The 230,686-nt window shown below is 45.4% G+C and carries 179 protein-coding genes and 1 riboswitch (2 of these 180 running past the window's edge); of the genes, 52 read left to right on the top strand and 127 right to left on the bottom strand.

Annotated features, from left to right (window positions below):
- The 5 genes from NSQ55_RS08195 to NSQ55_RS08175 form a co-directional block, all read left to right on the top strand.
- Positions 1–2,373, top strand: partial view of a hypothetical protein gene (locus tag NSQ55_RS08195; protein WP_076184691.1) — the 3' portion only. The gene continues 189 nt to the left of window position 1, outside the view; the window shows 2,373 of its 2,562 coding nt (coding positions 190–2,562); the start codon falls outside the window, past its left edge; it ends in the stop codon at positions 2,371–2,373.
- Between the two features lie 24 nt (positions 2,374–2,397).
- Positions 2,398–3,786 (top strand): efflux RND transporter periplasmic adaptor subunit, encoded by a 1,389-nt coding sequence (locus tag NSQ55_RS08190; RefSeq protein ID WP_339172532.1) that lies wholly within the window; start codon positions 2,398–2,400, stop codon positions 3,784–3,786.
- On the top strand, positions 3,783–4,481 hold the full coding sequence (locus NSQ55_RS08185) for an ABC transporter ATP-binding protein (RefSeq protein ID WP_076126381.1): 699 nt from the start codon (positions 3,783–3,785) through the stop codon (positions 4,479–4,481). Before NSQ55_RS08190 ends, NSQ55_RS08185 begins: the two co-directional genes overlap by 4 nt.
- Positions 4,478–5,650: an ABC transporter permease gene (locus tag NSQ55_RS08180; RefSeq protein ID WP_143766387.1), complete on the top strand. Its 1,173-nt coding sequence runs from the start codon at positions 4,478–4,480 to the stop codon at positions 5,648–5,650. The genes NSQ55_RS08185 and NSQ55_RS08180 overlap by 4 nt, the downstream gene beginning before the upstream one ends.
- 414 nt (positions 5,651–6,064) lie before the next feature.
- Positions 6,065–7,678 carry a sensor domain-containing diguanylate cyclase gene (locus NSQ55_RS08175; protein WP_339172527.1) on the top strand — a complete coding sequence of 538 codons (1,614 nt, stop codon included), beginning with the start codon at positions 6,065–6,067 and terminating at the stop codon, positions 7,676–7,678.
- A 61-nt stretch (positions 7,679–7,739) separates the two neighbouring features.
- Here the strand turns inward: NSQ55_RS08175 and pulA are convergent, their stop codons facing one another.
- The 7 genes from pulA to NSQ55_RS08140 all read right to left on the bottom strand — a co-directional run bounded on the left by pulA (position 7,740) and on the right by NSQ55_RS08140 (position 18,347).
- Positions 7,740–10,127, bottom strand: coding sequence for a type I pullulanase (pulA, locus tag NSQ55_RS08170; protein WP_076184694.1), 2,388 nt, complete (start codon positions 10,125–10,127; stop codon positions 7,740–7,742).
- A gap of 380 nt (positions 10,128–10,507) precedes the next feature.
- Complete coding sequence (gene ptsP / locus NSQ55_RS08165) at positions 10,508–12,220, bottom strand: phosphoenolpyruvate--protein phosphotransferase (protein ID WP_076126376.1); 1,713 nt, start codon at positions 12,218–12,220, stop codon at positions 10,508–10,510.
- Entirely contained in the window at positions 12,213–12,488 is a 276-nt protein-coding gene (locus tag NSQ55_RS08160; RefSeq protein ID WP_076126374.1) for an HPr family phosphocarrier protein, read from the bottom strand. The genes ptsP and NSQ55_RS08160 overlap by 8 nt, the downstream gene beginning before the upstream one ends.
- A 98-nt stretch (positions 12,489–12,586) precedes the next feature.
- Positions 12,587–14,656 carry a glucose-specific PTS transporter subunit IIBC gene (ptsG, locus tag NSQ55_RS08155; protein WP_036683572.1) on the bottom strand — a complete coding sequence of 690 codons (2,070 nt, stop codon included), beginning with the start codon at positions 14,654–14,656 and terminating at the stop codon, positions 12,587–12,589.
- Between the two features lie 265 nt (positions 14,657–14,921).
- Positions 14,922–15,800, bottom strand: coding sequence for a PRD domain-containing protein (locus tag NSQ55_RS08150; RefSeq protein ID WP_076126370.1), 879 nt, complete (start codon positions 15,798–15,800; stop codon positions 14,922–14,924).
- 409 nt (positions 15,801–16,209) lie between these two features.
- The gene (locus NSQ55_RS08145) at positions 16,210–17,811 is read right to left on the bottom strand and encodes a flotillin family protein (RefSeq protein ID WP_076192841.1); all 1,602 of its coding nucleotides are present in this window, start codon (positions 17,809–17,811) and stop codon (positions 16,210–16,212) included.
- Positions 17,811–18,347 carry a hypothetical protein gene (locus tag NSQ55_RS08140; RefSeq protein WP_042186148.1) on the bottom strand — a complete coding sequence of 179 codons (537 nt, stop codon included), beginning with the start codon at positions 18,345–18,347 and terminating at the stop codon, positions 17,811–17,813. The genes NSQ55_RS08145 and NSQ55_RS08140 overlap by 1 nt, the downstream gene beginning before the upstream one ends.
- A gap of 1,066 nt (positions 18,348–19,413) precedes the next feature.
- On the opposite strand from NSQ55_RS08140, the gene NSQ55_RS08135 reads away from it, so the two are divergent.
- Positions 19,414–19,605 (top strand): hypothetical protein, encoded by a 192-nt coding sequence (locus tag NSQ55_RS08135; protein WP_339172520.1) that lies wholly within the window; start codon positions 19,414–19,416, stop codon positions 19,603–19,605.
- 131 nt (positions 19,606–19,736) lie between these two features.
- Here the strand turns inward: NSQ55_RS08135 and NSQ55_RS08130 are convergent, their stop codons facing one another.
- The 4 genes from NSQ55_RS08130 to NSQ55_RS08115 form a co-directional block, all read right to left on the bottom strand.
- The gene (locus NSQ55_RS08130; protein ID WP_076192845.1) at positions 19,737–20,900 is read right to left on the bottom strand and encodes an iron-containing alcohol dehydrogenase; all 1,164 of its coding nucleotides are present in this window, start codon (positions 20,898–20,900) and stop codon (positions 19,737–19,739) included.
- Positions 20,901–21,062: 162 nt separating this feature from the next.
- On the bottom strand, positions 21,063–22,643 hold the full coding sequence (locus tag NSQ55_RS08125) for a UDP-glucose--hexose-1-phosphate uridylyltransferase (RefSeq protein WP_339172516.1): 1,581 nt from the start codon (positions 22,641–22,643) through the stop codon (positions 21,063–21,065).
- 54 nt (positions 22,644–22,697) lie between these two features.
- Complete coding sequence (gene galE / locus NSQ55_RS08120; protein WP_076126362.1) at positions 22,698–23,684, bottom strand: UDP-glucose 4-epimerase GalE; 987 nt, start codon at positions 23,682–23,684, stop codon at positions 22,698–22,700.
- A gap of 4 nt (positions 23,685–23,688) precedes the next feature.
- Positions 23,689–24,864 carry a galactokinase gene (locus NSQ55_RS08115; RefSeq protein ID WP_076126360.1) on the bottom strand — a complete coding sequence of 392 codons (1,176 nt, stop codon included), beginning with the start codon at positions 24,862–24,864 and terminating at the stop codon, positions 23,689–23,691.
- A gap of 218 nt (positions 24,865–25,082) precedes the next feature.
- Between NSQ55_RS08115 and NSQ55_RS08110 the strand changes: the two genes are divergently transcribed.
- Positions 25,083–25,949 (top strand): AraC family transcriptional regulator, encoded by an 867-nt coding sequence (locus NSQ55_RS08110; protein ID WP_339172513.1) that lies wholly within the window; start codon positions 25,083–25,085, stop codon positions 25,947–25,949.
- A gap of 102 nt (positions 25,950–26,051) precedes the next feature.
- Here the strand turns inward: NSQ55_RS08110 and mgrA are convergent, their stop codons facing one another.
- From mgrA to NSQ55_RS08090, 4 genes are all read right to left on the bottom strand, one after another.
- A complete protein-coding gene (gene mgrA / locus NSQ55_RS08105) occupies positions 26,052–27,050 on the bottom strand; it encodes an L-glyceraldehyde 3-phosphate reductase (protein ID WP_076184700.1) in 999 nt (332 codons plus the stop codon).
- 107 nt (positions 27,051–27,157) lie between these two features.
- Entirely contained in the window at positions 27,158–27,898 is a 741-nt protein-coding gene (locus tag NSQ55_RS08100) for an NAD-dependent protein deacylase (protein ID WP_076134068.1), read from the bottom strand.
- Positions 27,899–27,932: 34 nt separating this feature from the next.
- Positions 27,933–28,697, bottom strand: coding sequence for an HAD-IA family hydrolase (locus tag NSQ55_RS08095; protein ID WP_076192853.1), 765 nt, complete (start codon positions 28,695–28,697; stop codon positions 27,933–27,935).
- A gap of 34 nt (positions 28,698–28,731) precedes the next feature.
- Positions 28,732–29,475, bottom strand: a complete 744-nt coding sequence (locus NSQ55_RS08090; RefSeq protein ID WP_076126350.1) for an alpha/beta hydrolase — start codon at positions 29,473–29,475, stop codon at positions 28,732–28,734.
- 193 nt (positions 29,476–29,668) lie between these two features.
- Between NSQ55_RS08090 and NSQ55_RS08085 the strand changes: the two genes are divergently transcribed.
- Positions 29,669–30,709 carry a fucose 4-O-acetylase gene (locus NSQ55_RS08085; protein WP_076303830.1) on the top strand — a complete coding sequence of 347 codons (1,041 nt, stop codon included), beginning with the start codon at positions 29,669–29,671 and terminating at the stop codon, positions 30,707–30,709.
- 89 nt (positions 30,710–30,798) lie between these two features.
- On the opposite strand, the gene NSQ55_RS08080 is transcribed toward NSQ55_RS08085, so the two are convergent.
- The 8 genes from NSQ55_RS08080 to NSQ55_RS08045 all read right to left on the bottom strand — a co-directional run bounded on the left by NSQ55_RS08080 (position 30,799) and on the right by NSQ55_RS08045 (position 41,983).
- Complete coding sequence (locus tag NSQ55_RS08080) at positions 30,799–31,746, bottom strand: ArsR family transcriptional regulator (protein WP_076126345.1); 948 nt, start codon at positions 31,744–31,746, stop codon at positions 30,799–30,801.
- 145 nt (positions 31,747–31,891) lie between these two features.
- Positions 31,892–33,286 (bottom strand): family 43 glycosylhydrolase, encoded by a 1,395-nt coding sequence (locus NSQ55_RS08075; RefSeq protein WP_339172505.1) that lies wholly within the window; start codon positions 33,284–33,286, stop codon positions 31,892–31,894.
- A gap of 42 nt (positions 33,287–33,328) precedes the next feature.
- A complete protein-coding gene (locus NSQ55_RS08070; RefSeq protein WP_248547690.1) occupies positions 33,329–35,077 on the bottom strand; it encodes a sugar-binding domain-containing protein in 1,749 nt (582 codons plus the stop codon).
- Positions 35,078–35,104: 27 nt separating this feature from the next.
- Positions 35,105–36,886 carry a glycoside hydrolase family 2 gene (locus tag NSQ55_RS08065; RefSeq protein ID WP_076279754.1) on the bottom strand — a complete coding sequence of 594 codons (1,782 nt, stop codon included), beginning with the start codon at positions 36,884–36,886 and terminating at the stop codon, positions 35,105–35,107.
- Positions 36,887–36,944: 58 nt separating this feature from the next.
- Entirely contained in the window at positions 36,945–37,880 is a 936-nt protein-coding gene (locus NSQ55_RS08060) for a carbohydrate ABC transporter permease (RefSeq protein ID WP_076126337.1), read from the bottom strand.
- 15 nt (positions 37,881–37,895) lie between these two features.
- Positions 37,896–38,867 carry an ABC transporter permease subunit gene (locus tag NSQ55_RS08055; protein ID WP_036680973.1) on the bottom strand — a complete coding sequence of 324 codons (972 nt, stop codon included), beginning with the start codon at positions 38,865–38,867 and terminating at the stop codon, positions 37,896–37,898.
- 11 nt (positions 38,868–38,878) lie between these two features.
- Complete coding sequence (locus NSQ55_RS08050; protein WP_076126335.1) at positions 38,879–40,624, bottom strand: extracellular solute-binding protein; 1,746 nt, start codon at positions 40,622–40,624, stop codon at positions 38,879–38,881.
- 405 nt (positions 40,625–41,029) lie between these two features.
- On the bottom strand, positions 41,030–41,983 hold the full coding sequence (locus tag NSQ55_RS08045; RefSeq protein WP_339172498.1) for a glycoside hydrolase family 43 protein: 954 nt from the start codon (positions 41,981–41,983) through the stop codon (positions 41,030–41,032).
- A gap of 494 nt (positions 41,984–42,477) precedes the next feature.
- Between NSQ55_RS08045 and ilvD the strand changes: the two genes are divergently transcribed.
- The gene (gene ilvD / locus NSQ55_RS08040) at positions 42,478–44,163 is read left to right on the top strand and encodes a dihydroxy-acid dehydratase (protein WP_339172495.1); all 1,686 of its coding nucleotides are present in this window, start codon (positions 42,478–42,480) and stop codon (positions 44,161–44,163) included.
- Positions 44,164–44,340: 177 nt separating this feature from the next.
- Here ilvD and NSQ55_RS08035 read toward each other — a convergent pair whose 3' ends face one another.
- Positions 44,341–45,741, bottom strand: a complete 1,401-nt coding sequence (locus tag NSQ55_RS08035) for a polysaccharide deacetylase family protein (protein WP_076192865.1) — start codon at positions 45,739–45,741, stop codon at positions 44,341–44,343.
- A gap of 208 nt (positions 45,742–45,949) precedes the next feature.
- On the opposite strand from NSQ55_RS08035, the gene NSQ55_RS08030 reads away from it, so the two are divergent.
- Entirely contained in the window at positions 45,950–47,143 is a 1,194-nt protein-coding gene (locus NSQ55_RS08030; protein WP_339172492.1) for an AI-2E family transporter, read from the top strand.
- Here the strand turns inward: NSQ55_RS08030 and NSQ55_RS08025 are convergent.
- From NSQ55_RS08025 to NSQ55_RS07990, 8 genes are all read right to left on the bottom strand, one after another.
- Positions 47,101–48,918, bottom strand: a complete 1,818-nt coding sequence (locus tag NSQ55_RS08025; protein WP_339172489.1) for a penicillin-binding protein 2 — start codon at positions 48,916–48,918, stop codon at positions 47,101–47,103. The genes NSQ55_RS08030 and NSQ55_RS08025 overlap by 43 nt on opposite strands.
- A gap of 165 nt (positions 48,919–49,083) precedes the next feature.
- Positions 49,084–51,156, bottom strand: coding sequence for a methyl-accepting chemotaxis protein (locus NSQ55_RS08020; protein WP_339172485.1), 2,073 nt, complete (start codon positions 51,154–51,156; stop codon positions 49,084–49,086).
- A 47-nt stretch (positions 51,157–51,203) separates the two neighbouring features.
- Complete coding sequence (locus tag NSQ55_RS08015) at positions 51,204–52,166, bottom strand: alpha/beta fold hydrolase (protein ID WP_339172482.1); 963 nt, start codon at positions 52,164–52,166, stop codon at positions 51,204–51,206.
- 1,455 nt (positions 52,167–53,621) lie between these two features.
- Entirely contained in the window at positions 53,622–54,653 is a 1,032-nt protein-coding gene (locus NSQ55_RS08010; protein ID WP_076126323.1) for a glycoside hydrolase family 130 protein, read from the bottom strand.
- Between the two features lie 76 nt (positions 54,654–54,729).
- Positions 54,730–55,563 carry a carbohydrate ABC transporter permease gene (locus tag NSQ55_RS08005; protein ID WP_076126321.1) on the bottom strand — a complete coding sequence of 278 codons (834 nt, stop codon included), beginning with the start codon at positions 55,561–55,563 and terminating at the stop codon, positions 54,730–54,732.
- A gap of 3 nt (positions 55,564–55,566) precedes the next feature.
- Positions 55,567–56,448 carry a sugar ABC transporter permease gene (locus NSQ55_RS08000; protein ID WP_036675555.1) on the bottom strand — a complete coding sequence of 294 codons (882 nt, stop codon included), beginning with the start codon at positions 56,446–56,448 and terminating at the stop codon, positions 55,567–55,569.
- 136 nt (positions 56,449–56,584) lie between these two features.
- Positions 56,585–57,952, bottom strand: coding sequence for an extracellular solute-binding protein (locus NSQ55_RS07995; protein WP_076134055.1), 1,368 nt, complete (start codon positions 57,950–57,952; stop codon positions 56,585–56,587).
- Positions 57,953–58,271: 319 nt separating this feature from the next.
- Complete coding sequence (locus NSQ55_RS07990) at positions 58,272–59,051, bottom strand: response regulator (protein ID WP_076126317.1); 780 nt, start codon at positions 59,049–59,051, stop codon at positions 58,272–58,274.
- A gap of 296 nt (positions 59,052–59,347) precedes the next feature.
- Here NSQ55_RS07990 and NSQ55_RS07985 point away from each other — a divergent pair, with 296 nt between their 5' ends.
- The 4 genes from NSQ55_RS07985 (at position 59,348) to NSQ55_RS07970 (ending at position 64,114) form a co-directional block, all read left to right on the top strand.
- Positions 59,348–60,298 carry a 1,4-beta-xylanase gene (locus NSQ55_RS07985; protein WP_076308695.1) on the top strand — a complete coding sequence of 317 codons (951 nt, stop codon included), beginning with the start codon at positions 59,348–59,350 and terminating at the stop codon, positions 60,296–60,298.
- A 21-nt stretch (positions 60,299–60,319) separates the two neighbouring features.
- Positions 60,320–61,534, top strand: a complete 1,215-nt coding sequence (locus NSQ55_RS07980) for an AGE family epimerase/isomerase (RefSeq protein ID WP_339172475.1) — start codon at positions 60,320–60,322, stop codon at positions 61,532–61,534.
- Positions 61,534–62,706, top strand: coding sequence for a glycosidase (locus NSQ55_RS07975; RefSeq protein WP_339172473.1), 1,173 nt, complete (start codon positions 61,534–61,536; stop codon positions 62,704–62,706). Before NSQ55_RS07980 ends, NSQ55_RS07975 begins: the two co-directional genes overlap by 1 nt.
- 505 nt (positions 62,707–63,211) lie before the next feature.
- On the top strand, positions 63,212–64,114 hold the full coding sequence (locus tag NSQ55_RS07970) for a manganese catalase family protein (protein ID WP_076126309.1): 903 nt from the start codon (positions 63,212–63,214) through the stop codon (positions 64,112–64,114).
- A gap of 62 nt (positions 64,115–64,176) precedes the next feature.
- On the opposite strand, the gene NSQ55_RS07965 is transcribed toward NSQ55_RS07970, so the two are convergent.
- The 13 genes from NSQ55_RS07965 to alaS form a co-directional block, all read right to left on the bottom strand.
- The gene (locus NSQ55_RS07965; RefSeq protein ID WP_076184714.1) at positions 64,177–64,737 is read right to left on the bottom strand and encodes a GNAT family protein; all 561 of its coding nucleotides are present in this window, start codon (positions 64,735–64,737) and stop codon (positions 64,177–64,179) included.
- 71 nt (positions 64,738–64,808) lie between these two features.
- Positions 64,809–65,873, bottom strand: a complete 1,065-nt coding sequence (locus NSQ55_RS07960) for a LacI family DNA-binding transcriptional regulator (RefSeq protein WP_339172468.1) — start codon at positions 65,871–65,873, stop codon at positions 64,809–64,811.
- 45 nt (positions 65,874–65,918) lie between these two features.
- The gene (locus tag NSQ55_RS07955) at positions 65,919–67,229 is read right to left on the bottom strand and encodes an ABC transporter substrate-binding protein (protein WP_339172465.1); all 1,311 of its coding nucleotides are present in this window, start codon (positions 67,227–67,229) and stop codon (positions 65,919–65,921) included.
- 22 nt (positions 67,230–67,251) lie between these two features.
- A complete protein-coding gene (locus NSQ55_RS07950) occupies positions 67,252–69,132 on the bottom strand; it encodes a sensor histidine kinase (protein WP_076308693.1) in 1,881 nt (626 codons plus the stop codon).
- A gap of 169 nt (positions 69,133–69,301) precedes the next feature.
- A complete protein-coding gene (locus tag NSQ55_RS07945; protein ID WP_248547696.1) occupies positions 69,302–71,488 on the bottom strand; it encodes a methyl-accepting chemotaxis protein in 2,187 nt (728 codons plus the stop codon).
- A gap of 319 nt (positions 71,489–71,807) precedes the next feature.
- The gene (locus tag NSQ55_RS07940) at positions 71,808–73,139 is read right to left on the bottom strand and encodes a U32 family peptidase (RefSeq protein WP_036675585.1); all 1,332 of its coding nucleotides are present in this window, start codon (positions 73,137–73,139) and stop codon (positions 71,808–71,810) included.
- A 99-nt stretch (positions 73,140–73,238) separates the two neighbouring features.
- Positions 73,239–74,171, bottom strand: a complete 933-nt coding sequence (locus NSQ55_RS07935; protein WP_076126299.1) for a peptidase U32 family protein — start codon at positions 74,169–74,171, stop codon at positions 73,239–73,241.
- A gap of 56 nt (positions 74,172–74,227) precedes the next feature.
- Positions 74,228–75,277: an endolytic transglycosylase MltG gene (mltG, locus tag NSQ55_RS07930; RefSeq protein WP_248547697.1), complete on the bottom strand. Its 1,050-nt coding sequence runs from the start codon at positions 75,275–75,277 to the stop codon at positions 74,228–74,230.
- A gap of 172 nt (positions 75,278–75,449) precedes the next feature.
- Positions 75,450–75,758, bottom strand: a complete 309-nt coding sequence (locus tag NSQ55_RS07925) for a DUF1292 domain-containing protein (protein WP_076104918.1) — start codon at positions 75,756–75,758, stop codon at positions 75,450–75,452.
- Positions 75,751–76,059, bottom strand: coding sequence for a DUF1292 domain-containing protein (locus tag NSQ55_RS07920; protein ID WP_038569507.1), 309 nt, complete (start codon positions 76,057–76,059; stop codon positions 75,751–75,753). Before NSQ55_RS07920 ends, NSQ55_RS07925 begins: the two co-directional genes overlap by 8 nt.
- Before the next feature lie 13 nt (positions 76,060–76,072).
- Positions 76,073–76,492: a Holliday junction resolvase RuvX gene (gene ruvX, locus NSQ55_RS07915; RefSeq protein ID WP_036675598.1), complete on the bottom strand. Its 420-nt coding sequence runs from the start codon at positions 76,490–76,492 to the stop codon at positions 76,073–76,075.
- Positions 76,489–76,764 carry an IreB family regulatory phosphoprotein gene (locus tag NSQ55_RS07910; RefSeq protein ID WP_036675601.1) on the bottom strand — a complete coding sequence of 92 codons (276 nt, stop codon included), beginning with the start codon at positions 76,762–76,764 and terminating at the stop codon, positions 76,489–76,491. The genes ruvX and NSQ55_RS07910 overlap by 4 nt, the downstream gene beginning before the upstream one ends.
- A gap of 314 nt (positions 76,765–77,078) precedes the next feature.
- Positions 77,079–79,712, bottom strand: coding sequence for an alanine--tRNA ligase (gene alaS / locus NSQ55_RS07905; RefSeq protein ID WP_248547698.1), 2,634 nt, complete (start codon positions 79,710–79,712; stop codon positions 77,079–77,081).
- Positions 79,713–80,233: 521 nt separating this feature from the next.
- Here alaS and NSQ55_RS07900 point away from each other — a divergent pair.
- Positions 80,234–81,094 carry a CPBP family intramembrane glutamic endopeptidase gene (locus NSQ55_RS07900; RefSeq protein ID WP_339174440.1) on the top strand — a complete coding sequence of 287 codons (861 nt, stop codon included), beginning with the start codon at positions 80,234–80,236 and terminating at the stop codon, positions 81,092–81,094.
- 84 nt (positions 81,095–81,178) lie between these two features.
- Here NSQ55_RS07900 and NSQ55_RS07895 read toward each other — a convergent pair whose 3' ends face one another.
- From NSQ55_RS07895 to NSQ55_RS07875, 5 genes are all read right to left on the bottom strand, one after another.
- Entirely contained in the window at positions 81,179–82,096 is a 918-nt protein-coding gene (locus NSQ55_RS07895) for a DUF5692 family protein (protein ID WP_076134042.1), read from the bottom strand.
- 294 nt (positions 82,097–82,390) lie between these two features.
- Entirely contained in the window at positions 82,391–83,653 is a 1,263-nt protein-coding gene (locus NSQ55_RS07890) for an FAD-dependent oxidoreductase (RefSeq protein ID WP_076184718.1), read from the bottom strand.
- A gap of 3 nt (positions 83,654–83,656) precedes the next feature.
- Positions 83,657–84,694, bottom strand: coding sequence for a helix-turn-helix domain-containing protein (locus NSQ55_RS07885; protein ID WP_076184719.1), 1,038 nt, complete (start codon positions 84,692–84,694; stop codon positions 83,657–83,659).
- An 80-nt stretch (positions 84,695–84,774) separates the two neighbouring features.
- A complete protein-coding gene (locus NSQ55_RS07880; RefSeq protein WP_339172457.1) occupies positions 84,775–85,521 on the bottom strand; it encodes a metallophosphoesterase family protein in 747 nt (248 codons plus the stop codon).
- Between the two features lie 69 nt (positions 85,522–85,590).
- Positions 85,591–86,112 carry a MarR family transcriptional regulator gene (locus NSQ55_RS07875; RefSeq protein ID WP_076134039.1) on the bottom strand — a complete coding sequence of 174 codons (522 nt, stop codon included), beginning with the start codon at positions 86,110–86,112 and terminating at the stop codon, positions 85,591–85,593.
- A 217-nt stretch (positions 86,113–86,329) separates the two neighbouring features.
- Here NSQ55_RS07875 and NSQ55_RS07870 point away from each other — a divergent pair, with 217 nt between their 5' ends.
- Positions 86,330–87,961, top strand: a complete 1,632-nt coding sequence (locus NSQ55_RS07870; protein WP_076192880.1) for an MDR family MFS transporter — start codon at positions 86,330–86,332, stop codon at positions 87,959–87,961.
- Positions 87,962–88,035: 74 nt separating this feature from the next.
- On the opposite strand, the gene NSQ55_RS07865 is transcribed toward NSQ55_RS07870, so the two are convergent.
- A complete protein-coding gene (locus NSQ55_RS07865; RefSeq protein WP_076126284.1) occupies positions 88,036–88,503 on the bottom strand; it encodes a MarR family transcriptional regulator in 468 nt (155 codons plus the stop codon).
- Between the two features lie 148 nt (positions 88,504–88,651).
- On the opposite strand from NSQ55_RS07865, the gene NSQ55_RS07860 reads away from it, so the two are divergent.
- Positions 88,652–90,148 (top strand): amidase, encoded by a 1,497-nt coding sequence (locus NSQ55_RS07860; RefSeq protein ID WP_339172451.1) that lies wholly within the window; start codon positions 88,652–88,654, stop codon positions 90,146–90,148.
- Between the two features lie 37 nt (positions 90,149–90,185).
- Here NSQ55_RS07860 and NSQ55_RS07855 read toward each other — a convergent pair whose 3' ends face one another.
- Positions 90,186–90,779, bottom strand: coding sequence for a TetR/AcrR family transcriptional regulator (locus NSQ55_RS07855; RefSeq protein WP_076126280.1), 594 nt, complete (start codon positions 90,777–90,779; stop codon positions 90,186–90,188).
- Positions 90,780–90,944: 165 nt separating this feature from the next.
- Between NSQ55_RS07855 and NSQ55_RS07850 the strand changes: the two genes are divergently transcribed.
- Together NSQ55_RS07850 and NSQ55_RS07845 are read left to right on the top strand one after the other, a co-directional pair.
- Positions 90,945–91,832: an ABC transporter ATP-binding protein gene (locus NSQ55_RS07850; RefSeq protein WP_076184722.1), complete on the top strand. Its 888-nt coding sequence runs from the start codon at positions 90,945–90,947 to the stop codon at positions 91,830–91,832.
- A complete protein-coding gene (locus NSQ55_RS07845) occupies positions 91,829–92,641 on the top strand; it encodes an ABC transporter permease subunit (protein WP_076126276.1) in 813 nt (270 codons plus the stop codon). The genes NSQ55_RS07850 and NSQ55_RS07845 overlap by 4 nt, the downstream gene beginning before the upstream one ends.
- 334 nt (positions 92,642–92,975) lie before the next feature.
- On the opposite strand, the gene NSQ55_RS07840 is transcribed toward NSQ55_RS07845, so the two are convergent.
- From NSQ55_RS07840 to NSQ55_RS07825, 4 genes are all read right to left on the bottom strand, one after another.
- The gene (locus NSQ55_RS07840; RefSeq protein WP_076184723.1) at positions 92,976–93,935 is read right to left on the bottom strand and encodes a family 43 glycosylhydrolase; all 960 of its coding nucleotides are present in this window, start codon (positions 93,933–93,935) and stop codon (positions 92,976–92,978) included.
- Positions 93,936–94,039: 104 nt separating this feature from the next.
- On the bottom strand, positions 94,040–94,936 hold the full coding sequence (locus NSQ55_RS07835) for a carbohydrate ABC transporter permease (RefSeq protein WP_036675639.1): 897 nt from the start codon (positions 94,934–94,936) through the stop codon (positions 94,040–94,042).
- Positions 94,937–94,989: 53 nt separating this feature from the next.
- Entirely contained in the window at positions 94,990–95,868 is an 879-nt protein-coding gene (locus NSQ55_RS07830; RefSeq protein ID WP_076138280.1) for a sugar ABC transporter permease, read from the bottom strand.
- Positions 95,869–95,947: 79 nt separating this feature from the next.
- Positions 95,948–97,192, bottom strand: coding sequence for an extracellular solute-binding protein (locus tag NSQ55_RS07825; RefSeq protein WP_076101554.1), 1,245 nt, complete (start codon positions 97,190–97,192; stop codon positions 95,948–95,950).
- Positions 97,193–97,468: 276 nt separating this feature from the next.
- Here NSQ55_RS07825 and NSQ55_RS07820 point away from each other — a divergent pair, with 276 nt between their 5' ends.
- The 3 genes from NSQ55_RS07820 to NSQ55_RS07810 all read left to right on the top strand — a co-directional run bounded on the left by NSQ55_RS07820 (position 97,469) and on the right by NSQ55_RS07810 (position 104,797).
- Positions 97,469–98,374: an ArsR family transcriptional regulator gene (locus tag NSQ55_RS07820; RefSeq protein ID WP_076126270.1), complete on the top strand. Its 906-nt coding sequence runs from the start codon at positions 97,469–97,471 to the stop codon at positions 98,372–98,374.
- A gap of 480 nt (positions 98,375–98,854) precedes the next feature.
- The gene (locus NSQ55_RS07815) at positions 98,855–103,690 is read left to right on the top strand and encodes a LamG-like jellyroll fold domain-containing protein (RefSeq protein WP_339172445.1); all 4,836 of its coding nucleotides are present in this window, start codon (positions 98,855–98,857) and stop codon (positions 103,688–103,690) included.
- Positions 103,691–103,882: 192 nt separating this feature from the next.
- Positions 103,883–104,797 carry an ArsR family transcriptional regulator gene (locus NSQ55_RS07810; protein ID WP_076100540.1) on the top strand — a complete coding sequence of 305 codons (915 nt, stop codon included), beginning with the start codon at positions 103,883–103,885 and terminating at the stop codon, positions 104,795–104,797.
- A 49-nt stretch (positions 104,798–104,846) separates the two neighbouring features.
- Here the strand turns inward: NSQ55_RS07810 and NSQ55_RS07805 are convergent, their stop codons facing one another.
- From NSQ55_RS07805 to NSQ55_RS07745, 13 genes are all read right to left on the bottom strand, one after another.
- Positions 104,847–105,128, bottom strand: coding sequence for a DUF6171 family protein (locus NSQ55_RS07805; protein WP_076100542.1), 282 nt, complete (start codon positions 105,126–105,128; stop codon positions 104,847–104,849).
- A 12-nt stretch (positions 105,129–105,140) separates the two neighbouring features.
- Positions 105,141–106,637 (bottom strand): alpha-N-arabinofuranosidase, encoded by a 1,497-nt coding sequence (locus NSQ55_RS07800; protein ID WP_076104908.1) that lies wholly within the window; start codon positions 106,635–106,637, stop codon positions 105,141–105,143.
- A gap of 108 nt (positions 106,638–106,745) precedes the next feature.
- Positions 106,746–107,453 (bottom strand): DUF421 domain-containing protein, encoded by a 708-nt coding sequence (locus NSQ55_RS07795; protein ID WP_339172441.1) that lies wholly within the window; start codon positions 107,451–107,453, stop codon positions 106,746–106,748.
- 161 nt (positions 107,454–107,614) lie between these two features.
- The gene (locus NSQ55_RS07790; protein ID WP_339172439.1) at positions 107,615–115,582 is read right to left on the bottom strand and encodes a polysaccharide lyase family 8 super-sandwich domain-containing protein; all 7,968 of its coding nucleotides are present in this window, start codon (positions 115,580–115,582) and stop codon (positions 107,615–107,617) included.
- Positions 115,583–115,623: 41 nt separating this feature from the next.
- Positions 115,624–117,456: a beta-galactosidase family protein gene (locus NSQ55_RS07785; RefSeq protein ID WP_339172437.1), complete on the bottom strand. Its 1,833-nt coding sequence runs from the start codon at positions 117,454–117,456 to the stop codon at positions 115,624–115,626.
- 25 nt (positions 117,457–117,481) lie between these two features.
- Complete coding sequence (locus NSQ55_RS07780; protein WP_339172434.1) at positions 117,482–118,756, bottom strand: alpha-L-fucosidase; 1,275 nt, start codon at positions 118,754–118,756, stop codon at positions 117,482–117,484.
- 115 nt (positions 118,757–118,871) lie between these two features.
- Positions 118,872–120,269 (bottom strand): extracellular solute-binding protein, encoded by a 1,398-nt coding sequence (locus NSQ55_RS07775; protein WP_076100552.1) that lies wholly within the window; start codon positions 120,267–120,269, stop codon positions 118,872–118,874.
- A gap of 141 nt (positions 120,270–120,410) precedes the next feature.
- Entirely contained in the window at positions 120,411–121,247 is an 837-nt protein-coding gene (locus NSQ55_RS07770; RefSeq protein ID WP_036675652.1) for a carbohydrate ABC transporter permease, read from the bottom strand.
- A 15-nt stretch (positions 121,248–121,262) separates the two neighbouring features.
- Positions 121,263–122,192, bottom strand: a complete 930-nt coding sequence (locus NSQ55_RS07765) for a sugar ABC transporter permease (RefSeq protein WP_051490863.1) — start codon at positions 122,190–122,192, stop codon at positions 121,263–121,265.
- Between the two features lie 169 nt (positions 122,193–122,361).
- Positions 122,362–123,945: a response regulator gene (locus NSQ55_RS07760; RefSeq protein WP_076100553.1), complete on the bottom strand. Its 1,584-nt coding sequence runs from the start codon at positions 123,943–123,945 to the stop codon at positions 122,362–122,364.
- Positions 123,945–125,666, bottom strand: coding sequence for a histidine kinase (locus NSQ55_RS07755; RefSeq protein ID WP_076301916.1), 1,722 nt, complete (start codon positions 125,664–125,666; stop codon positions 123,945–123,947). The genes NSQ55_RS07760 and NSQ55_RS07755 overlap by 1 nt, the downstream gene beginning before the upstream one ends.
- A gap of 67 nt (positions 125,667–125,733) precedes the next feature.
- Entirely contained in the window at positions 125,734–127,896 is a 2,163-nt protein-coding gene (locus NSQ55_RS07750; protein WP_280752651.1) for an alginate lyase family protein, read from the bottom strand.
- The gene (locus NSQ55_RS07745) at positions 127,886–129,007 is read right to left on the bottom strand and encodes a glycoside hydrolase family 88 protein (RefSeq protein ID WP_076192904.1); all 1,122 of its coding nucleotides are present in this window, start codon (positions 129,005–129,007) and stop codon (positions 127,886–127,888) included. Before NSQ55_RS07745 ends, NSQ55_RS07750 begins: the two co-directional genes overlap by 11 nt.
- Before the next feature lie 259 nt (positions 129,008–129,266).
- Here NSQ55_RS07745 and NSQ55_RS07740 point away from each other — a divergent pair, with 259 nt between their 5' ends.
- Entirely contained in the window at positions 129,267–130,529 is a 1,263-nt protein-coding gene (locus tag NSQ55_RS07740; protein WP_248547708.1) for a TraB/GumN family protein, read from the top strand.
- Between the two features lie 196 nt (positions 130,530–130,725).
- On the opposite strand, the gene NSQ55_RS07735 is transcribed toward NSQ55_RS07740, so the two are convergent.
- The gene (locus NSQ55_RS07735) at positions 130,726–132,012 is read right to left on the bottom strand and encodes a Gfo/Idh/MocA family oxidoreductase (RefSeq protein WP_076141355.1); all 1,287 of its coding nucleotides are present in this window, start codon (positions 132,010–132,012) and stop codon (positions 130,726–130,728) included.
- Between the two features lie 147 nt (positions 132,013–132,159).
- Between NSQ55_RS07735 and NSQ55_RS07730 the strand changes: the two genes are divergently transcribed.
- On the top strand, positions 132,160–132,987 hold the full coding sequence (locus NSQ55_RS07730; protein WP_076192907.1) for an AraC family transcriptional regulator: 828 nt from the start codon (positions 132,160–132,162) through the stop codon (positions 132,985–132,987).
- A 62-nt stretch (positions 132,988–133,049) separates the two neighbouring features.
- Positions 133,050–133,388, top strand: coding sequence for a hypothetical protein (locus NSQ55_RS07725; protein WP_339172419.1), 339 nt, complete (start codon positions 133,050–133,052; stop codon positions 133,386–133,388).
- Positions 133,389–133,668: 280 nt separating this feature from the next.
- Here the strand turns inward: NSQ55_RS07725 and NSQ55_RS07720 are convergent, their stop codons facing one another.
- The 9 genes from NSQ55_RS07720 to NSQ55_RS07680 are packed head-to-tail and all read right to left on the bottom strand — an operon-like array spanning position 133,669 to position 147,404.
- Positions 133,669–135,897, bottom strand: coding sequence for a glycoside hydrolase family 88 protein (locus NSQ55_RS07720; RefSeq protein ID WP_339172417.1), 2,229 nt, complete (start codon positions 135,895–135,897; stop codon positions 133,669–133,671).
- 15 nt (positions 135,898–135,912) lie between these two features.
- Positions 135,913–137,184, bottom strand: coding sequence for a hypothetical protein (locus NSQ55_RS07715; RefSeq protein ID WP_339172414.1), 1,272 nt, complete (start codon positions 137,182–137,184; stop codon positions 135,913–135,915).
- Positions 137,185–137,211: 27 nt separating this feature from the next.
- On the bottom strand, positions 137,212–138,021 hold the full coding sequence (locus NSQ55_RS07710; protein WP_339174437.1) for a polysaccharide deacetylase family protein: 810 nt from the start codon (positions 138,019–138,021) through the stop codon (positions 137,212–137,214).
- 21 nt (positions 138,022–138,042) lie between these two features.
- Complete coding sequence (locus tag NSQ55_RS07705; RefSeq protein ID WP_339172411.1) at positions 138,043–138,750, bottom strand: DUF1961 family protein; 708 nt, start codon at positions 138,748–138,750, stop codon at positions 138,043–138,045.
- 27 nt (positions 138,751–138,777) lie between these two features.
- Positions 138,778–141,405, bottom strand: coding sequence for a hypothetical protein (locus NSQ55_RS07700; protein WP_339174434.1), 2,628 nt, complete (start codon positions 141,403–141,405; stop codon positions 138,778–138,780).
- A 38-nt stretch (positions 141,406–141,443) separates the two neighbouring features.
- Complete coding sequence (locus NSQ55_RS07695) at positions 141,444–143,858, bottom strand: helix-turn-helix domain-containing protein (RefSeq protein ID WP_339172409.1); 2,415 nt, start codon at positions 143,856–143,858, stop codon at positions 141,444–141,446.
- A gap of 51 nt (positions 143,859–143,909) precedes the next feature.
- On the bottom strand, positions 143,910–145,496 hold the full coding sequence (locus NSQ55_RS07690) for an extracellular solute-binding protein (protein WP_076220261.1): 1,587 nt from the start codon (positions 145,494–145,496) through the stop codon (positions 143,910–143,912).
- 34 nt (positions 145,497–145,530) lie between these two features.
- Entirely contained in the window at positions 145,531–146,415 is an 885-nt protein-coding gene (locus NSQ55_RS07685) for a carbohydrate ABC transporter permease (protein ID WP_076130713.1), read from the bottom strand.
- A 17-nt stretch (positions 146,416–146,432) separates the two neighbouring features.
- Positions 146,433–147,404: a sugar ABC transporter permease gene (locus NSQ55_RS07680; RefSeq protein ID WP_339172405.1), complete on the bottom strand. Its 972-nt coding sequence runs from the start codon at positions 147,402–147,404 to the stop codon at positions 146,433–146,435.
- A 264-nt stretch (positions 147,405–147,668) separates the two neighbouring features.
- Here NSQ55_RS07680 and NSQ55_RS07675 point away from each other — a divergent pair, with 264 nt between their 5' ends.
- Positions 147,669–149,660 (top strand): beta-galactosidase, encoded by a 1,992-nt coding sequence (locus NSQ55_RS07675; RefSeq protein ID WP_339172402.1) that lies wholly within the window; start codon positions 147,669–147,671, stop codon positions 149,658–149,660.
- A gap of 75 nt (positions 149,661–149,735) precedes the next feature.
- Here NSQ55_RS07675 and fucU read toward each other — a convergent pair whose 3' ends face one another.
- The 4 genes from fucU to NSQ55_RS07655 are packed head-to-tail and all read right to left on the bottom strand — an operon-like array spanning position 149,736 to position 154,088.
- Positions 149,736–150,164 carry an L-fucose mutarotase gene (gene fucU / locus NSQ55_RS07670; protein WP_076138304.1) on the bottom strand — a complete coding sequence of 143 codons (429 nt, stop codon included), beginning with the start codon at positions 150,162–150,164 and terminating at the stop codon, positions 149,736–149,738.
- Between the two features lie 11 nt (positions 150,165–150,175).
- Positions 150,176–150,826: a class II aldolase/adducin family protein gene (locus NSQ55_RS07665; protein ID WP_038569477.1), complete on the bottom strand. Its 651-nt coding sequence runs from the start codon at positions 150,824–150,826 to the stop codon at positions 150,176–150,178.
- A 20-nt stretch (positions 150,827–150,846) separates the two neighbouring features.
- Entirely contained in the window at positions 150,847–152,292 is a 1,446-nt protein-coding gene (locus tag NSQ55_RS07660) for a rhamnulokinase family protein (RefSeq protein WP_339172399.1), read from the bottom strand.
- 29 nt (positions 152,293–152,321) lie between these two features.
- A complete protein-coding gene (locus NSQ55_RS07655) occupies positions 152,322–154,088 on the bottom strand; it encodes an L-fucose isomerase (protein WP_076277111.1) in 1,767 nt (588 codons plus the stop codon).
- A 241-nt stretch (positions 154,089–154,329) separates the two neighbouring features.
- On the opposite strand from NSQ55_RS07655, the gene NSQ55_RS07650 reads away from it, so the two are divergent.
- Positions 154,330–155,100, top strand: a complete 771-nt coding sequence (locus NSQ55_RS07650) for a DeoR/GlpR family DNA-binding transcription regulator (protein WP_076185292.1) — start codon at positions 154,330–154,332, stop codon at positions 155,098–155,100.
- 41 nt (positions 155,101–155,141) lie between these two features.
- Here NSQ55_RS07650 and NSQ55_RS07645 read toward each other — a convergent pair whose 3' ends face one another.
- Complete coding sequence (locus tag NSQ55_RS07645) at positions 155,142–155,849, bottom strand: SGNH/GDSL hydrolase family protein (protein WP_076185293.1); 708 nt, start codon at positions 155,847–155,849, stop codon at positions 155,142–155,144.
- A 66-nt stretch (positions 155,850–155,915) separates the two neighbouring features.
- On the opposite strand from NSQ55_RS07645, the gene NSQ55_RS07640 reads away from it, so the two are divergent.
- A complete protein-coding gene (locus NSQ55_RS07640; RefSeq protein WP_076280513.1) occupies positions 155,916–156,890 on the top strand; it encodes an aldo/keto reductase family protein in 975 nt (324 codons plus the stop codon).
- Positions 156,891–156,972: 82 nt separating this feature from the next.
- Here the strand turns inward: NSQ55_RS07640 and NSQ55_RS07635 are convergent, their stop codons facing one another.
- Positions 156,973–159,648, bottom strand: coding sequence for a YhgE/Pip domain-containing protein (locus NSQ55_RS07635; protein ID WP_339172393.1), 2,676 nt, complete (start codon positions 159,646–159,648; stop codon positions 156,973–156,975).
- 236 nt (positions 159,649–159,884) lie between these two features.
- On the opposite strand from NSQ55_RS07635, the gene NSQ55_RS07630 reads away from it, so the two are divergent.
- Positions 159,885–160,412: a hypothetical protein gene (locus tag NSQ55_RS07630; protein WP_076185295.1), complete on the top strand. Its 528-nt coding sequence runs from the start codon at positions 159,885–159,887 to the stop codon at positions 160,410–160,412.
- 80 nt (positions 160,413–160,492) lie between these two features.
- On the opposite strand, the gene NSQ55_RS07625 is transcribed toward NSQ55_RS07630, so the two are convergent.
- The 5 genes from NSQ55_RS07625 to NSQ55_RS07605 are packed head-to-tail and all read right to left on the bottom strand — an operon-like array spanning position 160,493 to position 165,845.
- Positions 160,493–161,458, bottom strand: coding sequence for a family 43 glycosylhydrolase (locus NSQ55_RS07625; protein ID WP_339172390.1), 966 nt, complete (start codon positions 161,456–161,458; stop codon positions 160,493–160,495).
- 12 nt (positions 161,459–161,470) lie between these two features.
- On the bottom strand, positions 161,471–162,748 hold the full coding sequence (locus tag NSQ55_RS07620; RefSeq protein WP_339174432.1) for a glycoside hydrolase family 27 protein: 1,278 nt from the start codon (positions 162,746–162,748) through the stop codon (positions 161,471–161,473).
- Between the two features lie 31 nt (positions 162,749–162,779).
- On the bottom strand, positions 162,780–163,052 hold the full coding sequence (locus NSQ55_RS07615) for a DUF6171 family protein (RefSeq protein ID WP_076106144.1): 273 nt from the start codon (positions 163,050–163,052) through the stop codon (positions 162,780–162,782).
- A 4-nt stretch (positions 163,053–163,056) separates the two neighbouring features.
- A complete protein-coding gene (locus tag NSQ55_RS07610; protein ID WP_076125169.1) occupies positions 163,057–164,532 on the bottom strand; it encodes an alpha-N-arabinofuranosidase in 1,476 nt (491 codons plus the stop codon).
- Positions 164,529–165,845: an arabinan endo-1,5-alpha-L-arabinosidase gene (locus NSQ55_RS07605; RefSeq protein ID WP_339172384.1), complete on the bottom strand. Its 1,317-nt coding sequence runs from the start codon at positions 165,843–165,845 to the stop codon at positions 164,529–164,531. The genes NSQ55_RS07610 and NSQ55_RS07605 overlap by 4 nt, the downstream gene beginning before the upstream one ends.
- Before the next feature lie 430 nt (positions 165,846–166,275).
- Here NSQ55_RS07605 and NSQ55_RS07600 point away from each other — a divergent pair, with 430 nt between their 5' ends.
- Entirely contained in the window at positions 166,276–167,232 is a 957-nt protein-coding gene (locus NSQ55_RS07600; protein WP_036675692.1) for a winged helix-turn-helix transcriptional regulator, read from the top strand.
- Between the two features lie 132 nt (positions 167,233–167,364).
- A complete protein-coding gene (locus tag NSQ55_RS07595) occupies positions 167,365–167,523 on the top strand; it encodes a hypothetical protein (protein WP_036675694.1) in 159 nt (52 codons plus the stop codon).
- Positions 167,524–168,290: 767 nt separating this feature from the next.
- Here the strand turns inward: NSQ55_RS07595 and NSQ55_RS07590 are convergent.
- From NSQ55_RS07590 to spoVAC, 16 genes are all read right to left on the bottom strand, one after another.
- Positions 168,291–168,452: a hypothetical protein gene (locus NSQ55_RS07590; RefSeq protein ID WP_175617354.1), complete on the bottom strand. Its 162-nt coding sequence runs from the start codon at positions 168,450–168,452 to the stop codon at positions 168,291–168,293.
- Positions 168,453–168,488: 36 nt separating this feature from the next.
- Complete coding sequence (locus NSQ55_RS07585; protein WP_076307065.1) at positions 168,489–169,259, bottom strand: class I SAM-dependent methyltransferase; 771 nt, start codon at positions 169,257–169,259, stop codon at positions 168,489–168,491.
- A 56-nt stretch (positions 169,260–169,315) separates the two neighbouring features.
- A complete protein-coding gene (locus tag NSQ55_RS07580) occupies positions 169,316–170,239 on the bottom strand; it encodes a S1-like domain-containing RNA-binding protein (protein WP_036675697.1) in 924 nt (307 codons plus the stop codon).
- Positions 170,236–170,583: a ribosome silencing factor gene (gene rsfS / locus NSQ55_RS07575; RefSeq protein WP_036675699.1), complete on the bottom strand. Its 348-nt coding sequence runs from the start codon at positions 170,581–170,583 to the stop codon at positions 170,236–170,238. The genes NSQ55_RS07580 and rsfS overlap by 4 nt, the downstream gene beginning before the upstream one ends.
- On the bottom strand, positions 170,580–171,158 hold the full coding sequence (yqeK, locus tag NSQ55_RS07570) for a bis(5'-nucleosyl)-tetraphosphatase (symmetrical) YqeK (RefSeq protein ID WP_076125176.1): 579 nt from the start codon (positions 171,156–171,158) through the stop codon (positions 170,580–170,582). Before yqeK ends, rsfS begins: the two co-directional genes overlap by 4 nt.
- Positions 171,130–171,732, bottom strand: a complete 603-nt coding sequence (locus NSQ55_RS07565; protein WP_076138319.1) for a nicotinate-nucleotide adenylyltransferase — start codon at positions 171,730–171,732, stop codon at positions 171,130–171,132. Before NSQ55_RS07565 ends, yqeK begins: the two co-directional genes overlap by 29 nt.
- A gap of 36 nt (positions 171,733–171,768) precedes the next feature.
- Entirely contained in the window at positions 171,769–172,062 is a 294-nt protein-coding gene (yhbY, locus tag NSQ55_RS07560) for a ribosome assembly RNA-binding protein YhbY (RefSeq protein WP_036675703.1), read from the bottom strand.
- 67 nt (positions 172,063–172,129) lie between these two features.
- On the bottom strand, positions 172,130–173,002 hold the full coding sequence (gene aroE, locus NSQ55_RS07555; RefSeq protein ID WP_339172374.1) for a shikimate dehydrogenase: 873 nt from the start codon (positions 173,000–173,002) through the stop codon (positions 172,130–172,132).
- Positions 173,003–173,019: 17 nt separating this feature from the next.
- Complete coding sequence (gene yqeH / locus NSQ55_RS07550) at positions 173,020–174,147, bottom strand: ribosome biogenesis GTPase YqeH (RefSeq protein ID WP_076104718.1); 1,128 nt, start codon at positions 174,145–174,147, stop codon at positions 173,020–173,022.
- Between the two features lie 2 nt (positions 174,148–174,149).
- A complete protein-coding gene (locus NSQ55_RS07545; protein WP_036675921.1) occupies positions 174,150–174,671 on the bottom strand; it encodes a YqeG family HAD IIIA-type phosphatase in 522 nt (173 codons plus the stop codon).
- Between the two features lie 87 nt (positions 174,672–174,758).
- The gene (locus NSQ55_RS07540; protein WP_339172371.1) at positions 174,759–176,999 is read right to left on the bottom strand and encodes a transglutaminase domain-containing protein; all 2,241 of its coding nucleotides are present in this window, start codon (positions 176,997–176,999) and stop codon (positions 174,759–174,761) included.
- 1 nt (position 177,000) lies between these two features.
- Entirely contained in the window at positions 177,001–178,245 is a 1,245-nt protein-coding gene (locus tag NSQ55_RS07535; RefSeq protein WP_076301931.1) for a DUF58 domain-containing protein, read from the bottom strand.
- A 1-nt stretch (position 178,246) separates the two neighbouring features.
- Positions 178,247–179,203, bottom strand: a complete 957-nt coding sequence (locus NSQ55_RS07530) for a MoxR family ATPase (protein ID WP_076125188.1) — start codon at positions 179,201–179,203, stop codon at positions 178,247–178,249.
- A 155-nt stretch (positions 179,204–179,358) separates the two neighbouring features.
- On the bottom strand, positions 179,359–179,709 hold the full coding sequence (gene spoVAE / locus NSQ55_RS07525; RefSeq protein ID WP_036675923.1) for a stage V sporulation protein AE: 351 nt from the start codon (positions 179,707–179,709) through the stop codon (positions 179,359–179,361).
- Between the two features lie 2 nt (positions 179,710–179,711).
- Entirely contained in the window at positions 179,712–180,743 is a 1,032-nt protein-coding gene (spoVAD, locus tag NSQ55_RS07520) for a stage V sporulation protein AD (RefSeq protein WP_036675714.1), read from the bottom strand.
- Positions 180,740–181,243 (bottom strand): stage V sporulation protein AC, encoded by a 504-nt coding sequence (spoVAC, locus tag NSQ55_RS07515; protein WP_076125192.1) that lies wholly within the window; start codon positions 181,241–181,243, stop codon positions 180,740–180,742. Before spoVAC ends, spoVAD begins: the two co-directional genes overlap by 4 nt.
- 563 nt (positions 181,244–181,806) lie before the next feature.
- Between spoVAC and NSQ55_RS07510 the strand changes: the two genes are divergently transcribed.
- The gene (locus tag NSQ55_RS07510; RefSeq protein ID WP_076125194.1) at positions 181,807–182,880 is read left to right on the top strand and encodes a M42 family metallopeptidase; all 1,074 of its coding nucleotides are present in this window, start codon (positions 181,807–181,809) and stop codon (positions 182,878–182,880) included.
- A 587-nt stretch (positions 182,881–183,467) separates the two neighbouring features.
- Here NSQ55_RS07510 and NSQ55_RS07505 read toward each other — a convergent pair.
- The 3 genes from NSQ55_RS07505 to NSQ55_RS07495 form a co-directional block, all read right to left on the bottom strand.
- The gene (locus NSQ55_RS07505) at positions 183,468–184,367 is read right to left on the bottom strand and encodes an aldo/keto reductase (protein WP_076098851.1); all 900 of its coding nucleotides are present in this window, start codon (positions 184,365–184,367) and stop codon (positions 183,468–183,470) included.
- A gap of 135 nt (positions 184,368–184,502) precedes the next feature.
- Positions 184,503–184,817 carry a multidrug efflux SMR transporter gene (locus tag NSQ55_RS07500; protein WP_076125196.1) on the bottom strand — a complete coding sequence of 105 codons (315 nt, stop codon included), beginning with the start codon at positions 184,815–184,817 and terminating at the stop codon, positions 184,503–184,505.
- Complete coding sequence (locus tag NSQ55_RS07495) at positions 184,818–185,180, bottom strand: multidrug efflux SMR transporter (RefSeq protein ID WP_036675723.1); 363 nt, start codon at positions 185,178–185,180, stop codon at positions 184,818–184,820.
- A gap of 84 nt (positions 185,181–185,264) precedes the next feature.
- Positions 185,265–185,372: riboswitch (guanidine-I (ykkC/yxkD leader) on the bottom strand.
- Positions 185,373–185,520: 148 nt separating this feature from the next.
- On the opposite strand from NSQ55_RS07495, the gene NSQ55_RS07490 reads away from it, so the two are divergent.
- Positions 185,521–186,015: an MBL fold metallo-hydrolase gene (locus NSQ55_RS07490; protein ID WP_339172366.1), complete on the top strand. Its 495-nt coding sequence runs from the start codon at positions 185,521–185,523 to the stop codon at positions 186,013–186,015.
- 472 nt (positions 186,016–186,487) lie between these two features.
- Positions 186,488–186,817 (top strand): hypothetical protein, encoded by a 330-nt coding sequence (locus tag NSQ55_RS07485; protein WP_339172364.1) that lies wholly within the window; start codon positions 186,488–186,490, stop codon positions 186,815–186,817.
- A gap of 135 nt (positions 186,818–186,952) precedes the next feature.
- Here NSQ55_RS07485 and NSQ55_RS07480 read toward each other — a convergent pair whose 3' ends face one another.
- Positions 186,953–189,784: a glycoside hydrolase family 3 protein gene (locus NSQ55_RS07480; RefSeq protein ID WP_076301935.1), complete on the bottom strand. Its 2,832-nt coding sequence runs from the start codon at positions 189,782–189,784 to the stop codon at positions 186,953–186,955.
- A gap of 189 nt (positions 189,785–189,973) precedes the next feature.
- Here NSQ55_RS07480 and NSQ55_RS07475 point away from each other — a divergent pair, with 189 nt between their 5' ends.
- Positions 189,974–190,567, top strand: a complete 594-nt coding sequence (locus tag NSQ55_RS07475) for a hypothetical protein (protein ID WP_339172362.1) — start codon at positions 189,974–189,976, stop codon at positions 190,565–190,567.
- Here the strand turns inward: NSQ55_RS07475 and NSQ55_RS07470 are convergent.
- From NSQ55_RS07470 to NSQ55_RS07455, 4 genes are all read right to left on the bottom strand, one after another.
- Positions 190,541–191,218, bottom strand: coding sequence for a winged helix-turn-helix domain-containing protein (locus tag NSQ55_RS07470; RefSeq protein WP_339172359.1), 678 nt, complete (start codon positions 191,216–191,218; stop codon positions 190,541–190,543). The two genes, NSQ55_RS07475 and NSQ55_RS07470, sit on opposite strands and share 27 nt — an antisense overlap.
- Before the next feature lie 1,256 nt (positions 191,219–192,474).
- Positions 192,475–192,612, bottom strand: coding sequence for a hypothetical protein (locus NSQ55_RS07465; protein ID WP_339172356.1), 138 nt, complete (start codon positions 192,610–192,612; stop codon positions 192,475–192,477).
- Between the two features lie 6 nt (positions 192,613–192,618).
- Positions 192,619–193,038: a rhodanese-like domain-containing protein gene (locus NSQ55_RS07460; RefSeq protein ID WP_076185312.1), complete on the bottom strand. Its 420-nt coding sequence runs from the start codon at positions 193,036–193,038 to the stop codon at positions 192,619–192,621.
- 4 nt (positions 193,039–193,042) lie between these two features.
- Positions 193,043–193,363, bottom strand: a complete 321-nt coding sequence (locus NSQ55_RS07455; protein WP_076125210.1) for a rhodanese-like domain-containing protein — start codon at positions 193,361–193,363, stop codon at positions 193,043–193,045.
- Positions 193,364–193,464: 101 nt separating this feature from the next.
- Between NSQ55_RS07455 and NSQ55_RS07450 the strand changes: the two genes are divergently transcribed.
- The 6 genes from NSQ55_RS07450 to NSQ55_RS07425 all read left to right on the top strand — a co-directional run bounded on the left by NSQ55_RS07450 (position 193,465) and on the right by NSQ55_RS07425 (position 199,929).
- Positions 193,465–193,749: a metalloregulator ArsR/SmtB family transcription factor gene (locus NSQ55_RS07450; RefSeq protein ID WP_036675735.1), complete on the top strand. Its 285-nt coding sequence runs from the start codon at positions 193,465–193,467 to the stop codon at positions 193,747–193,749.
- A gap of 6 nt (positions 193,750–193,755) precedes the next feature.
- Positions 193,756–196,320: an FAD-dependent oxidoreductase gene (locus tag NSQ55_RS07445; RefSeq protein WP_339172349.1), complete on the top strand. Its 2,565-nt coding sequence runs from the start codon at positions 193,756–193,758 to the stop codon at positions 196,318–196,320.
- A 209-nt stretch (positions 196,321–196,529) separates the two neighbouring features.
- On the top strand, positions 196,530–197,222 hold the full coding sequence (locus NSQ55_RS07440) for a response regulator transcription factor (RefSeq protein ID WP_076125214.1): 693 nt from the start codon (positions 196,530–196,532) through the stop codon (positions 197,220–197,222).
- Between the two features lie 82 nt (positions 197,223–197,304).
- The gene (locus NSQ55_RS07435; protein WP_076279587.1) at positions 197,305–198,228 is read left to right on the top strand and encodes an ABC transporter ATP-binding protein; all 924 of its coding nucleotides are present in this window, start codon (positions 197,305–197,307) and stop codon (positions 198,226–198,228) included.
- On the top strand, positions 198,221–198,982 hold the full coding sequence (locus tag NSQ55_RS07430) for an ABC transporter permease (RefSeq protein ID WP_076141190.1): 762 nt from the start codon (positions 198,221–198,223) through the stop codon (positions 198,980–198,982). Before NSQ55_RS07435 ends, NSQ55_RS07430 begins: the two co-directional genes overlap by 8 nt.
- A gap of 20 nt (positions 198,983–199,002) precedes the next feature.
- Positions 199,003–199,929: a HAMP domain-containing sensor histidine kinase gene (locus NSQ55_RS07425; protein WP_339172342.1), complete on the top strand. Its 927-nt coding sequence runs from the start codon at positions 199,003–199,005 to the stop codon at positions 199,927–199,929.
- A 546-nt stretch (positions 199,930–200,475) separates the two neighbouring features.
- Here the strand turns inward: NSQ55_RS07425 and NSQ55_RS07420 are convergent.
- On the bottom strand, positions 200,476–200,934 hold the full coding sequence (locus tag NSQ55_RS07420) for an Lrp/AsnC family transcriptional regulator (protein WP_076220451.1): 459 nt from the start codon (positions 200,932–200,934) through the stop codon (positions 200,476–200,478).
- Between the two features lie 172 nt (positions 200,935–201,106).
- Here NSQ55_RS07420 and NSQ55_RS07415 point away from each other — a divergent pair, with 172 nt between their 5' ends.
- The gene (locus NSQ55_RS07415) at positions 201,107–202,282 is read left to right on the top strand and encodes a serine hydrolase domain-containing protein (RefSeq protein ID WP_339172337.1); all 1,176 of its coding nucleotides are present in this window, start codon (positions 201,107–201,109) and stop codon (positions 202,280–202,282) included.
- A 119-nt stretch (positions 202,283–202,401) separates the two neighbouring features.
- Positions 202,402–203,610, top strand: a complete 1,209-nt coding sequence (locus tag NSQ55_RS07410) for an MFS transporter (protein ID WP_339172335.1) — start codon at positions 202,402–202,404, stop codon at positions 203,608–203,610.
- Positions 203,611–203,714: 104 nt separating this feature from the next.
- On the opposite strand, the gene NSQ55_RS07405 is transcribed toward NSQ55_RS07410, so the two are convergent.
- Positions 203,715–205,979, bottom strand: coding sequence for a glycoside hydrolase family 3 C-terminal domain-containing protein (locus NSQ55_RS07405; RefSeq protein WP_339172332.1), 2,265 nt, complete (start codon positions 205,977–205,979; stop codon positions 203,715–203,717).
- Between the two features lie 110 nt (positions 205,980–206,089).
- Here NSQ55_RS07405 and NSQ55_RS07400 point away from each other — a divergent pair, with 110 nt between their 5' ends.
- The gene (locus NSQ55_RS07400) at positions 206,090–207,367 is read left to right on the top strand and encodes a helix-turn-helix transcriptional regulator (RefSeq protein ID WP_339172329.1); all 1,278 of its coding nucleotides are present in this window, start codon (positions 206,090–206,092) and stop codon (positions 207,365–207,367) included.
- 52 nt (positions 207,368–207,419) lie between these two features.
- On the opposite strand, the gene NSQ55_RS07395 is transcribed toward NSQ55_RS07400, so the two are convergent.
- Together NSQ55_RS07395 and NSQ55_RS07390 are read right to left on the bottom strand one after the other, a co-directional pair.
- On the bottom strand, positions 207,420–208,487 hold the full coding sequence (locus NSQ55_RS07395) for a serine hydrolase domain-containing protein (protein ID WP_076193439.1): 1,068 nt from the start codon (positions 208,485–208,487) through the stop codon (positions 207,420–207,422).
- Positions 208,488–208,667: 180 nt separating this feature from the next.
- Complete coding sequence (locus NSQ55_RS07390; RefSeq protein ID WP_076125230.1) at positions 208,668–209,501, bottom strand: metallophosphoesterase; 834 nt, start codon at positions 209,499–209,501, stop codon at positions 208,668–208,670.
- 223 nt (positions 209,502–209,724) lie between these two features.
- Here NSQ55_RS07390 and NSQ55_RS07385 point away from each other — a divergent pair, with 223 nt between their 5' ends.
- The 4 genes from NSQ55_RS07385 to NSQ55_RS07370 all read left to right on the top strand — a co-directional run bounded on the left by NSQ55_RS07385 (position 209,725) and on the right by NSQ55_RS07370 (position 214,512).
- On the top strand, positions 209,725–211,377 hold the full coding sequence (locus NSQ55_RS07385) for an AraC family transcriptional regulator (protein ID WP_076279579.1): 1,653 nt from the start codon (positions 209,725–209,727) through the stop codon (positions 211,375–211,377).
- Between the two features lie 170 nt (positions 211,378–211,547).
- The gene (locus tag NSQ55_RS07380) at positions 211,548–212,495 is read left to right on the top strand and encodes an iron-hydroxamate ABC transporter substrate-binding protein (RefSeq protein WP_339172322.1); all 948 of its coding nucleotides are present in this window, start codon (positions 211,548–211,550) and stop codon (positions 212,493–212,495) included.
- A 5-nt stretch (positions 212,496–212,500) separates the two neighbouring features.
- Positions 212,501–213,508 carry an iron ABC transporter permease gene (locus NSQ55_RS07375; RefSeq protein WP_339172319.1) on the top strand — a complete coding sequence of 336 codons (1,008 nt, stop codon included), beginning with the start codon at positions 212,501–212,503 and terminating at the stop codon, positions 213,506–213,508.
- Complete coding sequence (locus NSQ55_RS07370) at positions 213,505–214,512, top strand: iron ABC transporter permease (protein WP_339172316.1); 1,008 nt, start codon at positions 213,505–213,507, stop codon at positions 214,510–214,512. Before NSQ55_RS07375 ends, NSQ55_RS07370 begins: the two co-directional genes overlap by 4 nt.
- A gap of 84 nt (positions 214,513–214,596) precedes the next feature.
- On the opposite strand, the gene NSQ55_RS07365 is transcribed toward NSQ55_RS07370, so the two are convergent.
- The 3 genes from NSQ55_RS07365 to NSQ55_RS07355 are packed head-to-tail and all read right to left on the bottom strand — an operon-like array spanning position 214,597 to position 216,341.
- Complete coding sequence (locus NSQ55_RS07365; protein WP_076309652.1) at positions 214,597–215,295, bottom strand: SDR family oxidoreductase; 699 nt, start codon at positions 215,293–215,295, stop codon at positions 214,597–214,599.
- A complete protein-coding gene (locus NSQ55_RS07360; protein ID WP_339172312.1) occupies positions 215,295–215,801 on the bottom strand; it encodes a VOC family protein in 507 nt (168 codons plus the stop codon). Before NSQ55_RS07360 ends, NSQ55_RS07365 begins: the two co-directional genes overlap by 1 nt.
- 57 nt (positions 215,802–215,858) lie before the next feature.
- Positions 215,859–216,341, bottom strand: coding sequence for a hypothetical protein (locus tag NSQ55_RS07355; RefSeq protein ID WP_339172309.1), 483 nt, complete (start codon positions 216,339–216,341; stop codon positions 215,859–215,861).
- 131 nt (positions 216,342–216,472) lie between these two features.
- Between NSQ55_RS07355 and NSQ55_RS07350 the strand changes: the two genes are divergently transcribed.
- The 3 genes from NSQ55_RS07350 to NSQ55_RS07340 are packed head-to-tail and all read left to right on the top strand — an operon-like array spanning position 216,473 to position 219,497.
- On the top strand, positions 216,473–217,354 hold the full coding sequence (locus tag NSQ55_RS07350) for a sugar ABC transporter permease (RefSeq protein ID WP_339172306.1): 882 nt from the start codon (positions 216,473–216,475) through the stop codon (positions 217,352–217,354).
- A complete protein-coding gene (locus tag NSQ55_RS07345) occupies positions 217,354–218,193 on the top strand; it encodes a carbohydrate ABC transporter permease (RefSeq protein ID WP_036675762.1) in 840 nt (279 codons plus the stop codon). The genes NSQ55_RS07350 and NSQ55_RS07345 overlap by 1 nt, the downstream gene beginning before the upstream one ends.
- 38 nt (positions 218,194–218,231) lie before the next feature.
- On the top strand, positions 218,232–219,497 hold the full coding sequence (locus tag NSQ55_RS07340; RefSeq protein ID WP_076301948.1) for an ABC transporter substrate-binding protein: 1,266 nt from the start codon (positions 218,232–218,234) through the stop codon (positions 219,495–219,497).
- Between the two features lie 99 nt (positions 219,498–219,596).
- On the opposite strand, the gene NSQ55_RS07335 is transcribed toward NSQ55_RS07340, so the two are convergent.
- Entirely contained in the window at positions 219,597–220,178 is a 582-nt protein-coding gene (locus tag NSQ55_RS07335; RefSeq protein WP_076279572.1) for a TetR/AcrR family transcriptional regulator, read from the bottom strand.
- 294 nt (positions 220,179–220,472) lie between these two features.
- On the opposite strand from NSQ55_RS07335, the gene NSQ55_RS07330 reads away from it, so the two are divergent.
- A complete protein-coding gene (locus NSQ55_RS07330; protein ID WP_254857093.1) occupies positions 220,473–221,915 on the top strand; it encodes a DHA2 family efflux MFS transporter permease subunit in 1,443 nt (480 codons plus the stop codon).
- A gap of 93 nt (positions 221,916–222,008) precedes the next feature.
- On the opposite strand, the gene NSQ55_RS07325 is transcribed toward NSQ55_RS07330, so the two are convergent.
- From NSQ55_RS07325 to NSQ55_RS07305, 5 genes are all read right to left on the bottom strand, one after another.
- The gene (locus NSQ55_RS07325; RefSeq protein ID WP_076125261.1) at positions 222,009–223,022 is read right to left on the bottom strand and encodes a stalk domain-containing protein; all 1,014 of its coding nucleotides are present in this window, start codon (positions 223,020–223,022) and stop codon (positions 222,009–222,011) included.
- Between the two features lie 260 nt (positions 223,023–223,282).
- Complete coding sequence (locus NSQ55_RS07320) at positions 223,283–224,155, bottom strand: hypothetical protein (protein WP_339172300.1); 873 nt, start codon at positions 224,153–224,155, stop codon at positions 223,283–223,285.
- An 81-nt stretch (positions 224,156–224,236) separates the two neighbouring features.
- Complete coding sequence (locus NSQ55_RS07315) at positions 224,237–225,370, bottom strand: DUF4367 domain-containing protein (RefSeq protein ID WP_339172297.1); 1,134 nt, start codon at positions 225,368–225,370, stop codon at positions 224,237–224,239.
- Positions 225,352–225,909: an RNA polymerase sigma factor gene (locus tag NSQ55_RS07310; protein ID WP_076193465.1), complete on the bottom strand. Its 558-nt coding sequence runs from the start codon at positions 225,907–225,909 to the stop codon at positions 225,352–225,354. Before NSQ55_RS07310 ends, NSQ55_RS07315 begins: the two co-directional genes overlap by 19 nt.
- A 248-nt stretch (positions 225,910–226,157) precedes the next feature.
- On the bottom strand, positions 226,158–230,686 hold the 3' portion of the coding sequence (locus NSQ55_RS07305) for an endo-1,4-beta-xylanase (protein ID WP_339172295.1). It continues 70 nt past the right edge of the window; only the last 4,529 of its 4,599 coding nucleotides appear in the window; its start codon lies off the right edge, out of view; the stop codon is at positions 226,158–226,160.

Below are 230,686 nucleotides of genomic sequence, written 5' to 3'. Positions count from 1 at the left end.
ACGGATGTCAGCTTATTAACTCAGGATGTTGGAAATATTCTTACATACACACTCAGCTACTCTAATGGAAGCAACGCTAGCCTCAATCTGGTGGACTTTTTCTCCAAAGTAACTACTAGCGGCGGTACAGTTATTCAAGGAAGCCCTATTACCAGCAGTGCAACCATCAAATCCATTGCCGCGAAAAGCAGTCAATCTATCACCTACTATGTAAACATCGGCAAAGCCACCTCTTTAAACGGGGTCAAAATTTCATTGTACGGATGGGACTTCAACACCACCGATTATCAAAAAAAGCTAGGGAACTTCACCGTACCAACAGGATATTCACAAGCTGTCGCCAGAGGGCAGAGTAAAAAGATCACCCTAAACAATCTCCCTGTAACCACCAAGGCAGAGAGCCTGCAAATTTATAAATATAACGGTAAGGTCTATGCCAAGGTTGGCGTTAGCTTCACTAATCAAGGAACCAAGGTACTCAGTGATACTGGACTTAAAGGATACCTCGCTTCCGCTGGAGGATCTGTATTTGAACTCGCACTTGATGACACCAGCACCAGCTATAAAGTACAGCCTCAGGAAAAGAAGACGATCTACTATTTGACGGAAATCCCTTCTTATATGAAGACAGACAACATGGCGCTGCAATTTGCCGGAGAAGATGCCTCATTAAAAATAGCGTTGCCGGTTGTCGCCTACAATCTCCCCGCTGCAACAACACCGGATCTTGTCGTAGCCAGCAATGTCACGAAGAAGCTTACAATCAGCAATAATACAGTCGAAACACAGCTGAAAACGGCTAACGTCTATGCTGACAATGGCAACGCAAAGTGGACACTACAGTTCCGCATCAAAAATAGCGGCAACAAAGCAGTGAATGTGCCTGCCTATGAACTTGCTATTAAAGCCGCTGAAGGGTATAGCTTTCCGGTAGATACGAAGGGTTTTGCCAGCCTAACATTGAAACCGCTTGAAGAAAAGATTATTGAACTCAGCGCAGATGTACCACTCACACTCAATCAAGAAACATTGCAGCTGCAAATGACTGAGCCGGCTGCTGAGGGCAAGATCATTTTTCCTACCGCCTATTATCAGATCCCTTACACGCTGCAAACTAACAATTGGCAGGACACGGAATACCCCATTGAGAACAGTCACGGTACATTTGTTGTCAAAATTGCAAACATTCAAAGACTCCCTTGGTCTGACAAAGACCAGATCGTGGCTAAAATCAACATCCGTAACACTAAATCAACCTCTGTTCAGCTTCCTGCGCTTACAAGTGTCGTCAAAGCTGGAGAAAGTGACATCAGCAGCACTTCCCAGGTTGTCTCAGAAAGTACGCAAACCATCCTCGGTCCAAATGAATCGGCTGCTGTGTATGTCGTAGCCAATGTTCCTTATAGCTATACTTTCAATCAATTAAAAATCACCCTGCAAGAAACTTCAGGTGAAAGCAAGCTTAACTTCCTTTCTCTAAGTACTACCCAACTGGACAGCCGAGTACAGAGTGTTGCAGCTGAAAATTCTTTCCATCTTGAGCTTGAAGGTAAAAAAGCGGAATTACTTGTACGCCGGACCCTCGTGTACCCAGGTACAGATTCAAATCTCTTGTACACAGAACTAGAAATGAACAGTGAGGAATCGCGTAAATCCGAACAGGCTCAGCTCGTAGCCTATTACAAAACACAAGACAATCAATATTATGAAGCCGAAGTCACCCAGTCCAAAACCTCCACCAGTCCTAACGGAAAAAGTCTGGTCACCCTCTGGAGTAAGCTCCCTCTCGGTATAGATCCAGCGAACCTTGTCCTTTACATCGGGGAGGGTGTTTCTGAAGGCAAGCTTACCGCTCCTGGCGGTCAATCGACGGGTTACATCAATACGGTATCGCTTGGACTGAACCAGTTGGGGGTGGAGCCCAAAGGCAATCTTTTGAACGTGGAAATGTTTCCTTATACTCTATCCGTTACAAATGCAGTCGCCACCGTCACCGCTGGTAAAGATACGCTCAGCACTGCACTAACCTACAACATGTCAGCCAGCACGCTTTATGAATCAGGCACCTATGAGCACAAACTGGTGTTGGAGCTGATTGACCCCTTAGGACAAAGCATGGAAAAAACATTAACGCTTGGCACAGATCTACAATTAGGTAACTTCAAGTCGTACACCACAACCTTCACAAGCAGCCTGTACAAAACACTGGGTGGCGGCGCAATCCGGTTGAATCTATACGACGAATTCCAAGGCCATCGAAATCTGCTGGGAACACAAACCTATGTTGTCACTTATCAGGCGGCATCAACGACTTCGAACAGCAACTCTACTTCTGGTACAGATCCAGACACCAGCAATACATCCGGCAATTAATATGATGAGATATGGAGGATAGAAATGAAGAAGAAAAAAATAGTGTTCTGGACTCTTGGAGTAGTAGTTGTAGCCACAGCAGGAATGCTGGTTTATACATTGTTACCTGATAAGAACAGTCAAGCCGCTGAAGCGCCTGTTAATACAGCTACCGTTACAAAGGGCGATATCGTAGTTAGTGTATCCGGAGCCGGCTCCGTGATTGCTACAGAAACTGGTAAAGTAAAAACGAAGGACAGCGGGACCGTAGCTGAGGTTCTTGTCAAAGAGGGCGATCTCGTGAAAAAAGGCCAGACTTTGATTACCTTTGAAGGCAATGATCTGAGTGACAATCTCAAGCAGGAGCAAACTTCACTTGCCTCGCTTGAGACCGATCTTGAGGACAAGCAGGAGCAATATAAGAAGCTGGCCGTATCAGGTGCAGCAGAAGATGAGCTGGCAAATGCCAAACGTTCGATTGAAAAGGCCAAAACCGACATTTCGGCGCAACAGGAAAAAATAGCTTCTGTCCAAGAAGATATGCTTCCTCCTGATCCGTTAACGGCTCCTATTGACGGAACTGTAACGACAGTTAATATTGCAAGCGGTGAAAAAGCCATGGACGGCTCTGAACTCATCGACATTACCGATTATGCTAATTTAAGTGTAGTTGTGCAGGTGGATGAGCTTGATATTCCTACTGTAAAGCTAGGGATGCCTGCCACTATTTCATTGGATGCTCTGCCTGATACGGAATTCAAGGGCACGGTTACGAAAATAGCTAATGAGGGCACCGCCTCAAACGGTGTTTCCCTCTTCGATGTTACCATAGGTCTAACAAGCTCCGAAGGTGCTCTTGTCGGAATGTCTGCGGAAGTTTCAGTAACCACTGCTGAGAAAAAGGATGTATTAACAGTACCTATTGAAGCTGTACAAGAAAGAAACGGAAAATACACAGTTTCTATTCCTCTAGCAGCGGGTTCAGCCGCAACTTCCAAAACTGCTGGCGAGGGCCAAGCACCAATGCCTAGCGGGGCTCCTGACGCTCGCGGCGGCGCTATGCCCAGCGGGGCTCCTGATGCCCGCGGCGGCGCTATGCCCAGCGGGGCTCCTGACGCTCGCAGCGGCGCTGCCGGTGGAAGAAATCGCGGCAATAGCTCAGGACAGATGGTCACTGTCGAAGTGGGTCTCCATGATGAGAGCAGCATTGAAATTGTCAGCGGACTCCATGAAGGGGACCAGGTGATCATTCCTACCGTAATCTCTACGAAAACCGGAACAACCAGCACGGAAACGGAAACTAGAGGTGGTATGGACGGTATGGGTGGCGCTGGCTTCGGCGGCAGTGGCTTTAGTGGGGGTGGCGGCTTCAGCGGAGGTGGCGCTGGTGGTATGGGCAGCGCACCAGGTGGTGGCGGAGGTGGCGGCAGATGAGTGCTTCAGCACCTCTGATCGAAGTTCACGACATGTCCCACGGCTACACAATGGCCGGAGAAACCATGACGGTCTTAAATAGCCTTTCCTTTACAATTGATCTGGGGGAGTTCGTAGCTATTATTGGTCCCTCCGGTTCTGGTAAATCAACACTCATGAATATGCTTGGTTGCCTCGATATCTCCGATGAAGGAAGTTATCTTCTAGATGGACAAGAGGTTCGCAAGTTATCCGACAATAAGCTCGCAACGATCCGCAATGAGAAGATCGGCTTTATCTTTCAAAATTTCAACCTGCTCCCCAAGCTGTCAGCCATTGAAAATGTGGAGCTGCCATTGATTTATCGTGGCCTCTCCCATCGGGAAAGAAGACAACTAGCACAGGAAGCACTCATTAAAGTAGGGCTGGAGGATCGGATGCATCACCGCCCTTCTGAGCTTTCGGGAGGACAGCAACAGCGGGTAGCGATTGCCCGGGCTATGGCGGGATCTCCCCCTATTCTACTTGCCGATGAACCAACCGGGGCACTGGATACACGGACGGGGCAGGAAGTCATGCAAATGATACGTGAGTTAAATAAGCAAGGGCATACCATCATCCTTATCACACATGATCTGGAAATAGCTAAACAAGCGGAGCGGATTATTCGTATTCAGGATGGCAACCTCGTGGAAGATCGGAGGAATGCGGGGTGAAATTGTACCAAAGCATGCGAATGGCCCTGAAGAGCATCAACAGCAGTAAGGTTAGAGCGTTTTTAACGATGCTTGGGATTATTATTGGAGTCTCTTCGGTCATCATTCTTGTTTCTGTTGGGCAAGGAACTACTTCACAGATCACAGAGCAGCTAAACGGACTAGGCACAAACCAACTCACTGTAAACATTACTGGCCGTGGGGCGACTACCTCTCTCACCTATGAGGAAGCCCTTGCTCTAGGGAATATAGAGGGTATAGCAAATGTAGCTCCTGTGATCAGCGGCAATGCTACAGCCAAGAATAAAACAGACAACGTTAGTGTAACTGTAGAAGGAATCACCCCCTCTTATGAGGAGGTAAAGGATTTTCATGTACAGGCAGGCCGCTTCTTGCTTGATATTGATAACGAATACCGGCAAAAGGTAGCGTTGATCGGTTCAGGTACGGCCGAAGATTTATTCGGTACAGACAATCCTGTAGGGCAGAAGGTCCAGTTAAACGGGATTAGCTATAAAATCGTTGGGCTTTTAGAAACAAAAGGCTCCAGTCTAAGTGGTTCCAACGACGATATCATACTAATTCCTATAAGCACGGCAGAACGCCAATTAAAAAGCAAAGGCGTACGTTCCATCACCATTAAGACAACTTCAGCAGATACTGTAGCAGCCGCAAAAGAAAAACTGGAAAGTACGCTTGATGCTAAATTCAATTATGCGGATAATGCTTTTAGCGTGTTTGACTCTCAGGAAATGCTGGAAACCGTTAATTCCACAACAGATACACTTTCCATGGCGCTTGCAGGCATAGCAGGCATCTCACTTTTTGTCGGCGGCATCGGAATCATGAACATCATGATCGTATCTGTCAATGAAAGAACACGTGAGATTGGTATCCGTAAAGCAATTGGTGCCAAAAAATTCGATATCCTCGCTCAATTCATGATTGAATCCATCGTGCTCAGCGGTTTGGGTGGGGTGCTCGGGGTTGGCATTGGTGTCGCGGGCAGTTGGCTGCTAGGTAAATACTCAGCACTTACAGTTTCGATTGCTTGGGATATGGTACTGATCTCTTTTATTTTCTCCTTACTCATCGGTGTGATTTTTGGAATGATGCCTGCGAACAAAGCCGCACGACTTCGCCCCATTCACGCACTGCGTAACGAATAATGAATGATTAGCTGTCCTATAGTCATTAAGATGACTAAGGGCAGTTTTTTTTCAGCAGCTGTAAAAGGTATCATTTATGATCGAGTTGGGTAATAGGAACCATCGGTTTGAATATAGATAATTCAATAGGCCCATACACTAAACTTTAAATTTTGTCTTTTTGATTATTATCTGAGTAAAGATTGCTCTATAAGCAGCACGTCCTATATACTTGATATACTAGAAACTACCATTTACTCACACGTACACTTTCCTATGTTTCTCCACAATGTATACAACACCTCTTTTATCCCAAAAGCACCTTAAAACATCAGTGAATGAATTAAATTACGCCTGACCATAGATTGCGTTCTGCAGGTTCTACTTAAGCAGCAATAGATTTTCTTAATCATCTTATACAGGGAGAAGATGACTGTGGCAGGATTCTTTGAGTTCAAGGTAACACGCAAACTATTCTATGTCTTCGCTGCAATCTCCGTCCTTCTGGTTGGGATCAGCGTCGCCTCGCTACTCTATTTAAATTACACGATTAATAGATTGTCAGATTCTCTTTATGATGATATATATCAGAACTCTAAGCTCATACTGAGCGCGGATCGTGATCTGCATCAAGCCGCTGTAGCCTTGCAAATCGCAATGGGTTCAAACCTAACAGCCGCAGAAGGTGAACAGTTCACTAAGGAGTTTATAGATAATAATCTTCAAGCGCAGGAACGAGTAAGTCTAGCAAGATCAAATATCTACTCTATAAAAAACCCTTACAGTGATATGAAACAAAGTGGAATTATCCTTTCCGAATTAAAAAACGAGCTCAGCTCCTTCGAAACTACCATTATCAAATGGAAAAATTCAGGGTATACGCTAATAACAGAACGGACGAAGAGCAGCTGGAACCCAGATTCATATTCTGCGCTCACCCTAAACTCGCAATTCAATGAAGCTAGGGCACATCTCGACCAAGCAGAGGACTTGATTGGCAACTACGCCTTGCAAGTAACGGATGGATTTGGAGATAAAAAAAGCGCTTTGTTCTCTCTTTATTCACTCCTCTTATTTGTGTTTCTCCTAGTTATTATTTACCTTGGACGCAAAATCATCTGGCTCCAGAATGAAATGCTGGAAGAACAAACACTCTATCAGCTTATCGGTGAAACCATGTCTGATTTCATTATTTTGACGGATCCCAACGGGTTGATTCTATATGCTTCTCCCTCACACTCCAGTATTCTAGGTTATGTGCCTAAAAAAGGAGATCCGTTATCCAACTACATACGTGAACCGGAAATTGCCTGGGCTAAATTAAAAAGTGTTGTTCAGGGAACTCCGCGTATTTCTGAACTGCGCATGCGCGGAGCAGAAGGCCAATGGGTATGGCTTGAAACTAAGGTGTCACCTGTTCTCGGCAGCCGTAAATTCCCAGCACAATTCATGCTGTTATCTCGGGAAATTACCCAGCGAAAACAATACGAAGAACGACTACATAAGCTAGCCTTCTATGACCATTTAACAGCGATTCCCAACAGGGCTCATTTCAAAATGTATATGGAGAACCTTATCACCCAACCCGAAGGACGGAGGCAAAATATTGCGCTTGCCCTGCTGGACTGTGATAGATTCAAGCAGCTAAATGATACCTTAGGCCATCTGGCTGGAGACGAATTTCTTCAGCTGCTCTCCCGGGAACTTCAGCATACGGTTAAAGGAATAGGTCAGGCCTTCCGGATCGGCGGAGATGAGTTCGCAGTTGTACTTCATCGATTCACTTCTCCAGAGATGCTTGATGAAACACTGCAGCGGTTACTTAAACTGTTCAACAAGTCTTGGTCTGTTGATAACGGGTCCAGCTTCCATACCTCCGCGAGTATCGGAGTCGCTTTATTTCCTGAACACGGAAGCAGTATTAATGAACTGCTGCGTGCCGCCGATTTGGCGATGTATCGCTCCAAAGACCATGGTGGCAATAAAGCCAATCTCTACTACGAGCTTGTGGACGAAGGTTTAGCTAACCAGACCATTGTAAAACCATAAGAGCAAATAAAAAGCTGTCTCAGGAAAAATCAACCCTGAAACAGCTTTTTTTGTATGGCCTCTAACTGCTTAACCGAAGATGATCTTCTGAAATTTCGTCAATCTCCTGATCACGATCCCGAACTAAGACCTTGGTTAACTCTCCATTCGTAGAACAATCAATGAAACGGTCTCCGTCCCCATCTTTTTCTTCCCAATCATTAAGCCGTAAAATATATCCGATAGTTTGGGTATCTGGCAGCACTTCGATGCGGGCTACTGCACGCCCGTTCTCCATATAACGGAAATCGCATTGTCCATCCTGGATTCCTGTATCCCAAACCCAAAGATTCCAGCCTTGGTAATTCTGATCTGGGCGTTCATAGTGTATTTCGATGATTTTAGAGCGTGGGGCTGTCTCACCACATTTATCATAAAGGACCATCATCGACAACCCTTCCACTTCTACCTCATTGCCTTCGATTCTGCGGATGGCTTCTATCCCGGCACGGGTATGGTCTACTACTACGTTCCAACTATCAGCAACCTCAGGAAGTGATACCGACATCCGGTCATTATTAGCATTGAAGACAACGGTAATATTGTTCCAGAGATCACCTCCTGCATGGCTTCTAAGCAGATACGATACTATTCCGCCATCACAACGCAGAAATTCTAAGGAGCGTTCAATTTCCTGGCGGCCATGCAGACGAAATGCCGGATGTGTACGCCGCAGCTCGATCAGGCCTTTATAATATTGAAATACGGGCTTAAATGCACTTTTCATATTCCAGCGGATCGAGTTGACCGCATCACCGCTGCGGTAGCTGTTATGATCTCCAAATTTACTGCGCAGGAGCTCATCTCCAGCATGCAGGAAAGGAATCCCCTGCGAGGTCAGAATAATTCCGTTAGCAAGCAAGGATCGACGTACAGTTTCATTACCGAGAATATTCTCCTGATCTACATTCACGTATGGATTGGCAAGGGCCACTGCCTCTTCCAGATCTTCGTTATCCATGTTAGCGATTACCGGAAAATCAGCTTCCTGACTCCCTCCTTGAACGATAAGCATCTTATCCCATAAATTCAAATTATCATGGGCAGTTACATAGTTCACCGATTCCACAGGCGAGTCCGTAAACTCATGAATTGCTCCTTTAATTCCGGCTGCAATAGCACCTTCTTTGCCGTATTCGCCTGTCACGAACCCTCTTCCGAAACCATCACTATCCCCTTTGATCGCTGAACGGAAGTTATCGTTGAAAACAGCATAGCCCTTGCCCCGTTGTACGCCTTTTAGCGTTTTAGTGGCCAGCGGAGAATCTCCACCCGTCCAAGGTTCACCGTAAAGCAACAGATTCGGATTCACTTCTAGCCGAAGCTCTTCGGTAATCTCCCGCATGGTAACACTGTCCATCAGTCCCATTAGATCAAACCGGAAACCATCAATATGATATTCCGAAGCCCAATAAGATAAGGAGTCCTTAATAAATTTACGGACCATCGGACGTTCTGTAGCCAGCTCATTGCCAACCCCGGAGCCATTCGACAAACGTCCCGTAAAATCGCGGCGATAGAAATAATCTGGGACAAGCGGCTCAAAGGGGCCATTCTCCACAGCATACGTATGGTTGTAAACGACATCCATAATTACCGCGATCCCGCGGCTGTGTAAGGCCCGCACCATCTCTTTAAATTCACGAATCCGCAAGCCAGGATTGGCAGGATCGGTGCTGTAAGATCCTTCAGGTACATTATAATGCTGGGGATCATACCCCCAATTGTAGTCCACATTAGCTATGGAGGAACCCCGATTGACCACCTTCAGCTCATCCACGGTCTGAAAATCAAATACCGGCATCAGATGTACATGGGTAATCCCTAATTCAGCCAGATGATCAATCCCCACTGTATTTCCTGCCGAATCTTTTAATCCAAATTCGGTAAATGCTTTGAATTTACCCTTATAATGCATACCTGAGCTCTCATGTGAGGAGAAGTCACGAACATGCAGTTCATAAATCACTGCGTCGGCAGGATGCTGTAACGGAGGCGCTACATCCTGATCCCAATGTTCTGGATTCGTATCCTGCAAATTAACGATTGCTGATCTTAAACCATTTGCAGATACCGCTGTTGCATAAGGATCTACTGCTTCCGTCACATTGCCATCTGCAAAAACAGCACGGTACATATAATATTTCCCTTTTAGATCACCTGATAACTTGGTCTGCCAGACTCCACCATTACTACGCTGCATATATACAATACGACCATTGTCCATAGCACTCTTAGGTGACTCAGTATTCAGTTGATGCCCACCTGTTTCGTACAGTACAAGGGACACAGCAAGTGCCGTAGGTGCCCAGACTTTAAATACACTGTACTCCGTTGAATACGTCAAGCCTAAATCCTTGCCCTCGTAGACTTCCATCATCAATTCTGCATTTATATAATTTTTACTCATGAATAAACACCATCCTATGGCTCCCCACCTAACCTGTGGGGTTGCTTATAAGTCCATATATTACCAATTCATTTCATATTAATACTTGCACAGCGCTGCAAGTCGGCAAATGGAGTATAAACTTTCTATGGATCCTTACTATTATATGTACGACATATTTATAGGTTTGGGTTCCTTATCGACTTTATGCTCATTACTAATACTATCGGTATAGACATCTGCGCAATAAAGAAAATAAACAGTGAACAGTAAATGAGGTCGAATTATAGAAAATTATAGGTTAAAAAACATAAAAAAGCCGACCTCCAGCCATCGGAAGTCGGCAATAGTAGTTGGAAAAACAGTAGAACGCTAAAACGGATTAATGCATGCGTAAAAAGTTACTTAGCGATACTTTGAACAAGCGCAGCGACTTCTTCAGCCGTGCCAAGCTGCAACGCTTTTGCAGCCAAATCCTTCATGTCGGCAGCCGACAATTTAGATATTTGACTACGCGCTGGCAAAATGGAAGTTGCACTCATGCTAAATTCGTCGAGACCAAGACCCAGTAGCAGCGGAATAGCTGTTGCGTCACCAGCCATTTCACCACACATCCCCGTCCATTTACCTTCTGCATGGGCTGCATCAATTACATTTTTGACCAAACGCAGGATGGCTGGATTGTAAGGCTGATACAGGTAAGATACCTGTTCATTCATACGGTCCGCAGCCATTGTATATTGAATAAGATCATTCGTACCGATACTGAAGAAATCAACTTCCTTAGCAAACTGGTCAGCCAGTACAGCAGTTGATGGAATCTCAACCATTATGCCAAGCTGAATGTTGTCTGATACTTCCTTACCTTCTTCCCGAAGCTTAGCTTTCTCTTCGAGCAAAAGATCACGTGCAGCACGGAATTCACCAAGCGTAGCTATCATAGGGAACATAATGCGAAGATCCCCGTGAACACTTGCTCTTAGTAATGCGCGTAATTGAGTACGGAAAATATCCTGACGATCCAGGCAAAGACGGATCGCACGGAAACCAAGGAAAGGATTCATTTCCTTCGGAAGGTCAAGATAAGGCAGCTCTTTATCGCCACCGATATCCAGGGTACGTACGACTACCGGCTTACCCTTCATGTTCTCAAGTACAGTACGGTAGGCGTTATATTGAATTTCCTCAGAAGGCAGCTTATCGCGACCCATGTAAAGGAACTCAGTGCGGTACAGACCTACACCTTCGCCACCATTCTCAATGACACCATTCACATCATTTGGTGTACCAATATTGGCAGCTAGTTCAACATGTTTACCGTCTGCTGATACTGTAGGTTCGTCGCGAAGTTTCTTCCATTCTGCGATTTGCAAGTCGTAAGCTTCCTGCTTGCGAGTGTACTCTGCCACTTCAGCTTCGCTAGGATTGATCAGAACGTCTCCGTTCAGACCATCGACAATCACCAAATCGCCAGAATTCACTTCTGACAGAACCGTTTTAGTTCCAACAACCGCTGGAATTTCCAAAGAACGGGCCATAATTGCAGAGTGAGAAGTCCGTCCACCGATGTTCGTTGTGAAGCCTTTAACGAACTTACGATTAAGCTGTGCTGTATCCGATGGTGTTAGATCTTGAGCAATCACGATTACTTCTTCACTGATTTCTGCAGGACTTACATAATGAATGCCCAGCAGGTGGTTCAGCAAGCGCTTGGTAACATCACGCATATCAGCTGCACGTTCCTGCAGATAGGCACTCTTCATATTTTCAAACATCTCAATGAATTGCGTAGCCACTTCGTTTAGCGCATAGTCCGCGTTAACCGATTCCTCACGGATTTTATCAATTACAGGATTGATCAGCTCTGGGTCATCAAGAATAAGCAGATGTGATTCGAAAATCTCAGCCTTTTTCTCCCCCAACTCTGCCAAAGTACGCTCTTTAATCGTTTGCAGCTCCACTCTTGATTTGGCGAGTGCATCATTTAACTTAGCGACTTCTGCTTCAGTATCACTGATACTTGTCTTCGTAATCGTATAATCCGGATGTTTCAGGATAAAAGCACGGGCTACTGCAATCCCTGCTGAAGCCGCGATTCCTGAAATCTTATTCATGGATTTCCCCTAGCCCTTCTTTAATCATTACTTCTTGAAGAGCGTTCAAAGCTTCTGCTTCTTCGCTTCCTTCAGTAATCAAAGACAAAGTATCTCCAGCTTCAAGACCCAATGACAATACGCCAAGAATGGATTTCAAAGTTACTTTTTTACCTTTAGCTTCTGCATATGCTTCTGTACCTTTGAATTTTGTTGCTGTATTTACCAAGGCAGTTGCTGGACGTGCGTGAATTCCATCTTCATCGACAATTCTGAATGTTTTTTGCATAATATTATCCAACTCGCTTTCTGTTATTAAAGTATTTTAAATTTATAGTGAAAGCTTCGCTTCCTTGTATGAACAAGGAAGCATCGGCCCTTGCACTTTTACTGAATCGTAATGATGTCTTGGTCTCCTATAGAAACCTTACCCGGCTTCTTCAATGTTACAGAAGAGCCTTCTGGTAAATTCGAGAAAATAACAGGTGAGATTACAGAAGGTGCATGTGCTTTTACATACTCTAAATCCACTTCCATAATCGGTTGCCCAGCCGCTACAAGATCGCCTTCTTCAACTAATACCGTGAAGCCTTGACCTTTAAGCTTAACCGTATTAACCCCAATATGAACGAGCACTTCCTTGCCTCCGTCAGACATAATACCGATGGCATGTTTGCTCGGGAACACGTTAAATACCTTACCGTAAACCGGTGAAGCAATCTTCCCATCTTCGGATAGGAACGCGAAGCCGTCGCCCGTCATTTTTTGGGAGAATACTGGATCTGGTACCTCTGTGATATCCAACAATTCACCGTTTACTGGAGATACGATATCTTCCTTGATAATCGCTTCACCAGCTTCACCTGCCTGTTGTTCTTCTTCTGGCTCTGGAGTAACCACTACTGGAGCTGCTGAAGCCGCAGGTGTCTTTCCGTTAATCACATCTTGAATCTGCGATTTAATCGTATCTGAACGTGTTCCAAAAATCGCTTGAACGTTATTACCCACTTCCAGCACACCTGATGCACCAAGTTTCTTAAGACGGTTCTTGTCTACGCCTGCCTTATCTTTAACTTCAACACGAAGGCGGGTAATACAAGCATCTAGATGAGTGATGTTTTCTTTACCACCTAGAGCGGACAAAATGTTCCGCGGTAGATCATCACCGGCTCTGGAGACAGACTCCGTATTCACTTCTTCTTCTTCATTCGTATCTTCTTCACGACCCGGTGTCATAAGATTGAATTTCCGAATTACAAACCGGAAGCCGAAGTAATAAATTAAGGCAAGGGCTAGACCTACCGGAATGACCAGCCACCAAGCTGTACGGTTCGGGATAATACCGAAGAGCACAAAATCGATAAAACCACCCGAGAATGTCATGCCGATTTTAACATCAAGAATATGCATAGTCATAAAGGACAGACCTGCAAACACAGCATGTACAGCGAACAGCAATGGAGCCACGAATAGGAACGAGAATTCGAGCGGCTCAGTAATCCCTGTCAAGAACGATGTCAATGCCGCGGAAATCATCAAACTTCCGACGATCTTTTTATTCTGAGGTTTAGCTTCATGATAGATAGCCAAAGCCGCTGCTGGAAGACCAAACATCATGAATGGATATTTACCCGTAGTAAATGTCCCTGCTGTGAAGTCTACTCCATCGCGAAGCTGCTGCATGAAGATCCGTTGGTCACCACGTACCAATTCTCCAGCTTTATCAACGTAGGTACCAAATTCATACCAGAATGGAGAGTAGAAAATGTGATGCAGTCCAAAAGGAATGAGCGAACGTTCGATCGTTCCGAAGATAAACGCTGCAAGCGTTTTGTTCGTATCAATCATACTTTGTGACACATAGTTCAGACCATGTTGAATAGGTGGCCATACTATTGTCAGTAACAAGCCCAAGATTAGAGCTGTTACCGCCGTCATGATCGGTACGAAACGTTTACCTGCGAAGAAACCCAGGTAAGAAGGAAGCTCAATTTTGAAGAATCGCTTGTACATGGCCGAAGCCAATATACCGACGAGTATACCTCCAAACACCCCTGTTTGCAGTGTTGGAATCCCTAATACGCTGGCATACGAGAAGTCGCCTTGGCTCAGGACGTAATCATTAACGCCAATAACTGTACCCATCGTAATGTTCATTACGAGGAAACCGATAATGGCAGCTAGACCCGCAACACCTTCACCGCCGGCTAAACCTATCGCAACCCCCACCGCGAAGAGTAAGGCTAGATTATCAAATACAATTTGTCCTGAGTTCATCAATACGTTGGCAACAGCCTGAACAACATGGTTCTCCAGTGCTGGAACATATTGCAGGAAGTCTGGGTTTACCAGCATGTTTCCTATTCCAAGAAGCAAACCTGCCGCAGGCAGAATAGCTACTGGAAGCATCAGAGCTTTACCAACTCTTTGTAAAACACCAAACAACTTTTTAAACATTTAGGTTACTCCTTTCATTAATTTCACTAAAACAGATGCCAAAAAAGGCATGAGCAACACAGTATAGGAGTTGTAATCTAACGCTATCGTTAGATTGCCCCAAGAAGGGGGTTAACAACCAAAATACTGTAATTCACTCATGCCTGATCGAATCAGTTACACGCTCGATATTCTGTTTTGTTGATGACAGTGAACATTGTAGCATCGTTTTTTTTAAGTGGCAAGCGTTTTTTTTGAAACCATGATTTGTTACAACTTTTGCACTTTAAGGAGCTTCACCATTCTTGTCCATATCTTGTTCGTCCACTTTTTTCTGAGCAATACGCTGCAGGTGAATCGTCAAATAACTTACCTCAGCTTGATACACGGGAATTCGCACACGCTGTTCGATAATTTTTGTTAATTTCCAAGCCAACGAATACATCTCAGGATACTCCCGTTTCATGAGTCCATCCAGGGTTGAGGTCTCTTGTACCGCCTCTCCACGGCGTAATCTTTCTAGAACGAATCGCAGATGGGTTACCAGTCTTGAGTAATCAAGTGAATCACGTGGGATTCGATAGTCCAGGTAATTCTCGACTAACCCAACCAGCTCTCCAATCAAGAGAGAATGTTGTCTAACCTCGGAAATTTGCCTATTACTAAGTGCGCTGACAATATGAAGAGCCACAAAACCTATCTCATCCACCGGCAATTCCACGCCCATAGCCTCATTAATCCTTCCAATCGCATATTCTGCCATCTTATATTCCTCAGGATAAATCTCCTTAGTTTCATACAAAAATGGATTATGAATTGGGATATCTTGTTCGAAACGACGGATAGCAAAAGAAATATGGTCGGTAAGTGCAATGTGAATATGCTCATTAAGCGGCTGACGGCTACAATGCATAATATGTAATACTATTTCTTGAACGACCTCAATCAACTTCTCATCCACTTGGGGAAGAAGCTGTTTATATTGTTCCTGTTCCTCCTGGCTGCGAAGAATAAACATCTTCTCCACGGAGGATAGATTAATCTGATCCCGCAGCTTGCGGTTAAACCCTATCCCTTTACCGATAACTACAACCTCGGAATATTGAGGATGCTGGGCAATGATAACGTTGTTATTCAACACCTTCGCCACTGTTATGCTACTCATTTTTGACACCTCTTTTATTTCTAAACACCTAACTTCCAGCAGCATACGCAATAAGAAATCGTACGATGAATACAAGCTTTGCTACCATCATAACACCAAGAATTGCATATTAGAAGAACACTCTGTGTCCTTACTAAGCTAGTAGATCGAGTGAACAGCCTTAAAGGCTTTTATTTTACCTGAAAAAATCTTTAAACACCAGTGAAAGCGTCGATGTCTATATATACAATAATTCCCACGGGATGCCGATAAGCTATAAGCTTCATCAAAAATCACCTGTAAACGCATGAGCTTTTTATCATGTTGTCTAATTTAGATCAAAACAGATCAAAACATAAAGATTAAGGTATGACCAGCAGCTTTGCCAGTCATACCTTAAGTAAATTAAATCAATATAAATTGCATTAAACTATTTTTCCTTTTGTTCAGGCACAGAAGTTAAAGTCTCGCTGGCTGTACTAGATGTTACTGATGGCTGAATATAAGTTGCAGGTGTAGCTGGTGCAACAGGTGCGACTTGTGCGACTGGTGTAACTGATGCTCCTTTGCTTCCGGAAGCTTTAGAGGTCAACCCCTTGATCAGTGCCTCTACATCAATCCCTGAGACGCTCTTCAACATCTCTGGAGCGGTGGACATTAGCTGAGTCACATAATTGCTGACCCGGGCTGCACCTTCCCCGTTACCGGTATCTACAACGGTAAGTTTATCAATAGATGCCAGCGGCTTCGCAATTTGGCCAGCCAAATCAGGCAGCATTTTGACGATGATATCAAGCACCGCTGCTTCGCCGAATTTCTGGAAAGCTTCCGCCAGTTTCTCTTTGGCTTCTGCTTCCGCTAGACCGCGCAACCGGATAACCTCAGCATCCGCTGTACCTTTAGCCAGCTCTGCATCCGCCATCGCTTGACCTTCAAGACGCTTCTGCTCAGATGTCGCTTTAGCTTGCGTTTCAATACTATATTGCAAGGCATCTGCCTCACGCATTCTCTTCGCCTTATCGGCTTCCGCCGCTTGCTCTACTGCATAACGATCCGCTTCTGCTTTTTTCTTCACTTCAGCATCATACTGCTTCTCGCGAACTTGAATTTCTTTGGCTTGCAAATCGATTTCACGTTCCTTACGTACCAGCTCAACCTTCATCTGTTCTTCAACAACGGTCTGCTTTGCACGTGCCTCTTGAATATGATAAGCCTGATCGGCTTCCGCTTTCGCTGTATCCTGATCCCGTTTAAACGCAGCCACCTTAAGCTGGTTTTCCTTGGAGGCTTCGGCAATATTCGTATCCCGCAGCAGCTCAGCTTTTTGCCCTTGCTCTTCTGCGTTTGCCTTTTGAATTCTCGCATCCCGCACTGCTTCTGCTTCAGCGATCTCTGCATCCCGCTTCACAGCAGCTATCCGCGGTTTACCCAGTGCCTCTAGATATCCATGTTTGTCTCGCACATCCTTGATGGTAAAGGAAACAATTTGCAGACCCATTTTCTTAAGATCACGTGCCGCCACGCCTTGAACCTCTTGCGCAAAGCGGTCACGGTTACGATATACTTCCTCAACGGTCATCGAACCGAGAATGGCCCGCAGATGACCTTCAAGAACTTCTTGTGCTTCGCTCTTCAGTGCTTCAATCGGTTTGCCCATAAATTGCTCAGCAGCTGTCGCCACATCTTCCGTTGAGCTACCCACTTTGATGATCGCTACGCCGTCGGCAATAACCGGAACCCCTTGTTCGGTGTATACTTCCGGGGTCGTCACATCGAGTTTATGAGAAAGAAGCGACATAAATTCAGCCTTCTGAAAGACTGGGAGTATAAAGGCCCCGCCCCCGCGTACAATCTTTATTTTACGACCAGAACCATCGTCTGAAATATGATTTTTCCCTAAGAACGACCCCGTTACGATCATCCCTTCATCGGGTCCAACCGTTTTGTAACGTGCCCAGAATGCGATACCTAGCACAAACAAAACAGCAACGACAACTGCAGGGACTAACAAATACTCAGGAATACCGAACATTAAAGATCCACTCCTCTTCTCTTTTCGAATTCTGACACCAATGCAACGCCTTCTCTAACCTCCACTACAACAACTTTAATCCCTGCCGGAAGCAGCTCATGATCAAAGCTTGCTGCCGTATGCAGGCTATTGCCGGCGCCAAACTTTACCATAATCTCACCATAACCAGTGGCGGGAACAGGAATTGTGATTTCCCCGATCTTGCCAGGCAGATCACTCATTGAGAAACCATTGGACATTTCGCTTTTTTCCATGGGCTTAACCACCCCTAGATACATAAGTACTCCCAAAAAAGCGGCGGCTAACAAAGACAAAGCAATGATCGCCCCAGCTTCCAGAGCGCTGTACCGGGTTAGAAGAATGCCCGCTCCGCCGAACACGGTTATTCCTCCTGCCAGTACGGTGGGATTCAGAAAATCTACGGATACGAAATCAAAGACCCCATGCAAGGCATCTCCGATCACATCGCCCACCAGGACGCTGACTATGGCAAATATGACGCCTAGCGCCAAGCAGCCTAAATACAGCGTTTGCATTTTTATTTCCTCCTGTCTTCAATCAGGACTGTCATATTACATTAAACGTACAAAGTAGGTCCTTGGTTTCACAATCTTTGGATATTCACCCAAATAAGTTCCATTCAGAGGATAAGCATGCTCACATTGGCACTATTTTATTACATGTACTGGGGCTTTCCTAAAGGACGTCCAATAGTTGGTGGAGCGCGGATTTTTGTTGGTAACACTCTCGTGCGTATGAAGAGGCTATGTTGCTTTCGCGCCTCGGCACCTCGTCCTATCGGACTCAGCAGTCCCTATTCGCCGATTTTTCCGACATTTGGTATGCTATCGGACCGCATAGTCCCTATTGGCATAAAAACCAGCAAATATAAGACCCCTTCGAAGCAATAGTGCCTCTGGTGTCCGACATCTTGCTCAAAAGGATGAAAATTCGCATATAGCGTCAGCTGGGTCCGTAGGGTAGGCGTGTATTGGTAGAGGAATCAGTCGTGAGGAGATCTTACAAACCCTAGTTGGTTAGGTAACACTCTCGCGCGTATGAAGAGGCTATGCTGCTTACGCGCCTTCGGCCCATCGGACTCAGCAGACCCTATTTGACGATTTATCCGACATTTGGTATGCTATCGGACCGCATAGTCTTTATTGGCATAAAAACCAGCAAATATAAGACGATTTCGAAGCAATAGTGTCTCTGGTGTCCGAAAACTTGCTCAAAAGGCTGAAAATTCACAGATAACGTCAGCTGGGTCCGTCGGGTAGGCGTGTATTGGTAGAGGAATCGGTTGTGAGGGGGGATTACAAACACTAGTTGGTTAGGTAACACTCTCACGCGTATGAAGAGGCTATGCTGCTTACGCCTCGGCCTATCGGACTCAGCAGACCCTATTCGCCGATTTATCCGACATTTGGTATGCTATCAGACCGCATAGTCTCTATTGGCATGAAAACCAGCAAATATAAGACCATTTCGAAGTAATAGTGTCTCTGGTGTCCGAAAGCTTGCTCAAAAGGCTGAAAATTCGCATATAACGTCAGCTGGGTCCGTAAGACTCTCGAGGACGGTCGACGGATTAGATTACGGGTGCGAACAGTGATAGATGAGGTTCGCCAGCGGCAGCGGAGGTTCGCCAGCGGCAGCGGAGGTTCGCCAGCGGCAGCGGAGGTTCGCCAGCGGCAGCGGAGGTTCGCCAGCGGCAGCGGAGGTTCGCCAGCGGCAGCGGAGGTTCGGTCAGCGGCAGCGAAACCTTGGGATGAGGGCGACAGAAAAGTATAGCAAGAGGAGCAAGTCACACTAGACCATAAATACAAAGAAGCGATTCCTCCATAACGGAGGATTCGCTTCTTTGACATTCTATTGTGGCTTCTAGAATAAAGAGAAATGGTCTCTTTTCGTAGAAGAATTACTTACAAAGCCATTTTATAAATCTCAACTACATCTTCACGCTCAAGCTTGCGGAAATTACCAAATGCTCCGAAACGAACAGCCTTGTCAGCCATACTGCCGATCTCGCTGTCATCAATATCATAATCACCGAGCGTCTTCGGCGCACCGATGGAATCCCAGAAATTACGCAGAGCCTCGATACCCTCCAGCCCGATTTCTTCATCAGTCTTGCCAGCAGGATCAACTCCGAACACATTTACTGCAAGCTGACGGAAACGCGCAGGGTTTGTGCTGAGGTTATATTTCATCCATTGCGGGAACAGAATCGCCAAACCTCCGCCATGCGGAATATCGTATACAGCCGACACTGCATGCTCGATATTATGAGTCGCCCAATCCCCGGCAAAACCCATGCTGACCATTCCGTTAAGCGCCATCGTACCGCAGTACATAATGGTCTCACGCAGCTCGTAGTTGTTCAGATCTTCGATAAGCTTCGGCGCGGTTTCAATTACAGTGCGCAGCAACGTTTCACAGAACCCGTCTTGTACCGGTGTATTGCCGTCTGTATGGAAATAGTGCTCCAGTACATGTGACATGATGTCCACCATGCCATAAACGGTCTGATCACGTGGCAGAGAAAAAGTGTTCTCTGGATCAAGAATCGAGAATGCCGGGTAGGCATGCACGCTGCCCCAGCCCATTTTTTCCTTAGTAACCTCGTTTGTGATTACGGAGCCGTTATTCATTTCAGATCCCGTAGCAGCCATTGTCAGCACTGTGCCCAGTGGAAGCGCGTCTTGGGCCGCTGCTTTACGCTCTACAAAGTCCCACATATCACCATCATATTTGGCTCCAACAGCAACAGCTTTTGCGCAGTCCAATACGCTTCCGCCCCCTACTGCGAGAACAAGGTCAATATTATGCTCCCGGCACAGCTCTACGCCTTTATGTACTGTGGAAAGACGTGGATTGGGTTCTACTCCAGAGAGTTCAGTCACTGTAGCGCCTATTGAACTCAGCTCAGCAACTACTTTATCGTACAAACCGCTGCGCTTGATACTGCCGCCACCGTACATCAAAAGCACATTTTTACCGTACTTAGGCACCTCCGTCTTCAAGGCTTCAAGGGTACCCTGTCCAAAAATCAGCTTGGTAGGATTATAAAATTCAAATTTACGCATATGTGTAAACCTCCAGTAGTTAATTCATAATGTCTTACTCCTTCGTATTATAAACCTCTGATTACCTGCATTCAAATTAGGTGGCTGCGTTTCGTCATTCCGAATAAAAAAAGATGCCCCAAGCCCATAGGCTAGAGGACATCCTTAAATCCAAATTCACTTCTACAAAGCGCCGAAGCTTGTTACGAAACGGCGGAAAGCCGCTTGACCTTCTGGAGTCCGTTTGTAAACGCCAGCGTGTTCAAGAATATGCGTAAACTTGATGCCAACTTCGTTCTGCACAATCTTGAGCGCTTCCTCGTGTTGCAGTGCAGTTCCGAATCGCTCCACCAGCTCCTGAATCCAAGCCGCATGCTGCGCAAGAGAATGACTAGGGTCATTCTTCACCGCTTCTAACAGCGCTTGATCTCCTGCAAGAATACCTGCGATGGAATCGAGTTCTTCCTTCAAACGGCCTGGCAGAATCGCCAGTCCCATAACTTCAATCAAGCCGATGTTTTCTTTCTTGATATGATGCATTTCCCGGTGTGGATGAAAAATCCCTTCAGGATATTGCTCATTAGTCCGGTTATTCCGCAGCACAAGATCCATCTCGAAGCTGCCGTCCTCGGCCCGGCGTACGATAGGAGTAACGGTATTATGAGGTTGTACATCACCGTCAACCTCACTAAAGGCTAGCACTTCCGCCTCTGGATCGCTGTAGGCTTTCCAAGCTTCATAAAGCGCATTTCCGCATTCCAATAGAACCGCAGGATCTTCTCCATTTAAGCGCAATACGGACATCGGCCATTTTACGATATTAATGCTGACACCCGGATAAGATGCATGGGTAAATATATCTTCCTTAGGCGCTTTTTGAATCGGGAATGTATGGCGTCCGCCCTGAAAATGGTCATGCGTCAGAATAGAGCCGCCAACAATCGGTAAGTCTGCATTTGAGCCAATAAAATAATGCGGGAATGATTCCACGAAGCTAAGCAGCCGCTTCAAGGTATCCTTGGTAAGCTTCATTGGCACATGATCATGATGGAATACAATGCAGTGCTCATTGTAGTAAACATATGGCGAGTATTGGAAGAACCATTTTTCATTATTCAGGTTAAGCGGAATGATACGCAGGTTCTGGCGCGGCGGATGATTGATCCGTCCGGCATAACCTACATTCTCACGGCACAGCAGACATTTCGGATAGACTGGCGGCGGGAGCAGCCGAGCCATTGCGATTTCCTTCGAATTTTTCTCAGGCTTGGACAAATTGATCGTCATTTCAATGTCTCCGTACGGCGAATCCTGCAGCCAGTAGACATTCTTCGAGATCCGATCCATCCGAATATAGTTCGAATCAATGCTCAATTTATAAAAACGGTCTGTAGCCGCGGAGATGCCTTTTTCAGCGGTCAGACTATAGAACTCAGCATTTACATCCGAAGGACGGGCCATGAGACGTCCCATAATCTTGGCATCCAGCAAGTCACGGTAAGTGTCACTATTCTCTGGGATCAATCCGATTTCAAAACCATAATCAATCAGTGCATCGAGTGGAGCCTGCGGCCCTTCCAATGGACTTTGATCGATGTCACCTACATGCGGCTCACTGAAACCGAACTGTTCGAGCAGCACATTACGGCTATAATCTTCATCGGATGGAGCTATAAGCTGCTGGCGCAGTGCGAACAGAACAAGCTGCTCAATCGCATGTAATGCTTTCTGGCCAGCAGGTGTAATCTTATTCTCGTTGTGCATTTTAATTCTCCTTAAGTAGGGTCTCAAGTTCAAGATAAGCTAACCTAAAGTCCCTTATTCTCCGTATCCTTGCGGATTGGCAGAGTGCCAGTTCCATGCACTTTGAATGATATCTTCCAAATCTGCATGCTGCGGGTTCCATCCAAGGACGCTACGCGCTTTGTCGGAGGAAGCTACCAGCACAGCCGGATCGCCGGCACGGCGTTCTTGAATGACTACAGGAATTTCAAGTCCAGTAACCTTCTTCGCCGTTTCAATCACCTGTTTTACCGAGAATCCAAGTCCATTGCCCAGGTTGAAAATATTGCTGCTGCTTCCGCTGCGCAGGTAAGTTACCGCACGAACATGGGCGTCAGCCAGATCGCTGACATGGATGTAGTCGCGCACACAAGTACCGTCTTCTGTAGGATAGTCATCTCCGAAAACTGCGATACTGTCACGTTGCTTCAAGGCCGTTTGCAATACCAGCGGCACCAAATGACTTTCTGGACGATGGTCTTCACCGATTTTGCCACTGGCATGTGCGCCAGCTGCATTGAAGTAACGCAATGCTACGTATTTGATGCCCAGTACTTTATCAAACCAAGCCATCATCCGTTCCATGGTCAGCTTAGTTTCTCCATACACATTGGCTGGTTCAGTGCGGTCTGTTTCTTCAATCGGCACCTTTTCCGGTTCGCCGTAGGTTGCGGCTGTGGACGAGAATACGATCTTGTTCACGCCCGCTTTTTGCATAGCTTCTAGAAGACACTGTGTACCATATACGTTGTTGTCGTAATATTTTACAGGGTCCTTCATGCTTTCTCCGACCAAAGAGCTTGCAGCAAAATGGATAACCGCTTCAATCTCATTTTCAGCGAACAGCTTACCCAGCAGTTCTTTATCACGCAGATCACCTTCGTACAGCTTGCCACCCAGCAACGCCTCACGATGCCCTGTTAGCAGATTGTCGAGGACCACCACTTCTTCGCCACGATCCAGCAGCTCCGCTACAGTATGAGACCCAATATACCCTGCTCCACCTGTTACTAAAATCGCCATCTGATTACACTCCCTTCAATTCTTGGACACCATTACCGATGCCGCAAACGTAGAACTCGCCAACCAAACCAGATCTTGTGGTATAGGCTTCACCAACTTCACGAATAAAACGTTCTATATCATCTTCATGTACCAAAGATACTGTACAACCTCCGAAACCCGCGCCAGTCATACGGGAACCGAGTGTACCTGGGATGCGACCAGCTTCTTCAACCATAATATCAAGCTCTGCACAGCTAACTTCATACAAATCGCGCAAGGACGCATGCGAATCATTCATGAACTGTCCAAACTGCTTCAGATCATTGTTTTTTAATACCTCAACGGAATCTAGCACGCGTTGATTCTCTTCTACAACATGGCGAGCGCGGCGTCTTACAATTTCGTCTGTGATTTTATCTTGATGTGCTTCGAACTGTTCACGATTAAGCTGTGCCAGATAAGCTAGTGAAGGCACTTCTTTTTGCAAAATAGCCAATGCCTCATCACACTGCTGACGGCGTTCATTGTATTTGGAATCTACAAGCCCTCTGCGTTTGTTCGTGTTGCCGATAACCAATTTGTATGAACCTGTGATGAACGGTACCAAATTGTACTCAAGTGTGTCGCACATCAGCAGGATCGCATGATCGCGTTTGCCGTTAGCAACTGCGAACTGATCCATAATTCCGGAGTTTACACCTACGTACTGGTTCTCAGCACGCTGGGACAAAAGTGCAATCTCAACAGTGTCTGTATCGCCACCTTCGAGAGTCAGGAACGCATAAGCAGTAACGACTTCAAGAGAGGCCGAGGAGGACAAGCCTGCTCCATTCGGAATATCGCCATGGAACAGCAGATCGTACCCTTTGGATACTGGTGTGCTTTTCTTATCCAGCTCAACCATTACCCCAATCGGATAGTCAATCCATTCACCCGTTTTGGCCTTGCCAATTTCGCTATAATCAATAGAAGCTTCGTAAGGAAAATTAGTTGATGCAAAATTCACTTTGCTGTCACTACGTGGACGCACAATCAGCGTTGTACCGAATTCCAAAGCTGCGGGAAGTACATACCCGCCGTTATAATCCAAGTGCTCTCCGATGAGATTGACACGACCTGGTGCATAAAACACCTTAGCCTCTTCCCCGCTCACCCCATATTTTTCAATAAATTTGTTATTAAGTTCCTGTATGCTCATTAATGCCACTCCATCCTTTCGCTGCTTCAGCCAGTGGGAATTAGTAAAGCGTTCTTTATGTACTCATTATAATAGATTCATTCATCCTCTGATAATGCAATCATGTGTGTAATGTATGGATAAATGTGACTTCCCATAATATAATAATTACATATATTACTGTTACTCTCTAAACTATAAGCCATTAAATGACATTAACACAAGAAAGGCTGTCCCAAATGGAGCATACTTATTCCGTAGGATCCAATCCAGTGTATTACGATAAACAGAACCTTCATGTACTGTTTGCCGGCCAGAGTCAGACCCTGCCCATGCATCAGGCTGGACCCAAGATCTATGATTATTATTTGCTGCATTTCATAGAATCTGGCTCGGGCGTTTTCCGTACAGAACATCATAAATATGAGTTGGGTAAAGGGGACTGCTTCTTGATCCATCCGGGACAATTAGTCAGTTACGTCTCGGATAAAGACCAGCCCTGGTGCTATCGCTGGGCAGCTTTTACTGGCAGCGAAGCTGACGATCTGGTGCTGCAGACAGGGTTCACACCCCAACAGCCTGTGGTGACTACAACAGGTGAAAGCCTCATTCCAGGTGCCCTGTCCAGCATCATGCAAGCCTTCAACGCCAACAAAGAGAGTGCCCATCTGACTTCGCTTGGCTATCTCTATCTCATTGTCGGCGAAGCAGCTGATTTGCTCTCTTCCTTCTCTCGTCTTCCCGGCGCAGAATCACAGGTTAAGCGTACTGTGAAGCAAATGATCCACTACATGGCTTCTCAATATGCGCACCCGGTCTCTATTGAACAAATGTGTGATACGCTGGGTTATAATCGAGCCTACCTGTCCCGTGTATTTAAGCAAGAGACCGGATTATCTCCGGTGACCTACTTGCTGAAGCTGCGGATTGAAAAGTCCAGACAACTGCTGCGTGAACGACCGGAGCTGTCCGTGGAACAGGTAGCAGCATCTGTGGGGCTCACCGATGCTTTATACTTCTCTCGCCAATTCAAACGGTTTTGTGCCCAGTCACCGACGGCTTACCGGATGACTACAACGAGACAAGCAGAGAAACCTGAAAGTTAGTTTGCCCTTTAATCCATAAATCCATAAATCCATAAATCCACTATACAACAACAGCCCGCCTTCCTTAACGTAAGGAACCGGGCTGTTACTGTGTTCAATATGCTATAGTTCTGTCTTTAGAATCGTTTCAATCCGCTCTAACTCCTCCGGACTGAAATCAGGATTAGCTAAAGCAGCTATATTCTCTTCAATCTGATCCACTCTGCTTGCTCCAATTAGGGCAGAAGTAACCTTGCCACCCCGGAGTGTCCAAGCCAGTGCAAACTGAGCCAGACTCTGTCCTCGCGAAACCGCAAGCTGATTAAGTGCGCGAATCCTCCGCTGCACCTCCGGTGTAATCCGGCTCTCATTCAAGGCGGCAGACGGCTTGGCAGCTCTTGACCCTTCTGGAATACCATTCAAATATTTGTTGGTTAACAAGCCTTCAGCCAGGGGTGTAAAAGCGATGCTTCCTACACCACTATGTTCCAGTACATCCTGTAAGCCGCCCTCAATCCAACGATCGAGCATAGAATAACTAGGCTGATGGATTAAGAGCGGTGTGCCCAGGCTTTTTAGAATACTGAGGGCTTCAGCCGTCTGCTCCGCATTATAGTTGGATAGTCCTATATATAAAGCTTTGCCAGAACGTACCGCATAATCCAGCGCCTGCATGGTTTCTTCAAGCGGTGTTTCCGGGTCTGGACGATGAGAGTAATAAATATCAACATAATCTAGGCCTAGCCGCTTCAGGCTCTGATCCAGACTAGCCAGCATATATTTACGTGAACCCCATTCGCCATAAGGGCCGGGCCACATGTTATACCCTGCTTTTGTAGAGATCACTATTTCATCACGATAAGGAAACATATCATTGGCAAGAACTTTACCGAACAGCTCTTCTGCTGAACCAGCAGGTGGACCATAGTTATTGGCCAGATCAAAATGGGTAATTCCAAGATCAAAAGCACGAGTGATCATTTCTCTGCCGTTCTCGTAATTATCGATCCCACCAAAATTCTGCCATAATCCTAATGAGATTGCTGGGAGCTTGAGACCTGAGTTCCCGCAACGATTATAACGCATGTTGTCATACCGTTTATCGTCTGCTACATATACCATTGCTTATCCCTGCCTCTCATTACACGCTGTTGTGAGCCTACCTTATCTTTAAACTTCTGAGCGTAATAATAATCTGGCAAGAGAAACCAAAGGACAGCTTTTTCCTTCTAGCTTAATAGATCCTTGACACTGCCCATTACTTTTCCAATTCGATCTGTAATCAGCAGATCCGCCTGATCATCATAAGGTGTGGGATCTCCGTTCAGCAGCACCGTACGTTTGCCCCGGAAATAAGTCACCAAACTGGCCGCAGGCTGAACCGTTAGCGAGGTCCCACCAATAATAAGCATATCTGCAGAGGCAATCGCTGCTACAGAGCCCATAAGCACGGAGTGATCCAATTCTTCTTCATATAAAACCACATCCGGCTTGATAATTCCGCCACATTCCGGGCAGCGAGGAACGATCTCAGTCATTTCCAGCAGTTGATCCAGCCCGTAATACCGTGAGCAGTCCATACAATAGTTGCGATGGATCGAACCATGCAGCTCAAGGACACTACGGCTGCCCGCCTGCTGGTGCAGGCCGTCAATATTTTGCGTAATCACCGCTTTCAGCTTCCCCTGCTGTTCCAACTCCGCTAGTAGCTGATGCGCACCATTCGGACGGGCCTCTGGATGAATCATTTTACTGCGGTAAAAATCAAAAAAAATGTCCGGTGAGGACATAAAAAAAGTGCGGCTCAGCATCACTTCAGGTGGATAAGGTGAATTGTGCTGAGTTTGATATAATCCAGCTGCGGAGCGGAAATCAGGAATTCCACTCTCTGTAGACGTACCCGCCCCTCCGAAAAAAACGATATTGTCACTTTCTTTGATCCAAGAAGCAAGTGTCTGCAATTGATCCATGCTAAGTAGCACATCCTTTCCTTTTATTAGCTGATCAGTAAGTGATCCGAAGCTCATTGAAACCGGAAATGATTACATCTGCATCTATAAGGTGCTCCCCATCACCACTGGCGGAAATCCCGATTGCGAGGCGAAGCCCTGCACCTTTACCTAATTGCATATCGGCATTACTGTCCCCAATAATAATCGTCTCTTCAGGCGAAAGCCCTAACTCCCGGCAGGCCAATTCAGCCATTTCAGGAGCTGGTTTTCCGTTTTTTACTCTGTCCCTAGTAACTACCGAATCAAAATAGCCTGCCACATTAAGCCATTCCAAATGCTCTCCGGTGGTCTTTGCCCCGTCGGAGGTAACCACGCCAAGCTTAAGGGATGCCGCAGAGCATTGCTCCAAAAAAGAATGAAGTCCCGCTAAAGGCTGTGCCATACGGCGTCGGCGTAATTCATACATCGCGTTTTTAGTTATGCTTTTCACACGGGTCAGCGCTTCATTCCAAGGAACTCCTGCTGCATATAGCTGCCATGCGAGTACACCGTAACTTTCTTCTTCTGTAGCCATGGTAAGCGGCCCCGCCGGGTCGTACCCTATTAACTTCCCTTGCGGATCATGTTGCGTACCCAGCACCTTGCTGCGCTCTACAATAAATCCCGCTCCCATGATCGCAAGTTGATCTTCCAGTCCACGCAGCACAAGCTCCGCCCAATTCCCCCAGGTGGCTAATAGATCGAGTATTGTCCCGTCTTTATCAAACAATATTCCGGAGCAGGGAACGCATTCATCGTTAATGTGTAATATGGGCATGAATTGTTTCCTCCCTCTGTTGAACGACCCGTAACTACCTCAGATTTCCCAGCCAATCCAACAGGGCACTTACTGTGCGACTCTGCTGTTCTTCCTCGGATATTGTGGCTTCGCCGTCCCCCTTCTGAGGCCCGTAGCTGCCAAATTGCGCATGATTCCCACCTATAATTGAACTATAAACTGTATTATCTGGCAGATAGGAGCGCCCTTTGTTGTAGCTGTCTCTGTCAATCACTTGATCCTCAGTACCCACAACCGATAACACTGACAAAGTAGTCTCTCGCAGACTGCCCTTTTCATCTGGATAAGAGGCTAAGAAAAATACACCTTCCAGCTGGTCCGTATGCTCAATTGCGTAACGTGAGGCCATGACACCCCCAAGTGAATGTCCACCCAGCACAAAAGATTGCTTCGGATGCACACGAATAATCTCTTCTGCGGCATCCCCCTTCGTAACGGCTAAATTAAACGGCATTTTGGCGATGTAGAAGGGATGCCCTGCAGCAGCGACGCTCTTCGCAAGAGGGGAATAAGCTTCCGGTTTAACCAAAGCCCCGGGATAAAATATAATCGAGGCGCCTTTAGTAATGGAAGGTTCGAACGAGATCCAATTATCATTCTGTTCGACGGTAACTCCACCACTTGAAATCAGTGCGGTTTCGGCCTCTTGAGCCGGTGCATATGGCGTTAAATACTTCCATATCAGCAACCCGGCTACCACTAAAATAATCAATACAAAAATAGCGACGCGACGCTTAGTTATTCTTCTCTTCAACATGTTCCACTCCCAGATGTTAATGCATATAAAAATTATAGTGGAATCCCTCTATTCTAACAACCTTCAACACATCGCCACATTTCGCACACATGATAACGCTTTCTATTGTGACTTAATTCACAATTAAATCAAAGAAAATCTAGTATTTTAAAATTAAATTAATTTGCATACAGCATAATTTGGAGGCTAAATCATGGTAGGGGAAAACTCGCTGGAAACGCGCGGAGAAACCTTTTTTCTCAACCTGCGTTTTATGCTTATTATCACTGTTTTTGCCGGTAATGCAATTGAACCTCTGATTAACAAAATGAGCGGAATACACGGATTATATATGTGGATTTTCAGCTTTCACATGCCGCTGTTCGTACTGGTGACCGGCTATTTCGCCAGAAAAAGCCTTGCCGGAACTACCGGCCGCAAAATGCTGCTGCAAATTGGATTGCAATACCTCATTTTTCAAAGCTTATATTCCGCACTCGACGTTTCCCTCTTTCATGTAAGCAACATCCAGCATTCCATTTTCGCACCCTATCTGCTCCTATGGTTTCTGGCCAGTCATGCCTGCTGGCGCCTCCTGATGCTCGGTATGAGCAGATGGTCCATAACCGCTAAGCTCCTCTTCGCTGTAACAGCGGGGGTGGCTGTCGGATATCTCCAGCTGGACGGTGTATGGTTTAGCATCAGCCGTACCTTTGTATATTTGCCTTTTTTCATTATCGGCTATCATTTCTCCTTCGAAACCTTCGTCAAGCTCTATCAGAAATATATCAAAATCTTTGCAGCAGCCGCCTCCATTCTACTCCTTGCCGTCATGGCCGCATGGGGGGCAGGATTTCCCTTTGGCTGGTTATATGGCAGCATGACCTATATGCAGCTTGATGCCAATGTATGGTATGCAGGCGTATACCGTCTGGGACTGTACGGACTACAAATTGTCGCTTCACTCACTTTCCTCGGCCTCGTACCTTACGGAGCGAGCCGCATGACCGACTGGGGGCGCCGCACGTTGTATGTTTTCCTGCTTCATGGTTTTATCGTTCGTCTGGCTGCCGTTTCCGGGATTTACACCTATATTGGCAATGCTGCTGGGGCAGTAGTCCTGCTGCTCACCGCCGTATTATTCACCGTATTGCTGGCTCAGCCGTCCGTTAAACGGCTCTTTCACCCGCTGGTTGAGCCGTCCGTTGACTGGATGATCACCCTTCAGCGTGCCGCCCTACGGCGCACACTCTAGCTTTACATCCAGAACAAACAAAGCAAGGCGGTTCCTTGGATACGAAGATTCGTTTCCGAGGAACCGCCTTGCTTTGTTCATCTCCTAAGCTAAAGTTCTACTTCATCCTGATCCATGGTATATTTTACCTTCATCATAATATGTTGTTCATAATCGCCAAACTGGCGCCCGAACAGGTTAAGTCCGCCTTGATGAACTGCATCAGGGTTGATTCCAATGCGCAGCCGCAATTTGGGGCTCCGGTTAATCAGAAGATCATTTAAGGAAACATTCGACACCTTCTCCATATCAAGTGTCGTCTTTTCATGGTCAACACGCCAGGTCTTGAGAAACCCGTATTGTGTAGATCCATCCCACCACCAGTTCGGATTCAGCTTGCCCCGCCGGTCACCGAAATCACCGGGACTGGTCCACATGCCGATCTCCGATCCATTCACCCATACAGAGATGTTCGAAGGCCAGTTCTGGTCATAATTCGGAGCTTCCGAACAGATCTCCATGGATAATTCCAGCGATTCAATTTGTGCTCCGGAGGGGATATCCATAGGCAGCAAATATTCCAGAAATCCTTTGCGGAGCCAGATCAGCTGAGCGTTGACATGTTTAGGGTGATAAAAGCTCGACGGTTCATCTTCTTTGATAATAAGACCCTCGCTATTAGCCATTCCGCAAGTAGGAGATACCTCACAGTCGCTATAATGGCCGATCGGCATCTCTACTTCATAGACATGAGTTAATCCCTTTGACATCGGTTCTTTCAAATTCAAGGCAATATGAAGATCATCATAATTCCGGCTGCAAACTTTCATTGCCCCGCGTGAAGCCGGAAGCAATTCTGTATGAATTAACTCTGCTGCTTCTAATACTTTAATATTGCTTGCTACCGTCGACACTGGAAGCTTCAGCCTCTCAGCGATTTCAATAATATTTAAGTTTTTGGAGTTTAAGAGCCGAAGAATATCAACCCTAGAACGAGTTGATAAAGCATGCGTTACTGTGACTAATTTTTCCGGGTCGTTTAAGCTAAGTTCCAGCACAAATCAGCTCTCCTTGTATCCTAATAATTATCCTAATCTTACTTCTTAATGAGATGAAAAACAATTACACCTACAAGCCCTTTCACCTAGAAATGACCTCCGGAAAACCGGAAGCCATTTCATATGTCTCTTAGGTTTGTTCGATTCACAATGGCTTAATATCAATGAAATCAATTTCTCCGTAACCTTCGCCTTTGGTAAAACGAAGCTTGTTCATGCCTGCCTTCAGTTGAACCCGGGCTGTGGACAGCCCCCAATTCTCCCACCCTTTATTGGTGATATAGAATGGGCTGGCAGGTCCTGCATTGACACTAAGCTGAAAATTCGACCAATTCCCGCCAGACGTTCCATTCGCCGTTCGAGCCAAAAGAATATACTCGCCTGCGGCTGCCGCATCAACCGAAAATTCCACGTAACTGTCCGGCGTATCAATATGACCCGCCTTAAGTCCAGCCGAGCCCTTGGGACTCGAAGAGGCATAGGCATCGCCGCCAAATGTCCCTTTTTCCGCTTCGTAGCGGGTATGCATGGTTTCACCTGAAGGCAAAGTTATCGGAAGATTAGGGTCAACGGGAATACCCAGATTAGGTGTATGATCAGCATTCCAGCTGAATTTCTGCATCCGCACCTCGCGGTTCCAGCCAGCGTTATTGTATTTGGCGACATGGTACATGATCCAATCCTCTTGGCCGTCAGGAGACTTTGTAAACGAATGGTGTCCAGGTCCATAAAGTCCATTGCCTGAGGAAAAGATAGGCTGATTGCGTTTATTCCATGATGCCGGATTCAACAGATCACTGGAGATGTCTGCGGTGATCAGTCCCAGACAATAATCATTAGTCCAGCTTCCGCTTGCCGAGTAGACCAAACTAATGACTTCTCCATTTATAATCACCTGTGGTCCTTCATTCACATTTGGGGAATGATTCGTTTCCCAGCTATACGCTGGTCTTGAAATCTCTACGCGTTCGGAATCAATGGTCCAGGGATTACTCATATGCGCGATATAGAGATTCTGCCGCACATTAACATTCCCCTCCCAGCCGGACCAGATAAAATACAGCTCGCCGTTCACTTGCAGCACAGTACCGTCTATAGCCCACTTATTGCTTGAATCTGTGATCTGGCCTTTGTACTGCCAAGTTCCCTGCATCGGGTCTGCTGCTGTGTTCTCCATTACATGCATGCGGTGGTTTACGTTATCTCCGTCGTCCATCGCATAGTAGATATACCAAGCTCCGTTTATATAATGTAGTTCAGGCGCCCAGATGCCGCTACCGCCCGTGTTGACAACTTTAGTAGGCGCTGCATCAATAGTGGTCAACTGGGCTGACTTCCAGAGGGTAACATTGCCACCTGTTGTTTTGGTGAAATAATAGAAGCCATCTGTATGTTTATACACCCATGGGTCCGCCCCGTCCTGCATAACCACGTTGTAAAAGTCATTATGATCAGAGACTGCAAGGGTCACCTTCCCCATTGGAAGAATAAGAAGAACACTTAAGGCGACCAGACATTTTTGCCGGAAATTCACTTTCATAATCTATCACATTCCTTTCGAATGAATAGTTACGTAGCGCCTCTAATCTTCAATTGCAGCCTTACGCGCATTGATGCCGCGGATTCGCTCGGGGTCGAACTTCGGCTGTCTGTCATAAGTGTACAGTCCATTGACTTCCTGCTCCACATCGTACAGCTGGGTATAGCAGAATCCAAACATCAGCGGATGATCCAATAGAACATTCGTCAACCCCTCGTAGCGTTCGATAAACATTTGCTCTGAGGTCGGTCTGTCCCCATACCCCCATGATTTTTCATCTTTCTGCTGCGGGTTCCACCAAATTCCGCCATACTCGCTGATGAAGTAAGGTTGACCTTCATACGTTTGGCGATCCGGGAAGGTATTGAATACTTCTCCGCCACTTTTCATCGGTTCATATCTGTCCCGGAACGTCTGCGGATTCTGGTCATAGTCATGAAGATCGAAGATATCTGTAGCCACATGGAAGTTGCCGCTTGTATCAATTACTGGACGTGTTGGATCCATACGTTTTGTTACGTCGTAAACAATCTGGAGCACGGGGTTATGCTGTTTCGCACCGTCCCGGTCCCAGGTCTCATTAAAAGGGCACCAGCCGATCAGCGCGGGATGATTGAAATCACGCTGCATACCTTCGAGCCATTCCGGCAGGAAGTGAGTCAGGCTATCCGCTCCAGTAATATTCAGCCCCCAATTGGCATGCTCTCCCCAGACAAGATAACCTAATTGGTCAGCCCAATAAAGATAACGCGGCTCAAAGATCTTCTCGTGAAGCCTCGCGCCATTGAAGCCAAGCCCTATTGAGATTTCGATGTCTCTGCGCAGATCTTCATCAGTAGGAGCGGTATAGATTCCCTCCGGATAAAAACCTTGATCCAGAACTAACCGCTGAAATACGGATTTCCCATTGATCCGGAATGCCATCCCATCCAGTCGTACCGTGCGGAGTCCAAAATAAGAATGGACCACGTCACTCTCCCGTCCCTGACTATGCAAGGACAACTTCAGGTCATACAATCTGGCGTTTCCAACTTCCCACAAGTGAATCTCTGATAGTGGAATCGTAAGTTTTATAGAGGGTCCGGAAACGATCACACTGCTGTCCCCAACGGGTTTGCCGCCATAAAGAGCAGTGGCCCTAAGCGTGTCCCCCGCTGCGTTCCCTTGTACCTTCATTTCGAGGTGCACACAGCCATTGTCGGGATCAGCGACAACTTTCAGATTAGACAGATAGGTTTCAGGGACTTGCTCAAGCCATACCGTCTGCCAGATTCCTGTAGTGCGTGTATAATCACAGCCGTGAGAATGGAACTGTTCACTCTGCTTGCCCCGTGGCTGTCGTCCCGATCGAACGTCGTCTTCAGCATATACAGTAATCACATTACTGCCCGCTAAAAGATTAGAAGTAATATCAAAGCTAAACGGAGTATATCCTCCGCGGTGCGTACCTACGGATACGCCGTTCACCCAGACCTCCGCCATATAATCAACGGCGCCAAAATGAAGGATAACTCTGCCATTTGTCCAGCTCTCCGGCACGGTAAACTCCCTTTTATACCATACAGCAGCCATAAAATCTTTATATTCTACACCGGACAGCTTGCTTTCCGGACAGAAGGGCACAGTAATTGTCCCTGAGAGATTATGATCGTTAACAGGGTATCCGCGCTCCTTCCCACTTTTGCCATGATCAATTTCGAATTGCCACTGGCCGTTCAGATTGATCCACTCTGGTCGAACAAAGTCAGGGCGGGGATATTCAGGACGCGGAAGCGTTGCTTGTTGTGTCATGGTGTAACTCCTTTTAGTAAATGTTATTTATTGGATATGCATCATAATGTTGCGGATCGCTTCAAGCGGAGCTTTGGGCTGTCTATCATAGGTGAGCAGTCCGTTGATTTCCTGCTCGACATCCGTCAGCTGGGTATAGCAATACCCTTGGATCACCGGGGAAGTGAACATTGGGTCAACCACAGCCTTGAGCTTCATCAGGAAATCCTCTTCATTCTCTGCCCCAGAATAACCCCAGCCCTCCCACTCACTTTTCTTGAAGGCAATTCCACCAAACTCGGATACGAGAATCGGCTGGCCTTGATACGAAGCTCCACCGACAAATATTTTGCGGTTGGCCGGCATCGCATTTACAGAAGATTCTGCCGTGGCATATCTCTCCTCCAGCACTGCCTGATGGCTCTCATAGTCATGAATAGTCACCAAATCTGTAGTCATATGCTCCCACCCATCGTTATACACAACAGGTCTCATCTCATCCAAGGATTTCGTTAAATGATACATAGCCAATCCGTGCTGCTGCTGGCGTGTATCAATCTGGACATTGGGAACACCCCAGCTCTCATTAAGCGGAACCCAGGTCACGATACAAGGATGGTTATAGTCGCGCTCGATGATCTCCTGCCATTCCTTCGTGAAACGGCGGACATACTCCTCGGAATATTCGTAAGCATTGGCTGCCTCACTCCATACCAGCAGGCCGAGCTTATCACACCAATACAGGAACCGGGGATCTTCTGTCTTCTGATGTTTTCTTACCCCGTTAAAGCCCATTTCTTTCGTCAGCTGGGCATCACGTTTCAGCTCTTCGTCTGTAGGTGCGGTTAGTATCCCGTCAGGGAAGTATCCCTGATCAAGCACCAGTCTCTGGAAATATGGGCGGTTATTCAAGCATAGCTTGCCATTTTCAATCGACACCTTGCGCATGCCGAAATAACTCGCCACTTCGTCAATTACTTCCTCATTCCGAAGCAATTGAAATTGAATATCATACAAATTCGGATGCTCAGGGCTCCATAAACGTCCAAGACCATGATCCGCAAAATCACCCAAGCCGATAGTGCGCAGCTGCTCACCATTCATGACCATATATTGATCTTCCGCAATTACTTCACTGTCATACGATACCGTTATGCGCAGCTTGAGCGGATCAGCAGACTTAAATCCTTGCAGAAAGGTCCGAAGCCGGATTTCATTGCGGTCAATATCTGGTGTCATCATGGTTTTACTCAGATGCACTGCAGACAGCGGTTCAAGCCAGACACTCTGCCAGATTCCGGTTGTGCGGGTATAAAAGATGGCAGCAGACTGCTCCAGCCAATATTGCTTGCCACGCGGCAAGGTGACATCACGGCTGAAATCCTCTGCGCGCAGTATGATGGTATTCCTTCCTTTGAGCAGCGAAGGAGTGATATCGACCTGAAATGGTGTATGTCCGCCTTCATGCACGGCCACCAGCTGACCATTCACCCAGACTTTTGCCAAATAATCAACGGCGCCGAAATGGAGGACAATCCGCTTCCCATTCCAACCCTCAGGAACTTCAAAAGTTCTTCTATACCACACAACATCATGAAATGAAGGATCTTCAATCCCGCTCAGCTTGCTCTGAAACGCAAAGGGCACTTGAATAACCCGTGAAAATAAACCCTTTGTGTCCGTCCGATACCATTGTTCTTCCTCACCGACATCTTCATCATCAAACGTAAAATCCCATTCTCCATTTAGGCTAAGCCAATCCTTACGGGCAAATTGGGGTCTTGGATATTCTGGACGTGGAACGGATGTGCTGCTTGCTTCTGTCAACATGGTGTACTTCACTCCTATTAAATAATTTCTATATAAGATGAACTTGTTTTTTTGCCCGCTATCCTTTAATCGAACCTACGTAAACACCTTTAACAAAATATTTTTGCAAGAAAGGATATACCATTAATATAGGAAGCGTAGAAACGACGATCGCACAATACTTAACCAGCTCGCGGAAAGCCGTCTGGCTCTGGGCACTATCGATGACTACCCCGCCTGCACTGCCGATCGAGGTTGCGGTTGCATCATTAGCTACTAATATTTCCTTCATTAATAGCTGCAGTGGGAACAGCTGTCTGTCCTTCAACAACACCATCGCATTAAACCATGAGTTCCAGTTCCCCACTAAATAGTATAAAAAGATTACGGCCAGCGTAGCTTTGGACAGCGGAAGAATCACATTCGTTAAAATATGGGCCTGACTTGCCCCGTCTATGGTAGCCGCTTCTTCCAATTCCTGCGGAATGGCTTGAAAGCTAGTTCGTAGGATAATAATGTTCCATGTGCTTAAAGCACTTGGCAAAATCATGGCCCACAAATTATTGTACAGACCAATATCCTTCATTAATAAGAACCAAGGAATCAACCCGCCGCCAAAAAACATGGTGATTGTAATCAGGATCATGATGAAGTTTTTGAAATACAATCCTCGTCTGGATAATACATAAGCTCCCAGAATGGTCATGATCATGTTGACTAATGTGCCTAGTCCTACATATATAATCGTGTTTTTATAGCCGTTGATCAGACTGTTATCTTTAAATACCAGCTTATAGCCATCCAAAGTGAATCCCAGCGGTTTCAGCAAAATGCCTTTATGAGCAATCAACATGCCGGGGTCGCTGACGGAGGCAAACAGGATGTGCAGGATCGGATAAAAACACACCAAGGTTAATGCGGTCAGCAGAGTATAAAGTGTGCCGTCAAATACTCTGTCACCGATGGATTTATGTTTTCGTCTTTTTTTCGCTTTACGCTGCAAATTATCTTTCATAGCTGTCCCTCTTTCTTACCATAAGCTGACCTCGGACCTGCGTTTGGCTATTGTATTGGTCATCCAGAGCAGCCCGAAGTTAACGATTGAGCTGACCAAGCCCACAGCCGTGGAATAACTAAGACTGGCTTCTCTTAAACCGCGACGATACACGTAAGAGGCAATAACATCCGCCGTATCATAGATCAGAGGATTGTACAGCAGGATAATCTTCTCGTACCCGGACGACATCAACCCGCCGATGGCAAAAATAAACAGAATGATGATAACTGGGCTGATCTGCGGCAGCGTAATATGCCACATTTTTTTAATCCGTCCCACTCCGTCAATTTCAGCAGCTTCATATAATGAAGTATCGATGGAACTCATCGCCGCAAGGTAGATGATGCTATCCCAGCCGATGCTCTGCCAAATGCCGGAGAAGGTATAAATCGGCCGGAAGAACGAAGAGTAGCCGAGCAGTGAAGAGTACTCTTTTCCGGTAATAAATTGCAGGATTTGCGTGATAATTCCTTCATCTGCGGCAAAGATATGAATGATCCCGCATACCACCACCAGGGAAATAAAGTGCGGCATATAGGTGATCGTTTGGACCACTTTTTTAAACTTAACCCCACGGATTTCGTTCAGCATCAAGGACAGAATAATCGGGGCTGTAAATCCAAAGGCAATCCCCCAAACATTGAGGAGAAGGGTGTTTTTAACGACCCGCCAGAAATAAGGCCCTTGGAAAAAATCAATAAAGTGCTTAAACCCTACCCACTCGCTCTGGCCAAACCCCAGCAGGGGTTTAAAATCCTTGAAGGCGATCATAACCCCCCACATCGGCCCGTAGCAGAAAATCAGGAACCACGCTACAACAGGGACAGCCAACAGATAGACAAACCAGTTCTTTTTCAAATCCTTCTTAATCACTAACTTGGTATTTTTAGGTTTGGCATCCTGAGGAATGGGCTTTATCGCTCTGTTTTTTCGTAATATTTCCATAAAACAACCACCTATCGTTTGTTATATCGATCTAAGGCTGCCTGATGGATACTCAAAAACTCTTCCAGTCCCATACTCTGAGCTTCTTTCAAAAATTTATCATAGGCATCTACCGGCAGGTCTCCCATTATGATTTTTGCAAAATACTCTCCACGCAGTGTCGACAGCTGGTTTCCAAGCTCGGCTTCCCGCGAAGCTTCATCTTTGGTAAAGGAAATAGGTGGCATAGCCATACTGGTGTCCATATTTTCTGTCCAATTCTTGCGAATGTCTCCCGAGTAACTTCCTTTGGCAGCGATCAGCGGGTTGGAATGATGCTCATCCCGGATATCCGGCCAGTTGTGCATCCGGTATTTCCATAAGGTTGTCGATACGGGCTGACCTTCAGGGTCTTTAAAGATATAACTGTTCTCTGGATAATAAGGCATCCCCGTCTCATCAATCAGGTGGACCGTGCCGTATTCACCAAAGTTAATCAATTCCCAGCCCTTTTTACTGTAATTAAAATCAAGCCAAGCCATTGCCGCTTCTACATTTTTGCTTTGCGTGGTGATCGCAGCTTCGATACCCGCTCTTTTGAAATTTTTGTACGTGGTTGCGGACTTATCTCCTTTGTTCAGAACCGGGTTCAGTGCCCCCACAAAGTCGATACCGCTTTGCTCTTTCCAATAACTCCACATCGTATCCGGAGAGTCCATCATCATCGCGGTATCTCCCGAAATGGCGCTCGCCATTCTCTGGTTAAAGTCTGCCGTTGCCCAGTCCGGGTTCAATAATCCTTCTTTGTTCCATTGCTGCATGGTGGTCAAATATTCCTTAGCTTTCGGCTGTGCTGGCCCCCAGGCCACTTTGCCATTCTCATCAAGGAACGTCCAATCCCATACTCCATATGCGCCATTTATGATGCCGGTAAAAATCTGGCCGTAAGTAGAGCCGTAATTAAGCGGTGCTTTGTATCCGACTTCCTTTGCTTTTGTCAGGAAGGTATGCCATTCATCAATCGTATTTGGAACTTCAAGCCCTGTTTTGTCCAGCGCTTCCTGCTTAATCAATGTTCCAAACCAAGTCCACTCTGAATATGGGGCGATGCCATAGAAGCCGAGCAGCTTGCCGTCATCCGTGACCGTGGTTTTTCTTCTTGATTCATCCGAATTGCGCCACTTCGTATAGTTCGGAGCATTTTTCTCCATCAGATCTGTCAGATCTATATAAGCGCCGTCATTTACGCCCGCTTCAAAACCTCCCGGATAACGTCCCGGCTCAATGATAATGTCAGGCAGTTCACCGGAGGAGATCATCAGCGTGAAGGCATCCGCTTCCTGGCCGATTGGCGGCGTGATGAAGTTTACTTTGATTCCCGTTAATTGCTCCACCTGCTTCTGGACAGCATGATTGTTCATATCCGGAATATTGGAATTCGCAGGCATCCATACATCCAGAACCACATCACCTTTAACAGGATAAGCTGAGTAATCATTTGGAATGACTTCATCGAAGACGTCGCCGAGGTATGTATCATTCAAGGAATGATTAACTTCGTCGATTTGCTCTTGCGTTGGGGCTGTATTGCCGCGTATGTCTGCACTGATATCTGTAAACTCAACCGGGTCTTTGGCTGTGCTCTCGTTCTCTTTGTTGTTGGAGACACCCTTATCAGCCCCATTGTTTGCACTGTTGCCACTACATGCTGTTACAGTCGAAATGATCAGTATTAACACAAATAAAAGACTAAAATAACGCTTTGCATTGTTCTTCATACTTAACCTCCCACTATAAAATATTTGCCACAACGCCTTAAGCAAATCCAAAGCTTGGAACCACGCTCCTTTTTGACCTGTAGATAACTCCCCTTGATTAATACAGTTTTTCTGTATCTCAGATCGAATTATAAGCATCCAAAATTAATATGTCAACGCTTTCATACAATAATTTTGTAATCTTATGAACTTTTCTCAAACAAATATATGGCTATACCAACTACAAACCTATTAAAAAAGCGTACTAACCATCTTGTATTTTGGCGAAAAACCCCTTATAAAACAGGCGTTTTTCGTCAATTTTTATCGACAGCGAATAAAAATATCTGAATTACATGAAAAGGCCATTCATTACAGTTTTTATGTAATGAATGGCCTTTTCAGTCTTGATTTCCTGTTTTATTCTTATTCTCCCGACGGTACGGTCTGAGCAAGCGTATCCCTACAAGGAATCCCAAAATCTGGTGTCCCATCCACCTTCCACCCAAATTTCTGGATACGGGTCGCGCGCAAAGACACATCCGCTCCAGCGGAAGGAAGCGCATGATAGACTATCCAATCTTCCTTGCCATCAGGAGAATGTGTGAAGCTATTGTGCCCCGTGGCAAAAATCCCGTTCTCTACACTTTTGCAAAATACAGGCGACATTGATTTTTCCCATGACAGCGGTTGCAAAGGATCTGCCGCTTCGTTCATGGTGAGCATCCCTAGTGCATAATCCTCAGACCAAGTCGTACTTGCCGAATAAACCATGAAAATACGATTGTGTCGCTGCAAAATTACCGGACCTTCGTTAATCGCCATGCCACCTTGCTTCTCCCATGACAGAGTTGGAGCGGTAAGCAGGTGATGCTCCCCTTCCAAGGTCCAAGGATTACTCATTCGCATAATGTAAATAGCCGACCCATAATCAGGAAAATGACCATATCCCGCATACAGAAAATACAGCTGATCCCGCAAAGACATTACTGTTCCATCCAACCCTGGAACAGGTGTCTGCAAAGTACCTCTCCATACCCACTGTCCTTCCAGCGGGTTCGCCGCTTCATTCTCCAGCACGCAAATCCGCCGTGAATCGTCGCCTCCTCCGTCATTCGCAGTGTAGTAAATGTACCATCTGTTGTCCAAATGATGAATTTCCGGCGCCCACAGATTGTAACTGTAGCTGCCCCCCGGTTCGGGAGACCAGATCACTTTCTTGTCGCCCTCCGCAAGGCCGGTCAAGGTTCTAGATCTCGTCAGCTCCAGACATTTAGCTTTTGTGGCCATAAAGTAATAATAGCCATCGGTATGTTTGAATACCCATGGGTCTCCTGAGCTTGCTACAATTGGATTTAAAAAAGTTGTACGCTGTGACATTCCCTTTCCCTCCTTAGCTTTTCATCCCCGTAAAAACGATCCACCGCGGCGATAATAATAGACAAATCCCGATTTTCCAGCACCTCCCATAAAATAATAACTCCCATCATACTCAGCTCTCCTAAAGTTGTCTAGAGTGGTAAATAGATACATCCGAACCCTGTTCCATTTTCCAAATAAAGCACTTTCCTTTCGAAAATGAGCTTTTCCTCCACTTCCCACGCTTTGCGTCAATCGACAAACTTCACATTGTCCGGTAGAAAAAACGTGCTCTTTGTGATAGACTCACTAATAACAATGACTTCTCCGTTCATTTTAGGCGGTAACTGTTTATACCAAAACAGCGGCTTTTTTTATAGAAACGGCATCGCTTTTCTTATTGAGGAAGCAGGTCCCCGTTCTTTCTATAAACCGTATATACGCAGGTCTTTGGAGTTCATTGCGTTAATGCGACACTATATTTGATTGAAATTCATTTAGGGGGGAATGTCATTATGGCAGCCAAGAAAATGCGTTCAGACATGATTAAAAAAGGCTTTGACCGTGCTCCACACCGTAGTCTCCTGAGAGCAGCCGGAGTAAAAGAAGAAGATTTCGGAAAGCCGTTTATTGCGGTCTGCAATTCCTATATTGATATTGTTCCAGGGCATGTGCATTTGCAAGAGTTCGGTAAAATCGTTAAGGAAGCGATTCGCGAAGCTGGTGGCGTTCCTTTTGAATTCAATACGATCGGCGTAGATGACGGGATTGCTATGGGACATATCGGCATGCGTTATTCACTGCCAAGCCGCGAGATCATCGCTGACGCCTTGGAAACTGTAGTTTCCGCGCATTGGTTCGATGGCATGGTCTGCATCCCTAACTGTGATAAAATTACACCGGGCATGATGATGGGCGCACTGCGTGTTAACATCCCAACCATGTTCGTAAGCGGCGGCCCAATGAAAGCCGGCGTAGATAGTAAAGGTAATAAGCTCTCTCTGACCTCGGTATTTGAAGGCGTTGGTGCTCACCAAGTCGGCAAAATCAACGATGCAGAGCTGCTTGAATTAGAACAATTCGGTTGTCCAACCTGTGGATCTTGTTCCGGAATGTTCACTGCCAACTCCATGAACTGCCTTGCAGAAGCACTTGGACTGGCATTGCCAGGTAACGGTACGATTCTGGCTGTTGCTGATGAGCGTAGAGAATTTGTTCGCAAATCCGCAACACAACTGATGGAATTGATTAAGCTGGATCTTAAACCAAGAGATATCGTAACTAAAGAATCCCTTGATAACGCATTTGCACTGGATATGGCAATGGGTGGTTCTACTAACACAGTGCTGCACACCCTTGCATTAGCTCAAGAAGCAGGTATCGATTATCCGCTTGAACGCATTAACGAAGTTGCAAACCGTGTTCCCTATCTGGCTAAGCTGGCTCCAGCTTCTGATATCTTTATCGAAGATGTGGACCGTGCGGGCGGCGTTAGTGCTGTATTGAATGAACTGCTGAAGAAACCAGGTGCTCTGTTCGGGGAATGTATGACCGTTACCGGCAAAACATTAGCTGAGAACGTAATCGGACACGAGATCCAAGATACTTCCGTAATTCATACTATCGACAACCCTTACTCCGAAAGAGGCGGTCTTGCCGTACTTTACGGAAACTTGGCTCCAGAGGGTTCTATCATCAAGGTTGGTGCAGTTGATGCTTCAGTAGGTGGATATCATAAAGGTCCTGCGATCTGCTTTGATTCCCAAGAAGCTGCACTGGAAGGTATCGCGAACGGTAAAGTTAAAGAAGGCCATGTAGTCGTTATCCGCTATGAAGGTCCTAAGGGCGGACCAGGAATGCCGGAAATGCTGGCGCCTACTTCACAAATCGTGGGTATGGGGCTAGGTGCTAAGGTCGGTCTGATTACAGACGGTCGTTTCTCGGGGGCTTCCCGCGGAATCAGTATCGGTCATATCTCTCCAGAAGCAGCTGAAGGCGGTCCGATCGCTTTTGTTGAGGACGGAGACATCATTGAGCTGGATCTCAACAACCGGAAGATTGAATTGCTGGTTGAAGAAGAAGTATTAGCAGTTCGTCGTACGGGTTGGAAAGAATTCGAACCTAAAGTTAAAACTGGTTACCTGGCTCGTTACTCCAAAATGGTAACCAATGCAAGTAACGGCGCAGTGCTGAAGATCTAATCCCTTTAGCAAAAAAGAATATTAAAACAAGCAAGAGCAGTCCCACCTTAGTATTTCTACTGGCGGGCTGCTCTTTTTTTAATTATCCCAATAAAAAAATGTTCCACAACCCATCGCTGGATTGTAGAACATCTCTTTACATGTCCACTGTAAAATATTTATCAATAAGATCATGAATCAATTGGTTACTGTCGCACCTGGCATTTCTACATCCGCAACCGAATCATTAAGTGACAACGATTCTTCCTGTTGCGATTTGCGTTTTTTTGCAGTTTTCGGATGATGAGGCAGCTGTTGATTCATCTTTTTGAGCAGCTCTGAAACAGGCATCAGGATAAGCTTCGGCACAAGGACCTCGCTCCGTTCTTTAAGCCTTGCCCCACCTGCTGGATGAATCACACTTAACAGGATTCTTAAGTAAAATTTGGAGGAACGTGCGAATAAGCCATCTGGCAAATCACGTACGGTAAAGCCGAATTTCTCCGGTCCCCGGTTAATCATGCTGACTCCGTAAAGCGCTTTGGCTTCTGCAAGATCCACATCTTTGGCAATGATCTCAGCAAGAATGGGCAGATCCTTTTCCATTCTGCGGATCATTCGAATCGCTAGTTGAGCGGAAGAACGTGAATGAATTCCTAATTCGAACAACTGTTTATTATCGATGTGCAGCTCAATGACTTTGTCGCCTTTACGCAGCAGCTCTCCACCCTCGAGTTCAACCGGTTCGCCCTGATATTTCCGCATCCGATAATGCAGGAAAGGATCTGACGGAGTAATCGTTTGGAGATGAAAAAGAGCTTGAAATACCTGTTCCCAAGCTAACCAAAGTCCTACAAGCACCCGTTTACCAAAAGATAAGCGCCGGATAGGTGACGTCTCAGCCATCTTAATCATCTCATCAATCCGAATGCTGCGTAGTCCCCGTTTACGGGCTTCCTCCAGAGTCTGCTCAAGAGCCACAAGCATATTCCCTGGAGCATCCGCATCTGCACCCAGCGTTGTGCCGCTATCATGCAACAACATCACTTCCCCAGGATTTAGACGGGCCAGCATCTTCTCAGTGAGTTTTTCGGCGCCGAGCTTCTCACGCCAATCGCCAAACATTGCCGACCAAAGCACAATTTCAACTTGGCGTCGTTTGGAAATATCAAATAAATTGACAATACCCCAAGGTGGACGGTAATACGTACTGCGTTCGCCAATAATATTATAGATAATATCATTCGTACGTTGAATCTGCCGGCGGACGGTTGCTGGCCGCATGAGCCAGTTCGTCTTGTGAACATAATTATGAATTCCGATGAGATGTCCCTCATCATGGATACGCTGAATAAGATCAGGATAACGTTCAGCATTAGAGCCGACTACAAAAAAGGTTGCTTTTGCATCATACCTCTTCAGTAATTCCAGCAGTAATGGTGTAAATCGAGGATCAGGTCCATCATCGAAGGTCAGTGCGAATTCATTTCGCCCAGTTCCTTTACGAAAGACACGGTAACCAAAAATCCGGCTGATCATACCAGGGATAAAAGCATAAAATGATGAGATGTAAAATAACCAGAGCAGCAAAGTCTGCATATTAATTCCCCGCTTTTCCAGAGTTGACTTTGGCTCGCCTAATGTCTGCAAGCAGAACCCGTGAAACGGCCAAGTGAAGTAGAATAAAAAAACGTTACCCCCTATTTTAACACATGTATCAAAGAAATAGACGCTTTTAAAGTAAAATCATGTACAATGTAATCAACCTGGCGTATCCACTTATAAAAAAAGGGAGTTGTTTATATCTATGCTGCCGTTATACAAAAAATATTGGCGCACATTTTTTGACATCGGATTAATTGTCCTCACGGTTTATCTAATTATGTTCTCCTTTAGTAAGCTGTATCAGTTAGCTGCACCTGTATTCCTGTCTTTTTTTGTATTTTTGCTTATCGAACCCTTGGCCCGCTTCTTGAACCGCCGTGGTCTTGGTAAACCTTTTGCCTCCGCCATTTCAGTGTTGCTCTTTCTGATTGTGCTGTTAGGTACATTATTTGGTGCCGGTCTACTGATTACGATCCAGGCCCTTCACTTCCAAGAGAACCTCCCTAAATATACATATGTGGTGCAGCAGCATTTTGTGGAGACCACGACCTACCTGCAGCAAAAAATAGATAACTTGCCACCCGATATTACGAACAAGGTCAACGGGTACTTTAAAGATGCCACGGATGTTCTAACAGGATGGCTGATTACTTTTCTAAAATACATGGCCGGTATTCTAGGCTCCTTCTCCACCTTCATGGCCAATTTCGGGATAGCCATTATTTTGGCATTTTTTCTTAGCATGGAAATCAAAGATTGGCGTAAAATCGCGCATGACAAAATGCCAAAAACCTTTAAGAACGCCTTCGCCTTTTTGCAAGGCAATGTTTTTAAAGCTATCGGTTCCTATTTAAAAGCACAACTTATTCTGATCAGCATTACATTTGCCATAGTTCTAGTCGGCTTATTTATTCTGCGAACCGGCAACGAAATCACAATGGCATTAGTCTGCGCGGTATTTGATGTTTTGCCGCTTCTTGGCGTGACGACAATTTTAGTCCCTTGGATCATCTATTTGTTCATCGTGGGCAATACATCACTGGCTATTGGATTAATTATCCTCCTTGCCATTGTACTAATTGTTAGGCAGCTGCTTGAGCCGAAGATTACCGGGAATTCGATTGGCGTATCCTCAGCCTTCCTTATGCTGTCGTTCGTCATTCTGTCCACATCTGCTTTCGGTATGGCTGGTCTGATTCTGTCGCCGATTCTGCTTATTCTGATAAAAGAACTGATTCAACAAGGGTATCTTCAGAGCTGGATCTATCTCCCGCAAGAGGAATTTATCGTTTCGCCCTTTGCAGCTAACGCTCCAGCTTCCAATCAGACCAGCTCTGCGCCACCACCTGAACCTCAAGCTCCAGAGGGAACCGATGATAATAAATCCAATATCTGACCGAACAGCTTAACGGCTAGATGTGAGCTGTCCGGAGCGACGTTCTCCACCGCTACCGACACAGCATATCTGGGATGATCCAGCGGCCCGTAGCCGATAAACCATTGATTGTTACGCGGCATACCCTTAACAAGGGTTTGTGCCGTACCTGATTTCCCGGCAACCGGCCATTTCGTGCTCTGCAGACTTGTGCCGGTTCCATCCGTAACTACTTTACGCATCCAGGACAGCAGCTGGCGGGCTGTAGATTCTGAGATCCTCCCGGCAGTTGAAGGGGAAAGATGACCCGGCAGATCCTCTAGCTTTTGCCCATTTGCAAAGGTTACACGCTGGAGAATTCTTGGCGCTCTCACTTCCCCGCCATGCAGTAACGTCACCACCAGGTTCGCTGCCTGAAGTGGGGTCACTTGCACATCTCGCTGCCCAATGGCCGTCTGCACTCTGGCGCCTGGATCATCCGGCAGCAAAGAAGTAAAGATCGTCCCCTTCTGCTCACCGGACAGTGGCTTAAGAACTGGAAAACCAAGCGTATTCTCCGCTTGCCAGCTAATATCTCTTCCAAGCCCCAGCGCGAGTGCTGTCGCTTGAAGCTGCGCCCCACTCAAACGTTCTGCCAGCGCAGCAAATACAGTATTACAGGACACGGCGAACCCTTGCGCCAGCGTGAGGGGACCGTGTCCTTTTCCTTTTAGACAAGACAATCCATATTTCTCATATTGCCCTGAACAATAGAAGAGCTCATCCGCTGAGGTGACCCCCGCTTCTAGTGCTGCTGCTGCTGTGACGATTTTGAAAATTGATCCAGGTACGGCAGCCTGCAACGCCCGGTTATTCCACTCTCCCCCTTCAGGGGATATCTTCTCTGGGTCGTAAAAAGGTAAAGATACCATGGCTTCAATATCTCCCGTTCCGGTGTCTAACACCACCACGGCTCCTTCCTTCATTCCAGCTTTAACAGCTAACTCCTCTATTTGTTCCTGAAGCTTTTTATCAATCGTTGTATATAAAGACAGCGGATAATACGGATTGCCCGGGGCTCGTACTTGAATGGGACTGCCCGGGACACGTTGCCCGCGCGCATCAACCTGAGCGTATGCCTCAGTATGCCCTACACCTCGAAGCAACGGCTCCAGGGTCTTTTCTAACCCGTCCGTTCCTGTCATCGGAATTCTCAGCCCCGATGGGGAAGCCTTCCCACCAGTGTTTGGGATCGCTTCCGATAAATATCCAAGCCACTGCCGACCAGTTGCTTTCCCATCATATCTGCGAGCAAAAGGAAGCACGCCTACGCCGTCGATCCCCAATGCACTCACTTCTTCTGCTTGTGCGGATGTAAGTGCGAGCGGTCCTTTTCCCACTGAGGATGGCCAAAGCAATGGTTCTTTAAGGGAAGAGCGCTTGTTTAGCAATTGCTCATAACTCACTCCAAGGATAGCTGCCAACCGGTGCATGGACTCAGCTTCTTCGTATACGACCTGCGTCACGGTATTCCTAGCCTTCGCCTCTTGAGGAAAAAACGCAGCCGTCCAAATGGTTTCCCCGGCAAGGGGTTCACTCTTTCGGTCATACAGACGCCCCCGCCCAGTGTCCAATACAGTCTCCCGTTCGCTTTGAATTTCTGCCATTTTTGCAAGTGTATATTTCGTTCCAGGGACCGTCTGTTCCTTCATAAACAGTTGAATCCACGCCAGCCTAAGGACCAACAAGGCTACTACTGAACATAAAATAATCAGTCCGCCGAGTATACGTCTGTGGACATTATTGTGCAATCCCATTCCTCCTGACTGACGTTCATAGCCTTTATTATGTCCCACCCGCTGGATTATTTACACTCATGCTTAGTTAGCTAATTTATAGCCTTTTGAATAGCACAAAGACCAGTCCCAAATAATGGGAGACTGGTCTTTGTAGTTAAAAATATTTACTTAGGTTATGCAAAGTTACAAATTAAACTTGGACAGTTTTTCTTGCAACTGCCGGGACGCATGCTCAAGCTGCTCAGACAGCTCCACTAAATGATCACTCACACTTTGTTGCTCCCCACTAAGCGAAGCCACTTCTTGAGAAGCTGCTGATGATTCTTCTGCAATGGAGCTGATATTGCCCATCGAATTTGACAGCACCTTCTGGGATTGGCTCAAGCTATCCATCGATAAAGCAACAGATTCCAAGCGTGTAATAAAATGACGCATCTGATCCTGTACAGATACGAAGATATCGCTAGTGCTCTCCACTGAAGTCACCTGCTGATTAAAAAGAGGGGCTACTTCCGAGAGAACACCTACGGTCTCGTTCATATCCTTCATAATAGTGTCAGTTATATTAGCCACCACAGCAATGGATTCTTTGGACTGATCTGCAAGCTGGCGTATTTCATCGGCCACTACCATAAATCCCCGGCCGGACTCCCCTGCCCTTGCCGCTTCTATCGTTGCATTTAGAGACAAAATATTCGTCTGCTGTGTAATATTCTGCATAACATCAAGCACCTTCATCACTGATGATGTGGTGTCTTGCAGCTCATTCACTTTCAACACGAGCTTATTCGTCATGTCACCCGTCTTATTGGTTTTACCAAGCAGCTCTTTTAACTCATTAAAACCTTCTTCACTAAGCACGCCGATACTATGTGCGGTATGATCCATCTCATGCGTAGCTGAGTTCACTTTGTTCATTTGCACCGAAATTTGCCCCGTAAGCTCGTTACCCTGGTCCGCCTCCAAAGCTAGGCTGCCTGAACCTCCGGCAATTTCTTCTGTTGCTGCGGCAATCTCTTTGGCTGCCATCGCTGTCTTACGCGATACTCTACTAAGTTCATCGGCAGTTTCCATTACCTTCCTCGCGGTTTCATTAGTATGGATTACCAGTTCTGTGATCCGTTCCATCATCCTATTAAAGGAACCCGATAACTGACCAATTTCATCTCGTGAGGTAATATTCGTACGTACTCCAAGATTTCCATCTGCCCCTTGAGACATTAGATCCTTAAGTCGGGTCAAGGGCTTAGATACCATTCTGTACATCCAGTAACCAATTAGAATGGCGACAATAGCAGCCACCGCAACAATAATATATGTAGTTTTTAGAATACGAAGTGCGTCTTTCGTAAGATTCTCAGCCGGAACAACACCAAGCAATCTCCAGCTGGAGCTTTCCATCGTCCCGTACACAGCCAGAATGGATTTTCCTTTCTCATCCTTCGTTGGCAATGACCCAGCCTCATGCTCCAAACCATGAAGAAGAGTCCCTCCCAGACTGAGATAAGTATCTGTTCCCACTTGCTGGGACGATGCGATCAATTCATCCCTATCCGTCAGCAATTGCATGTAAGAGCTGGGTCCGAGATCAACTTTACGAAGCTGATTTTCTAATTCACTAATTCTAATATCACAGATAATTATGTATCCCGGGCTTTGTGTATCCCCAGCTATCGATTGTGCCAAATGAAACATACCCGAAGTATTTCCGGCTTGCCCCTGTTCTGTTCGGGGAATCCACAATGTTTGTGGTTGCTCCTCAAGCTGCTTGAACCATGAGGACTCTCTGAATTCTTTGATAAAAGCGCTGTCTTTTGATCCCGCTGACGAAGTAGGGACTTCCTGATTCATCGGGATGAGGTATACAGCTTCTACCCCCTTTGATGCGGTCAGCCAGGCATTTAGCTCGGCGCTAATCTGGTTGGACTGCAAATTACGTTCCTCATTACTTGTAGTGGGATTATTCCCTTGTTTGAGTGCATCCTGAATCTCATTGTTGTAAAGAATTCTTCCTAGGCCATCCTCATAACGCAATAATTCAACATCAAACTTCTCTGCAGCTTGGACGACTGTCTGTTGATTGGCTGACAGCGCGTTATTCTCGATCGTTTGCTTAGCTACGGAATAGGAAATGTAGCCAAGTGAGAGAACGAGCACCATTGTTGAGATGAAGAAGATGAGAAAAAGCCGCACCCCAATCGATTTGGCAGGGTGCAGCTGGAAATGCGCCTTTTCTTTTTTCACTTGCGACTTCATCAATTGTTCACCACCGTTGTCTTCAGTTATGCCTGCTGGCTTATCTCTTACAAGGTCATGAACAATTCCAACGCCCGATCGGCAAGATATGGTAAATACTCATGACCGTACTCATAATAAACCATAAGCTCTTTGGACGCTAGTATTTTATTGTATGCGGCGAATTGAGTTGAAGGTGGACAAATCGTATCGGATAACCCGGTAACCCACAGTACTTTGGCCTGTATTCTTTCGGCAAGATTCTGAATATCGATATAACCGAGCCTATTAAAAATCTCATCCTCACGCAAATGATAGGGATCAAAAAACCGGAAATAATAGTTGATCTCCTCATAAGCTGAAGTGGTAATATCCAGCTCCCAAGCACGTTTATAATCTGAAAGGAAGGGATATACAGGCAGGGCTATTTTTATGCGAGGCTCTAATGCTGCACAAGCCACAGTCAGCGCTCCACCTTGAGATAGTCCAAAGGCACCTACACGTTCAGGATCAACTTCATCCATAGACATCAGAACTCGGGCAGTCTGTGCCGTATCCAAAAACACATTGCGATAATAAAGGTTATCAGGATTAGGATCATCCATCCCTCGAATGATATGTCCGCGTATCGTAGTCCCTTTTACAGTAAGGTTATCTTCGGAGAGGCCACCCTGGCCGCGACAATCCATCGCCAGGACGCTAATCCCGTGAGCAGCATAAGCCACCTTCTCCATCCAATCCCCGCTGTCACAGGAGTATCCATGGAACATCACTACACCGGGACCTTTTTTATGTACGCTGTTCTTCGGTCTTACATATTTGCAATGGATTCTTGCACCGCCAACTCCGGTAAAATACAAATGAAAACATTCCGCAAGTTCACTGACAAACTCCGCTGGTTCCAGTTCATAATCCAGCGGCTGTGCATCCAGATCACGCAATGCCCGCTCCCAAAACTGCTCGAAATCATCCGGTTTTGGACTACTTCCGTTATATTCCTTTAACTGTGACAAATTCATGTCGCTTCCCAAAATATTATTCCTCCTTAAGTTATGTAACGAAATTGTTCGCTTGCTGTTCGTAACCGCGAAGCAACGTTAGAGTTACTATGCTAGATAGAAACGGAAAACCCAATATGGGTTTTCCGTTGATGTATGGATAGTTGCGATGGGATAGTGGGATGGGATAGTTGGGATGGAAAAGTTGCGATGGAGTGGGATGCAATAGTTGCGTTTTCTGCGACTGGATAGTTTAGTCGCAGCTCCGAGGCTGGATAGTTGCACTTTGTGCAGCTATTACAGTTGAATATGTGTGTTTTCCCTCCTAGTTGCACTTTGTACAACTAAAAAACGGTAAAAGGAGCTTTTGGTGGTTACTTGGCTTATATAGTTGCACGAAGTGCAATTATATCGCTTAGTAAACAAAGAAATGTTAGTTTAAGTGCACAGAGTGCAACTATTTACGTCAGAGCCATAGAGTAACTTAGCAACAGACTGACTGAGGTCGCCAACTGAGCCACATTCACCACTCACTCGCTGCTTGCCTATTACCTCCACAACTAATCATATTCCACGTACCTACTACCTTCTTATTACCTCTACAACCACTCACATTCCACTTATCCGCTATCTTCTTATTGCCTTCACAACTAATCACACTCCACGTACCTACTACCTTCTTATTACCTCTACAACCACTCACATTCCACTTATCCGCTACCTTCCTGTTGCCTTCACAACACCCACATTTCCATCTCGCCTATTAACTTCTTTATAATCGGCACAGTAACAGCTTCTGGCTGGATAGTTGTACTTTGTGCAGCTATATTTCAGCTGAATATGTGTGTTTTCCTCTTAGTTGCACTTTGTACAACTAAAAAACAGCAAAAGGAGCTTTTGGTGGTTACTTGGCTGATATAGTTGCACGAAGTGCAACTATATCGCTTAGCACCTTAGGTATAGTTAGTTTAAGTGCACATAGTGCAACTATTTACGTCAGGGCCATAGAGTTGCACTTTGTGCAGCTATTACAGCTGAAATATATTTGTTTCTAATCTTAGTTGCACTTTGTACAACTAAAAAACGGCAAAAGGAGCTTTTGGTGGTTACTTCGCTGATATAGTTGCACGAAGTGCAACTATATCGCCTAGTAACCAAAGAAATGTTAGTTTAAGTGCACAAAGTGCAACTATTTACGTCAGAGCCATAGAGTGACCAAGCCACAGAGTGACTAAACAACAGAGTGATCAGAATCGCCAACAGAGCCGAATTCCCCCCTCACCCGCTACTTATCTATTACAGGCGATAATGTGTTGTTCTGTTGTACATTCTGCAACAGAACACGGAGGTCGCACAAGGCAACCTCCGCACTGAGCACACCCAACAACATTCAACACACCAAAACCAACACACTTCTTTCGAACTCTACGCTACGCAATTCTCCGGAACTCTAGCAAACCCACTGAAAATATAGGTTATTAAGTCCAATTAGATTTTGCCTAAACCTGCATCATCGCCAACCTCTTCATGGGTTTCGATGACATAGTTGACGATTTCATCAACCGTTGTATAAGCAACGCCTACATAAGTATCAGCCGCGCCATAATAGATGGCGATACGGCCGGTTTCTGCATCATGCAGAGTAGCACATGGGAATAGGACGTTATTCACAAAACCTCTTTCCTCGTACCATTCTTCTGGTGTTAATACAAAGTTCTTCGAGCGATATTTTACTTTCGAGGGCTCATTGATGTCCAAAATAACCGCTCCCATACTATACACAAGACCATTGCACGTTCCAGTTACGCCATGGTAGAACATCAACCAGCCTTCAGTAGTTTCAATCGGCGCTGGTCCGCCACCAATTTTGACACTTTGCCACCAGCCTTGACCACCCTTGGTCATTACATGGCGGTGTTTTCCCCAATATACGAAGTCAGGGCTCTCACTAAGGAATACATCACCAAATGGCGTATGGCCACTGTCACTTGGACGGGACAACATCACGAAGTTGTTGTTGATTTTTCTAGGGAACAGTACGCCGTTCCGGTTGAATGGCAGGAATGGGTTTTCCAAGCTGATAAATGTTTTGAAATCTTGTGTTTTTGCTACCCCAATAGCTGCTCCGTAGAAATCTGTACACCAGATAATATAAAATGTATCTTCAACCTTCACCAGACGTGGATCGTAAGCATAACGCGGCTGATAAGGATTACCTTCTTCATCTATAAATCGGATCGGCTCATCATCGATTTTCCAATCCAAACCATCCACACTATGTCCCATACGCAGATGCGGACGAGTAGTGTTATCTTCTACACGAAATACACCAATAAAACTACCTTCATACGCAGCAACCGCACTATTGAAAATACGGGCTACACCTTTTGCAGGATTTCTTTTGATAACCGGGTTATCATTATGTCTCCAAATCGGATTTTCGTAGCCAGCAGGCTTTTCTTGCCAAGGCATGTTCGGGATGTTAATTGCACTTGCTCCAACCAATTTTACTTCACTCATTAGTTTTCCCTCCAAATGTATGCAACTTTTCAGTATGCTATTTTATCTAGTACTGTTATTAAATTTACTGTCGAGCTCACTTTACAGAACCTTGTGAAAAACCATTGTAGATATATTTTTGCAAGGCGGTAAACACAACCAATGTCGGTATAATTGCGATCATAATCGCCGCACATATTACTTCCCACTGCGATCCATATGGACCTTTAAACTTAAAGAGTGCTGTGGAGATCGTTTGCAGATCTGTTTTCGGCATATAAAGGAAAGGGGTGTAAAAATCGTTATAAATATTAACACCCTTCACGATCACTACAGTTACAATCGCCGGCTTCAACAGTGGCAAAATAATTCTCCAATAAATCGTCCAATAAGAAGCTCCGTCCAGCATCGCGGATTCATCCAGTGACTCGGAGATCGAATCCAAAAACTGCATGAAGATATAAACAGCGATAATATCCGTGCCCAAGTACATAACAATTGGTGCCCATCTGGTATTAAATAATCCTAAGTGATTGATGATTTGGAAAGTAGCTACTTGTGTAGTTACGCCTGGAATCAGGGTAGCAATCAGGAACATACTAATTAGGATCTTACTGCCTTTAAATTTGAAGCGCGATAAAATATAAGCCATCATCGAACCCGTCAACGTAGCACCCGCAATAGAAATCACAACGATAATGACAGTATTTTTAAAACCGAGCAGCATTTTTCCGTCTACAAAAGCCTTAGTGTAGTTGGAGAAATTCAACCAATTCTCTGGCAGCGTTAACGGTCCGGTAGAAGCATATTCGGCTCCGGTTTTTAATGAAGCGAAAAACACGACCACGATAGGTATCAAAGCTACAAGTGCTCCCAAAATCAAGGTGAGATATTTGAATATACTAGCAGTGGTATATTTTACAGAATGCATAGTTTATTTCTCCTCCTTGATCAGTACGCGCTGCAAAATAGTAACTATGATAACAATACCCAGCAATACCACGGCCATCGCCGATGCCAAACCAACCTTGCTGTATTTGAAAGCTACATCGACCGTCTGAATTACGAATGTACTACTTCCGTTAGATCCGCCTGTCATGACGTATGGAATTTCGAATACCCCAATGGCGCCACTAACCGCAAGAATCAAGTTCAATTGCAGAATACGTTTAATGCTTGGCAAAATAATATGCATAAACTGATGCCATCTGTTTGCACCGTCAATTTCAGCGGCCTCATAGATATCCTTACCAATAGAAGAAATAGCTCCGAGGAAAATCAGGAAGTTCATTCCCATGTATCTCCACAGTGACGCACCTGCGAGCGAGAAGTTGATCAAGTTAGGATTCAGAAGCCATTTCTGCTGCAGACTGCCAAGCCCAATCAGATTAAGAATCGTATCTAACGTTCCATCTGGTTTGAAAAAGAACAGGAAGATAAAACCGATTGCTACACCGTTTAGCAAGGTTGGGAAGAACAAAATCCCTTTAAACAAGTTTTTCATGCGAACACTAAAGCTCAAGATGGTTGCAAAATACAAGGCAAGTGCCATCTGAATAAAGGTGGTAAAGAAATAATACAAGCTGACCTTAAACACAGAAAAATACTCAGGTTTCGTAAAAATGGTCTTGTAGTTTTCTAAACCGACATATTCCATATTTTTGCTCAATCCATTCCAACTGGTGAAGCTGTACCGAAACATACTGATGACTGGATAATAAGCGAATGTGAGCAGCAACAATATCGGCACTAATGAGAATAAGATGATGATAGCGATTCTTTGATTTTTATAGCTCAAATTTGAAAACTTAAACACCCGATACACCTCCAGAAAAAGCATCCTCAATTATTTATGACTCGTTTAAATGTGAAGGGGGAAATGCTTGTTAGCATATCCCCTCCCACATTCACTACCGCCTAACCACCTATAGCATCTAAGAAGCTTATAGTTGTTACTGTGCTGTGACTTTAGCGCGAGCGGCTTTCCACTTGTCGTTCAGGTCTTTCATGATGTCATCATAGGATTCTTTTCTGTTGCCAATCGCTGCTTCAATAATCCGTTTCTTGAAGTCTGGCTGCCAAGCACCGATTTCAGCTTGTTTGTCGATTTCATCAGACCAGCCTTCTTCGCCAGCTTTAGCAGGAGCAAGAGTATCAAAGGTTACATCTGTACCTTCATATTGTTTCAGGATTTCTGGAAGCTCTGCACCGATAGCCGGGCTCATACCGCCGCCTTCAGTTGTAGGGTAGTTAGATTCGTTGATGAACCAATCCACCCAAGCTCTAGCAGCTTCTTTGTTTTTACTGTGCACGCTGACACCCAGATTGTAGTCCCCAGCAAGCGGCACAAGGATTTTATCCGCATTGGTTGGGAAAGGCATAAATCCAACATCGTCTGGATTTGTAGCCAGGCCTTTGATTTGGCCAATTGCCCAAGATCCAAGCACCATAGTCCCAATTTTTCCGTTGGCCAGATCAGCTTTGGAAGATTCCCAGTCTGTTGTAGTTGGATCTTCTTCAATCAAACCTTTTTGTGCTGCATCGTACAAAATTTTGTACAATTCATAGTGTGGTTGACCCGCTACATAGTTGTCGTCGCTAGCCACTTGAGCAATGTTCACATAATCACGGTCACCAGCTACTGTAGCCAGATCCGCTTCCCATTGTGTCAATGTCCAGCCTGCTGCGTAATTTGTGTAAAGAGGAACAGCTTGTGTTTTGTCTTTAATAGTCTGCAGAGCAGTCAAGAATTGTTCAGGGGTTTTGGGAACCTCTGTAATTCCGGCATCTTTGAAGACTTGTTTGTTATAGATAATCCCGTTAAAGTTGATAGTCATCGGAATACCATAGGCAACTCCGTCTACTGCACGTTCTTCCAGCCCTGTGTATTGTTTGCTCATTTCTTCAAGCTTGCCAAGGGGTTCGAAGAAATCAGGAATATCTTTTACAGCTATGCTAGTAGGTAACAAAAGAACGTCGCCATAATCACTAGTGCTCATACGAATTTTAATTTGATCTTCGTAAGTAGCGAGCGCTTCAAAGTTCACCTTTACATCAGGATATTTCTCATTAAATTTAGCCGCATACTCTTTGAATACGGTATCAACAATATCTGTTCTTTGCGTTATGACTGTGATATCCCCTTTGATATCCTTAGCTGCTGTACCATCAGCTGGAGCAGTTGCCTCTGCTGAAGAACCATTGTTTCCTGTGTTTTTAGCAGCTTCATTGTTAGTGTTGTTGTTTGAGGAACAACCGCTAAACAATCCCGCCACAAGTGTTAGTGCCATCAAGCCCATCATTGTTTTGCCTTTTTTCATGCTGTTACGACCCCTCTCTTCAATTCAACTCTAGTTTTAGGTAAATAACAAAAATAATAACTTTTATCATCACTCATAACTTGAAAGAGTAGCCATTAATACCGGATTATCTGAATTACTCTTGAAAACAAGTGATGATATCGCTTACAAACCCATTATAAATCTATTTTCGACGCAAAACGATGGTTTCAATTGCTTTTTCTGGTCTTGTATTTGTTATTTTTGTTTTACTTATAATAATTTTGTTATCTAATTTATAAAAACATCCACAAAAAAAGAGAGCTTTTCGCCCTCCTAATAAATAACTTCCTATATATGCCTAAAACTCACGTTCAATTTTCGGGAATTTACAGCCGCTTTTATAATCCTTAGGTGTCATACCACACATTTTCTTGAACAATTTATTAAAATATACCGGATCGCTATAACCCACCTTCTCGGCAATTTCATAATTTTTCAGGTCAGGATGCTCCATTAGCAGTTCCTTTGCTTTAGAAATTCTAATCCGAATCAGATAGTCTGTGATCGTCTGCCCCGTCTTTAATTTGAACAAACGGCTGAGATAACTCGCATTCATGCCCACCATCTCCGCTAGACGTTCAAGCTCGAAGTTCTGATCATACTCTCTCTCCAGAATACTTTTTGTCTGCTCAACTACATAATGTTCTCCACCATCCGCAGCTTGTGAGAAAATCTCCTCATGCTCCGTCACGGTCTTTTTCTTTACATCCTCTACTCTCTTAAGCAGTTCATATAGCTGAGTCTTATCAATCGGTTTAAGCAAATAATCCATCACCCCATGACGGATCGCTCGACGGGCATATTCAAATTCACTAAAACCGCTAAGGACAGCAATAGGGATATCCTCCATATGGTCTCTAGCCTGTTCAATCAGCTTAAAACCATCCATTCTAGGCATTTTGATATCTGTAATAAGCAGATCTATATCCTCCCGGGATAACTTTTCTAAATGTTCCCAGGCTTCCAACCCGTTGCCGTAAGATCCAATTACATGTACGTCTATTTCCATTCTGGATGTGATTTTTTCGAGCCCCCTGCGAATGACTTCCTCGTCGTCCGCAATCATAACATTTATCATTTGAGTAATTCCCTCCAGTTGTATCCGCCAGTTATTATGATTGCGCTATCATCACGAATAGTATCTCCCCATGTATTACGTCAATGTACGATTGCGCCCTTTTATAGTCTTATATTTACTATAACTAAAGTTATTCAAATTTCCCAGCTTCAACTACAAATTGTCCTTGAAATCATCTGCGAAAAAGTATATAACTAAATTAAGTTGTTATTATAAACTAACAAAACGATAATAACTATCTAACAAAATGAAGATTGCTAATTTTTCTATTTTTGTGTGTAAAGTGAGGATTCTCGATGATGTTAAACAACGAATACATTGCAGGCGTAACCTGGGGTTTCTCGGGTAGACGTGGTTCATGGACAACAGAAGAAGCTGAGTGTTCGCTGGAATTAATGTCCTCTGTCACCGGAGCGAACTGGACGGCCATTGCGCTCAGCGCGCTTCAAGCTACCGCTCATTCTACGGAAATTCCCTACTGGGAGGCTCCAACCGTTAGCGACGAAGAAGTGAAATGGGCTATCAGCAAAGCGAAGTCACTCCAGCTAAAAGTATGCCTGAAGCCGATTGTTAATTGTGCCGACGGAACTTGGCGTGCCCATATTAACTTTTTTGATAAGGATGTCCCTTGCGAGCCTAAATGGTCTGAGTGGTTCAGCTCTTATACTAAATTTATTCTGCACTATGCCGCTATCGCTGAGGAAACAGGCTGTGAAATGTTCTGTATTGGCTGTGAGCTTGTACAGACGGATAGACGCGAAGCCGAATGGCGTTCGCTTATTGCCGAGGTGCGGAAGGTCTACTCAGGTATTCTTACTTATAATTGCGATAAGTATCAGGAGGATAACGTAACCTGGTGGGATGCGCTCGATGTGATTTCTTCAAGTGGGTATTATCCAGCTAGTGATTGGGAGGCTCAGCTCGACCGGATTGAGCAAGTGGTGCGCTCACAGAATAAGCCGTTCTTTTTCATGGAAGCAGGTTGCCCAAGCCGGAGCGGGAGCGCTGCGATTCCCAATGATTGGACTTTAAAGGGCGAACCAAGTCAAGAAGAACAAAGTAAATTCTATCAGGCAATGTTTCAAGGCTGTGAGCACAGAGATTGGGTTCAGGGCTTTATGCTCTGGGATTGGCCTACTCATCTTTATCCAATTGAAGAAGCAGCACAGAATGATGATTACTGTATGTACGGTAAGCAAGCCGCTGGGATCATCAACGAATATTTCACCTCAAAAATCACCAAATAATGTGAGGAGTGACTGATTACAATGATTAATTCACCAGAATTATGGTTGACCCAACTTGAGGATGAGCTGAAGGATAATATTCTTAGTTTTTGGATGAAACAGACGAAGGACGAAGTGAACGGCGGTTTTATAGGTGAAATCGACAATCAGCTGAACATTACTCCTAACGCAGAGAAAAGCCTTGTGCTTAATGCCCGGATTCTTTGGTCCTTTGCGAGCGCTTACCGGATCTACGGTAAACCGGAATATCTGGCGATGGCAGAACGTGCTTATACCTATCTGATGGAACACTTCATTGATAAAGAGTATGGCGGATTATACTGGATGGTGGATGCTGAGGGCAGACCTTCTCAAGAGAAAAAGCAGATCTATGGCCAATCCTTTGCTATCTACGCACTGGCTGAATTCTACCATGCGACCGGACGTCCAGAGGTCTTAGAGGATGCGATTCAATTATTCCAGCTAGTTGAGAAATACGGCTATGATTCTATTTATAAAGGTTATGTCGAAGCTTTATCACGGGAATGGCAAATCACTGATAACCTCAGTCTCAGCAGCAAGGATATGAATGAAAAAAAATCTATGAATACCCATCTGCATGTTCTGGAAGCGTATACCGGTCTCTATCGAGTATGGAAGTCGGAGGAACTAAAGAGCACGCTAACTGAGCTAATCGAAACGATGCTGGATCATATCATTGATCAGGAAGGCCAGCATTTTCATCTTTTCTTAGATGAAGCATGGAATGTGAAATCAGATATTATCTCCTACGGACATGACATCGAAGGAAGCTGGCTGCTGGTGGAAGCTGCTGAAACCCTTGGAGAAGAGCAGCTGCTGCAGCGTGTGCGAACAGTAGCTGTCTCCATGGCAGAAGCCGTTCTTGCGGAAGGTATTGATAGCGATGGAGGGATATGGAATGAAGCTGACCCAAGCGGGCTGCTGAGCAAAGATAAAGATTGGTGGCCGCAAGCTGAGGCGGTTGTTGGATTCTATAATGCTTATCAGCTGACTGGTGACAGCAAATTTAATGAGGCTGCCCAAGCCTCCTGGACTTTTATCGATAAATACATGGTGGATCACAAGCTGGGTGAATGGTACTGGGGCGTGGACGAGAACCTTCAGCCCCTGCCTCACGGATCAAAGGTTAGCGCCTGGAAATGTCCTTATCATAACAGCAGAGCCTGCTTCGAAATGATCGCACGACTGAAATCAACTATAAAGGAGACTGTCTAATGTCATCATTATTCCAAGAACGCAAACAACAATTAACAGAACGTTATGAAGCCCTGATCGCTCGCAAGAACGAAAAGCTTCCTTATGGAAATGGTATTTATGACCGATATGCTCATCCACTGCTAACTGCTGAGCATGCGCCCTTAATCTGGCGTTATGATTTTAACCCAGATACCAACCCTTATTTTGCCGAAAGAATTGGCGTCAACGGCGTCTTCAACCCGGGTGCTATTGCACTGAATGGCAAATTCTATCTTGTTGCTCGCGTTGAAGGCAATGACCGAAAATCTTTTTTCGCTGTAGCAGAAAGCGACAATGGCGTAGACGGCTTCCGCTTCTGGGATCATCCAGTTGTGCTGCCGGAGACAGAAGTTCCTGATATCAACGTCTACGACATGCGCCTCGTAAGCCATGAAGATGGCTGGATCTACGGCCTCTTCTGTACAGAACGCAAAGATCCAGAAGCCCCACATGGTGACCTTTCTAGCGCAGTAGCACAGTGCGGTATTGTTCGCACCAAAGATCTGAAGACCTGGGAACGTCTGGCGGATCTCAAAACAGGCTCTGCTCAGCAGCGTAATGTCGTGCTCCACCCTGAATTTGTAGATGGAAAATACGCTTTCTACACTCGCCCACAAGATGGCTTTATCGATGCAGGTTCCGGTGGCGGTATTGGCTGGGGACTCTCGGATACAATTGAAGATGCCGTAATTACCAGCGAGACTATCATGGACGAACGCTACTACCATACCATCAAGGAAGTTAAAAATGGCCAAGGTCCAGCTCCAATCAAAACTGCAAAAGGCTGGCTGCATATTGCTCATGGTGTACGCAACACAGCTGCTGGACTCCGATACGTGCTATATGCTTTCTTATCTGACCTGGATGAGCCAAACAAAGTTACTCATTCACCTGGCGGTCATTTCATCGCACCAGACGGTGAAGAACGTGTCGGTGATGTCTCCAATGTCGTGTTCTGTAATGGCGTGATTGCACGTGATAACGGTGAAATCTATATTTACTACGCCTCCTCCGACACTCGTATCCATGTGGCTACAACTACCGTTGACCAAATGTTAGATTATGTGCTGAACACTCCAGAGGATCCCCTTCGTTCTTATGCTTGTGTACAGCAACGTATTGCTCTTATTGATCGTAATTTAGCATTGTAAAAAAAGTTCATAAACCCTAAAAATCAACAGAGCAGCGATTCTCCTATATTAGGAGGATCGCTGCTCTGCGTTTTGATCATTCACTGTTTGCTTCAAGCGAATATCAATCATCCAGAATAACTTAAGGACTCAGATGACGCTATTCACATGTATTTAGCCTTCAAAGTAAGTTTTCGGACTCCAGGGGCGCTATTCCCTGAAAAGAGTCCCATTTGGGGCGTTTTCTAGGCCGATAGCTGCGCTGGAGTCCGTTAGCATTGTAAATATCGGATAATACTGCATATAGGGTCTGCTGTGTCCGTTAGCGGGTTACTATGCGTATTTGATTGCGTATTTGATTGTGGTTTTAATTGCGTATTTGATAGTATTTGCCGTTTGCCTTTTCGACACAAAAAGCCTTTTACATGACGCACATCCATACTTTTCAGCCCATTCATGAGTAATTCCTATAGATTAAGCTCAAAATAGGTCAGTAACCCCTAACTCCAAGGAGGCTGAGATATTAATGTTCAAACGTATGGATGAAATCATGATTGAGATTCCTGAAGTTGAGAAGCCCGATCCCAATGCTGCTGCCGCTGTTCAGGAATTACTTGGCGGAAAGTTCGGAGAAATGTCGACCCTTAACAATTACCTCTTTCAATCCTTTAATTTCCGTTCAAAAGACAAACTGAAGCCTTTTTATGATTTGGTGATGAGCATAACAGCGGAAGAGCTTGGCCATGTCGAGCTGGTTTCGCATGCCATCAACAAATGTCTTCGAGGGTCAACAAGTTATAAAGAGCCCGATTCCACCCCTCTAGGGTCCGCAAAAGATGCGCGTCTATCCTATCACTTTCTGGCTGGTGCACAAGGGGCTATGCCTTTTGATTCAACGGGGAACCCGTGGACCGGAGCAAACGTCTTTAATAGCGGCAACCTAGTGGAAGATCTGCTACATAACTTCTTCCTCGAATGCGGAGCCAGAACACATAAAATGAAGGTCTACGAAATGACAGACCATCCAGCTGCACGCGCTGTAGTCGGATTCCTTTTAGTCCGTGGTGGTGTCCACGTGGTCGCTTATGCCAAAGCCATCGAAGTGGCAACAGGTGTTAATGTAACTAAGCTCGTGCCGATTCCTTCGTTAAATAATAAATCATTCAGCGAAGCAAAAAAATATGAAGAAAAAGGCGTGCATACCAAGCTATACACCTGGAGTGAAAGTGACTTCGGCGCCATCGATCAGATTTGGAAGGGAACCCACCCAGAGGATAATCTTCCGCTTGAAGTTATTCAAGGATCCCCTAAAGGCTTTCCGATCCCCGTTGCTCCGGCAGTCGAAGAGGAATTCGCTCCCGGAATCTCCCCCGAAGACTTTAAAGAAATTGCCAAACGCCTCAAAATGGCTGGAAACATTACAGACTAATATTCATAGTGAATCTGGTGAGGAAGTTACTTACAATCTTCCTTACCCTAGATTCACTTTTTTTAATTGTACAAACTGCGGAACTCATCCTCAAGCATGGACATCAGAATCATGTTATGAAACTCTCCGTCTACATAAAGAGCATCCCGCTCCACACCGTCGCGTTGAAAACCAAGCTTCTCATAGACATGAACGGCTCTGGGGTTAAAAGTATATACACCGAGATGGATGCGATGCAGCTTCATAGTTTCAAAGCCATATCGTAGCATTTGAGTCATAGCTTCAGTCCCGTAACCCTTACCCCGATGTTCATGCCCACAAATGCCGATCCGGATATTTGCACTACGATTGTCCGGATCTATTTCATTTAGTACCACTTCTCCAATGAGCTCACCCGTGTCCTTTACTATAATCATAAGATCTACACGATCCTCGGCTGGAACACTAATCTTACGAATCCAAGCTGCCGTTTGCTCACGAGAGAAATCTCCTTGCGATCCTGTTAATTGCCCCATCTCAACATCAAGCAAAAAATTATAATAAGCCTCCAGATCGGATGCTTGCACACCACGTAGTTGAATCTGTTCGCCATCAATCTTTGGGATGGCAACTGGTTCTGTCATAACTAAATTCCCCCTTACTCAAGCAAAACTAGATTCCATGGCTTTTATATACTTTTTAAATCAACAAGGTTCTAGTCTCGCGGCTTATCCACGGAATCACGATGAACAATGTCCGCTGCGATAAGGATTTTCTCAAGCGGTGCAGAAGGATTATGAATACGGCTCAGAAGTTTCTCCACTGCGGCTCGGCCCATCGCTTCTTTAGGAACATGAACAGTTGTAAGCGGTGGAACGCCTCTTAAGGCATCCTCAATATTATCAAAGCCAGTAACCGAGATATCCTCCGGAATATTAAACCCTTCTTCCTTGAGGATGTCACTGACCGAAAGGGCTGTGGAGTCGTTAGCGCAAACCAAGGCTGTCGGGAGTGTTCTGGCTTTTTTACGCTTATTCACCCAGTTTTTAAAATCCTCCTGAAATAAGTCTTCCTCCACCCCTTCCAGAAAAAGATTCGCATCATCTTCCAAAGGCAGTCTTATTCCGCTCTCCTCCAGCGCACTCCGGAAGCCAATCCACCGGTCGCGGAAACTGCGTGAGAATCCAATATTGCCGATAAAATGCATTTGGGTATGGCCTGTGCCCATCAAATGATTCGTAAGTCGAGCCATAGAATCCACATTATTCGCAAACACGGTATCACTTGGAATTAGCGGATCTTCATGGTCAATCAACACCATCGGCAAACCAATACGGTGTACCTCAAGCAGCAAGGAAGTAGAGATTTGGCCCACACCTATCAAACCAAGGATTCCATTGGGATTCAAAATATTAACGAAATTATCCGCACGGTTCTCGGAGATAATGACCATCCCAAGCCCTTCCTGATCCAGCGCAATCGCAATACCATCCACAATTTTTCCCCAATACAAGGAATCCTGCGTCTGAGAACGAATATTCGGCATTAACACCAGCACGGATTGCTTATTCCGATCCCCGCCACCTACCGGAGGCGTGCGTTTTATACCTTGGACAAAAGCATTTTTTTGCGTAAAATAACCCAGCTGCGATGCCGCTTGAATCACTCGTTCTCTTGTCGTCTCATTAACGCCGCCTTTACCCGAAAGTGACTTGGAGACAACGAATTTGGATACGCCGAGATGATCAGCGATTTTTTGCATGGTGACCTTTTTAGCCATATATAACCCTCCAGAGAATGTCATCAAATTTATGTAGTACTAACTTTAAGGCTGAGAAGTTTGTGGCGCTCCTGCCCGCGCTTCCTTCCATTTTGCATTTAATTCGTCAAAAGCCTTTTGTAAATCAGGCGCAGCCAGTAACTCCTGAATATAATCTCCGGACCAAAAGGACATTTTGGCTCTATTCGCCAGCTCGATGAACGCATCACTTTGTACAGTAGCATCGAGTAGCTTAGGCTTATAAGATAAAAACTCACGATACTGCGACATAGAGGGATTCAAGCTTCCATCTGCCGGAAGGAATCCCCAATCATCTCGATAGGAAGTCTCCTTCACAAAAAAATTCAACCACGCCATAGCAAGCTCTTTGTTCTTGGTATATTTACTAACCCCCATGAACCAATCTGGATTGATCGGCGCATAATGAGCGCTGCCATTATCATACGGAAACGGGAAGAATCCAATATCATCCGGGGCAGCCCCCACATCAAGGACTTGTCCAATCGTCCAATTTCCCAGTAAATACATCCCTGCTTGACCTTTAGCTAGCTTAGTCTTCGATATCTCCCAATTGTTCGAGAATAGTTCATCTTCAACATAGCCTTTACCAATTAAGGTTCGAGCAATGGAGATTGATTTCCCCCACTCATTATCAAGCTGCCACGGGCTATCCTCATTTACCATATTATTTAGATACTCTGGATTACCTGTCATATAGTTAACCAGACTGTTTCCCCATTCACGTAAAGGCCAGACGGCTCCATAATTCATATATAGGGGGATAATACCCGCTTGTTTTAATTTCGCACAAGCTTCGTAGAATTCATCCAGCGTCTTAGGAACAGTAGCTATTCCTGCTTTTTCGAATGCCTTTTTATTATAGACAATCCCAACCGTAGTAGTCCCCGTGGACAGCCCATATCGTTTCCCGTTATACGTAGCAAAAGAGGTGAACCTCTCACTAGCGGCGGTTTCTTCATCCAGCGGCTCGAAAAAATAATCCAGTTCCTTTGACGGAAGATTCACCGGAAGCAACAGTACATCACCGGCATCTTTCGTGGATAGCCGTACCAGAATATCCGTTGCATAATTGGACAAGCCTTCAAATTCCACATTGGCTTCGGGGTATCTCTGTTTAAATTGGTCCGCGTATGCTTGAAAAGTTCCGTTCTCAATCAGATCTATTCGATTGGTCATCATGACTATGGTGCCGGACAAGTCAGACTTCACCTCGTCTCCAACTGGAGGCGGAGTGGATTCCGTCTGCTTATTGTTATTGGCACAGCTACTACTCAATAACACTAAGAGAAGTAACAGTATGGTCCGCATAGTCCATTCTAATTTCAACCCCTTCAACGGACAGCCCCCTCTTATTTCGTTACTCAGGTAAGCTAATTAATTCCTGCTCCAGTAATGGCAGCGACAAAATAACATCGGTCCCTCGTCCAAGCTCACTATATACCTGGATCCCAAATGCCGCTCCATAATGAAGACGCACTCGCTGTTGTACATTTTTCATGCCTATCCCCCCGTTAATGCTTTTCTTAGGAGGACTTTCGTTCTGCAGCCCATCATTCAATTTCTCCAAAGTCTTCTCATCCATTCCGATCCCGTCGTCTTTAATATGAAACAACAGCATTTGCTCTGTAATCTCGCAGCGGATGCTTAAATGCATTTGCGGCTTATTATCATCTAAGCCATGGTAAGCTGCATTCTCAATGATAGGCTGGAAGACCAGCTTGATAATAGAGTAATTATCTAACGACTTCGGCACATCGATATCCAGTAAAAAACGGTTAGGATAACGATAGTTCAGCAGCTCGACGTAATTACGCACATATCCAAGCTCTTGCTTCAATGTCGTATTGCCACTCAGATCGCTTGTACTGTACCGTAGCAGTTTGCCCAGAATAGAGATCATATCCGCAGCTTCGACATCATCATTCAGCTCGGCGGTCATTCGGATGGACTCCAGTGTGTTATAGATAAAATGAGGATTGATTTGACTCTGCAGCGCATGAAGCTCTGCTTCCTTTTTCTGTTCTTCTATGCGGTAAATATCCTGAATTAGCTGCCTGATTCGGGCTAACATACGATTAAATTGATGCCCCAGCAGACCAATTTCGTCACGCCGTTTAACTCTGAACATCACATCCAGATCGCCGCCCTGAACTTTTTTCATCAATTGAATCATTTGAGTCAGCGATTTAGTAAGGGCAACGGAAAGAATAATCGAAATAATTAACGCTAGTACTATGATACTTAATGTAGCAGCAAGTGTTGTATTACGGGTCAGCTTCACATCACGCATCAGTACATCAACAGGAATAGAGATAATTACCTTCCAATTGGTTTTGGTAGAGCCAGAGTAAATATTCAACCGCTCTTTTCCGTTGACTGTATCATAAAAGCTTCCAGAAATGCCTCCAACTCTTTTGAACAAGTCTGAATCAGAAATATCTGTGGCCAGCAGCTTCTTGTCGCTGTCGTAGATGACCATTCCCTTCTCATCCACAATCAACGACTTCCCATGGGTGACTTTATCCAGCTCCTTAACTTGATTCTCCAAATTGCTAATATTTGCTTCAACCGCAATCAGCCCGATTGGATTTAACAAGCCATCCACGATTTTGCGAACAACGGTAAAAGCATATCGGGTGCTCTGCAGATTACTTGTATACGCTTGAGTACCGAACAATAATGCTTCTCCGCTGGAATCCTTAGTCTGCTGGCTCCAGTATTTATAGCTTTGTTCGAGATCAAGTCGTACGCCACCATCCTTCGCAGAATAATAACCATTTCCGTAAGCGTCAAAAATATAAACTGAGTTCGCACCTCGCTTAATATTGTTAATAAACGAAATGTTACCCTCTATCCCCCGTTGAATGGACAACAGAAGATCAAAATCACCGGGCGACAAAGCAGCACTCCCAGTTGCGCCTCCCATAATCTTTTTCTGCTCATGGTAGTTGTTCGAACGTATTAAATTCTGTTTGATATCATTCACATAGGCGGGCATAGATGAAATACGCTTCATATCTTCGATATAATCGTCTACTCCATCCATCATTTGATCGATTAATTTCTCAGAATAAGCAATGGTGTTCCCCTGAATAGATTCTGAGTAGCTCTTGAAGGTAAATACACTGATGAAGGATAGCGGGAGGGTAATGATAATTAAAAAGACGAGGAGCAGCTTGCGTTCCATGCTCATGTCCCCGATAACGGACCACCAGCCAGAGATGCGTCTACCTTTCATTTGGTCCTTCTCCTTAATACTTTTTACCTAACTTGTTATTAAATTATAACAAATACCTAACAAAGTTATTATACGGTGTAGTTCTTCATTACACAACAACAAACCGCCTCTTCATGTTGAAGAAGCGGTTTTGTTAGGTAAACAATTTAGAAATTAGTGATGAATCCACTCATTTTATAGTGAATAATGACAGCTTGTCCTTCAATTGACCTGAAGCACTTTCCAGCTTGCCAGATAATGAAACGAGTTGATCACTTACATTTTGCTGTTCATTACTGAGTGAAGCTACTTCTTGGGAAGTTGCTGAAGATTGCTCAGCTACGGCGCTAACGTTCCCCATAGCCTCTGACAACACACCTTGCGAATGATTCAGACTGCTGATCGCTGTCGTCACCGATTCCAGGCTTGTTATGAATTCATCCATCTGTCCTTTTACGGACAGGAAGATATCACTTGTACTCTTCACGGAGCTTACTTGTTCTTTAAACAGTGGTGCTACTTCGGATAATACAGCTTCCGTTTCGTTCATTTCCGCCATGATCTTATCCGTAATTCCAGCAACAAGGGCAATAGATTGTTTCGATTGGTCAGCAAGCTGCCGCACTTCACCCGCAACTACCATGAAGCCCTTACCAGCTTCTCCTGCACGAGCGGCTTCTATTGTTGCATTTAACGATAAGATATTCGTCTGTTGCGTGATACTCTTCATCACATCCAACACCTTAATTACGGAGAATACTGTCTCCTTCAGGTGGTTGACACGTTCGACAAGTGCACTTGTTTTTTCTCCAGTGCGGCTAGTCTGATCCAGCAGGTCAGTTAATTGCTTAGCGCCTTGAGCACTAGCTTCACCAACCCCACGTGCTGCTTCATCCATCTCAGTGTTGGCATATATTACAGTCTGCATTTGCGTAGCAATCACATCTGTTAGCTCATTACCTCGTTCAGCTTCAAGCGCCAGACTGCCTGCCCCACCGGCAATTTCCTCCGTAGCGGCTGCGATTTCCTTCGCAGAAATAGCTGTCTTCCGTGAGGCTTCACCAAGCTCACCAGCGGTCTCCAGCACATCCCGAGCGGTTTCTGTCGTTTGCGATACAAGCTCAGTAATACGCTCCATCATCACGTTAAAGGAAGCTGATAGCTGGCCAATTTCATCTTTAGAAACATATTCTGTACGTACACTTAGATCACCACCTGCACCTTGTACCATAAGATCCTTCAAGCGTGCTAGAGGGCGAGCAATCATACGCACCATCCAGATCCCGATTACTATGGCTAGCAGAGCCGCACCAGCAGCCGCAATAAAAGTAGTCAACAGAATCGGACGTGCTTCTTTTACTAGCTCATCTGTTGGGACTACCCCTGCCAACTTCCAATCCGCCCGGATCATTGGATTAAAGACAGCAAGGATTTCTTTCCCGTTTGTATCCTTCTCATCCAAGCTTTTGTTATCCTTTTTACTTGCCTGAATAAAAGCGAACTCTGAAGGTTTACCATCGTCTTTTGAATCCGAAGAAGCTACTACGGTTCCATCAGGAGTGACAAGTTGAATTCGAGAGCCATCTCCCAGCTGTACACTTGCGAATGATTCCTCCAGCAATGTATTCTTCAACACAAGGATGACTATGTATCCTGTACCTGAGCCCAGGGTTTTGAGAGATCTTGCCATAGCAATATTTTTGTCTCCATCACCTTGAACAGCTGTCGAGAACCATATGTTCTTGGCTGCATCACCATCACCTTTAGAATAGTAGGATTCATAAGATGCAGTGTTGTCGACAATCTTCTTATACCATTCTTGTTCTCTTATGTTATCTAACTTAATGCCGCCACTGCCACTTGTAACAATATCTTGATCAGGCGACTCCGGGATCAAAGAAACACTAAGAATATTAGAATCCGTTGTAATCTGACTGGATAACTTTTTACTTACTGCGCTTGTAGCTTCAAATTTCTCATAGGAAGATTGTGCAGTCACTAAAGACTTCAAATCTTCTTGCATCTGCGCATCAAAATAAAGCTGTAAAGCCAAGTTCTCGTACTGTTTCAAAGTAATATCTAACTTTTCTGAGGTCTGAATAATAGTCTGACGGTAGGCTTCCGATACGTTGTTCTTAATTGTCTTCTTGGCTTTTGAATAAGATAGCAGTCCAAGTGCCATTACCACAATTACAATTGCACACAAAAATATCAGGAATATCTTCACGCCAACAGATTCCATAGGATTAACTCTTTTGATCTGTCCACGCAAATCTATCCCATTCTTCAAATTAAACTTAGGTGTCTTAACTGCCCCTTCAATCTTGCTTGTTTCCTTGTTTCCTGTGATCGCCGATTTCTTATTCTTTTTATTCATGCTAAACCTTCTCTCATTATGCTTTTCACTAATACTATCTTGATCAGGATCCCCCATCTTGATCACCTACCCGCTAATATTAGAATACGCATGAAAGCGTTAACCAATATATATATCGGCGTATTAGGTCTTTTTCCTTAGCTTTACGAGACTTTTTTTACAACTTTTAACCTATGTATGTTTAAACATAATAAATAGCTTGCTGCACCTCCTCTCTTGGAGATATTTGTTAATCCCTAATATATATAACTTATTGTTTGCTTTGTCAAAAAGAAAAACAGGGAGGCTCTTGGATGACCAAAGGCTTCCCTGTTTTTTATTAAAACTTCTTCTTACGCATCATATCAAAGTATGCAACCGGTTGATCTACCTTCATGCGAATAGGTTGCAGTGGATGACGGGCGGCATCAAGCGAATTGCCTTTCTCATCCCATATTTCACCAACCGTTTGCTTGAAGAACGTATCGTTAGGTCCAAAGAATTCTACTTCCTGACCTGGCTTAAAGTGATTGCGCTGTTGAACTAGTGCCGTACCACTTTCAGCATCGTATTCAATTACAAGTCCGGCAAAATCATACGGAGCTGCTTTTTCTTCAGGCTCATAGATATGATCTTCATGATCCGGAGTATCATAGAAGAATCCTGTGTTTAGCGGACGGTTAGCGGCTTTATTAAGCTCATCCAGCCATTCCTGCTTCAATTCATACCCTTCCGGATCTGCCATATAAGCATCAATGGCTTTACGATATGCATTAACGACAGTAGCCACATAGTGGATTGACTTCATTCGCCCTTCGATCTTGAAGCTGTCGATGCCCACTTCAATCAGTTCAGGTATACTTTCCAGCATACACAAATCCTTAGAGCCCATGGAGAAGGGATTATCTCCTTGCTGATGCAGTGGAATCTGAGTTACCCCTGGAAGCAAAGGAGCTGGAGATTTCGCTTCAGCCTGCTCTTCCTCAGACACCCAAGTCCCTTCCGGACGTGCATCCTCAAACAAATCATATTTCCAGCGGCAAGACTGGCAACAGCCCCCGCGATTGGAATCACGGTCGGTGAAATGGTTGGACAATACACAACGACCCGAATACGAGGAACACATTGCACCATGGATGAAGCTTTCGATTTCAATGTCGACATGTTTTTTAATCTCAGCGATCTCTTCCAGGCTTGTCTCACGGCCCAAAACAACACGCGGAAGCCCCTCTTCCTTCCAGAAGGACACCGCTTGCCAGTTCAACGTAGACTGCTGTGTACTCAAATGCACTTCAAGACCAGGCACTAACCGGCGTGCTGTATCTACAATGATTGGATCAGCTACGATAATAGCAGCAATGCCAGCTTCATATAAGTTACGCAGGTATTCTTCAATTCCCGCGACATCTTCATTGTGAGCATAAATGTTTGTTGCAACAAATACCTTAGCGCCATATTTCTTGGCGAATTCAACACCTTCGCGCATTTCCTCGAAGCTGAAATTATCTGCGCCGGAACGCAAGCCGTATTGTTGTCCTCCGATATAAACAGCATCCGCACCATAGTGTACTGCGAACTTCAATTTTTCCAAATTACCAGCCGGAGCGAGGAGCTCCGGTTTGTCCAGACGGTAACGTTTGCCCTTATATTGCGGCTTTGTCATGGTTCCCATTCCTGTTCTCCCCTCCATCGCCCACAAAGCTAAGTCACATGCTATAAATGCTGTACCTAATCTTCGTGGGGACCTATAACCTCTTTATTTTTATCAAACTTAATATACTTGCTCTTTATAGAAAAATCCGAAGCTTAACTCCCGTTCAGGGTCCTGCACCGTTCTGATTACATCCATCCATTCCTCATTGAAGGCATAACCTTCCGGATCAGCCGCATAAAGATCTATAGCTTTACGATAAGTCTTCACAACCGTTACATTATACGCTATCGATTTCAAGAGTCCCTCAATCTTAAGGCTGTGTATACCTGCAGCCATCAGAATATGCAGATCCTCCAAAATACAAATATCATCCGAGCTCATAATATGAGTGCCGTTCTCGTCTTCATAAATCGGGAATTTCTGGTCATCTCGTTCTTCTTCAATCAGAAATAGTCCGCGTTCCTTCCCGAGACTTCCTCCATCACTAGGACGGCCTTGATGTGACATATAGCTTTCAACAAGCTTCCGCTTGGAATGGTATATATTGGTCATTCCATGAACCTGCACCTGTGCCTCAATCTCCAAAAGCGGAACCATTTCCGTCATTTCATCCATATTCAGCTCACGGGCCAGCACAACGCGAGAAGCCCCCTTGCGTCCCCAATAATTCGCGGTCGCATAGTTGGTGGAAGTCATTTCCGCATTCCAGTGCAGCTTCATTGCTGGCGCTTCTTTCTTCACTGTGGTTAACACTGCTGGATCCCCGAATTCAACACCATCAATGCCAAGCTCACCTAAAGCCTTCACATAGGCAGGAAGCTCATCCAGCAGACGGTTGGACATCAGCCCACCCAAGCTTGCATACACTTTGCAGCCTCGCGAATGTGCCATTTCTACGACAGTCGCTGTATCCTCCAGAGAGAAATGTCCAGCAAGCCGCATCCCGAAACGGTCATCCCCAATGAGCAACGCATCTGCTCCGGCATCCAGCAGAGCAGCAGCTTCCTCCAAGGACGCTGCCGTCACCAGCAATTCCGGTTTGTTAGTCATGTTGTACCTCCTACTTGTACAGTTATTTCAACCGCACCACTCTTCATTTTAATAGTTTATTTCGATTCTTGCTTACTTTTTTCGATATTGGCTAAATGTTCCTTGTAGGTCTTAGCAAATAAATGGCCCTGTGTACCATCTTTTTTGGTCACATAGAAGTAATATTCAGAAGCTTCTGGTTCGAGTGCCGCTTGAATGGACTCCAGCCCCGGATTACTAATAGGTCCCGGAGGAAGTCCAATATTCTTATACGTATTATATGGACTATCAACTTCCAAATCTTTATACAAAAGTCTTTCCTTCTGCTTATTGAGTAAATATTGAACGGTAGCGTCGATCTCCAGCTTCTGCTCTTTCTTTAGGCGGTTATAAATAACACCAGCCACAAGCGGACGTTCACTATCCACCACAACTTCCCGCTCAACCAGCGAGGCTACGGTCAACAGTTCATGCAGAGACAATCCACGCGTTTCTAGCTTTTGCTGCCAGTTAGGAATCGTATCTAGCTTCTTCTGGAACTGATCCAAAAGTGCTTCTACAACTTCCTGGGGCGTGCTATCTTTGGCCAGTTCATAGGTTTCGGGGAATAAATATCCTTCGAGACGGTGGCGTAGATTCTTATCCTGCGGGATACCCAGAATATCAATCCCCTTCAAACCTGCACCAGTATCCATAATTTCAAGAAAAGTAGCCGCATCCTGATTCCAGGCTTCAGCGAGCTTCTTAGCGATCTGCTCAGCAGTATATCCTTCGGGGATAGTAAAGACCACAGTTTCTTCCTTAACTACATCACCTGCATTTAATCTTGCAATGAGTTCATCATAGCTGTCACCGGGCTTAGCGATATAAGTACCTGCTTTGAAGCTAGAGCCTTCTTTAGTCCATTTCAAATATCCCTTAAAAAAAAGACTCTTACGGATAATGCCATTTTGCTCAAGCAGATCAGCAATCTCCGCACTTCCCATGCCCTTCTCTATCGTAAATGTTACAGCAGGACCTGCAGGCTCTACCGGCTGCATCCCGTTCCAAATGTACCATGCGCCCCCACCTCCTGCTGCTACCAGCAAAAGAATAATGATTAACACAGTACGGATTGCGGATTTCAAGTCTGGTTCCTCACTTTCCGACTATAAAGTATAAAAGTGTATTGCCTAAAATTCAATATATATTTCCTTAGATTGATGTATATAGGATATTGCTCGCATTTCAAGCAAAAAGAGCGCGGAATTCTCCGCCCTCTTCCGTGCCCATCATAAATGTAACGTACATGTTTAAGTTTTATTCAGCGCCATCTGCTGGAAAAGTCATCTCATCGTATAGCTCAGAGATGTCTTCCCACTCTTCATCGTCCATAATGCTCTCCAATTCCGGAAGTCCGTCAGAAGAGACAACGATACGCAGGATCTCATACTCCACGTCTTTGCCAGAGCCTTTCAGCACTGCATATCCGCGATCACCGACTTCAAATTCGGCGATAATATCGTAAATGGAAGATTTGCCTTGCTCATCTTCCAGTTCTACAGTTTCTCCGTATGCTTCTTTAAGCCGTGAAGTCCATACCGCTTGATCAGCGGATATCTCAGTCATTCTCCGATCCTCCGTCCAACTCGTCGACCAGTGTGTTGAAAGTCTCTTCGACAATCGCCCACTCCTCGTCATTATCGATCATGAACAATTGAAGATCGTCGCCTTCTTCCACATAACGGAACGCGTATACCTCATCGGTTTCCTCGTCCTCGGAGTCTAGCGGAACCACCATCATATACTTAGCGTCCGAGCCATCAACCTCAAACTTCATAATGACCTCGAATTCCTCTTCATTACCTTCCTCATCGGGAATATAGATAATTTCCGGTTCTTCCTCTTGGCCAATCTGTTCGTTTGTCATATCCTCGCACCCCTCACCTTTTACTGTTAGCATCCAAAAAATTTTGCAAAATCAGGGCTGCAGCCATTTTATCCACAATCCCCTTGCGTTTCTTCCGGCTGACGTCCCCTTCAATCAGCACCCGCTCTGCGGATACCGTCGTCAGACGCTCATCCCAAAGGTGTACGGGCATTTCTAACTCTTCCCGTAGCTTATCAGCGAACTCTATACAGATTTCGCCCCGGGGTCCTACTGAGCCGTTCATATTCTTCGGTAGACCAACTACAATCTCTCCAATTTCGTGCTCTGCAACAAGTTCACGAATGCGTTCGAACTCATTACCCGTACCTCGGCGCTCAATCGTTTCAAGAGCTTGTGCCGTCCAGCCAAAAACATCACTTGTGGCTACACCGATTCTACGGTCGCCGTAATCTAAACCTAACTTCTTCTTCATTTCGGATTGTCCACCCTGTGATTGACGAGATAGAATCTAACCAGCTCTTCAATCAGCTCATCACGTTCTTTTCTCCGGACCAAACTTCTCGCATTGTTATGGCGCGGAATGTAAGCCGGATCTCCGGAAAGAAGATACCCTACGATCTGATTGATCGGATGATACTCTTTCTCCACCAGTGCATCGTATACTGCTAGCAATATTTCCTGGGGAGAAGCTTCCTTTTCGTCGCCCTTCACATTGAATTTGACCGTTTTGTCCATGGAGTCCATTTGTGACACCTTCCTTCTGCAAAATCGCCTTTTGGGACGGCTTCGCAAAGTTGCTACTGTGCAGCTCGCTTGCTTCCTTTATCATAACATATTCATGCCCCAACGAGGAAATCCTGCCCGTTATTAACGCTTTTTTTGGCATTTTCTCTACAAAAATTATGATATTTTTGGCTTTTAAGCTATTGTCAAGCACAATTATTCATGAATATCTAACATCCTGCTAATAAAGAGTAGCGGTACTGATATCAAACTCTCAGTACCGCTATGTTTTCTCGTAATACGTTTAGTTAGAGAAATGGTTTCGTAATTTTAACTTAGGCTAAGGAAGCTACCAATTCTTCAGCCTTTGCCAATGCTTCGTTTAGCTTAGAAGCATCTTTACCGCCGGCTTGCGCCATATCTGGACGCCCACCGCCACCACCGCCGCAAACTGCTGCAATTTCTTTAACGAGTTTACCAGCGTGGAAACCTTTCTTCACCAGGTCTTGCGGTACAGATACTACAAAGTTTACCTTATCATCCATCGCTGCACCTAATACAAGCACTGCATCCGGAAGCTTGGATTTCAATTCATCCGCTGTGGAACGCAAAGCATCCATATTGCCTGCTTGAACAGCAACAGCCAGGAGCTGCGTACCTGCGCCAACTGTCTTCACACTGCTTGTAAGTTCAGCAGCAAAAGTAGCACTCAGCTTGGATTGCAAGGACTCATTCTCACGCGAAAGCTCACGCACCTGGTTATGCAGCGCTTCGATCCGTTTCGGAACGTCATTCAGAGAAGACTTAAGAAGGCCTGCTGATTGTTTGAGCAAATCTAGCTGACTTTCAGTGAACTGGTAAGCGTAACGTCCGGTAACCGCCTCGATGCGGCGCACTCCGGAACCAATGCCACTTTCGCTAAGCAGCTTGAAAATTCCGATTTGCGACGTGTTGGATACATGACAACCACCGCAAAGCTCAAGGCTGTAATCGCCCACTTGAACGACACGGACGATATTACCGTATTTTTCACCAAAGAGTGCCATTGCTCCCATTGCTTTAGCTTCATCAATCGGCTTGTTCTCAATCACTACATCTAGACCGCGCCAGATTTGTGCATTTACGCGATGTTCGATATCGCTCAATTCTTCTGGAGTAATCGCTCCAAAATGGGAGAAGTCAAACCGCAAACGAGCACCTTCCACTAAAGATCCCGCTTGATTAACATGCCCGCCAAGAACTTCTTTAAGCGCTTTGTGCAATAAATGGGTAGCTGTGTGGTTCTTCACGATATCTTCACGCTCCGCACGATCCACTTCCGCGCGAACGGATTCGCCCACTTTCAATTCTCCCGCTTCCACAGTTACCAAATGTACGTGTTGGCCGTGTGGAGCTTTAAAGAGTCCTTTTACCTTAGCTGTAACTGAACCCCCAGTAAGCACACCCGTGTCACTTACTTGTCCGCCGCTCTCAGCATAGAACGGTGTTGTATCAAGAATAACTTGGCATTCTGCGCCTTCACCGGCGACATCTACCAATTCATCACCCACAACAATAGCCAGGATTTTCGACTCTGTTACCGAGTCATTATATCCAACAAATTCACTTTTAATCGTCAGGTCTGCTAGTGCGCCTCCCTGGATCTTCATGCTGCCGCCATCATGACGTGCAGCCCTCGCACGGTCACGTTGCTCCTGCATAGCCGCATCAAAACCTTCACGGTCTACAGTTAATCCTTGCTCTGCTGCGAAATCTTCGGTCAGGTCAAATGGGAACCCATAAGTATCATATAACTTAAATGCATCGGCTCCAGCAATATTGCTGAGACCCTCTGCTTTTGCTTTAGCACTGATCTCACCCAAAATAGCCAATCCGTCAGACAATGTTTCGTGGAAACGTTCTTCTTCAGTACGAATAATCTTTGCGATATATTCGCGGTTGTCCACAACGGATGGATAGTAGACACCCATAATTTCGCCAACGGTTTCAGTCAGCTCATACAGGAATGGACGATCCAGACCCAAGGTCTTTCCGTACCGAACAGCACGACGAAGCAAACGGCGGATAATATAACCGCGTCCTTCATTAGAAGGAAGTACTCCATCCCCTACTGCAAAAGTAACGGTACGCACATGGTCAGCGATTACTTTAAGCGCGATATCCTGCTCAACGTTATCTTTATAAGTTACACCCGCGAGCTGTGCTGTCTTTTGAATAATAGGTTGGAACAAATCAGTGTCGAAGTTGGAATCTACATCCTGTAGAATGGATGCAAAACGCTCCAAGCCAGCCCCTGTATCAATGTTTTTATTCGGAAGCGGCGTATAGCTGCCATCCTTGTTATGGTTGAATTGTGAGAACACCAGGTTCCATACTTCTAACCAGCGTTCATTTTCTCCACCTGGATACATTTCCGGATCGCTCATATCACTGCCGTAAGCTTCACCACGGTCATAAAAGATTTCCGAGCAAGGACCGCATGGGCCTTCGCCAATATCCCAGAAATTATCGTCGCCCAGCTTAATGATGCGTTCAGCAGGCAGGCCAACCTTTTCATTCCACAGCTTAAATGCCTCTTCATCCTCTGCGTACACCGTTACGGAAATACGTTCCGGGTCAAAGCCGATCCACTCTTTGCCGGTTAGGAACTCCCAAGCCCATGTGATAGCTTCTTCTTTGAAATAATCGCCGATGGAGAAGTTACCCAGCATCTCGAAAAATGTATGGTGACGGCGTGTCTTACCCACATTCTCGATATCATTGGTACGAATACATTTTTGTGAGTTAGTCAGGCGCGGATTTTCTGGAACCTCCCGGCCATCGAAGTACACTTTCAAAGGTGCCATACCCGCATTGATCCACAGAAGCGAAGGATCGTTGTGAGGAACGAGGGACGCACTTGGTTCAATCTTGTGACCTTTACTTTCAAAAAATTTAAGCCATTTGGAACGAATTTCACTTGCTTTCATCATTTACAGCTCCCGTCTCATCTTTTTACTTCGGCATTTACACCGGAAATTACAAAATACCTAAAAAATAAAAACAAAAAAACGCCCCTGAATAATTCAGGGACGATTAATATCGCGGTACCACCCTGGTTATCGCCTTGACCCCACTAATGGGACAATTGCAGACGATCGCCTTGTCGCGGCTGATAACGGGCGCCCCCGGTGAGCATTGATCTCACACTCCGAAATTAGCTTTCCACCGGCCTATCTTCAAGGTTCTCACAGCCATTACGAAACGTTTCGTAAAGGAACCTTTTCTCTGATCAAGCCATCCTCCGGTGTACTTCATTTTCATCAACGATTTGTCCGATTTGCATTTTAACATTTCAAGTATAGCCAGTGCCCTTGCTTCTGTCAATCTGGGGATGGGCGAATGTGAAGAATAACACATGATTTTTGTAACAGTAAACTTGGACTCAAAAAGGATATAGTGAAATCTAAGGTTAATTTGGAATATTTTGTATTCAGGAGGGCTGCCATTGATGCTTCACGCCAAGGAGTTCAATCCATCATCGATTTTTGAAGCAAAGCCTACACACTACCTTTTTATAGCGAGCCTCATTTTTATTCATATTATCTTTACTCTTGCGGTTAATCTCATCCTTTTTGAGCATGGATATTTAAGTTTTATTGCCAAAAACACAAACCACTGGATCAATGAAACGTTAGCCGCCAATCTAGTTGGGCTTCTCTTAGAAGTAATTATTTTTTTGATTCTGATAGCTAAAGTTTCGCCCCGGGATTTTGGGTTAAAAATAGAAAAATTACGAGCCGGACTGCTGGGTACCTTTCTGTTTTGGCTCGCTATAAATATAGTAGATTTGTGTATGGTACACCTGAATCACTCAGAGCTAACACTTAACAATGCTATCTTCAGCCATTCAAATTTAGTTTTCGGTGAAATTCTAGGTCAAATCTTCGGAAATGCTTTATTGAAAGAAATCTTATTTCGCGGCTTCCTGCTCGTTCAAATCTATCTATGCTTAAAAAAAATCAACAACAAAACTACACGGATGATCTCTGCAATGCTAATTTCACAATCGATCTTTGCCGCCATACATATCCCAAACCGGATTTACTCAGGATTAGTTGGAATGGAGTTTGTTTATGATTTTATCATGCTTCTAATTCTAGGAATTATATTCGCTCTACTCTATATCTTAACCCGAAATTTATTTTTCGTGATCGGCGTTCACTCATTAATGAATATTCAGATAGTGTTTTGGAACAGCAATTTCACATATACGGCAACTTTATTATGTGTCTTATTACTGACCTGTCTTTTGCTTTGTATAAAAAGGAAAACATTTCGTGCGCAGCAACGGGCGGATATGGGGCTCTGATAATTAGAACTTTAATTATTCACAAAAAGAAGTTCCCCCCTTTAAGCAGGAGGAACTTCTATCACTATTACTATAATGTCTCTATTAATTCGCACCCTCTGCAATAGCTTTATAAGCAGCTAAATCCGTATAAACTTCCTCTTTAAGCGGATTGCGTTTATGCTTGATGATTTTATAGAAATGATAACCAAACACTGCAATATTAGCAGCTAAAGATAATGCACTTACTATCCACAGAGCGGTTTCACTATGAGAGGATTGTACAGAGAACTTTGACTCGCCAACAAACGCCGGGAACGACATCGTAAACATCATCCAAATCGCCAAAGTCTGTGCACGATGCTGCAGCCATGCCCCTTTTTTAAAGAAGAACGCCGGGATGGTACAAGAGATCAACAATGCTGCACCTGCATAGAAGGAATGGTCAGAAACTGCATTATATACATAGGCAAAGTTCCAAATGTCATAAGCAATGATCCAGAACCAAAGCTGGTCAGGCCACAACATATCTTTACTCTTATCTTTACTGATCACAATACCCATCCAACCAGAAATCGTAATAATGTTCAGAATACCTGCGATCCCGTTCATAATGTTCCAAGGACCACCTACCATCATTACGCCATCCACCATACCTTGCAAGCTGTACACTTGGAAATCACGAATAACTGCTTCAAGAATGTTAACTGCAAGGATAATAGCCGGGAACATTAATATATATTTATTTTTGTCCCATCCTTTAACATAACGGATAGCCATAAACCCTATACATCCTGCCAAAGCAGAATATACTTTTACCCAGTGAAACCATGTTCCAGTACTGGAGCCTTCTCCTGCCGTATTTGGCCAAACCGCTATGGTAAGAACAATAGGGACAACTATAAACAGAATGATTGAGAACCACTTGCTCTTCCGTGCGATTTCATTTACAAACATTAATCCTGCTAGTACTACTAACCACATTAGCGCAGAGTACCAGGGAATCGATTCGAATAAAAACATGTTTTACTCCTCCTTGTAGGTTGGTGTATGTAATCTGTGTCTCAGGTCCAATATAGCCCATCCCTCTTTAAACGATCAAATCGCTTAAAACGTTGATTTATCAGTGTTTTTTTAGTTTCATTTCAAGTTGAGTTTACACAACCCTAGCACTAGAATTCGCCAAACTTTCTACCTTTCTTCTGAGAAATCTATTAGAATACATGTCTATAGAACTATATACTGCAAACCTAACTTGAATGTAAAAAAACCTTGTCGACAAATTTCTTTGTGGACAAGGTTCCTCATTAATGTTATTCAAAAGAATCGTTCAACCAAGTGTTTCGCGTATATAATACAATTCTCAAGTGTAGGGAAGTTCATGATTTCTCCAGCTAAATAGATATTGTTTTTCCCCTGCATCTGATCAACCCGTTCATAAAATCCCTCATGTAGCGCATTAGAATCCACATGTGGGAAATGCCTCCAACGCTTCATCATATATAGTCGAATGCTCTCTCCGCCCAGCTCGCGAAGTTTATTTTCTACCGTCTCTCGCATTTCCAGATCAGTCATAGCTTCATTCTCTGCTACATAAACCGTAACTAGATCCGTAGTTCCCATATCTGCCCACCGATAGTACCATGCCATCATATGCCCTTTACGTTCAGGGTACATATTCCGGGGGATATAGCCAGAAAGCTCCGGCAACCCCTTCACTCTATACGCATATACCCTAAACCATTCATAGGTTATATTCGCTAATAAAGTTTTGTCCTCACTTGACAGGCTAACTGTATCGCCCATTTGCTCTAAAGCTGCTGTATAAATGACCTTGTCAAAATAAAAGATGTCCTGACTCGTCTCTACTCGAACCTGCCCATCTTGTTCTTGCTCCATAAAAAGCACTTCACAAGTCAGGCGTAGATCGTTCACTTGGTCGGCCATTCGTCTAATCAGCTCAGTAACACCCTTAGGCCAGGTTATCATATGAGTAATTTCAATAAACGACAACAGATTATCATAGCTTAGAAATTTCAGCACATATGCAGCGGGCACATTATGGATACCACCGAATCCAAAAGTATTAAAATAATGCATGTAGACCTGCTCAAGGACAGACAGCTTATTCTCTACACACCACTGCGAAAATGGCTGACATAAATCTGGCGGTAAGTGGAGAAAACCCGGTTCTTGGAGAGACTCATAGCGTTTTAGAATATCCGGCAATCGTTTGAATTCTTGTGTAAACGCCTCTATCTGCTCCATGGGAATTTGTGAAGTTTTTCTCCCATTATTATCAAAAAATCCACGTTCTAACAATGGTCCCCTATCCATAAGATCAAAATCTCTCATAAAATCCATCGTATGTTTATAGGTAGGCAGGCCGATTAGCGTCCCCATTTCATAACTTTTTCCTTTGTACTCAATAGAATGACACTTTCCTCCTACTCTATCCGACTTCTCCATGAGGGTAATGTTGGTATATCCTTTTTTCGCTAATTCATAAGCAGCCGTAACCCCAGAAATCCCTGCACCGATGATTCCAATTCGGTCTTTATTCTTCGTGTTTGTCATCATCCGTTATCTCCTTGTAAATAACCATAATGGCAAAGTTTCTCGTTGTCCCGTATAGGCAAGTGCGACATCCGATGGTATTTTACCTTGATTAGGTCCGTCTGTAATTTGCCTGTTGAAGTTGTAGGTTCTCAAGTATTCATGTAAGCGCTTTTCTAAAATTTCAAAAGAATCTATCGTATCATCTACCCAAGCCTGCTGGTAGAATTCTTTGGCCAACACCGCCGCAAATTGCTGCAAGGGCTGAATTATCTCTGTTTGGTCTACCGTTATAGCTACTTGATTAATATTGTTCTTATGTAAAAATTCACTATATTTATGTTTTCCTCTGTCCCAGTTCGTAATGAATTCACGGCTTTTGTTCGTAACCAGATTATCGATATGAAAATCTAATGTCTTCATCAATGGGAGAACTTTCAGATGCATAAAATCTATAAAATGAATGGTAGATTTCCGATTGTATAGCTTAACTAGACCTAGTCTGGAGTAGGCATCATAAATTACATATTGATATACCTTTCCGACCCTCGGGAAAACTCCCAAATAGCTAATACTCTGCTGACACATATACCCGGGATGAGCATTTATCGGATTCTTCATCTTATAATCTAGTATTTTCCGTTTCTCTTTAAATCCTTTAGTGTGAGTGGATTGTGCGCCATTCCTCTTCTTTGCTTTGATTTGATTGGCGTAAGCTTCACGTTCTATTCGTTTATTTAGTCCGTTTCGACGTAGTACATTATAAATACCGGATTCCCCTATTTGCATACCTTCATCTTGCAGTTCATAAAAGATGCGTTTAGGCCCATCCTCAGGAAATCTGGCGACGTACTCCAAGATCAATCTTTCCGTTCTCTTATCTACTTTATTAGGCATTACCGGCTTTCTTTTCTTCTCCCCAAGTCCATCCATTCCATGTTGTTGATAAGCTTTAGACCACTTATAATAGATCGTCCGGGAAATGCCAAACTCCTTACAGGTTTCGCTCACATTCTTGCTGATGGCCCCTTGCATGAGGATATGATATTTGTTGTTCGCATTCACCTATTTGCACCCCTCCTATCTTTATTTTATACATAGTTAACGTTTAATTCATTACTATTCTAAAAAAAATGGGAGAACGCTCAAAGCGTCTCACCATTCCGAACAAAATGCGTTATGTATTTCCCTGCGGAAATCTCCAAGCAATTTAGTCGTTGGCCATATGCACAGCCGCCATCTATCCCAATTTTATCTCCCAGTGGACTAAACCAGATTTCTTCTGAATCATGCAGATCCATCGTCGAAGTATGACCGAAAACAACCGTTTTGTTAGTGCTAACTACCGGATTCTTATAAAAGGGGGCTCTAATCCAGATAAAATCATAAGGGTCCTGCTGTTTCCAATCCTCTATTAATGGATTAATGCCTGCATGAACAAAAATATGTTCTTCCGTCTCATGATAAAGCGGCAATGTGCTCAGAAAGTCTATATGATGTCTATAGTCCCGCCTAATTTTTTCTTTTAGCTGCATATAATCCTTCCAGCCAAAATCCTTCTGCAAACCTTCGTAGCCCGCCTCGCAATAACTCATCAGTGTATGAAATCCGCCGTTAGTTAGCCAATGGGTATCCAATTTATCATCTTCGCTGGTGAGCGCATCGCAAGCCATTTTATCGTGATTTCCTTTGAGAACTATCGCTCCACATTCTTGCTGCAGAGTCATCACTTGCTCCACAATTCCTTTACTGTCCAGACCTCTATCCACATAATCTCCCATTAAAATAAGCTTATCCTCCGCCGGGCGATAATTCACTTTTGATAATAGGGCATTGAATTCTACATAACTTCCGTGAATGTCACTAATTGCTAATATTCTGATGATAATCACTCCTTGCTCTAAGATGCAAAAAAAGATGTTCCCGCAGGTCTGCAGGAATATCTTTTGATGTTGGGCTTTCTATACTGAATCTATAACTAATGGCTCCTCATCCGACTGTGGAAAAAAATGACGGCTTCTGACCTCATGCACCGCTTCTTGAAAACGATCGCACAAAAAGATCAGCTGGTCGATCTCTTCCTTACCGACCTTTTGCGTGATTTCACTCAAAATGCCGGAATAGGATGCCATCTGCCTGCTATAAATCTGCTCTCCAAGCTCACTCAGACAGATATATACGACCCGACGATCTGTATCGGATGTTGTACGCACTACGTAACCTTTTTCCTCCAAAGTATTTGCCATTTGCGTAGCAGTAGGTCTACTTATCTGGAGCAGGTCACTTAATTTAGAAATCATAACTCCCCGGTGCTGTTTGTCACCTTCAGCCGCTTTCTTTTGCTTCATAACAGTGTGAATGACGTACATCATAACAAACTCTCTATACGATACTACATCAATCGAGTAGGGGCGAGCAGTCAGACGCTTTATATTTTCAAGGGCTATGATCAGCTTCTGCTCTTGATTGTCATGGGTATCCATAGGGCACCTCCAATATACCTCAATCTAATTAGATTACTTACCTATTCCCAAAAAATCAAGTCAAATTCAAATTCTCTTTAAATTAAAATTTAATAATTAACCTGTTGTGCTAATTGATGAATTTGTGTATTATACATAAATGATAGTTTGGCTACCTAATTATTACGACATGAATTCCCAAACTACAATATATAGAAGTTAAAGGAGAGGAACTGCTCTGGAGCATCTCACTCAGAAAAAGAAAGTTACAATTATGATTGCTTTAATGGCGGCTATGTTTTTCGCAGCAATCAACCAGACGATTGTGGGCACAGCAATGCCCCGAATTATTGCTATGCTTGGAGGTATTGAACATTATACCTGGGTAATTACCATCTATATGCTCACCTCAACCATTGCTACCGTACTTGTCGGTAAGTTATCCGATATTTACGGAAGAAAGCCCTTCCTGTTATCAGGGATTGTCATTTTTATTATAGGTGCTTTCCTATCCGGATTGTCGACCAACATTTTTCAAATGATCACTTATCGCGGGATTCAAGGTCTAGGCGGCGGGATTCTAATGTCGGCTACCGTAACCGCTGTAGGTGATTTGTTCGCTCCAAGAGAGAGAGCCAAGTGGACTGGAATTATGATGGCGATATTTGGTTTCTCCAGTGTAATTGGTCCTACCCTTGGTGGATTCATGGTAGATCACATGGCTTGGAAATGGATCTTCTGGATCTTCTTACCTTTTGGGATCGTGGCCTTCTTTATGATTTTGAAAATGTTCCCTAAAACCACGCGTTCTACATCTGAGTCCATCGACTACTTAGGCTCCATTTTCCTTTCCCTGACCATTGTTGCGCTCTTGCTCGGCTTTTCATGGGCAGGAACAAAATATGACTGGGGTTCTCCGGAGATTCTCGGCTTGTTTGGGGCTTCCATTCTGGGTCTGATTATCCTGATTCTGATTGAACGTAAAGCTAAAAGCCCAGTATTGCCATTATCCTTATTTAAAAATTCCATCGTATCCATCTCAATGATTGTCGGCTTCCTGATGAATGCCGGTATGATGGGCGCAATGATCTACCTGCCTTTCTTCGTGCAAGGGGTAGAGGGCGTCTCCCCAACTAAATCTGGTTTCATCAATATGCCAATGTCACTTACTATGATTGTACTAAGTACTTTAGTGGGAAGATGGATCTCCAAAACAGGAAAATATAAACGTTATGCTCTAATGGGGATGCCATTCATGGTTGTAGCCATGATATTAATGGCCTTTATGAGTAACATTGCTACGGCTGTAGTCAGCATGATTATCTTCGGGGTTGGGTTAGGACTATCAATGCCTGTATTTACTCTAACCGTACAAAATGCTGTAGCGCCTTCAATGCTAGGTGTTGCTACTGCTACAAATACTTTATTCCGTAATTTAGGTGGAACCATAGGTATTGCCATCATGGGTACCATTATGAACTCCTCATTAACGAAAAAATTAGAGGCAGCGGTGTCCTCTGGCAAAGGTCCGGATTTATCCAAACTTGATCCTGAATCCGCTAAACAGCTTTCTGCCTTTATGAATCCTCAAATGCTGCTAGATCAGCCTAAGCTTAAAGAATTGCATGCAACACTGCCAGAGCAAATTCAGCCGCTCTTCAATCAATTGATTGAGATGCTGCGGAACGCACTAAGCGATTCCCTGACAGTTGTGTTCTTAAGTGGTACGGCGCTGTTAGTTATCGCAGCACTGCTCGTTCTGTTCCTTAAAGAGATTCCATTACGTAGTGGAGAGAAAAAAATGGAGACACATGCAGAGGATAAAAACGGGAGTAAAAAACTCGAAAAATCTGTGCCTGCTGCACATTAATCACAAATAACCTTACATTAGAGATGTCCGTAAACAGCTTAGGCTGTGCGGCATCTCTTTTTTTATATGAAGGGCTAGGATTCGTTTGGTTGATCGTTCAATTCTTCGAAGTAAACATAGACTCCGTTTAACAGCTCCATTAACGTATCCGTCTGTTCTTTGCCCATGTAATCGATCATACCTTTAAAGGTATTCCGGGATTTCGTTACAGCCATCTCAGCCAGATGCTCCCCTTTTTCCGTAAGCGTGATCTCGCTAACTCGGCGATCCTGTGCATCAGAAGTACGCACCACATATCCTTGTGCAATCAGACTATTGAGCATTTGGGTAACCGTAGGAGAGGTGACTTTCAGAAACTTGCTAATCTCCGAAACCGTCTGTCCCTTCTTCCCTTCCCGTTCTTTACCAAGCTTTAAAGAAACCAACATCCGGACCTCACTTGGCTTCAAGCCCCAAATCGTGGTTTTACGCCAGTTCATTCTAGCGAATTGTTGGAAAGCCTCCATTAAACCATCCACATTCTGATATTTCTCTTCGTTCATCAGTACACCCCATAAAATCATTTAACACTAAGTATAGCCTAATATGACGTAAAAAAGAATTGATAGATGTCAGATTACCCATTTTCAAAAAATAACTAATGGGATGTATAATATAATAATCATCCTAAATTGAAAGTGGGTATCTAATTTGTCCTTTTCTTACTCTACCTATGACGCTCTAGGACTTGCTTCACTTGTCAAAGCACGTGAAATTTCACCTTGTGAGCTGGTCGAAGCCGCCTTTGCTCGGTTAGATGAGGTCAATCCAGTCATAAATGCGGTGGTGCGCACCCGTCGTGAAGCTGCTCTTAGAGAAGCCGACGAGATGCCTGTTCAGGATAACACTCGGCCGTTTGCTGGCGTTCCGTTTCTATTAAAAGATATTTCCCAATCTATCGCTGGCGAGCCCATCACTTGTGGGGCTATGCTGATGAAGAACAATGTCGCACGGTGGGATTCAAATTATGTTGCACGGATTAGGAAAGCCGGCTTTATTCCACTTGGACATACGAATACACCCGAGTTCGGCTTAAAAAACATTACAGAGAATGTCCTCCATGGCCCTGCTCGTAATCCTTGGAATCTCGAATATTCTCCTGGAGGTTCAAGTGGCGGAGCCGCGGCGGCTGTAGCTTCTGGTATTGTTCCAGTAGCGGGAGCCAGTGATGGTGGTGGGTCCATCCGTATTCCCGCCTCATTCACAGGCCTATTCGGACTTAAACCCACGCGCGGGCGCACACCAGTAGGACCCGGAGTCGGCCGTCAATGGCAAGGGGCTTCTATTGATTTTGCCTTAACCCGGTCCGTTCGCGATAGCGCTGCTATGTTAGATCTGCTGCAGGTTGTGCAGCCGGAAGCCGCCTTCCAGACCCCGTTATACCCGGGCGTATATCTGGATGATCTGTTTAAGCCTACGCAACGTAAACTACGAATTGGATTTACGACTGCTTCCCCAGTAGGTACGCCTGTCTCTGAAGAGACCGTAAATGCTGTTCTCAAAACCGTGAAATGGCTCGAAGCTGAAGGACATGCGGTTGAAGAAATAGAAAGTCCTGTGAATGGCACAAGACTGATGGAGAACTACTATACGATGAATGCCGGAGAGGTAGCAGCGATGTTCGTCTCCCTGGAGAGAAATATGGGACGTTCCATAACTGCTTACGATGTCGATATCATTACGTGGGTCCTTGGTGAGACCGGAAAAAATGTTTCAGCGGCCGAATTCGTACATAGTCTGGATGAATGGGACGTTGCAGCCGCCCAAATGGCGGAACTGTTTAATCATTACGACTTATATATAACACCTACGAATGCAAACTCTGCTCCCAAAATTGGTGAATTAACGCATAAACCTGCAGAGATAGCAAAGCTGCTGCACGTAAACGAATTGCCAAAAGAAGAACAGAGCCGCTTAATTTACGAGATGTTTGAGTCAAGCCTAACCTATACACCGTTCACACAGCTCGCAAATCTGACAGGCCAGCCTGCAATGAGCGTGCCCGTCCATAAGTCAGCAAATGGCCTTCCGCTAGGCGTTCAAGTCATGGCGAACAAAGGCCGTGAAGATTTATTGCTTCAGCTTGCTGCCCAGCTTGAACAATCCGCTCTTTGGGTCGGCATGACTGGAAATCCGCTGTTCACCTGATCAATTAAGGGTGATGCTCTCGCAGCTCAAGCTCCCCTTACTCTTTCCCGCAAATGCCATAGAAGAAAATATGGATGGCTTCCTCGATGAAGGCATCCATATCTTCCTGTTTGCTAGCTTCATCTAGAAGTTCACCCGCATTACGCATATACATCCCCATTAGTGAAAGTATCCCTTTGGTGGATACTTTATTTGAGATTTCTCCCCGCGCTTTCCCATCCTCGACCATCTTCACCAGCACCGGCAAAATGTCATTCGCATATCGTTCCTCAATATAATGGAACATTTCTTGATCCTCAACCATAAGCTCCTTCACAGTTGCGGGAGATAAACCGCTGTAAGTTTCCCTCTCCATGGTTAGAATGTAACCAATAATCTCCTTTAGAGAATGCTCTTGATAAATGTAATCTTCAAATTCCTGAATTTCCTTCTGAACAAAGTCCTTAAAAGACTCACTAAGCAGCGCTTCCTTACTGCCAAAATAATTATAAATCGTCACCTGAGAGACCCCTGCTTCTTTCGCAATATCAGCGATCCGTAGACGTTTCGGTTCCCAGTTCTTGAGCATCTCCATGGTAGTTTTCATAATTTTGAGTTTAATCTGTGCTGCTCTCTTCTCAAATCCATTCATAGCTTCCACCCTAACTTCGTTATTAAGTATGCATATTCAAATTTAATGAAATATTCCATTTCAATTATTTCATAATTATATTGACTTCATTAACCACTAGGAATAATATAACATATGAAATATCTGATTCATAATAGTTCATTATTTTGCGGCGGGGGTGGCAGCATGCTGGTAGTAGAAGGCTTAACTAAACGATTTTCGAATGGCAAAGGAATCGAAGATGTAACATTTACCGTAAATAAAGGCGAGGTTTTTGGATTTCTGGGTCCTAACGGTGCGGGTAAATCGACGACCATACGGCATATCATGGGTTTTATGAAACCAGATCAAGGGCATGCGAGTATCCATGGGCTTGATGTATGGAAGGCACAAGGGACAGTCCAGAAGCATATCGGCTACTTACCCGGTGAAATCAACTTTTTTGATGGGATGACGGGTCTTTCTTTCCTTAAATTTATCTCAGCCATGCAGGGAATCAAAAATACTACCAAACGCGAGCAGCTGATTGAACGTTTGCAATTTGATGCCACCACTCCGATCCGAAAAATGTCAAAGGGAATGAAGCAAAAGGTCGGAATCGTCGCTGCTTTTATGCACAGTCCTGACGTTATTATTCTGGATGAACCTACCTCGGGTCTCGACCCGCTCATGCAAAAGGTATTTATTGATCTGGTACTGGAGGAAAAATCAGCCGGAACTACCTTTCTCATGTCCTCACACAGCTTTCAGGAAATTGAACGCACCTGTGACCGCGCCGCAATTATCAAAGACGGACGGATTATCACCGTAAAAAATATTCATGAACTGCAATCGATGCAACGGAAGCTGTTTGAGGTCATTTTTGCGAATAGTGAAGATGCAGTGAATTTTGCCGCCTCCGGCCTACAAGTGGAAGCTCACGAGGGAAATAGGGTCCGCATAGCTGTGCAGGGCAATTATGACCGATTCATCCGGGAAACTGGAAAATACAATGTCCGCAGCATCGACGTATTCACGCAGAATCTGGAGGACATCTTCATGGACTATTATGACCGCGAGGGGGCAGTGCAATGAATCTTCCGCTCTATAAGGAAATGATGCGAGTGAACCTGAAAGGAATATTGAATTACGCCTTTGGTTCTGCCTTCTATATTCTGTTTATGATCTGGCTTTATCCTGGGATTGCGGGGAGCACACAAGCAATTGATGACCTTATTAAGGCGATGCCAGAGGGTGTGGGTAAAGCCTTTGGATTAAATAGCGGATTTACCAGTGCTGAAGCTTTTATCTCCGGAGAATATTATGGACTTATACTAGTTCTGATTCTTTCCATAGTTTGTGTGCAAATGTCAACGCAGCTTATGGCTCGACTCGTGGATCGCGGCGCCATGGCTTATCTGCTCATAGCCCCAACTACACGGAGAAAAGTCGCTACCACGCAGGCACTTGTTCTCACTACAGCATTACTCTTAATTATGGGTGTAACCACCCTCGCCGGATTATTAGGTAAAGCATGGTTCCTTGGCAGTGAATATGACTTTAACAGTGGTCGCTTCGCTCAGCTGAATACCGTGGCGTTTTTATTATTTTTTGCGGTAGGCGGCCTTACCTTTCTCGTGTCCTCTGTATGTAATGACGAGAAAAAAGCGCTCGGAATTTCCGGCGCCATCGCCTTCGGATTTTTCACTCTGGATCTACTCGGTAAAATAAGCGACAAACTGGAAGGACTGCGTTTCCTAACCTTATTCTCCTTCTATCAACCCGGGGAAATCGTTCAGGGCAACGTGGAGATTATTCAGGTCTCCAGTTGGCTGCTGTTGATCGGAGTGTTCACCTTTTCCTTGGGAGTAGAGCTGTTCAGAAGACGGGATCTTCCATTATAAGAGTACCTCATTTGATCATCTTGCTTTTACGCGTTCCCGAAGCAACTATCGGACAGCGTTGACCTTAAATGCAACTTTATCACAAATTTGTGTACCTAACGGACCCTAAAGTCGTTATTGGCTTGAAGAACAGCAAAAATGAACCTTTTCTAAAGGAATAGCTGCACTGGGGTCCGCAACCTTCCTCAAATGTCCAAAAATTTGCAAATAGCGTCAGCTGAGTCCTTAAGCCTCAGGAGGGTTATAACTATGACTCTTATAAAAAACAACAGAGCAGTGTTTCTCCACCTCTGGGAGAATCATTGCTCTGTTGTTTTATGCGACAAATCCCTTTTTATTTCGTATCCGGTCTAGGTACACCAAAGTTTGGCGTTCCGTCTTCATTCCACTGGATTACTTGCACACGTGCGTGACGATTCGGATCGTAAAGCGGATCACCGACAATTTCCTTATAGCTTCTAGCATGGAAAACAAGGATATCCTGTGTGCCATCCTCAGAGACAGTGAAGCTATTATGTCCCGGACCATATTGGCCGTTTTCCTCAGAAGTCGTAAACACAGGTTCAGGTGTCTTGACCCATGATTTTGGATCCATCAAATCACTATTCTCATCAGCAGTCAACAATCCCATACAATAGTTGTGATCTGTTGCACTAGCTGAGAAAGTCATGAAAATGCGTCCATTACGCTTAAGGATTGCCGCGCCTTCATTCACCAAAAATCCGATTTTTTCCCAATCGTATTCAGGAGTGGTGATGCACACCTGCTCGCCTTTTAGTGTCCAAGGGTTCTCCATTTCGGAAATATAAATATTTGAATTGCCAGGGATAGCAGGATCTTTTTGTGCCCAAACGTAATATCTAACTCCTTTATGCTCAAAAGTTGTTGCATCCAAGGCAAAAGATTCCCATTTTGTTTTTATTTGACCCTTTTCCACCCATTCACCCTCTAAAGGATTTGCGGATGAGTTTTCTAGTGCAAACATGCGATGATCAAATAAACCATCTTTCGTATCAGAGGTATGTGCAGCTGCATAATACACGTACCATTTTCCATCAATATAATGAATCTCTGGCGCCCAGATATTAGCACTCATCAAGCCCGTTTCATGCTTAACCCAAATGGTCTTCCCTTCAGCCTCAGCTAATCCTTGAATGGATTCAGAACGGCGAAGCTCAATTCTATCGAACTCTGGAACTGAAGCTATGAAATAGTAGTACCCGTCAGTATGTTTATAGATCCAAGGATCTGCTCGTTGCTCAACTAGTGGATTTTTCACATTAAATTCTCTCACAATGACAACTCCTATATTTATCTCTTTTTTTATATTTGCAGGTCACCAAAACACACCCTTCCTTATAAGAAGTCAAGGTGTATTTAAGTTTAAGTTCATTCGATCTAACCTTTGATACCCGAATTCAGGTTGATGGATTGAACAAAGTATTTTTGTGCAAAAACGAATAGCAGCAATGTTGGAATAATCGCCATGATTGCCGAGCCCATTAATTGTCCGATCATACGATAGTTTCCGTAGATGTCTTGCAATAAGAGCAATCCAGCGGTAATTGGCATTTTGTCTACATCTGTGTACACAATAACCGGCCAGAGGAAGTCATTCCAAGATCCAGTAAAGGAGAACAATCCGCAAACAATCAATATTGGTTTAACTAACGGCAATATAATTTGCGCGAAAATTCTAAAGTCACTAGCACCATCAACTTTAGCCGATTCATCTAATTCTTTTGGGATACCGTTCATAAACTGTCTGACCAAGAAGATATTACCCATACCCGCAAGACCAGGGATAATCATAGCCCAGGAAGTATTCACCCAACCAAAGGAGTCAATGATTTTATAAGAAGGAATCAAGTTAACAACACCCGGAAAGAAGGAGATCCCCAGCAAAGTGAAGAACAATGTGTCTCTTCCTTTAAACTTAATACGGGTGTAACCAAAACCTGTAATCGAAATAACAATAACAACCAGAATGGTGTGAGATGTGGCAATAAACAATGAGTTACCTAACCAACGTAGAATTGGAGCTGTAGAAGTATTGTTTAGGATCGTAACGTAGTTCTCAAAGACCCACTCTTTAGGAAATAGTCTAAAGCCCGAGGATACTACTTCCGTTTGTGATCTAAATGAGGTGGAAATCCCGAATATAACAGGAATGATCCAAATCACACATAGGATACCTAGAAATATATAGGAAATATATTTTGAAATACTTACACTGGAGGAGCCTTTTATTTTGCCTGTTGTATTTACAACTGGATTTACTGCCTGGTTTGACATTTTAGTACACCTACCTTTTCCATTTCCTTGTTAGTCAATTAGTTTCTGCGAACCTATGAAGCATTTCGGTTCATTACAAAATATTGCAGCGCTGAGATCACCAAAATAACTAATCCCAATAAAACTGCCATAGCTGATGCCATCCCGGCGATGGACTCACCGTTACCGAAAGCTAATTGACGAATATACATCATTAGAACGTGTGTACTTTGTCGAGGTCCGCCATCGGTCATCATTAACGGTTGGCCGAATACATTAAAGGCACCCGCAGTTGTCATAACAAAGGTATAAATTAATGGAAAACGAATAGATGGCAAGGTAATACTAGTGAATTTTTTAATAGAACCCGCACCATCGAGCTCAGCCGATTCATATAACTCTTGAGAAACGCCACTTAAGGAAGCACGATAGATAATCATGTTGCCCCCAATACCACCCCATAAAGTAATTACAATGATAATAATCCACGCATAGGGTTGATTTGCAGGCCAAGCAATTTGTGATCCAAATAGATTACCAGTGATTCCAAGTTGCTTATTAAAGATCAAAAGCCAAATCAGTGCGGCCGCAGAAATTGAAATCAAGCCAGGAATATAAAGAATAGATTGAATTAAGCTCTTCATTTTAACTTTTTTATGTTCCAACGCCACCGCGACCATTAATGGAATAATAATCAGCAACGGAACAGACATAGCAACGAAAATCAATGTATTTTTTAGGCCTCTGAAAAATTGAGTATGAAAGGTTGAACTGTTGTCAAAAAGAATAGCCTTATAGTTATCAAAGCCTACCCATACCGGATCACTCATTAAATTCCATTTTGTAAATGAAGCATAAATCCCATAAATCGTTGGCAATAAAATGAAGACAGCAAACAAAATGACATGCGGACCTACAAAGAAAGCAGGTGCCCAATTGATTTTCTTTTTCATAGGAATTCATTTCTCCTTTTGCACAAAGTAATGCACCATAACATGGCACATTACTTCGTACAATCTATTCTATTTTGCTTTATTTTGCTGCACTGCTGCTTTCCGCAATTTTATCTTCAACAAATTTTTGCATCGTTGCCAAAGTCTCATCAATATCAACGTTGCCACGCACGATATCCGCACAGTAAGTATCTACAGCTTCCGCAATGTATGGGTAGTATTCATAGGTGTAAATGTATAGGGATTCGATTTCTTTTTCATCAGATGTAAAGAAGGATTGCATAAAGTCTTTGTACTCAGGGCTTTGGTTAACTACGTTACTTGCTACGTTTTGTCCAGCTTTTGCCCATTCCATCGAATTCGTACGAACATATTCCAAGAAGTTAGCAATACCCACTTCTTTTTCGTCTGTTCTCTTATCATTTTTCAACATAGCGAACAAGTGAGAAGAAGATCTGTTGGTGAATTTATCAGGAGTAGGAGAATAAACATTGGTCACGCCAAAGTTCAAGCCTTCAACCCCAGCATGTGCTGTAGAACTCCAAGTTCCGTCTGTCGAGAAAAGTACATTTTGAGATTGGAACATCAAGTAACCGTCTTCACCAAATGGAGTCATCAGGCCAGCATCGGCGATTTTCTTAACATTTTCAAACGCTTGTTTAAATACAGGGGTATTAACAGCCGGTTTTCCATCGACTTGGATATCCCCGCCCAAATCTTGAATTTGAGCCAAGATAACCCAGCCCAGCAAGGCATCATTAACTACGTAATCGCCTTCATCCAATTTACCTTGTAAGGAAAGCATTTCATCAATAGTAACAACGTTATCATCCAAGAAGGATTCAGCGTTATATTTTTTCAGCAAATCTTTATTGTAATACATTACGTTACTATGAATATCAAGAGGAACTGTGTATTGAGTTCCATCGATATTACCAGTGTTCCAAGCTTGTGGTAAGTAATTTTCAGCTTTCAGTTCAGGTTGTGCTGGCAATACGGTATCTTGCATGGATTCCAGTACACCTTGTTTAACAAACCCAGGAACACGGTCAGCGTGGATAATTGCTAAATCAGGAACACCTTTGCTAGATGCCAAAACTGTAGAAATTTTTGTGTACATATCAGCCGTAATAACATGTTTTACTTTGATTTCGGGATTCGTTGCATTGTAGTTTTTAACAATTTGATCCATATAAGCACCGTCATCACCGGTCAGCGGTGTCCAGAACGTAATCGTCTTACTATCATCTTTACCACCGCATCCTGCCAAAACTGTCGATAATGTTAGAACCGTTGCTAATAAAACTCCAAATTTCTTTTTCATTACTCTCTCCCCCTGCAGCTGTAATGTTAAGATAACCATTCATGTTCACTTTCTTTGAAAACGATTAACTTGAGATTAGTATACATTCATTGTGAAAGCGTAGTCAATAACATTTAAATAAACTTAACAGAATTTTTTTTCGTTTAATTAACCTTTTGATTCATCTCTCGGAGATGAAAGCGATATTATATTTACTTCGGTTACCTTTCATGTTACTTTATATATAGATTAATAAACTTTACAGTATATGAAATAACTTTGAAAGAAGTGGGTAAAATGCAGTTGGAAATCGACAAATCCTCTCTTGTTGTTTACGAAGCTTTAGCGAGTGAAGTACGCATCAAAATTATTCAGTTGCTCTCCAAAAATAAGATGAACATCAAAGATTTGGCAGAAGAACTTAAAATAAGCAGTCCTATCGTTACCAAACACATTAAAAAACTAGAAGATGCAGGGCTCATAAAAACTGAAAAGGTGCCTGGTAAATCAGGAATGCAAAAAATCTCAATCCTTAGGGTGGATCATATTGAGATTAACTTCCCGAAAAAAATCTTTCACTCCTTTGCCTCCTACGAGACATCAGTGCCGATTGGTCATTATACCGATTATGATCTGAAACCTACTTGCGGACTTGCTACGGATAAGGAGTTTATCGGCAGAGTAGACGAACCTAAATATTTCATGGATTCTAAAAGAGTGGACGCAGAGATACTCTGGTTCACGCAAGGTTATGTGCAATATAATATCGCTAATTTCCTAAAAAAAGAGGAAACCTTACAGCAATTTGAAATTAGCTTAGAGCTTTCTTCCGAATTCCCCTTTGCTAATGACGTATGGCCTTCAGACATCACCTTTTCTTTGAATGGCTTGGAATTAGGGACTTGGACGAGCCCCGGAGACTTCGCTGATGCTAGAGGTAAATTCACACCGGAATGGTGGCCACACAATATCAATCAATACGGATTGCTAAAAACGATTAGAATTACAAACCACAATGGAACTTATATTGACGGTGACCCGCTGTCTCAGGTTTCGATTGAGGATTTAGATACGAATTGTGATCGTTGGACCTTTCGGATCGAAGTGAAGGAAGATGCAAAACACGTAGGAGGAGCAACGATTTTCGGAAAAAAATTCGGAAACCATGATCAAGATATCATTTTCAAGTTGTACTATCTGTAAATTTTTCATTTATGATCTAAGCAAAACTGGTTTTTTTGCGGGGGTGAACAACTAATTAGCTATTCTTCTTTAGCTCCCCCCCACCTGTTATGCCCTATCCCCTCTCTTTATCTTGCTGATATATCCCGCCTAGTCATCCATTCACTGTATTTCACTCTTATCCACTTCAGCAGTAATCACCAGTAGTTAAATCATTTGCCTCTATTTTGAATTTATAATTTATAAAAATATAAAAAGATTCATAAATCATTAAATTTCTGTTTGACTATTTGCTGATATCATGCTTAAAATGAGAGCATTATAAAACGTTTTCCGTATTATGGTTTAGTAATACATAAATTAAAACCATTTTCATATTCGAAAGCGTTTTTTTAGTAGCTAATTATGTAAGCGTTTTACATTTTTTTCAGTAAAGAAGGGAGGAATTGGAAAAATACGCGTGTACAAGCTCTACATCACTAGAATCGGAGGATCATACATTTGAGAAAAACTACTGGTAAACTAACCGCTTCCCTGCTTGCCCTCACTCTATTAGTGCCTGCTCCATTAATTTCTGCTGCTTCTGCAAGCGATTCCAAAGCAGTCGCATTATCCACTCAGCAACAAACTGCCGATTATTCCGGCCACTGGGCACAAAAAGATTTTCAAACCTGGGTAGATAAGGGCTTGATTCTGGGTTACGGAAACGGAATATATAAGCCAAATCAAGAAATCAACCGTGCAGAGTGGGTTACTCTGGTTAATCGGGTCTTTAATTTGCAGGAAAAAGCCGATATAGGCTTCACGGATGTTTCCACGACAGGTGCTTATTACGGAGATATCCAAAAAGCAACCGCTGCAGGATATGTAACAGGATACAGCGATGGCACCTTCCGACCCGCACAGCAAGTAAGTCGGCAAGAAGCTGCAGTAATGTTATTTAGACTGTTCCAACTCAACTCATCTGTTGGCACTTCTGCACCAAAGGATGCTGCTGATTTGCCAGAATGGAGCCAAGAAGCAGTATTGTCTTTACTTGGTGAAGGTTATCTGCAAGGCTACACTGACGGCAGCTTTAAAGGAACTCAGGCTGTAACAAGAGCGGAAGCACTGCGCATGATTGAGAAGCTTAGCGGAGAAATCACGCCTAAGAGCGGAAGCTATTCGGGGATTAACACTCGGAATATGGTTATCAGCAGCCCAGGCGTAGAGTTGAAAAACTCCACAATCTCAGGGAATCTCTACCTTACCGAAGGTATTGCTGAGGGCGATGTCACACTGAATAATGTCACTGTTAAGGGAAAAGTATTCGTTTCTGGTGGCGGTGAAAACAGTGTCGTACTAAGCGACTCCAATGCTGCTGAAATGGTAGTAGATAAGCATAACGGCAAGCTGCGAGTCGTTACTAGAGGCACAAGTGCCGTACCAAACGTACGTGTACATTCCGGCGCAATACTAGAGGAAGATGCACTAACGGGGGCAGGTTTCAGCCGGGTTATTGTTGAGAATACGCTGCCTAAGGATTCCATCCTCAAGCTGAAAGGAAGCTTTGATTCCGTTGAGCTTCAAGCGTTGGGAGAGCCTACACTCCATCTGACAGCAGGCAGTATTGCTGAAGTTACACTGAAGCAAAAAGCCAAGCTGCGTGTAGAGGCAGGTACAGAAATCAAGAATTTAATCCTTGGTTTCAACGATATCCTAACCATTCAAGGCACGGGTAAGGTTATCTTTGATAGCAAGTACAGTCAGTTAATCCATTTTGAAACACCAACTCCAACGGCTACGGCAACCACTGGTACCGGTGGATCTAACGGCGGTTCTGTTGCTACTTCGGCTCCGGAAGTTACAGCTACTCCGGCTCCAACGGCTTCACCAGATCCAACGGCTACACCAAATCCAACAGCTACACCAAATCCGACGGCTACACCTAGTCCGACGGCTACACCTAGTCCGACGGCTACACCTAGTCCGACGGCTACACCTAGTCCGGGAGCAACTGCACCAGCACTCACCAATGTCTCGGTACATGATCCATCGGTGGTAGTGGATAATGGAACTTATTATGTATTTGGCTCCCATATCGATGCGGCCAAATCAGATGATCTGATGAACTGGACACAGTTCACTAATGGTTATACAACACCGGGCAACGTGATTTTTGGTGATCTGTCCAAGAATCTGGCAGAATCCTTTAAATGGGCTGGCGAGAACGATTCGGACAGTAAAGGCGGATTCTCCATCTGGGCACCGGACGTATTCTGGAATAACGATTATAAGAACGCTGATGGAACAACTGGCGCTTATATGATGTATTACAGCGCTTCTTCTACTTATATCCGTTCGGCGATTGGCTACGCCACTTCGCAAAATATCGAAGGGCCTTATACTTATGGAAATACCGTAATTTATTCCGGTTTCACCAAGGAAGAGGCTTATGACAGTGACAGTAAAGTAAATAAGAAATGGGACAATACAAATATCAAGGACCTTATCGACAATGGAACGTTGGAAGGTGTCAATCCAGATTGGTTTAATGCAGGTGGTTTGTATCAAAACAAAACCTATACAAATGCAATTGACCCAACTATTTTCTACGACAAAGACAACAAGCTTTGGATGACTTATGGTTCATGGTCAGGTGGTATATTCATTCTGGAGATTGATCCAGCTACCGGAGAACCTAAATATCCAGGCAAAGATGGAAAGACCGCTGATGGACGTATTATCGACCGCTATTTCGGAACCCATATTTCTGGCGGAATGACCAAATCGGGTGAAGGTCCGTATATCGTTTACGACAAGGAGACTGGTTACTACTTCTTGTATGTAACTTACGGTGGACTTGACTCCAAAGGCGGTTACAGCATGCGGCAGTTCCGTTCAACAAATCCGGACGGCCCTTATACGGATGCAGCAGGACAGAATGCTGTTCTAACTACCGATGGTGACAACACACCATATGGTAATAAGCTATTAGGAAACTTCATGTTTACAAATCAAAATGCAGACCCGAATTTCCAAACGTATGGTTATGTGTCCTCAGGACATAACTCGGTACAATATGATGATGAAACGGGTAAAATATTTAACTTCTTCCACACTCGTTTCCCACTCCGTGGTGAAACCCATGAACTTCGTGTGCATCAAATGTTCACTAACGAAGATGGCTGGCCAGTAACTGCCGTACATCGTTACACGGGTGAAACTATTGGGGCTGTAGCACGGGATAATGTTGTCGGCTCTTATCAGTTCGTTAACCACGGCAAGGATGTTTCAGGCATTATCAAACCTACAGTAGATATCGAGCTAAAAAGTGACGGAACGATCGTTGGATCGTTAACCGGAACTTGGGAATTGAAGGATGAGTACTTCGCTCATTTGCTCATTAACGAAACGGAAAATGGAAGCACCGTACAACATCTCTACAAAGGTGTATTTGTGAAGCAATGGGATTCCTCACGCCAACAGCATGTTATGACGTTCACCGCAATGTCAGATCAAGGGATCACTATCTGGGGCAGCCAGATGGAATCGATGAGCGTTGAGCAGATTTTGAACAATATTGCTGCAGGCTTGAGTATTGGTGACACAAGAAAAATATACGATGACATCACCCTTCCTACGGAAGGCTTGCGCGGAGCAGAAATTTCATGGTCCTCTTCCAATGAGGCTGTAATTGCTAACAATGGTAAGGTTACTCGTCCTGAACTTGGACTTGGAAACGCTACAGTTGAACTGACTGCTACAATTAAGCTAGGTGAAGTCGCAGTAACTAAGACCTTCACCGCCGTTGTTATGGAAAAAAAGAGCACGCAATTGGAAGACGGCTTAGTAGCTGCCTTTGACTTTGATGGCGACCTTGCAGAAAATGGGGATCGCACAGCTGACGGCATAGTCACCGGAAATCTGATCAACAACACTGAGGATGGAGACATCACTTTTGAGGCTGGTAAAGACGGTCAGGCAGCCAAGTTTGATGGTAAATCCGGTGTTCGTCTACCTGACGGATTAATTCAAAGTAGCGCATATTCGGTAGGGATGTGGCTGAACCCATCCGAATTAAAAGCTTTTACTCCTGTATTCTTCGGTGCTAAAACCGAAACGAACTGGTTCAGTCTCCTGCCATATGGAAACGGTGGAGCAACCACCAGACTCTGGTTCGGTAGCGATACTTGGCTAGATGCTGATACAGGCTTACAAATTCCAGTTAACCAGTGGACGCATATTGCCTTCACTTACAATGCTGGAACAGTCAATATGTACGTAAATGGTATATTGAAATCCTCCGGAAAAGGATTCACAGATATTTTTGATACAGAAAACGGTGTATTTGCTCTTGGTGTGAACTACTGGGATGCACCATACAAAGGTTTGGTTGATAAATTCCGCGTGTATGATAGAGCATTGTCTGCGGAAGCTGTGGGCTGGCTTGTAAACGGTGAGCCTGATACGAACATTAAAGTAAGTAATATTTCATTCAGTGAAGCTGTTAAATCAGTAGCTGTAGGAAATACTTTCACCCCTCAAGTAAGTGTGCTTCCAACCAATGCCGGAAATAAGGCGCTAACTTGGAGCTCTAGCGATTCCAGCGTAGTGGCTGTTGACGCAGCGAGCGGAATAGTAACAGCACTAACTGTCGGTGGCCAAGCTGTAATTACTGCAACAGCGACTGATGGAAGCGAAGTTTCAGCCAGCTACACAGTAAATGTAACTGATGGAAAAGTAGCTCATTATGCTTTTGATGGCGACCTGGATGACTCCTTCCAATTGAACGGAAAAGGCGAAGTTACAGGAGCAAAAGTAGATAGCCCAACAGTAGGCAATATCACATACGGTAACGGTGTCCTCGGCCAAGCTGCAATATTCAACGGTACCTCCGGTATCCGTTTGCCTGATGGATTAATTGACAGCAATACCTACACCGTATCTATGTGGCTAAATCCTGAACAACTTACAGATGCAACAACTACTTTCTTCGGCGCTGCCACTAAAAATAGCTGGATTAGCTTCGTTCCTCAGAACGGTGGCGGTAAAACGTTGTTATGGTCCGGAGAAGCTTGGTATGATGCTATTTCTGCCATGAAGATTCCAGTAAATACATGGACACATGTTGCGTTTACGGTCAGCAATGGTACCGTAAAAGTTTACCTCAACGGAGTAGAGCAGTTCTCTGGTGAGGGCTTCCCGAATGTCTTTAAGAACAAGAACGGCGTTTTCGCTCTAGGCGTCAACTATTGGGATGCACCATTTAAGGGTATGATTGATGAACTGAAGATTTACAGCAGAGCGCTCAAGTCAGATGAAGTACAGGCAGAGTATAGCTCGAACGTAGATTAAGCAAGATTTGATTTGAAAAGAGAGCGGAGCCACAGGCTCCGTTCTTTTTTTAAAGTCCCATATTGTAAAAAAAGTATTTAACTAATATAATCATTAACTATACATCCGAAATAAACGTCGATTTTTATATTGTTATTAATAAATTTCTTAATCATCGGCGATTAGCCCATAAATTTTAATTGGAGGCCATTTATGAAACTTGACCTGTCGGAAGAATCCCTTCCCGTCTATGAAGCTTTAGCCAGCTCAGTACGCCTGCATATGTTGCGTTTGCTTGCCGAAAATCCTATGAATGTTAAGGAATTGGCCGCAGCAGTAAATTTGAGCAGCGCCATTATGACTATGCATGTGCGTAAGCTGGAAGCTGCCGGACTGATCCAGACGCATATGGCACCTGGTCGAAGTGGTCTGCAAAAGATCTGTACTCTAGCTGCTGAAGGAGCAGAAATCACCTTCCCAGGCAGACAGATCAATGAGCGCAAAAGTTATCGCAAGGAAATTCCGGTTGGACATTACTCCGACTTCCTGATCGAGCCAACCTGTGGTCTTGCAACTACTGAGAAAGTGATCGGCAGTTTTGATGATCCCCGCTATTTCTGGGATCTTGAGCGTATGAATGCGGGGATTCTTTGGTTCGGCAAAGGATTTATCGAATATAAAATCCCTAATTTCCTCCTCTCCAGCCAGCATCCTGAGGAACTGATTATAACCATGGAAATTGCTTCCGAAGCACCTTCCATTAATAATAATTGGCCTTCGGATATCACATTCACTCTGAACGGAGTGAAGCTTGGATTCTGGACAAGTCCCGGTGACTACGGGGATAGCCGTGGTAAATATACACCGGCCTGGTGGCCAGCACTCACGAACCAATACGGCTTGCTCAAGCAGCTGCGCATTACAGCAAAAGGTACATTTATGGATGGTTTGAAGCTCTCAGAAGTTACCCTTGATCAAGTGAATATCCGTGACAAACAGTGGTCTTTCAAGCTTTCCGTAGATGAAGATGCCGAGCATATTGGCGGGATTACTCTTTTTGGCAAAGGTTTTGGAAATTATAATGAAGATCTAATCGTTGAGTTGTTCTATACGGATAACCAAGAATAAAGCCGCATTCACCTCCCATTGGAGAGTCGAATGCGGCTCTTATTTTAGCTTAATTCTTTTCGATAAAGGGACCCCACAAGCCACCCCCCGGCAATGGACAACTACGTTCCTTAAGCTTGGCTACTACGGGGATGATGCAGCCGCAAGCGACGCAAGTTACCCCTTCGTGCAGCTTAGGGCAAGTCCCACAAAGGGCAACCCGTTCAGCGTAAACTTCATCCGGAACACAAAACTCTGGCTTAAACATGGAAGAAGACAAGATCCGATTAATCTGCGTTGGCGTAACTTTATAATCCTCTCTGCATCCCTTGCATGTTGATGTTGTTGACATGGTAACACCACCTTAAGCCTTCGGCGTAATCTCCAGCACAGTTACTGACATTGGAGGCAGTTCAACATTAAGAAGATCGCCCTCCAGAGTGAAGGCAGTGAAGGCTTGCGGCACTACCGCCTCCGGTTGGCTGAAGGTATTGTGAGCATCAATTTTATCACCGGCAAGTGTTGTGCCTGTCACTTCAACCTTCTTCCCGGAAAGACCACGAAGCTCAAGTGGAACAGCAGCAGAAGCAGCATGGTTCAAGTTGCAAAGACTGACATGGATGATTCCAGAAGCAGTTACGGAAGCCGAAGCAGATACTTCAGGAATCTCACGGCCTTCAAAGCTGTAAGTGCCACTTTCCAGTGCTAAATCCAGCAACTCCGCATCCTGATGGACTTTAAACATATTAAATACATGATACGTTGGGGTCAGCACCATCTTTTCCCCTTCGGTCAATATAACTGCCTGAAGTACGTTAATCGTCTGCGCAATATTTGCCATCCGTACCCGGTCACTATGTTTATGGAAAATATTCAAGGTCACGCCTGCTACAAGAGCATCCCGAATTGAATTTTGTTGATACAGGAATCCTGGATTCGTCCCCGGCTCTACATCATACCAAGTTCCCCACTCATCTACGATAAGACCTACTCTTTTATCCGGATCATATTTATCCATAATAACGCCATGTCTGGTGATCAGCTCATCCATGCGAAGGGCTTTCTCTAATGTACTAAACCATTCACTCGTTTCAAAGCCTGTAGCTGCACCTTTATTCTCCCATGCTGGACCAGGAATTGTATAATAATGCAGGGTAATCGAGTCCATAAAGCGTGTTGCCTCACGCATCAGAACCTCCATCCAGTGATAATCATCCACGTTAGGACCACAAGCAATCCGGTGAATACGATTGTCCCCGTAATTTCGTACATACGTCTGATATTGGCGATAAAGATCTGCATAATATTCTGGACGCATATTCCCGCCGCAGCCCCAGTTCTCATTCCCCACGCCAAAATAAGTCACAGCCCAAGGCTCTTGATGACCATTCTGCTGGCGAAGCTCGGACATTGGAGATACGCCTCCAAAGGTTAAATACTCCACCCATTCGGACATCTCTTGAACGGTACCACTGCCCACATTACCGTTAATGTAAGGCTCACATTCCAGCATCTCACATAATTCCATGAATTCATGCGTACCAAAATGGTTGTTCTCAACCGTTCCGCCCCAGTGAGTGTTAATCATACGTTTACGACCTTCACGGGCTCCGATACCATCTTTCCAGTGATATTCATCCGCGAAACAGCCACCTGGCCAGCGTAGTACAGGAATTTTAATTTCCTTAAGCGCTTTCACGACATCATTACGAATACCGTTGGTGTTAGGAATAGTTGAATCTTCTCCAACCCAAATCCCTTCATAAATGCAACGGCCAAGATGCTCAGAAAAATGTCCGTAAATATTTCTGTTAATCGTCCCTTTGCGAATGTCAGTATTAAGGATCGCACGTTCTGCCATGGTTAAATACCGCCTCTCAACGTTTATATTTTTATTAACTAATTAATAATTATATAAACATTATAAGACGCTGCTTAGGTATCCGTCAATCTCCAATATGAACAAAAGCTATTCTTTATCAATAGGTTTCTTTATCCCGTCTTCATAATAGTCAAAAATCAGCTGCTGCTGCGTTCCTCTTACCCCGTAAAACACATCAGAAATTTGTTTCCCCTTACGTCTTAACTCGTTCTCCAGCCACTCTTGGGTCAGGCCATTATCCTTGAGATTATCACCGAGCATTATTCCATCCATAATCAATTCAACGGGAAAGCTCTGAGGAACGGACAACAGCTTTAGATCTTTTCGGGTAACATATTGGTACTCTTGTTTCTTTAATACAGACACCATTCCGTTATCTTCCAGCACAGCGTATTCTACTACCTCTAGATTAAAAATTTCCTTTTCTCTCAAGGCCTGATCCAAAGAATCCAACGAATACCTTACCTTTTTCATATTTTGCTCAAGAATTTTCCCATCCTCAATAAGTACAGTGGGTGAACCTGAAATCCAGCTTCTCATTTTACGACTTTTTAAAGCGATGATAGATAGTAAAAAAGATGTAACGGTAACGACTATAAGCGCCAGGATCATGTAGGAAGAATGTAGCTGTTTATTAAACGCCAAGTTCGCGGCTATTGAGCCCAATATAATACCCGTCACGAAATCGTGGAAGGTCAAGTTAGATAACGTTTGTTTTCCCAATATTTTGGCGATCAGCAAAAGCATGATCATAGCAACAAACGCCCTAAGCACAATGTCCATATACACCTGCATCTCTAATGCTCCCTTCCTATTCAATCCTCCATTATTCACAAACCGAGTAGAAATGAAACCTCGACGAAAGCTCTGCCATCCAAACCTGCCGATTTCTCTAAACGCCAAAAGGGCTCTGGAATGGTTCTACTGAACCTTCCCAAAGCCCTGGCTTCAAATTCCTACTTTTCAGTCTTAATTGCTAAAAGATTGTATAGAACCATTGCACTCTCAGCTCGAGTTGCTGAGCCTCCCGGAGCGAATTGCTGGTCACTTCGACCCTGGATAAGTCCAAGGGCTTGGGCTGCAATGATCGATTCACGGGCCCATGAGGCAGCCGCACGCAAGTCACCGAATTGGATTACAGGCTTCGGTTCCACCTTTTTCCCGCTGACATATTCGTAGGCTCGCATCACCATGACCGCCATCTCTTGGCGGGAAATAGGGGCTTCTGGAGCGAAGAGAGTCTCACTCACCCCATGGACTATCCCCGCCTCTACAGCCTGCGCCACTTCCTCCGCATACCACTCATCCGCAGATACATCCGCAAATGCTGTAGATGGTTTCCCTTCAAGTCCCAGCAAGCGGATCAGCATAGCTGTAAATTCTGCACGGGTCACAGAGCGGTTCGGCTCGAAATTCCGAAGTCCGACTCCTTGAATCAGATGTTTGGCCGTTAGCTCTTGTACAACCGCCGCCGCCCAATGTCCAGAAGGAACATCGTCATACGATTTGTTGTATTCCAGCACGGCATATGTGCCTAAGTGTTCGGTGCGCAGAGCCACCTTGCCCTTCAGCCAGGAACCGCCCGCATACTCTATATTTCCGGAATCCGGAAAATAATAGCCGCCGAGCAAATTCCTTTTGGCCTCAGGGTAGGCGTTAAGCTCTAATGTAACGGGCTCAACAAATTGGGGAAGTATGCTTCTTGTACCGTCACCAGCAACAATATACAGGTTAAAGAGAAGGAACTCTCCTGCCTGGTTTAGCACTGCACCAGATTTCTTCTCTGCGCTAGCTAGTATTCTCTGCGCCGCTTCCCCATTCACCTCAGAAGCCTCCAGAAAGATCTGGCTGCCGGCCAATTGCTCCGCAGGAATCAAACCCCGCAATTGTTGAAGCACCGCTGCCGGAAGGGTCACATTAAAGTTAGAAGCCTCTACCCGAAGCGGCTTCTGTTTGAGCATGTCTGCTGCCATCCCCGGCAATACTAGCATTCTCAATTTACCCTCGTAGACAATGGCTTCCGAAAGATCGTTCAACGAAGCTGCGTTTAGTTGCAGCCGCCCCGCCGTTACCTCCGGTACGGAAGGCACTTGTGGTTGCGGACTCGGAACAGTTGAAGTAGTCTCTTCCGCTTGTAGAATCTGAAGCCTCAGACTGCTCTGCCGTCCTCCGTAACTTGCAGTAATCACAGTCATGCCCGGATCAAGTGCTTGCAGCTGCCCCGTTGCCGTTACTGTGGCTACCTTCCTGTTACTGCTCTCGTAGATCACACCCTCGGTTACCGTAAGGTGGCTATCATCACTATATACCGCCGTTGTGACCACCTTACCGCTCTGCCCTATTTCCAAGGATGTCGGACCGCTTAACGAAATAGAGACGAGCTCCGGCAGTTGTCCATACACCTTTAATAAATAGGAAGCGGTCATGTTGTCATATACGGATGAAATAACCGAAACGCCCGGTCCTTTAGCTTCAATATGGCCATCTTTGCCTATACTTGCGACGTTAGGATCGCTGCTCTCATAGACTATACCTTCGGTTACTATATAACGGCTGCCATCGCTGTACACTACCGAAGTAACCGCCGTTCCGGTCTCCCCGACAGCCAGGCTTTCCGGGCCGCTAATTGCCGTTGAGACTCTTTCTGTAGGCTCCATGACTGTCACCTGAAGCTGTCGGAAAGGCTCTACATTTCCAGCCTTATCCACCGAACGATAATCGATCCCGAAGGTTCCGGGGTTCTCGATATATACGCTCTGAGTAACCGTATTCCATGAACCACCATTGAGCCGGTATTCTGTCCGCTTGACTCCCCAGCCGACAGCTCCCCCATTGGATTGGTCGGTGACATCAAAAGTGATATTAACTTTGCCCTTATATGCGCCCCCTTCTCCTGTTTCTCCAAGTATGGTAGCCTTCGTGACTGGAGGTGTTGTATCTTTCGGCAAAATTTCCAGATACGCGGCATATTTGCCATTCTCATTCTTACGGCTTCTTATGTCTGTGGCGAGATTATAGCCTACCTGCCTAAGAGCCAGACTTATCACCGGATCGGAAGGGAACTCCGTGCCAACCCATGAGGTAATATCGAACTGCCGCCACTGCTCCGGTCCGGAAAAAGTCTGCAGTGCAGCTTGAGTACCGATTTTTGGAGCATTATTGTAATTTAGCGTTGCCTCCGTCCAATCATCATCTTGGACTCCAAATACACCGATATCGGACAAAGTGCCTGCCCCGTCATTTGTCTTTCCGAACACATTCAGCTTCACAGAACCAACTTCACCGAGAAATGGACTCAGATCGAATTTTAGATAAACCCTTCTGTCTGTGTCCCCGCTGCCATTTCTGATCTGCAAGTAATTGACCGAACTATAATTGACTGCAGCTTTCGATCCTCCATTGACATACGCATCTTCAGAAACATACAGCTTCGTTATTGCCGCTTCGTCTGGTTCCGAATCGGAAGGCTCAGAAGGCTCGGCATTCGGATCAATTCTGAACTTGACAACATGGCTTTTTCCTTTGGACCCGCTGGTATGAATTGCGAGTTCAATCCTCGGTGAGGTCTGCAGTACCGTTACGGTTGGATCTTTCATCAGCTCTTCCAGCGCGGTTCTGCCGACATCCACATTCACCACAGATTGAGACTGTGTCGGATCCGAAATGGCTATCGTCAGTTCATCTCCAGACTCCTTGATAATAATGGAGGCTGGATGATTGGCGCGCACGGATTCGATCATTCCCGGTACCCAGAAGTTCATAGCCGTAAGTCCCAGCTTCTGTTCCTTGACGGCTTGCACACTATCCGTGTTGGCTATAATTTCGATGTCAGGACTACTGCTGTAGCGCGCTGTCGCCGTTTCATCCTGATTCGGCAGAAGCACATACGAATACGATTGATTCACCGGATTCGTTCCTTGAGCAATCGACAGGCTGGCATAATTTCTCGTAATCGGCTCCGTTGATCCCCCTTGATTAATATCCTTCCATGCGCCAGTCCGAGACTCACGCAGACCGTCTATCGTTGGGGCATCAGGGAAATAATAACCGATTCCCGAGCCGGGAACATTGCCTTCCAGATGTGCCCAATGCACCTGATTCATTGACTCAGACCAACCCAGCGCGGATGGCTTGGCCTCTCCGTTGACCGTAAGTACATTGTCTCCGCTCGCCTTGAGCTTACGGTTATCTACGATGGTCTCCACCTTGCGGTTATCCGTGCTTGTAATGCCTGCCCCAAGTGCTACGATTTCATCATCGAACATGAACCAGGACTTTTTACCGGACAATGTGCTGTTATCCGGATCCAGATCCATGCCGGCCGCTCCATAAAGGCCGTCTATGGATGATCCTCCCACCCATGTTTTAGATGTAGTCTTGGCTGCACCGCGACTTGCCCCATCCGATGTAACCCCAGGCAGACGATAAGCGTTCACGGTCGGCCAGAATGCATCTGCATATTGATCCAGATCCTGATTATACAGATAGGTCATGCCTTCGCCTGTATACCAGCCCTTCAGATTCTCTGTGCCCGCTTCATAGTTGGCAATTCGGGCCGAAGACATGCTGATCCCAAAGGCATATCCAGGCCGATGGTGGACAATCCGGTCCATAGCCGAAAACTGCTTATGCACAGTAAGGTCTCCTGATGGCTGCACCTCTGGATCGTCCATAAGCGTCTGGAGCAGAACAATATCGGCTACTCTTAGACCGTCGTAATAACTTTCTACTACCGTATCGGCTTCGAACCAATACTTCACCATCGATTTAAATCGGGCCGCTTGCTCCGGTGGCGCGGAAGAAGCCAGCCGCAAAATATGCGACCAAGGCACGAGCTGCCGGTTTCCCCGGGCTATCGATCTACCGAACACCATATCCATCATTAATTTTCTGTAGACAAGAGGTTCATAAGAATCCATTACCCAGTTGTATACATTCTTCATATTGGTGTCAGTCAGCGGCCAAGAGGACCCTGTCAGCAAAGTCATCATTTTCATCATATCGCCAAGCAATACAGCCCCATAACTGCCGGTATAAGCAATATTATTATGCTGGATAAAGGAGCCGTCCTCATAAAATCCGTCTCCGCGGGTCACATAGGGTAATACTTGGCTAACTGCATCCCGCCCTTGTTTGATCTTCGCGCTGTCACGATTATAAATGCCCCTCAAGACCACTGCCAGTGCTTTATCCAGCCGATTCGCGCCGGTTTCCATCAACGAGGGTTGATTGGTCCGTTTGGTCGGGTCCGGGCAGAATTTATCAATGGCTTTGGTATATTTGGTAATCTGATCGGCTGACAAATACTCGAACATTAAGGCCATCGTATCTCCCAATGCAAGCGGAATGCCGATCTCCCATTCGAACCAATTGCCTTTCTCCAGTTTGGTTTCGTTATACCAATTCGCGTATAAGAAATCTAAACCGTCCAGAATATCTGATTTCAACTGCATATTCTCGTACAATGGTGAGCCGGATGTCGAAAAGGCAATAGCCATATCCTTCAACCGGTTATAAGAGGCTGCCGTATCAAAAGCATCCGCTGTGCTGCCCGGCTTATCGCTCCATAAATAAGTACGGTTCATTTGCTTGTTCATCGTATCCCAGAATCCAGTTCGCTCCTGATTACTGACCTTATCGGATAAAGTCTTTATAGACTTGGCAATGTCCGGGTTATTCGGGTCGAAGGATTGCCCTCCGGTCAAATACTCCACCCATCTTCCACGAAGCTCGTCATATTCGTCTTTTGGAGTCTCTCCTTCAGTAATATTAAATTTCAATACATGCGTTGCCCCTATAGAATTCTTCACATCCACCGTTATAACTGTATTTCCCGAAGCTTGCACTACATCCGTCTTGCTATCTTTGCTGAGCAGTGTCAACCCCGGTATATCCAGTTCCAGGGACAATAGGTTTTGCGACTGAGTAGGATCAGACACCGAAACGACAAGCTCCTGATCGATCTGCCGAATCATCACGGAAGCTGGATTGAGTGCCTTGATGGAATCTACCGTTCCTGGATTCCAGAAATTAGCGGCGGTTATGCCCAGCTTCTTCTCTCTGACCGCATGCACATCCTCTGTATTGCGCAGCACTTCGATATCCGGGTTGCCACTGTAATCCTCAGTACCTGAAATGTCACGATTAGGCAACAGAACATAGGAGTATGAGCCATTCGTAGGCGTATCTCCATGCTCAACTGCCAGGCTTAAATAGTTGCGCGTAATGGGAACATCGGATTGAGTGGCATTAATCTCTTTCCAACTGCCGGTTCTGGCTTCACGTTGCGCCAGTATACTTGGAGCTTCAGGGAAATAGTAGCCCACGTCGGCACCTGGCACATTACCCTCCAGATGGGCCCATTGAACGTTCTTTAACGTCGCTGACCATCCGGACTGTGACGGTTCTACAGCTCCGTTGATTAGAAGTTTGTTGTTTCCCACTTCGTTAAGCATCCGGTTATCGATAATCGTCTCAACAGACTGCGGGCCGGCAGTTGATTTGGAAATTCCCGAACCAAGCGCCACAATCTCATCATCGAACATAAACCAGGATTTCTTGCCTTGCAAATCGCTACCGGTCACTTGGGAGAGTGAGAAATCCATACCTGCTGCACCGTATAGGCCTTCCAGCGACGATCCACCCACCCAGGTTTTCGGATTCATGTAACTTTTCCATTCCACAGGCACCATTCCCTGCCCCGATCCATCCGTTGTCGTGCCAGACAAGCGGTAGGAATTGACGGTAGGCCAGAAGTCATTGCGGTATTGGGTCAGATCCTGACTGTATAAATAGGTCATCCCAATCCCCGTATACCATCCTTTCAGGTTCTCGTTGTTCCCTTTCTCAAACGCCGAGATGCGATTCGAGAACAGACTCAAGCTGAAGCCGTAACCTTCGCGTAGATGAACCACCCGGTCCATGCCGGCGAATACCTGATTCTTAATGAGAGCTCCTCTTGGATTGATCTTCCCGTCATTCATCAGCTTTTTCACAATCGTTATATCGGCAAGCGACAACCCTTCATAATAATTGCCGGATGTCATATTCGCTGAAATCCATTCTTTCGCCGCTTGCTTAATAGATACTGCAATATTCTCCGGAGCAGTTTCAGCCATCCGCAGCAAGGTGACAATTAACCCTCTTGCGCTGCCGCTTCCTTTTCTAGATATACCTCTGCCATTTACCGAATCCATAAAATGACCGTTGTAGATCACCGGCTCGTAAGTCTGAGCCACCCATTCGTAAATGTTCAGAACATTCGGGTCCGTTATTGGCCATGGAGAATCGGTCAGCAGATAAGACATGTCCGCCGTCCCTTTGAGCCAGACCGAACCATATCCTCCCGTATAGGCAATATTATTATGCTGAACGAGGGAACCATCCTTATACACACCGTCACCATGAGTCGTGTACACATACTCGGAGCCAATGGAATCACGGCCCTGAATGATCTTTGCACTGTTGTTGCCAATCACGCCTCTTACCGTGACCACAAGCGCTTTATCTAGTAGATTTGCTCCCGTCATCTTCGTGCCCTTAACGCCAAGCACCGACCCTACTTTGGGGTCTGGACAGAAGGCATCAATAGCCGCAAGATACTGATTGATTTGCTGCGGTGTTAGATGGTCATACATGAGCACCATAAGATCATTCACAATCTGCGGCGTGCCAATCTCCCAGTCCCACCAGTTCCCATAAGCGCTTTTGCTCGGATTATAGCGGTTTGTATACATCCAATTGATTGCGCTTACAATATCATTCGCCAAAACGCTGTTGCCGTAAAGCTCCGATCCCTCCACAGAATAGGCCAATGCCATAGTCTTCAAGCGATTGTAAGCGCTTGTAATAAACTGCGAATCTGTAGTGCTCGCGGTATCACTCCACAAGGAGGTGCGGCCGGAGGATTTATCCATACTCTCCCAAAGTACAGCAGCCGATGCAGCCTGAGCGCTAATACTAGCAGCTATATCAGGATCACTCCCATCGTATTGACCACCACTTAATCGGTCGTACCATTTCAGCCTCAGTTTATTGTAGGCCTGTATCGTGTCGGGAGCTTCGACAGTAACCAGACATTCGGCTGCAAGGCTACCATCCGGTGTGGCGATCTTGATGGTCGAAGAGCCGATCCCCGTACCCATTACATTACCAAGTGCGTCCACAGTCGCAGTTTCTGGATTGCTCGAAGTCCACACTACCGTTTTATCCACCGCCGTTATAGGGGATAAAGTCGGCAGAAGTGCAACCGTGTCCCCTTTGACCATAGAAAAGGCCGTACGGTCTAGCGCAATTCCTGTAAGACCCGCATATTCCTCCAATGCGATATCATCTATCCATAGCTTTCCTTTTCCGGTCTCCAAAAAAGGCTCGATGACTAGCTTCGTCGCGTTAGCCGGCATAGTTAGAAGTACTTGCTGCATACTCCAGTCCTGTGTGCCTGTTATTTTGGGAGAGGAAGGTCCATCTCCCACTTTGGCAGTATTGTAATACTGTGTTCTAAAGTAGGCTCCCTGTCCAGTGACGTTGTCCGTCTTTAGCCAGACTTTAAGTCTGTAGGATTTACCGGGGATAACCGAAGTTACCCCCTGATTGATGGAAATCCTGCTTGTGGCAAAGGCATCGAACAGCATGGACCGGGTTCCTTCATGCGCAGTGCCAGCGTCTATCTTGATATTCGCTGTTTTATTCGTGCCTTTCCCGCTACCTGTAGGGACCCATAAGCTCCAGCCCACCGGAGCAGCGTCTGTAACCCCTGTCCAGGTTGAGTCAAGGGCTGTCGTTGTATTCTCAAAGCTTCCGTTAAGCATAAGATTTGATGCAGCCGCAGATGCCCTGCTATACGAGGGATAAAGAACTCCCCCACAGGAAGAAAAAAGATCAACAATGAGAACTAATACTAAAAATAGACTTGGTTTACGCATTTGTTCACCCCAATCTTAGAATTGGTTAAAGCTAAAGGCATCTACAAGTTATCATCCTGCACAAAATTCAACACGGCGTCATCGACGGCCGAAGTTCTTCCCAGATCAGGTAGGTCCACAAGCTCAATCTCGCAAGTCTCCGCACGGCCGTGCAGCTCCAAAAGAACCAGCTCATTGCACCCCTTGCGCAAGAGTGGACCAGGGATATATAGCGCCCGCTGCGGTCCAACGTTCCAGTAACGGCCCAGATTAAATCCGTTAATCCAGGCGACCCCTTTATTCCATCCATCGAATCGTAAAAAGGTATCGCCAATCTCCTCCGCCTCGAAGCTGCCCCGGTAGAATCCGGGCAGACCCGAAAGGGGCGCAGCTTGCTGCTTCTCCACCGGATGCTTCTTGTACGCTAGTGAAGCCAGCTGTTCCTGTTCCAACGGCAAAGTACGAATCGTCCAGTTATATTGCAGCTGGTTATCAATCCGAACCCCGTCCAGAATCCCTTTCGGATCGCGAATGAGCGGCCCGTAATTGATTCGTCCCATGTTCTCGACGAGGATATCCAGCTGCGCTCCCCCAGCGGGGATGGAAAGTTCCAGTGGCAGCGGATTCCAGCGCTCAATCACCCCAAGCACCTGTCCATCCAGGAAGACCTGGGCCCGATCGCGCACGCCCTCGATGTAAAGCTTCTGTCTGGACCGCGGTCCCTGCACAAAAGTGCTGTACAATATAAAACCATAGGATTGTCCGAGCTTCTCCATCGGCTGTATACACACGCTGTTCACCGTCTCTGATAACTTCTCCAGATTGGAAGCCGTGAATAGTTCCGCTCTTTCCGTCAAAGCGACTTTCCCGTAAGAAATCTTCGGAATCGGCTCAGGGAGTGGACAAGTCGGGGCAAATCCATGGTTGCTGAGTACCGACCGGACAGCTTCAAATTTCGCCGTCGTATCTCCCCATTCCGTGAGCGGGGCATCATAGTCATAGCTTGTAGTCGTTGGCTCGTAGGTGACGATATGATTCGCACCATTATAGAAACCAAAATTGGTTCCACCATGGAACATGTACATATTAAATGAGGAGCCCTGGGTCAGAATCTCATCCAGAACACCTGCTACATCCCCGGCATCGCGTACATGATGATCCTCCATCCAGTGATCAAACCAGCCGTTCCAGTATTCCATCACCATAAGCGGCTCTTCAGAGCGGTATTCCCGATATTTGCGGAAGGATTCCTCTGTACTGGAGCCGAAATTGACTGTCGCATGCACATCCTCCAGTGTTCCGCCGAGCAACATCTCATCAGTTGGCCCGTCGGAAGTAAAGAGCAGCACATCGATCCCTCTGCTGACCAGTCCATCACGCATATAGCCCAGGTAGCCACTGTCATTACCATAGCTGCCATATTCATTTTCTACCTGAACGGCCAGAATTGGTCCGCCATGTGTGGAGAGCAGCGGAACCAGCAGAGGAATTAGCTCATCGTAATAACGGTCTACCTTGCTTAAATAAAGAGGGTCACAGCAGCGAAGCTGGAGTTCCCCGTAAGCTAGCAACCAGCCCGGCAGGCCTCCGAACTCCCACTCCGCACAGATGAATGGACTCGGTCTGACAATAACATGAAGCCCAAGCTCCCCAGCCAGCTCGATAAAAGATACCACATCGGCCATGCCATCAAATACGAACTCCCCTTCTTTAGGTTCATGTATATTCCAGGCGATGTAGGTCTCCACGGTATTGAATCCGCAGGCTTTCAATTTCAGCAGCCGGTCTTTCCAATATTCAGGCACAACCCGAAAATAATGAATGGCTCCCGATACGATACGATAAGGCTGTCCGTCCAGCAAATAGTGTCCGTCGTTCCAGGTGAGCAGGCTCATTATCGACAACCTCCTTTATTAATATTTATTCTAACGATTCCCCGCAGTGGTAGACGGCAAGCCGTCTGATCTTGGGGCTTGCGGCAGCTTCTGACACCCGTAAGCGGATTTTCTCTGCGACAACCGGAGGGAAGGCGTCGATTTTCTTATGGCCAATCGAACTGCCACGCTTCAACTCCAGCCACGCTCCGTTGCTGTACGCTTCCAGCATATATCCTTCTACTCTTTCGCCGTAAGCGATATCCTCCATAATCTCGACATGATCAATCACAGTAGCTGCTGGCAATTCCAGTTCAACAATATCTCCAGTACCTGCTGTTACCGCCAGAGCCTTGTCAAATCTGCGTCTTATCTCCTTGCCGAATTCCAGCAGCCGCTGCACATCAGCCTCCGGAAACAGCCCGCGGTTGTCAGGGGCTACATTGAGCAGCAAAGTTGCCCCATGTCCAACCGAACGATAATAAATATCCATTAGCTGCTCCAGAGACAGCAGCAGATGCTCCTCCTCAGGATGCCAGAACCAGCGGTCTTTACGGATGGGCACATCGCATTCCGCAGGCACCCAGCTCGGCGTTCCGGGAAGCCAGTTCAATGAAGCTTCACTGAACATGCTACCCCGTGCAGAATTCGCAGTGTTCCAGCATGGATAAGGAGCAACGCCATCCTCATTGCCAACCCAGCGGATCGTTGGTGCCCCCATATTAAACACCATGGCGCCTGGCTGATGGCGCTTGATCAGATCCATAATCCGCTGCCAATCGTAATTGCGGCCCTCCGACCCTGCGCCGTCGAACCAAATTTCCGTAAGCGGACCATAGCCCGTAAGCAATTCCTGCAATTGCAGGGCATAGAAATCATCGTACGCTTGCGGATCTGCATAACAGGGCTCATGTCTGTCCCACGGAGACAAATAAATGCCGAAGCCAACTCCAAGTTCACGGCAAGCCTCCGCGCATTCCTTCACGACATCGCCGCGCCCTTCTTTCCATGGGCTAGAAGCCACAGAATAAGTACTTGTCGCAGTCGGCCACAAGCAGAAGCCATCATGATGTTTAGCTGTCAGTATAAAATAACGGAATCCAGCTTCTTTGGCTGTACTAACCCATTGGTGGGCATCCAAATGAAGCGGATTGAAGACCGCAGGTGAATCATTGCCTTCTCCCCACTCCTGATCGCAAAACGTATTGATGCCAAAATGGCAAAACATCCCCAGCTCCAGGTCCTGCCACTCCAGCTGTTCCCTAGAAGGCAGCGCCAATTTCTCTTCCGGCTTGTTCTGTGAAAATCTGCTTTCCATCATTTCTACACTCTCCCATATGTTTGTGTAGACCCAATATATAAATAAGGCTTTGGAAAGCCAGTTGATGACCTTCCAAAGCCTCGTCCACAACTTGTGATACTTGCTTATTCCCTGTTTATTTGATGACACCTTTTTCGTTGATAATTTTTGTTGCTTCATCAACCATCCATTGCTGCACCTTATCAATCGATTCATTTCCAAGCATAAATCTGCTGAAGCCGTCATCGATTATTTTGGTCAATTCGGACGTTGCCGTCGTCATCACCTGCGCACCATCAAGGAACTGGATTGCACTGTCAAAGAGTGTATATTTGAGTGAATCCATATCATACATATCCTCTTTGCCAGCTACCAGTTTGGTCAGCAAGGCTTCATTATCCGCTTTTTTATAACCGGAGAATTCCAGTCTGTTATCACTAACAGCCGTTGACATAAATCTCATCAGTTGGAAAGACGCCTCTTTGTTCTTCGAAGTAGCGCCCATCGCCAGCATATTGCCGCTGGTGAAGTATTTGCCCTCGTATTCTTTCGGTTCCGATCCTGCCGGAGGCACCGGTACCGGAGCAAAAGCTGTCTTGAAATCATGCGGATACTGCTCTGTATTGCCCGGATCAGCAATCGTCCAGTTACCAGCCAGAATCATAGCGGCTTCTTCATTAAAGAATTCCGTGCGGTAATTGAGCTTAGCCGCTAAAGCGTCTGCATAAGTTTTCGCAGATTTATCAGCAGACTCCATATCTTTGCGCAGCTGGAAGAAGTATTTATAGGTTGGATCCGCGAAAATGGTCGTCCCGTCATCATACACGAATGGATCTTTCATCATCGTTTGGGCCGGTGCGTTCATATACAACTCCCAGGTGTGGAAGTATGTGCCGTAACGTTTGTCTACGCCTTCACCTTTGGTCAGTTTTTTTGCATAGTCGCGGTAGTCATCCCATGTCCAGCCAAAAGTAGGTACAGGCAGACCCGCTTCATCCAGTGCATCTTTGTTCAGCATTACATAGTTGCTGCTCTTGGTATATTGCATCCCATAATAGTTGTTGTCTACCTTAGCATTCACATAATATTCATCCTCAGGAACGAGGTTATCCTTCTCATAGAATTCATTCAGCGGGGCAAGTGCTCCCCGGGTCGCCCGTTCAAGTACGCCTCCAAGGCTTGGTACCTGAACAACGTCAATCGCTTCGCCGGATGAAATCAGGAAGTCGAGTTTCTTCAGCATCTCCACAGAATCACCGGGAACGAGTGTCACATGCTCTACCTTGATATTTGGGTTCTGATCCATAAATTCCTGCAGCATGGCATCCGTGCCTGCTGATTGGGCTTCATTGTCCCAGTTGTAATATTTGATGGCGACTTGCTTGTCCACCTTGGTGTTCCCGGCATTCGTACTGGCTTCAGCACCGCCATTCTTCTCTGAATTTCCGGAATTTCCACAAGCGCTTAACGTTAAGGAAACCGCCAGCATGGAGCCTAGTACAACGGATAATCTTTTTTTGCCCTTTGTTTTCATTTTACTTCCCCCCGCACTGAAATTTAAGTATAGTGCCTTGTTCATTTCTTATTATAGGCACCCGCTGTACAGGCCAAGTGCACAATTTTGCTGTAGTAGGATCACATTTTTGACTTTTACCCTCTTTTGCATACCCGCAAGTCAGCCCTTTACCCCTCCCAAGGAGATTCCGTTAATGACTTGCTTTTGCAGGGCAATGAACACGATGACCAATGGGATGATCGCCGAAACGGCTGCCGTCATCATAATCGCATAGTTGTTCGAATAATCGTCTCGGAACAGTGTCATACCGAGTGGGATAGTGTACAGATTCTTGTTTAACAAGAAGATCAGCGGATTCTGGTAGTCATTCCAGGTCCAGATAAATTTAATGATCGCCACGGTAGCGAGCACCGGCTTGCAGAGCGGAACAATGATAGACCAGAATATCCGCAAATGGCCTGCACCATCAATTCGCGCCGCTTCAATATATTCGTCGCTGATACCAATCATAAATTGCCGCAGCAAGAACGTGAAGTAAATGGAGAACATACTCATTAATACGATAGCAGCATGAGTATCATAGAGGCCGAACCAACGAATCAGCAGAAAACGCGGAATCAGCGTGGCCTGGTCAGGAATAATCATGAACGACAGCAGCGCCAGAAAGACCATATTCCGTCCTTTAAACTTGATTTTGGTCAAGGCGTACGCCGACATAGATGAAATGATCAGTGTGATGCAGGTTGTAATAATCGCAACTTTAAAGGAGTTTAAATAGAAATGGGAGAAAGGTACCCGTCCCATCCAAACCATCTTGAAATTATACGCTACATTGATCTTCTCGGGAATCCATTGGATCGGGAAGCGCATTACATCTTTTTCATATTTGAAGGCTGCGGAAATCATCCAGATCAGCGGAATAAGAAATACAATGGACAAAGCCCCCATGATGCAGGTAGTGATCACTCTGGACATATTTTTTCTAATCAGTTGCATATTAATCTCCCCCCTTTATTCTTCATTTCTCATTTTCCAAGTGGCCGCGGTAATCAAGCCGATAACAGCGAATAGCAGCCAGGAAATTGCAGAAGCATAGCCCATGTTGTAGTATTTGAACCCTTCCTCATAGATCCTGAACACAAGCACGGTAGAAGAATTATTCGGGCCGCCTTCGGTCAAAAAGGCGATGATGTCGAACACCTTAAACGAGCCAATCAGCATGGTAATAAGCAGGAAAAATGTGGTCGGACGCAGCATCGGAACTGTGATGGCAAAGAATTTTTTCAGCGCGCTGGCGCCATCTATTTCGGCGGCTTCGTAGATTTCATCGGAAATATTCGTCAAGCCAGCCATATAGATAATAATGGTGTAGCCAAGACTCGCCCAAGAACTGATAATAGCAATGGATAACAGTGACGTCTTTGGATCAACTAGCCATTTCGGAGGGCTGGAAATTCCAAACTCCATCAGCAACTGATTGATCGGTCCAAGAGACGGATGGAACAATGCACTCCATACGGCAGCTATCGCAATAATCGAAGAAATATAAGGAATAAAGAAAGCCACTTTAAAATAATTTTTGAGGAACACACTGTTTTGAATCAATGCCGCGAGCACCAGCGCAATCGCAATCGGTATCGGCACGGTCATAATCATATAAAAAGCATTGTTCTTCAAAGCTTGAATGATACTCGGATCATGGAACATTTTGATATAGTTATCCAATCCGATGAACTCGATTCCTTTGACTCCCGACAATAGATCCCATTTCGAGAAGCTCAAATAAAGTGAGAATCCAAGCGCAAATACATTAAGAAAAAGCATCCCGACAATTTCGGGTGCCAAAAACAGCCACCCGGTTAAAGCCTCTTTCCGTTGCGGAGTCCAGAATTTCCGCTTCTCTTGCAGAATTTTTGGCACAGGTTGTTTTGCAGCCTCCACGTTGTATCACCTCGACAATTTGATTTGTCATTATAGTAATACATCCGCCTTCAGCAAGAAGGAGTGATTATGACCCGGAATGTGCAAGATTTTGACCTTTGTCCGCCGACAACAAAAAACCGCCCTAGAGGGGCGGCGCGTCTGTTCATATCATTAACAATTGTGCTTCTCAGCGTACCGAATGTTTGGATTTATATTCGCTTGGCGTTGTTCCTACATATTTTTTGAACACTTTTGAAAAATAGGTTCTGTCCGAATATCCCAGGCCGACGGCCAGCGACTCCAGGTTCTGGCTGGAGATTTTCAGCATTTTGGTAGCGACCTTCATCTTGTGCTGATGTACATAGTCCGTAAAGGTCAGGCCAGTCATGCGCTTGAAATAACGCGAAAAATAGCTTGGATCCAGAAACAGATAACGTGCCATATCAATTGAGGTGATATTATCGCCAAGATGCTGGTCGATATACTGCTGGATAAGCTGCAGCTTGGGCTCCTGCGGAGAAGCTCCTGTCACCTGCTGCTTGCTGCCTGTAATCTGTACAAGCTTTCTTTCCACCAGTTCCATCGTATCTTCAAGTGTGCGGGTCTGCACAAGATAGACGAACAGATCCTCATCGAACATCAGGCTCGTAAACATTAACTCGATGCCGCGGAGCATAAAGGATAAATCCCGGGCGAAATCGCCAGGATGAATAGACATTGCTTTTGCAGTCCTAGCGATTTCCTGTAGAGTGCCACGGATGGCTTCAAGGTCTTTTTTAATCACGGCCCGTTCCATCTGCGGGATATAGCTGTCCAGAAATCCTTGGGGAGCAGGCTGGAAACGTGGAGAAGCGATTTGCAGAGTATCCAGAACCGTGTAATCCGCACTTGCATAGAACTCGCATTTGTCCTGAACAATCTGCCGATGGATCTGGCCGATCGCCTGTAGCTCCATTTTCTCTGTGACGGCAATAATGCCCGGTTGAATCTTTAGGAGATGGGAGCATTCGGAACACAGCCGCTGTAAATAATCATGAAAATGAAGACTGGCATTCTGCGCCAGATTCACACGGTAATTATATAAAATCACAATATTCTTTTGCTCCAAGAAAGGCGTAATCCCTTCACATGTTTCGGACAGTTCCAAGGCTATATTGTAAATAGCATATAAAATAAGTGGATACTCGCTCTGCTTGTATCGCTTGTCGAAGCTGGAAAAATGAATACTGACCGTGCCCAGCATAAACCACGGATACGTCCAGGATATGCCGATTTGCGCCGCATAGGCCAGTGTGGTTTCAGGCGGAGCACCGCCAATCACCCTTTGCAGCAGGTTCTGCCGGAAGAGCTGGCTGTTGTAGCCTGTCTCCCCATGGCTGATCAACCCGATCTTCGACTTAAGCAAGTGTACGGACTTGGCAAGGCTTTTCTCCAGTTGCTCTTCTGTAAGCTGGTCCTTGATTAAATAATCATCCACTTTCAGCTTTACCGCTTGCTGAGCATAATGGAAATCCTCATGACAGGTCAGGAAAATAATTCTGACCTCCGGCTTCATGCGGGTGAAGCAATCGGCTAGCTCAATCCCGTTCTTTTGCGGCAAACCAATATCCGTGATCACAATGTCAGGCTGCACTTCCTCAAACATTAATAACGCCTTGGCACTGGAATAGGTGCTGCCGACAATCTGCAAGCTATGTGCCTCCCAGTCAATCATCTGCTGAAGCACTTTGAGCATAGGAACATCATCGTCTATGAGCATCACTTTATACATCAATATCCCTCTCTCTCTGACAGATTAACCTGATGATTGCCTTGCGGCAAATACAGAGAAACGGACACCCCACCCTGCGGCAGATTATGCAGCGACAAGCGGGTATCCTGCCCATAGGTCAGCCTCAGCCTTTGAACTACGTTCATTAACCCGACCCTTTGATAAGCTTCATCCTGTTCATCGTCCTTATACAGTAACCTGCGGTTCAGGCCCGCCAGAACTTCAGCCCCTGCACCGCAGCCATTATCTTCAACTTCAATCATGATCCCATCAGGGACCGTTCGCGAGCGAACGACAATACGCGGTGCCGGGTGGTCAACCAATCCGTGGACGATTGCATTTTCTACAAGGGGCTGCAAAATTAGCTTAGGGACGATGAGCTTCTCTGTATCCTTTTCCAGATCGACCTCCAGTTCAAGAGGGATTTCGTTGCGGATCTTCATAATATCGATATAATGGCCAAGCAGTTTGCATTCTTCCCGCAAGGTAGCCGGTTCATTGACCTTCAAATAGGCCCGGAGCAGACTCATTAATGAATCGATGATCCCGCTATGCAGCTTATCTTTGGTCAAAATAAGGCTACATTTAATCGAATTCAACGTGTTGATCAAAAAGTGGGGGCGAATCTGCATAAACAGCGCCTCCAGCTCCATCACCCGCTTCTGTTCCTGCTCCAGCTCGATGTCGTGAATCAGTCCTTGCAGCTGGTCCAGCATAGTATTCAACGTCTGCCCCAGCTCAGCGATTTCATCCTTGCCCTTGACCTCCAGCCTGACATCAAGATTCCCCATCCCGAACTGGCGCACAACGCGCTGCAGCTTCATGATCGGACTATGCAATCTTTTGGCAATCAGCATGGAGGTAGCCGAAAAGACAATAAATAAGAGGAGTACCAAGCCAATGCCACTATAAAACGTCCGCGAGATCTGGCCTGACCATTCTTTCTCCGAAGCTTCATAGATCAGCTGCCAATTGGATTTGTCGATAGCTCTGGCCGTACGAACGCTTCCTCTTGCTTCCTTGCCTTCTGGAGCCAATTCTGAGTTCCCAGCGATCAAGCCTCCTCCCGAATCAAATAACGCAACCTTGCCAAATTCGACGGGTCCGAGCAATTTATTGAAATAGGATTCAGGAATTGAGATAAGCAGCACGGACACCTGCCGTTTCTCCCGGCTGTCATAGATAACTCTGGCAATATAATAGCTGCTGCTTTTACCGGAACCGCTATCAGCCATCCCAAGCCATTGCAAGGTCTCCGGTTCGTGAATATTGACACGGCTCATCAGCTTGTCCAGGTTGGCATTGATCACGGATAAATTCTCAGTCCCAGAGGAGATCACAAAGTGTTTCCGGTTGACCAAATACATGCGGATATTATTATTCAACGGCTTAGAGTTGATGAGCGAAAACACATCTTGAATTTGCGTAAAATGTACGTAATCCTGATAGCTATTCAGCCGCTCAGTATCCGCAAATGACTTCAGATTAGCGCGAAAATTGGTATCGTTTACAATAAAATGGGAAGCGAACGTCACATCATCAATAGTTTTGTTTAATTCGTCAATCATAACGTTCAGGAAGTTATCGTTGCTGAGCTGCAGCTTCTCTACCATCGTATCCCGGATGAGCACGAAGGAAATGATCGATACTGCAATCAGCGGGATAAAAATCAGCAAAAGAAATGAAACCTGGATACGTCTATAGTAAGTGAATTTGAACATGTTTTCTCCGCGCCTCTCTCATGCTCTTTTCTTTTATTCTATCAGCCCGTTGTCCAGTATTCATACATTATCTGATTACCGTGACCTTCTTTTGACCGTCTGCAGAAACAATAAGCACTACTTCTCCAAAAATTTGTACGCCTTCCACTACATAGGAATCTAAGTGACTGGATGGAATCTCGTGGCTGATCACGATAATATGCTCCTCATTCCTTTCGGGGAGGATGATGCGGCAGGCCTCCGCGTGTGCAGCAGCCACCGGTTCACCCGTATGGCGGTAAATCGGCACCTGTTCGACCAGCGGACAGAACAACTCACCCGAAGACTGCGGGTACAGCACCTGCATGATCGAGACCGTTCCTTTCCCCTTTCGGGAGTACACAGCATACTGATTGGGTTCCAGCAGATTATATTCGCGGGAGATTACCCCAGCATCAACCCTGCCCTGAAGACCATCAACATGAACAGGAAGGATACAAAGATTGGCTTCCCGCTCATTTTTTGTACGGCATATTAGCGTTCCGTCTTCCATCTGAACCGTTCCGGGTGCAAAATGAAAATGCTGGGAAAATGTATGCTCCTGCCGGGAACTGAAGCTGTCCACCAGAAGCCAGTAAAAAGGCTTAATAAATAGGATCCTCCTTAACGGGTTGACCGGATCATCCAAATGACGGTAGCCGTCATGGCTGCCCTCTACATAATCAAAGTCCGGATGGCTGATCCATTGGCAGCCCGTTGGCTTCGCAATCTGAGAGAAGGACCATGTATCCGTGACTTCGGTAAATCCAATTCCGTCGACAGTGGTCGTATTATGGGCAGCGCTTTCTTTTAGCGCTTTTCTAAGTGGTGTATGATCACTATAGTTGTATCTGCCAAGATCGGTAAGCAGATCCCGCCCATAGGCATACAGATCGAAATGTAGCAGATCCGCGTGCCCATGTCCACCCCCAAGCGGTCCGCAGTGAAAATATAGGTACAAATCCTGCTCGTCCCAGCCCGTTCGCATCACATAATGGCCGGAATGTGCATAGGAGCGTGACAAGTTTGGCGGTAGCTCCGCATTCAGCCGCTCATAGCCCTCAACTCCATTTATCCCAAACAACCAGGCATTGTCATAATCCATTTGATCGTATCCGCCAAAACGGAGTACAGCATCCTGAAATAACCAGCCCGCATAAGTCAAAAGCGAACGGATATCGCTGTCATCACTATCGCCAAGCATCGGCTGCCGGTGATTCGGCTTGGCCCAATATAATGAAGCGACAGCCATTTGCTGAACCTTTTGCTGAAATTCTTCCGGAAGCTCCAGTCCGTTCAATCGGGCTAAGCGGATGCAGTCGAGAAAACATACCAAAACCTCATGGTGATAGGTGGGCGATTGCTCCCAGTGGATGCCGTCCGCCATGATCTGGATTCGAGCCGTCTCACCCAGTCTCTCCTTACTGAGCTGTCGCCAGTTATTGGCGCTAGTGAACTCAGGGAAGTGGAGCGCAGTTTGGAACAAACCACAAGTCTCCAGCACCCCCCAGTTGCTGATCTTCTTCCAGCCCGTAAACGATAAAGCTAAATATTGGCCGTGTTCATGCAGAGATATCATCACTTTGGCCAGCAGCGTTGGTGTGAGCAGTGAACTATTCTGTATATAAGACAGCCCTTTAATCCAGTTAGCACAACGAAGGCCCGCTTCAATTGTGCGCCATGTCAGCGAATCATTCATAGGCTTGTCTGGAACGGGGTTACGGTCTATCCAATCTTCAAGCTGGCAGCAAAATACCCTCGCATAATTCTCTTTACCTGTTATCGCATACGCTTGTCCTAATGCCACCCAGTAGCGGTGGCGATTCAGCATATAAGCCCATTCTACATCCTTGTCCGGAACATGACGCCAGTCAATTTCTTCCTCAAAGGTAACCGGAATGCGGCTGCGCTCCATATCCCAGGGAAAACGAAAGAGAAACGTCTGCTCCACAACTTCATCCGCTGTCTTCATTACAGCTTCCAGCTCGTCTGCACAATAAAGCCGTACATAGTCAATAAGTTGCTGCTTCCGGTTATCCTCTATCCGCCAGCCCGGCGTGCTCCGTCGGGTCAAATACCGATGTAATTCAGTCAGCGCATCGTCCTGCCGCGCTTGGCTGAGCGCATTCTTCACTAGAGCTAAAGCGGGCAACTCAAGGTCGAGCAGCGCAAAGACGGCATAGGGGGAGATTTGTCGGCCATCAGCGTTCATACCAGTACCCCTTGTTGCCTTTTTGCAGCCGCATCAATGCTTCGAGATAGAAATAATCTCCCCAGATCATGAAGTCATCTGGAGACAGATCGCCGCGCACATGGTAAGAACCATGCTTCAGCAGCCCCTCCGCCTCTTCACCGAGCGTGGAATAGTTCTGCACAAGCGAAGTCATCGACTGCACTAATCCCTGCTGAAAATAAGCCCGCTCAGAATCCTCCCCATCCATTAGCTCCAGCAGTTCCTGTAGTCCGGCTGCTACTATTGCTGAGGCCGAGCTATCCCGGTAAGTATCCGGAGATACCGGAGCATTAAAATCCCAGTAAGCGACATGATCCTGCGGCAAATGCTCCAGAAAATAGCGGGCCATCCGCTTGGACGTTTCCAAATACAACGGATTTTTGGTATAGCGGTAGGATAATGCAAAACCGTAAACACCCCAAGCCTGCCCGCGCGTCCAGGTCGATCCGTTAGTAAAGCCCTGATGAGTGGCGCCGCCAATCGGCTCTCCGGTCTTCGGGTCGAAGAAAAACGTATGGTAAGAGCTGTCATCTCCCCGTACCAGATACCGTCTCGTTTTCTCCGCCTGCATGACCGCCACCTCCCTGTATTCGGAATCACCGGTCTGTTCTTCTGCCCAATACAAAAGGGGAAGATTTAACAGACAATCAATAATGATCCGCCCGCCTTCCTGAGTATCCCCCTCCGGTCCCCAAGCCTGAATATAACCGCCAGCTGTACGCCAGCGCTTCAGCAGCAGGTCTGCCGCCTGCAATGTCAGTTGACGCGCTGATTCGTCTTTATCTATAATCCACTGGGCTTTAGAGGATAACGAATACAGGAAGCCAATGTCGTGATGATCAAGCACGGTCTTTGCCGCGAAACGGCGGCGGAAATCTTCTACGGTATGGGATGCCGCAATACGGAAGCTGTCATCCCGCGTATATTCATAACACAACCACAACATGCCGCTCCAAAATCCGTTAGTCCAGTCGTCGTTGTTATTGAGCTGATAAGTTCCATTCCTGCTGACATGAGGGAAACTGCCCCCGAACCGGTCTATGTTCTTACGTACCTTCTCTATCGCATCTTCAATCGCACTGCTCCACATAAGTTCCTTGCTCCCTTCTGGCTCTTCGTTTCTTACGTTTCATGATAAGGAGAGTGAACAGGATCTAATAGGGGCGATTTTTGCTTTGATGTGCATTATTTTGACTTTTGAATGACGTGAAGTACTGTAAGTTTACTTTCCAATCATAGGCATCAAATCAATATAGTAACAAAAGGTATAACTGTTTATGGGAAAATACGTTAAAATCAGAGAGTGACTTACATCTTTCATTCTTTTTTAGAAACGGAGTGTCCTATTAATGAAAAAGCTAGGTGCATTATTTTTATCCATTTTCATGGTTATGTCTGTATTTACCACTGCGCATGCTGCTGAAAAGCCTGTCGGTGTATGGATTGATGGAACCGAAATAAAGTTAGGCAATTCTAACCCTGTTGTAGAAAAAGGAACGACCCTAGTTCCTATGCGTCCCCTGCTAGAGAAGCTTAATGTAAATATTAATTGGAATAAAAAAACCCAAACCGTAACAGGAACCAAAAATGGACTGGCCCTCTCACTGACCATCGGCAGCACAACAGCAACGGTAAATGGGGAGAAGAAAAAACTAGAGGTGGCTCCTAAAACCATCAACAATGTCACCTATGTTCCTGTCCGCTTTATAGGAGAAACGATCGGCTATAAGGTGGAGTGGAGTCCAGCGCTGCGCACCATCACTTTTGTGGCCAATACTCAAGCTGCCGGAAGCACCGGATTCTTATGGAAAGTGGAGAACAACGGCAACACCGTCTATCTGCTTGGTTCTATCCATGTGGCTAACGACAAAATGTACCCGCTGCGTCCGGAGATTGAAGCTGCTTTTGAAGCCTCGCAATATTTAGGTGTCGAAGTAGATATCTCTAAGATTGATCAAGCTGAGATCCAAAAGTTTATTTTGGAAAAAGGCTCCTATACAGATGGAACCAAGCTCAAGGATCATGTATCCGCAGATACATATAACAAAGTAACTCAGCTGCTAAAAGCAAATGGTCTGGCGGAAAATGCATTCGATTCCTTCAAACCGTGGGTCGTTACCCAAGGTGTCTCAAGTCTACAGATGCAAGTTACAAGTTATACGGCGGATACCGGCATTGATTTATATTTTTTACAAAAAGCAGGCAAGCTGAACAAACCTATTATTGAACTGGAAAACACACAATTGCAGCTGAATATGTTCGACCAGTTCTCAGATGGATTGCAAGAAAAGCTTCTTGTCGACACACTCGGCAGCCTCAATCAAACGGACAATACTTCCGCAGCAGCTTCGCTGGATGCACTATCCCAAATGTGGATGCAAGGTGATGAGCAGTCGCTCGTAGCGATGACAAAAGCGGTCGCGCAAGAGCCAGAGTATTATAAAGGCCTGGTTTCGGATCGTAACGTCAACATGGTGAAGCATGTAAAAGAATATTTGAATAGTGATAAAAAAGCGACTTACCTTGTCGTCGTTGGCGCGCTGCATATGCTCGGTGACGATGGTATCGTGACCCAATTGCAAAAAGATGGCTTTAACGTCGTCAAACAATAATTGAGTTTTAGCTAAAATAAACAAGGCTGTCTCTTAGTCATCTACGATGATTTTGGAGACAGCCTTTTATTTTCACTTTTTTTAGCTCAATCTAAGAGTAGAAGTTGGCTTAACATGTGGACAGAGCGGAGGGCCCTCCGGGATTCTGGAGAAACGCTCCCTACGAACCCAAAGCCGCTTGTTCATAAACGGGCTACTACAATTTTATTAACTGATCTACCTTAACTGGAAGTCCAGTAGCTATTGAACGATTTGCCGCAATCCCGGTCATAATAGACAACGCTCCGTCCACATGGGATGCCGCACGATTAAAGCGATCCTCCAGCGGACGTTCAAAAATATCACGCAGCATCACAGGATCTCCGCCTCCGTGCCCCCCAACTCCTTCTTCAATCTCCACTTCATAAGGTGCTGCGAAATGAGGGAAGACCGTGATCCGCTTGTCTTTTAACGCCCCTTCATCTTCCTTATTTCCTCCGGCATTTACATAAGACTGTTCGACGACCTTTACTTCCATCCGCCCCTTGGTCCCATTAAATACCACAATGAAACCCTCCCAAGGCAGATAAGCATTAAGTGAATAATTCATAATCGTCTTATTTTTGTATTTGACCATAACCGCCATCGTATCCTCAATGCTGATATTATCACCGAACACACTTTGGTCACGCAGGTAGCCATCCTCATGCTCCGTATCCAGATACATCTGCTTTAACTGCTCATTATCTTTAAGATGCAGGGCAAACGGATCATTTTCCGCCGCACTGCTACCATGAGCACGCTGATAAAACTCAGTCACCCCGCGCTTCTCCGCGTTTTCTCTGCCATAAAATCTTAGATCACCCATCGCATAAATCGTATCTGGGCGCGAACCCAGCCAGAAATTCATCAAATCGAAATGATGTGTGGATTTATGAACCAACAGACCTCCGCTGTTCCGTTTATCACGATGCCATCTGCGGAAGTAATCCGCCCCATGCTGCGTATTTAGCAGCCACTCGAAGTTGACGGAAAGCACTTCTCCAATCGCGCCGTCCATAATGAGTTCACGGATTTTGGTGTTGTGTGGGGCATAGCGGTAATTGAAGGTCACACGCAGCTTTTTCCCAGTCCGCTCAATCGCTTCAAGAATTTCCTGACATTTCTCTTCATCCACTGTCATCGGTTTCTCCGAAATAACATCGCAGCCAAGCTCCATCGCCCGGATAATGTAACGATGATGCGTGCGGTCAATACTCGTGACAATAACCGTGTCAGGTTTGGTTTCCTCAATCATACGGTCAAACTCATGAGCTTTATAGGTAGGAACCGCTTGATATTTATATTTTTCCTCCAGCAAACGGTTCGCATAATCCATTCTTGCTCCATTCACATCACAAAAGCCTACAATCTCAGAGGTTTCACGATAATTCGTGGTGATCTCACCATAAAAAAACTCCGCTCGGCCGCCGGTTCCTACGAAAGCATATTTCTTGTTGGACATCAGGATCACTCCATCACTTATTGATTTAAAAGCGTTTTCTTCTTATAGTGTATAGTATAAAATATATCTTAATCTAAGCGATTCTTAGCAGAAATAACAAAAACTTTGCAAATATTATCCTCATTATCAGAAAGGAGCAGATTTAGTATGGAACAGGAGCCTCAGCCTCCTTTTATAATTGAGCAAATAAAAAGAGCCGGTCCATTCAGCATGGATTCCGACCATTATCACGATACTTATGAAATTTATTATTTACTCGCCGGGGAACGCAGTTATTACATTAACAATCTGATCTACACCTTGCGTAAAGGTGATCTGATTTTTATTAACAAGAACGAGCTCCATCGTACCACCTCTAAAGGCTCTGCAAGCCATGAACGGATCTTAATTAACTTTGAGGAAAGCTTTCTGCAAAAGACATTGGCACATTTCGAGCTGCATTTTCCATTTATGGCTACCCAAAGCTTGCTTTTGCGGCCCGGAGCACATGAACAGGGGGCCATTGAATATCTTCTTTTCAGCATGCTAAAAGAACAAACAGAACCACGGACACAGCAAATCCCCTATCTGCAGACGCTGCTCATCCAACTATTTATTGAAATGAACAGAATACAGGAAATAAGCCGCGAGCCCATTGCCCCTGAGAGCAGTGAGAAGCAGCTAAAAGTCTACGAAATTATCGATTTTTTACAAACACATTATGCTGAAAAGCTTACATTGGAGCGGCTATCTGAGACTTTTTTCATCAGCAGCACCTATCTCTGCCGTGTGTTCAAGCAGACAACTGGCTTCACCATCGTAGAATATCTAAACTACATTCGGATCAAGGAAGCCCAACGTCTCTTGCAGAGCACCAACGCTAAAGTTACGAACATCGCCGAGGATACCGGCTTTGACAGCATCGCCCACTTCGGGCGTGTGTTTAAACAAATCGTTAAACGTTCGCCTTTGCAATATCGCAAGCAAAACCGCTGATCCACAGCTAGAAATCACAACCGATTCTCTATGTAGCCGCTCCGTCGCCCGGAAGGATACATATGAAATGTTGTCGGCATATGGGGGCATCGGGGGCATCAGGAGCATCAGGAGCATCAGGAGCATCGGGAGCATCAGGACCATCGGGGGCATCAGGACCATCGGGGGCATCAGGACCATCGGGGGCATCAGGACCATCGGGAGCATCGGGAGCATCGGGAGCATCGGGAGCACCGGGAGCATCTGAGCAACAACAATATCTCGTCACTAGATTACCTTTTCGTGCGAACAAAGTTCATGAGGCTATCGGACCCAGTGGACCTTATTCGCAGCATAATCGCTATTTTGGAATTTTATCGGACCCCATAGTCGCTATTGGCATAAAAAGTTACCTATATTGACCGTTTCCGAGGGAATAACGTCACTGGAGTCCGAAAATGGCCCCAAAAGGCGATAAATCTGCAAATAACGTCATCTGAGTCCGCATAACTTTGTCTAGCAGGAGTAATCGGCGGTTTCGGGGGGCCGGGGGGGGCCGGGGGGGCCGGGGGGGTTCGGGGGGTTCGGGGTTTCGGGGGTTTAAGCAGCAATGTAACGCACAACAAAGAGCAGCGATCCCCACTAATGGAGTATCGCTGCTCAGCTGGCATTTTGTGATTAATACGGTCGTCTCATTCCTCATCATGCCATTCGTTTTGCTTCGTCATGTGATTTCATTTCCAAATCTCGTACGAGCCTGTGAACCTCAATTCCGGCCAGCAGCACGATGCCAATCCCATGTGTATCGTTTAATTGCCAGGTCAATTCATCTTTATAATACAGTTTGTTAAACGAATAACCCGAACCGCGGCAGACACCGTAAACATTGCCTTGTTTGTCAATACAATGACGGGTTAAGCCGCTCCAGCCGTTGATTGCAGAGGTTACGTATGAGTCTGGTTCCAGCAGCCAACCGCAGCGTACGCCTCTAGCAAAAGCGTAAATAAACATAGAGGTACAAGAAGCCTCCGCGTAGGACTCAGGATCCGTCAACACTTGATGCCATAGGCCCCGCTCATCTTGCAGCTTAAGATAGCCTTTACTAAGCTCGCGGAAATAATCAAGCAAATCAGATCGCAACGGATGTTGCTCAGGCATAACTTCAAGCAGCTCAGTCAGCGAGAAAATCACCCAACCATTACCTCTGCCCCAAGGCACGCCATTGGGTTTATTAAACTTATAATCATACACATGATGCATAATGCCAAGCTCCGGCTGGAACAGCCGCTCCTTGTAAAGTAAAAACTGCGCCGCCGCATCATCAAGATAAGCCGCATTTCCGGTCAATTCATAATATTTACTTAGAAATGGCGTGCTCATATACAGATCATCACACCACATCGTCTGCTGCATAAAATCAACTGTGCCACTGGTCCGATACAGAGCTCCGTCAGGCAGCCTGCTCTGCACTTTAGTAATGTAATTGGCAATTTCAGCAGCAGCTTCCGGTGCGCCCTGTAGTGGACGAAGCTTATGTGCTTCCAGCATCGTTGCCCCGAAGGATCCGCAGTCGTCCAGCGAATCCATCAGCGCCAGCTGATGATTGATGCCCGGAGCGCCATAACGTCCAAGGTCCCATAAGGCATATTTATGCAGCCCTGTACATTGCTCAATATGGTGTTGTGCATATTCGGCATAATGGGGGGCCTTGAGCTCTACTCCTGTTCTCAGCAATCCGTACAGGGTTACGCCTAGAGGGTAATTCCAGCGCCCAAACATAACACTCTCCAAATAAGGCCTAACCCAGCTATTCGGTTGGTCTACACGCCAAAAGGTTACTTCATCCGCTTCCCCAAATAAAGTATCCATAGAGGTCAGTTCTAAGACTTTCGGCGCTGCCTCCTTGGTGAACAATCCAAGGTACAACCATGGATCAGTTAATCCTTCAACGGGATATGGTTGCACGAGACTACTCTGAACACCACCAGACCGTACGTCCAGTTCAAATCCCCAATTCCCCTCTCCACAGATGGACTCCACGACCAGATCATGTAGTCCATAACCAAGCTCCAGTTGGATATCAAGCATACCTTTCACGTTCTGATACTCAGCTACAAGTTTCCCATTCACATAGATAGAGATTTCAGCCATTCCACGATAGCTACCTTGCAGACGAATGTCGTCTTTCTGTAGGCTGTTAACTTCCAGCTTACACCAAGCATACGCCTTGGCTCCCAGCATTTCCCCAAATATGCGTGAACAGTTGCCAGTTGCCTGTTCCTGTGGCGACCATTGCTGTGTCAGAAACCAAACGCAGCGAGCTGTCATTTGCTCTTCAGTGAATTCAGCTTCCAGCCAAGCTGCCCAAGATGTCTGCTGGGGTCCACTATAAATCCAACCTTCACAACCGCTTAACTGTGCCGTCGGAATAAGAAAGTGTACTGGTGCACCTTTGACACTGCCCGTTCCAAAAACCCCTCCGCAACCTGTACCTGTTGCAACATACTCCAGTACCAGATGGTTCCAGCCTTTATCCATGCTCGCCCGAAAAAACGTCTTTCTGTCCGGAAACACATCATCATTTAGATTGGAGCTAAACACCAGCCGTCCATTTATGTAAACCTTAACTGGACTATAGCAACTAACTGAGAAAGGGGCATCTACCTCATTGTCACTCCACAGCTTTCCCCATACATATACGAATTGTCCTGCCGCTAGCTCCGGCAGTCGTTCTTCCAGATTCATATCGTAACGGCAGTCGCGGAGCCGGTTGAAACCACTCTGCGAATGTACCCGGTACACCGGAGGCTGCGGGGGATAGGCACCGATAAAACGGCTGGCCACAGCGGCCAGTACATTTTCGATTTTGCCCCCATTATATTTGGCAATACAATCAGGATCAGGAAAGTATTCTGTAATATAAGTACTCACTAAGCGTATCCTCCTTCACACCGTTATTTCTCCACCGGGATACAGCGTCGAGTTGTACAATCTTTTAGGCTGAGGTAACGATTTCTCAGAGGCACAGGTACTAATATCTATCCACTCGCTTGAATATACCGTTGCGGACTCATCATTATAAATTACAACCTGTTCCCTGCCACATCCCAGAAGATCGCCGTGAACGGCATAACCTTCCTCCTTGAATTCAGCTACAACCCGCATATGTCCATCGTACAAAGCAGGATATACTCCGCCTCCCCGGCGGTACGCGAGAATATAATCCGGAGAACCCGCTTGCCAGTTGCTCACGGCTTCAACTATAGTCAGCCAACCGTCGCTTGTACGTTCTTCTTTCCAAAGTTCCTTGCCATTACAGTCTAGAAGAAACAACGCATCCTTGCCCTTCAGCCCTTTGCCGTCATCTTCGCGGATCATTCGGTCCAGCCCGGCAACCTGAAGGCCAGGCAGTTCAGGCCGGAATCGGCCTAACGCCAGATGCTGTGACTCGATGGAGCCATCATAACGCCAAAGCTCTTGTCCGTCCCGGTCATACATCACCGTTACGCTTCCGCCGACAACCAGTTCAGGATAGCCATCTCCATTCACATCGCCAACCCAAATACAGTCCGCATGGTCGTCAAGATCATGGCAGCTCCATAATAAATCACCTTTAGAATCAAGCAGATCATAACCTGCCATCACTTGATCCTGTCCATTTCCATGAAGATCGTAAACCCACGGATAATGTCCTACATTGCCTTTATGCGTCCATAATAAATTGAAATCCTGATCCATGGCCCACAGTTGATGATAACGGTCCTTCAGAATGATGTCGGAAGCGTGTTCTTGCCCTGTTAGATTGGCGATGATAATACAATCATGTGCATGTTCAGCAGGTAAGTCGTATATCGACTTAACCGTTCCTGTTGAACCTTCAAGAATATGAAACCGTCCATCCATTACACATAATACTTCCAGCGCCCCATCACCATCTAAATCATAAATTTGCGCTGGATAGTCCGAGCCTTGGCTGCCAGCGTCAGGATCGGGTGTGCCCACCTGCCACAGCAGCTTGCCATCCATATCAAAAGCAGTCAGGCATTGCACCTGATGGGGAATATAACGTACATCCTGGCGATTATCCGGCTGAACCAGCAGCATTTCCGCACGTCCATCCCCATTCAGATCGCCAATAAGCATTTTGCAGCGTGGACCGGCAGCGGAAATATCTACTTTTGCCAGCTGATAGACTAATTGTGTGTCCTTCGTTTTCATTAGAATCCTCCTGTCTTCTCTCTTCGATTAGATCTCTGGGAAACGGACGGTTTGTCCGCCTGCTACTTCTATAATCACACCGTCGATTTCCAGCCAGACAGATACCGCTCCCGGATTATATACAAAATCCCGAGCAGCGGAGAAAATAAGGGCTTCACAAGCCTTCATATAATGAACGAGTTCAATATTTGTCGCGTACCAGATTTCCTCTAGTCCTCCCACTGCTTCACAGAAGCTTTCCATCAGCTCCCAGTTATTATCGTTATCAAATTCATAACTATGGCCCCACACATACATCAGATATAAATACTGCCGTTTATGCAGCTTCACGAACTGCTCCGCATGCTCCAGCAAATGATCATTATGATGGCAAGTCCCCCGCCATTCCAGCCAATCCTCCGGCAGCCCAAAGCCGCCGCCAGTGGTCTGTACCACACGGGCATATTCCATGCCTAAATGAGGCAAAAGCTTCTTTATCTCCTTGTTAAAGGAACCGTTAGGATAAGACATTCCCCGTATCGGCACCTGGAGCAGCGTCTCAAAACACTTTCGATCCTCCATAATCTCATGGATGATTTGCTCCTGCGGACAACGGGCCATCGTCGGATGGTGTTGCGTATGAACAGATACCTCATGTCCCTGGTACAGCTCAGTTATTTCATCTGCCGCAATACGATCACCTTCACCCAGCAGGCCAGAATTGAGATGAAATGTTCCTCTAATCCCATGGCGGTTAAATAGTCTTACCAATCTTTCGTCAGCCCGTCTGCCGTCATCATAGCTCATTGTAAGCGCCTTATGTCTGCCTTCAGGGTAACAATAATAAATAATAGACATCAATCTGAAGCCTCCTTCGCATTACTGTCCAAAAACCGTCAGATTTGAGTATTCAGCCATCAGGGGTGCCATCTGTCGGAACCCAATTTTCCCACCTGTCAGTAGCGGCCCATAGGTTTCACCATCATCTATCCATGTAAAAATCGGCAGTTCATTGATTGCAAAAGACAGCATAGGACCACGCTTCACCACTAACATCCGGTAGGGCTCAGTCATGTCGCTGACGTCCGGAAGCGGATCAGCTGCCTGCGCAACCAGATGAAAACCATAGCTTTTACGCAAATTACAGGTATGAAATTCACGTTCTTCCACCCAACGCCTGCGAAAATACGAGATATGATACGTATCTATCTGCCCGTGATGGTATTGATCATATTCACCCGTACGGCGAGCAAGCGTGGAATCAAATAAATCCTTCCCACCCTCTCCTTTGGCCGCGATAAACAAAATCGCCAACCCCGGCTCACGCAATGGGCGGAAATTCCAAGATACGGCGAGGTCTGCCGGGAACTCTTCTGGACACCAGAGAACGACATTTGCTTGTTGTCCGGCCTCGGCATGGATAGTACTCTCCAGTCTCATTCGCTGCAAAGGGAAGGAAACCGCTCCCGCTCCCTCCATCTGGAATCCAGCGATATCACTAGTTGAAGCGAGGGGATTATGGTAGATTGGTTTCCATGCTTCAGGGATCAAACCACCTATACCCGTGTCCTGCATCGGCCTAGCCATAAAACATTCCTCCCCACAATGAAGCCTTTAATTCGCGCGTTCCGGTAAAGCACTACCGATTAATTCCAAGGCAATGATCGTATTTAAAGACCACTGCGAGGCTTCATTTGTATTCATCCAATCGATCTCATTTAACTCAGTCATATAAGTGACCCGATCAGCTTCCTCCTGTAGATTCACACAACCAAACGGATTCTCCAGCAAAATCGACCAGCACCGCTCTGCCGTCGCTGGATCCTTGCGGTAATATGCTCCATATGCAGCAATGGCTACGCTGAGTACAGGATGCTCAAAACGGAGTTTTCCTGAAATCAACCCTCCCGTAAATGCGTCCTTCTCTTCTTGTGGCAAATTATAAAATACACCGAACTCAGCCAGCATATCTTCCCAGTCCGGGTCCTCCAGCATTGCCGCCAGCTCGAACCACACCTGCGGACCTCCCATGCTAATCGCTAGATGACGCCCCCAGTTATCGTCGCCCATTCCCGACAATAGGCCAGTTGCCGGATCATAACCATATGTGGGACCAGATAATAGCCGTAAATTTGCCCTTTTGATACAATCCATGCCTGATATAATCTTGTCACGATAAGCGGTATCCTCGAACCGCTCCCAGCGGGTCATCCAATTAGAGCTAAAGGCCGCCCAGTCCGGACCGACCCTAACATGAGTCGGGAATTCATCCTTCGGAAAATACGCCCGCATCGGGTCCAGAGTAACTGTTGAATAATCAGCATCCTTTACACTGTCCATAATATCGCCGACCCGCTCGTCTCCGGTCAGATAATAATAGTAGCGATGCAGACCCGCCATGGCGATACGAGCCTCTTTGCAGCCGCAGCCCCAGTGGATGACATTATGCCGCGAGCCTAGTCCGGCGTATTCGCCAAAATGATATACATCTACCTCACTCGTATGCCTGGTCATAGCTTCGGCCATACGGAACACATCCGCTCTCCCGGACCGGAGAAACGTTACCCACAACCACATATTTGGCACCAGCTCGGAATTCTGCCAGGCGCAGCCGCCAAGATCATAGTTCCATACATGTCTGACCGGATCGTAGCTGTGCATGAAATCTCCATAGTCCCAGAATCCATACCATTTGCGCTGCTCGATCTCTTCCTGGTAAAAGGAGATGATCCCGTCCAGCCGCTCTTCCAGATATGCCTTGGCTGGCGTGCTCCGATCAGGCAAACTCCAGAAACCAAAAGCACCCGCTTCATGATAATAAGTTGGTTCGCAAACCAGCAATGAAGGTTCTTCAGCTTCTGCCTGCATCCGCTGCAACAATTCAGGCCCGGGAGTCTGCGCCGTACACCAGAATGTTAGCTCGCTAGTATTAGCGATACCAAATGGAGTGGCCCGTAATTCTTCTGCACCTTCATACGAGGATTCCACATGTGTTTTCGTATCATAATGCCGCAAGTCCATAGCTGCCGCATCAGGTGACCAGAACCAGACAGTAAGCGCTGCCGCGTCAGTGGCAGTGGAACCAATCTCCATTCCTGCCGGATGCTTACGCCAGAAATTCTTCATCCCGATTGCTAGCCCTCCGCCCTCTGCCCCAACATAACCAAGCCCACCTGCCCGGCGGCCTTCTGCTGCCTTGATCCAAGCGCAGCCATCCTCTGTCCGCTTCCAGATCCCATAATGCTCGGAAGAATCTTGAACCAGCCGAAAGCTGCCCCAAGTGGCGGAGTCATCCAATAAATTAAGGAAATAGGCATCCTCTTCTGGATTAAATTTCACAGCACATCCTGCTACCTGATCGAGGAATAAATCACGGTACTTACCTTTGGTTCGCCGTGTATGCAACGTCTTAGGAGACTCGCTAAACAAGCCGCTATCTCCGGCAAAACGAACATGGCGGTTGTAAAGAGGTCCACGCAGCGGCACTGTGAATTCTATTCCCAATCCTTTAATAAAATCCTGCTGTGGATTACCGTCATAATGAAACGTATGAACTAATCGAATAGACTCCAGCCCAGCATAAAAATATAAACGTAACGTATAGGGAAGCCACTCACGAGCACTGTGCGAAGCTTGGTGAAGTCCATCTAGCTTCACCACTGCGCGAACAGGTCCGCCCTGTTCAAGGATGGCCCTTAACGTTCGTCCTGCGAATCGCTCCTCACGTATGCTCAGGGTGCCAGCACCCTCATCTCTCTGTTCACGTATACATACAAGCTCGCCATTACTGCATACTTCGGTTCCTTCCGTGTCCGCCGGATTTCTGCGCACAATACTGCGGATAAGACCCTTCCCCTGCTTGTTAACCGTGCAAATAATAACACCTGTATCTATAATGAAAGCTTCCTCTGTTTCCTGCACAGTTAGTCGCTCTGTCACTTCCGTAGCTGGAGTCGCTTGATTTATTGTCATTGTCACTAAGGAATCCTGCTGAATATCCGAATTTTTGTTTACTACCGAGTGCGTGGACCATTTGATGCTCCCGTCTGGCCAAAAAGCTGCTGGCCAGCTTTGCAGCGGCACATGCTTTTCGTTCTTCGGCATACTTAAGCAGAGATTCTTTAACGATTCCCTGCCGAGCGCTCCTTTTTTCCAAGGAACCCCCCAGGTAACACCCACATCAATAGCGGGCTTTTTTAGCCAATGCAGGCCAATCGGCAGAGCCGTAGGCACAACAACCATCTCCTTCATACGTTCTTCGCCGCACGTCCTCTTTACTTTTAAAGAGCTTCATTATTATGGCTTAGTTCTCTATAGCGGCTTGGAGTTATTCCCTCTTGTTTCTTAAAAATCCGGTTAAAATAGCTATGCTGATAACCCACTTGTTCAGCTACATCGTTAATTCGCAGCGAGGTATCACGCAGCAGCTCCTTGGCTTTATCAAGCCGTAATTCGGTCAGATAATCGATGAAATTTTTCCCGGTGACCCGTTTGAATGATTTACTCAGTAAAAATGGGCTGATCCCTGTATAATCCGCACATCCATCCAGCGAAATATTATCCATATAATGCTCATTGATATACATCATGGCATGCTCAATCGTCCGTTTGATTCCGGCATCAGAACGCTCACTCAGCTCCGTCAGATACGGTGCGACTACCTTTTCCTGAAACCAGGCAAGGATAAGCTTCGGCTCATGAATTTGCGACAGTGCCGCGTACAGATTAGCCCCTTTGAACAGTTGGTTTGGATGAATGCCTGAGACCATAATGGCGTGCTGAATACTGCCTAACAAATGAAGCATGCCCTGCTGCACATCAATCACTTTTGCCCCATTGGCACACAGTGCCTCCAGAAATTCCTCCAACAGCCGGTAAGCCTCTTCCGCTTCTCCTGTGCGCAGGGCCTGAATCATTCCGCGCTCCAAAGTGAACGAATATTGCGGTTCAGGCGTACTTTGCCCCTCACGATCCAGTAGCTCCATATTAATAATCTGGTTCTCACCACCAAACTGGCGATAACTAGCGGCTTGCTTCGCAGCCTCGAACGCTAGCGGAATACCGGATATCCTTCCAACCGGTGCACTAAACGCCACTGTTACCCTCATTTTTAACATGCGATTAATCGTTCCTGTCAGTTCTTCGCTAAAGGCTTGCACCACTTCCAGCGATGGATTCGCAACGGGTTCGATAAGAAGTAATCCTGCCGTGAGATCATGGAAATTGATAATATCAGCCTGCTTAAAGTGCTCGGCAGACAATTCTCCGATAATATTGACGGCGGCGAATGATACAAGACTTTCATCACCGTTGCGGAACTTCCCCTCCTGGCTGGAGATGCCTGTAAGCTGAATATAAAGAATAATATAATGACAATCCTCTACTTCCCACTTAAAGCGCCGCATCCGGCTTTGCAGATCCTGCTCAGAATAAGAATATAAATACCCCTGAAACAGCTGATGCAGAAAGCTTTCTTTCACATGTGGAAGCTGCTCGGAAAGAGTGTACTTCAGGGCATGGCTCTCCCCGTGCAAGTTCTGCCAATGCCGTTCAATCAGAATGAACTCATCCTCCCTACTCGCAGCCGCCGCTTGGTCAGGCAACAAAGTCTGCAGCAAACGTCCTATCGGTGAATAGATTTTACGGGAAGCAAACCAAGACAGAATCGCCGCCAGCAGCAAAGCACTAAAGCTAACTAAAAATATCAGTCTTGAAATGAAGACGACAGGTGAAGTTATGCTGGTTATCGGTGAAGCGGACACATAGAGCCAGTCTGCGGAGAGTCGGGAAAACTCACCGTAAGTCACTGCATATGTAGCCTTACCCCAGTCGAAGAGAAAAGAGGACTCAAGATTTGACTCATGGTTCGCGCCCCGTTCCACAATCTCATTATGCAATGCGGTAAGTAAGGGAGAATCCTCGGCACTGTCTCCAGCAGATACGTACAAATCCCCCGTCGTCTGCAGCAAAAATGTCTCGCCGCTATTATAAGGTGTCATAGTTCGTAGCATCGCAGCTACTTTCTCCGTATCCATGCGGAGCAAAAGAGCCCCGAAGGGCTTCAAGCTTCCGCCCGGAATATGATGGATAAGCGTTAATTCTTTGACATTTGGTTTATTGGGATCGAATGCCCACTGCGTCCAATAGGTGCTTTGTTCAGTATCAATCAATTTGTCATATTGACCAGAAACCATGCTGGAGTCAATCGTGCCATATTCGGGATTAAATAGTAATGGATGATCTCCTGATAGATAGAGTTCAACGTTACTCGTCATCGTGTTCGAGCCCTGCATCACTACGAGTGTCTTCGTAATATCCCAAGCCCGCTCATGATCCTGAATAAAATCAAGGCCATTCAAGCTGTAATCAAACTTGGGATCAAAAGCCCAATGTGCCAGCATCAGCTCCAGATTGGACAGCTGATCATCAATATTAGCCGCCCGCTGTTCAATCTGCCTGTTATGCATCTGCAGCAGCTCGCTCTCCAGGCGTCCCCCTGCCATCCAGTAGACAAGCGCACCAATAATAAACCCCGGAATGGATGACACCACCAGCATAATGATCAGGTTTTTCCGATAATACCGGCCTTTACAGCCTGACCAGCCTTTTGTATAACGCTTCCATTTCGCCACATTTCTCATCACTATGCTCTCACCAGCCGAATCGGATAAATTTGAAGTGCAATCGAACCACATTCGTTTTGCTCCTCAGATCCTTTCCAGCCGGATAAAAGCACTAGGAAGGATCTATTGGTCAGCCTTAGCGTATAATTCGTTCATTTCCTTTACTAAATCATCTCCACCTGTTTTTCTCCATACGTCAAATGCGGATTTCAATTCAGCTTCATCAATTTGTCCTACAATATACTTTATGCGTGCATCGTTAATTACATTGTCGAGTTGAGCACCCTTTTGCGAATATACTGTGGAAATAAAGGCCTCTGCCGGATTAACCACGATGGAAGCTTCATTTGCCTTTTGAACTTCAGTTTGTTTAAGGCGCAGCGGCGTTTGTGCTACAGTCTTGGACTTATCCTCAGGAATATAAGCCAATATTTGGTTTAGACCTTCCACTTCTGACTCCACAAGTACAGTGTCTTTGGAGCGTTCAATAAAACCATCCACCATAGTGTAGTGAGTACCTTCCAAACCAAAACCTAACATCGTTTGTAATTCCGGATTATTGATTTGATCTAGAAAAGCCAGTACCCGTTTCAGTTCTTCTTCGCTCTTCACAGATGATTTTGGAATAGCCAGCATGCCCGAGAAACCAGAGGTTGGCAATGTGTGTAGCTTGCCATCCGTACCTGTTACGCCCCCGCTTACATCTACATAATGTTTATCCGGTTCGTCTTTGCCTTCTTTTTCTAGCGCAGCGTGAATTTTATCATCCACCCGGGCGCCTGTATCGACCACATCGACGATTACCCCTGCCTTATTGTTCACGATCGGATCTGTCCATTTGGCACTGTCCATTACAGCAAAGTCGGAGTTGATCAATTTCTCATCATACAGCTTCTTCATGAACTTAAGCGCTTCCAAATATTCTGGATATTCATGCTCAGGCACCAGCTTGCCATCTTGCACGCCCCATTTATTCGGTGTTCCAAACCATAACTTAATGGTATCAAAACCGCTGGCCCACTGGCCGCTCCATTTGACAAGCACCATGCCATACGTATCCTCTTTACCATTGCCGTCTGGATCTTTTTCCTTGAACGCTTTCAGCATATTGTAGAAATCATCCACCGTCTGCGGTGTTTGCAGCCCCACCTTCTCCAGCCAATCCTTGCGGAAAACCATACCGTTACGGCCGAGTACACGCCCCCGATAGATCCCGTAATTCTTCCCATCAATGGCCGAGTTTTTCAGAATAACCGGGTTCGCTTGGCTTAAATTCGGATAATCCTTAAGGTAAGGCCCTACTTCCCAGAATGCACCCGATTTGGCAGCGTTCACAAAACTAGAAGCCTTAACATCCCCCACGTAGATAATGGTCGGCAGCTTCCCAGAAGCTAGCGTAATATTAAATTTATCTGCATAAGATGCGTTCGGGACCCACTCAAAGTGGATTTTTGTATTGGTCTGTTTCTCCAGTTCAGCAGCAACCGGACTGCCATCCTTCGGATAATTTGTTTTGAATATCGGCAGCATGAGGGTCAGATCCAGCGGGGACTCGCTTTTCTCTTCTCCAGTATTACTACTCCCCTCACTTTTGCTGTTAGAACCTGCAGATTCATTACCTGAGCAACCTGCAACAACAGTTGTAACCATCATAGCCACAAGTAAAAGTAACAACCAGCGCTTCTTTTTTACCGAACGATTAGCTTCCATTATTATACCTCCAAATTGGAATAAGTTAAGTTTGCTATCCTTTAACAGAACCCAGCATCACCCCTTTAGCGAAATGTTTTTGCAGAAATGGGTACACACATAAAATAGGTAGAGTACCTACTACAATAACCGCCATTTTAATCGACTGCTCCGGTGGCTGCACAAAGCTCGGATCCATAGAACTCATATCGCCAGCCGCAGATTGGGACAACATTACGATCTGTCGCAGCATCACCTGCAAAGGCCATTTTGTCGGATCCGTAATATAGAGCAGTGCCGAGAAGAAATTGTTCCAATGTCCCACAGCATAGAACAACGTAAATGTAGCGAGAACCGGTTTGGATAAAGGAAGGACTATCTTCCACAACAAGCCCAGCTCAGAACAACCATCAATACGCGCCGCTTCTTCCATTTCTATAGGCAGCTCCTGAAAAAAGTTTTTGACAATAATCAGGTTAAAGGCGCTAATTGCTCCCGGTAAAATAAGGGAATTGAGTGTATCCAGCAAATGCAGTTCCCGAATGACGAGATAGGTTGGAATCATTCCTCCACCAAACAGCATCGTAAAAATAACAAGGTTGAGTACCAAATTACGGCCCATCAGATATCGTTTTGCCATCGGATAAGCCATAGTTACCGTGAAGAATAAATTAACGACAGTTCCGATTACCGTAACATAAATAGAAACCCCTATACTGCGCATAATCGTATCTGTTGAAAAGATAAATCGGTAGGCGTCAAATGAAATCGTGGTCGGGATCAGGAATACGGCACGTTTAGTAATTTCCGCATCTGTAGCGAAGGAGCCCGAAACCACAAAGAGGAAAGGGAGAATCGCTACGATTCCAATAATCCCTAAAAATATATAATTGAATATATCAAATGCAGTTCCACCCGTACTCTTGTATTGTTTGGCCACAGCAAGCTTCTCCCTTCTCAATAAAGTCCAGATTCACCAAATTTTTTGGCGATCCAATTCGTCCCGAGCACAAGCGTCACACCGATTATTGATTTAAATAATCCAACAGCCGTGCTGTAACTAAAAGCTCCCTGGGTAATCCCCAGTGCGTATACATAGGTATCGAACACCTCACCTACTTCACGATTAAGAGCATTCATCATTAAATAAATTTGTTCAAAACCGTTATCCAAAATCGTTCCCATCCGAAGAATAAGTAAAATAACGATAGTACTGCGGATAGCAGGCAACGTAATATGCCAAATCTGCCGCCACCGGTTCGCACCGTCTACTACCGCAGCCTCATATTGCTCCACATCTACACCGGCCAGCGCTGCCAGGAATATAATTGTCCCCCAACCGCACTCCTTCCAGATCGTCTGGAGAATAATCAATGGACGGAACCAGTCGGGATTAGCTAGAAAGTCAATTTTCCTGCCTGTATACGTATACAAAAACTCATTTACAGTCCCGCCTTCCGTAGTTAGAAATACATAGCTCATACTGGCCACAATGACCATGGATATAAAGTGCGGAACATAAATCATCGTTTGTATCGTCTTTTTATAGAAGGAAAGCCGTATTTCGTTTAGAAGCAGTGCCAGAATAATCGGCGCCGGAAAAAAGAAAATCAAATTATAAAACGATAACAATAACGTATTGCGCAGCAACATAAAGAAATCGGGATTCTGGAAAAAAACACGAAAATGCTCAAAACCTACCCATTCACTTTTCTGAAAACCAAGAAACGGCTGGTAATTCTTAAAAGCCAGCAGCACGCCCCACATCGGAACATATTTGAAAACAAGAAAATAAAGGACTCCAGGGAGCAGCAGAATATATAACCATTTATCACGTTTAAAACGTTTCCATCTTCTTACCCGGATATTTCGATAGGTCTGCGGCTTTGGCTGTTGTTCTGCAGTTCCCGGAACTGTTACGTGCTTCATCCTGTTCACCTCCATTTGTCATGTACAGCTCGCGATTACTGTAGCCATGGATTACTGCAATCACCCTTACTGCGACTCCTATTATGCTGCTAGTGATTTTTTCCAGCAATCGGACTTTTTTGAACGCTCTATATAAGCTAAAAATCCCATTTTATCTAAAAAGTCCAAACCGCGCAAAAGTTTACTATTGTCCGTAAGACATTAAGCACCTATGATTCCAAGTGATGATTTCCAGCAAATGTTTGCCTTAAAGGAGGAACTGAATTGAAGAACAAGCTATACTACGGTGCTGCTTGGTATCCCGAGCTATGGAGTGAAGAGGTGCTTGAGCAGGACATCCTTCTAATGAAAGAAACGGGGATTAATATCGTACGAATCGGAGAATTCATTTGGTCTGCTTTGGAGCCAGAAGAAGATAAGATTGATATCGGGCCCGTCGTGAAATATATCGAAAGGTTACATAGAAACGGAATTGACACAGTAATGTGTACGCCGACACCTACACCCCCCATCTGGCTTACTCATGGACATCCTGAGCGCTGTTATGTGGATGAAAGCGGAACGGTAATGGGACATGGAGCACGGCAGCATATCTGTACGAACAATCCTTATTTTCGTGAGCGTGCAGCCATTATTACGGAGCATATTGCCAAGGAGACCGGAGCACTGCCGGGGTTAACCGCCTGGCAGCTCGATAACGAATTCAAAGCGCATGTGGCGGAGTGTATGTGTGAGACCTGTAAAGGCTTATGGCATATCTGGTTGCAGCAGCGCTACAGCTCCATTGAAAGGTTGAATGAGGCATGGGGAACAGCCGTCTGGAGCCAAACTTATCAACGTTTTGATCAGGTGCCACAGCCAGGACCCGCACCTTTCCTCCACAATTCATCCCTGCGGACGATGTATCGCTTATTTTCAATGGAAAAGATCGCTGAATTCGCCGATGAGCAGGCTGATATTATCCGCCGCCACTCCACTGCGCCAATTACCCACAACAGCAGTGTCGCTTTTCATCTAGATAATGAGCGGCTATTTCAAAATCTCGACTTTGCTGCCTACGACACCTATGCCTCACAGGAAAATATGCATGCTTATCTGCTTAACTGTGATCTGTGGCGAAATTTCAAGCCGGGAAAAGATTTCTGGATAATGGAGACCGGACCCTCGTTTGCCGCATCTCTAGTCAGTTTTGGTGTGCCCCATCCGAATGGATATCTGAAAGCAGAAGCAGTTGCCGCCTATGCGCTGGGTGCAGGTGCATTTTGCTATTGGCTCTGGCGCCAGCATACTTCCGGAAGTGAACAAACGCATAGCTCGATCCTTAGTGCCTGGGGAGAACCAGCTCTAGGGTACGTTAATGTGCTGGAGGCCAATCAAGCACGGCGGGAAATTGAACAAATTATGCTCTCCACCCGGCCCCTTCGGGCAGATGTTGCGATTACCTATTCGGACAGAACCAAAGCTTATCTCGCAACTGAACCTCATCGGAAGCTAAATTATCGTAGTCTGCTGGGCGATTTCTACAAAAGAATTCTTCATATGGGCATTCACAGGGATCTGCTGCCCGAAGGCGGAGACTTAACCGGATACAAGCTGTTATTCACTCCGTTCGTACATTATTTGTCCCCCGAGTATGTGCAAAGTGCCCTGGCCTTCACAGCAGCTGGCGGGATTTGGATTGTCGGTCCTCTTACCGGAGGACGAACGAAGGAGCATACCCTTCACACGAATGCCGGACTTGGGGAATTGGAGCGGTTAGCAGGCGTCAAAACTAAGTTTACCTATCCGCTGGAATCAACAGGCACGATTGGACACGCTTTTGGGGTATCTGCTCCCTTGTCCTTGTGGAGTTCTGTTTTTGAACCCGTTTCAGAGTCCGTTTCCAGTATCGGAATGATTACGGAGGGGGTGACGCCGGGGTTGTCCTTCCTGACGGAGCAGCCTTACGGACAAGGCACTATTGTTATGCTGGGTTCAATGCCTGCCGGTGAAGAAGGCAACCTAATGTTATGTAAACTCATTGATCATTATGCAGAACGTGCTGGTGTTACCCTACGCAGTGATGTCACTAAGGGAACCCTTGTCTGCCCTAGAAGCGATGACCAAGCTGCCGAAGTCTGGACCCTTGTAAATATGGATGGACACGGGGGAAGTCTCACACTCCCGCGGGACGGACATGATGTTCTCTCAGGCAAATCCGTGGCCTGCGGCCCCCTCTCCCTTGGTGCATATGAGTACCGAGTAATCCGGTTATAAATACTTATCCTTGCAGCATAAAAAGCCGCTAACTCCTTGGTCACCCAAGCGGTTAGCGGCTTCGTTTCCGTTATTTTAACTTTTAATAACGCCTTTTTTAAGAATAACGTTCCCATACAACGCTTCTTCACCAGTAACTATAACTGCATAACTTTGCTTAGAACGGTTATAGAAATCAAAACGTTCCTCATGTTTAATCGTGGCTTCAGCATCATGTTTGGCGATGATTGTCTCGTATGTGGACCAGATAACCGGCACAGTTGGATCTCCTGCAACTACTGCCATAAAAGCCACCTGTTGCTCTGCGTAATGATCCAGAGGTAACAACTCTAAGATGGCATCCAGCAGTTCGGGAATACCGATGCCATCATATCTCAGTACCCTCGGATTCAACGAATGTCCGGGATAATTCGCATCAGCCAATACAAGCTCATCCCCATGACCCATCTCCATCAGAATGCGTACCAGCTCCGGAGACAGCAGCTTAGGAATTCCTTTTAACATAAGGCACCTCTTTACTTCCCATAAAATGATCGCAACGCTACCAGCTCATCAATCCGATGCTGCGGCAATTCTCTCTCCCCGCCAATCATCCGGGTAATGAAGGTGAGCTTGGCGGTATACTCAAGCCGCTCCATATTCAGATATGCTTCCATAACATCTTCTCCCCAAGTAAGGGCTCCGTGATTCTCGAGCAGGACCGCAGTTTTTTTGCCCAGGAAAGGCATCAGTGAATCTGGAATTTCTTCCGTCGATGGTGTTCCATATTCCGCCAACGGAATATCTCCGATCATAATCACCGACTCTGGCATCATCATCTTGTCGAGCGCCTCACCTTTTATGGCAAATGCAGTAGCATACGGGGGATGTGCATGGACCACACCCTTCATCTCTGGCAGCTCATTATAAATTCTTAGATGCATTTTTGCTTCCGTTGAGGGTCTGTAGCCTTCAGCTGCTTCAAGGACTTCACCTTGCAGATTCACTTTTACAAGCATATGAGGCTCTAAATATCCCTTACTCACCGCTCTGGGGGTAGTCAGAATTACATTCTCTGATAAGCGAGCAGAAATATTCCCATCATTAGCCGCAATAAAATCTTTATTAAACAGGTTTCTCCCGATATCACAAATCTGCAAACGTAATTTTTGTTCTAAGGTATCCATAGGGTTTCTCTCCTCGTATCCTATTTTTCACAAACCTTCACCAAAGAAGGCAGATATGTCTTAAAGGCAAAAGATCTTTCCACTACCTGCTTGCCCCCGGAGATTTCCAGTTCCCCTAGGGCAGCCAGTTGAATAATTATATTGCCAATTGCACTGGCTTCCACAGGCCCCGCTACAACTTTTCTCCCCGTAATATTAGCGGTAAGCTGACAGAGCAGTTCATTCTGAATCCCACCACCGACCATATGAATGATATTGATTTTTTTGCCGGTGATCTCTTCCATTTCGTCAATCGTATGGCGATAGGACTCTGCTAAGCTCTCAAGTATGACGCGTATAATCTCAGCTTTCGTATAAGGGGCTTGCTGGCCTGTTCGTTCGCAATATTCTCTAATCCGTTGGGTCATCACACCGGGTGTACTGAACAGCTCGTCATTCGGATCAATAATTGCTGGAGCATGATTTATGGTTTCGGCTAGCTCAACCATTTGGCCTTGGCTGACGTATTTTCCCGCTTCGGCCCAATTCCTTTGCAGCTCCTGCAAAATCCATAGTCCCGTTATATTTTTGAGCAAACGATTAGATTGGCCGTAACACTGCTCATTTGTGAATCCGTATTCATAGCTTTTCTCTGTAATGACAGCTTTAGGCGTCTCCATGCCCACTAACGACCATGTACCACAGCTAATAAATGCTGCATCTTCCTTTAGAGAATAAGGAATAGAAGCTACTGCTGAAGCCGTATCATGAGAAGCACCCGCAATTACCTCCATTGAACCTACGCTAAGCTCCTCTTGAATTACCGGAAGGATAGAACCAATAACCGTTCCCGCTTGAACCCGTTGTGGCACTAGACCAACCGGGATATTAAGCCTGCTGAATACTTCAGTGGAGACTTTACCAGATACAGCGTCCATTAAGCCACTTGTACTCCAAATCGTGCTTTCTGCTGCCGCGATACCAGAGAATAAATAGTGGAACAGGTCTGGCATCATTAAAACAGTATCTGCGATCTCTAGCAGAGAATCATTATCCTGAAAATCAGCAAACAGCTGATAAACTGTATTAATTAAGCTCGGTTGAATACCTGTAATGCTAAATTGCTCCCTTGGTGGAAGCAGCGCCTCCAACCCTAGACGATGACTTCCCATTCTCCTATCCCTATAATGATGGGGGGAATAGAGCAACATCCCTCTTTTATCAATAAAACCGTAATCGACTCCCCACGTATCCACGCTTAGAGACCTCAATTTTCCATGCGCCCTATAAGCTCTCTGGATTCCTTTTTTCATTTCGTGGAAGAGCTTCAAAACATCCCAATACAAATGCCCGCCAACATACACCGGCGTATTAGCAAACCGATGAATTTCTTCTATGCGAAGGGTGTTACCGTCATACAATCCCAACATCACTCTTCCGGAACTGGCGCCAAGATCCATAGCCAGAAGCTTAATCGTATCACCCATTTCAAGCACACCTGCTCCACAAGAAGATTTTAATATAGCGGTCCGAAATTCTGACAGGCTCTGTAATCTGCTCCTTCCAGATTCTCCGTCCCAAATAACGACCACACCCGTGGTCTGAAAATACGTGATTCCTCAACGTTATGCATACTTACTGGAATGCGTAAAATCGACGCCAGCGTAATCAGATCCGCCCCGATATGGCCATAACTGATCGCCCCATGATTCGCGCCCCAATTATTCATGACATCATATACCGATTGGAATGAACCACTGTTAGTTAGCTTAGGAGCGAACCAGGTCGTCGGCCATGTCGGATCTGTTCTTTGATCCAAAGTATGATGAACCTCTTCAGGCAGCTCTACAGTGTAACCTTCAACAAGCTGAAGAACAGGTCCAAGCCCCTTCACCAGGTTCAAACGAGCCATAGTAACCGGCATTCCGCCTTGGGTTAAATAATCGGTAGAGAAGCCGCCTCCCCGGAAATATTCTTGAGAAGCTGGCCGGAATTGTGTATTGCTTAGACAAGCCTCAGCCTCTTCGTCTGTAATCTCCCAAAAAGGTTTGATTGCAGGCTTACCCTCTATCCTTTGCTCACCTGTACCATCAAGCGCTGCCGAACCAGAGTTGATCAGATGCAGTATTCCGTGAGCTGCTTCTCCCTCCAATTGATGACCCGTCACTCGCTTCACAGCATCGGGACTCCAGAAGGTTCGGACATCCGCAAAGATTTGTGCTGTATTCGTAAGCAAATAATTGAACAGCATCGTTACCCCATTCAAGCTGTCATTCTCTGTCGCTACGAGATAAGGTGCACGTTTGCCGTTCCAGTCAAAAGAAGAATTCAACATCGTCTCCATGAAATCGCCGTTAGGGAAATGGTCCGTCCATTGTCTCTGGCCTTGGAAACCGCCAACAATTGCATTGTGGCCGTTAGCTTCCTCCTCAAAACCAAGCTCAGCGAGAACCGGATTGCCGATCATCAGGTCGCGGGCGATCAATGTCATTTTCACACAGGTCTCCCACTGCTTCTCTTTCTCTTCTGCACTGATTTGCAGATGCGGCGGATTATTATCGGCGCCAACTTGGCAGTTTTCTTTAGTCCACGCTAGCGCACGCTTAAATTCCTCTTTATCATAAATCTCTTCTTCAAAGCGCCGGACATATTCAGACATATCTATATATTCATTGCGCATGCCCAGATACTCTTGGAAAAACTGTTCATTCACAATGGAACCCGCAATCCCCATCGAAACAGAACCCATAGATAAATATGATTTCCCCTTCATTTGAGCAACTGCTAAGCCTGCTCTAGCAAACTGCAGCAATTTAGACTGCACATCCGCTGGAATCTCTTCACTGCTAGACTCTTGAACATCTTCACCATAGATACCAAACGCAGGAATTCCCTTTTGAGCATACGCCGAGAGAACAGCAGCTAGATACACAGCACCCGGCCGTTCCGTTCCGTTAAATCCCCACACGGCATGCGGAATGGATGTATCCATATCCATTGTCTCTGAGCCATAACACCAGCAAGGCGTCACGGTGATCGACACCCCTACGTTAGCCCCGGAGAATTTCTGAGCCGCAGCAGCAGCTTCTTTAACTCCACCGATCGTAGAATCGGCGATGATGCACTCTACAGGACTCCCATTCGGATACCTTAAATTCGCTTCAATAAACTTAGCCACCCGCTGAGCCATGCCCATCGTTTGCTCTTCCAGTGATTCACGAACGCCTCTTCTTCTGCCATCAATGGTTGGGCGGATACCAATTTTCGGATAGTTTTCTATCAATGCCGTTCCTCCTCAAGATCATCTTAGAGTCATCGTTAATAGATCTATTTCTCCTTCATCATAAAATCTGCAAGCGCTTTAGTCAACACAAAACAACATATTACCTAAACAAAAGTGTGGTTTTATGTGATATAATTATTATATATTGTGGTTTTATGTGAATATGTAATTATTTTTAGATTTAAACAACAATGTAGTACACTAGAAAGCAGACGATTTATATATAAAGGTGAGTGAATGAATGAAAGCATTTGAACGACGGGATCTAATTATTAAAGAGCTTTACAGACAGAAGAAGGTCCATGTCGCAGAGCTAGCGCAAAAATTCAACGTCTCGGAAGAGACCATTCGGCGGGATCTAGATAAACTGGACAAAGAAGGTCTTGCCAAAAAAAATTATGGTGGAGCCATTCTCAACGCCCATACCAATGAAGATCCTTCCTACATCAGCAGACATCAGGTCAATATTGAAGCAAAGCGAATCATAGCCGATAATGTACTGCAATTAATCAATGATGGAGACAGCTTGGTGACAGATACGAGCTCAACGGTGTTTGAAGCCTTGCGTAGAATTATTGAGGAGAAAAACAATCTGACAATTATTACGAACTCTCTGGTGGTATTATCCGAATTTCAACACTCCGGTCAAAAGCTGATTTCCACAGGTGGAATTTTAGGCCCCGAGACCAGCTCCTTTGTTGGAAATACCGCTTCACAGACGATTCGAAAATATAATGTGGATGTAGCTATATTCAGCTGTAAAGCATTGTCCATGACAGGCGGGCTAAGTGATTCAAATGAAGAAGAAAGTGAACTGAAGGTGCTTATGCAGCAGCAGGCAAATAAAGTGGTTCTGCTCGTAGATCACTCCAAATTTGACCGGACTGCGTTCATTAAGTTGTTCAGCTTTGATAGAGTGGATTATATCGTTACAGATCAGAAGCCTTCTGAGGAATGGATCGATTTCTTAAATAATTACCATGTATCTCTTATCTATGCGCCCGCTGAGTGATCAGCAGGTGCATAGATAAAGAGAGATAATAACTTTATAACTTAGTTGTTTAAAAGACCCCTTTCCAAGACGACCTTCAGCCATTCCCCAGCAATCAGATCATGCCCGGCAGTCGTCGGATGAACGCCATCCCACAGCCAGTAGGCTGCTTCTGCTCTCTCCGCAGCTGCATTGAAAGCATCCTGTAAAGGTACATAGACCGTATCAAATTGCTCAGACAGCTGCTTAACCACTCCCTGATAATGTCTAATCTTCGCTTCCCATTCTGACCACTGTTCAGCTGGAGCTCCGGTATTTAAAATAAAAGGCTCACATAAAATCAGCTTCGTATGTGGCAGAACTTCACGTGTTTCTTCAAGTACATGACGGTAAGCGCGTTCAAAACGGTCTGTAACTCCACTTGGTTCCCCTTTCATCATTCTCCAAATATCGTTAACCCCAATCAATATACTAATGATGTCAGGCTGCAAGCTAATTGCATCTTCATTCCAGCGTGCATATAAATCGGAGATTCGATCTCCACTCACTCCGCGGTTATAGAATACCAGATTATCTTCTGCCCGCTCATTCCCTAGCTTGCCTCCGATGATATACGCATAGCTATGTCCAAGAATATGATTCGGGTCTTCATCACGACCCCGATTCCCATCCGTAATGGAGTCACCCTGAAATAAGATCACTTTTGATTTTTTAGTAGCTGGATTAGTCATTGAATCTTTCATCTCCTTGATTACTAGTATATTAATCATTCAACTTGAATGTCTCCTATAATACAAGTAAAGTTATCATATAGAATACAAGGAGGAAAGAGAAAAATGAAATATAGAAGACTAGGCAATTCAGGGCTCAAAATCAGTGAGATCGGACTAGGCAGTTGGCTTACATATGGAACAGCAGCAGAACAAAAGGCAGCCGATGCTTGTATCAGCAAAGCTTTTGAATGCGGTATCAATTTCTTTGATACGGCTAATGCATATAACCGTGGTGAAGGCGAAAAAGCGATGGGTGCTGCTCTACGCTCCTATGAAAGATCATCTTATGTGCTAAGTACAAAGGTCTTTTTCCCCATGGGAGACGATGTTAATAACCGTGGTTTGTCCCGGAAGCATATTATGGAGCAATGTGAAGCCAGCCTCCGCCGCTTAGGCACCGATTATATTGATGTATATTTTTGTCATCGCTTTGATACAGAGACCCCTGTAGAGGAGACTCTACGCGCGCTGGATGATCTGACGGCTCAAGGTAAGATTCTCTACTCCGCTGTTAGCGAATGGAGCGCAGCCCAAATCTCCAATGCAGCTGGTATCAGCCGCAGACTGAACCTGCGTCCACTGATCTCGAATCAACCCATCTATAATATGTTCGAACGTTATATTGAAGATGAGGTCCTTGAAGTATCCCAGCGTGAGGGGCTGGGCCAAGTGGTCTTCTCTCCTCTAGCGCAAGGAATTCTGACTGGCAAATATAAACCGGGGCAACAACCTCCAGCAGGAACCCGTGCAGCGGATAATTCAGTTAATGGTGTGATCTCCAGCTACCTCCGTGATGATGTGTTGTCTGTGGTTGGACAGCTGGATGAACTCGCTCACAGTTTAGACCTGAAGCTTTCGCAATTGGCATTGGCATGGATTCTACGCCAGCCTGGTGTAAGTTCAGCATTAATTGGTGCCAGTAAACCAGAGCAAGTTGCAGAAAATGCTAAAGCTGTAGATACGGTACTCTCCGCAGATACTTTACAGCAAATCGAGGAGATTCTTAAGCCGGTAGCTGATTTTGCTCCTGCCAGATAACCTTTTGCACAATTGCCATATAGTACACAAAAGAGGTTGTGCCAAAAGCCATCACCATGGCTTAGGCACATCCTCTTTTTCTTTAAGAAATCAATTTAGACTCTTCGGCTTGTTCAGAAGCCTTATGGATAAAAGGCTCCAGTGGTTTCTTGAGGAGTAATGCCAGCAAGAGTGCCAGCACACCGAAGATAATCAAATAAATCACATCACGAATCGCCACTTCCGGCAGAATTCCCCCAACCGCCTCCCGCATCAGACTAATTGCATAGGTAAACGGCATATACGGATTTAATATTTGAAAAAAACGCCCAGTCGTACTAATCGGAAATGTACCGCCGGAGCTAGAGAATTGAAGCACCATGAACACGATTGCTATTCCTTTTCCCAGGTTGCCAAATACAGCGACAAGCGTAAATACAATGGTTACGAACACGATGCTGATTAACACTCCAAAAAGTACAAACCACACCTTATTCACCACATAACAGTGCAAAATAAAAATGTTGCCCAGGACAGCCACCAGCCCCTGAAGAATCCCCACCGTAAGGAAGGTCAGCAGGCGGCCAAAATACAATTGATATCTTTTGTACGTTAGCCCCCCCGTATCCACACCTGTGCGGAGAAGAGAGACAAGCAGTGTGCCTCCGACCCATAAGGAAAGTACGACATAAAAAGGAGTCATTGCTGAGCCGTAATTCGGAATGGGATATAACTTATTCTCTTTTAACACTACCGGATTGGCCAAAAAATCACTTTTGCTCTTAATATCTCCTCCGAGCAGTTGCGCAATTGCCCCCAGATCAATCTCTTCTTTAATTTGGCGGATCGTGGAGGCGGCTTTTCGAATCGAGTCTTCCAGTACTGGAAGATCATTTCTCACCAAATCTGCGGCAAGCGCCACTCCTTTATCTGCACGGGGGAGTCCTGTACGAATCAGCTCCGAGACCTGATGAACCCGCTCTTCTACAGTAGGCAGATCCTGACGCACGAAATTCGCAGCTTGCTGTATCTTTTCCCCTGCAGTAGGTAAGCTGCTCTCCAATAGCGGAAGTGTATCTCGGATGAAAGCACCAAAGCCCTGGGTCTGATCGGCAACCCCACTGGCTGCTGTGTGGACCGCTTCGCGTATAGCTGGCAAATCCTGCTGCAGACTAGCTAAGCTTGTCTGCCCGAACTCAATCGCCGACATTGTCTCTTCCAGTAGAGTACCCAGCGCGGGTAAACGATCTGGCATTTGCTGCAATGCGGTAGCTGTGACATCTGCCGCCGAAGTTATTTGCTCCAGTTTATTTTTTATGGCAGGGATAGTCGACGAATCATATCCTGAGATAAGCTTCGCAATTGCCAGCTTCCCAAGACCAGACTTTAGGAACAATTGGTTAATTGCACTGGAATCAGCGGTATCCTTATTCTGAAGGTCAGCCGCCATAGCATTTACCAAGGACTTCTGACTGTTCAAAACACTGTCTACACCTTTCAATGCCGCAAGATCAGCAATAGACACTGTTTCAGGTGAAAATGTGTTCAATGCATTTAACATAGAAAGTGTGTGTTCAATCACGCTGCTTCCTGCAGCCAACTGTGCTGAGAGTAACTCCAACTGCTCACGTACAGCTTGTGGCTCGTTATCCTCTCCCTTTAACTGTTCAGCAAGCTTGACCACTGAGCTCTCCGTTTGCTGTAGGAGATTAAGATTCTGTTTGACAGCTGCTGGAACAGCTTCAAATGCAGCACTGCTCTTCTCCAAAAATTGTTGAAGCTCCAGAACAAAATCATTTCCGGCAGTGGCAATCTTTTCTGCCTCAGGCAGTGCTGTTAAGGCAGCATTAACGATTTTATGCGCTTCCGTAAGACCTTGCGAGGCCTGAGCCATGATCTGTTCAACTTCACCATAATGGTTATCAAGTTGAACGATTAACTGTGCCGCTTCTTCAATCTTGGGCAGCTTGTCCTGTAGCCCCCCTAAATGATCTAAGGTACTCGCGATTTGCGGCCAATGCTCAGCAATTTTCTCTAAAGCCTCACCCGCTTTTTCCACCTCTGGCAGCTTATTCACCAATGTGGAAATACGCTCTGCTGAGGCATGAATCTGCGGCCAAATTTCCTGGATTTTCAATACTCGTTTACCTGCGGTTTCAATTTCTGGCAGGCTCGCCTCTAATTTAAACAATCCTTTTTCTACCTTGCGTATAATGGGCAATTCAGATTGAAATTCCTTATCAATTTGACTTAAAACAGTAAATACCGTCTCACTAATCGTTTCCGTGAAATTCTCACTGATCTGTGTGGTGATTGAAGTGGCGCCCTTATCCGTGATTTTAGGAGCAATCGCATTTATTTTCTCATTGACGGTATATTCGATCTCTGGTTTCACAATCGTTCCTTCAAGAATTCCAGTCATTCGTTTGGAGAAATTAGCAGGGATAACAATACTGGCATAGTAGTCTCCGCGTTTGACACCATTATGTGCAGTCTCTGCATCTACAAAGGTCCAGCCCAAGTTTTTATTGCTCCGAAGACTTTCCATGACCTCATTGCCGATATTAAAATCCTTCTCCTGCACCTTAGTACCTTCATCTAAGCTGGTAACAGCAATTTTAATGCCAGAAGTATTGCTATAAGGATCCCATACTGACGCAACGTTCACCCAATCATACACGGAGGGCAATACCACCAATGCGGCAACCAGCAATACGGCCACAGGAACTCTGAATAAGTTACGCCAATCGTTCCTATAAATCCGTAGTATTCCGCCCATTCGCTGCTCCCCCTAATCTGCATGTTTTGATATTTTAATATGCCCGAGGAGACAAGCTTTTACTATTCATTTTAGGGAACTCATGACTTCTCATTGCTTTTTAAAAAAACTTTTAAAAAAATGCAACAAAAACTGCTCTTCTCACGTAAAGAGTAATATAAAACCCGTTTAAGAAAAAACAGAGCGGGTAATAAGTTTTATACAACGTCTTACATATCTCAAGGGGGAGATTAATAATGTTTAAGAAAAAGTCAGCGTATGTGTTACCGGTTGTTGTTCTGTTGTTTCTTTCCCTCATTACTTCTGCAAGTACCGTTGGAACACGGGTAGATGCGCAAGATAGTGACAAGACCCAGCATCAAACAGTTTACTTTCATACTATTGAATCCGACCATGGCAAGCTCTCCGGTACGACCGATGAAATAAACTGGTATCAGGGTGCTGATGCCGATCGAATCTTTGCTGAAAGAGATCCAGAAGCTGCAGCAGAAATAGGCGGAGCTCCAGACAGTTATTATATTGTAAATGATGTTGATACTCTGACAACTTATCCGATTGCGGATAACGCCACAGTGACGATGCAAATTTTTGATCACACTGGCAATATGGATGACTTGGATATCAACTGGAATGAGTCCATCACCTTACAGCAATTTATGGATCAATTTAATAAAACGGATGTCATCGACTTGAGCCAGTTCCCGTATCACATCACCATTCAGGACGGCGTAATTACTTCTATCGTTCAACAATATATACCTTAAGGTGCAACATAAGAAAGAGGGTTACTCAGCAGCCATGTACATGGCTTATAAGTAACCCTCTTTTTTATTTGCTTAACGAATTATCGTTTAGCTGCATCCTTAACGGGAACCCCAAAATTCGGCGTACCATCTTCATTCCAATGGAAGACTTGAGCACGAGTATGACGGTTCGGATCGTACAGCGGATCGCCGGTAATTTCTTTATAATTGCGGCAGTGGTAGATGAGTACATCTTCCCCATTTTCATTTACAGTAAAGCTGTTATGACCCGGTCCATATTGTCCATTCTCTTCATTGGTCTGGAATACCGGTTCCGGCAGTTTGGTCCATGAAGTGGCATCCAGCAGGTCACTGTCCTCATCTGCAACCAAAAGTCCCATGCAGTAATTGAAGTCCGTAGCGCTAGCCGAGAAGCTGATAAAGATACGGCCGTTACGTTTAAGCACTGCAGCTCCTTCGTTTACCTTGTACCCAATAATCTCCCAGTCATATTCAGGAGTAGCAATCATGGTCTGAGGACCGGTTAGCGTCCATGGATTACTCATTTCCGAAATATACAGGTTAGAATTCCCCTCAATATTCAGATCCTTCTGTGCCCATACATAATACAATTTTCCTTTGTGTTGAAAGGTGGTTGCATCCAATGCAAAGGATTCCCAAGCGGTTTTTACTTGGCCTTTTTCTACCCATGTTCCTTCTAAAGGATTGGCAGATTCATTCTCAAGAGCAAACATACGGTGATCGAATAATCCATCCTTCGTCTCCGTAGTACGCGCCGCCGCGAAATAAATGTACCATTTCCCGTCAATATAATGGAGCTCTGGTGCCCAAATGTTTGCACTAAGCGGACCCGTCTCATATTTACGCCAAGCTACAACCGGTTCTGCAGCAGCCAATCCCTCGATTGTTGTTGCTCTCCGTACTTCGATCCGGTCGTATTCTGGAACAGAAGCAATAAAGTAGTAATAACCATCTGTATGTTTATATACCCATGGATCAGCACGTTGCTCCACCAATGGATTTTTATATTCTACACTCGTATTCATAATCTCTCTCCTCTATTTAAACTTTAACAATACAGAACCATGCTGTGGAAGAGTTTGAGAAATACCTTCGTTAACCACTTCCAAATCGCGGCTCTGCCATAGATCACGTATAGTATTAGGAATTGAAACCTTAAGTTGCTCGAACGACACCTGAAGCGTTAAATCTTCATCGCTAAGATTAAACAAAGCTACATAGTGGTTACCTTGTTCATCCTCAGATGTCCAGATCGCATGCGCCTCATTTAGCGCTACCTGACTGCCGCCTTTACCATAACGATGCAGATGAAGCACTTCCTTATTGGTCAATAAAGATAATGTCCAATCATCATTGTCCCGAAGTTCTCCTCCAAACATTAACGGGGAGCGGAAAATACTCCATAGTGTCATCATGGTGACCTGCTCGTCATGAGTAAACCGCGTGAACCGGTCTCCCCCGCCATCTACAGAACGAATGCCCAGATGACCTAACGGCAGCATGTCACAATCCGGCCAATGGCCCGGCTGCACATAAGGAGCCCATTTCTCACAGCGCTCAAACATCCCGCGCAGCAAATGCCAATGATCCCAGTAATCATCGGTCATTCTCCAAAGGTTAGCGTGTCCGGCTAAGTGTTCAGCCTCTTCCACTGGAGCAGGTCCAGGCGAAAGACTGAGTACCATCTCGCGACCGCTGCGGTCAATAGCCTTACGGATCATAGCAACTTCTTCTTTGTGATATCCATAAATGCGAGAAGCGGCAATATCATCCACTTTCACATAATCCACACCCCAACTGGCATACAACTGGAACAGCGAGTCATAATATGCCTGACTGCCTTCTTTTGAAGCATCTACTCCATACATGTCCGTATTCCATGGACAAATAGAATTTGGATGAGCCACATCGCGTGCGGTTTGCTCAGATCCTAGAATGGCACTGGCTGCATGAGCAGCCTGACGCGGGATTCCGCGCATAATGTGTATGCCGAATTTCAAACCCAATCCATGTACATATTCAGCGAGTGGCGCAAACCCTTTGCCTCCCGCTGCGGAAGGAAACCGGTTCTCAGCAGGTTGAAGTCTGGAGTACTCATCCATAACCAGCGGTACAAAGTTGCGGTACTGCGAAGAATTTGCTCCAGGCTCATACCACTGAATATCCACAACTACATATTCCCAACCAAAGTCCTTCAAATGGGTAGCCATATATTCTGCGTTGCCTCTTACTTCTTCTTCATTTACACTGGCTCCGTAACAATCCCAACTATTCCAGCCCATCGGGGGCGTAGCAGCTAACAAATTTTGTGTGATGATTTTCACGTCCTTTTCAGAAACTTAGTATTCACTCCCAGCGAGGTGCCGAGGGATAGGGGCAAGTAGAGTCCTGCAATCTTGTTCTTACCTCTACGAGACAGCCGCAATAACGGCAAGTGCTACCAAATTGCAGGCCAGAGCAATCTCGGCAATGTTCAATACGCTGCAAATATTGCTCCTCCGGCGCTAAAGGTCTTTCTCTAGTGGCTATTTCTATTAAACGCTCCAGTTTTTCTGGGCTTATTCTCATGTTCTCATCACAGCTTTTGCAGCGACGGTTTTTTTCTTGGTTCTCTGACATGATGTTATTCCAGAGTCAAGACTACCACGGAAGCAGGTGGAAGCTCGCAGCTCAGCTTTTCACCTAATAAAGACGCACCCTCAAAAGCTACTGGAGTAACTGTATCCGGTGCCTCAAACGTATTGTGCGCTCCCAGCACGGAATGCGTTAAAATCTGACCTGTCACTTTGCTAAAGCTAACCTCTTCAATACCAATACTTAGCGATGCGCTGTCCTTATGGCTCAGGTTACAGAGTGAAACATATACTTTGCCATTCGTATCACGAGATGCAGAAACGCTAATCTGTGGAATTGTAAGCTCCCCAAACGTATAATCAGGGCTCTCAATAGTAACTTCAAGCAGTTCATTATCCTGATGCTCTTTGTACATTTCAAATACATGATAGGTAGGCGTTAGAATCATCTTGTCGCCCTCCGTCAGGATAAGGGCTTGCAGTACATTGACCACTTGAGCCAAATTCGCCATTTGCACACGACTGCTATGCTTTTGGAAAATATTCAGCGTTACCCCTGCTACCAATGCATCTCTGAGTGTATTCTGCTGATACAGGAACCCTGGATTCGTACCAGGTTCACTTAAGAACCAAGTTCCCCACTCATCTATAATCATTCCAACCCGCTTATCCGGGTCATATTTATCCATAACCGCTGAATGTTTAGTAATCAATTCATCCATATGCAAGGTTTTTTGCATAGTCTCAAACCATTCGGCTTCGTCAAAACCTAAAGCGTAACGTTTCTCTTCCCAGCTTCCAGGAATCGTATACGAATGAAGACTGAGACCATCCATAAACCGTCCAGCTTCGCGCATTAGCACTTCCGTCCAATTATAATCATCAACGTTGGCGCCACCAGCGATTCTATAGATCTGATTTTCACCATAATTGCGCACATATGTCTGGTAACGTCTGTACAAATCTGCATAATATTCTGGACGCATATTGCCGCCGCAGCCCCAGTTCTCATTACCTACACCAAAATACTTCAACTTCCACGGCTCTTCACGCCCATTTTCACGACGCCAGTCCGCCATCGGTGATTCGCCTTCAAAGGTCATATATTCAACCCACTCCGACATCTCCTGAACAGTGCCACTGCCAACATTCCCGCAGATATACGGTTCACAATCCAGCAACTCACATAATTCAAAAAACTCATGCGTCCCAAAATGATTATTCTCGACGACACCGCCCCAGTGCGTATTCACCATCCGCTTACGGGTTTCTTTTGGACCGACGCCATCCTTCCAATGATACTCATCGGCAAAACAGCCCCCCGGCCAACGAAGGACAGGAATATTAACTTTTTTGAGTGCTGCTAGGATGTCATTGCGGAAGCCCTTGGTGTTCGGAATCGGTGAATCTTCCCCCACATAGATCCCGTCATAGATACATCTGCCCAAATGCTCGGCAAAATGACCATATAGATATTTGCTGATCTTATTAATTCCTTTACCTGCATGTAGCTTGATCGTAGTCATCTATTCTCTTCTCCATTCTTTTGCTTACCCCAGATGGAAATTCCATTTTCATTTAATCCAGTAAATACAAGGGTCTGAGTTTCTTTCTCCCAATCCCATGACGGAAGCAATTGCACCTTCTCTATCCGGCCTTCACCCTCGACAACATCATTCCAGACCAAGGTCAGGACTCTGCATCCATCAAAAGACCAGCTTCCCTTTCCATTCGCACCTTCCAGCTTAAAGTCAGAGGATAGACTTATGACGGCAGACTGAATCTGGCCATCCGCTGAGGGGTCCATTACAATCCATTCCCACTGTCCTGCGATTAGCTGTTCTGGAATATCCTGTTCCACTTCACCCGCATACCGTTCTGGAGATACAACAGGCCAACCATCCTCTGTCCACAGAATTCGACGAACCTGTAAATAGGACCAATGTTTATCGATTTCACCACGTGCATGATGAACTATATAATAGCTGCCATCCTCATGAAGAACTGAGTTATGGCCGGGAGCTATCCAACCTGGATCTTGTCCAAAGCGATAGCCACCCAGTATTTTATTGCCGACCTCATATCGGGGTTGATGCGCACTATCAGTCATATCTCGTCCGTTATAATCCACATATGGGCCGGTAATAGTATCTGCACGAGCGACACGAACGTTATAATCCTCAAACAGGGAGTCATAGGAGACGAACAAATAGTATTTTTTGAATTGCTCGTTATACACTATGTACGGTCCTTCAACTGCTCCATCTTTAATGGTGTTATCCCGTTTAGCGATCAGCGTACCAAAACCTTCTTGCTTCGGTTTGCCCGTTTCCGCATTCAGCGCAATGATGTGAATTCCACCAAAAAAAGAACCATACACCATCCACATTCGCCCATCTGCATCCGTAAGCACATTGGCATCAATCGCATTCAGTGAATCTTCAGCACGCGTCTGAATCACTACACCTTCATCGGTCCAAGGTCCCTCAATAGAAGAAGAAGTTTGAAGACCGATTAGCGATTGTCTACTTCCGAAAGATGAGGCCGAGTAATACATTCGATACTGTTCACCGTATTTCACCACATCGGGTGCCCATAAATTAGTCGCCCCTGCCCATTCCTTCGCAACTTGGGGAATTCCCGGCAGCGCATAATGAACCCATTCCCAATGGATAAGATCCTGTGATTTCCGAACCATTACGCCTGGACGTAATTCTCCTCCGACTCTTATGTCGGTAGAAAAAACATAGTAACCCTCATCTGTTTTAATAATGCCTGGATCATGTGTGTTGTGAATCGTCCATAAAGACTCGATATCAATCACTGATAGATCATACATTGGCATGTTCCCCGGGGAACTTGGAAAGACAAGATCTGATGTTTTTTTTACCATTAAATTATCACCTCAGAAATAGCAACAGATTGAACAGCAATAAATATTAAATTTAAAATGAAAATATATGTATTCGCTTACAATATAAAATAACATATATAAAAAGCCTTGTAAATATATTTCTATAAACCTTTTTATATTTATATAAAATTAAACTCGAAATAAATGAATTATGGCGAAATAACAGCCTTTTTCTTTAGATTAATTCTTCATTCGTTTAAATTTTACTAAATCAAATAAAAATCATGCCAAAAACCCCTCTTATATTCGTACATTCTACAAAATAAGGAAGTATACTTTATTTATATGCCTTATTAGTTTATAATTTTATAAAATAGTATAATTTATGACGTAATCGGAAGAAGGTATTGATAAAATGATCTATATTAAAGATTTAATGAGTGGATTAGAAATTTTTAAGGCACTAAGCTCAGAAATCAGAATCCTCATTTTAGAGCTCCTTGCCACCAATCAAGCCTTGAACCTTAATGAAATTGCCAAAAAACTGAACCTCAGCAACGGCGCCATCACCATGCATATTAAAAAGTTAGAAGAAAGCGGTCTCATTGAGATAAACACATCAGTGGGTAAACACGGTATTCAAAAGGTCTGCTATTTAAATAAGGACAAGCTTATTGTTGACCTTCGCAGCAAGGATGTTGATAATCTTTACGAAGTAGAAATTCAAGTAGGTCATTACAGCAACTATCAGGCTGTTCCAACTTGTGGACTGGCTACCAAAGACAGCATCATCGGGGATTTCGACGAGCCGCGTTATTTTGCAGATCCGCAGCGAATTGAATCCGAAATTATTTGGATGGCCGAAGGGTTCCTCGAATATAGAATTCCGAACTACCTTAAAGCCAACCAAACGTTCCGCGAAATTCAGTTCTCGATGGAGATCGGCTCTGAAGCTCCTGGGTCTAACGATAACTATCCGTCCGACCTTTATTTCTATTTAAATGGAATTGAAATCGGATTCTGGACTAGCCCTGGCGATTTCGGAGATACCCGGGGAACATTTAACCCCGATTGGTGGCCTCCGCACCTAAACCAATACGGTATGCTGAAGCTGATCCGTATCAATAATGAAGGCAGCTTTATTGATGGCTGTCGGATTTCTGACGTGACCCTTGATGATATCCAATTGGATTACAAAAGTGAACTCACATTCCGTATCGCAGTAACCGACAAGCCTACAAACAAACGCGGACTCACGATTTACGGAAAACATTTCGGCAATTATAGCCAGGACCTACTGGCACGTGTGTTGTATGATGTACATGAAGTTGGAGAGGGCCTCCCTCGTAACGCTGTTATAATAGCAGAGTAACCAACCCTGCTTAAATAAAAAGACCCTAGATTCAGCTAACGCTGATTTAGGGTCTTTTTGTGCTTCGTATATTTTTTCGATATTGAACCATAATAACTTTGTCTCCCAAACCACCGAGAAGGAGTGTTTCGAATGCGTGAAGGTCTAATTCCCGCTGTTCTTGGAACCGTCGTAACCGCTTCTAGCGCCGCTTTTCTTGGAAGCAAGTATAAGATGGCAGCAACAGGCGTACTTGGATTTGGTCTGGCTCATGTCGTATTGGGTGCCATTGATCTGTTTGAGCATCGGTAAGGATTGGAAGATGCCGGGTGGTATGAACACTGCCCGGTTTATTTTGTATTTCTTATGTTGGCGCAATTACAAGCTGCTCCAACGGATGACGTCATAAAAAAACAGCGGTTCTCCTGATATGAGAGAAGCGCTGTTTATGTTTGGGGCGCTGGCTGGTTGCTCCAACCTTGTCTCCATCATCTCACGTAGCTTACGTGGCTTACGTGGCTTACTGGCTTACGTGGCTTACGTGGCTTACGCGGCTTACTGGCTTACGTGGCTTACGCGGCTTACGTGTCTTACGTGGCTTACGCGGCTTACTGGCTTACGCGGCTTACGCGGCTTACGTGGCTTACGGACCCAGATGACGTTATTTGCATATTTTTAGCTCTTGGAGCATGTTTTCGGACTCCAGTGACGCTATCCATTGGAAAATGACCAATATTGGACGTTTTTCAAGCCAATAGCTGCAATGGAGTCCGATAGCACCCAAAATATTGGAAAATGCTGCGTATAAGGTCTGCTGGGTCCGATCGCTACTACTAATACGTACATCTGATGGTAGTTGTGCATGCATGAGTGTTGGGTAGTGAAAACCTACATGTTTACGACAGCGGTAATGCATGAGCATTCGAGAGCGAGAACCTACGCTTCCGTAAAAGATAATGCATGAGCATTCGAGAGCGGCAACCCACACGCTTCCTCAATGGGCAATATATGAGCATTCGATAGCGGGAACCTACACGCTTCCGCAAAGCGGTAATGCATGAGCATTCGATTGCGGGAACCTACACGCTTCCGCAAAGCGGCAATGCATGAGCATTCAATTGCGGGAACCTACTTGTTTCCGGCAGCGTCAACCTATGTGCTTCTAACAGCAGCATTCCACTCGCTTCCGCCAGCAATAAGCTAAAGTCAAAAAAAGGGGCTGTCCCAGCAGCTATTTTCATAGCTTATGGGACAGCCCCTTTTAGCATTTTGAATAATTATTTTATAGCTACATAAAATAATCGTTCAGCATCATCTTCTGCCTCTACCCACTCGAAATCGGCGTAGATCTTCACATCACTAAACCCAGCCTTAAGCAGTTCTTCCTTCATCCAGTTAGGATCGTAGGCGCGCTGAATATGGGTCTCTTCGAATCGGCGATAGCGATCGCTATGTCCGTCTTCACGGGCAAAAATGGACAGATGATGTTCAATTTCGCGGCGTGGAACATCCATCTCACAAGTCCAAATATAAGAAACAGATGGCTCGTCCAGAATAAAGGGCTGTTCTTCTTCATAACGAATTAGTGTGTTTGGATGATGCACATCGAACAGGAAGGTTCCGCCTTGCTTTAATCCTGCATAGGTACTGGCAAAAACAGCGCTGATGTCATCCTCTTCCAACACATAATTCAGACAATCACAAAAGGAAATTACAGAATCCACCAGCTCCGGAAGCTCCCATTCCTTCATGTCTTGTCTAATCCAACGAACACTGCCTTCGCGCAAAAAGCGCCGTCCCTGGGGATGCTCCTCCATTTTGCGCTGTGCCACTGAGAGCATGTCAGAAGATAAATCGATTCCGGTCATATGATATCCTGAACCCGCCAAAGGAATTGTAATACTTCCTGTTCCGCAGCCAAGCTCGGCTACAGTTAACGGTTTGCCGTATTTACTCCATGCGGCTTCAGCAAAGGATATCCAATCTGGATACGGCATATCTGCCATAAGCTCATCGTATACATAAGCAAATTTCCCATAGGAAGACACAATTACACCGCTTTCTATAACAACATTTTATAAATTCCGTCTATTGAATCGTAAGCTTAATCCGTCGTTTCTTCTTGCCCTTCGGTTGTTCCTTCTTCATTATCCTTAGCAACAAGATACGTCCAGTTCTCTTTTTGAGTAATATGGCCTTCCTTCATCAGCTTCCCAAGTGCACGCTTGAAGGCGGATTTACTGATTCCGAACCGTTGTTTGATAATATCTGGCGGCGTAGCATCCGAATAAGGCATCGCTCCACCTGGACGAGCATTTAAGAACTCCAAAAGTGCGGCAGAATCTACATCCATCCCCACTTCTTTACGAAGACCCATAGAAAGGTTAACACGTCCATCTTCACGGATATGAGAGACACGTGCTTCAAACTGCTCACCAAGACGCAGCAGACGGCTCCGCTCCGAGGAATGGACCATACCGATAATCCCAAAGCCTAGCACACCCGCATCCACAAGTACAAAAGTACCCATTTGCAGCGGCTTATACACTCGGGCTGTTACAGTCTGTCCCATCCAAGATTCAGGTGCAGGCAGAGCTAGAGGAGCAAGCTCCTGTTCTCCGGCCAGCTTGGCACGCAGACGCCCCTGTTTATCATGCTCCATGATCGCAAACACATAGTCCCCAACCTGCGGACGCAGCTCTGGAAGCTCTGGAAGCTCACGGATAGGCAGCAGCAGCTGACGTCCAAGACCCATCTCCAAAAAGCAGCCCAGACGCGGATGAATATCAGCCACTTCCAATAACGCCATCTCGCCCAGCGTCAGAAATGGTTTTTTCATCGTTGCCGCAAGACGGTCCTCGGTATCAAAGAAAATGAAAACTTCAACTTTATCGCCGGCTTTTACCTTCTCTGTCAGCTCCGTATAATGCAGCATAACATCCTGGTCTCCAGCATTCAGAAAAAATCCGTATGGCGAAACTTCCCGCTCTACATGAAGTGTAACCGTAGTTCCTGCAATCAGGCTCATACAGTTTCCACAACCTTGGCATCGGACCACAGACGCTCGATATTGTAATATTCACGCTCATCGCGGTGGAATATATGAACGATAACATCGCCAAGATCCATCAGCACCCAGCGTGCTGAATCCATGCCTTCAATCCCTTTGATCACTCCGCCTGCTTCATGAACCACTTTACGGACTTCGGTAGCGATCGCCTGTACCTGAATATCCGAGTTACCGTGACATACGATAAAGTAATCACTGATTGGTGAAACATTACGTAGATCTAGTGCCACGACGTTCATTGCTTTTTTATCTTCAACAGCCTTAAGGGCCAGTTCTAACAGCTTGCTTGGTTGTACACTCATATTTTATCCTCCAATATTCTAACTAAATCATTACGCGCCAGTACCGTTAAGGGGAAAATCACCCGGCGTTTCTCCAGTAACAAACTAATCGTAGAATCGAACCCAGCGACTAATCCTTCTTCCAAACTTACTTGTGCCTTCTCGCGTATCTTATCAACCCCGGGAAAATCACGCCCAGGCTCGATGTAGTCAGCTAAGCAGACGATCTTTTCAAGTAAACTCATGTCTTCACGGCCTGAGGTATGGAAACGAATCGCATTGATAATATCAGGATCCGTAATCCCATAGTCTTTCTCAGCTACAAAGGCGCCTACTTCCGAATGCCACATCTGCTTGTCATACACCAGAAGATCCAAATTTAATTGATTTTGTTCAATGATCTCCTTCATACGCTCAACCGGCCAATACTTGGCCACATCATGCAGAATTGCTGCTGTCTCTGCACGCTCAGGGTCAGCACCATATTGCTTCGCCAGTTGAATAGATGTCTCCATCACGCCGAGTGTATGCTTCCAGCGCTTATCAGGCATCTGTGCGGAGACCGCTTCAATCAGCGCTTCGCGGCTGTATGCCATACAATCCACTCCTTTGAACATAATCGAACACTGCCTCTGGAACCATATAACGAATAGATTTACCTGCTGCCGCCCGTTCTCTTAACATCGTTGACGAAATATCAACCAGTGGCATATCTGCAAGCAACACCTTCTTTGCTATAAAGTCTGGCAATGCATCCAGATCAAGAGGTGTTCCCGGACGACCCACACCAATAAATGTAAGCCGTTGCACCAGTTCTTCAATCTCGTTCCATTTCGGCAAATACTGGACCATATCCGCTCCAATGATGAAATATAGATCGAAATGCGGATACTCCTCTTGCAGACGTCTTATGGTCTCATAGGTATAGGAGACGCCACCTCTGACCACTTCCCAATCTAATGTGCAAAAAGCTTCGTGATTCTTCACCGCTTCCTGCACCATGGCTAGTCGGTCTTCTCCAGATACACCCGCCTCATGTTTATGAGGAGGGATATGTGAAGGCATAAACCATACCTCTTGCAGCCCATAAGTATCTCTTGCGGCTTCCGCTGCCATCATATGACCGATATGAAGAGGATCAAAGGTACCTCCCATAATTCCAACTTTCAAGAGGACGACCTCCTCGGTAAGGTATACTTACAGCTATTAACGCGGCAGCTCAATGGTTTTGTTATCACGTGATTCTTTGTATAGAACGACAGTCTTACCGATCACTTGCACAAGCTCAGAACCCGATTGTTCAGCCAGAGCAGCGCCAATTTCCTTGGGATTCTCAATATTATTGCTCAGTATACTAATCTTCATAAGCTCGCGCTTCTCAATAGCTTCTTCAATATGGCGTACGAGGTGATCGTTTACTCCACCTTTGCCTACTTGAAAAATAGGATCGAGATGATGCGCCAATGAACGAAGATACCGTGTTTGTTTACCAGTTAACATAAATGAATAACTCCTTAATTAACATATATTATTACCTATTATTACCCTAACTTGATGAATCCATTTCTTACTCATTTCCACCCAAACAATCGAGAATGGTCTGCCGCATGATTTCCGTAGGTGCAGGCTGCCCTGTCCAATACTCCAGTGCATAAGCTCCCTGATAGACAAACATACCAAGGCCTCCATGAATCGTACAGCCCCGTTCAAGTCCTTCCAACAATAGCCGCGTGCGCAGCGGATTATAAATCAGATCGCTTACGACCATTCCTTCACGAAGCAGTCCAGGATCTATCGGTGTCTCATCCATATGAGGATACATACCTACGGAGGTAGTATTGATCAGCACGTCTACACCACTTAGCATTTCTGCTACTTCGTTCATGCTAATCCCGATGACATTCCCTTTGCTCCGGCACTGTGTCGCCAAGTCCTCTGCCTTATCAACACTACGATTAGCAATAATGATTGAAGAAGGCTTCTCCTGAAGTAGTGCGGCAACAATTCCTCTTGCTGCTCCACCGGCCCCGATAACCATAATCTTCACACCAGACAAATCAGAAATAGCTTCCGCTTTGAGCGAACGCACATAACCGATCCCATCCGTATTATATCCGGTGAGCACTCCGTTATCATTAACAATCGTATTGACTGCACCAACAGCTACTGCACTCTCATCTAATACATCCAAATATTGCATCACTGCAACCTTATGCGGAATCGTCACATTCACTCCACGGAAACCAAGCGTACGGATCGCTTGCACTGCATCGCCCAGCTTCTCCGGGAGGATGTGAAGCGGTACATAAGCACCCGGAATTCCCAGCGCTTGCAGCGCTGCTTCATGCATAATTGGAGATTTGGATTGTATAATTGGATCTCCCATTACACCGAGTAGAATATTACCGTTATTGTAGCCTTCGACTGCAGTTGTAGACAATAGATTATCCTCCCTCGTTAAATCATCGAAGGGCGGGTAAGCACCTTCACACCACGCGGAACATGAATGGCCACAACTGCACCTTCAGTCCCATTAACCTTAATCCAGCCCAGACCCGAAATGTATAGATCGGTTCTGCTGCCCCGGTTAATCCGGAACTCATGCCGCTGCCAAGGTGGCAGCTTGTCCATCCGGTCACTTCCCGGTGGAGACAGCATTTCACCGCGATGATCCTGATAGAGGGAATCTGCGCGTTCCAGCTTCGTGCGATGGATTTTTAAAGTACCACTAATAAAGCAAGTGAAGGATTGATGCGGGCCTTGTACGAAATCAAAACGTCCCAATCCACCGAAGAAAAGAGTCTGTCCTTCGTTCAACTGATAGACTGTCGGCTTCAAAGGATTGGCAGGCATAACTGCATCCAGATCCTGACGCTCAACTAATTCACTATAACGCCAAGGATACACAATCCCTGGAGTATCTATAATGTAGTGGCCGTCATCCAGTGGAATTTTGACCGTATCGAGTGTTGTGCCAGGGTAACGTGAAGTCGTTAACTCCTGCTCTAAATCGCTATAGTCCGAAATCAGACGATTAATAAGTGTGGATTTGCCCACATTGGTAGCACCTACTACATATACGTCGCGTTGACCGCGCAACTCCGTTACGGCTTCCAGCAAACGGTCAAAACCTTGATTGCGTTTCGCACTGCAAAGTACGATTTCAGCCGTCCGCAAGCCTTCCTCTTTACAGCGCTGCTGCATCCAGTTACGCAACTTGTTCCAGTTTGTAACCTTCGGCAGCAAGTCACATTTATTCACTGCAAGAATAACAGGGTTATTGCCAACAAACCGCTGCAGGCCGGAAATCAGACTGCCTTCGAAATCGAAGATATCGACAATATGAATAACAAGCGCATTCTTCTCTCCTACTCCACTCAGCAGGCGAAGAAATTCATCCTGATTCACCGAAACAGATGAAGCCTCATTATAATTTTTAATCCGGAAACAGCGTTGGCAAATCACCGGGTCCCGTTCAAGTGCAACCTCCGGAAGATATCCTGGTTGATCCTTATGCTCCGTCTGAAGCTTGATGCCGCAACCGCTGCACTTCTCAGGACGCTGTGTTTCGCTTTGTTCGTTCATTACTATTTATCCTCCTCGTGCCACAATCCTTTTTTGCGAAGCCGTGTCAGAGCAACCCGCTCTACCCGGCGATTAAACCTTGTGCCGAACCCCTCGTCCTTGACGGAGATTGGCAGTACCAAAACAGTATACAGGCCAAGGCGATTGCCGCCGTATACATCAGTAAGCATTTGGTCTCCCACCACAATCGTTTGTTCAGGGGGCAGCTCCATCTGCTTCATCGCTTTGAGAAAAGGAGCATTACTCGGTTTACGAGCCTGGTGCACAAATTCAATATTAAGCGGTGTTGCAAAGCGGGACACCCGTTCCATGTTATTGTTAGATACGATGATGAGCTTAAAGCCCAGTTCCTTCACCTTTTCGAACCATAACAACAGCTCCGGAGTAGCCACAGGCGCTTTGGCACCGACCAGTGTGTTATCCAGATCCGTGATGATTCCGCGATATCCCTGTCTATACAGCTCGTCCAGAGCAATATCGAATACCGTATTCACCCGGAGTTTGGGAACTAACATTTCAAACAATACGTTCACCTCGATTTCATACAAAAAACTATAACATACTCCTTGCGCATCGCAAATAAATCTGTAGCTATACTTTCACGCAAAGTGTTATTTCTTGGATCTCATTTTTCTCCGCACCCACAAAGCTTCAGTATACACGCTCTGCCAGTCTTTGTCTTCAATAACCTCAGGGCTATATTTCGCCTTTTCGAACATTGTTAGTAGTGAGTATAGATGATCAGCCACTGCCGGCCGTTCTCCACTCCAGCGATCTACGGCTTCACGTAAAGTTTCGTGCTCTTCTTTTAACATTCCCTTGCGATGCAAATACCTTACCCAACGTTCAGTTTCCGCCACTACTTTCTGATCTGGCGTTAAAGGCCGGCCATTGCGCAGCTGTTGCATGAAGAAGCGAAGCTTAAAGCGTCTATGCCAAACTATAAAAATCGCCCAGGACAGCAACACCACTACAGCTGCCACAACAACCCATAGACCTACATGAAACCCTTGATCTTCTTGTGCATTATTCACAGGCGCTGGTGTAGGTTCTGCCTGCTCTTCTTGATCTTCTGGCTCGACTTCAGGGGTTTGCTCACTCTGAGTTAGAAGCGGAATATTAAATCCAGGTGTAGCTTCAACTGGAATCCAACCATAATCACCAAAATAAACCTCAGCCCAAGAGTGGGAATCCGCATTGGTAATTGTATAGTTATTATTCACTGTGCCGGATTGCTGTTGTGCCGGATTCATTGGGATTTCTGGCTGTTCCCCAGGTGCGTACCCCTTAACCCATCGTGCAGGGATGTTCAGAGAGCGCGCCATAGTAACCAGTGCCGTAGAATAATAATCACAGTAACCTTCCTTTAACTCAAACAAAAACCCTTCTACAAAATCGTTGCTTGTGACACGTGATATATCTGGATTATTGGTATATGGAAAGGTTTGTTGTAAGTATTGTTGCAAAAGCGCTGTTTTTTCATACGGCGTTTTTCCTTCAGCCGTGATTTCCTCAGCCAGCTCCCTGACTCTTTTAGGAAAATCGTTAGGCAGTTGAAGAAACATTTTCTCCAAATCGTTCCCTTTATATAGCTCCTCATACGTCTTTGTTGTCAATTCTTGAACAGGAATTACAGGAACCTCAGACGTCACCTCAAAAGTAGACGGATAAGCGAGTTTTTTCCCATCCACATCCCAGATCAGCTCGCTGTCTCGGCTTCTCCAGGAGAGTCCATCTCCAACTTTTTCCCCATTTAAAGAATCCACCGAAGATACTGAATAAGTGCCAAATAGTACGGGAAATTCATTATTATTAAGCACGGTTACTGTTTGTTTCAGTGTTCGTGTATTTACTTTAGAACCCACACTGCTCTCTAAAGCTTCACCTACATCCACCGCTTCTAGAGGTCCCCGATTTAACCGATCTCTATCGACCCAACCTCTTCCGGAATATAATCTGCGCGTTTCTCCCCGCATATAAATACGCAAATCAGAAACCACTGTCATCACCGGTGTATAATCGAAGGTAAAGCCGCCACCTAGTTGATCATCATTCAGACTGTAGCCTGACGAAGTATTGTTAGTAGGGGAGACAGAACCCATCTCAGATTTCGTGGTCCCAACTGTGCCCTTCCCAGAAGACTTCCCAATCCCATTCCATTCTTGCCAAGCGGTATAAGGATCGGTTAGGGTAGGCCTTACCCCAGGCATATTCACTCCAATTAGGATGACCAAAGAGAAGACGATGGCAATATTAATGACTATTTTCGTGGGATATTTCAGCAGATGCACCCAACCACGCGGATATTGAAGCTGGAAGCTTCTCAGATGCTGGCTGACCAGCCAGCCCATCCCCGCAAATACCGTCCAGGCTACTTCCTGCCACAAAACAATAGATGTAAAGGAATCCAAGGCAGCCAAGGCCACTATGTTCATTCCTATAAACCATAAAATACGTCTTTTTGAGGATACCCACCAAGACGACAACAGCAGCAGGGCTGAGGCTCCGAGAGCAAACCAGATATAGGGCACCATATGAACTGCAATATCCTGCAGTCTGTCCGGGAGGGTTGTTGCCCAAGGATCAGCAACGTATATACCATAATTGATAAGTATCCGATAAACGATATAAATAATAGCTGCCGCTTCAATAAAGAGCCTTATCTGAACTTTTACAGGAATTATGATTTCAATAACAGTGATCGTTATTAATGCAGCCCACACAACAGCAGTTGTCTGTCTTAACCAGATAGGTTCCGTATAAGAGACCCACTGGTGGGCTATAATCAAAAGCCACAATAGACCTAAAGAACGGTGCCAGGAGAATTTCATCTGATTCCACCAGTTTCTCATATCAGACTTCCCCTCCTAATACTATGGGAAGCTCTTGCAGTGAGCTAATGCTGTAGCCTGTAATCCCCCGTGATCTTAGAACGTCTGTCCAATCTGTGCTGCTATTCGTTTCTGATAAATTCCCTATATGAATGTGCGACGGAGTCATCCCTCTGCTGTCAGCCCAACGTAGTGCATCCAGTACAGGCTGACCACGTTGAGGACTAATTAGCACGAAGTATGAGCCTTTAGGGAACATACGGTAACCTTTTTCCAAACGGGATATGAGTGGACCGTGCCCTTCGGCGTTAAGATCGATCAAATATTGAATCATTTTCTGACGCTCAGCAGCACCTTCAACAGGTGCAAATACCTTCGTGGTCTTATCCAAACAGCAAAGACCGATCCCAATTCGCTCTCGAATGCCGAATCCAAGTAGTGAGGCTGCGACGGAGACTGCGAGTTCAAATTGATTCGAATTCGTATAAGCAGAAGCAGAGCCGTCCAGAACTAGAATGGTCTTGGGAATCGACTCATGCTCGAACTCTTTGGACTTCCACGAGCCTGTCTTTGCCGTTGCATTCCAATGAATGCGTGTTAGGCGGTCGCCATATACGTAGTCGCGTACACCGTTAATTTGGGTAGTCTCACGTCGTGATTGAACAACAGAGGTCTGTGGCCCAGAAAGACGGGATTTTCTTTCATATAACTGCCACCGCGGAACATAGATTGCACGAGGCAACACCTGAAACTGGCCTTCAGCCAGAAAAGTACCTTTATGCTCAACAAGGCCAAAAATATCTTGGCTGATGATATCCGTATCTGAAAATGTATAAGTGCCCCGTTCGAGAACTGGTGTCTGAAACCGCAGTTCCCCAAGTCCTCTGAGGCTGGGAATCAGGCTTTCCTCAAATACCCAGGATTCGCCATTATGCCGTTTCAGAACTTCCCTAACAACTACATAAGGTAAAGGCAAAATCCCCGGGATTGTGACCTTCAGACCTACACGAAGATACCCACCGGCAGAGAGCAAATCTCCCTTATCCTGTTCGGCATAAAAACTGCGAACACCCTTAGCCCGCCGAACGCCTCCCAAACCTCCAGCAATCAGATATGCAATAAGTACAGAGACCATAATAAACAACATAAATGCAGTTTTACCGCCCTGAAATAGTACATATAAGAGAGTAATACTCCAAATTACAAGGATGCTGGCGAACTTAGTAGGCTGAATGCGAGCTGCCACCGTAGACAAATAACGTCTCATATTATTGCCTCATCGTAACAGGCACTTGAATGCTCTGCAGAAGCTTTTGAAGCAGTGAATCTACGCTAACATTATCTAGGCGCGACTCTGGACGCAGCAATATACGATGACCCAAGGCAAATGGAGTAAGCACCTTTACGTCATCTGGAAGCACATAATCTCTTCCCTGTAAGAAAGCATAAGCTTTACAAGCCAGCATAAACGATAACGAAGCTCGTGGACTTGCACCGAGCAATACAAGCGGATGCTCTCTTGTCTGGCGCACAATATCTAACAAGTAATTCAGTACAGGATCACTCATATAAATCTCACGAATTTCCTCCTGAATACTAGCGATCTGCTCCATACTAGTGACAGCCGTAAGCCTGTCCACTGGTTGACCTTCTTGATGGCTCAGCAATAGATTTTTTTCGGTTGCTGCATCAGGATAACCAAGACTAATTCTTAGCATAAACCGATCCAACTGAGCTTCCGGCAACGTGTAGGTTCCCTCAAAATCTATCGGATTCTGGGTGGCGCACAACATAAATGGATGCGGCAGCGGATAGGTCTCCCCATCTACGGTTACATTTCGTTCCTCCATCACTTCCAGAAGGGCGGATTGTGTCTTTGTGGTGGCTCGGTTAATTTCATCGGCCAGCAGGATATTCGTCATCACTGGACCTGGGCGGAAATGAAACATCTCGTCTCTCGGATGATACACAGATACACCGGTAATATCACTCGGAAGAATATCCGGATTACATTGTATCCGGCGATACTCTCCGGACATTGATCTGGAAAGTGCGCGAATAAGCTGGGTCTTTCCTGTTCCCGGTACATCCTCGATCAGAACATGACCACCGGCAAGCAGCGCTGTTAGCAGCAATTGTATTTCAAATGATTTTCCAAGTATGCAGGATTCTAGATTATTACGGACAGCATTCATGATGTGCATTGATTCTTGACGAACGGGCATATATGATCCTCCTAGGTCAGAATAAGCAGTAATATTTATATTTTACATGATTAGGGGACCCAAAGTACATTGTTGAAGCTTACGAAGTGTAAACAAACCAAAAACCCGCAGGACAAAATGTCCCGCAGGTTCTAATCTAAATCGCTAAAATCCCATTATCCTTTAGGCCGAACAACCAATGCAGCCAGGAAAGAGAACACAATCGCTGACGAAATCCCTGCGCTCGTGATATCAAAAATCCCTGTAACTACACCGATCCAGCCATCCCTTTCCAGCTCTGTCAATGCTCCATGGACCAAAGAGTTACCGAAGCTTGTGATTGGAATGGTTGCGCCCGCACCCGCAAATTTCACAAGTGGATCATAGATGCCAAAAGCATCAGCAATCGCTCCGGCTACAACTAATGTACTCATCGTATGTGCAGGTGTCAGCTTCAATACATCAAACATCAGCTGGCCTATAACGCAAATGGCTCCTCCGATCAGAAAAGCCCATAAGTAAATCATCATTAAACTCCACCTCCACTTTCTATAGCAACAGCATGAGCCACACACGGAATGCTCTCTCCCTGCTGGTATGACAATGGGGATAATAAGGCTCCAGTTGCCACAATCAGCACCCGTTTTAGTTCACCTTTTTTAATACGCTTGAGTATATGACCATAAGTCACTACTGCGGAACACCCGCAACCACTTCCTCCGGCGATCACATACTTCTGTTTCTCCAAATCGTAGATAAGCAAACCGCAATCATCAAAGGTTGTTTGCTCCATTGGAATCCCTTCTTTAGCTAATAAGGTTTTCGCAATGGGCAAGCCTACAGATGCAAGATCACCTGTAACAATTAAGTCATAATGCCCGGGGGATAGTCCTGTATCCCGAAAATGCGCAGTGATCGTATCCGCCGCCGCCGGTGCCATCGCTGTTCCCATATTAAAAGGATCTGTCAAACCGAGATCCATTATTCGTCCAAGGGTAGCCGAGACCACTACCGGATTGTTGCCAGTCCCATCATTCTGACCTACTACAGCACAGCCCGAGCCTGTGACCGTATATTGCGCCGTTGGCGGCTTCTGTGAACCGTATTCGGTAGGATAACGAAATTGCTTCTCCACCGTACAGTTATGGCTGGATGTTCCCGCGAGCACGTATTTGCTGCCTCCGGAATCAACGATCATAGAGGCAATTGCAAGGCTCTCCATAGAAGTGGAGCAAGCACCAAAAACTCCAAGATAAGGCACACCTAATTTTCTTGCCGCGAAGGAGCTGCTGATAATCTGGTTCATCAAATCTCCGCCAACAAAAAACTCCAGCTTCTCCTTATCCAGGTTTGCATTAATCAGTGCCAATAGGGAGGCTTTTTCGAAAAGAGCCCGCTCAGCCTTTTCCCATGTTTTTTCACCCATTTCCAAGGAATCAAATATAAAATCAAAATCTGACGTTAATGGACCCTCTCCCTCTTCAGGACCCACTACAGCGGAAGAGCCTAAAATAACGGGACGGCTCGTGAACTCCCAAGTCTGACTGCCAAGCTGTTTCATGTATGTGCACCTCCGCCAACGCCTAAAAAGAGATAGACGATACCAATTATGAAAGCAGCAACGGCACCAAATACGATGACTGAACCCGCCAGCTTGAACATATTGCCGCCCACACCCAGCACAAGTCCTTCCGCACGATGTTCAAGAGCTGCTGAGCACATACTGTTCGCAAAACCAGTAACCGGAACCGCAGTTCCTGCACCGGCCCATTGCGCCAGTTTGTCATACACGCCAAAGCTGGTCAGGATTACAGAAAGTAAAATCATCGTCGCTACAGTTGGACTTGCGGCTTCTTTGGAGGTCATATCGAATATTGCCATATAAGCCTCCTGAATCCCTTGTCCAATTACACAGATTAGGCCGCCAGCAAGAAATGCTCGCACACAGTTTTTGAATACGGGCCTAGCGGGTACAAAGGGCTTGGACAATTTCTCGTAATCTTGCGGGGTCAGGGTATCAAGCTTCAGCTTGACACCCGATTTTTTCGTTTTCGCCGGCATTGAGGGCACCTCCTGAAAGTTAGGCGAAGGGGGCTGACAAGCATCATAGTAGTACTCACTTTGAGCCCCTCAAGTTGTTTCTTCGCTTAGAAGTTTTCCTTATTGTTTGCCATACCCCGCTTCGTTATGTCCCTCCAATTCAGGAAAAATACAGTAACACAACTATCAGCAGCAAGAACAGCACAAGAATAAGCACTGCTTCCTTTTCCAGAGAGTTGTGGCGCCAGTAACGTCTGCGCGCTCCGCTAACCTTTAGGTTTCTTTTGGAGTATCCTCCTTGCACCCTTCTTTTGGGTACACTACCTGCTACCCTCATTTCCTTCGCATCCTTTCTAAAGCTCCTGCCACCAGAGCCCCTATTGCATTGTATTCGCGGAGCGTTCACCGGGTGTTCATTTGTCTCTTTAGCATGGACAAGTGAGCTCACAATGTTCATACTAAGTGGCAGGAAGAAATAACGTTGTCGTCCATTTTGGATGGCAACCGTTTCTCGTAGAACTATAAGGATGATGTATAACGCAAAGCTTATACGTCCTTATATTTTAATAAAGGAGTGATTTCAAATGAATCAAGAAACATTGGATCTATTCAAAACACTTACCGAATTCCCTGCAGCCCCGGGCTTTGAGCGCGAACTCCGCGCTTACGTCAAGGATGCTATGACACCTTATACCGAAGAGTTCGTGCAGGATCGTCTCGGAAGTCTGTTCGGCGTATTGCGCGGTGAGGAAAACGGGCCAAAAATTATGGTCGCTGGACATTTTGACGAAGTGGGCTTTATGGTCACCGGAATTACTAACACCGGGATGATTCGTTTTCAACCGCTAGGCGGATGGCTTGCTTCTGCTGTTGCTTCCCAGCGTCTCCAAATCATTACACCAAAAGGCACATTGACCGGTGTTGTTGGCAGCACGCCTATCCACCTACTAAGCGCAGAAGAACGCGGCAAGACGGGCGAAATTAGCAAAATGTATATTGATATCGGTGCAGACAGCCGTGAAGAGGCGGAAAGCTTTGGCGTCAGACCAGGTCAACAAGTACTGCCGATCTGTCCGTTCACCCCGCTTGCCAACCCTAAAAAAATCATGGCTAAAGCGTGGGATAACCGTTACGGTGTAGGTCTCGCCATTGAGCTGGTTAAGTCATTACACGGCAAAAAGCTGCCTAATACTGTTTATGCTGGTGCTACTGTACAAGAGGAAGTCGGACTTCGTGGAGCACGTACAGCCGCTAATCTTCTGTCCCCAGACATTTTCTTCGGCTTGGATGCGAGCGCTGCTGCCGATATGACCGGGGATAGCCAAGCCTTTGGCCATTTGGGTAAAGGCGCTCTACTGCGCATTTATGATCCTACGATGGTTACACATCGCGGCTTAATCGAATATGTACAAGACACAGCGGATACTCACAAGATCAAATACCAGTATTTTGTCTCCCAAGGTGGGACAGATGCAGGTCAGGTTCATGTAAGTGGCATCGGCGTTCCTTCCGCAGTCATCGGAATATGCTCCCGCTACATTCATACTGCTTCATCAGTTATTCATAGCGATGACTACGAAGCTGCTAAAGAGCTGTTAGTTAAACTGGTAGAAGGCCTCGACCGCACTACACTGCAAACGATTATTGAGAACAGCTAAGTTCTTATTTTTAAAAGAGCAGCGATCCTTTTTGAAGGATTGCTGCTCTTTTTTGGGTCGGGGCTTACGGACCTGTGTCACTTGCGCCCCAGTGGTGTTTACAAACCCCGATATTACTTCTAAAAAACAATTGTGCTTATGAACCCCGTTGCCCGCTGATCCCGCCATTGGTACTACGACGGACCCATGATGCTTACGAACCCACGTTGTTTATTGTTTACGCTCCCCAAGTTGCTTGCTTACGGCGACACGTGGTTTATTGCTTACGCTCTCAAGTTGCTTGCTTACGGCGACACATTGTTTATTGCTTACGCTCCCAACGTTGCTTCCGGACTCAGATGACGCTATTTGCTAATTTAGAGCCTTTTGAGTAAAGTTGCGGACCTCAGTGACACTATTCCAGAGAAATGGGCTCATAATCGGTGTCATTTATGCTAATAGCGACTATGGTGTCCGATATTCCTCCAAAAGTGGCATAATTCTGCGTTTAAGATCATCTGTGTCCTATAGAGACTCCCCCTATCTCTTTTCATATAAAAAAAGCCCGCCTCAACGGCGAGCTCTTTGACAATTCTCAGACAGCTATATCAACTCATATCCAACGGCACTTTCCACGAAGGTATCGGGAAAGCCTCATCCAGCTTCCATCTTTCTTCTTCACTCAGCGTAATTAAACCTGCAGCAGCATTCTCAATTACATGCTCACGTGAAGAAGCTTTTGGAATCGTAATGATGTCCTCCTCGCGGATCGTCCAAGCTAACATAATTTGTAGTGGGGTTGCGTTATGAACACGGGCAATTTCCTGAACTGCCTCACTCTCGATAACCCCTTTGCGGAGCGCGCCTGCTTGTGCAAGCGGAGAGTACGCCATTACGGGCATGCGGTGACTTTTCTGCCATGGCAGCAATTCAGCTTCGATGCCCCTCGACCCTAAATGATACAGCACCTGATTCATAGCACAGTGAGTCCCCCCAGCTATACTAAGCAGCTCTTTCATATCGTCAACATCGAGGTTCGATACACCCCATCTTGCTATTTTACCTTGAGAGACCAGTTTCTCCATGCCTTCCACAGTCACTTCAAGCGGAATATCTCCCCGCCAGTGCAGTAAATAGAGATCCAGATGATCCGTATTCAGTCGTTGCAAGCTTTCTTCACAGCTGCGAATAAGATTCTCGTTGCCGGCATTATGTGGGTATACTTTGGATACCAGAAAAACGTCATCCCGAATTCCTTTAATAGCGTCACCTACTAAAAGCTCTGAGTTTCCTTCCCCATACATCTCCGCCGTATCTATCAAATCCATGCCTAATTCCACGCCTAATCTAAGAGCAGCAATTTCTTCCTCTCTACGGGAAGCATCATCACCCATATTCCAAGTTCCCTGTCCTATTCTAGGCACAGAGGTACCGTCTGGAAGCAGCATGCGGTTAGCTCGGTTCACTTTCACAATTTCAGCCAAATGCTCGATTGAATCCTTAGTCATTGTAAAAATCTCCTTACCGATAAATTGTATACTTACTTTATACGACCTTTATGACCCTTTCGAAACATCTGAATCGTGTCTAATTTATAACTTATCTTTCCTTTAGGAGAGAAAAAGCAACAAATTGGTTGCTAACTACGCTATCAACTTCAGCCCCACTGCGGCTCCCAGTATCATAAAAATACAGATAACCCGCCGCCAGTCTTTGGCCTCCCCATATAAAAGCATCCCCAAAATTGCTCCACCGGATGCACCGATCCCCGTCCATACCGCATAAGCTGTGCCCATAGGCAAACTTTTCATTGCAAATGATAGAAAAAGAAAACTTCCTCCAAAACCAAGGAAGAGCAGCAAAAACGACTGCAGATTCCGGTATTTATTCAACCTGTTGATCATAGCCACTCCGAACATTTCAAACAATCCTGCAACAACCAAAAATGCCCATGCCATTTAAGACTCCCCCTTTATTTCAGTTTCTTTGATATCTTTGGTTTCGTTAGTTACCATTTTCAGACCTATAACTCCTGCCAGCAAAATAACCACCAGTACCAGCTTCATTAGCTTGAAGGGTTCACCGAATAAAACCATGTCCGCAATGACTGTTCCTGCGGTTCCCAGCCCAACAAATACAGAATATACGGTACCCACCGGTAATTTACTGCTTGCTGAAATAATGACATAGAAACTTATGATTATGGCTACAACTGTGATCAGCCACTCCCACACGCTTGAAGCATGCTTTAAACCTATGACCCACATGACTTCGAAAATCGCAGCGCCAACTACCTTCAGCCACTCTGAATTCTTTTTCATTTCAAGCCCTCCTTCAATTCTCCATAACTTATGATTGCCCACGGACAAACAAATAAGCCCGGAAGGTCATCGCCAAATGGCGATACCTCCCGGGCTTTTATCCCTCCGTGTAGACACAAACTTAATGTTCGTGCGTTTTCCCTCGGACCAGACCAGCTGTGCACCCGCTGCGGAACCCTAGAAAACAAATAAATGATTAAGTTACATCGTATGGTAGCAAATCGGGCGTATAAAAGCAACCTTTTCTATTCCGAGCGTAATTAAATCACAGTATAAAATTCCATAAAATTATAAAATAGATATAAATTTCATTCGATTATCTAGGAAAAGAGGTTAATTCATGTTTCTTTCCAGACATTTTAACTGCGTCCCTCTAGTGGAAGGCATTTATTGCCTTGAAGCGAAGGAGCAAGGCGGAGCCATGAGTAATGCCGGTTTGATAGATATGGGTGATTACACATTAATCTTTGATACATTCAACACTCCACAAGCTGGCAAAGATCTTAGGGATGCCGCTCTGTATTATTTTAATAAACCTATCAGATACATCGTCAACAGCCATTGGCATGGAGACCACGTTAGAGGGAACCAATTCTTCTCGGATGAAGTAATCATATCCTCCAGTAGAACTAGAGAGCTCATGATAAAAACTCAACCAGACTGGCTTGCCCGAATGAAGAAACTGCTTCCTAATCTTGAAGAAGATCTTACGAAGCTTAATACATCTCTCGAGCTCAAACTGAACGATTCCAAACAACGAGAGCTCCTTTCGCAAATAGGTTATTTACAAGAAATCAAAGAGTCTATACTAACGCTTGAAGTAACCCTTCCCTAACTAACTTATGACCGCAAAATGACTATACATGGCTCGGCAAGGACCGTTGAACTCCTATCGGTGGGTACTGCCCATACGGAATGCGATTCTATTCTATTTTCTCCATCCGATTCTTTAGCTTTTGTTGGAGATATTGTCGCAGTTGATAATCATCCATTAGTAGTAGACGGTAATCCCTTATCCTGGTTGGAGGCACTTACTTATGTCGAGCGCTTAGATGTGAACATAATTGTTCCCGGTCATGGGCCCGTTACTCAAAAACATTATCTACAGCAAATAAAACGGTATATAAATGATATAATCCATATTAGCGAATCATTGATACGCGAAGACATGAATGTGAATGTGAACCATATACAAATTCCCGAGCCTTATCTGGGCTGGAATTATGGGAGTATTTTTTACAGAAATCTTGAGTTTTTGACGAAAGCAGCTAGTAACTAATTTTTGGAGTTGAAGGGAGCGGTTCGTTATGGTTTTTGGGATACTATTTGTAGGTGTTGCTGTATTTATTATTATACAAGCCGTAATACGTAATGGCTCGAGCTCAAACAAAAGTACCTTTGATAGAAATAGGCAAAATGATGCCGCCAACATGTCTTTTATGGCTGCCAGTCATCCGGATCTGCTGGATCCAAACCACTCTAATCATTCTAACCACCACCATAATCACCACGGAGATCACTCGCATCACCATTCTGGACCTGACAGCGGGGGGCATAGCTGGGGTGGAGACGGCGGACATAGTGGCGGTGGAGACTTCGGTGGGGGTGGAGATGCTGGCGGGGGCGGTTGTGATTAATTGAAAAGAAACGAAAAGAAAAGGACATTCCTGATCCTTCAGGAATGCCCTTTTTTTAATGCTCATTTATGATACTGAGAATTTTAGCTTGAGTTTGGCTTAATAACTTTTCGGCACGGAGCGTTCTAGCTTATCTTATTGATTAAATTGAAAACGGCTAAGCAGTACCTCACCATTAAAGATGAGATAAACATCGGTAGTTTCAGATTCCACGGACACTTCACCAGTAAGTGTGTTCCACTGCTGCAACACGCCACCCGACGGTACAGTCACAGATCCAACCAGCTTCCCTGCTGGGCTGCCCGTTCTGATCTCAAGGGTGCCTCCTTTTGCAGAGGATACCAAGGCTTCAAAAGCACCTGCCCCTTGCTCGAACAATACATCTTTAAAAGCAATCCAAGCGCCATCTTTTACCGGATGTATGGATGCATCGCCTGCTTTGCACTCGTCCAGATATACGCCTTCGTAGTCATCGTAATTCTCTGCTTTGGTATTGATATACAGATTACGCGACGGAATAACGTCCCCTTGAACTGATAGTTGAGCGGATAATTGGATATCAGCAGATGAACGGCCGATCAGAACCATGTACTCTCCATTTTCCACGCAATATTGCTCACGGGTAACATCCCAGAATGCCAGCTCGGCAACCGGTAACGTAAACTCTAGGGTTTGCGATTGACCTGCGGTTAGGTTTACTTTTTCAAAACCCTTCAACTGTTTAATCGGACGTTTGACCCGGGAATTCAGAGCTTGCACATAAAGCTGCACCACTTCGTCCCCATCAACAACGCCTGTATTCTCTACTTGAACAGAAATTTTCAGCGTCTCATTCGCTTGCAGCTCCTTAGCGCTTAGGCTTAGGTTGCTGTAGGAAATTTGGGCATAACTTAAGCCGTGTCCAAACGCATACAGTGGCTCTCCGTCAAAGTACATATATGTTCTTTTGCCTTTGATAATATCATAATCCATCAGCTCAGGCAGCTGTTCTACAGAACGGAACCAAGTCATGTTCAGCTTGCCGGAAGGACTGTAATCGCCGAAAAGAACTTCTGCCACCGCATTGCCCAGCTCTTGTCCACTGTGGGAGGTATACAATACAGCCGGGATGTTCTCGTCAATCCAAGTGGAAGTTATCGGGTAACTGCCGACAATGACTACAACTGTATTCGGGTTCGCTGCATAGACAGCCTTGACCAGTCGCTCTTGCTCCTCTGGAAGCACAATATCCGGTCTGTCGATTTCTTCTTTTCCGTTAAGGAGTGGATGGTTGCCCACAAAAACCACAGCGATTTCAGCAGCCTTGGCAGCTTCTACTGCAGCCTCTATGCCGTTAGTTACGATGTTCTTTTTAAAAAGACCTGCTTGCGCATTGGCATCCTGATCTGCCACTTGCAGCGTTCCATTTTCCGGATTCACCGAGATCATTTTATCATTCCAGGTCCGCAAAGATACCGTATCTTCGCCTTCCGGAACGATGTTAATCGATTCTTTTACAAACCAGCCGTAAATTTCATCAGCAGATGCTGTGAGAGTCTCTGCTTCGCTTAAAGTTACATACTGGCCACGACTTGTCGCCTTCAGAGTATTGCTAGTCCAGCCCCAGGCTGTATGTTGGAACAATTCTCCGTGCTCCGCTATGTCATGCTGTACAGCCAGTCTTCCGTCCTCACCTGTGATTCCAATGGCTTGGCCGTTTGCGGCTGAAGTAAGAATGATCTGATCTGCGCCACTCTCAAAAGTAACGTGTTTACCAGGCAGCTTTTTGCTAACCCCCTGCAGCGGAGTCACTCCATAAGGTAAAGTGCCAGAATACCAGTCTCTAAAGGCTTCATCACCAAGCGGACCAATAATCGCCAATTTGCTCAGACTGCTTTTGTTCAATGGCAATGTACCTTGGTCATTCTTCAACAATACTATCGATTGTTTCGCTGCTTCCAAGGAGAGTGCGGTATGTTTTTTGCTAAGTATAACGGAATCGTCGATTGCTGCGTATGGGTTCCCTTCAGCCGGATCGAACTCTCCCAGACGGAAACGAACTCTGAAAGTGTTGGCAAGCGCACGATCCAAATCTTCCTCTGCTAAGAGGCCTTGGTCTAGTGCTTCGTGAAGAACCTTGATTGTCTCTGCGGTTTCTTCTGTTACGCTGTCAATTCCATTTTTGATAGATTCAGCCATCGATTGTGCAAAAGATTCATAATACTTGTGATCCTTCACAATCCCAAAAAGATCGCCGGCATCGCTTACGATAAAGCCATCCATTTCCCATTCGCCTTTGACCACATCCATTACTGCCGGATGAAGAATAACAGGTACGCCATTCACCGAGTTATAAGCGGTCATCATGGACTGTGCGCCACCTTCTTGAAAAGCAGGCTTAAACGCTTCCAGATAATACTCCCGCATATTTCTCGGATCAATACTCGCGGAGCAGTTCCCGCGTTCAATCTCATTATTGTTGCCGAGGAAATGCTTCAGCGTTGCTACCGCTTTCAAATAGACCGGGTGATCACCCTGGATTCCCTTCACAAGTGAGGTGCTGAGGCGTCCGGTCAACTCTGGATCTTCGCCGTAAGCTTCCTCGGTTCTTCCCCAACGCGGGTCACGTTCCATATCCACCGTTGGCGCCCATAACGTCAGACCGTTCACCGTTGGATTCTTTTTGTAAAAGGCTCTAGCTTCATCTCCGATGGCCGAACCAATCTCCTTCAGCAGCTCTGGATTCCAAGTACAAGCCAATCCGCTCGGCTGAGGAAAAGAAGTTGCTTTTCCAAGCCAAGAAATCCCGTGCGCCGCTTCCGTACCATGCTTGTAGGCCCCAACACCCAAACGCTCTATGGCAGCTTGATACTGAGGCATCAGGCTTACTTTTTCATCAAGTGTTAGTCTGGAGATCAGATCCTGCACTCGCTCATTTAAAGGTAAATCAATCTGTTGAAATGGATATTTAGCTATATCTGTTCCCATCAAAATCGCTCCTTCGTCTCTTGTTGATAGCGGTTTCATTCATTCTCGAGGACAATCCTTCGAAAAAACACCCATACGTCCTATCCATCTAATCATAGAAGATTCCCCTCCTCCGCAACACCTTAACAATCTAAATAGAAATCAGGTCATAATTAGAGATTTAGGGGGGGATGATGTGAGTGTGAGTGCATGGGTTTGCTCATTATTCGCTCCATCTCAACAATCTACGGGATTTATACCGTTCATTTGCCCAATTCCCGCTCCACGCACACAATCTACGGGATTTATACCGTTCATTTGCTCACTTCTCGCTCCACGCCCACACTCTACGGGATTTTTACCGTTCATTTGCTCAATTATCGCTGCACGCCCACACTCTACGGGATTTTTACCGTTCATTTGCTCAATTCTCGCTGCACGCCTCCAATCTACGGGATTTATACCGTTCATTTGCCCTATTCTCGCTCCACGCCCGCAATCTACGGGATTTATACCGTTCATTTGCCCTATTCTCGCTCCACGCCCGCAATCTACGGGATTTATACCGTTCATTTGCTCACTTCTCGCTCCACGCCTCCAATCTACGGGATTTATACCGCACATTTGCTCGATTCCCGCTCCCCACCCACAATCTGCGGGATTTATACCGTTCATTTGCTCAATTCTCGCTCCACGCCTCCAATCTGCGGGATTTATACCGTTCATTTGCTCGATTCCCGCTGCACGCCTCCAATCTACGGGATTTATACCGTTTATTCACCACAGCTGAATATCGTTAAGTGAATGTACATATTCATAGCGACAAACCCTCCCACTCACCTGGGAAACTATCGGCTTAAACTTACCTTTCTCACAAAGTGACCTCATACATTTCCTAACTGTACGCAGATCAATGCCAAGCTCTCTCACCAAATCAACAGGCCGAATGTCCCCGTTCGAACGCACCGCAATTTGCAAAATATCACGCTCCAGTCGACTAAACGCCTCCTTCTCTTCTGTCCTTAAAGCGAGGTACGGCATCAGTAATGATCTCAACAAAAAAATAGTATTCTCAGGACTCGCTTCCAGATCATCATATGGTATCGCCACTACCCGATAACCCGCGATTTGTAGATAAGTCTCTCGATTCAATTCCTGCCGATAACGCGTCCGATCTGTGTTTTGCACATGTGGGCCGTAACCTTTTACCTCAAAAGCAAACTTAACCTGCCCAGGCTTCCACGCATAATCAACAAAATAAGGCCATCCCCGCCAATCCAACACTTCATATTCAGGATGAAGATCATTAAAATGACCCATCATTGGCCACCAGACCTTCTCCGCAAACATTCGCTCACCATGCCCATGTCCCCGCTCCAATCTCCCCCGTCTTTCTCCCGTTCTTCGACTAATATGATCTTCCACCCACTTACGATGTTCTTCCGTAAACCCCATAACGTTCTCCTCCTCCTTGGCATAAAAAAATCCCGCACCCAATTATGGATGCGGGACGTACTTCGTCCTATTACTCAGAAGTATAGTATTCGCCTTCTTATGCTGTCAATGACACTCTACATTCAACGATAGCACTCGAGATAAATTTGCTTACCTATTAAAAAATCACATTGGTTAAAGTATATTGCATTAAAGTAAGTTCAGCTAGAGTCAGATCACTACAGTGAGTTCAGCTAGAGTCAGATCACTACAGTAAGTCCAGTTAGAGTTAGATCACTGCTGTAAGTTCAGCTTGAGTTAGATCACTACAGTAAGTTCAGCTTGAGTTAGATCACTACAGTAGTCCAGCTACAGTTAGATCACTATAGTTAGTTCAGCTAGAGTTAGTTCATTACAAGGTTCAGTTACAGTTAGATCACTACAGTTCAGTTAGAATTAACTCAGCAAGAGCAATCTTGGTTAAGTAAACTACATTTGAGTTAGACGACTAGATTTAGCTCAATATAGGTAGGTTTTGTATAGTAGGTTCAGTTAAAGTAATCTCGGTTTGACTAAGTTCCGCTAGAATAATATTATTCGTCCTACCTTTTTGAAATTGTCCGAAATCGTCTCCCATTCTCCACTATTCACTGGCTATCGACCTGTGCTTTTTCTATTTAATTGTATTTCATGCAACTATTTAACTCTTATCCCCCTAAAAGTCCATTTAGTTGTACTTTCTACAACTAAAAAGGGAAACATTAGGTAGTTAAGCGTAAATGATCAAATTTAGATGTACAAAGTGCAGTTAACTGTTACTTTTCCTAAAACTACTGAAGTTTAACTGCACAAAATGCAATTAAAACTGAGTTCGAGATGAGGCTGACTGGATTGCGACTTAGTTACATTGACTTAGCAGCCTAGCTACAACATTGCGACTTAGCTACATTGATTTAGCGGCCTAGCTACAACATCGTGACTTAGCTACATTGATTTAGCGGCCTAGCTACAACATCGTGACTTAGCTACATTGACTTAGCGGCCTAGCTACAACATTGCGACTTAGTTACATTGACTTAGCGGGCCTAGCTACAACATCGCGACTTAGCTACATTGACTTAGCGGCCTAGCTACAACATCGCGACTTAGCTACATTGATATAGCGACCTAGCCACAACATCGCGACTTAGCAACATTAATTTATTGATCTAGCTACAACATCATAACTTAGCAACATTAATATAGCGGCTCAACTAGAGTGACATATTGCTCCCTCTTCACTGCCTTCCCTCACCTAGCAAATGTGCAGGCCGAGCGCCTTGCCCATAGGCATCAAAAGAGATCATTCCATCGTCACCCTGACTTCGACACCCCAGCTTCAACCCGAGACGGGAAATCAATGACCTTAAATCCATTATCCATTATCCTTCACAACAACCTTTCACAGAAATGTCGGAGAGCGTTCTTTTGTTCCCTAACAAATCACCATTTACCGCATATAGCTTACGAAATCCCTGCTTATAAAGAATTCGCGCGGCTTTATTTCTTTTGTAGTAACTTCCTGCAAGAATTAGAACCGAGTCGCCCGGAGATAGACAGTGCTGCCAGACATAGGGTAATCGCCCCAGCGAAATATTTATCGAACCACGGATACTGTCCTTCTGGTAATCAACGGCATCCCTGACATCGAGCATTTTCATAGCCAATGATTGATCCGCTAATTCGCGAACCTCACGGACTTCTATATAAGTAAGTGAACGAACAGGCCAAGCATAACGCAAAAACCTCACAATACTAAAGACAATTAAAATACTCAGTAGGATCCGAACCATCATGCTCATATCATTACTCCCGCACCAAAAAATCATCCGTCCAAGCGCCTAATCCACCCGTCATGTTCACAACGTTATACCCCTTTTCACTCAGCAGCTCACAAGCCAGTCCACTACGGCCACCACTTAAGCACATCACAATTATCTCGCCATGAGAATCCAGTTCATCTGTGCGCATCAATAGCTGTCCAAGCGGAATATGTTTAGCACCCATTACATGTCCCTCCACCCATTCGGCGGGTTCGCGTATATCCAACATGGTAAGAGTTTCGCCATTCTTCAAGCGTTCCGCCACTTGCTGTGGGGTAATTTCCTTTGAAATTTCAAAAGACATCGAGCATCTCTCCTTCACCTTTATAAAAATAACTTGATTTTCATATCACTATATCATAATATTACGATATAAGGATATTGTAAAGCGAGGTGTTCGTTACCATGGACAAAAATTTCAAAGCCTATAACCAAACCGCCGAAACCTTAAAGGCTATAGCTCATCCCGTGCGCTTGTGCATCATTAAAGGACTTCTGGAAAAGGGCAGCTGCAACGTGAGCTTCATGCAGGACTGCCTCGATCTTCCACAATCTACGGTGTCCCAGCATTTACAGAAGCTTAGATCACTAGGCATCGTTGAAACCGAACGTAATGGGCTGGAGATTAACTATTCTGTTAAAGACGAAAAAATCAAACATCTGATTCAGTTATTTTTAGGGGAGGAATAAGTCATCATGAGTAAAAAAGTATTAATTGTTGGCGGTGTTGCAGGAGGCGCGTCAGCAGCCGCTCGACTTCGGAGATTAGATGAAGATGCGCATATTGTAATGTTTGAGCGTGATCCGTACATTTCTTTTGCCAATTGTGGACTTCCTTATTATATCGGCGGGTCCATTCAGGACCGCTCCAAGCTGCTGGTGCAGACACCGGAGGCGATGCACAAACGTTTTAACATCGATGTTCGGATTCAAAGTGAAGTAGTGTCTATCGACCCTGTGAACAAAAAAGTGCGAGTAGAAAGCATAGAAAAAGGCTCCTATGAAGAGAGTTATGATGCGCTTATTTTATCGCCAGGTGCTAAACCGATTCGTCCGAATCTGCCCGGTATCGAGAGTTCCCAAATACACATGTTGCGTAACATTCCCGACACTGACAAAGTCAAAGCTAAAGTCGCTGCGGAAGGCACACGTTCGGCCGTGGTGATCGGTGGTGGATTTATCGGTGTGGAAATGGCTGAGAATCTTAGAGAAGCTGGTCTGGAAGTTTCCTTAATTGAAGCAGGACCACAAATATTAGCTCCATTCGATACTGAAATGTCTTCTATTTTGGCAAAAGAACTTGACGAGCATGGCGTTAATCTTATTTTTTCCGATATGGTCCAAGGGTTTGCTGAGGTGGGAGAACAAATACAGGTGCAATTAGCAAGTGGCACTGTACTGCAAAGTGATATGGTTCTGCTGGCTATCGGCGTTTCTCCGGATACCTCTTTTCTGAAGGACAGTGGCTTAGAATTCGGTCCCCGTGGCCATATTTTAGTCAATGAGCGGATGGAGACCAATCTGGATCAAGTGTTCGCTGTAGGTGACGCGGTTGAGGTGGTTGATTTCGTAAACGGAACAAAAACTGCCATTCCATTAGCTGGTCCTGCCAATAAGCAAGGGCGGATTGCTGCGGACAACGTCAGTGGTCTCGGCACAACTTACAAAGGATCACAAGGGACTTCTATTATTAAGGTTTTTGGAGTCACAGGTGCTTCTACCGGAAATAACGAAAAAACATTACAACGTTTGGGTCTGCCGTATCACGTGATTTATATACATCCAAGCTCACACGCAACCTATTATCCGGGGGCAACCCCGATATCTATGAAGCTGATTTTTGATCCAAAAGGTACGGTGCTAGGAGCACAAGCTGTAGGTTACAGTGGTGTAGACAAACGTATCGACGATATCGCTACAGTTATTCGTTTTAGAGGTACGGTCACTGATTTGACGGAGTTGGAGCTATCTTATGCCCCTCCTTATTCTTCCGCTAAAGATCCGGTGAATATGGCTGGCTTTGCTGCTGAAAATATTTTGCATGGTTTGACTACGGTATTCGTCCCTAAGGATTTAGAAGGTCGTGACAAAAACAATACCATTTTAGTTGACGTACGTTCGGAAATCGAACATGCTAATGGTCATATTGAAGGGTCTATTAACATCCCTGTGGATGATCTGCGTAGTCGGCTAAGCGAGCTTGACTCTAGTAAAGAAATTTGGGTGTATTGCCAAGTTGGACTCAGAGGCTACACCGCTTCCCGGATTTTACAGCAAAAAGGTTACCGTGTGAACAATCTGACCGGCGGTTATAAAACCTATCAGATGATCCAATTTACGCCTAAAAAAAAAGATAACTTGACGCCAAACGTTGGTACACCAGCAGCCAGTAAAGAAATCGCAGCAACGGGAGCAATGACGGAGACTGAGACTGAAACTGGGATTGGAACTGGGACAGAGACTGGAACTGGCACAGTTACACCAACCGTTAACGCTGCAGCTTTCACAGCACCTGATTCCGTGCTTGATGCCTGCGGACTGTGCTGCCCAGGGCCGCTGATCCAAGTTAAAATGAGCATGGACCCGCTCTTGGACGGGCAAGTCCTGAAGGTCACTGCTTCCGATCCCGGATTTTATGAGGATATCAAGGCTTGGGCTCGTATGTCCAACAATACGCTTTTGCAGCTCACAAAGCTGCCTACTGGCATGATCGAAGCTTATCTGCGCAAAGGAGTTATCGGGACTTCAGCATCAGCACCAACCGGAGCAGGCGCACAAGTAATTCAAACTAGCAATGCAAGCACAATGGTTGTTTTTAGCGGGGATTTGGATAGAGCGATCGCTTCCTTCATCATTGCCAACGGAGCAGCATCCAGCGGCAAAAAAGTCACAATGTTCTTTACCTTCTGGGGCCTCAATATTATCCGCAAGGATGAGAAGGTGCCTGTGAACAAAAACTTTATCGGAAAAATGTTCGGTGCCATGATGCCACGCGGCAGCCGGAAGCTGACGCTTTCAAATATGAACATGATGGGCATGGGCTCGAAGATGATCCGCTCTCTTATGAAGAGCAAAAATATCTCTTCCTTGGAGGAATTGATTCAGATGGCTATCGACCAAGGTGTGGAAATCGTCGCCTGCCAAATGTCCATGGATCTTATGGGCATCACTCGTGAAGAACTGATTGACGGTGTCGGAATCGGCGGCGTTGGTTATTACCTCGGCCAAGCCGATCAGTCGGGTCATAATCTATTTATCTAAATACCTTAACATCGCAAAGGGACTCCTCTATTTAAATAGAAGAGTCTCTTTCTTATATAAAAATGAACTCACGAGAATCGGTGATATAGATTTGAATAACCAAAATGCAGAAATTGGCTGGATCTGGATACAGAATCTAAAACCTGCTATCCTATTTAATAGGCATTCATCCGAACAACGACCTATTTCAGGTAAAAAAAGGAGATTAAATGAATAACCCGATACATATTCTTGTTGCTGAGGACGACAGCGACATCAACCGATTGCTGTGCAACATTATCAAGAAAAGCGGCTATATTCCCCAACCTGCTTACTCGGGAACGGAGGCACTTCTCTATCTGGAGCAACGTCAATGGAGCATGCTGCTACTGGATCTGATGCTGCCAGGCATGTCGGGTGAGGAACTACTTGAGAAGATTGCCGGGCGGGATGATATGTCGGTAATTATCATTTCTGCCAAGGGTGAGCCCCAGACCAAGGTGTCTGCCCTGCGGGCGGGGGCGGATGATTTCATTACGAAACCCTTCGACGTTGAGGAAGTCTCTGCACGGATCGATTCTCATCTGCGTTTGTATTCGCGGATTACGCAATCGGCTTTGCCTAACGTGCTCCAGCATCAGGGTCTTGTGCTTCATCGAGAGGCGATGTCGATTACGGCAAATGGTGTGGAACTGACGCTCACAGCTCTAGAGTTTGAAATTCTCTCGTTACTTTTGTCAGCCCCCAAAAAGGTGTTTACGAAAGCGAATTTGTATGAAAGAGTCTGGCACGAACCATATTACGGGGACGATAATACGGTCAATGTCCATATGAGCAATTTGCGCAGCAAGCTAACCAAGGCCGCACCAGGAAGCGAATTTATCGAGACGGTATGGGGCATAGGTTATCGGCTCAAGCCTTAAGACATTCTTAAGATTTGGCTTTAGCTCTTCTTATGTTTTCAATTCTATACTTGGTCTATCACGAAAAGGAGGCCAAGACGAGATGTACGAGTATGTATTAAAAACAAATCAGCTATCCAAAAAGTTCAAGGGCCATACAGCGCTGGACAAAGTCAATTTGTCAATCCGTAAAGGCTCTATTTATGGTTTTATTGGACAAAATGGAGCCGGAAAATCAACATTAATCCGGATTGTGACCGGACTTGCTTTTCCGACTCAGGGGACGATCGAGCTGTTCGGAGCCAGTGAAGAGCAAGCCCTGATCCAGGCTCGTAAGCGAATCGGCTCGATTATCGAGAGTCCCGCTTTATTCCCCCATATGACTGCGAGTGAAAATTTAGAAGCAAACCGGATTCTACGTGGTATTCCCGGCAAAGATTGTGTTCCTAGAATGCTAGAGCAAGTTGGACTGCAGGGCGCCGGAAAGAAGAAAGCCAAAAATTTCTCACTTGGAATGAAGCAGCGGTTAGGTCTTGCCATCGCCTTACTGGGAGATCCCGAATTTCTGATTCTGGACGAGCCAACTAATGGGTTGGATCCGATGGGTGTCGTCGAAATGCGCGAACTGCTCAAGCGACTAAACCGTGAGCTAGGCATTACGATAATGATCTCAAGTCATATTCTAAGTGAGCTGCATTTAATGGCAAGTCATTATGGCATTATTCATCACGGTCAGTTGCTTGAACAACTCACTGCGGAGGAATTAAACGAGAAATGTCAGCAGTATTTATTTATCAAAGTGGATGATCCGGGCAAGGCAACAGCCGTCATTCAGAACGAGCTGGGTACGGCCGATTTCGAAGTGATGCAGGATGGAACCATCAAGTTGTATAGCCGTATTGAGCAGCCAGGCAAAGTATCAACTGCTTTATTCTCTGCTGGCCTCGAGATCGAGAAGTTTATGCCTATGGGTGAAGACTTGGAAAGTTATTTTACAAAGCGGATTGGGGGGAACCCAAATGTATAATCTGATCAGAGTGGAGTTTTTCAAGCTCCGTAAGAATAGATCATTTTGGACTTTTCTATTGGCACTTTCCGTTCTCTCGCTTGCTTACCCATTGCTATATTATTTTGATCATCGCTCCAATGGGGAACCTCAGATCACCGGCGCTGAATTTCTGACTACCTTTATTTCAAGCAATGCCTACATTATTAAATTCGGCGTAGCCATTCTGGCTGGATTCTTTATCTCTAACGAATATTCCACAGGGGTCATGAAGACGATCGCCTCTTCGGGCAACACCAGAGGGCGGCTGTTCGCAGCAAAACTAATCGTATTCGCAGTTGGAGCCATGGCGATTTCGCTCGTCTTTCCTATTGTCAGCACAGTCGAAGTCACGCTGCTTTCGGGCTTCGGTCATCTGCCGGAAGGAAGCACTACACTTTTCATACCGCGAGCTCTCGGGCTAACGTTATTGTACACGGCTGGTTACGCAGCCATCGGGGCGCTGTTCACCGTAATCCTAACCGACAGCGGAAAAACTATCGGCTTCTCAATGATTTTCTTCCTTATGATCGATACGGTTTTGGCTAGTATAGGTTCGAAGATCTCTTTCTTTAGTAATTTGTACGATTATTCCATCTTCAAACGGGTGAGCGATATCGGTAAGCCCAGTATCGACAGCGGAGATTGGCCAGCGCTTCTACTCGTGCCGTTGTTGACAATAGCCGTTTCCGGGGTACTCGGTATTCTCGTATTCCACCGAAAAGAGATCAAATAACAAATGGGGGGTGCAGGAGAGTGTTGCTTATTCTGACAATCATATTGTTTGCGGCAGGAGCTCTCCTGCTTTTCCGTTTCTTAATGTTAAGGCGAGAACTAGGGCGGATAACAGAGCAATTGCATACCTACAACGAGCGAGCATCCGGTAAAAAAATTGATGTGGCTCTATTCGACCAGAAGCTTGAGGCGCTTGCGGGACAAATCAATCGTCAATCTGATTTAATCGTCGAAGCGGAAGCCCAGCGAAAACGTGTCGAACAAGAATTCCGTCAGGCTGTGGCGAATATTTCACATGATATCCGTACACCCCTCACCTCCATCTTCGGTTATATTCAACTGTTGGAGGATGAGTCAATTACCCCTGATGAAAAACTTGAATATGTTGCCATCGTTAAAAATCGGACGAAACGGCTGCAGGCGCTGCTGAATGATTTTTTTGAGCTTTCCTTGATCGAATCGCTAGATTATCCTCTACATACGGAAAAGCTTGGGATGAGGGCTCTACTCTCGGAAATACTGGTCGGATTTTACGATTCTTTCAACGAACGCAATATTACACCGGATATACGGCTACCTGAGGAAAATGTATCCGTATACGCCGATGAATCCGCTGTGCGGAGAGTTGTCGAAAATTTACTTGTCAATACGGTCAAACATGCGACCGGGTATGTAGAAATCCATTTCGAACGACAGCAGGAAACAGCTGACTTAACAATAGTAAACGATGCGAAGGAACTAGTCGGAAGCGATATTAACCTCTTATTTGACCGATTCTATACCGCAGACCGTACCCGATCTTCTCAAGCTTCCGGGCTGGGTCTCTCCATCGCCAAAAGTCTAATGAATAAAATGGGTGGCACGCTGACAGCCGAACTGGAGGGTGAGAAGCTGATAATGACCTGCCGTTGGAAACTAGGCGATGCTGGCATTAGCTTAGCTACTTAATTCATTTTATAGTTGGTCTAGACTAACCATTGTTCTAACCCGTTTATGGAAGGTAGCTCATTCCCGATAGCCAATGGCCTGCAGGTTTTTCCGGACTTCTTCGAACTGATCTCCCACCCGTTCAGGTTCATGGTTCTGAACAAAACTTTATCGAGAAATTATTCAATAAAATGGTCTCTGAATTTACGAAGCAACCTCCCGGCTATGAATTCTATTTAAAAACACTTATGTTTGAGCTGCTTATTTATATTTATCGCCACCAGGAAGCTCGTGCCTTGTTAATCAATACTGCCTTTAAAGTAGCCAAGATAGCTGAAAATGTTGGATTTGATAATATGACTCACTTTGGTCGGGTATTTAAGGTAATCACCGGGCTTTCTCCACTAAAATACCGCCAGACTTATAAGATAGAAAGTCCATGATGTATCTACGAAAAAGGAGCAGCTGCAATCATTTTTATTAAAATATCTAAACCAAAAAGACTCCTCTATTTATATAGAAGAGTCTTTTTTTTGTTACGACAGGCTAACGGATTATGTTTAAAATCTAACTCAGCAAGTTTAGGCTTGCTTCTTCAAGCGAGGGTATAAGAAATTTATGATCGATTGGTGATGACATCACGATCAGAATCGTGTAAGTACCGTATTTGTCACATTGATTTCCGAACTCCTCGAGGGCTCGTGTAGAGTTGGTTACTACCTTCAATAAGTAGTTGTGTTCCCCACTTATACGGTAACATTCGACGACATCAGGACTTGAGCGGCAGAAATCAAGGAATGCATTACAATCCCTAGAATGAAATAACATGTAGGCAGCTGCTTGTTTCCCAATCTTTTCAGGAGAAATTATGGTGCGATATTCGCTGATGATGCCTTTTTCCTCCATACGCCTAACTCTCTCCGTAACCGCAGGTTGCGATAAACCGACACATTTCCCCAGCTCTGTCATAGAAATTCTTGCTTGATTTTGAAGATGGAAAAGAATTTGCTTATCAACATGGTCCATCAAAATCGCCTCCTTTAAATTTAAGGTTTTCTATATTAACTAGATTGTAATTAACCGTTATAAAGCTAATTTAGCTTAGTTGCCTTATGTAATCAAGATAACTTGTTATATATAATAACCCTACAATAGTAAAGTGTTCTTGACTTTAACTATTCCGAAGGGATGAAGACCGTTGAGTATATTGGATTCAAATAAAATAATTACAGAATGTTTATCAGGTCGCATCGATAGAGTAATCGATCGAACCCTCGCTGACAAGCGCTTGGTCGGTGCTGTCATTAAAGTGGCGATAGATGGGGAACTGGTTTATAGCCGTGCTGCCGGTTTTGCCGACCGCGAGCTAGGCCGACTTATGCGAGAAGATGCCTTATTCCGGCTCGCTTCAGTTACTAAACCTATCGTTTCAACGGCAGCCCTAGTATTAGTTGCGCAAGGTCGTCTACAACTGGACGACCGCGTTGATCGTTGGCTTCCAGAGTTTCAGCCGCGTTTGCAGAATGGCGAGTTCGCTTTCTTGACGATTCGTCATTTGATGACGCACACCGCGGGCCTGTCTTACCGATTTTTCCAAGAAGAGAAGGGTTCCTATCAGTCAGCAGGGGTATCAGATGGTATGGATCAGTCCGGCATCACATTGGAAGAGAACCTGCGCCGTCTTGCCTCTGTCCCCCTCCTTTATACGCCAGGTACCGAGTGGAAATATTCCATCGCGACAGATGTGCTGGGAGCAGTAATTGCAAAGGTCACAAAAACACCGCTCAGTGAGGCTGTACATTCACTCGTGACCAAGCCGCTTGGCATGAGCGACACGGGTTTTATTGCAGTCGATCGAGAACGGCTGGCCACTTCCTATGCCAATGATACTCCAGAGCCACGGCCCTTACTTGATCCCGACAGTATTGCCTTTGTGGAGGGAACGGCTGGGTTCCTGCTTGCCCCTAGCCGAGCACTTGACACTACTGCCTATCCTTCTGGAGGAGCTGGCATGGTCGGCAGCGCCGGAGATTTTTTGCAACTGCTGGAAACATTACGTAAGGGCGGAGCGCCGCTGCTACCGGAGTCACTGGTTCACGATATGACGACCAACCAGATCGGTGATCTGCCAATGGCCTTCTGGCCAGGACGAGGCTTTGGCCTAGGCATCACGGTACTAAAGGATCCTGTCGCCGCAGACACTCCAGAATCTCCGGGTACTTGGCGCATGGGTGGTACTTATGGTCATTCGTGGTTCGTAGATCCCAAGCAACGCCTCAGTGTCGTCGCTTTCACTAATACCGCATTGGAAGGCATGTCGGGTCAGTTTACTGTAGATCTTTGTGATGCCATTTATGATAGACGTAATAAATAGAGCATGAACACAAGAAGCCTGGGTCCGGAATGAACCAGCCTAGGCTCTCTGTCCAGTAGACCCTATTCGTCGTCTATATCATTGAGTTTGCTAAAATTATATAAGAGAGGGGCTTCTCTATGAGCCAAAACACATCTTCTGCCACACAAAGTGCCTCCAGCACTCCCTCTTCTGAACGTCTGCCATGGGCTGGATTACTCGCCTTAGCTATGACGGGGTTTATCTGTATTCTTACCGAAACGATTCCGGCAGGCTTGTTGCTCCAAATAGGTGAGGGGCTTGGTGTCTCCGAGGCCCTTGCCGGTCAACTTGTCACTTTGTATGCTCTTGGTTCCCTGTTGGCCGCGATTCCCTTAACTACCGTGACGCGTGGATGGCGGCGGCGACCACTGCTACTAATGTGCATCCTTGGTTTTCTCATATTCAACACCGTCACCACTTTTTCTTCCAATTATATACTTACGCTAACAGCTCGGTTCTTCGCCGGCGTATCCGCTGGAGTCTTATGGGGCATGATAGCAGGTTACGCCCGGCGCATGGTGCCGGAGTCACTCAAGGGACGAGCAATGGCGGTAGCGATGGTTGGCACACCTCTCGCTCTGGCACTCGGTGTCCCTGCTGGAACCCTTCTTGGCACCCTTGTAGGCTGGCGCTCTATCTTCGGGTTCATGTCGCTATTAGCTCTCATGCTGATCGCTTGGGTATTTTGGAAGCTACCGGACTATCCAGGAGAAGCCCCTGAAAAACGGCTCCCTCTCTACAAGGTTTTTGTTATTCCGGGGGTACGGCCGGTATTGTTTGTCGTTCTGGTATGGGTACTAGCACACAACATCTTGTATACCTATATTGCCCCCTATCTTACTCAGGCCGGGCTAACCCAGCGGGTTGACTTGGTGTTGCTTGTTTTCGGCATTACAGCGCTTGTTGGCATCTGGGTCATCGGTATTTTGATCGACCGCAAACTGCGTCCATTGGTTCTGATCAGCCTAGCTGCTTTTGCCTTGTCATCCATTGTACTAGGCATTAGTAGCAGCCAGCCCATAGTGATCTATTTAGTGGTTGGTGTATGGGGGTTGACGTTCGGAGGAGCAGCTACTTTGCTACAGACAGCCGTTGCCGAAACCGCTGGCGAAAGTGCAGATGTGGCCCAATCGATGCTGGTGACGGCATGGAACCTAGCTATTGGCGGTGGCGGAGTGATAGGCGGAATTCTTATTGAAACACTTGGTGTCCGCTCCTTCCCGTGGGTAATGTTTATACTATTGATTCTTGCGCTGCTAGTAGCGTGGCGCGCTAAAGATTACGGATTTCCTTCAAGGAAACGTTGAGGCACACCTATCGAGTTAATGGGTAAGTGTCCAGACAAGAAATTTACACAAATAAGGCCAGTGGTGCATATTAGATAGGACTAATATGTGCCACTGGCTTACTTCTACTTAGTAGCCAATGTATTAAATTCTTGCAGATCCTTGGCTAAATCTTCTTCCGTGTATTTCCCTTGGCCGAAACCGATCATTGCCCGCAGCGGCATATATTTCATCATCGCCATGTACATTTCCGGGTTATCGTCCATCGCACCTTCTAAGCCAAAAACACTGCTGAATTTCTTCACTTTTTCCGCTGTCCGTGGATTATCCAGCAAATCACCAATAGTACTATTCCGATGATAACGCATCGTAAGCGGATTGGTCGATTCCACTCCGATACAAGTTGTCAGACGAATATCCCGCGATGATGAGCCAATAGCAATTTCAAAATTTCCACTTTCCACATGCCAATCACCAATGTTAACGTTGTAATAAGCAAAGGAGCGTTTATCTAACTCAAAGGTTACCTCCTGCTCTTCTTCAGGCTGAAGCTCTAGCTTCTGGAAGCCTTTTAGTTCCTTCAGTGGACGGATCACGCTGCTCTCCACATCACTAACATAGAGCTGAACGATTTCTTTTCCTGCGCGAGTGCCCGTATTTTTAACGGTAGCCTTAACCTGAACAGTCTCGGTGTCCTTTATGCTGCTCTTGGAAATTGTTAAATGACTATATTGAAACTCTGTGTAGCTGAGACCAAAGCCGAAAGGAAACAGCGGTTTTATCTCTTTTTTATCATAATAACGATAACCTACGAACAAACCTTCCTTATACTCTACCTTATCCCCTTCCCCCGGGAAATTAAGAAAGGATGGATTGTCGCTCAGCTTCATGGGGAACGTCTCTGCCAGTTTACCGCTTGGGCTGACCTCTCCAAACAGTAAATCTGCTACGGCACCCCCAAACGCCTGCCCACCTAGATAACCCTCAAGGACTCCTTTTGTTTTATCAATCCAAGGCATCTCTACAGGTGAGCCATTACTGAGTACAACAACGATATTACTCTGCACCTCAGCTACCACATCGATCAGCGCTTTATGGCTCTCTGGAAGAGACAAGTGGCTGCGATCATAACCCTCTGACTCATAATTATCCGGCAGTCCAAGGAACAACACCGCTACATCACCTTTTGCCGCTGTTTCTCGTGCCTCTTGCAGCAAAACCTCATTAATCTCATCATGCTCCAGTTCATATCCTTGGGCATATAGCAGCTCAGCAGACCCCGCAAGACCTCTCATCTCTTCAAAAGCATCATCCAATTGAGTTGGATTCACATGCGAGCTTCCCCCACCTTGATAACGCGGATTTTTAGCAAATTCCCCAATGATCGCAATAGTACCTTGTTTAGATAAGGGTAGAACTTCCTCCTCATTTCTAAGAAGCACCATGCTTTCCCGCGCCACTTTCCGTGCCAGTTGGTGATGCTCTTCAGCATTAAATGAAGTATTATCTTTACGATTGTCTACCGCCTTAAAAATAAAAGTGAGCAGCCGCTCCACCGCAAGGTCTAACGTTTCTTCAGCTAGTTCCCCACCTTGCACCGCTGCGACAATCTTGGCATCGCCAAGTCCTCCCGTTGACGGCATTTCCAGCTCCAGCCCTGCTTGCAGCGCCTTCACTCGCTCATTGACCGCACCCCAATCCGAAACTACAAATCCTTCGAAACCCCATTCATCTCTAAGAATCCGCGTTAGAAGCGTTTCACTCTCAGAAGCGTATTCACCGTTAACCCGGTTGTAAGAACACATTACGCTCCAAGGTTGACTGTTCTTAACTGCACCTTCAAAGCTAGCCAGATAAATCTCCCGCAGCGTCCGTTCATCAATAACCGCATCTACCGACATTCTCCGGTGTTCCTGATTATTGGCGGCAAAATGCTTAAGCGAGGTTCCTACTCCTTCGCTTTGCACACCTTTGATATGGTTCCCCCCCATCTCGGCAGAAAGATACGGGTCTTCCGAGAAATATTCAAAGTTACGACCGTTCAGTGGAGAGCGTTTAATATTCGTCCCCGGTCCCAACAGAACAGCAACGTTTTCTGCCTGGCACTCCTTACCAAGCGCCTTCCCCACTCGCTCAATTAGTTCCCGATCCCACGAAGAAGCCAACCCTGCTGCTGAAGGAAAACAAGTTGCGGGAACACTGTTATGAAGCCCGAGGTGATCGGCACTCTCTTTTTGCTTGCGTAAACCATGGGGTCCGTCCGTTACCATCAAAGAAGGGATTCCGAGTCGTTCAATCCCCTTGGTATGCCAGAAATCAAGCCCTGAACAGAGTCCCGCTTTCTCCTCAAGGGTCAATTGTGATATGAGTTCATGAATTTTGGTTTTCATAAAAATGCCTCCTCTGAATGTATACTATCCCCATTTTAATATACTTCATGCTTGATTTATGGCATTATTATTGTGTTTTTGGTATTCTTGTTAGGTGAGGAGGTCATAACATGTTAGATCATTTGGAGGATAAGGAAAGAGTCCAATATATCTGTAAAGTGATGTATGAGTCACAGCAAATTCCCGTGTTCCTGCTCGACGCCACTCGGGAAATTGAATTTGCTATGCCTTCCTCCTTCGAGTGCGCCCCTTGGGTTCATAACCTTAATGAGCCACTTTCTGAAATTACTAAATCTTTTAACCGTGAAAACAACTCTAATGGCAATGGACGGACTTCTACCATACCCATCGTTCGTACCACAAATTTTCTAGAGAATTACATCATTCTCCATTTACCCTCAGACAACAGTAACGAGGGAAGCATTGTGATTGGCCCTTCATTGTATGCTCAACCTACGGAGGATAGTGTGGTAAGTCTGATGCGTGATCATGAAGTTCCGCTTAAGTTTCAGGAGCAATGGCTTAACTATTACCGCAGCCTGACCGTGTTAAATAAAATGAGACTATACCATACCGCTATGCTGCTATACTCGCTCGTTACTGGAAAAACCTTGACCCTTAGCGAACTACTGCTGGACTCCCGCATTCTTGCCTATAAACAACTGCCCTCAGGCAGTTTGGATTTGGATATTTCTTATCGCCGTGAGAATACGTGGCTGCACCACGAGCCCATGCTAGAAAAAAATCTCTTTCACTATGTCAAAAAAGGCAATAAAACTGAGCTGCTACGCGTTCAAGCTTCGTTCTCCGAAGAGAGTTACGGGCTTCTCTCTAAAAGGAGCCAATTACGTAACAAAAAGAATCTGGCAATCTCATGTATTACACTCGCTACACGTGCAGCTATAGATGGAGGGCTGTACTGGGAAATTTCTTATACCCTAAGCGACTTTCATATCCAGCATATCGAAGAACTAAAAGATATTCCCGCTGTAGATCATGCCGTTCTTAATGCCCTTTGCGATTTCGCAGACCATGTCAAAGAGAGCCGGATGGCGAAACTGTCGCGCACCGTGGCTCTCTGTCAGAACTATATTTTCAATCACCTATATGAGGAACTTTCCTTAGATAGACTGGCTGAGGTTGCAGGATTAAATAGAAGTTATCTCTCCCTATTATTTAAGAAGGAGACCGGCATCACCATCAGCGATTTTATTCAATTGGAGCGGATTGAAGAGGCAAAACGACTAATAGAAGTACCAGAGATAAGCTTATCGGACATCGCCTCACGCCTACATTTTAATGATCAGAGCTACTTTACCAAAGTGTTTAAGAAATATACCGGAATCACCCCTAAACAATTTAGAACAAACAGGGAAAACACACTTTAAGAAAAGTAGACACAACAAAAATTCTAAATGGATATGAAAATAGCAGCCGACATCACAGCTCTGTGATTGCTGCAAGAACAGTATTGTTGAAGTAATCAACATACATATTTTTAAATGGCTTCTGGTGATCCAGTTCTACGGATAAATGAACCGTCACTGTCTGATAAATCGGATCCACGCAGAGGAAAGGACCTGCCGCCCCCCAGTGTGAATAGGCATCTGCAGAGAGCAGATCTCCGCCGTCACGCTTCGTGCCATTAATCGCCCATCCGTACCCCCAGTACGCTTCAGGGAAAACTTCGTCTCTATATTGTGAGGATACGCCCGGAATTTGATTGCGGGTCATTTCTTTTACTGTTACCGGACTAAGCAATCGTACTCCGTTATAAATTCCGCCGTTAAGGAACATCTGGCCAAAAACAGCCAAATCCATAGCCGTTGAGTAAGCGCCGCCCCCCGCAGATACAGAATTCAAATTGTATTCGCTGTCTACCCATTCCGCGCATGCTGCCTCAGGGGCACGTCTAACTACTCTGTTCCGCACTTCCATTGGCACACGATAATATGTATTTTCCATTCCAAGCGGTTTAAAAATGGTTTCCTTTACGAATACATCATAAGCTTGTCCACTAACTCGCCGTATAATTTCACCCAACAGCTCATAACCATATCCACAGTAAGACATCACAGTACCTGGCTCGTGGCTTAGTGGTGCATCATAACCGCCATTAACCTCAATTCCAGAGGTATGTGTCAACAAATGATGTACGCATACTTTTGTTTTGTTCTCCCCTGTAAATTCGGGGATGTAATCAGAAACCGGCCTATTTAGGCCCACTTTCCCTTGTTCCACTAACATCATAATAGCGGTTGCAGTAAATAGTTTTGTGATGGAACAGAGTGGAAATATAGCATCCGCTGTTAAATCTGCTGCGTCTGCTTCAGGTCCGAATTTTCCATTCGCTTGATGGACCAGCAGCGTCCCCTTTCTCGCAGCAACAATAACTTGCGCAGGTGTGATATTGTCTTCAACCATTTGTGCGGCGGCTGTACGAATACGCTCCACACCAAAAGCCGAGACACCCGCCTGTTCTAAAGAATTAAATACTAACCCTCTCATCGGTAGCCCTCCAATATGATTCATTTAATACATATATAAACTATTATACAAATATATTAAATAATCCTGCTAGCTTACTATTATCCTGTGACTGAATTGTTGAGTTTCTATTAACTATTTGCTAAAAAAACTAAAGCTGAACCCGGTTTCTCCCGAAAATCAGCTTCAGCTTAGTTTTCACTAAATTACCGCTACCTTAAAAGCATCTACATTAAATGTTGTCCCGTTGATGGATAATGTGGCATTGTAATAACCCCGATCACCATTTGTTTTGCATTTATATTCCCCAGAACATCCGCATACGAAAAATTTAGTTTTGTTGTAACCGGGATATATATTACTAAGCTTTCGGTAAAACAGATGTCCATGATGCGTAAAAATAGCTAACACCTTATCTCTCACTTTTGTAGGAATGGATGAAAAAAACTTATTCGTCTCCGATGCGCTTAATACATGGGTTGGGTCCACCGTAATCCCACTTACTTTGAGAGGCCAATGAAAATCTATAATATAATAAAAACTATCATCTAAATTTCTCAACAAATTTATACTACCCGGAGTAAACCGTCCAAGCGCACAATTAAGCCATACATACTTGACCTTCCCCTGCGTACCCGGAAAATTCATTTGACCTTCAACAGCACCTAAATATTGTGTGAATAAGGACTGTGTGCTTGCCTCCCAATTTCCTATAGATGCTTTATAAGGAATACTCCCAAGCGTGCTTGTTACCGTATCCTTGAAGTCCTTGTAGTAAGCATTCGCATTATTTCCATGATTAGCTCCCGCTTGCGTATTATCTCCTCCAAAAATAACAAATCTCTTATTCCCGTTATTCACAGCTTTAGGCAAAAGATTACTAAAAATGCTTGAGCTGTTTCCATACCCCACATGACTATCACCAATAACCGCAAAGTTAATGATTTGCGCTTTTGCTTTAAGAATTAAACTACGTTTAGGCTGCAGTCTGGAGGCAGGTCTTCTTTTCCTACTAGGTTTCACCTGTCTTTTCATCTTAGATTCACCTCTTTTAAAATGGATGAAGGATCATAGTAGTATTTATATTCGCTTGACCTTAGGGACTCTTGGACCAATGGATTCATCTAGGAGATTAGTTTCTCTTCTACTTTGTGGTCATTTATGCGGCTTGTCCCAAACGAGAGATGTTATAATTAGTCCCATAGAAGTGAAGAATATAATACCATTCATAGAATTATAGGTAACGGAGGCTTAAGATTTGAATAACGTAGTCCCAGAATGGGCGGAGTCCCATTTCCCTTTATATACCGCTGATAGTATTCAGTCGATGTATGGAACCTCAAATCTGCCAAGACTTCAGATTCATGAGCATTCAACCGTCCTACTAGCTATTGCTGCTGGTAAGGGTATGCTTGAGGTCAATCATCAGACTTATGAGCTAATGGAAGGCATTGTCGTCCTTCTCCCCGAGAATACTTACGCCTCTCTAATTACAAATCGCCAGCAGCCGCTTCATGCTTATAAGCTTTCAATCCGGATTCAAGAACAGACACGAGCACTGCCCTCCAGTGCTATGACGCGGACAAGCCAACTGACATCCAATTCAAATATGCTGTTGTTTCCTCATGAACCAGCCATTGTATCTAATATGAAGGAATTGTATCTTCACCGGTTGCCAGATCGTGAAATACGTCATGTGCAGAACCAGATCCTGTTCCATCAGATCCTTCTTCAATTGCTGGAGCAGCAGGAAACAAGATTTGAAGTGAGTGAGCAGCCCTCAATGGAACGCAGTATCACATACTTAGAGAATCACTTCAGTGAAAAAATATCACGTGAGCAATTAGCTGCAATTGCGGGTGTGAGCGGTTCACATTATTCAACGCTATTTAAACAATTTACGGGCTTTACCCCTAATGAATATCTGTCCAGGTTGAGAGTTCACAGAGCGAAGGAACTACTGCTTAATAGTTCAAGCACACTAAGAGAAATTGCTTTAAAGGTGGGCTACAAGGATGAGTTCTATCTTAGTCGGCGCTTTAAGCAGCAGACCGGCGCATCTCCTTCAGGCTATAATCTTATCCCTTTCCAACGTGTAGCGGTGATGCTCACTCCCTATGCCAGTCATTTGCTGCTGCTTGGCCTGGAACCTGCAGTTACCATTTCAGAGAGCAGCGAGTATTTAAATCTTTCTGACCAGGAACCACCACAGTCTATGAAATTCATCCATACGAACAGCTCGGCTGAGCAGATAAAAGCGTTATTACTGGAAGCAAACATTGAATTGCTTATTGCAGCCACACAACATCTGGAAGAATTCGGCTTGAACGCTGAGCAGCTGCGGGCGGTCGCTCCTATTGTTGAAATCTCTTGGCAGGAACTAGGATGGAAAGACCACTTGCGCTTGATCGGCCGTGCCATTCACCGTAGCGAACGTGCTGAGCAGTGGCTGGACGATTTTGAACAAGAGGAGCTGGAAGCTCGGGCCGTGGTGCAGCAAAGCGCGGTGGCTAACGAGATTGTAACCCTTCTGGTCATTAAACCAGATGGACTATTAGTATACGGGGCAAGAAATGTTGGGTATGTGATCTATCAATCGCTAGGTCTCAAGGCTCCTGCCTTGATTGAGGATCAAATAAATAAACTCGGCGACCAGTTTCATTCCCTTGTGATTGACGTCTCTGAGCTGGAGGCTTATGCCGGTGACCGATTGTTAGTCACTGTATTTCCAGACGCAAAAGGCTCCACTGCACACAGTGAAGAAATCTTCCACTCCTCTTATTGGAACCAGCTTTCTGCTGTACAGAACAAGAAGATCCATCTGCTTAATCTGGATGAATGGGTGCCTTATAATCCAGTTTCCATTCGTTTGCAGCTTGGACGTGCGGTTGCATTATTCGAAGGCCAATAATAGTCCAAGTCTTTTTTCCAACAAAAAGGCATGGTTAGGCACATAAGTGATCCCTATAATGATTACAAATGCGAATGATTCTCATAATCAATCTATGGCGCAGCCTGGGATTCATTAAATAATGGAATTATTCACGGAAACATAGTCATTAAAAGGGGAGAATTATTTAAATGAGAAAGATATTTATTCCGTTTGTACTTATTTTAGGGCTTACCCTTAGTGCTTGTGGGGGAAATCAGGCGAAGAATGAGGTTAGTCCTACAAACAGCCCATCCTCGGCTCCTGCTGCGGAGTCAGAAAGTGCGACTTTTACTTATGAATCGGAAAATGGACCTGTTGAAGTTCCGACACATCCTCAGCGTGTCGTTGTCCTCACTCGATTTTTAACAGGTAATGTTATGGCTCTAGGTGTACCTGTTGTAGGCGTAGATGAAATGTCCAAAACCAATCCGCGCTTTGAAGAGCAATTGAAAGATGTAGAAGCTGTAAGTGATGAAAGTCTGGAGAAGATCATTGAGCTGCAGCCGGATCTGATTATCGGTCTCTCCGATATTAAGAACATCGATAAATTCAAGCAAATCGCACCAACGGTTACTTATACTTATAATAAAGTTGATTACTTAACCCAACAGCTGGAAGTCGGCAAATTGGTGAACAAAGAAAAAGAAGCCCAAGCTTGGGTAGATGACTTTAGTGCCCGCACCAAAAAAGCGGGTGAGGAAATCAGAGCGAAGATCGGCGAGGATGCAACTGTCTCTGTCATTGAAACCTTCAATAAGCAATTGTATGTATACGGGTATAACTTTGGCCGCGGAACTGAACTCCTCTATGGGGACTTCAAGCTCGATATGCCGGAGACAGTAAAGGAAGGCACCAAAACAGATGGTTACGTGGCCCTCTCAACAGAAGTGCTGAAGGATTATCTAGGCGATTACGTTATTTTTAGTAAAAATGCGGATGAAGATAATTCCTTCCAGGATACAGAAATCTACAAGAGCATCCCTGCTGTCAAAAATAATCATGTTTACGAAGCTGATGCCAAAGCATTCTATTTTAACGATCCGCTTAGCTTAGAATATCAACTGGAATTCTTTGAAAAAAGCTTTCTAGGAAAATAATAAAGATGACTACGAAGCAAACTTCCATTCCATTCTTTTATAAGCTGCTTGGTAGCGTGCTGGTAATGGTTATTTGCCTCGTGATCGCGATGTTATTCGGGGCTAAAGAAACCACCCTCCATGATCTGTGGCTTGCCATCACTTCAAGTTCAACGGCAGACAATGTCCTCATTCTCCGTGAGATCAGGCTGCCGCGTGAACTGGCCGCCATGCTGATCGGCGCCGCCTTTGCCGTATCCGGTGCTATTATGCAAGGCGTTACGCGCAATCCGTTAGCCGATCCCGGCCTGCTGGGGTTAACTTCAGGAGCTAATATGGCACTGGCGCTTACCTTCGTATTTATGCCGGGGCTGAACTATTTTGGCACCATGATTGCTTGCTTCTTCGGCGCTGCTCTGGGAGCCGTTCTGGTTCTTATTCTCGGCTCCGTACGCCAAGGTGGCTTGTCTCCGATCCGTATCGTACTCGCTGGTGCTGCGGTATCTGCATTCCTATATGCTATCGCAAGTGGTGTCAGCATTGCCTTCAAGATATCCAAAGATGTATCCATGTGGACTGCCGGTGGGCTTATCGGCGCAACTTGGGGCCAGCTTCAGGCCATTGCACCTGTGATCCTCATCGGGATCGTGGTGGCATTAATATTTTCTAACCAGCTGACTATTCTTAGCTTGAGTGACGAGGTAGCGATCGGATTAGGACAAAACCTTGTTTTGGTTAAAGGGATTCTGTTCACGCTCATTATTCTGCTGACTGGCGCATCGGTCGCTCTAATTGGGGACATGGCTTTTGTAGGGCTAATGATTCCGCATATTGTCCGCAAAATAGTCGGCACCGACTACCGCTATATTCTGCCGATTTCAGTATTCACTGGGGCATCCTTCATGCTACTTGCAGATACCATTGGACGTACAATCCATGCCCCTTATGAAACGCCGATAGTTGCTGTCGTGGCTATGCTAGGACTGCCTTTCTTTTTGTTCGTTGTTCGTAAAGGAGGTCAAACACTCTCATGATTTCCTCTGCTCCAGTACGAAAACAACGTCTTATCCTGTGGGTATGCACCGGACTGATCCTGCTTACGGCTATTGCCAGTATGGGAATCGGCTACTCTTCCCTGTCTTTTGACAGGCTGCTTCCCGTTCTCTTCGGTCATGGAACCTTTAAAGAGGACTTTGTATTATTTTCTGTGAGACTGCCACGTATTCTAATTACGCTACTGGCAGGAATGGCCTTGGCCTTATCTGGGTCGATTCTGCAAAGTGTTACCCGAAACGATCTAGCAGACCCCGGTCTTATTGGGATTAACTCCGGGGCAGGTGTGGCTGTCGCTGTATTTTTTCTCTATTTCCCGGTTAGCGTTGGAACCTTCATTTATGCGTTGCCGCTGGTTGCTTTTATAGGGGCTATAATTACGGCAGCATTAATTTATCTTTTTTCATATAGTCGGACTAGAGGGCTTGATCCTATTCGGCTAGTTTTGGTCGGGGTTGGATTTTCCCTAGCGCTGTCGGGAGTTATGATCGTAATCATTTCATCCGCAGATCGTGCCAAAGTTGATTTTATCGCAAAATGGATTGCCGGGAATATTTGGGGTACAGATTGGCCCTTCATCTGGGCTTTACTGCCTTGGTTATTGCTGCTAGTTCCCTTTACCCTGTACAAATCGCTGCGACTCAATCTGCTCAGTCTAAGTGAGGTATCAGCCATTGGTGTCGGTCTGAATCTGGAGCGCGAACGTATCGTCCTGATTCTTGTCGCCGTCGCAGCTGCCGCCTCCGCGGTATCCGTAACAGGTGGAATCGCTTTTATCGGATTGATGGCACCACATATTGCGAAATCGTTGGTCGGTCCGCGCAATCAGATGTTTATTCCCGTCGCAGTATTGCTGGGTGGCTGGTTGCTTCTGATCGCGGACACCGTTGGCCGCAATCTCGTCTCCCCTGATGGCATCCCGGCTGGGATCATGGTAGCGTTGATCGGCGTACCTTATTTCGCTTATTTATTGATTAAGAAATAAATAAGCATATAGAAAATCAAAAAGAGGTAACTCAGAAGCCATAAATGGCTATTGAGTTACCTCTTTTAGTTAGAACACTCATTATTAAATCTTCATATCCTTACCCGTATAGTCTACAAACATGAATTGACCTTCCGGTGTAGTCCGCTTCTCGATCAAGTCCATGATGCCCTCAGCACTTTGGGTTGGATTCGTTGGCGCCTCTGCCCCGCCCATATCCGTATGCATCCAGCCGGGATGTACGCCGAGTACTTGTACCCTGCGTTCTTTTAAATATACATGCAGCTGCTGTGAGAACATATTAAGTGCCGTTTTGGAGATGGAATAAGGATAGTCTCCGGAATAAGCATTAGAAATGCTGCCTGCTTCCGACGATATGTTGATGATCGAAAGCTCGGGTTCAGTGAGTAGCGGCAAGAAATGCTTAACCACTCGCATCGGTCCATAAAGATTAATATCCATCGTGGTAAGCATATCTTGGAAATCCAGCTCTTCAATCTGTGTGTCCCTTGCAGTCAGTACGGCCGCATTATTGATAATAGCACCAAGCGTCCGGCCTTGTCCTTGCAGATTTGCAGCAAGTGCCGCGATTCCTTCTTCATCCGTCACGTCCAGCTGGGCCACAGTCAGCTTCTCCCCGTAGGTCGCAGCGAGCTGAGATAGTGCTGTTTGTTCCTGATCGGAACGGCGAACCCCGGCAATGACTCCATGTCCCCGCTTCAATGCCTCAGCCGCCAGCTCATAACCTAGTCCACGTCCGGCACCAGTAATTAGAATATTCACTATACATCCTCTCCTTTATCTTTATCTTTATCTTTATCTTTATCTTTATCTTTATCTTTATCGTTCTCCAGCAGCTCCACAATCACCTTTAACTCCTTGAACGTATCCATATAAGCATAACGCCCCCCGGTATACTCGCCCTTTTGCTGGAGTGGGAACCCTTTGCCTTCGAGCAGCATAATCTTCTCCTTCATTCCTTCAACCACAAAAGCAATATGATGAGGTCCCTCACCATGTTCATTCAAATAATCACGCCATGTACTGGGCTGCTGGTCTGGCTCAATCAGTTCAAGCTGCAGGGAGCCCATATCAAAAAAAGCCAACTTCCCCCGCGCCACCGTCGCCTCGCCATTATACCGAGTCTGCGCCTGATCTTCTGTATCTGTAACGATAATTCGCGGCTTTTCCAGTCCAAAAAACTCCGCATAAGCCGTGCTTACCTTTTCAACATCATTCACCAAAATTCCAATCTGCGTAACAAAATGATTCCCCAGCCATCCTGGCATGTACCCTACCTCCCATTTGTCTGACAAATCCACCATACCGATTCTTTGAAAAGGCTGTCAAGCCCGAAAAGAAATCGCTCCGGGCCAATGAAAATTATCCAGAGAAAGCTCAGCCGACTTCGGCACTATCAAAGGCATTTTTGCCTCTCTTTTCTCCAAATCGCACACTTTCGGCGCTATCAAAGGCATTTTTGCTTCTCTTTCCTCCAAATCGCACACTTTCAGCGCTATCAAGGGCATTTTTGCCTCTCTTTCCTCCAAACCGCACACTTTCGGCGCTATCAAAGGCATTTTTATCTCTCTTTTCTCCAAATCGCACACTTTCGGCGCTATCAAAGGCATTTTTGCCTCTCTTTCCTCCAAATCGCACACTTTCGGCGCTATCAAGGGCATTTTTGCCTCTCTTTTCTCCAAACCGCACACTTTCGGCGCTATCATGGGCATTTTTGCCTCTCTTTTCTCCAAATAGCACACTTTCGGCGTTATCAAAGGCTTTGTGGCCTCTCTTTTCTCCAAATCGCACACTTTCGGCGTTATCAAAGGCTTTGTGGCCTCTCCCGATGCCGCAACTGGTTAAGAATACTCGGTAAGTAATATTACTTTTTGTTTCGGTTAATCACCAATTCGGTTATAGAATGAAAAGTTTAAATTAACAAAAGGGGTGAGGAACGATGGACCATAGAAAAAGATCACGCCTGATGCAGCAGTTTATTTTTGTCGGGCCAACTTCCTTGTTTTTCTTTATTATTGTGCTGATTCCTTTCTTTTTGGGACTCTATTATTCATTTACCAGCTGGAACGGAATCTCGCGGCATGTCGAGTGGACCGGACTACGGAACTATCTACATATTTTCACCAAGGATCCTTCCTTTCTTAATTCATTCTGGTTCACGGCGAAGTTCACTTTCTTCGGTCTAGTGCTGACCAATCTGCTTGGCTTCGCACTCGCTTATGTGCTGACGCGCAAACTGTTCACACGTAATGTCCTGAGAACTGTATTTTTTGTACCGCATGTGATTGGCGGACTTTTGCTCGGGTTTATTTGGCAGTTTATTTTTGTCAGAGGATTCTCCTCTATCGGGCAGGCCACCGGCTGGTCCTTCTTTAATCTTCCCTGGCTAGGCACCGGAGGAACAGCATTCTGGGCGATTGTTATCGTATTTGTCTGGCAAAATACGGGATATCTGATGGTGATCTACATCTCTGCTATCAACAATGTTCCCCAAAGCCTAATTGAAGCGTCCAAAGTGGATGGAGCCGGACGTTTTCAGGCCTTGCGCCATGTCACTCTTCCACTGGTCATGCCTGCTGTAACTGTCTGTCTATTTCTATCTATCTCCTGGTCCTTTAAGCTGTTTGACCTCAACCTGTCGCTGACCAAAGGTGGACCCTTTAAAGCTACCGAATCTGTAGCCTTGAATATTTACAATGAAGCCTATACCATCAGCCGGTTCGGAATGGGCTCGGCTAAAGCGATGGTTTTCTTCGTCATCGTGGCCGTGATCTCCCTACTACAGGTTAGAGCAACCAAGAAAAGAGAGGTGGAGCTGTAATGGAGACTACCGCCAAGAAATTTAATGTCCCCCTTCTTCTCATCGAAGTGATTGTAATCCTGCTGGGACTTCTATTTTTAGTGCCCTTTTACTTTTTACTGGCTAACTCAGTGAAAAGCTATAGTGAAATACTTTCTGACTCTGCTGCGCTGCCTTCCGCACTCCAGTGGAGCAACTACGCGGAAGCTTGGAAAGCTACCAATTTCCCTCGCGCCTTCCTGAACTCTTTTATCATCACGGTGATTAGTAATATTCTGCTAGCGTTCCTCTGCTCTATGTGCGCTTACAAAATGGTCCGCAACAACAGCTTGTATAACCGTGTGCTCTATATTGCATTAGTAGCCGCCATGGTTATCCCATTTCAATCTATCATGATCCCGCTGGTGCAGGTCGTCAGCGGTTTGGGCGTCATGGATTCAACCGCCGGTTTGATTTTAGCATATCTTGGGTTTGGCGCCCCGATGACTGTTTTTCTATTCCACGGCTTCGTTAAATCGGTACCTCTCGATATCGAGGAGGCCTCAAGAGTAGATGGCAGCAGTCCTTATGGTACCTTTTTCCGGATTGTACTTCCGCTTATGCAGCCGATTATCGTCACCGTCATCATACTGAATACCCTGTGGATCTGGAATGATTACTTGATGCCATCGCTTATTCTGCAGGATCCGGTGCTTCGCACCATCCCTATTGCCACTTATAGCTTTTTCGGACAATATACGAAGCAGTGGGATTTGGCGCTTCCAGGACTTGTACTCGGGATTACGCCGGTGGTCATCTTTTTCCTAGTGATGCAAAAATATATTATTGAAGGCATTGCCCAGGGCTCCGTGAAGGGCTAATGATACATGTTGCTTTCAGCCAGAGAGGATGAATAAATATGAGAACAAAACGTGGAATTCTCCTCGCATGCTCCCTGCTGCTGGCTGCCCTGACAGCCGGTTGCGGACGCAGCAGCGACAATGCAGATGGAGTCAAAACCGTACACATCTACCAGTTCAAGGTTGAAATATCTGAAGCGCTGGCTTCGCTCAAGACCGAATTCGAGAAAGAACATCCCGATATTAAGCTTGAGGTGCAAAGCGTGGGTGGCGGGACTGATTATGGCGCCTCGCTGCGTGCCAAATTCTCTTCCGGAGATGAACCGGATATTTTTACCATCGGCGGCAACAATGAACGTGATATGTGGCTGGAATATCTGGAGGATCTGAGCGGCGAAGCTTGGGCCAAGGATGTAAAGCCACTCGCAGCAGAACAAATGACTATAGACGGCAAGCTGTATGGGATGCCGATGAATCTGGAAGGATACGGCTTCATCTATAATAAGGACCTGTTTAAGAAAGCAGGCATCACCGAGAAACCCTTAACTCTAACCGCTCTGCGCGAAGCCTCCGAGAAGTTAAAAGCGGCAGGCATCACCCCTTTTGCGAATGGTTACCAAGAATGGTTCGTGCTTGGCAATCATAATGTAAACGTGCCTTTCGCCCAGCAACCTGATCCAGAGGCATTCATCGCCGGACTTACAGACGGTTCCAAAACCTTCGCCGGAGACCCTATTTTCTCCAAGTGGATCGATCTACTTGACCTTACTGTTGAGTACGGCAATAAGAACCCGCTCTCAACCGACTATAATACACAAGTCACTATGCTAGCGAGCGGAGAAGCTGCGATGATGCAGCAGGGTAACTGGACACAAGGACAGATCGACGGCATCGATCCCAATCTAAACCTTGGCATCCTGCCCATGCCCATTGACGACACTCCCGAAGACAACGACAAGCTTTATGTAGGTGTACCCAGCAATTGGGTTATCAATAAAAACTCTCCCGTTAAGGAGGAGGCCAAGGTCTTCCTGAATTGGCTTGTCACCTCCGAGACCGGAAAAAAATATATCACTAAGGAATTCCAATTCATCCCTGCGCTCGACAACATTAAGGGAACCGAAGAAGATCTTGGAGCACTAGGTGCTGAGGTGCTGGCTTATACCGATAAAGATCAAGCGCTGACCTGGAACTGGACCCGCCTGCCGAACGGGATGCCACAGGAATTATCCAGCAGCATTCAAGGGTATCTCGGCGGCAAGCTGACCAAAGAAGGGATGTTGAAGGAATTCCAAATCAACTGGGATAATCTCAGTGTGCAGTGATTTACCTGCTCTAAACACGGGCAAACATCCGCGCAACGATGCGTGGCTGTTTGCCCGTGTTCATTTAAATCCTCTCCGTTCATTAGTCGGAACCCGTTGCTAGTTGGCACGCAGCATGCTAATTTGTCTGGCAAGATACACAGGCGTATAGGGCATGTCATCTCGGAGCCAAGAAATAACCGTGCCAATTAGAGCTGCTGAACCGTACCAAACGGCAATGTCCTTTTGTATCGGTACCTTTGAATGATCAACGGCCCCCTCCTTTTTCTTCTGGTGTGCAGAAATGATTTCCGCCATCAACTTAAACAGGCGATCTGTAAAAATCGGGCTTCGTTTCGATGTGAGTATGACTTTGTAGAATTTTGCATTTTCCGCAATATGCTTAAGCAGACTCTCTAATATCCTCAGATTCTCTTCATCAACCGATTCATCATGGTTGCCATCGTTGTTCACCACTTGTAGAATGTCCTCCACCATCTCATCCGCCATCTTTTCTAACATATCCGGGAGATCCCGATAGTGCAGATAAAAAGTAACACGATTGATTTTAGCCCGCTCTGCAATACGGTTTACGGATATTTTCTCAATATCCATTTCCTCAAGCAATTCAATTACAGCATCTCTAAGCAATTGACGTGTCCGAAGTACCCGGGGATCTGTACGTTGCGTTGTGTTATTCATCTTCTACTCTCCAATCTTTTACTTTCATATTGTAAGCTACATATTTTAGATAATTGTTGTTTTTTAAAAAGAAAAAACTACATTTTCACAAAGAATGTAAACTACTTTACATTTTTTCGCAAATTGTTGCTTGATTACATGAAAATTTCATTTATAATCTAATTCATGCATTGTAAACTATACAACACACTGTAAATTTAGTCCATGATCGACGAGTTGAAAGGATGGAGTGGAGTGAGTACAAAGAGAGAAGTAACAAGCAGTTCCGTGAAAAAGGGCCCCATCTTATTCATTATGATTTTGGGCGCCTTTCTTGCGACACTGAATCAAACGGTAATGAGCGTTGCCGTTCCGGAGTTAATGCATGATTTTAATATCTCGGCGGCTACAGCTCAGTGGCTGACAACGGGGTATATGCTGGTTAATGGTGTTCTAATTCCAATTACAGCTTATCTAATGCAACGGTTTACGACGCGGGAGCTTTTTCAAGCTTCTATGTTTATATTTTTGGCTGGAACGATCGTATCGGCCGTCGCGACAAACTTCCCTGTTCTGTTGACCGGGCGTATGATTCAGGCAGCTGGTGCCGGGATTATTATGCCACTGCTCACGAATGTCATCTTGACCCTGTTCCCTCCTGAAAAGAGAGGGGCTGCCATGGGGATGGTAGGGTTAGCCATCATTTTCGCACCTGCGATTGGACCTACTCTGGCTGGATATATTTTGGAACATTATTCTTGGGAGACAATGTTTTATGGCATGATTCCTTTGACCGTCATTGTAATCATATGCGGATTTATTTATTTAAAAAATGTATCGGAACGCATCTTTCCCAAGTTGGACATTGTTAGCGTAACTCTTTCTACCATCGGTTTTGGAACCTTGCTGTATGGCTTCAGCCGCGCTGCCAGTGCGGGTTGGTCGAGCGCAGAAGTGTTATTGTCTTTAGCAGCAGGTGTGCTTTCCCTTGGCTTGTTTACTTGGAGACAGTTGGCTTCCCAAAATCCACTACTTGATCTCCGGGCCTTTAAATACAATATGTTCTCCTTAACAACTGTCATCAGTATCGCAGTTACAATCGTGATGTATGCGGATATGATGCTGCTACCTTTGTACCTGCAGAATGCCCGCGGTTTTACAGCGATGGAGTCCGGCTTATTGCTGCTTCCTGGTGCACTCGTAATGGGATTGTTGATGCCGGTAACCGGCAAGCTGTTCGACCGGTTCGGAGCAAAATGGCTCGCTATTATCGGTCTTCTGATTACAATTGCAACGACTCTAAGCTTTGTAAATTTAACAGACTCAACCAGCTACATGTATCTGGTATACATGTCAACAGGCCGCCGGATCGGGATGGCTTTGCTCCTCATGCCTATACAAACTCTGGGTCTAAATCAACTCCCCGCCAAGCTTAGTGCGCATGGTACAGCGATTTCGAATACCATTCGACAAGTAGCTGGCGCCGTTGGGACTTCCCTGCTCGTCACCGTAATGACAAGCCGTACTACAACGCATATGAAGGATATGCTGGCCTCTGGCAGTACACAGAACGGAACACAGGAACATATGATTATGGAAGCATCCATTCAAGGGATCAATGATTCCTATCTAGTGATTGTGGGAATTGGTATCCTCGGTCTGCTGCTATCTTTCTTTATTAAACGTGTTGGGCAAGCGCCTGACCCTGAGCAAGAACCCAAGGTGAAGCTCAAAAAAATCATTGCCAAAGAAGCTTGATATATAGAAGTTATCAGCACTGTGTAAGCCTCATAAAAAAAGAGATCAACGATGAATAACATCGTTGATCTCTTTTTCTGCTAACTTGCATAACTATTTCAGTTTAAAATAGATGGATCTTTTGTCGGACTCAAGCTTACTATCGTTTCTATAAAGAATAAGGGTGTTCTCCTTGCCTTTGATTATTGGCAGAACAACTTTACCCGAAGCTTCAAAAGAACCCGGTTTACTTGGGGTGACTTCAGGAAAATCAGCCAACAGCTTTTCGATATTTTCTCCGAGGGATCCCTCAAAATAATCACTAGAGCCACCAATATAGTATTGTCCACTGGATGTTTCTACCCCCCAAATGGTAGGTGTAAAACTTGAAAGGAACTTCCGCCCTTGGTCCTCACTACCTTTTACAAGAGTGGCGTTTTTCACCTTAAGCGTTACATCAAGCAGGACATAATCTACAGCTACATCGGGATCAGTGACATGTTCCTCAAACCCAAGAGCATGTAATTGTCCGAGAGTAGTCGACGTAACCTTATTGATAGTGAAAGTATATTGAGCAGATGTTGAATCACCCTTAGGGCTATAATTGTTATCAAGGTCCGTATAAGTAAAAGAAGTACCCAACTTCACTGCATCTGCAAACGAAGCGCCGCTGTTACTGGAAGTCGTAGCGGAAGATGATGCAGCAGGCTTTGGTGTTGCTTGCGGAGTGGGCTCGGTTGCAGGCGGAGTAGATACGGTTGCAGGCTTCGCAGTAGCTTGTGCAACAGTATTGTCCTTATCCGGGACAACGGATGTAGATGTTCCGCCGTTCGCCGATGTGATCACAACAGCTTGACGACTGTTATCCCATTTCACGGTTGCCCCCAGTGCTTCAGATACAGCCTTGGCGGATACATAGCTATGTCCCTCATAGATAATTGGGTACATTGTTCCTTCACTACTTGACAGGTTCACTTTCTGATTATCCACTTCAATGCTGATGGCCGCATTCTGATATGCAGAAATCTTCTTCAATGTCGTGTCTGCATAAGCGACTGCACCCACAGCCAACAGCATTGAGCTAACTGTAATAATTGACATGACTTTTTTGCTTGTTACCTTTAGCATCTTACACTCTTCTTTCATGTTTATGTATATGAATCTCGAAAATTATATCACTTTATATCGAATTTTGTAAATATTGGAATGATAGGATATTCGTTCTTTATTTGTGAATACTTAAAAAAGACACATTTCCATTGCCCAACGCCACATTTCACTTCTAATCTCCTAAATAGCATGAATACTATAAATCTTTATACTCAAATCAAAAAGCAGCCCTGGGGGCTGCCTTGATCAAATGTATTAGTAAGTCTCTTAGAATCATTCTACGCCGAAGCTTCAATGATCTGTCCTGCCAAAGCAATCAAATCCTCCTTGGTCAGATGTCCACCGGTTTCCCGAATAATATAATTGACACGGGTCTTTGGATTCATCCATGCAACTGACTTGTACTCCATCTTATCAATAGGTGTGTATACCACCTCTTGGCCACTCACTTTTAGCTTCTGCGACTGTGCATTTGCTGGTTCGGATTCAACAGTCGTATCCTTAGGTCCTGCAGGTTCGGCAGCGATGGCAAGAACTCCTCTTTTACCATTTTTCTCTGTGGTCATATTATAGATGATGTTGATAGCCGTACGCTTCTCCTGCAATTTCTTTACATAGATTTTCTTATCGGACGCCTTACCCTCGGCGATCACTTGATAGTATATCTTATCCTGTTCTTTTTTCGTCATATATGGAGAAACAATTGCCCTGAAAAAATTGTAGCCTTCCGGAGGCTCTTGCAATTGCAGTGGCATGAAGGTATTGCCGGCAGCATACTTTTCCACATATTCATTATACGTATTAAACGAAAGGGAATAATATGCACCCGCAGTGGGTGATCCCTTAGCATAGGCTTGATATTCCTTGTCATTAATATACACATATCTGATTTCTCCAGGTTTAAGCTCTTCACTTAATGCTTTCTGCTGCAGATCTTTGAGATTTTTGAATTTTTTTTGTTCCTGATCTGTTTTCGCTTTGGCAGCTTCATCGATGCCCTGAGCTATATATTTGACTTCCGCCTTAATGGCGGTTTCTTCCACAGACTGAGCAACAGACTTCTCGGCGTAAGCTTCTCCTTTGAAGCCATAACCTAAACCGAACATTAGGGTCATACTGGTCATGGCAATGAGTGTTTTTCTATTATTCATTAAAATACCTCACCTTCCTGTATATGTAGTACTCTTACATAACACTTACGTTACCGGATTTGTGACATCAAATTTCTATACTTATTTCATCATGTCGGCAGCAATTCGGATAACCTCCTCTTTGGTTAAAGCAGAAGACTCCGGTGCAGCAGTCATATCGTATACTACATTTTGTTCTGGATCCGTCCAGACAAGTCTGTATCTATACCCCAACTTTATTTCAATGTTTGTAGTTTCCGTATAGATCAGTTGGGTTCCGTTAACAAGAATATTCTCTACGTTTGTAGTGTTAGTCCTTAATAAGCTTTCCACCGTTCCGGTCTTTGCCTTGATGTGTTTGGCATTAATTCTTACCATACTCTCTCCTTTTTTGTATCTCATCGACGAATATTCATAATTAATTCTGGCCGTAGGTTCTTTTTTCCACATAACCCGGTAACCGCCTTCCAGCTTTATACCATCAGTCAGGGCAAGCAGTTCATTCTCGTTGACCTCAAAATCAGGTTGTATCCATGCTTGATCAAAAACATACCCTTCTGGCAGATACTCCGGGCGTGGCAAATATGGCGCCTTATACTCCTCTGCTTTGGCTAAATAACTAGAATAATCATTAAATAGCATCGCAGGAATAACTCTGCCAAGCTGAGGACGTTCATCTCCAGCACCTTCCTTTTTTAACACGTAAGAAGCGCCCTCTCCCGGTAGTAATAATTTCTCTACAACTCTATATGCCTCTAAATTTTTTTCACTCAGCAGCTCTTCTTCTTTGGTCGCCACTCTCTGAGGAATTTTTACCTTTGAGGGAACTAACGGATTCTTAGATACTTCAATCGTCCCCCCTTCCTTCGTTGCAAGAAGCGGCTCGTATGGCAGCACTTCATATTGAAATTTGGCAGCTTGCCAGGGACTCTCCTTAAACAAGGAATAGCTGCCTCCTACCAAGACAACCAGGATCAGCACCGCTGCCCATCTCCTTACAGGCCTGCTCCACATGCGCTTACGGCATCGTTTGGCATAGGTTGCTGGCTCCACTCTATGCATAATATCTGGGATGTCCCCCTCCTGCTGGTGAGGTACAGGCTTAACAGCAAGGCGACCATTACCTAGCCCGATGGCTTGCATTACAGAATCATGAACATCAACCAGCGGAAGTTTGGCAGAATTATCCCCCTCCTTCAGAAACAACTCTTCGGAAGTCAATTCGTCCTTGCGCATAGTTGTTTCTCCTTTCTTTCAATGACTTCTCTGAGCTTGCACCTTGTCCGCTCGTATCGTTTCCTAACAGTGACCGTACTTTTACCCAGAATTTCACCAATTTCTGCAAATGATTTATCTTCAAAAATGCGTAAAATCAACAGATTACGTTCCTCCACGCTAAGCTTTGCCAGGGCAGAGGCCACGGATTCACTGAACAACTGATTTTCCACCATTTGTTCAGCGCTTTTAGTGGTTACATCCTGTCTGAGTAATTTTCGCAGCTGATTTTGAAATTTCTTCCGGCGCAATTGATTCAGGCAATGATTATAGGAAACCCTGTAGAGCCACGAGTTAAAACTTACCTGAGACTCAAAATGGCCGATGTTCTGGTAAGCCTTAATAAATATGTCCTGAACCGCATCCTCAGCTTCTTCCTTATTGTTCAACAAGCGAAAGCAGTAGAGGTAGATCCGTTGTTGGTAGAGTCTGATAATATCTGAAAAAAGGTAGACTTCTCCCGCTTGTACCCGCTTTATCTTCTCTTCAATAGAGTCCACGACTGTCTCCTTTCTACTATCAGTACAGTTATAACACTTGAGCGGTCTGTTTCGTGACATTTTTTTCCGTTTCAGTTTCAACTTAACGGAACATACACACAAAAAAATCGCTGCTCCTCTCCGCAGGGAGGTGAGCAGCGATGCTTAAAACAGAAGAACGCAAGGGATGGTTGCACACGTATTTCCACTCTTCAGACTAAATATGGCCTTGAGTCAATTCAGACTTTTTTTCTCTGCTGCCGGGACTACTACTTCCAGATACGATACAGAATGACTGCCGCTTCTGCACGGGTAAGGTTATCGTTCGGTGCAATTCTATTGTTCTTTCCGTTTACGACTCCGGATTGGATCAACAATGATGCACTGTCTTTTGCGTAGCTGGAAATGCTTGCTTCATCAAGATAAGCAGCAGCTACAACGCCGCTCGCCTTAACTTGCTTACCGGTTGCCGCCAGCGCTCGTGCTGTCAGCACCATCATATCTTGTCTGGAGATATTGCTATTGGGTCTAAACGTATCATCTTTAAAACCTGTAGCAATTCCCAATTCCTTCGCGATGACCAGTTCATCATAATAGTAGTCTGTCTTTTGGACATCGTTGAACATTATTGCACTTTTGCCCGTTCTCTTCAGTTCAAGCGCTCTTACGAGGAGAGTAATGAAATCCGCTCGTTTGATTGAATCTGCAGGTGAAAAGCTGTTCGTGGACGTTCCTTTAATGATATCGCGAGCCGCCATAACGTCTACAGCTTGTTTTGCCCAAGACAGATTCTGCAGATCTCCGAAGTCTTTCTTTACGAAGGTTACTGCATAAGTGCTGAAGTGGGTTGTTTGAAAGACAACCGTTTGGGTTGCAGCATCATATCGACTGCTCGGAACCGGCAGTACGTTGCCTTTGCCATCGATGTACCAAACGACTATAAGCTCGGGAAGGCTTAGCTCCTCCGCTGTCGGCACGTAAGGAATGGCTACCGTTACAGGTGCTTTAGGGTTATTCCAAGGAATAACTTTGTCACCTGCTACTACGCTTAGACCGATAATTGGACGGTTGCCAATCATATTGCGGGTAGCTGCTTCCAAGCTGTCCGTGGTGACTTTACTTATTCGTATAGATACTTGCTCAGCATTGTCTGTTACGTTGGACAGCATATTGCTTGGAATTTGAATTGTGGCATTTTCCGTCTTAAGCCATAGTTCAAAGTTTTCTTTCCCCGTTAGGCTTTGGGTCGGTAATTGTATATCATACCCTTTCGCGTCCGTTTGCTTTGGCACTTCAATGATAATTTGTTTCTTGCCGTTTGCCGCTACAGTAGCCTGCTCAAGCGCTTTTTTCATGTTGTCGCTGGAGATGGTACCTATAGCACGCCCGTTGTCGGACTTTACCTCCAGTTTAATCGTAACAACACCATCTTTGTTTGTAATGGCTCCAGGCTGTGGAGTTGCTACAACATTACCCGAGTTACTGCTACCCGTTGGCGCATTTGTTGGTGCTGGCGTCGCTGTTGGAACAGGTGTCGGGGTTGCCGATGGTTCCGTTGGGTTTGTTGGATCGGTTGGATCGGTTGGATCGGTTGGATCGGTTGGATCGGTTGGGTCAGTTGGATCGGTTGGGCTCGTTGGTGTCGGTGTCGGTGCTGTTGTCGGCGTTGGAGTGGGTTCCGGACCCGTAGATTTACCCTTTAGAGTAAGCACACCATAAACGGATGTGTCCATATACCCAGTTCCACTCGTATCATTCCAAGCCGCGACACTTTGACGTGAGCCCTCTTTAGCATCGTTGATCTGTACATCAAAACCAAGCTTTTTATCGTTGTCCGGAGTGATCCCTTGAAGTGGAATCTTCACTTCAACCGTATAGTTTGTTCCGGAAATCTGGGTTGCCGATTCAAAACCGGCTGCGATACTTAAAGGATTAAATGAAGTCTCGTTGTCAAAATTGATTCTGTACTGGCCGTCATCATCTTGATAGAACGTCGTTTTCCCATTATTTTGGTCCACGAAGATTTCGACCGAATCCTGTTCATGTGCATTCACACTGCTCTTATCAAGCTGTGTATCACTCACCTGGATCAGGACATATAAATTTTGATCATCCCAGAGTGCTTTTGCCACTCCACTCGCTCCTTGCCAAGCGGTTTGATACCGATTGACCGGAATCTCAGCGGTCTGGCTCCAGATCTCGTCAACTGTTCCGTCTATAACAGGTGCAGCAAATTTAGCAGTAGATTGATTAGCTTCTACTGATTCAGGCTCATGCTCTTCAATGAAGGTATCAGGATCGATAACGCCATAGTAAGCCGGCTTGGCTTGCAGATTTTTATCGAATAACAACGGATTGGATGAAGCTCTCCAGCTTGTGTTATCATCCATTCCCCAGAAGGTAACACGTTTGATAGAATTAGCGTGATCCCTGAAGATATTTAACAACTGCGCATATAGATAACCCTGCGCATTAGCAAGCTTTTCAGAGAGCTGATAGTTGGTTCCGGCCTGAATGTCCAGCTCAGTTATGCTTACTTCGACACCCAAGGAAATGAACTTTTCCAAGGAAAGCTTCACATTCTCTGGGTTCGTATTAATGCTGTAGTGCCCCTGCATACCAACACCATCGATAAGCAATTTGCCAGGGTGAGTCAGCGCGTACCTATCATTGATTTCTTTGACCATACTATAGATGGCTTGCGCTTTATTCTGATTATCTTCGTTATAATCGTTGTAATAGAGCTTAATATCCCAATCTGGATGCGCGTCCAGTACTTCTCTTGCCGCCAGGAAGGCTTGCTCTACGTAATCTGCTCCAATGGCACTTTTCCATGGGGCGGATCGCAGCGCTGTTTTCCAATCTGTTGGGTTGGATGGATTATCGCTCATCGCCTCGTTTACAACATCCCAGGAGATCACCTTGTCACCAAAATGCTCCATAACGGTTTGGATATGGGTCTGCAAATTCATAAGAGCTTCATCCCGTCCCAAGGGTATCGTGTTGTTAGCTGCGTCTGTTGTTGTATTCAGCCATGCAGGCGATTGTTGATGCCATACCAATACATGTCCATGCATCTGCATGCCCTCAGCCAGTACTTTATCTACAATTGTATCTGCCGCGGTAAACGTGAAATTACCCTTCGTAGGCTGCAACGCGTCCGGCTTCATGGCATTACCTGCCGTAGCAACATTGTGATGCATTTTCAAAAGCTCAAGTCTGACACCTTCCAGATCCTCAGCGGTTATCGCATTTCCGATCAGAAAATCATTCTGATAAGCATCCTTAATCGGTATAAGATCTTTTTCGATATCTACCGGGCCAGAGCCTACCTTTTCAAAATTAATATCATCAATATAAAAAGAGGCCGTGCTATTACTGGAGCTTTCCACATAAATGGTCAAATACTCACTGCTTACATTGTTATAACGGTAGGATCCCTCAAACTGAATCCAGCCATCGCTTGCACTGATGGTTTTAGGTGCGAGCTGCACATAATTGGCGCTGCTGCCATTGCCAACCTGCGTGGACAGCTGGAGCTGCGAGCTTGCAGGCTGGATCAGCTTGACCCATAACGAAATTTTATATTCGTAGCCTTTGTCCACATACTTCTCCACACGTAATGTCGGCCCATGCCATGTACTGGTTCTTCCCTCAACCTTCAAAGCGTATGAACCATCATCCGTATGATTCGCTTCATTAGTAACCGTAAGCGTTTCTGTACCTGCCCTGCCTTCAAAACCACCTGCTGTTTGATCCTCAAAAGTAACAGTGGTAAAAGGTAAAGCTGGGTCTCTAGGTGTTTCTGGTGTTGGAGTTGGCTCTACGGTAGCCACCTTTTCTGTGACCAATACATCCCCAATGTAGAACGGAACCGTTTTCCCGTCATCGTTGGATTGAACACGCAGTGTCGTATCTTTGTCCGTATCCACGGTAAATTCTTTCGTCAAGGTGACCGCTTTGCCTGCTTCATAATTCACATTTGCCAAAAGAGCGTAGCTGCCTATCGCTTGAAGATAAGCTTGGGCTCCGCTAGGTACTATCACATCAGCGTCTACATACACGGATGCAGTTACCGTATAGGTTTTGCCGTTCTCTAGGCCCATGTCGCTGAATTTAAAATCAGCCGCGTCCCAGTTATTCGCTCTATTGCTTACATATAAAGCTGCCCCGTCAGCATTGCCCGCAAAAACTTTTCCGGTGACAGGGGTTAGGTTAGCGCTGCCTGATTGTGAGGCTAAACCTTTGCCACTCGCAAAAGTTTCGTGATAGATTTCTTTATCCGTTTCCGTCACTGCTTTTTTTGCTGTAATGAGAAGCTCCCCAATGTAGAACGGAACCGTTTTCCCGTCATCGTTGGATTGAACACGCAGTGTTGTATCTTTGTCCGTATCCACGGTAAATTCTTTCGTCAATATGACCGCTTGGCCTGCTTCATAATTCGCATTTGCCAAAAGAGCGTAGCTGCCTATCGCTTGAAGATAAGCTTGGGCACCGCTAGGTACAATCACATCAGCGTCTACATACACGGATGCAGTTACCGTGTAGGTTTTGCCGTTCTCTAGGCCCATGTCGCTGAATTTAAAATCAGCCGCGTCCCAGTTATTCGCTCTGTTGCTTACATATAAAGCTGCGCCGTCAGCATTGCCAGTAAAAACTTTATCATTCACAGGTGTAAGGCTAGCACTGCCTGCTTGAGCTGCAATCCCCTTGCCACTCGCAAAAGTTTCATGATATACCGTTACCCTATCTGATGATACTGTCGTATCCTGCGCCGCAGCTTCAGTAACCGGAGCGA

The organism is Paenibacillus sp. FSL H7-0943 (assembly GCF_037963265.1).
GTDB lineage: Bacteria > Bacillota > Bacilli > Paenibacillales > Paenibacillaceae > Paenibacillus_AQ > Paenibacillus_AQ odorifer.
The sequence above is the reverse complement of the archived record's forward strand: the minus strand, read 5'-3'. Positions and strand labels throughout refer to the sequence as shown.

Excerpts from the sequence above, each read along its gene's own strand:
- NSQ55_RS08035 (WP_076192865.1), bottom strand. The coding sequence starts at position 45,741 with ATGCAGACTTTGCTGCTCTGGTTATTTTACATCTCATCATTTTATGCT.
- NSQ55_RS07730 (WP_076192907.1), top strand. The coding sequence starts at position 132,160 with ATGGAACAGGAGCCTCAGCCTCCTTTTATAATTGAGCAAATAAAAAGA.
- NSQ55_RS07785 (WP_339172437.1), bottom strand. The coding sequence starts at position 117,456 with ATGAGCCTGCTCACCTGGAACGACGGACACTATTTGCTGGACGGACAG.
- NSQ55_RS07505 (WP_076098851.1), bottom strand. The coding sequence starts at position 184,367 with ATGACTAAGGATTCAATCGAGCATTTGGCTGAAATTGTGAAAGTGAAC.
- NSQ55_RS08100 (WP_076134068.1), bottom strand. The coding sequence starts at position 27,898 with ATGGATCAATTGCAGACACTTGCTTCTTGGATCAAAGAAAGTGACAAT.
- NSQ55_RS08095 (WP_076192853.1), bottom strand. The coding sequence starts at position 28,697 with ATGCCCATATTACACATTAACGATGAATGCGTTCCCTGCTCCGGAATA.
- NSQ55_RS07510 (WP_076125194.1), top strand. The coding sequence starts at position 181,807 with ATGAATCAAGAAACATTGGATCTATTCAAAACACTTACCGAATTCCCT.
- NSQ55_RS08185 (WP_076126381.1), top strand. The coding sequence starts at position 3,783 with ATGAGTGCTTCAGCACCTCTGATCGAAGTTCACGACATGTCCCACGGC.
- NSQ55_RS08140 (WP_042186148.1), bottom strand. The coding sequence starts at position 18,347 with ATGCAAACGCTGTATTTAGGCTGCTTGGCGCTAGGCGTCATATTTGCC.
- NSQ55_RS08090 (WP_076126350.1), bottom strand. The coding sequence starts at position 29,475 with ATGTTGAAGAGAAGAATAACTAAGCGTCGCGTCGCTATTTTTGTATTG.
- NSQ55_RS07325 (WP_076125261.1), bottom strand. The coding sequence starts at position 223,022 with ATGCTAAAGGTAACAAGCAAAAAAGTCATGTCAATTATTACAGTTAGC.
- NSQ55_RS07750 (WP_280752651.1), bottom strand. The coding sequence starts at position 127,896 with ATGAACGCTGATGGCCGACAAATCTCCCCCTATGCCGTCTTTGCGCTG.
- NSQ55_RS07680 (WP_339172405.1), bottom strand. The coding sequence starts at position 147,404 with ATGAAGCACGTAACAGTTCCGGGAACTGCAGAACAACAGCCAAAGCCG.
- NSQ55_RS07465 (WP_339172356.1), bottom strand. The coding sequence starts at position 192,612 with ATGGATTTAAGGTCATTGATTTCCCGTCTCGGGTTGAAGCTGGGGTGT.
- NSQ55_RS07435 (WP_076279587.1), top strand. The coding sequence starts at position 197,305 with ATGTACGAGTATGTATTAAAAACAAATCAGCTATCCAAAAAGTTCAAG.
- NSQ55_RS08110 (WP_339172513.1), top strand. The coding sequence starts at position 25,083 with ATGGAGCATACTTATTCCGTAGGATCCAATCCAGTGTATTACGATAAA.
- NSQ55_RS07485 (WP_339172364.1), top strand. The coding sequence starts at position 186,488 with ATGGTTTTTGGGATACTATTTGTAGGTGTTGCTGTATTTATTATTATA.
- NSQ55_RS07650 (WP_076185292.1), top strand. The coding sequence starts at position 154,330 with ATGAAAGCATTTGAACGACGGGATCTAATTATTAAAGAGCTTTACAGA.
- NSQ55_RS07740 (WP_248547708.1), top strand. The coding sequence starts at position 129,267 with ATGAAAAAGCTAGGTGCATTATTTTTATCCATTTTCATGGTTATGTCT.
- NSQ55_RS07530 (WP_076125188.1), bottom strand. The coding sequence starts at position 179,203 with ATGCCCGTTCGTCAAGAATCAATGCACATCATGAATGCTGTCCGTAAT.
- NSQ55_RS07445 (WP_339172349.1), top strand. The coding sequence starts at position 193,756 with ATGAGTAAAAAAGTATTAATTGTTGGCGGTGTTGCAGGAGGCGCGTCA.
- NSQ55_RS07370 (WP_339172316.1), top strand. The coding sequence starts at position 213,505 with ATGATTTCCTCTGCTCCAGTACGAAAACAACGTCTTATCCTGTGGGTA.
- NSQ55_RS07375 (WP_339172319.1), top strand. The coding sequence starts at position 212,501 with ATGACTACGAAGCAAACTTCCATTCCATTCTTTTATAAGCTGCTTGGT.
- pulA (WP_076184694.1), bottom strand. The coding sequence starts at position 10,127 with ATGAGTAAAAATTATATAAATGCAGAATTGATGATGGAAGTCTACGAG.
- NSQ55_RS07490 (WP_339172366.1), top strand. The coding sequence starts at position 185,521 with ATGTTTCTTTCCAGACATTTTAACTGCGTCCCTCTAGTGGAAGGCATT.
- NSQ55_RS07615 (WP_076106144.1), bottom strand. The coding sequence starts at position 163,052 with ATGTCAGAGAACCAAGAAAAAAACCGTCGCTGCAAAAGCTGTGATGAG.
- NSQ55_RS07700 (WP_339174434.1), bottom strand. The coding sequence starts at position 141,405 with ATGGTTGTTGTGCCTACGGCTCTGCCGATTGGCCTGCATTGGCTAAAA.
- NSQ55_RS07960 (WP_339172468.1), bottom strand. The coding sequence starts at position 65,873 with ATGGCTAAAAAGGTCACCATGCAAAAAATCGCTGATCATCTCGGCGTA.
- NSQ55_RS07590 (WP_175617354.1), bottom strand. The coding sequence starts at position 168,452 with ATGAAAATAGCTGCTGGGACAGCCCCTTTTTTTGACTTTAGCTTATTG.
- NSQ55_RS07455 (WP_076125210.1), bottom strand. The coding sequence starts at position 193,363 with ATGTCTTTTGAAATTTCAAAGGAAATTACCCCACAGCAAGTGGCGGAA.
- yqeH (WP_076104718.1), bottom strand. The coding sequence starts at position 174,147 with ATGAACGAACAAAGCGAAACACAGCGTCCTGAGAAGTGCAGCGGTTGC.
- NSQ55_RS08025 (WP_339172489.1), bottom strand. The coding sequence starts at position 48,918 with ATGGGATTGCACAATAATGTCCACAGACGTATACTCGGCGGACTGATT.
- NSQ55_RS07925 (WP_076104918.1), bottom strand. The coding sequence starts at position 75,758 with ATGACTGAGATATCCGCTGATCAAGCGGTATGGACTTCACGGCTTAAA.
- fucU (WP_076138304.1), bottom strand. The coding sequence starts at position 150,164 with ATGTTAAAAGGAATTCCTAAGCTGCTGTCTCCGGAGCTGGTACGCATT.
- NSQ55_RS07710 (WP_339174437.1), bottom strand. The coding sequence starts at position 138,021 with ATGTCTATTATTTATTATTGTTACCCTGAAGGCAGACATAAGGCGCTT.
- NSQ55_RS07645 (WP_076185293.1), bottom strand. The coding sequence starts at position 155,849 with ATGATTAATATACTAGTAATCAAGGAGATGAAAGATTCAATGACTAAT.
- NSQ55_RS08115 (WP_076126360.1), bottom strand. The coding sequence starts at position 24,864 with ATGAGCATACAGGAACTTAATAACAAATTTATTGAAAAATATGGGGTG.
- NSQ55_RS08125 (WP_339172516.1), bottom strand. The coding sequence starts at position 22,643 with ATGCACAACGAGAATAAGATTACACCTGCTGGCCAGAAAGCATTACAT.
- NSQ55_RS07635 (WP_339172393.1), bottom strand. The coding sequence starts at position 159,648 with ATGGGCGGAATACTACGGATTTATAGGAACGATTGGCGTAACTTATTC.
- NSQ55_RS07665 (WP_038569477.1), bottom strand. The coding sequence starts at position 150,826 with ATGGATACCTTAGAACAAAAATTACGTTTGCAGATTTGTGATATCGGG.
- NSQ55_RS07725 (WP_339172419.1), top strand. The coding sequence starts at position 133,050 with ATGAAATGTTGTCGGCATATGGGGGCATCGGGGGCATCAGGAGCATCA.
- NSQ55_RS07605 (WP_339172384.1), bottom strand. The coding sequence starts at position 165,845 with ATGTATGATCTATCAGTGATTGATATCGAGTCTTTATGGACGATTCAC.
- NSQ55_RS07640 (WP_076280513.1), top strand. The coding sequence starts at position 155,916 with ATGAAATATAGAAGACTAGGCAATTCAGGGCTCAAAATCAGTGAGATC.
- NSQ55_RS07610 (WP_076125169.1), bottom strand. The coding sequence starts at position 164,532 with ATGACTACGATCAAGCTACATGCAGGTAAAGGAATTAATAAGATCAGC.
- NSQ55_RS08045 (WP_339172498.1), bottom strand. The coding sequence starts at position 41,983 with ATGTCACAGCGTACAACTTTTTTAAATCCAATTGTAGCAAGCTCAGGA.
- yhbY (WP_036675703.1), bottom strand. The coding sequence starts at position 172,062 with ATGTTAACTGGTAAACAAACACGGTATCTTCGTTCATTGGCGCATCAT.
- NSQ55_RS07980 (WP_339172475.1), top strand. The coding sequence starts at position 60,320 with ATGATTAATTCACCAGAATTATGGTTGACCCAACTTGAGGATGAGCTG.
- NSQ55_RS07450 (WP_036675735.1), top strand. The coding sequence starts at position 193,465 with ATGGACAAAAATTTCAAAGCCTATAACCAAACCGCCGAAACCTTAAAG.
- NSQ55_RS07970 (WP_076126309.1), top strand. The coding sequence starts at position 63,212 with ATGTTCAAACGTATGGATGAAATCATGATTGAGATTCCTGAAGTTGAG.
- NSQ55_RS08005 (WP_076126321.1), bottom strand. The coding sequence starts at position 55,563 with ATGCATTCTGTAAAATATACCACTGCTAGTATATTCAAATATCTCACC.
- NSQ55_RS07895 (WP_076134042.1), bottom strand. The coding sequence starts at position 82,096 with ATGTTTTTATTCGAATCGATTCCCTGGTACTCTGCGCTAATGTGGTTA.
- ptsG (WP_036683572.1), bottom strand. The coding sequence starts at position 14,656 with ATGTTTAAAAAGTTGTTTGGTGTTTTACAAAGAGTTGGTAAAGCTCTG.
- spoVAD (WP_036675714.1), bottom strand. The coding sequence starts at position 180,743 with ATGAAACAGCTTGGCAGTCAGACTTGGGAGTTCACGAGCCGTCCCGTT.
- NSQ55_RS07975 (WP_339172473.1), top strand. The coding sequence starts at position 61,534 with ATGTCATCATTATTCCAAGAACGCAAACAACAATTAACAGAACGTTAT.
- NSQ55_RS08055 (WP_036680973.1), bottom strand. The coding sequence starts at position 38,867 with ATGGAAATATTACGAAAAAACAGAGCGATAAAGCCCATTCCTCAGGAT.
- NSQ55_RS07695 (WP_339172409.1), bottom strand. The coding sequence starts at position 143,858 with ATGTGGTTCGATTGCACTTCAAATTTATCCGATTCGGCTGGTGAGAGC.
- NSQ55_RS07890 (WP_076184718.1), bottom strand. The coding sequence starts at position 83,653 with ATGATGACAAACACGAAGAATAAAGACCGAATTGGAATCATCGGTGCA.
- NSQ55_RS07735 (WP_076141355.1), bottom strand. The coding sequence starts at position 132,012 with ATGTCCAACAAGAAATATGCTTTCGTAGGAACCGGCGGCCGAGCGGAG.
- NSQ55_RS07330 (WP_254857093.1), top strand. The coding sequence starts at position 220,473 with ATGATTTTGGGCGCCTTTCTTGCGACACTGAATCAAACGGTAATGAGC.
- NSQ55_RS07390 (WP_076125230.1), bottom strand. The coding sequence starts at position 209,501 with ATGAAAAGACAGGTGAAACCTAGTAGGAAAAGAAGACCTGCCTCCAGA.
- NSQ55_RS07405 (WP_339172332.1), bottom strand. The coding sequence starts at position 205,979 with ATGAAAACCAAAATTCATGAACTCATATCACAATTGACCCTTGAGGAG.
- NSQ55_RS07540 (WP_339172371.1), bottom strand. The coding sequence starts at position 176,999 with ATGAGAAACTGGTGGAATCAGATGAAATTCTCCTGGCACCGTTCTTTA.
- NSQ55_RS07760 (WP_076100553.1), bottom strand. The coding sequence starts at position 123,945 with ATGTATAAAGTGATGCTCATAGACGATGATGTTCCTATGCTCAAAGTG.
- ptsP (WP_076126376.1), bottom strand. The coding sequence starts at position 12,220 with ATGAATAAGATTTCAGGAATCGCGGCTTCAGCAGGGATTGCAGTAGCC.
- NSQ55_RS07440 (WP_076125214.1), top strand. The coding sequence starts at position 196,530 with ATGAATAACCCGATACATATTCTTGTTGCTGAGGACGACAGCGACATC.
- NSQ55_RS08145 (WP_076192841.1), bottom strand. The coding sequence starts at position 17,811 with ATGTTCGGTATTCCTGAGTATTTGTTAGTCCCTGCAGTTGTCGTTGCT.
- NSQ55_RS07395 (WP_076193439.1), bottom strand. The coding sequence starts at position 208,487 with ATGAGAGGGTTAGTATTTAATTCTTTAGAACAGGCGGGTGTCTCGGCT.
- galE (WP_076126362.1), bottom strand. The coding sequence starts at position 23,684 with ATGGCGATTTTAGTAACAGGTGGAGCAGGGTATATTGGGTCTCATACT.
- NSQ55_RS07315 (WP_339172297.1), bottom strand. The coding sequence starts at position 225,370 with ATGCGCAAGGACGAATTGACTTCCGAAGAGTTGTTTCTGAAGGAGGGG.
- NSQ55_RS07805 (WP_076100542.1), bottom strand. The coding sequence starts at position 105,128 with ATGTCAACAACATCAACATGCAAGGGATGCAGAGAGGATTATAAAGTT.
- NSQ55_RS07985 (WP_076308695.1), top strand. The coding sequence starts at position 59,348 with ATGATGTTAAACAACGAATACATTGCAGGCGTAACCTGGGGTTTCTCG.
- NSQ55_RS07495 (WP_036675723.1), bottom strand. The coding sequence starts at position 185,180 with ATGAAAAAGAATTCAGAGTGGCTGAAGGTAGTTGGCGCTGCGATTTTC.
- NSQ55_RS07595 (WP_036675694.1), top strand. The coding sequence starts at position 167,365 with ATGCGTGAAGGTCTAATTCCCGCTGTTCTTGGAACCGTCGTAACCGCT.
- NSQ55_RS07755 (WP_076301916.1), bottom strand. The coding sequence starts at position 125,666 with ATGTTCAAATTCACTTACTATAGACGTATCCAGGTTTCATTTCTTTTG.
- NSQ55_RS07335 (WP_076279572.1), bottom strand. The coding sequence starts at position 220,178 with ATGAATAACACAACGCAACGTACAGATCCCCGGGTACTTCGGACACGT.
- NSQ55_RS07910 (WP_036675601.1), bottom strand. The coding sequence starts at position 76,764 with ATGGACTCCATGGACAAAACGGTCAAATTCAATGTGAAGGGCGACGAA.
- NSQ55_RS08070 (WP_248547690.1), bottom strand. The coding sequence starts at position 35,077 with ATGACACAACAAGCAACGCTTCCGCGTCCTGAATATCCCCGCCCTGAC.
- NSQ55_RS07780 (WP_339172434.1), bottom strand. The coding sequence starts at position 118,756 with ATGATGGAAAGCAGATTTTCACAGAACAAGCCGGAAGAGAAATTGGCG.
- NSQ55_RS08150 (WP_076126370.1), bottom strand. The coding sequence starts at position 15,800 with ATGAGTAGCATAACAGTGGCGAAGGTGTTGAATAACAACGTTATCATT.
- NSQ55_RS07430 (WP_076141190.1), top strand. The coding sequence starts at position 198,221 with ATGTATAATCTGATCAGAGTGGAGTTTTTCAAGCTCCGTAAGAATAGA.
- NSQ55_RS07630 (WP_076185295.1), top strand. The coding sequence starts at position 159,885 with ATGTTTAAGAAAAAGTCAGCGTATGTGTTACCGGTTGTTGTTCTGTTG.
- NSQ55_RS07470 (WP_339172359.1), bottom strand. The coding sequence starts at position 191,218 with ATGGGGTTTACGGAAGAACATCGTAAGTGGGTGGAAGATCATATTAGT.
- ruvX (WP_036675598.1), bottom strand. The coding sequence starts at position 76,492 with ATGAAGAAGAAGTTAGGTTTAGATTACGGCGACCGTAGAATCGGTGTA.
- NSQ55_RS07855 (WP_076126280.1), bottom strand. The coding sequence starts at position 90,779 with ATGAATGGATTTGAGAAGAGAGCAGCACAGATTAAACTCAAAATTATG.
- NSQ55_RS07535 (WP_076301931.1), bottom strand. The coding sequence starts at position 178,245 with ATGAGACGTTATTTGTCTACGGTGGCAGCTCGCATTCAGCCTACTAAG.
- NSQ55_RS07460 (WP_076185312.1), bottom strand. The coding sequence starts at position 193,038 with ATGAGCATGATGGTTCGGATCCTACTGAGTATTTTAATTGTCTTTAGT.
- NSQ55_RS07945 (WP_248547696.1), bottom strand. The coding sequence starts at position 71,488 with ATGAATAAAAAGAATAAGAAATCGGCGATCACAGGAAACAAGGAAACA.
- NSQ55_RS07345 (WP_036675762.1), top strand. The coding sequence starts at position 217,354 with ATGGAGACTACCGCCAAGAAATTTAATGTCCCCCTTCTTCTCATCGAA.
- NSQ55_RS08065 (WP_076279754.1), bottom strand. The coding sequence starts at position 36,886 with ATGTTGACAGAAGCAAGCAGCACATCCGTTCCACGTCCAGAATATCCA.
- NSQ55_RS07920 (WP_038569507.1), bottom strand. The coding sequence starts at position 76,059 with ATGACAAACGAACAGATTGGCCAAGAGGAAGAACCGGAAATTATCTAT.
- NSQ55_RS07940 (WP_036675585.1), bottom strand. The coding sequence starts at position 73,139 with ATGGGAACCATGACAAAGCCGCAATATAAGGGCAAACGTTACCGTCTG.
- NSQ55_RS07600 (WP_036675692.1), top strand. The coding sequence starts at position 166,276 with ATGATCTATATTAAAGATTTAATGAGTGGATTAGAAATTTTTAAGGCA.
- ilvD (WP_339172495.1), top strand. The coding sequence starts at position 42,478 with ATGGCAGCCAAGAAAATGCGTTCAGACATGATTAAAAAAGGCTTTGAC.
- alaS (WP_248547698.1), bottom strand. The coding sequence starts at position 79,712 with ATGAAAGCAAGTGAAATTCGTTCCAAATGGCTTAAATTTTTTGAAAGT.
- NSQ55_RS07845 (WP_076126276.1), top strand. The coding sequence starts at position 91,829 with ATGAATCTTCCGCTCTATAAGGAAATGATGCGAGTGAACCTGAAAGGA.
- NSQ55_RS07320 (WP_339172300.1), bottom strand. The coding sequence starts at position 224,155 with ATGAATAATAGAAAAACACTCATTGCCATGACCAGTATGACCCTAATG.
- NSQ55_RS07835 (WP_036675639.1), bottom strand. The coding sequence starts at position 94,936 with ATGTCAAACCAGGCAGTAAATCCAGTTGTAAATACAACAGGCAAAATA.
- NSQ55_RS07580 (WP_036675697.1), bottom strand. The coding sequence starts at position 170,239 with ATGAGCCTGATTGCAGGAACTACGGTTACACTTCATGTAGAGCGGGAA.
- NSQ55_RS07690 (WP_076220261.1), bottom strand. The coding sequence starts at position 145,496 with ATGGAAGCTAATCGTTCGGTAAAAAAGAAGCGCTGGTTGTTACTTTTA.
- NSQ55_RS07865 (WP_076126284.1), bottom strand. The coding sequence starts at position 88,503 with ATGAACGAAGAGAAATATCAGAATGTGGATGGTTTAATGGAGGCTTTC.
- NSQ55_RS07360 (WP_339172312.1), bottom strand. The coding sequence starts at position 215,801 with ATGCCAGGATGGCTGGGGAATCATTTTGTTACGCAGATTGGAATTTTG.
- NSQ55_RS07795 (WP_339172441.1), bottom strand. The coding sequence starts at position 107,453 with ATGCAGGTGTATATGGACATTGTGCTTAGGGCGTTTGTTGCTATGATC.
- NSQ55_RS07420 (WP_076220451.1), bottom strand. The coding sequence starts at position 200,934 with ATGGACCATGTTGATAAGCAAATTCTTTTCCATCTTCAAAATCAAGCA.
- NSQ55_RS08075 (WP_339172505.1), bottom strand. The coding sequence starts at position 33,286 with ATGAAAGTGAATTTCCGGCAAAAATGTCTGGTCGCCTTAAGTGTTCTT.
- NSQ55_RS07715 (WP_339172414.1), bottom strand. The coding sequence starts at position 137,184 with ATGAAAACGAAGGACACACAATTAGTCTATCAGCTGGCAAAAGTAGAT.
- NSQ55_RS07475 (WP_339172362.1), top strand. The coding sequence starts at position 189,974 with ATGGGTTTGCTCATTATTCGCTCCATCTCAACAATCTACGGGATTTAT.
- NSQ55_RS08010 (WP_076126323.1), bottom strand. The coding sequence starts at position 54,653 with ATGAGTGAAGTAAAATTGGTTGGAGCAAGTGCAATTAACATCCCGAAC.
- yqeK (WP_076125176.1), bottom strand. The coding sequence starts at position 171,158 with ATGGCATACAGCCGCGAAGCGCTGATTGAAGCGGTCTCCGCACAGATG.
- NSQ55_RS07625 (WP_339172390.1), bottom strand. The coding sequence starts at position 161,458 with ATGAATACGAGTGTAGAATATAAAAATCCATTGGTGGAGCAACGTGCT.
- NSQ55_RS07820 (WP_076126270.1), top strand. The coding sequence starts at position 97,469 with ATGCAGTTGGAAATCGACAAATCCTCTCTTGTTGTTTACGAAGCTTTA.
- NSQ55_RS07775 (WP_076100552.1), bottom strand. The coding sequence starts at position 120,269 with ATGAAAACAAAGGGCAAAAAAAGATTATCCGTTGTACTAGGCTCCATG.
- NSQ55_RS07400 (WP_339172329.1), top strand. The coding sequence starts at position 206,090 with ATGTTAGATCATTTGGAGGATAAGGAAAGAGTCCAATATATCTGTAAA.
- NSQ55_RS07745 (WP_076192904.1), bottom strand. The coding sequence starts at position 129,007 with ATGTGGAGCAGTGCGATTGAAGATGCGATAGAGAAGGTACGTAAGAAC.
- NSQ55_RS07850 (WP_076184722.1), top strand. The coding sequence starts at position 90,945 with ATGCTGGTAGTAGAAGGCTTAACTAAACGATTTTCGAATGGCAAAGGA.
- NSQ55_RS07340 (WP_076301948.1), top strand. The coding sequence starts at position 218,232 with ATGAGAACAAAACGTGGAATTCTCCTCGCATGCTCCCTGCTGCTGGCT.
- NSQ55_RS07660 (WP_339172399.1), bottom strand. The coding sequence starts at position 152,292 with ATGGGTGATACGATTAAGCTTCTGGCTATGGATCTTGGCGCCAGTTCC.
- NSQ55_RS08030 (WP_339172492.1), top strand. The coding sequence starts at position 45,950 with ATGCTGCCGTTATACAAAAAATATTGGCGCACATTTTTTGACATCGGA.
- NSQ55_RS08085 (WP_076303830.1), top strand. The coding sequence starts at position 29,669 with ATGGTAGGGGAAAACTCGCTGGAAACGCGCGGAGAAACCTTTTTTCTC.
- NSQ55_RS07410 (WP_339172335.1), top strand. The coding sequence starts at position 202,402 with ATGAGCCAAAACACATCTTCTGCCACACAAAGTGCCTCCAGCACTCCC.
- spoVAE (WP_036675923.1), bottom strand. The coding sequence starts at position 179,709 with ATGATTTACTTATGGGCTTTTCTGATCGGAGGAGCCATTTGCGTTATA.
- NSQ55_RS07350 (WP_339172306.1), top strand. The coding sequence starts at position 216,473 with ATGGACCATAGAAAAAGATCACGCCTGATGCAGCAGTTTATTTTTGTC.
- NSQ55_RS08160 (WP_076126374.1), bottom strand. The coding sequence starts at position 12,488 with ATGCAAAAAACATTCAGAATTGTCGATGAAGATGGAATTCACGCACGT.
- NSQ55_RS07990 (WP_076126317.1), bottom strand. The coding sequence starts at position 59,051 with ATGATAAATGTTATGATTGCGGACGACGAGGAAGTCATTCGCAGGGGG.
- NSQ55_RS07800 (WP_076104908.1), bottom strand. The coding sequence starts at position 106,637 with ATGGCAGAACGTGCGATCCTTAATACTGACATTCGCAAAGGGACGATT.
- NSQ55_RS07500 (WP_076125196.1), bottom strand. The coding sequence starts at position 184,817 with ATGGCATGGGCATTTTTGGTTGTTGCAGGATTGTTTGAAATGTTCGGA.
- NSQ55_RS08130 (WP_076192845.1), bottom strand. The coding sequence starts at position 20,900 with ATGCGTAAATTTGAATTTTATAATCCTACCAAGCTGATTTTTGGACAG.
- rsfS (WP_036675699.1), bottom strand. The coding sequence starts at position 170,583 with ATGAGTGTACAACCAAGCAAGCTGTTAGAACTGGCCCTTAAGGCTGTT.
- NSQ55_RS08060 (WP_076126337.1), bottom strand. The coding sequence starts at position 37,880 with ATGAAAGATAATTTGCAGCGTAAAGCGAAAAAAAGACGAAAACATAAA.
- NSQ55_RS07705 (WP_339172411.1), bottom strand. The coding sequence starts at position 138,750 with ATGGCTAGGCCGATGCAGGACACGGGTATAGGTGGTTTGATCCCTGAA.
- NSQ55_RS07790 (WP_339172439.1), bottom strand. The coding sequence starts at position 115,582 with ATGCGTAAACCAAGTCTATTTTTAGTATTAGTTCTCATTGTTGATCTT.
- mgrA (WP_076184700.1), bottom strand. The coding sequence starts at position 27,050 with ATGGTATATGTAGCAGACGATAAACGGTATGACAACATGCGTTATAAT.
- NSQ55_RS07825 (WP_076101554.1), bottom strand. The coding sequence starts at position 97,192 with ATGAAAAAGAAATTTGGAGTTTTATTAGCAACGGTTCTAACATTATCG.
- NSQ55_RS07900 (WP_339174440.1), top strand. The coding sequence starts at position 80,234 with ATGCTTCACGCCAAGGAGTTCAATCCATCATCGATTTTTGAAGCAAAG.
- NSQ55_RS07770 (WP_036675652.1), bottom strand. The coding sequence starts at position 121,247 with ATGCAACTGATTAGAAAAAATATGTCCAGAGTGATCACTACCTGCATC.
- NSQ55_RS08050 (WP_076126335.1), bottom strand. The coding sequence starts at position 40,624 with ATGAAGAACAATGCAAAGCGTTATTTTAGTCTTTTATTTGTGTTAATA.
- NSQ55_RS07875 (WP_076134039.1), bottom strand. The coding sequence starts at position 86,112 with ATGGATACCCATGACAATCAAGAGCAGAAGCTGATCATAGCCCTTGAA.
- NSQ55_RS07935 (WP_076126299.1), bottom strand. The coding sequence starts at position 74,171 with ATGACTAACAAACCGGAATTGCTGGTGACGGCAGCGTCCTTGGAGGAA.
- NSQ55_RS07965 (WP_076184714.1), bottom strand. The coding sequence starts at position 64,737 with ATGACAGAACCAGTTGCCATCCCAAAGATTGATGGCGAACAGATTCAA.
- spoVAC (WP_076125192.1), bottom strand. The coding sequence starts at position 181,243 with ATGCCGGCGAAAACGAAAAAATCGGGTGTCAAGCTGAAGCTTGATACC.
- NSQ55_RS07810 (WP_076100540.1), top strand. The coding sequence starts at position 103,883 with ATGAAACTTGACCTGTCGGAAGAATCCCTTCCCGTCTATGAAGCTTTA.
- NSQ55_RS07380 (WP_339172322.1), top strand. The coding sequence starts at position 211,548 with ATGAGAAAGATATTTATTCCGTTTGTACTTATTTTAGGGCTTACCCTT.
- NSQ55_RS08190 (WP_339172532.1), top strand. The coding sequence starts at position 2,398 with ATGAAGAAGAAAAAAATAGTGTTCTGGACTCTTGGAGTAGTAGTTGTA.
- NSQ55_RS08020 (WP_339172485.1), bottom strand. The coding sequence starts at position 51,156 with ATGAAGTCGCAAGTGAAAAAAGAAAAGGCGCATTTCCAGCTGCACCCT.
- NSQ55_RS07480 (WP_076301935.1), bottom strand. The coding sequence starts at position 189,784 with ATGGGAACAGATATAGCTAAATATCCATTTCAACAGATTGATTTACCT.
- NSQ55_RS07950 (WP_076308693.1), bottom strand. The coding sequence starts at position 69,132 with ATGAAAGGTAGACGCATCTCTGGCTGGTGGTCCGTTATCGGGGACATG.
- NSQ55_RS07995 (WP_076134055.1), bottom strand. The coding sequence starts at position 57,952 with ATGAAAAAAGGCAAAACAATGATGGGCTTGATGGCACTAACACTTGTG.
- NSQ55_RS07830 (WP_076138280.1), bottom strand. The coding sequence starts at position 95,868 with ATGAAAAAGAAAATCAATTGGGCACCTGCTTTCTTTGTAGGTCCGCAT.